The 226,396-nt window shown below is 64.0% G+C and carries 217 protein-coding genes, 1 pseudogene and 3 riboswitches (2 of these 221 cut by a window edge); of the genes and pseudogenes, 104 read left to right on the forward strand and 114 right to left on the reverse strand.

Translation table 11 applies throughout. The annotated features are described in order from the left end of the window. The 3 genes from AC1Z32_RS30820 to AC1Z32_RS30830 form a co-directional block, all read right to left on the reverse strand. Positions 1-1,035, reverse strand: partial view of an FAD-binding oxidoreductase gene (locus tag AC1Z32_RS30820; RefSeq protein ID WP_483482617.1) — the 5' portion only. Its footprint begins 366 nt before the window's first position; the window shows 1,035 of its 1,401 coding nt (coding positions 1-1,035); its start codon is at positions 1,033-1,035; its stop codon lies beyond the left edge, outside the window. Between the two features lie 147 nt (positions 1,036-1,182). Further along, positions 1,183-4,509, reverse strand: a complete 3,327-nt coding sequence (locus AC1Z32_RS30825; RefSeq protein ID WP_483482618.1) for a PAS domain S-box protein — start codon at positions 4,507-4,509, stop codon at positions 1,183-1,185. A 550-nt stretch (positions 4,510-5,059) separates the two neighbouring features. Then, positions 5,060-5,971 carry a CHAD domain-containing protein gene (locus AC1Z32_RS30830; protein ID WP_483483352.1) on the reverse strand — a complete coding sequence of 304 codons (912 nt, stop codon included), beginning with the start codon at positions 5,969-5,971 and terminating at the stop codon, positions 5,060-5,062. A gap of 245 nt (positions 5,972-6,216) precedes the next feature. Here AC1Z32_RS30830 and AC1Z32_RS30835 point away from each other — a divergent pair, with 245 nt between their 5' ends. Next, positions 6,217-6,585: an NUDIX hydrolase gene (locus tag AC1Z32_RS30835; RefSeq protein ID WP_483482619.1), complete on the forward strand. Its 369-nt coding sequence runs from the start codon at positions 6,217-6,219 to the stop codon at positions 6,583-6,585. Between the two features lie 112 nt (positions 6,586-6,697). Here the strand turns inward: AC1Z32_RS30835 and pstS are convergent. After that, positions 6,698-7,658 (reverse strand): annotated as a pseudogene (gene pstS / locus AC1Z32_RS30840) (phosphate ABC transporter substrate-binding protein PstS). A gap of 242 nt (positions 7,659-7,900) precedes the next feature. Here pstS and AC1Z32_RS30845 point away from each other — a divergent pair. Both AC1Z32_RS30845 and AC1Z32_RS30850 read left to right on the forward strand, forming a co-directional pair. After that, positions 7,901-8,746: a hypothetical protein gene (locus tag AC1Z32_RS30845; protein WP_483482620.1), complete on the forward strand. Its 846-nt coding sequence runs from the start codon at positions 7,901-7,903 to the stop codon at positions 8,744-8,746. Positions 8,747-8,997: 251 nt separating this feature from the next. Beyond that, positions 8,998-10,539, forward strand: a complete 1,542-nt coding sequence (locus AC1Z32_RS30850) for a CYTH and CHAD domain-containing protein (RefSeq protein ID WP_483482621.1) — start codon at positions 8,998-9,000, stop codon at positions 10,537-10,539. Between the two features lie 99 nt (positions 10,540-10,638). Here the strand turns inward: AC1Z32_RS30850 and AC1Z32_RS30855 are convergent, their stop codons facing one another. Continuing rightward, the gene (locus AC1Z32_RS30855) at positions 10,639-11,070 is read right to left on the reverse strand and encodes an OsmC family protein (protein WP_087043139.1); all 432 of its coding nucleotides are present in this window, start codon (positions 11,068-11,070) and stop codon (positions 10,639-10,641) included. Between the two features lie 556 nt (positions 11,071-11,626). Here AC1Z32_RS30855 and AC1Z32_RS30860 point away from each other — a divergent pair. From AC1Z32_RS30860 to AC1Z32_RS30875, 4 genes are all read left to right on the forward strand, one after another. Next, positions 11,627-11,770 (forward strand): hypothetical protein, encoded by a 144-nt coding sequence (locus AC1Z32_RS30860; protein ID WP_483482622.1) that lies wholly within the window; start codon positions 11,627-11,629, stop codon positions 11,768-11,770. A 1-nt stretch (position 11,771) separates the two neighbouring features. Continuing rightward, positions 11,772-13,112, forward strand: a complete 1,341-nt coding sequence (locus tag AC1Z32_RS30865; RefSeq protein WP_483482623.1) for an NAD(P)/FAD-dependent oxidoreductase — start codon at positions 11,772-11,774, stop codon at positions 13,110-13,112. Positions 13,113-14,103: 991 nt separating this feature from the next. Further along, positions 14,104-14,985 carry a type II TA system antitoxin MqsA family protein gene (locus tag AC1Z32_RS30870; RefSeq protein WP_483482624.1) on the forward strand — a complete coding sequence of 294 codons (882 nt, stop codon included), beginning with the start codon at positions 14,104-14,106 and terminating at the stop codon, positions 14,983-14,985. 11 nt (positions 14,986-14,996) lie between these two features. Next, positions 14,997-15,476, forward strand: a complete 480-nt coding sequence (locus tag AC1Z32_RS30875; protein WP_483482625.1) for a hypothetical protein — start codon at positions 14,997-14,999, stop codon at positions 15,474-15,476. Between the two features lie 88 nt (positions 15,477-15,564). Here the strand turns inward: AC1Z32_RS30875 and AC1Z32_RS30880 are convergent, their stop codons facing one another. Both AC1Z32_RS30880 and AC1Z32_RS30885 read right to left on the reverse strand, forming a co-directional pair. Continuing rightward, positions 15,565-15,741, reverse strand: coding sequence for a hypothetical protein (locus tag AC1Z32_RS30880; RefSeq protein ID WP_483482626.1), 177 nt, complete (start codon positions 15,739-15,741; stop codon positions 15,565-15,567). A gap of 311 nt (positions 15,742-16,052) precedes the next feature. Further along, positions 16,053-16,724: a hypothetical protein gene (locus tag AC1Z32_RS30885; RefSeq protein WP_483482627.1), complete on the reverse strand. Its 672-nt coding sequence runs from the start codon at positions 16,722-16,724 to the stop codon at positions 16,053-16,055. Between the two features lie 273 nt (positions 16,725-16,997). On the opposite strand from AC1Z32_RS30885, the gene AC1Z32_RS30890 reads away from it, so the two are divergent. The 4 genes from AC1Z32_RS30890 (at position 16,998) to AC1Z32_RS30905 (ending at position 19,750) form a co-directional block, all read left to right on the forward strand. Further along, entirely contained in the window at positions 16,998-17,384 is a 387-nt protein-coding gene (locus AC1Z32_RS30890) for a hypothetical protein (RefSeq protein WP_483482628.1), read from the forward strand. Further along, the gene (locus AC1Z32_RS30895; protein ID WP_483482629.1) at positions 17,381-17,644 is read left to right on the forward strand and encodes a hypothetical protein; all 264 of its coding nucleotides are present in this window, start codon (positions 17,381-17,383) and stop codon (positions 17,642-17,644) included. Before AC1Z32_RS30890 ends, AC1Z32_RS30895 begins: the two co-directional genes overlap by 4 nt. Positions 17,645-17,910: 266 nt before the next feature. Continuing rightward, positions 17,911-19,035, forward strand: coding sequence for a tyrosine-type recombinase/integrase (locus AC1Z32_RS30900; protein WP_483482630.1), 1,125 nt, complete (start codon positions 17,911-17,913; stop codon positions 19,033-19,035). A 64-nt stretch (positions 19,036-19,099) separates the two neighbouring features. Further along, a complete protein-coding gene (locus tag AC1Z32_RS30905) occupies positions 19,100-19,750 on the forward strand; it encodes a DsbA family oxidoreductase (protein WP_483482631.1) in 651 nt (216 codons plus the stop codon). A gap of 56 nt (positions 19,751-19,806) precedes the next feature. Here the strand turns inward: AC1Z32_RS30905 and AC1Z32_RS30910 are convergent, their stop codons facing one another. The 3 genes from AC1Z32_RS30910 to ypfJ form a co-directional block, all read right to left on the reverse strand. Next, a complete protein-coding gene (locus AC1Z32_RS30910) occupies positions 19,807-20,709 on the reverse strand; it encodes a flagellar brake protein (protein ID WP_483482632.1) in 903 nt (300 codons plus the stop codon). Between the two features lie 180 nt (positions 20,710-20,889). Continuing rightward, a complete protein-coding gene (gene waaC, locus AC1Z32_RS30915; RefSeq protein ID WP_483482633.1) occupies positions 20,890-21,903 on the reverse strand; it encodes a lipopolysaccharide heptosyltransferase I in 1,014 nt (337 codons plus the stop codon). A gap of 215 nt (positions 21,904-22,118) precedes the next feature. After that, positions 22,119-22,991 carry a KPN_02809 family neutral zinc metallopeptidase gene (ypfJ, locus tag AC1Z32_RS30920; protein ID WP_483482634.1) on the reverse strand — a complete coding sequence of 291 codons (873 nt, stop codon included), beginning with the start codon at positions 22,989-22,991 and terminating at the stop codon, positions 22,119-22,121. 390 nt (positions 22,992-23,381) lie between these two features. Between ypfJ and AC1Z32_RS30925 the strand changes: the two genes are divergently transcribed. From AC1Z32_RS30925 to AC1Z32_RS30935, 3 genes are read left to right on the forward strand one after another with little or no spacing between them, the layout of a single operon-like run. Next, the gene (locus tag AC1Z32_RS30925; RefSeq protein ID WP_483482635.1) at positions 23,382-24,788 is read left to right on the forward strand and encodes a cytochrome ubiquinol oxidase subunit I; all 1,407 of its coding nucleotides are present in this window, start codon (positions 23,382-23,384) and stop codon (positions 24,786-24,788) included. Between the two features lie 4 nt (positions 24,789-24,792). Next, positions 24,793-25,794: a cytochrome d ubiquinol oxidase subunit II gene (gene cydB, locus AC1Z32_RS30930; RefSeq protein WP_483482636.1), complete on the forward strand. Its 1,002-nt coding sequence runs from the start codon at positions 24,793-24,795 to the stop codon at positions 25,792-25,794. After that, positions 25,772-25,909, forward strand: coding sequence for a hypothetical protein (locus AC1Z32_RS30935; RefSeq protein ID WP_167350994.1), 138 nt, complete (start codon positions 25,772-25,774; stop codon positions 25,907-25,909). The genes cydB and AC1Z32_RS30935 overlap by 23 nt, the downstream gene beginning before the upstream one ends. Positions 25,910-25,921: 12 nt before the next feature. Here the strand turns inward: AC1Z32_RS30935 and AC1Z32_RS30940 are convergent, their stop codons facing one another. Together AC1Z32_RS30940 and mnmH are read right to left on the reverse strand one after the other, a co-directional pair. Continuing rightward, entirely contained in the window at positions 25,922-26,971 is a 1,050-nt protein-coding gene (locus tag AC1Z32_RS30940) for a permease (protein WP_483482637.1), read from the reverse strand. 29 nt (positions 26,972-27,000) lie between these two features. Beyond that, the gene (gene mnmH / locus AC1Z32_RS30945) at positions 27,001-28,068 is read right to left on the reverse strand and encodes a tRNA 2-selenouridine(34) synthase MnmH (protein ID WP_483482638.1); all 1,068 of its coding nucleotides are present in this window, start codon (positions 28,066-28,068) and stop codon (positions 27,001-27,003) included. A gap of 141 nt (positions 28,069-28,209) precedes the next feature. On the opposite strand from mnmH, the gene AC1Z32_RS30950 reads away from it, so the two are divergent. Together AC1Z32_RS30950 and eutC are read left to right on the forward strand one after the other, a co-directional pair. Further along, a complete protein-coding gene (locus AC1Z32_RS30950; protein ID WP_483482639.1) occupies positions 28,210-29,586 on the forward strand; it encodes an ethanolamine ammonia-lyase subunit EutB in 1,377 nt (458 codons plus the stop codon). Next, a complete protein-coding gene (gene eutC, locus AC1Z32_RS30955) occupies positions 29,583-30,341 on the forward strand; it encodes an ethanolamine ammonia-lyase subunit EutC (protein ID WP_483482640.1) in 759 nt (252 codons plus the stop codon). The genes AC1Z32_RS30950 and eutC overlap by 4 nt, the downstream gene beginning before the upstream one ends. On the opposite strand, the gene AC1Z32_RS30960 is transcribed toward eutC, so the two are convergent. From AC1Z32_RS30960 to AC1Z32_RS30970, 3 genes are all read right to left on the reverse strand, one after another. Further along, positions 30,338-32,200 (reverse strand): sigma-54-dependent Fis family transcriptional regulator, encoded by a 1,863-nt coding sequence (locus AC1Z32_RS30960; RefSeq protein ID WP_483482641.1) that lies wholly within the window; start codon positions 32,198-32,200, stop codon positions 30,338-30,340. The genes eutC and AC1Z32_RS30960 overlap by 4 nt on opposite strands. Before the next feature lie 152 nt (positions 32,201-32,352). Next, positions 32,353-32,526, reverse strand: coding sequence for a DUF1328 domain-containing protein (locus tag AC1Z32_RS30965; protein ID WP_064506644.1), 174 nt, complete (start codon positions 32,524-32,526; stop codon positions 32,353-32,355). 154 nt (positions 32,527-32,680) lie between these two features. After that, on the reverse strand, positions 32,681-33,844 hold the full coding sequence (locus AC1Z32_RS30970; protein WP_483482642.1) for an OpgC domain-containing protein: 1,164 nt from the start codon (positions 33,842-33,844) through the stop codon (positions 32,681-32,683). Between the two features lie 297 nt (positions 33,845-34,141). Between AC1Z32_RS30970 and AC1Z32_RS30975 the strand changes: the two genes are divergently transcribed. Beyond that, positions 34,142-34,897 carry a TerC family protein gene (locus tag AC1Z32_RS30975; RefSeq protein ID WP_483482643.1) on the forward strand — a complete coding sequence of 252 codons (756 nt, stop codon included), beginning with the start codon at positions 34,142-34,144 and terminating at the stop codon, positions 34,895-34,897. A 16-nt stretch (positions 34,898-34,913) separates the two neighbouring features. Here AC1Z32_RS30975 and AC1Z32_RS30980 read toward each other — a convergent pair whose 3' ends face one another. From AC1Z32_RS30980 to cbiE, 6 genes are all read right to left on the reverse strand, one after another. After that, positions 34,914-35,981, reverse strand: coding sequence for a class I SAM-dependent methyltransferase (locus AC1Z32_RS30980; protein WP_483482644.1), 1,068 nt, complete (start codon positions 35,979-35,981; stop codon positions 34,914-34,916). 422 nt (positions 35,982-36,403) lie between these two features. Next, positions 36,404-36,808 (reverse strand): DUF4186 domain-containing protein, encoded by a 405-nt coding sequence (locus tag AC1Z32_RS30985; protein ID WP_483482645.1) that lies wholly within the window; start codon positions 36,806-36,808, stop codon positions 36,404-36,406. A 7-nt stretch (positions 36,809-36,815) separates the two neighbouring features. Beyond that, complete coding sequence (gene cobM, locus AC1Z32_RS30990) at positions 36,816-37,541, reverse strand: precorrin-4 C(11)-methyltransferase (RefSeq protein WP_483482646.1); 726 nt, start codon at positions 37,539-37,541, stop codon at positions 36,816-36,818. Beyond that, a complete protein-coding gene (locus tag AC1Z32_RS30995) occupies positions 37,538-38,287 on the reverse strand; it encodes a cobalt-precorrin-6A reductase (RefSeq protein ID WP_483482647.1) in 750 nt (249 codons plus the stop codon). Before AC1Z32_RS30995 ends, cobM begins: the two co-directional genes overlap by 4 nt. Next, the gene (locus AC1Z32_RS31000; protein ID WP_483482648.1) at positions 38,284-39,381 is read right to left on the reverse strand and encodes a cobalt-precorrin-5B (C(1))-methyltransferase; all 1,098 of its coding nucleotides are present in this window, start codon (positions 39,379-39,381) and stop codon (positions 38,284-38,286) included. The genes AC1Z32_RS30995 and AC1Z32_RS31000 overlap by 4 nt, the downstream gene beginning before the upstream one ends. 22 nt (positions 39,382-39,403) lie before the next feature. Next, positions 39,404-40,615: a precorrin-6y C5,15-methyltransferase (decarboxylating) subunit CbiE gene (cbiE, locus tag AC1Z32_RS31005; protein ID WP_483482649.1), complete on the reverse strand. Its 1,212-nt coding sequence runs from the start codon at positions 40,613-40,615 to the stop codon at positions 39,404-39,406. A gap of 94 nt (positions 40,616-40,709) precedes the next feature. After that, positions 40,710-40,899, forward strand: a riboswitch (cobalamin riboswitch). 63 nt (positions 40,900-40,962) lie between these two features. Between cbiE and cobG the strand changes: the two genes are divergently transcribed. Genes cobG through cobJ form a run of 4 tightly spaced genes read left to right on the forward strand, consistent with a single transcriptional unit; the run spans position 40,963 to position 45,215 of the window. Further along, the gene (gene cobG / locus AC1Z32_RS31010; RefSeq protein ID WP_483482650.1) at positions 40,963-42,231 is read left to right on the forward strand and encodes a precorrin-3B synthase; all 1,269 of its coding nucleotides are present in this window, start codon (positions 40,963-40,965) and stop codon (positions 42,229-42,231) included. Next, positions 42,224-42,850, forward strand: coding sequence for a precorrin-8X methylmutase (locus AC1Z32_RS31015; protein ID WP_483482651.1), 627 nt, complete (start codon positions 42,224-42,226; stop codon positions 42,848-42,850). Before cobG ends, AC1Z32_RS31015 begins: the two co-directional genes overlap by 8 nt. After that, positions 42,847-43,575 (forward strand): precorrin-2 C(20)-methyltransferase, encoded by a 729-nt coding sequence (locus tag AC1Z32_RS31020; RefSeq protein WP_483482652.1) that lies wholly within the window; start codon positions 42,847-42,849, stop codon positions 43,573-43,575. Before AC1Z32_RS31015 ends, AC1Z32_RS31020 begins: the two co-directional genes overlap by 4 nt. Next, a complete protein-coding gene (gene cobJ / locus AC1Z32_RS31025; protein WP_483482653.1) occupies positions 43,563-45,215 on the forward strand; it encodes a precorrin-3B C(17)-methyltransferase in 1,653 nt (550 codons plus the stop codon). The genes AC1Z32_RS31020 and cobJ overlap by 13 nt, the downstream gene beginning before the upstream one ends. On the opposite strand, the gene AC1Z32_RS31030 is transcribed toward cobJ, so the two are convergent. The 4 genes from AC1Z32_RS31030 to cobW all read right to left on the reverse strand — a co-directional run bounded on the left by AC1Z32_RS31030 (position 45,191) and on the right by cobW (position 51,757). After that, positions 45,191-45,766 (reverse strand): vWA domain-containing protein, encoded by a 576-nt coding sequence (locus AC1Z32_RS31030; protein WP_483482654.1) that lies wholly within the window; start codon positions 45,764-45,766, stop codon positions 45,191-45,193. The two genes, cobJ and AC1Z32_RS31030, sit on opposite strands and share 25 nt — an antisense overlap. A 119-nt stretch (positions 45,767-45,885) precedes the next feature. After that, positions 45,886-46,893: a magnesium chelatase ATPase subunit I gene (locus AC1Z32_RS31035; protein ID WP_483482655.1), complete on the reverse strand. Its 1,008-nt coding sequence runs from the start codon at positions 46,891-46,893 to the stop codon at positions 45,886-45,888. After that, positions 46,890-50,666 (reverse strand): cobaltochelatase subunit CobN, encoded by a 3,777-nt coding sequence (cobN, locus tag AC1Z32_RS31040; RefSeq protein WP_483482656.1) that lies wholly within the window; start codon positions 50,664-50,666, stop codon positions 46,890-46,892. Before cobN ends, AC1Z32_RS31035 begins: the two co-directional genes overlap by 4 nt. A 5-nt stretch (positions 50,667-50,671) precedes the next feature. Beyond that, entirely contained in the window at positions 50,672-51,757 is a 1,086-nt protein-coding gene (gene cobW / locus AC1Z32_RS31045; RefSeq protein WP_483482657.1) for a cobalamin biosynthesis protein CobW, read from the reverse strand. A gap of 122 nt (positions 51,758-51,879) precedes the next feature. Beyond that, a riboswitch (cobalamin riboswitch) is annotated at positions 51,880-52,137 on the reverse strand. 120 nt (positions 52,138-52,257) lie between these two features. On the opposite strand from cobW, the gene AC1Z32_RS31050 reads away from it, so the two are divergent. The 4 genes from AC1Z32_RS31050 to AC1Z32_RS31065 all read left to right on the forward strand — a co-directional run bounded on the left by AC1Z32_RS31050 (position 52,258) and on the right by AC1Z32_RS31065 (position 55,140). Further along, a complete protein-coding gene (locus tag AC1Z32_RS31050) occupies positions 52,258-52,683 on the forward strand; it encodes a cobalamin biosynthesis protein (RefSeq protein WP_483482658.1) in 426 nt (141 codons plus the stop codon). Positions 52,684-52,976: 293 nt separating this feature from the next. Further along, on the forward strand, positions 52,977-53,579 hold the full coding sequence (gene cobO / locus AC1Z32_RS31055) for a cob(I)yrinic acid a,c-diamide adenosyltransferase (RefSeq protein ID WP_483482659.1): 603 nt from the start codon (positions 52,977-52,979) through the stop codon (positions 53,577-53,579). Between the two features lie 5 nt (positions 53,580-53,584). Next, the gene (locus AC1Z32_RS31060; protein WP_483482660.1) at positions 53,585-54,883 is read left to right on the forward strand and encodes a cobyrinic acid a,c-diamide synthase CobB; all 1,299 of its coding nucleotides are present in this window, start codon (positions 53,585-53,587) and stop codon (positions 54,881-54,883) included. Then, positions 54,880-55,140 carry a DUF1289 domain-containing protein gene (locus AC1Z32_RS31065; protein ID WP_483482661.1) on the forward strand — a complete coding sequence of 87 codons (261 nt, stop codon included), beginning with the start codon at positions 54,880-54,882 and terminating at the stop codon, positions 55,138-55,140. The genes AC1Z32_RS31060 and AC1Z32_RS31065 overlap by 4 nt, the downstream gene beginning before the upstream one ends. 37 nt (positions 55,141-55,177) lie before the next feature. Here the strand turns inward: AC1Z32_RS31065 and AC1Z32_RS31070 are convergent, their stop codons facing one another. Continuing rightward, entirely contained in the window at positions 55,178-55,963 is a 786-nt protein-coding gene (locus tag AC1Z32_RS31070; protein ID WP_483482662.1) for a CbtA family protein, read from the reverse strand. 9 nt (positions 55,964-55,972) lie between these two features. Next, positions 55,973-56,206, reverse strand: coding sequence for a CbtB domain-containing protein (locus AC1Z32_RS31075; RefSeq protein ID WP_483482663.1), 234 nt, complete (start codon positions 56,204-56,206; stop codon positions 55,973-55,975). A 29-nt stretch (positions 56,207-56,235) separates the two neighbouring features. Continuing rightward, positions 56,236-56,362: riboswitch (cobalamin riboswitch) on the reverse strand. 49 nt (positions 56,363-56,411) lie between these two features. Here AC1Z32_RS31075 and AC1Z32_RS31080 point away from each other — a divergent pair. From AC1Z32_RS31080 to hmuQ, 3 genes are all read left to right on the forward strand, one after another. After that, a complete protein-coding gene (locus AC1Z32_RS31080) occupies positions 56,412-56,990 on the forward strand; it encodes a histidine phosphatase family protein (protein WP_483482664.1) in 579 nt (192 codons plus the stop codon). A gap of 77 nt (positions 56,991-57,067) precedes the next feature. Beyond that, complete coding sequence (locus AC1Z32_RS31085; RefSeq protein WP_483482665.1) at positions 57,068-57,439, forward strand: DUF1428 domain-containing protein; 372 nt, start codon at positions 57,068-57,070, stop codon at positions 57,437-57,439. 44 nt (positions 57,440-57,483) lie between these two features. After that, positions 57,484-57,798 (forward strand): heme-degrading protein HmuQ, encoded by a 315-nt coding sequence (hmuQ, locus tag AC1Z32_RS31090; RefSeq protein ID WP_483482666.1) that lies wholly within the window; start codon positions 57,484-57,486, stop codon positions 57,796-57,798. Between the two features lie 107 nt (positions 57,799-57,905). Here the strand turns inward: hmuQ and AC1Z32_RS31095 are convergent, their stop codons facing one another. Both AC1Z32_RS31095 and lhpI read right to left on the reverse strand, forming a co-directional pair. Beyond that, complete coding sequence (locus AC1Z32_RS31095; RefSeq protein ID WP_483482667.1) at positions 57,906-58,229, reverse strand: hypothetical protein; 324 nt, start codon at positions 58,227-58,229, stop codon at positions 57,906-57,908. Between the two features lie 110 nt (positions 58,230-58,339). Beyond that, positions 58,340-59,296, reverse strand: a complete 957-nt coding sequence (gene lhpI, locus AC1Z32_RS31100) for a bifunctional Delta(1)-pyrroline-2-carboxylate/Delta(1)-piperideine-2-carboxylate reductase (RefSeq protein ID WP_483482668.1) — start codon at positions 59,294-59,296, stop codon at positions 58,340-58,342. Positions 59,297-59,549: 253 nt separating this feature from the next. Here lhpI and ppk2 point away from each other — a divergent pair, with 253 nt between their 5' ends. Continuing rightward, positions 59,550-60,443 (forward strand): polyphosphate kinase 2, encoded by an 894-nt coding sequence (gene ppk2 / locus AC1Z32_RS31105; protein ID WP_483482669.1) that lies wholly within the window; start codon positions 59,550-59,552, stop codon positions 60,441-60,443. Between the two features lie 18 nt (positions 60,444-60,461). Here the strand turns inward: ppk2 and AC1Z32_RS31110 are convergent, their stop codons facing one another. From AC1Z32_RS31110 to AC1Z32_RS31130, 5 genes are all read right to left on the reverse strand, one after another. Beyond that, positions 60,462-60,686 (reverse strand): hypothetical protein, encoded by a 225-nt coding sequence (locus AC1Z32_RS31110; protein WP_483482670.1) that lies wholly within the window; start codon positions 60,684-60,686, stop codon positions 60,462-60,464. Positions 60,687-60,835: 149 nt separating this feature from the next. Beyond that, complete coding sequence (locus tag AC1Z32_RS31115; protein ID WP_483482671.1) at positions 60,836-62,344, reverse strand: efflux transporter outer membrane subunit; 1,509 nt, start codon at positions 62,342-62,344, stop codon at positions 60,836-60,838. Continuing rightward, complete coding sequence (locus AC1Z32_RS31120) at positions 62,341-65,541, reverse strand: efflux RND transporter permease subunit (RefSeq protein WP_483482672.1); 3,201 nt, start codon at positions 65,539-65,541, stop codon at positions 62,341-62,343. The genes AC1Z32_RS31115 and AC1Z32_RS31120 overlap by 4 nt, the downstream gene beginning before the upstream one ends. A 31-nt stretch (positions 65,542-65,572) precedes the next feature. Further along, positions 65,573-66,769, reverse strand: coding sequence for an efflux RND transporter periplasmic adaptor subunit (locus AC1Z32_RS31125; protein WP_483482673.1), 1,197 nt, complete (start codon positions 66,767-66,769; stop codon positions 65,573-65,575). A gap of 127 nt (positions 66,770-66,896) precedes the next feature. After that, positions 66,897-67,715: an alpha/beta hydrolase gene (locus tag AC1Z32_RS31130; RefSeq protein ID WP_483482674.1), complete on the reverse strand. Its 819-nt coding sequence runs from the start codon at positions 67,713-67,715 to the stop codon at positions 66,897-66,899. A gap of 217 nt (positions 67,716-67,932) precedes the next feature. Between AC1Z32_RS31130 and AC1Z32_RS31135 the strand changes: the two genes are divergently transcribed. From AC1Z32_RS31135 to AC1Z32_RS31150, 4 genes are all read left to right on the forward strand, one after another. Next, positions 67,933-68,943, forward strand: a complete 1,011-nt coding sequence (locus AC1Z32_RS31135) for a LysR family transcriptional regulator (protein WP_483482675.1) — start codon at positions 67,933-67,935, stop codon at positions 68,941-68,943. A 78-nt stretch (positions 68,944-69,021) separates the two neighbouring features. Further along, on the forward strand, positions 69,022-69,552 hold the full coding sequence (locus AC1Z32_RS31140; RefSeq protein ID WP_483482676.1) for an N-acetyltransferase family protein: 531 nt from the start codon (positions 69,022-69,024) through the stop codon (positions 69,550-69,552). Positions 69,553-69,785: 233 nt separating this feature from the next. Beyond that, positions 69,786-70,157 carry a DUF4148 domain-containing protein gene (locus tag AC1Z32_RS31145; protein ID WP_483482677.1) on the forward strand — a complete coding sequence of 124 codons (372 nt, stop codon included), beginning with the start codon at positions 69,786-69,788 and terminating at the stop codon, positions 70,155-70,157. 33 nt (positions 70,158-70,190) lie between these two features. Next, positions 70,191-70,340 carry a hypothetical protein gene (locus tag AC1Z32_RS31150; protein WP_483482678.1) on the forward strand — a complete coding sequence of 50 codons (150 nt, stop codon included), beginning with the start codon at positions 70,191-70,193 and terminating at the stop codon, positions 70,338-70,340. Between the two features lie 40 nt (positions 70,341-70,380). Here AC1Z32_RS31150 and AC1Z32_RS31155 read toward each other — a convergent pair whose 3' ends face one another. Continuing rightward, entirely contained in the window at positions 70,381-72,903 is a 2,523-nt protein-coding gene (locus tag AC1Z32_RS31155; RefSeq protein ID WP_483482679.1) for an adenosylcobalamin-dependent ribonucleoside-diphosphate reductase, read from the reverse strand. A 170-nt stretch (positions 72,904-73,073) separates the two neighbouring features. Between AC1Z32_RS31155 and mobB the strand changes: the two genes are divergently transcribed. Beyond that, the gene (gene mobB, locus AC1Z32_RS31160; protein ID WP_483482680.1) at positions 73,074-73,598 is read left to right on the forward strand and encodes a molybdopterin-guanine dinucleotide biosynthesis protein B; all 525 of its coding nucleotides are present in this window, start codon (positions 73,074-73,076) and stop codon (positions 73,596-73,598) included. Here the strand turns inward: mobB and AC1Z32_RS31165 are convergent. From AC1Z32_RS31165 to AC1Z32_RS31180, 4 genes are all read right to left on the reverse strand, one after another. Next, positions 73,595-73,804 (reverse strand): DUF2783 domain-containing protein, encoded by a 210-nt coding sequence (locus AC1Z32_RS31165; RefSeq protein WP_483482681.1) that lies wholly within the window; start codon positions 73,802-73,804, stop codon positions 73,595-73,597. The genes mobB and AC1Z32_RS31165 overlap by 4 nt on opposite strands. Next, positions 73,804-75,483 carry an FAD-dependent oxidoreductase gene (locus tag AC1Z32_RS31170; RefSeq protein WP_483482682.1) on the reverse strand — a complete coding sequence of 560 codons (1,680 nt, stop codon included), beginning with the start codon at positions 75,481-75,483 and terminating at the stop codon, positions 73,804-73,806. Before AC1Z32_RS31170 ends, AC1Z32_RS31165 begins: the two co-directional genes overlap by 1 nt. Positions 75,484-75,785: 302 nt before the next feature. Next, the gene (locus AC1Z32_RS31175) at positions 75,786-76,568 is read right to left on the reverse strand and encodes an IclR family transcriptional regulator (RefSeq protein WP_483482683.1); all 783 of its coding nucleotides are present in this window, start codon (positions 76,566-76,568) and stop codon (positions 75,786-75,788) included. 61 nt (positions 76,569-76,629) lie between these two features. Then, positions 76,630-77,139 (reverse strand): cupin domain-containing protein, encoded by a 510-nt coding sequence (locus AC1Z32_RS31180; RefSeq protein ID WP_483482684.1) that lies wholly within the window; start codon positions 77,137-77,139, stop codon positions 76,630-76,632. Positions 77,140-77,228: 89 nt separating this feature from the next. Between AC1Z32_RS31180 and AC1Z32_RS31185 the strand changes: the two genes are divergently transcribed. Then, positions 77,229-77,966 (forward strand): ABC transporter substrate-binding protein, encoded by a 738-nt coding sequence (locus tag AC1Z32_RS31185; RefSeq protein ID WP_483482685.1) that lies wholly within the window; start codon positions 77,229-77,231, stop codon positions 77,964-77,966. Continuing rightward, on the forward strand, positions 77,963-78,382 hold the full coding sequence (locus AC1Z32_RS31190) for a GNAT family N-acetyltransferase (RefSeq protein ID WP_483482686.1): 420 nt from the start codon (positions 77,963-77,965) through the stop codon (positions 78,380-78,382). Before AC1Z32_RS31185 ends, AC1Z32_RS31190 begins: the two co-directional genes overlap by 4 nt. 65 nt (positions 78,383-78,447) lie before the next feature. Here AC1Z32_RS31190 and AC1Z32_RS31195 read toward each other — a convergent pair whose 3' ends face one another. Further along, entirely contained in the window at positions 78,448-79,137 is a 690-nt protein-coding gene (locus AC1Z32_RS31195) for a DJ-1/PfpI family protein (RefSeq protein ID WP_483482687.1), read from the reverse strand. 116 nt (positions 79,138-79,253) lie between these two features. Here AC1Z32_RS31195 and AC1Z32_RS31200 point away from each other — a divergent pair, with 116 nt between their 5' ends. Both AC1Z32_RS31200 and AC1Z32_RS31205 read left to right on the forward strand, forming a co-directional pair. Continuing rightward, positions 79,254-80,255 carry a GlxA family transcriptional regulator gene (locus AC1Z32_RS31200; protein WP_483482688.1) on the forward strand — a complete coding sequence of 334 codons (1,002 nt, stop codon included), beginning with the start codon at positions 79,254-79,256 and terminating at the stop codon, positions 80,253-80,255. A 181-nt stretch (positions 80,256-80,436) separates the two neighbouring features. Further along, positions 80,437-83,358 (forward strand): bifunctional diguanylate cyclase/phosphodiesterase, encoded by a 2,922-nt coding sequence (locus AC1Z32_RS31205; RefSeq protein ID WP_483482689.1) that lies wholly within the window; start codon positions 80,437-80,439, stop codon positions 83,356-83,358. A 9-nt stretch (positions 83,359-83,367) separates the two neighbouring features. Here AC1Z32_RS31205 and AC1Z32_RS31210 read toward each other — a convergent pair whose 3' ends face one another. After that, positions 83,368-83,604: a hypothetical protein gene (locus AC1Z32_RS31210; RefSeq protein ID WP_483482690.1), complete on the reverse strand. Its 237-nt coding sequence runs from the start codon at positions 83,602-83,604 to the stop codon at positions 83,368-83,370. A 124-nt stretch (positions 83,605-83,728) separates the two neighbouring features. On the opposite strand from AC1Z32_RS31210, the gene AC1Z32_RS31215 reads away from it, so the two are divergent. From AC1Z32_RS31215 to pqqA, 3 genes are all read left to right on the forward strand, one after another. Then, positions 83,729-83,962 carry a DUF2795 domain-containing protein gene (locus AC1Z32_RS31215; protein WP_483482691.1) on the forward strand — a complete coding sequence of 78 codons (234 nt, stop codon included), beginning with the start codon at positions 83,729-83,731 and terminating at the stop codon, positions 83,960-83,962. Between the two features lie 114 nt (positions 83,963-84,076). Continuing rightward, the gene (locus AC1Z32_RS31220; protein ID WP_483482692.1) at positions 84,077-84,277 is read left to right on the forward strand and encodes a hypothetical protein; all 201 of its coding nucleotides are present in this window, start codon (positions 84,077-84,079) and stop codon (positions 84,275-84,277) included. A 164-nt stretch (positions 84,278-84,441) separates the two neighbouring features. Next, complete coding sequence (gene pqqA, locus AC1Z32_RS31225) at positions 84,442-84,516, forward strand: pyrroloquinoline quinone precursor peptide PqqA (RefSeq protein WP_008353049.1); 75 nt, start codon at positions 84,442-84,444, stop codon at positions 84,514-84,516. A 74-nt stretch (positions 84,517-84,590) separates the two neighbouring features. Here pqqA and AC1Z32_RS31230 read toward each other — a convergent pair whose 3' ends face one another. The 9 genes from AC1Z32_RS31230 to ehuR form a co-directional block, all read right to left on the reverse strand. After that, positions 84,591-84,917, reverse strand: a complete 327-nt coding sequence (locus AC1Z32_RS31230; RefSeq protein WP_483482693.1) for a hypothetical protein — start codon at positions 84,915-84,917, stop codon at positions 84,591-84,593. A 128-nt stretch (positions 84,918-85,045) separates the two neighbouring features. Next, positions 85,046-86,464, reverse strand: a complete 1,419-nt coding sequence (locus AC1Z32_RS31235; RefSeq protein WP_483482694.1) for an aminotransferase — start codon at positions 86,462-86,464, stop codon at positions 85,046-85,048. A gap of 46 nt (positions 86,465-86,510) precedes the next feature. After that, a complete protein-coding gene (locus tag AC1Z32_RS31240; RefSeq protein ID WP_483482695.1) occupies positions 86,511-87,989 on the reverse strand; it encodes an NAD-dependent succinate-semialdehyde dehydrogenase in 1,479 nt (492 codons plus the stop codon). A gap of 835 nt (positions 87,990-88,824) precedes the next feature. Continuing rightward, a complete protein-coding gene (locus AC1Z32_RS31245) occupies positions 88,825-89,307 on the reverse strand; it encodes an Lrp/AsnC family transcriptional regulator (protein WP_483482696.1) in 483 nt (160 codons plus the stop codon). A 1-nt stretch (position 89,308) separates the two neighbouring features. After that, the gene (gene doeB, locus AC1Z32_RS31250) at positions 89,309-90,331 is read right to left on the reverse strand and encodes a N(2)-acetyl-L-2,4-diaminobutanoate deacetylase DoeB (protein ID WP_483482697.1); all 1,023 of its coding nucleotides are present in this window, start codon (positions 90,329-90,331) and stop codon (positions 89,309-89,311) included. 4 nt (positions 90,332-90,335) lie between these two features. Then, positions 90,336-91,553 (reverse strand): ectoine hydrolase DoeA, encoded by a 1,218-nt coding sequence (gene doeA / locus AC1Z32_RS31255; protein ID WP_483482698.1) that lies wholly within the window; start codon positions 91,551-91,553, stop codon positions 90,336-90,338. Positions 91,554-91,564: 11 nt separating this feature from the next. Then, entirely contained in the window at positions 91,565-92,569 is a 1,005-nt protein-coding gene (locus tag AC1Z32_RS31260; RefSeq protein ID WP_483482699.1) for a cyclodeaminase, read from the reverse strand. Between the two features lie 4 nt (positions 92,570-92,573). After that, positions 92,574-93,539, reverse strand: coding sequence for a hydroxyectoine utilization dehydratase EutB (eutB, locus tag AC1Z32_RS31265; protein ID WP_483482700.1), 966 nt, complete (start codon positions 93,537-93,539; stop codon positions 92,574-92,576). A gap of 81 nt (positions 93,540-93,620) precedes the next feature. Continuing rightward, positions 93,621-95,018, reverse strand: a complete 1,398-nt coding sequence (gene ehuR / locus AC1Z32_RS31270) for a MocR-like ectoine utilization transcription factor EhuR (RefSeq protein WP_483482701.1) — start codon at positions 95,016-95,018, stop codon at positions 93,621-93,623. Positions 95,019-95,255: 237 nt separating this feature from the next. Between ehuR and ehuB the strand changes: the two genes are divergently transcribed. The 7 genes from ehuB to AC1Z32_RS31305 all read left to right on the forward strand — a co-directional run bounded on the left by ehuB (position 95,256) and on the right by AC1Z32_RS31305 (position 101,075). Further along, a complete protein-coding gene (ehuB, locus tag AC1Z32_RS31275; RefSeq protein WP_483482702.1) occupies positions 95,256-96,110 on the forward strand; it encodes an ectoine/hydroxyectoine ABC transporter substrate-binding protein EhuB in 855 nt (284 codons plus the stop codon). 50 nt (positions 96,111-96,160) lie between these two features. Then, entirely contained in the window at positions 96,161-96,844 is a 684-nt protein-coding gene (ehuC, locus tag AC1Z32_RS31280; RefSeq protein WP_483482703.1) for an ectoine/hydroxyectoine ABC transporter permease subunit EhuC, read from the forward strand. Next, the gene (gene ehuD, locus AC1Z32_RS31285) at positions 96,841-97,509 is read left to right on the forward strand and encodes an ectoine/hydroxyectoine ABC transporter permease subunit EhuD (RefSeq protein ID WP_483482704.1); all 669 of its coding nucleotides are present in this window, start codon (positions 96,841-96,843) and stop codon (positions 97,507-97,509) included. Before ehuC ends, ehuD begins: the two co-directional genes overlap by 4 nt. Positions 97,510-97,582: 73 nt before the next feature. Further along, positions 97,583-98,407, forward strand: a complete 825-nt coding sequence (gene ehuA, locus AC1Z32_RS31290) for an ectoine/hydroxyectoine ABC transporter ATP-binding protein EhuA (protein ID WP_483482705.1) — start codon at positions 97,583-97,585, stop codon at positions 98,405-98,407. 76 nt (positions 98,408-98,483) lie between these two features. After that, entirely contained in the window at positions 98,484-100,052 is a 1,569-nt protein-coding gene (locus AC1Z32_RS31295) for an FAD-dependent oxidoreductase (RefSeq protein WP_483482706.1), read from the forward strand. 10 nt (positions 100,053-100,062) lie between these two features. Continuing rightward, positions 100,063-100,686 (forward strand): UdgX family uracil-DNA binding protein, encoded by a 624-nt coding sequence (locus tag AC1Z32_RS31300; RefSeq protein WP_483482707.1) that lies wholly within the window; start codon positions 100,063-100,065, stop codon positions 100,684-100,686. Between the two features lie 8 nt (positions 100,687-100,694). Next, positions 100,695-101,075 carry a DUF3175 domain-containing protein gene (locus tag AC1Z32_RS31305; protein ID WP_483482708.1) on the forward strand — a complete coding sequence of 127 codons (381 nt, stop codon included), beginning with the start codon at positions 100,695-100,697 and terminating at the stop codon, positions 101,073-101,075. A 44-nt stretch (positions 101,076-101,119) separates the two neighbouring features. On the opposite strand, the gene AC1Z32_RS31310 is transcribed toward AC1Z32_RS31305, so the two are convergent. Next, positions 101,120-101,278 carry a hypothetical protein gene (locus AC1Z32_RS31310; protein WP_483482709.1) on the reverse strand — a complete coding sequence of 53 codons (159 nt, stop codon included), beginning with the start codon at positions 101,276-101,278 and terminating at the stop codon, positions 101,120-101,122. 308 nt (positions 101,279-101,586) lie between these two features. Between AC1Z32_RS31310 and AC1Z32_RS31315 the strand changes: the two genes are divergently transcribed. The 3 genes from AC1Z32_RS31315 (at position 101,587) to AC1Z32_RS31325 (ending at position 103,588) form a co-directional block, all read left to right on the forward strand. Further along, on the forward strand, positions 101,587-101,754 hold the full coding sequence (locus AC1Z32_RS31315) for a hypothetical protein (protein ID WP_483482710.1): 168 nt from the start codon (positions 101,587-101,589) through the stop codon (positions 101,752-101,754). Between the two features lie 85 nt (positions 101,755-101,839). Continuing rightward, positions 101,840-103,111, forward strand: a complete 1,272-nt coding sequence (locus AC1Z32_RS31320; RefSeq protein ID WP_483483354.1) for a PQQ-dependent sugar dehydrogenase — start codon at positions 101,840-101,842, stop codon at positions 103,109-103,111. Continuing rightward, positions 103,112-103,588, forward strand: coding sequence for a hypothetical protein (locus AC1Z32_RS31325; protein WP_483482711.1), 477 nt, complete (start codon positions 103,112-103,114; stop codon positions 103,586-103,588). Positions 103,589-103,594: 6 nt separating this feature from the next. Here AC1Z32_RS31325 and AC1Z32_RS31330 read toward each other — a convergent pair whose 3' ends face one another. From AC1Z32_RS31330 to AC1Z32_RS31340, 3 genes are all read right to left on the reverse strand, one after another. Then, on the reverse strand, positions 103,595-105,811 hold the full coding sequence (locus AC1Z32_RS31330; RefSeq protein ID WP_483482712.1) for a hybrid sensor histidine kinase/response regulator: 2,217 nt from the start codon (positions 105,809-105,811) through the stop codon (positions 103,595-103,597). A 141-nt stretch (positions 105,812-105,952) separates the two neighbouring features. Next, the gene (gene nadE / locus AC1Z32_RS31335) at positions 105,953-106,810 is read right to left on the reverse strand and encodes an ammonia-dependent NAD(+) synthetase (RefSeq protein ID WP_483482713.1); all 858 of its coding nucleotides are present in this window, start codon (positions 106,808-106,810) and stop codon (positions 105,953-105,955) included. A gap of 101 nt (positions 106,811-106,911) precedes the next feature. Then, positions 106,912-108,114: an ammonium transporter gene (locus AC1Z32_RS31340; protein ID WP_483482714.1), complete on the reverse strand. Its 1,203-nt coding sequence runs from the start codon at positions 108,112-108,114 to the stop codon at positions 106,912-106,914. 315 nt (positions 108,115-108,429) lie between these two features. On the opposite strand from AC1Z32_RS31340, the gene AC1Z32_RS31345 reads away from it, so the two are divergent. Both AC1Z32_RS31345 and AC1Z32_RS31350 read left to right on the forward strand, forming a co-directional pair. Continuing rightward, positions 108,430-109,242, forward strand: coding sequence for a crotonase/enoyl-CoA hydratase family protein (locus AC1Z32_RS31345; protein ID WP_483482715.1), 813 nt, complete (start codon positions 108,430-108,432; stop codon positions 109,240-109,242). Then, positions 109,239-109,889, forward strand: coding sequence for a phosphoribosyltransferase (locus AC1Z32_RS31350; RefSeq protein ID WP_483482716.1), 651 nt, complete (start codon positions 109,239-109,241; stop codon positions 109,887-109,889). The genes AC1Z32_RS31345 and AC1Z32_RS31350 overlap by 4 nt, the downstream gene beginning before the upstream one ends. Here the strand turns inward: AC1Z32_RS31350 and mdeB are convergent. Beyond that, positions 109,886-112,597 (reverse strand): alpha-ketoglutarate dehydrogenase, encoded by a 2,712-nt coding sequence (gene mdeB, locus AC1Z32_RS31355; protein WP_483482717.1) that lies wholly within the window; start codon positions 112,595-112,597, stop codon positions 109,886-109,888. The two genes, AC1Z32_RS31350 and mdeB, sit on opposite strands and share 4 nt — an antisense overlap. Before the next feature lie 139 nt (positions 112,598-112,736). Here mdeB and AC1Z32_RS31360 point away from each other — a divergent pair, with 139 nt between their 5' ends. The 3 genes from AC1Z32_RS31360 (at position 112,737) to AC1Z32_RS31370 (ending at position 114,484) form a co-directional block, all read left to right on the forward strand. Further along, positions 112,737-113,267, forward strand: a complete 531-nt coding sequence (locus tag AC1Z32_RS31360) for an Lrp/AsnC family transcriptional regulator (protein WP_483482718.1) — start codon at positions 112,737-112,739, stop codon at positions 113,265-113,267. 158 nt (positions 113,268-113,425) lie between these two features. After that, positions 113,426-114,238, forward strand: a complete 813-nt coding sequence (locus AC1Z32_RS31365) for a mechanosensitive ion channel family protein (protein ID WP_483482719.1) — start codon at positions 113,426-113,428, stop codon at positions 114,236-114,238. Positions 114,239-114,319: 81 nt separating this feature from the next. Next, positions 114,320-114,484 (forward strand): FmdB family zinc ribbon protein, encoded by a 165-nt coding sequence (locus AC1Z32_RS31370; protein WP_062603491.1) that lies wholly within the window; start codon positions 114,320-114,322, stop codon positions 114,482-114,484. A 3-nt stretch (positions 114,485-114,487) separates the two neighbouring features. On the opposite strand, the gene AC1Z32_RS31375 is transcribed toward AC1Z32_RS31370, so the two are convergent. The 9 genes from AC1Z32_RS31375 to AC1Z32_RS31415 all read right to left on the reverse strand — a co-directional run bounded on the left by AC1Z32_RS31375 (position 114,488) and on the right by AC1Z32_RS31415 (position 124,096). Beyond that, a complete protein-coding gene (locus tag AC1Z32_RS31375; RefSeq protein WP_483483355.1) occupies positions 114,488-115,390 on the reverse strand; it encodes a LysR family transcriptional regulator in 903 nt (300 codons plus the stop codon). Positions 115,391-115,586: 196 nt separating this feature from the next. Beyond that, a complete protein-coding gene (locus tag AC1Z32_RS31380; protein ID WP_483482720.1) occupies positions 115,587-116,270 on the reverse strand; it encodes a methyltransferase family protein in 684 nt (227 codons plus the stop codon). A gap of 16 nt (positions 116,271-116,286) precedes the next feature. Further along, positions 116,287-117,051, reverse strand: coding sequence for a ParA family protein (locus AC1Z32_RS31385; RefSeq protein ID WP_483482721.1), 765 nt, complete (start codon positions 117,049-117,051; stop codon positions 116,287-116,289). Positions 117,052-117,879: 828 nt separating this feature from the next. Beyond that, positions 117,880-118,389: a DUF1269 domain-containing protein gene (locus tag AC1Z32_RS31390; RefSeq protein WP_483482722.1), complete on the reverse strand. Its 510-nt coding sequence runs from the start codon at positions 118,387-118,389 to the stop codon at positions 117,880-117,882. Between the two features lie 87 nt (positions 118,390-118,476). After that, positions 118,477-119,595 (reverse strand): ABC transporter ATP-binding protein, encoded by a 1,119-nt coding sequence (locus AC1Z32_RS31395; protein WP_483482723.1) that lies wholly within the window; start codon positions 119,593-119,595, stop codon positions 118,477-118,479. A 5-nt stretch (positions 119,596-119,600) separates the two neighbouring features. Next, complete coding sequence (locus AC1Z32_RS31400) at positions 119,601-120,638, reverse strand: carbohydrate ABC transporter permease (RefSeq protein WP_483482724.1); 1,038 nt, start codon at positions 120,636-120,638, stop codon at positions 119,601-119,603. After that, positions 120,638-121,786, reverse strand: coding sequence for a carbohydrate ABC transporter permease (locus AC1Z32_RS31405; RefSeq protein ID WP_483482725.1), 1,149 nt, complete (start codon positions 121,784-121,786; stop codon positions 120,638-120,640). The genes AC1Z32_RS31400 and AC1Z32_RS31405 overlap by 1 nt, the downstream gene beginning before the upstream one ends. Before the next feature lie 52 nt (positions 121,787-121,838). Further along, a complete protein-coding gene (locus tag AC1Z32_RS31410; protein ID WP_483482726.1) occupies positions 121,839-123,317 on the reverse strand; it encodes an extracellular solute-binding protein in 1,479 nt (492 codons plus the stop codon). Positions 123,318-123,367: 50 nt separating this feature from the next. Further along, positions 123,368-124,096, reverse strand: a complete 729-nt coding sequence (locus tag AC1Z32_RS31415; protein WP_483482727.1) for a GntR family transcriptional regulator — start codon at positions 124,094-124,096, stop codon at positions 123,368-123,370. A 161-nt stretch (positions 124,097-124,257) separates the two neighbouring features. On the opposite strand from AC1Z32_RS31415, the gene AC1Z32_RS31420 reads away from it, so the two are divergent. From AC1Z32_RS31420 to AC1Z32_RS31430, 3 genes are read left to right on the forward strand one after another with little or no spacing between them, the layout of a single operon-like run. Beyond that, complete coding sequence (locus AC1Z32_RS31420) at positions 124,258-125,556, forward strand: L-fuconate dehydratase (RefSeq protein ID WP_483482728.1); 1,299 nt, start codon at positions 124,258-124,260, stop codon at positions 125,554-125,556. Then, positions 125,544-126,419 (forward strand): ATP adenylyltransferase family protein, encoded by an 876-nt coding sequence (locus AC1Z32_RS31425; RefSeq protein WP_483482729.1) that lies wholly within the window; start codon positions 125,544-125,546, stop codon positions 126,417-126,419. The genes AC1Z32_RS31420 and AC1Z32_RS31425 overlap by 13 nt, the downstream gene beginning before the upstream one ends. Positions 126,420-126,473: 54 nt before the next feature. Further along, complete coding sequence (locus AC1Z32_RS31430; protein ID WP_483482730.1) at positions 126,474-127,502, forward strand: S1C family serine protease; 1,029 nt, start codon at positions 126,474-126,476, stop codon at positions 127,500-127,502. A gap of 55 nt (positions 127,503-127,557) precedes the next feature. Here AC1Z32_RS31430 and AC1Z32_RS31435 read toward each other — a convergent pair whose 3' ends face one another. After that, positions 127,558-127,848 (reverse strand): hypothetical protein, encoded by a 291-nt coding sequence (locus tag AC1Z32_RS31435; RefSeq protein WP_483482731.1) that lies wholly within the window; start codon positions 127,846-127,848, stop codon positions 127,558-127,560. A 266-nt stretch (positions 127,849-128,114) separates the two neighbouring features. On the opposite strand from AC1Z32_RS31435, the gene AC1Z32_RS31440 reads away from it, so the two are divergent. Then, entirely contained in the window at positions 128,115-128,288 is a 174-nt protein-coding gene (locus tag AC1Z32_RS31440; RefSeq protein WP_483482732.1) for a hypothetical protein, read from the forward strand. A 53-nt stretch (positions 128,289-128,341) separates the two neighbouring features. On the opposite strand, the gene AC1Z32_RS31445 is transcribed toward AC1Z32_RS31440, so the two are convergent. Beyond that, complete coding sequence (locus AC1Z32_RS31445) at positions 128,342-128,716, reverse strand: hypothetical protein (RefSeq protein ID WP_483482733.1); 375 nt, start codon at positions 128,714-128,716, stop codon at positions 128,342-128,344. Between the two features lie 252 nt (positions 128,717-128,968). Here AC1Z32_RS31445 and AC1Z32_RS31450 point away from each other — a divergent pair, with 252 nt between their 5' ends. Then, complete coding sequence (locus AC1Z32_RS31450) at positions 128,969-129,403, forward strand: hypothetical protein (protein ID WP_483482734.1); 435 nt, start codon at positions 128,969-128,971, stop codon at positions 129,401-129,403. 25 nt (positions 129,404-129,428) lie between these two features. On the opposite strand, the gene AC1Z32_RS31455 is transcribed toward AC1Z32_RS31450, so the two are convergent. Together AC1Z32_RS31455 and AC1Z32_RS31460 are read right to left on the reverse strand one after the other, a co-directional pair. Further along, complete coding sequence (locus AC1Z32_RS31455; RefSeq protein WP_483482735.1) at positions 129,429-129,638, reverse strand: hypothetical protein; 210 nt, start codon at positions 129,636-129,638, stop codon at positions 129,429-129,431. Between the two features lie 582 nt (positions 129,639-130,220). Next, on the reverse strand, positions 130,221-130,418 hold the full coding sequence (locus AC1Z32_RS31460) for a hypothetical protein (protein WP_483482736.1): 198 nt from the start codon (positions 130,416-130,418) through the stop codon (positions 130,221-130,223). 380 nt (positions 130,419-130,798) lie between these two features. On the opposite strand from AC1Z32_RS31460, the gene AC1Z32_RS31465 reads away from it, so the two are divergent. Then, positions 130,799-131,737, forward strand: coding sequence for a DMT family transporter (locus AC1Z32_RS31465; protein WP_483482737.1), 939 nt, complete (start codon positions 130,799-130,801; stop codon positions 131,735-131,737). Positions 131,738-131,794: 57 nt separating this feature from the next. On the opposite strand, the gene AC1Z32_RS31470 is transcribed toward AC1Z32_RS31465, so the two are convergent. Next, positions 131,795-132,070, reverse strand: a complete 276-nt coding sequence (locus tag AC1Z32_RS31470; protein WP_062611792.1) for a helix-turn-helix domain-containing protein — start codon at positions 132,068-132,070, stop codon at positions 131,795-131,797. Between the two features lie 559 nt (positions 132,071-132,629). Here AC1Z32_RS31470 and AC1Z32_RS31475 point away from each other — a divergent pair. Next, on the forward strand, positions 132,630-133,196 hold the full coding sequence (locus tag AC1Z32_RS31475) for a phasin family protein (RefSeq protein WP_483482738.1): 567 nt from the start codon (positions 132,630-132,632) through the stop codon (positions 133,194-133,196). A gap of 54 nt (positions 133,197-133,250) precedes the next feature. Here the strand turns inward: AC1Z32_RS31475 and AC1Z32_RS31480 are convergent, their stop codons facing one another. Genes AC1Z32_RS31480 through AC1Z32_RS31495 form a run of 4 tightly spaced genes read right to left on the reverse strand, consistent with a single transcriptional unit; the run spans position 133,251 to position 135,729 of the window. After that, the gene (locus AC1Z32_RS31480) at positions 133,251-133,625 is read right to left on the reverse strand and encodes a DOPA 4,5-dioxygenase family protein (RefSeq protein WP_483482739.1); all 375 of its coding nucleotides are present in this window, start codon (positions 133,623-133,625) and stop codon (positions 133,251-133,253) included. Positions 133,626-133,679: 54 nt separating this feature from the next. Further along, positions 133,680-134,036, reverse strand: a complete 357-nt coding sequence (locus tag AC1Z32_RS31485) for a hypothetical protein (RefSeq protein ID WP_483482740.1) — start codon at positions 134,034-134,036, stop codon at positions 133,680-133,682. Then, the gene (locus AC1Z32_RS31490) at positions 134,033-135,604 is read right to left on the reverse strand and encodes an FAD-binding oxidoreductase (RefSeq protein ID WP_483482741.1); all 1,572 of its coding nucleotides are present in this window, start codon (positions 135,602-135,604) and stop codon (positions 134,033-134,035) included. Before AC1Z32_RS31490 ends, AC1Z32_RS31485 begins: the two co-directional genes overlap by 4 nt. Beyond that, positions 135,601-135,729, reverse strand: coding sequence for a hypothetical protein (locus AC1Z32_RS31495; protein WP_483482742.1), 129 nt, complete (start codon positions 135,727-135,729; stop codon positions 135,601-135,603). The genes AC1Z32_RS31490 and AC1Z32_RS31495 overlap by 4 nt, the downstream gene beginning before the upstream one ends. A gap of 155 nt (positions 135,730-135,884) precedes the next feature. Here AC1Z32_RS31495 and AC1Z32_RS31500 point away from each other — a divergent pair, with 155 nt between their 5' ends. The 4 genes from AC1Z32_RS31500 to AC1Z32_RS31515 all read left to right on the forward strand — a co-directional run bounded on the left by AC1Z32_RS31500 (position 135,885) and on the right by AC1Z32_RS31515 (position 141,109). Further along, positions 135,885-137,291 carry an aminotransferase-like domain-containing protein gene (locus AC1Z32_RS31500; protein WP_483482743.1) on the forward strand — a complete coding sequence of 469 codons (1,407 nt, stop codon included), beginning with the start codon at positions 135,885-135,887 and terminating at the stop codon, positions 137,289-137,291. 42 nt (positions 137,292-137,333) lie between these two features. Continuing rightward, positions 137,334-139,655: an ATP-dependent DNA helicase gene (locus AC1Z32_RS31505; RefSeq protein ID WP_483482744.1), complete on the forward strand. Its 2,322-nt coding sequence runs from the start codon at positions 137,334-137,336 to the stop codon at positions 139,653-139,655. A 118-nt stretch (positions 139,656-139,773) separates the two neighbouring features. Continuing rightward, positions 139,774-140,277 (forward strand): hemerythrin domain-containing protein, encoded by a 504-nt coding sequence (locus AC1Z32_RS31510; RefSeq protein WP_483482745.1) that lies wholly within the window; start codon positions 139,774-139,776, stop codon positions 140,275-140,277. Between the two features lie 97 nt (positions 140,278-140,374). Further along, the gene (locus AC1Z32_RS31515; protein WP_483482746.1) at positions 140,375-141,109 is read left to right on the forward strand and encodes a 2OG-Fe(II) oxygenase; all 735 of its coding nucleotides are present in this window, start codon (positions 140,375-140,377) and stop codon (positions 141,107-141,109) included. 9 nt (positions 141,110-141,118) lie between these two features. On the opposite strand, the gene ribA is transcribed toward AC1Z32_RS31515, so the two are convergent. Both ribA and AC1Z32_RS31525 read right to left on the reverse strand, forming a co-directional pair. Continuing rightward, positions 141,119-141,787 carry a GTP cyclohydrolase II gene (gene ribA, locus AC1Z32_RS31520; RefSeq protein WP_483482747.1) on the reverse strand — a complete coding sequence of 223 codons (669 nt, stop codon included), beginning with the start codon at positions 141,785-141,787 and terminating at the stop codon, positions 141,119-141,121. A gap of 161 nt (positions 141,788-141,948) precedes the next feature. Next, positions 141,949-142,644, reverse strand: coding sequence for an NADPH-dependent F420 reductase (locus AC1Z32_RS31525; RefSeq protein WP_483482748.1), 696 nt, complete (start codon positions 142,642-142,644; stop codon positions 141,949-141,951). A 216-nt stretch (positions 142,645-142,860) separates the two neighbouring features. On the opposite strand from AC1Z32_RS31525, the gene ahpC reads away from it, so the two are divergent. Both ahpC and ahpF read left to right on the forward strand, forming a co-directional pair. Continuing rightward, positions 142,861-143,424 carry an alkyl hydroperoxide reductase subunit C gene (gene ahpC, locus AC1Z32_RS31530; protein WP_062611783.1) on the forward strand — a complete coding sequence of 188 codons (564 nt, stop codon included), beginning with the start codon at positions 142,861-142,863 and terminating at the stop codon, positions 143,422-143,424. A 146-nt stretch (positions 143,425-143,570) separates the two neighbouring features. Next, positions 143,571-145,157: an alkyl hydroperoxide reductase subunit F gene (gene ahpF / locus AC1Z32_RS31535; RefSeq protein WP_483482749.1), complete on the forward strand. Its 1,587-nt coding sequence runs from the start codon at positions 143,571-143,573 to the stop codon at positions 145,155-145,157. A gap of 64 nt (positions 145,158-145,221) precedes the next feature. Here the strand turns inward: ahpF and AC1Z32_RS31540 are convergent, their stop codons facing one another. Both AC1Z32_RS31540 and AC1Z32_RS31545 read right to left on the reverse strand, forming a co-directional pair. After that, positions 145,222-146,451 carry a sensor histidine kinase gene (locus tag AC1Z32_RS31540; protein ID WP_483482750.1) on the reverse strand — a complete coding sequence of 410 codons (1,230 nt, stop codon included), beginning with the start codon at positions 146,449-146,451 and terminating at the stop codon, positions 145,222-145,224. A gap of 215 nt (positions 146,452-146,666) precedes the next feature. Continuing rightward, complete coding sequence (locus AC1Z32_RS31545) at positions 146,667-147,560, reverse strand: LysR family transcriptional regulator (RefSeq protein ID WP_483482751.1); 894 nt, start codon at positions 147,558-147,560, stop codon at positions 146,667-146,669. Positions 147,561-147,664: 104 nt separating this feature from the next. Between AC1Z32_RS31545 and tam the strand changes: the two genes are divergently transcribed. After that, positions 147,665-148,444, forward strand: a complete 780-nt coding sequence (gene tam, locus AC1Z32_RS31550) for a trans-aconitate 2-methyltransferase (RefSeq protein ID WP_483482752.1) — start codon at positions 147,665-147,667, stop codon at positions 148,442-148,444. 3 nt (positions 148,445-148,447) lie between these two features. On the opposite strand, the gene AC1Z32_RS31555 is transcribed toward tam, so the two are convergent. Next, the gene (locus AC1Z32_RS31555; RefSeq protein ID WP_483482753.1) at positions 148,448-149,383 is read right to left on the reverse strand and encodes a LysR family transcriptional regulator; all 936 of its coding nucleotides are present in this window, start codon (positions 149,381-149,383) and stop codon (positions 148,448-148,450) included. Between the two features lie 159 nt (positions 149,384-149,542). Here AC1Z32_RS31555 and AC1Z32_RS31560 point away from each other — a divergent pair, with 159 nt between their 5' ends. The 3 genes from AC1Z32_RS31560 to AC1Z32_RS31570 all read left to right on the forward strand — a co-directional run bounded on the left by AC1Z32_RS31560 (position 149,543) and on the right by AC1Z32_RS31570 (position 155,131). Then, positions 149,543-151,126 (forward strand): aldehyde dehydrogenase (NADP(+)), encoded by a 1,584-nt coding sequence (locus AC1Z32_RS31560; protein WP_483482754.1) that lies wholly within the window; start codon positions 149,543-149,545, stop codon positions 151,124-151,126. A gap of 673 nt (positions 151,127-151,799) precedes the next feature. Then, positions 151,800-153,779, forward strand: coding sequence for a zinc ribbon domain-containing protein (locus tag AC1Z32_RS31565; protein ID WP_483482755.1), 1,980 nt, complete (start codon positions 151,800-151,802; stop codon positions 153,777-153,779). Positions 153,780-153,988: 209 nt separating this feature from the next. Beyond that, positions 153,989-155,131, forward strand: coding sequence for a TAXI family TRAP transporter solute-binding subunit (locus AC1Z32_RS31570; RefSeq protein WP_483482756.1), 1,143 nt, complete (start codon positions 153,989-153,991; stop codon positions 155,129-155,131). A gap of 10 nt (positions 155,132-155,141) precedes the next feature. On the opposite strand, the gene pdxR is transcribed toward AC1Z32_RS31570, so the two are convergent. Genes pdxR through AC1Z32_RS31595 form a run of 5 tightly spaced genes read right to left on the reverse strand, consistent with a single transcriptional unit; the run spans position 155,142 to position 158,962 of the window. Next, positions 155,142-156,593, reverse strand: coding sequence for a MocR-like pyridoxine biosynthesis transcription factor PdxR (gene pdxR / locus AC1Z32_RS31575; protein ID WP_483482757.1), 1,452 nt, complete (start codon positions 156,591-156,593; stop codon positions 155,142-155,144). A gap of 21 nt (positions 156,594-156,614) precedes the next feature. Then, positions 156,615-156,980: a PIN domain-containing protein gene (locus tag AC1Z32_RS31580; RefSeq protein WP_483482758.1), complete on the reverse strand. Its 366-nt coding sequence runs from the start codon at positions 156,978-156,980 to the stop codon at positions 156,615-156,617. Beyond that, the gene (locus tag AC1Z32_RS31585; protein ID WP_483482759.1) at positions 156,974-157,192 is read right to left on the reverse strand and encodes a ribbon-helix-helix protein, CopG family; all 219 of its coding nucleotides are present in this window, start codon (positions 157,190-157,192) and stop codon (positions 156,974-156,976) included. The genes AC1Z32_RS31580 and AC1Z32_RS31585 overlap by 7 nt, the downstream gene beginning before the upstream one ends. A gap of 50 nt (positions 157,193-157,242) precedes the next feature. Continuing rightward, positions 157,243-157,512 carry a helix-turn-helix domain-containing protein gene (locus AC1Z32_RS31590; protein ID WP_483482760.1) on the reverse strand — a complete coding sequence of 90 codons (270 nt, stop codon included), beginning with the start codon at positions 157,510-157,512 and terminating at the stop codon, positions 157,243-157,245. Then, the gene (locus AC1Z32_RS31595; protein ID WP_483482761.1) at positions 157,502-158,962 is read right to left on the reverse strand and encodes an aminotransferase-like domain-containing protein; all 1,461 of its coding nucleotides are present in this window, start codon (positions 158,960-158,962) and stop codon (positions 157,502-157,504) included. The genes AC1Z32_RS31590 and AC1Z32_RS31595 overlap by 11 nt, the downstream gene beginning before the upstream one ends. A 150-nt stretch (positions 158,963-159,112) precedes the next feature. Here AC1Z32_RS31595 and AC1Z32_RS31600 point away from each other — a divergent pair, with 150 nt between their 5' ends. Beyond that, positions 159,113-161,428 carry an FdhF/YdeP family oxidoreductase gene (locus AC1Z32_RS31600; protein WP_483482762.1) on the forward strand — a complete coding sequence of 772 codons (2,316 nt, stop codon included), beginning with the start codon at positions 159,113-159,115 and terminating at the stop codon, positions 161,426-161,428. Here AC1Z32_RS31600 and AC1Z32_RS31605 read toward each other — a convergent pair. The 4 genes from AC1Z32_RS31605 to AC1Z32_RS31620 all read right to left on the reverse strand — a co-directional run bounded on the left by AC1Z32_RS31605 (position 161,319) and on the right by AC1Z32_RS31620 (position 167,141). Continuing rightward, a complete protein-coding gene (locus AC1Z32_RS31605; RefSeq protein WP_483482763.1) occupies positions 161,319-161,837 on the reverse strand; it encodes a hypothetical protein in 519 nt (172 codons plus the stop codon). The two genes, AC1Z32_RS31600 and AC1Z32_RS31605, sit on opposite strands and share 110 nt — an antisense overlap. A 63-nt stretch (positions 161,838-161,900) precedes the next feature. Beyond that, positions 161,901-164,639, reverse strand: coding sequence for an MGH1-like glycoside hydrolase domain-containing protein (locus AC1Z32_RS31610; RefSeq protein ID WP_483482764.1), 2,739 nt, complete (start codon positions 164,637-164,639; stop codon positions 161,901-161,903). Between the two features lie 85 nt (positions 164,640-164,724). Further along, positions 164,725-166,668: an amylo-alpha-1,6-glucosidase gene (locus AC1Z32_RS31615; protein WP_483482765.1), complete on the reverse strand. Its 1,944-nt coding sequence runs from the start codon at positions 166,666-166,668 to the stop codon at positions 164,725-164,727. After that, entirely contained in the window at positions 166,665-167,141 is a 477-nt protein-coding gene (locus AC1Z32_RS31620; RefSeq protein WP_483482766.1) for a nuclear transport factor 2 family protein, read from the reverse strand. The genes AC1Z32_RS31615 and AC1Z32_RS31620 overlap by 4 nt, the downstream gene beginning before the upstream one ends. A gap of 178 nt (positions 167,142-167,319) precedes the next feature. Between AC1Z32_RS31620 and AC1Z32_RS31625 the strand changes: the two genes are divergently transcribed. Continuing rightward, positions 167,320-167,664, forward strand: coding sequence for a zinc ribbon domain-containing protein YjdM (locus tag AC1Z32_RS31625; protein WP_483482767.1), 345 nt, complete (start codon positions 167,320-167,322; stop codon positions 167,662-167,664). Positions 167,665-168,267: 603 nt separating this feature from the next. Here AC1Z32_RS31625 and AC1Z32_RS31630 read toward each other — a convergent pair. The 7 genes from AC1Z32_RS31630 to AC1Z32_RS31660 all read right to left on the reverse strand — a co-directional run bounded on the left by AC1Z32_RS31630 (position 168,268) and on the right by AC1Z32_RS31660 (position 180,760). Continuing rightward, the gene (locus tag AC1Z32_RS31630; protein ID WP_483482768.1) at positions 168,268-168,993 is read right to left on the reverse strand and encodes an Imm52 family immunity protein; all 726 of its coding nucleotides are present in this window, start codon (positions 168,991-168,993) and stop codon (positions 168,268-168,270) included. A gap of 15 nt (positions 168,994-169,008) precedes the next feature. Further along, positions 169,009-170,928, reverse strand: coding sequence for a type VI secretion system tip protein TssI/VgrG (gene tssI, locus AC1Z32_RS31635; protein WP_483482769.1), 1,920 nt, complete (start codon positions 170,926-170,928; stop codon positions 169,009-169,011). A 9-nt stretch (positions 170,929-170,937) separates the two neighbouring features. Beyond that, positions 170,938-171,189 carry a PAAR domain-containing protein gene (locus AC1Z32_RS31640; RefSeq protein ID WP_483482770.1) on the reverse strand — a complete coding sequence of 84 codons (252 nt, stop codon included), beginning with the start codon at positions 171,187-171,189 and terminating at the stop codon, positions 170,938-170,940. Between the two features lie 979 nt (positions 171,190-172,168). Next, on the reverse strand, positions 172,169-173,449 hold the full coding sequence (locus AC1Z32_RS31645; protein ID WP_483482771.1) for a DUF445 domain-containing protein: 1,281 nt from the start codon (positions 173,447-173,449) through the stop codon (positions 172,169-172,171). Between the two features lie 10 nt (positions 173,450-173,459). Then, the gene (locus tag AC1Z32_RS31650; RefSeq protein WP_483482772.1) at positions 173,460-173,879 is read right to left on the reverse strand and encodes an ACT domain-containing protein; all 420 of its coding nucleotides are present in this window, start codon (positions 173,877-173,879) and stop codon (positions 173,460-173,462) included. Then, positions 173,869-179,691, reverse strand: a complete 5,823-nt coding sequence (gene uvrA, locus AC1Z32_RS31655) for an excinuclease ABC subunit UvrA (protein ID WP_483482773.1) — start codon at positions 179,689-179,691, stop codon at positions 173,869-173,871. The genes AC1Z32_RS31650 and uvrA overlap by 11 nt, the downstream gene beginning before the upstream one ends. 178 nt (positions 179,692-179,869) lie before the next feature. Further along, entirely contained in the window at positions 179,870-180,760 is an 891-nt protein-coding gene (locus tag AC1Z32_RS31660) for an alpha/beta fold hydrolase (RefSeq protein WP_483482774.1), read from the reverse strand. A 118-nt stretch (positions 180,761-180,878) separates the two neighbouring features. On the opposite strand from AC1Z32_RS31660, the gene AC1Z32_RS31665 reads away from it, so the two are divergent. Then, complete coding sequence (locus tag AC1Z32_RS31665) at positions 180,879-181,946, forward strand: tartrate dehydrogenase (protein WP_483482775.1); 1,068 nt, start codon at positions 180,879-180,881, stop codon at positions 181,944-181,946. A 157-nt stretch (positions 181,947-182,103) separates the two neighbouring features. Here the strand turns inward: AC1Z32_RS31665 and AC1Z32_RS31670 are convergent, their stop codons facing one another. Next, entirely contained in the window at positions 182,104-183,231 is a 1,128-nt protein-coding gene (locus AC1Z32_RS31670; RefSeq protein WP_483482776.1) for a succinylglutamate desuccinylase/aspartoacylase family protein, read from the reverse strand. 10 nt (positions 183,232-183,241) lie between these two features. Continuing rightward, on the reverse strand, positions 183,242-184,012 hold the full coding sequence (locus tag AC1Z32_RS31675) for a transporter substrate-binding domain-containing protein (RefSeq protein WP_483482777.1): 771 nt from the start codon (positions 184,010-184,012) through the stop codon (positions 183,242-183,244). A 114-nt stretch (positions 184,013-184,126) separates the two neighbouring features. On the opposite strand from AC1Z32_RS31675, the gene AC1Z32_RS31680 reads away from it, so the two are divergent. Then, positions 184,127-185,050 carry a LysR family transcriptional regulator gene (locus AC1Z32_RS31680; protein ID WP_483482778.1) on the forward strand — a complete coding sequence of 308 codons (924 nt, stop codon included), beginning with the start codon at positions 184,127-184,129 and terminating at the stop codon, positions 185,048-185,050. On the opposite strand, the gene AC1Z32_RS31685 is transcribed toward AC1Z32_RS31680, so the two are convergent. Beyond that, positions 185,035-185,538 (reverse strand): DUF6496 domain-containing protein, encoded by a 504-nt coding sequence (locus AC1Z32_RS31685; RefSeq protein WP_483482779.1) that lies wholly within the window; start codon positions 185,536-185,538, stop codon positions 185,035-185,037. The two genes, AC1Z32_RS31680 and AC1Z32_RS31685, sit on opposite strands and share 16 nt — an antisense overlap. Positions 185,539-186,006: 468 nt before the next feature. Between AC1Z32_RS31685 and AC1Z32_RS31690 the strand changes: the two genes are divergently transcribed. From AC1Z32_RS31690 to AC1Z32_RS31745, 12 genes are all read left to right on the forward strand, one after another. Continuing rightward, a complete protein-coding gene (locus AC1Z32_RS31690; protein WP_483482780.1) occupies positions 186,007-186,186 on the forward strand; it encodes a Flp family type IVb pilin in 180 nt (59 codons plus the stop codon). Positions 186,187-186,265: 79 nt separating this feature from the next. Next, positions 186,266-186,775, forward strand: a complete 510-nt coding sequence (locus AC1Z32_RS31695; protein ID WP_483482781.1) for an A24 family peptidase — start codon at positions 186,266-186,268, stop codon at positions 186,773-186,775. A 12-nt stretch (positions 186,776-186,787) separates the two neighbouring features. Continuing rightward, positions 186,788-187,750, forward strand: a complete 963-nt coding sequence (cpaB, locus tag AC1Z32_RS31700) for a Flp pilus assembly protein CpaB (RefSeq protein ID WP_483482782.1) — start codon at positions 186,788-186,790, stop codon at positions 187,748-187,750. Positions 187,751-187,916: 166 nt separating this feature from the next. After that, positions 187,917-189,281, forward strand: coding sequence for a type II and III secretion system protein family protein (locus tag AC1Z32_RS31705; protein ID WP_483483356.1), 1,365 nt, complete (start codon positions 187,917-187,919; stop codon positions 189,279-189,281). Positions 189,282-189,288: 7 nt separating this feature from the next. Continuing rightward, positions 189,289-189,663 carry a CpaD family pilus assembly lipoprotein gene (locus AC1Z32_RS31710; RefSeq protein WP_483482783.1) on the forward strand — a complete coding sequence of 125 codons (375 nt, stop codon included), beginning with the start codon at positions 189,289-189,291 and terminating at the stop codon, positions 189,661-189,663. A gap of 37 nt (positions 189,664-189,700) precedes the next feature. Beyond that, positions 189,701-190,918 carry a CpaE/TadZ family protein gene (locus AC1Z32_RS31715; protein ID WP_483482784.1) on the forward strand — a complete coding sequence of 406 codons (1,218 nt, stop codon included), beginning with the start codon at positions 189,701-189,703 and terminating at the stop codon, positions 190,916-190,918. Further along, on the forward strand, positions 190,918-192,306 hold the full coding sequence (locus AC1Z32_RS31720) for a TadA family conjugal transfer-associated ATPase (protein ID WP_483482785.1): 1,389 nt from the start codon (positions 190,918-190,920) through the stop codon (positions 192,304-192,306). The genes AC1Z32_RS31715 and AC1Z32_RS31720 overlap by 1 nt, the downstream gene beginning before the upstream one ends. Then, positions 192,303-193,274, forward strand: coding sequence for a type II secretion system F family protein (locus tag AC1Z32_RS31725; RefSeq protein ID WP_483482786.1), 972 nt, complete (start codon positions 192,303-192,305; stop codon positions 193,272-193,274). Before AC1Z32_RS31720 ends, AC1Z32_RS31725 begins: the two co-directional genes overlap by 4 nt. Beyond that, positions 193,271-194,233, forward strand: coding sequence for a type II secretion system F family protein (locus tag AC1Z32_RS31730; protein WP_483482787.1), 963 nt, complete (start codon positions 193,271-193,273; stop codon positions 194,231-194,233). The genes AC1Z32_RS31725 and AC1Z32_RS31730 overlap by 4 nt, the downstream gene beginning before the upstream one ends. Further along, complete coding sequence (locus tag AC1Z32_RS31735) at positions 194,230-195,126, forward strand: tetratricopeptide repeat protein (protein ID WP_483482788.1); 897 nt, start codon at positions 194,230-194,232, stop codon at positions 195,124-195,126. The genes AC1Z32_RS31730 and AC1Z32_RS31735 overlap by 4 nt, the downstream gene beginning before the upstream one ends. Positions 195,127-195,336: 210 nt before the next feature. Continuing rightward, positions 195,337-195,789 carry a TadE/TadG family type IV pilus assembly protein gene (locus AC1Z32_RS31740; RefSeq protein ID WP_483482789.1) on the forward strand — a complete coding sequence of 151 codons (453 nt, stop codon included), beginning with the start codon at positions 195,337-195,339 and terminating at the stop codon, positions 195,787-195,789. Beyond that, entirely contained in the window at positions 195,782-196,927 is a 1,146-nt protein-coding gene (locus tag AC1Z32_RS31745) for a TadG family pilus assembly protein (RefSeq protein ID WP_483482790.1), read from the forward strand. Before AC1Z32_RS31740 ends, AC1Z32_RS31745 begins: the two co-directional genes overlap by 8 nt. 54 nt (positions 196,928-196,981) lie before the next feature. On the opposite strand, the gene AC1Z32_RS31750 is transcribed toward AC1Z32_RS31745, so the two are convergent. After that, positions 196,982-197,425, reverse strand: coding sequence for a low affinity iron permease family protein (locus AC1Z32_RS31750; RefSeq protein WP_483482791.1), 444 nt, complete (start codon positions 197,423-197,425; stop codon positions 196,982-196,984). Between the two features lie 58 nt (positions 197,426-197,483). Between AC1Z32_RS31750 and AC1Z32_RS31755 the strand changes: the two genes are divergently transcribed. Continuing rightward, entirely contained in the window at positions 197,484-198,056 is a 573-nt protein-coding gene (locus AC1Z32_RS31755) for a DNA-3-methyladenine glycosylase (RefSeq protein ID WP_483482792.1), read from the forward strand. Here AC1Z32_RS31755 and AC1Z32_RS31760 read toward each other — a convergent pair. From AC1Z32_RS31760 to AC1Z32_RS31775, 4 genes are read right to left on the reverse strand one after another with little or no spacing between them, the layout of a single operon-like run. Beyond that, entirely contained in the window at positions 198,053-199,258 is a 1,206-nt protein-coding gene (locus tag AC1Z32_RS31760; RefSeq protein ID WP_483482793.1) for an ABC transporter substrate-binding protein, read from the reverse strand. The genes AC1Z32_RS31755 and AC1Z32_RS31760 overlap by 4 nt on opposite strands. A 27-nt stretch (positions 199,259-199,285) precedes the next feature. Continuing rightward, on the reverse strand, positions 199,286-199,993 hold the full coding sequence (locus AC1Z32_RS31765) for an ABC transporter ATP-binding protein (protein WP_483482794.1): 708 nt from the start codon (positions 199,991-199,993) through the stop codon (positions 199,286-199,288). Next, positions 199,990-200,775, reverse strand: coding sequence for an ABC transporter ATP-binding protein (locus AC1Z32_RS31770; RefSeq protein ID WP_483482795.1), 786 nt, complete (start codon positions 200,773-200,775; stop codon positions 199,990-199,992). Before AC1Z32_RS31770 ends, AC1Z32_RS31765 begins: the two co-directional genes overlap by 4 nt. Further along, a complete protein-coding gene (locus tag AC1Z32_RS31775; protein ID WP_483482796.1) occupies positions 200,772-202,652 on the reverse strand; it encodes an ABC transporter permease in 1,881 nt (626 codons plus the stop codon). Before AC1Z32_RS31775 ends, AC1Z32_RS31770 begins: the two co-directional genes overlap by 4 nt. Before the next feature lie 44 nt (positions 202,653-202,696). Here AC1Z32_RS31775 and AC1Z32_RS31780 point away from each other — a divergent pair, with 44 nt between their 5' ends. From AC1Z32_RS31780 to AC1Z32_RS31790, 3 genes are all read left to right on the forward strand, one after another. Beyond that, a complete protein-coding gene (locus AC1Z32_RS31780; RefSeq protein ID WP_483482797.1) occupies positions 202,697-203,050 on the forward strand; it encodes a hypothetical protein in 354 nt (117 codons plus the stop codon). Positions 203,051-203,196: 146 nt separating this feature from the next. Next, complete coding sequence (locus tag AC1Z32_RS31785; protein ID WP_483482798.1) at positions 203,197-204,531, forward strand: glutamine synthetase family protein; 1,335 nt, start codon at positions 203,197-203,199, stop codon at positions 204,529-204,531. 17 nt (positions 204,532-204,548) lie between these two features. Further along, on the forward strand, positions 204,549-205,925 hold the full coding sequence (locus AC1Z32_RS31790; protein ID WP_483482799.1) for an aspartate aminotransferase family protein: 1,377 nt from the start codon (positions 204,549-204,551) through the stop codon (positions 205,923-205,925). Here the strand turns inward: AC1Z32_RS31790 and AC1Z32_RS31795 are convergent. Next, the gene (locus AC1Z32_RS31795; protein ID WP_483482800.1) at positions 205,909-206,805 is read right to left on the reverse strand and encodes a LysR substrate-binding domain-containing protein; all 897 of its coding nucleotides are present in this window, start codon (positions 206,803-206,805) and stop codon (positions 205,909-205,911) included. The genes AC1Z32_RS31790 and AC1Z32_RS31795 overlap by 17 nt on opposite strands. Before the next feature lie 64 nt (positions 206,806-206,869). Beyond that, the gene (locus tag AC1Z32_RS31800; RefSeq protein WP_483482801.1) at positions 206,870-207,823 is read right to left on the reverse strand and encodes a 2-hydroxyacid dehydrogenase; all 954 of its coding nucleotides are present in this window, start codon (positions 207,821-207,823) and stop codon (positions 206,870-206,872) included. Positions 207,824-208,152: 329 nt separating this feature from the next. Here AC1Z32_RS31800 and AC1Z32_RS31805 point away from each other — a divergent pair, with 329 nt between their 5' ends. Continuing rightward, positions 208,153-209,535 (forward strand): MFS transporter, encoded by a 1,383-nt coding sequence (locus tag AC1Z32_RS31805; protein ID WP_483482802.1) that lies wholly within the window; start codon positions 208,153-208,155, stop codon positions 209,533-209,535. 54 nt (positions 209,536-209,589) lie between these two features. Here the strand turns inward: AC1Z32_RS31805 and AC1Z32_RS31810 are convergent, their stop codons facing one another. Next, positions 209,590-210,225 (reverse strand): TetR/AcrR family transcriptional regulator, encoded by a 636-nt coding sequence (locus tag AC1Z32_RS31810; protein ID WP_483482803.1) that lies wholly within the window; start codon positions 210,223-210,225, stop codon positions 209,590-209,592. A 167-nt stretch (positions 210,226-210,392) separates the two neighbouring features. Between AC1Z32_RS31810 and AC1Z32_RS31815 the strand changes: the two genes are divergently transcribed. The 4 genes from AC1Z32_RS31815 (at position 210,393) to folE (ending at position 212,291) form a co-directional block, all read left to right on the forward strand. Next, positions 210,393-210,824, forward strand: coding sequence for a YybH family protein (locus AC1Z32_RS31815; RefSeq protein WP_483482804.1), 432 nt, complete (start codon positions 210,393-210,395; stop codon positions 210,822-210,824). A gap of 14 nt (positions 210,825-210,838) precedes the next feature. Next, on the forward strand, positions 210,839-211,282 hold the full coding sequence (locus AC1Z32_RS31820; RefSeq protein WP_062609006.1) for a VOC family protein: 444 nt from the start codon (positions 210,839-210,841) through the stop codon (positions 211,280-211,282). A 72-nt stretch (positions 211,283-211,354) separates the two neighbouring features. Continuing rightward, on the forward strand, positions 211,355-211,558 hold the full coding sequence (locus AC1Z32_RS31825) for a hypothetical protein (protein WP_483482805.1): 204 nt from the start codon (positions 211,355-211,357) through the stop codon (positions 211,556-211,558). 82 nt (positions 211,559-211,640) lie between these two features. Next, entirely contained in the window at positions 211,641-212,291 is a 651-nt protein-coding gene (folE, locus tag AC1Z32_RS31830) for a GTP cyclohydrolase I FolE (protein WP_483482806.1), read from the forward strand. A 63-nt stretch (positions 212,292-212,354) separates the two neighbouring features. On the opposite strand, the gene epsC is transcribed toward folE, so the two are convergent. Together epsC and AC1Z32_RS31840 are read right to left on the reverse strand one after the other, a co-directional pair. Next, positions 212,355-213,281 (reverse strand): serine O-acetyltransferase EpsC, encoded by a 927-nt coding sequence (epsC, locus tag AC1Z32_RS31835; RefSeq protein ID WP_483483357.1) that lies wholly within the window; start codon positions 213,279-213,281, stop codon positions 212,355-212,357. A 201-nt stretch (positions 213,282-213,482) separates the two neighbouring features. Continuing rightward, positions 213,483-213,716, reverse strand: coding sequence for a hypothetical protein (locus AC1Z32_RS31840; protein WP_483482807.1), 234 nt, complete (start codon positions 213,714-213,716; stop codon positions 213,483-213,485). A gap of 283 nt (positions 213,717-213,999) precedes the next feature. On the opposite strand from AC1Z32_RS31840, the gene AC1Z32_RS31845 reads away from it, so the two are divergent. Continuing rightward, the gene (locus AC1Z32_RS31845; RefSeq protein WP_483482808.1) at positions 214,000-214,608 is read left to right on the forward strand and encodes a DUF3005 domain-containing protein; all 609 of its coding nucleotides are present in this window, start codon (positions 214,000-214,002) and stop codon (positions 214,606-214,608) included. A 93-nt stretch (positions 214,609-214,701) separates the two neighbouring features. Here AC1Z32_RS31845 and AC1Z32_RS31850 read toward each other — a convergent pair whose 3' ends face one another. After that, on the reverse strand, positions 214,702-214,854 hold the full coding sequence (locus tag AC1Z32_RS31850; RefSeq protein ID WP_483482809.1) for a hypothetical protein: 153 nt from the start codon (positions 214,852-214,854) through the stop codon (positions 214,702-214,704). Positions 214,855-215,048: 194 nt separating this feature from the next. On the opposite strand from AC1Z32_RS31850, the gene AC1Z32_RS31855 reads away from it, so the two are divergent. Then, positions 215,049-215,507: a hypothetical protein gene (locus AC1Z32_RS31855; protein ID WP_483482810.1), complete on the forward strand. Its 459-nt coding sequence runs from the start codon at positions 215,049-215,051 to the stop codon at positions 215,505-215,507. Between the two features lie 118 nt (positions 215,508-215,625). Beyond that, the gene (locus AC1Z32_RS31860) at positions 215,626-216,051 is read left to right on the forward strand and encodes a GNAT family N-acetyltransferase (RefSeq protein ID WP_483482811.1); all 426 of its coding nucleotides are present in this window, start codon (positions 215,626-215,628) and stop codon (positions 216,049-216,051) included. Here the strand turns inward: AC1Z32_RS31860 and AC1Z32_RS31865 are convergent. The 3 genes from AC1Z32_RS31865 to AC1Z32_RS31875 form a co-directional block, all read right to left on the reverse strand. Then, complete coding sequence (locus AC1Z32_RS31865) at positions 216,048-216,986, reverse strand: SMP-30/gluconolactonase/LRE family protein (RefSeq protein WP_483482812.1); 939 nt, start codon at positions 216,984-216,986, stop codon at positions 216,048-216,050. The genes AC1Z32_RS31860 and AC1Z32_RS31865 overlap by 4 nt on opposite strands. 109 nt (positions 216,987-217,095) lie before the next feature. Beyond that, positions 217,096-218,673, reverse strand: a complete 1,578-nt coding sequence (locus tag AC1Z32_RS31870) for an aldehyde dehydrogenase (NADP(+)) (RefSeq protein WP_483482813.1) — start codon at positions 218,671-218,673, stop codon at positions 217,096-217,098. A gap of 276 nt (positions 218,674-218,949) precedes the next feature. After that, positions 218,950-220,479: an MFS transporter gene (locus AC1Z32_RS31875; protein ID WP_483483358.1), complete on the reverse strand. Its 1,530-nt coding sequence runs from the start codon at positions 220,477-220,479 to the stop codon at positions 218,950-218,952. 285 nt (positions 220,480-220,764) lie between these two features. On the opposite strand from AC1Z32_RS31875, the gene AC1Z32_RS31880 reads away from it, so the two are divergent. From AC1Z32_RS31880 to AC1Z32_RS31890, 3 genes are all read left to right on the forward strand, one after another. After that, positions 220,765-221,226, forward strand: coding sequence for a universal stress protein (locus AC1Z32_RS31880; protein WP_483482814.1), 462 nt, complete (start codon positions 220,765-220,767; stop codon positions 221,224-221,226). Between the two features lie 119 nt (positions 221,227-221,345). After that, on the forward strand, positions 221,346-222,065 hold the full coding sequence (locus tag AC1Z32_RS31885; protein ID WP_483482815.1) for a helix-turn-helix domain-containing protein: 720 nt from the start codon (positions 221,346-221,348) through the stop codon (positions 222,063-222,065). 165 nt (positions 222,066-222,230) lie between these two features. Then, on the forward strand, positions 222,231-223,547 hold the full coding sequence (locus AC1Z32_RS31890) for an SUMF1/EgtB/PvdO family nonheme iron enzyme (RefSeq protein ID WP_483482816.1): 1,317 nt from the start codon (positions 222,231-222,233) through the stop codon (positions 223,545-223,547). Positions 223,548-223,625: 78 nt separating this feature from the next. On the opposite strand, the gene AC1Z32_RS31895 is transcribed toward AC1Z32_RS31890, so the two are convergent. From AC1Z32_RS31895 to AC1Z32_RS31905, 3 genes are all read right to left on the reverse strand, one after another. Further along, positions 223,626-224,117: a flavodoxin family protein gene (locus tag AC1Z32_RS31895; RefSeq protein ID WP_483482817.1), complete on the reverse strand. Its 492-nt coding sequence runs from the start codon at positions 224,115-224,117 to the stop codon at positions 223,626-223,628. Between the two features lie 22 nt (positions 224,118-224,139). Next, entirely contained in the window at positions 224,140-225,276 is a 1,137-nt protein-coding gene (locus AC1Z32_RS31900) for a branched-chain amino acid ABC transporter substrate-binding protein (RefSeq protein ID WP_483482818.1), read from the reverse strand. A gap of 243 nt (positions 225,277-225,519) precedes the next feature. Beyond that, on the reverse strand, positions 225,520-226,396 hold the end of the coding sequence (locus tag AC1Z32_RS31905; protein ID WP_483482819.1) for a TonB-dependent receptor. 1,331 nt of this gene lie beyond the right edge of the window; 877 of the gene's 2,208 nt are visible here — the last part of the coding sequence; its start codon lies off the right edge, out of view — the gene reads right to left on this strand; the stop codon is at positions 225,520-225,522.

Genomic DNA, 226,396 nt, shown 5'->3' on the forward strand with positions numbered 1-226,396 from the left:
GTGACGCGATGGCACCCGCGCGAAAGCATCGACCACGACGGCGATCGCTGCATCGTCGAGTCCTTTGAGATAGCTCGATTTCCAGTAGCCGTGCAGACCCGGCGGCCACAGCGCGTCCGCCATGCGTTGGGCTTCGTTGTATGGCATGGGCGCGAACTTGTCGACGAGAGGCGGGCCATATTCGCGCAACGCCCGAAGCGCTTTTTCGCCTTCTTCGACCGGACCGGCATAAACGCCGCCGAGACCCGCGACCGGTGCGCCGCGCAATGCAGGAGGCAGCGATGGATCGTCCGGCATGTGCAGCAGAAGCGCGCCGATCGTCGATTCCTCCGATGCTTCCGTTTCGAGATCTCGCCATCTGCGAATGGCATCCGCCGCTGCACTCGCGGGATGCAGCACGATGCCAGCGAGCACGGTTCCGGCTGGATGGACCTTGAATTCGAACGAAGTCACCACGCCGAAATTGCCGCCGCCGCCACGTATCGCCCAGAAGAGATCCTCGTTCTCGTGGCCGCTGGCGTTCACCACGCGACCGTCGGCGAGCACGACTTCGGCGCTTTGCAGATTGTCGAGTGCGAGTCCATGCTTACGGACCAGCCAGCCGAGGCCGCCGCCGAGCGTCAGTCCGGCGACGCCCGTGATGGAGACGAACCCGCCCGTGGCGGCAAGGCCGAACGGCTGGAGCGCATCATTCACTTCGCCCCAGTTGCAACCGCTTTGCGCACGCACGGTGCGCGAAGACGAATCGACGGTTATCGCTTTCATGAGCGACAGATCGATGACGACGCCGCCGTCGCATACGGCATATCCGGCAACGTTGTGACCGGTGCCGCGCACCGCAAGCGGCAAGTCGAGCTCGCGTGCGAACAGCACGGTCCGTGATACGTCGTCGGCGTCGACGCAGCGCGCGACCAGCAAGGGACGCCGGTCGATCGAGACATTGAAGACACTGCGGGCCTCGTCGTAACGCGGATCGCCGGGCTCGATGAGCTCACCTCGAAAGCCGGCCTGCCGAAGTCTGGAGGAATCGATCATCGCGTTCTCCATTTGCAAGTTCTTTGTCACCTCCACGATAGTTCACGACCCGACCGTAGTCCAAGGCGTGCGTGACGGTCAAACCGGCATCGATGTAATTGCGCGTTGACATAAAGCACGTTGACTTCGAAGCGCAGGGGGCGCAGTTTAGAGCGACGTCATCGCCAGAATCTTTCTCAGTGAGGTCATCGCAACTGGCCACTCCAAGTGGTGCTCGAAGCCAGCGCTGCGGGCGACGATCTTGTCGTGCGATTGACATGTACCGCTCATCGCGATGTATAGCACGTGCTCATGCGGATGCAACGCGCGCAGTTGCCGTGCGAGCGCGTAGCCATCCAGACCGGGAAGATCGGTACGAATCAGGACGGCGTCCGGATGCAGTTCGCTTGCGCGCCCCAGCGCGCAGGATCCGTCGGGGCACAGCGCGACCGTGTGGCCCTCGGACCGCAGCGCTGCAAACAGGGCTGCATCACCGTCCTCGGCGTGATCGATCAGGAGAATGCGCAGGGATCGGGCGGCGGCCTGGCCGGTGTGCGGCCTTGCCGTGCACGCGCCGTCCCGCGGCAGCAGAGGCAGCGAGACTCTGAATGTGCTGCCCATGCCGCGCCCCGCGCTGCTCGCGGCGATATGGCCGTTGTGGAGCGCGACGATGCTCTTCACGAGCGCGAGGCCGAGACCGAGGCCGCCTTCGCTGCGGTCGGGTGTACGCTCGGCCTGGCTGAACAGCTCGAATACATGTGGCAGCAGAGTCGCGTCTATGCCAATTCCGTTATCGGCGACGCTGATGTCGATCTGGTCGCCGCGTACGCGCACCGTGAGCGCGATGCGGCCGCCTTGCTGCGTGTATTTCGCGGCGTTGTTCAGCAGGTTGGTCAGCACCTGGATCAGCCTGATGCGGTCGCCCAGCACGATGACGTCTCCGTCGCACGAATCCAGCACCAGATCTTGCCTGCGCGCCTCGATCAACGGCCGCGATTGCTCGATCGCGCTGTTGACTACGAACGCTACGCTCACCTCCTCCTTCTCGATCGACACCAGACCCCGCGTGACGCGCGACACATCCATCAGGTCGTTCACCAGGTCCGTCATGTGTTTGACCTGCCGGTCGATGATCTCGCTGGAGCGCCTGATGTTCTCGGGGTTTCGCTCCCCCATCCTGAGCAATTGCGCCGCGGTGCTGATCGGCGCGAGCGGATTGCGCAACTCGTGCGCCAGCATCGCAAGAAAGTCGTCCTTGCGCCGGTTCGCCTGCTGTAGCTCCTCTTCGGCCTCGCGTTGCAGAGTGACGTCGGTGTTCGTGCCCAGCCAGCGCAACACACGACCGTGCTGATCGCGGATCGGCATGGCGCGCGACAGGAACCAGCGATACTGACCGTCTGCGCCGCGCAGCGGAAAGGTGTCTTCCCAGATGCACTGATCTTCGACGATCTGCTTTCGGTAGCGCTCGACCACGCGCTCGACGTAGTCCGGGTGGTGCACCTTCGCCCAGCCCCAGCCCCGCATCTCTTCGAGCGTGGTGCCGGTGTATTCGAACCAGCGGTTGTTGTACCAGAAGATGAACCCATCGCTGTCGGCCATCCAGGCCAGTTGCGGAATGTTCTCCGCGAGCGTCCGGAAGGTGAGCTCGCTCGACCTGAGCGCTGCTTCGGACTGCTTCAATTTCCCGATGTCGAGGATGTAGGCGATGCCTTCGTCTCGCGAACCCTCGAAGTTCGCGGCGCCCATGTACACCGGCACGCGGCTGCCGTCGCGGTGGAAGTACTCTTTCTCGATGGGCTCCATCCTGCCGGTCGCCCCGAGGCTGGCCCGGGCGCGGCGGTCTGCTTCGTCCCATTCGGGCGGGGTGAGCGCACGCCAGGACAAGCCGTGAAGCTCGAAGTGTTCGCGCGAGTAGCCCAGCATGTGCAGGAAAGCGTCGTTCGCTTCGACCACGGTACCGTCGAACCGATAACGGATGATGCCGATGACGTTGGACTCGACGATGGTGCGAAATTTCGATTCGCTAATGCGGCGCGCCTCTTCGGCCATCCGCTGACGGGTGACGTCGATGACCGCGCCGGACATATGCCGCGGCTCTCCCTCGGCATTGGCCGCCACCGTGCCGCGTGCCTGCATGAAGCGGATGGACCCGCCGGCCTCGCGGATGCGAAACTGCGCGTGATAAGGCTCTCCGGTACTCAGCGACCTGTCGATGCCAGCGCGCACGGCGCCCCGGTCGTCCGGGTGCACGACATCGAAATAGGCGGCCATCGGCGCGGAATCGGCGGCGTCCTCGGCAATGCCGAACATCGCTGCCAGGTTGCGATCCGCGTGGACGCGATCGGCCGCAATGTCCCATGTCCAGGTGCCGATCTCCGCGGCGGTCAGCGCGGCTTCCAGGCGCGACTGCGTATCGCGCAGGGTGGCCTGCATCACGATGCGTTCGTGAATGTCGGTGCTCGTGCCCATCCAGCGCACGATCTCGCCGTCCTCGTTGCGCACCGGGAGCGCGCGCCCGAGCCGCCAGCGATATTCGCCCGAGCGATGCCGGAGCCGGAATTCGGTCTCATAGGGTTCGCCCGTCGCCAGGCTGTGTTGCCAGCGCGCCTGCATGGCCGGCTGGTCGTCGGGATGGAGCAGGCCCGCCCACACAACGCCGTCGGCCGAGCCTTCCGGCACGCCCGTGTAGTCGTACCACTGACGGTTGAAATAGTCGTGAAAGCCGTCGGGACGCGTCGACCAGACGAGTTGTGGCATGGCGTCCGCGATCGTCCGAAACTTCGCTTCGCTTTCGCGGATCGCCCGTTCGGCTTGCTTGCGTTGCGTGATGTCCCGGTAGAACACCGCCAGGTTGTCGTCGAAGGGATAAGCCCGGGCTTCGATCCACATGTCCTTTCCGTTGTGGCGGTAGACCTGTTCGACGCTCATCTGGATACGTTCGCGCATCGCCCGGCGGTACGCATCCGCCAGCGGCAGGTTTTCGGATCCGGGCCAGACCTCCCAGTGAGTCCTGCCGACGATGGCCGAGCGCGGTCGGCCGTCGATCCGCAGCGCTTCGTCGTTGATGCGTCTGATGCGGAATTCGCGGTCGAGCAGGACGAAGCCCTCATCGATCGACTGAAGGATCAACTCGCCTTCGCGCAGACCGTCGACGCCGGTGTCGTCCGGCGGATGCGCGCCGAGGTTGCGTACGAGCGCGAGATATTGAACCGCCCCGCTTTCCGCGATGCGCTTGAGCGCCACTTCGCAACGGATGGGAGCACCGCCCTTTCCAAGAAAACGCTTTTCGTATGCTAGTTCGGAATGCTGATCTTCCAGCAATCTGGTTCGTGCGGAGTCGTCGCGCTGACGGTCCTGGCGCACCGTCAGGTCGCCTACGCGCAGGCGCCGCAACTCGGTCGCGCCGTAGCCGACGAGTTCGCAGAACATCCGGTTCGCAGCGAGGATCGTTTCGTCCTCGGAATACAACAGCGCGGCGCACGGAATCAGTTCCACCAGGCGCGACGACTCGGAAGAAGCGGCTCGGTCTAGCGCAGATTTTGCAGCACTCGACTGCACCATGGAACTTGCCCGATAAAGACGGTCGTGTGTAGGAATTTCATCGGCCCGGTCGTATTTCAAGGCCCATTGCAACCGGCGTGTACCGCAGCAATCGCTCAGCGGGGCCTGAATGCGTTCGTAGAGCAAAGGCTAGCAAGCCTCGTTCCTCTACGCACTGCATAGCTGGAGCAATACGATTTGCGAATCATCCGCATCACGGTTGTCAATTCGGCGATCTTCGAACAAGGGCACTCCAGCCACGACATCGAGGTCGGCGGGCAGCTTCGTGGTGTGTGCGTGATTCCGACGAAGTTCTCGCCGCTCGACGTGCGGCCACACGGCGGCAATAGCAAGAATCCGTCGAAGCCAAGTGTTTCTCACCCGCCGGTGGACGACCTATGGCGAGCACGAAGAAGACGGCGGTCAGCGTCGAGCAGCCTCAATTTTTATTCGGCATCCTCATATTCCACGGCGATTCCAATCAACGCCGAATGCTCGGCGAAGATCAACCAGCGATGGCTCGAACCCGCCGTGATGCTGCACGCATTTTTCTACCCTTCTGCTTTTCCAACCATTGCAGCGACTCCTGCACGACCTCAGGAGGAACCTCGTTGAATGACGCGCTGCGAATCAGCGCCTCGCTTGCAGCAATGTCGTTGAACAGTCCCAGCTTGTTCTGCACGGACGTCAAGTCCTTGATCGTTCGATCGTGCCCGCCTTTGATAACGGGTTGAAAAAACTCGAGCAGGTATCTCAGCTTTTTGCCCGCCTTTCGAACATCGTGCAGATTCTCCTCGTGGGGAATCTCGCTGCGCGCTGCGCGCCTGCTTCGCTTTTGAAGTGCGCGCTGAGCAAGACGAACGCGCTCCTCGGCGAATGCCCGGATAGGAAGACCGTTGCAGCGTGACTCCAGCGTGGTTTGCGCGCGAAGCAAGACATCGTTCAGGAACGACTCGACATGGTCGCTTTTGATCATCGTCTGGCTATGCACCACCGCTTGCGCGCGCTTCTCACGCGCCGCGGCCACGAGCAGCGCGATCGATGCGCGTGACGCCTGGGCGGATTTCAGGAGATCGCCCGCGATGTCCCAATCGCGCGTTCCGCCCGCCAACGCGGCAAGACGCTTGAATTCTTCGGTGGCTTGCGCGGTCGCTTCCTCTCCGAGATAAGGGGAGTACGCCCAATACAAAGCACGAAGCTTTCTGAAGGCGACCCGAAGCTGATGAAACCCCTCGGCATCGCTCTGGGTGGATAGCTCTCGCGCCCTTCGCACTGCCTCGGCTACAACCGGCGTAGCCAGTGATGAGAAGGTTATGGCGATGGAGCTCGTCTTCGAAAGTGATGAACCCGCTGAACGCTGGTCGATTTTGAAGAGAGTGTTTGGCCGTGGCAACGGCCACTCACCATCCATATCCATTGGCGCCTCGCGTCGGACAAGAATATATTTTGTCCAGACCTTACCATACTCGACCTCGCGCAATGCGATCTTTGTGACGGTTTGATGAAGCACTTCGAAAGTGTGGCGCCTATACCTCTCTCGCTTCACGACATTACCGGGCTTGCGCTGTTCTGTATTAGCATGCCTGGCTAATCAGGCACTGCCCGATACGCTGGCGCATCCAGCGCGCCTCGAAAATCCTGAAGCATACGTGGGAGTTCGTTTTGAAGAAACGCGCCACCGTGGTCTGTCGCAGAGGCAAGCGTATCCTCCTGGTCGCGCGCAGTGAATCGAAATGGGCTTTGCCTGGCGGAATACTCAAGCGTGGAGAACATCGTACGGACGCCGCGCTTCGGGAACTCAAAGAAGAAACGCGGCTTTCGGGAAAGTCAGCCAAGCATCTCTTCGACTTCCGCGGCAAGCAGAAGCACCATCACGTGTTCTTCTGCGAAATCTCGAATCGCGCCAAAGCTCGCCCGAGTAACGAAATAGCCAAGTGCCGCTGGGTGCACCTCGACGATATTCCTCGCCTCATGACGAGCAGACCGACAACCGACATCGTTAAGCTCATGAGTCAACAGCGCAGGAAGTAGTCGCATGTCCAGTCGATGCATCGACATTTTTTCCTGCAATCCTTAATACATCCAATGTTATAGCCCCTGTTCGTCTGACGGCGGCATAACGATCTCGTGGCCGCTCGCAGCTTCACTTGATATTCTCGTCCCAGTACGCCTCGATTTGCTTCACAAGGGCGGGCGGCAATGACACATAGTGTTCGGCGTCGGCATCGGCCTGTCCCTGGTTGAGCGCCCATCGGAAGAACGCCAGCGCGGCTTTCGACGCAGCCGGATCTTTCGCCTCTCTCGGCACAAGGACGAACACAACGCCGGCAATCGGCCATGCGCCGGCGCCGGGGGCGTCGGTCACGATCTGGTAGAAGTCGGGTCGCTGGGTCCAGTCCGCCGCGGCCGCAGCCGCGCTGAAGCTCTCGCGCGTAGGCTGTACGAAAGCGCCGCTTTTGTTCTGCATGGCCGTATAGGACAGGTTCCGTTGCAGCGCATAAGTAAGCTCGACATAACCGATCGAGCCGTCAACATTTCTGATGTACGTCGCAACACCATCGTTGCCGGTTGCGCCGACTCCGGTCGGCCATTTGACCGTCGTACCGGCGCCCACACTACTTTTCCACGCCGCGCTGGACTGCGACAGAAAGCTCACCCAGTTGAACGTGGTGCCGGAACTCTCGCCACGGTGCACGACGGCGATCTTGAGATCAGGAAAGCGGATTCCTGGATTGAGCGAGACGATCGCCGGGTCGTTCCAGCTGACGATCTTGCCCAGATAGATGTCGGCGAGGAGCGGTCCGGTCAGGCGAAGTTGGCCAGGTCCGACGCCCGCGAGATTCACGACGGGCACGACGCCCCCGATCACGACCGGGAATTTGAGCCAGTCCCGCCGCCCGAAGTTCGTCGGGTGCGAGCGGCATGTCCGAAGCACCGAAGATAACTTTCGCGGCCTTGATCTGCCTCACACCGTTTCCTGATCCGGTGGGCTGATAATCAACCCGTTGACCCGTCTTCGTGTGATACGTGGCCGCCCATTTGAGCAAAAGCGGGTAGACAAACGTGGAGCCGGCTCCGGATATTTCCGCGGAGAACGCTGTCATCGCGTGGCATACGACGGCGCAAAACGCGATGGCCCGGAGCAGATGCTTCGAACCGGCCAGTGTCCTGTTCATCGTCGCTTGCTCATTGAAAGCCTTTCGCGGTGAAGGTCCACGGGTTCAGGAGCGTTCGTGATGCAATGATCCGGTCACGCCCTCGAACTTGCTGTCTCTGATCTGAGAAGCTTCTGGCACTTTTTCCCAATGCCCAACGAGATTCGAAACCTGCTAGCAATGCGAACGAAGTGTCCATTGCACTTGACGCGGCCCGCAGCGATTGCGTCGAAAACTCGCCACGGATCGCCGGCAAAGGGTTAATCTTTCTTCCCCGCTCGTTTCGAGAGGATGTCATGTGCCGAACCGATGTCATTGCACAGAGCAAGTGGCTTGCGGATGCGCGAGAAGAGATCGCTGCAGGACTTCGATCATCCGACGACGCCTGGCTCAAAGACATGAGCTTGCGCTGGGGATGCCGTCTCGCGATGCTGGTGGCCGATTTCGGCGTGCGGGTCATGCTGCACCATGACGGCATCAACATGCGATTGGCTCTCGATTCCGCGAGCGGACGTTCTGCGCACGACAGGCTATGTCCAAGCAATGACACCGCGGGAAATCTCGCCTCCGCGGCGTCGATCAAACTTCCGAGGTTTGAGGAGATTGCGCTCGCTACGGTGGAAGCGAACGCCTCAACGGAGATCGATCCGCACATGGACAAATGCATCGACACTATCCTCACGTGGCGGCAGATGGTCGACGCAACCAGAAATTCGACACCGCAGTCCGCAGACTCCTACATCAGTCAGACGTGCCAACCGCTCTTGAGGCAGTTCATGGGGCTCGCATCGTGTGCCACGGCCGGAAGGCCGTTCGAACTCTGTCGTGAAGGTGACTACGAGGACGCATGGTGTGAGTTCGAGCATTTCTGCATCGATCCGTGTGCCAGGCCGGCAACGCCTTGGGGGCAAAAATACCGCAAGACGCAATGGATCGAGTTCCGTCAACCGAGCCAATATGCACGACAAGACGCGCTGCCCGGATTCAATCGATGGGCGTCGCGCCATACGATGATCACGGAAAGCCCTTTGCCCTAGACAAAGCAGGCCGCTTTCCTTTATTCGACCGCCGAGCCACCGCGCAAGCCGGTGCGCGCGCGAGCACGGAACAACCTGCTCCGAATCTCCGTAGTGCCACATGTCATCAACGTCCGGAGTACGGCGAAATCGCACGTGCCTGCGCCGCTTTGCCGCCCTCAGAGGCTCGTAAGTCAGGCTAACGGCAGATCCGAGAACGTTTAATGCTTACATCGTGAAAGTCTCTTGTGCCCTCGCTCGATGGAGGAATGATGGAAAGCGAACTCAAACTACAGGTATCAGCGGGTAAGGCGAGCCGGGTCCTGCACGCTCCAGCGATCAGTCGGCTATTGGTTGACCCGGCCACGAGCCACGAGCTCACGAGCACCTACTTCGACACGCCCGACTTGCACTTGCATAAGAACGGTGCCTCGCTTCGGGTGCGGACCGGCGGCGCCCAACGCTTACAGACGCTCAAGCTGGACGGGACCGTCAATGCCGGATTCTTCGAGCGAGACGAATTCGAGAGCCCTGTGAACGGAGATTCGCCGGACCTCGAACAATTACAACGGTTGATTCCCGCTCGTAACAAGGGCCCGAAGCTTCTCAAGAATGAGGAACTCGCGTCCCAGCTTCAGCCGCTGTTCGTTACGCGTGTCAAACGATCCACCGCGGTGCTTCGACTGCCGCAGGAAACAGAGGTGGAGCTTGCGGTGGATGACGGTGTCATCGAGGCTCAAGCCGCTTCTACGGCGATTCACGGCGTCGAGATGGAACTGAAAACCGGCGCGCCCGAGCAGCTTTACGAACTGGCGCTTTCGCTGCTCGAAGATATTCCTCTGCGCATCGACTACATGAGCAAGGGTGACCGAGGATACGAGCTGCTCGTGCAGGAGCACCGGCCGCCCGTGCGAGCAAATCCGCTCAAGCTCAAGAGGCGCTATACGATTGAAGAGGCGTTCCAGCGCATTGCGAAGAACTGCCTTGCGCAGGTCCACGGCAATGAACGGGGCGTGGTGTCGGGACACGATCCATCGAGCGTGCATCAGATGCGCGTCGGGCTGCGTCGATTGCGCTCGGCGCTGGACTTGTTCGCGGATGTGATCACGGCCCCGGCGGAATTCGATTCGGAACTCAGATGGATCGCCGGCGAACTCGGCGGCGCGCGCGACTGGGAAGTCCTGGCAGGAGCAACGCTTGATCAGGCGTTCGATTCGGTCAAAGACGGTGAAGACGCGAACGCGACCCGGCGCGCCGCCAAGGAGCGTGCGATCCAGAATCGCAAAACGGCTGCGGCGGCGGTCGATTCGGTCCGCTATACCCGGCTCGTGCTGAGGCTCACGCTTTGGATCGAGACAATGGGATGGCGTAATGGACAGACCGACGACGAGCGCAAGCGGAGTGCGAAGCGAGTCGAGAAGTTCGCCGACGCGACCTTGTCAGCCCGTCACAAGAAGCTCCTCAAGCGTGGCCGCGGTCTCGCCGAACTCGACGACGAGACTCGGCATCGTGCGCGCATCGCCGCAAAGAAAGTTCGATATGCGACGGAGTTTTTTGCGTCGCTGTTTCCGCGTCGGGCCGTCAAATCCTATGTCAGTGCGCTCAGCGAGCTTCAGGACGACCTTGGCTGGCGTAACGACATCGTTGTTGCGGATGAGTTGCTTAAGTCGCTGGCAACGACAAAGCCCGAAACCGCCTCCGGAGCCGGTTTCGCACGCGGCTATTTTGCGTCGCGGGTCGCCGAGGACCACGATTCGATGAAGACGCTGTGGAACAGATTCAAACGGCTGTCGCCACCGTCTTCCCGTTCTTGAAGCGCATATCGCGCGTCGCTGACGAAGAAACCACGCGCAAGAAAAACGCGGACGGCTGAAGCGCCCGTCCGCGTTCGCTCGAGTGCCGCTTGCGTCGGATCAGGAAACCAGTTCCGCGTTCAGCGTGATCTTCGTATTGCCGGCGAACAGCTTCGACACCGGACAACCTTCCTTCGCGGCCTGCGCGGCCTTGTCGAACGCGGCCTTGTCCGCGCCGGGAATCTTCGCTTTCAGGTCGAGCTGACACGCGGTGATCGTGAAGCCGTCGCCGTCCTTGTCCAGCGTGACCGTCGATTTCGTTTCGAGGCTCTCGGCCTTCATCCCCGCCAGTTCGAGCTGCAGCGAAAGCGCCATCGTGAAGCAGCCCGCATGCGCCGCGCCGATCAGTTCTTCGGGATTCGTGCCCGGACCTTCCTCGAAGCGCGACTTGAAGCCGTACGGCGCTTCGTTGAGCACGCCGGTTTGCGTCGAGATGAAACCCTTGCCGTCCTTGATGCCGCCGCTCCATTTTGCCGATGCTGTCTTTTGCACGAGAGTTCTCCGAAAGATGAAGTGGAATTGCGATGACCGGCGCCGCATGCGCCGTGCCCGATCCGATGCGAGGCGCGCGCCCGATGACGGTTGCGGTTCGACGCGCTGCCGCCTTTTCGAAACGCCTGAACGGTTTCGGCGAGCGCGTCGTCGTGCATCGTAGCGGATCGCGAATGCGGACGCAGAGAGCCTGCGAAACGGCTTATGACGTTCGGACTATGCCGGCCCGAGCGCCTTGTCCGGCAATGGTTTGCGTCCGTTCGAGGACCACGCGCCGCCACTTGGCAATTTCATTCGTATGGTCAAAGACGAACGATTCACTTAGCATCCTTTCACCCGCCGTTCTGGCCGGCGCGCGATAAGGCAAGCGTTGCACGTGCACGGGTACGGCATCGCTTTTCGCATCTCCGGGCAAAACGATATGAACGCAATAGCGCAACCGAAAACGCATCAGATCGGCAGCTGGTCGTGGCGAGTGTGCTGTCTGTGGAGGATGTCTGCCGGAGCGTGAATTACAGCTCACCCGAAGATCAATCCGATCGATGAGAAGTACGAGATGTTCAAAGCGATCGCCAGACACTCGATGCGCTTGCGCAGCGCGCGTGTCATCGCGGACTATCGCCTGAATCGGCATGTCGGCCATGCACTCGCTTCGGAATCCACGGATCTCGCCCTGACCGTTCTAAAAACCACCACATAGCATGGGACCACCCACCGAACGCATCACCGAAGACCGCACGCTTCCCGATCACGTCGATGTCGTCATCATCGGCGGCGGCATCATCGGCATCAGTACCGCGCGTGCGCTCGCCGCGAAAGGCCTGTCAGCCGCGGTCTGCGAGAAAGGATATATCGCGGGCGAGCAGTCGAGCCGCAACTGGGGCTGGTGCCGCGCGACGCATCGCGACCTGCGCGAGCTCGAGCTGAGCCTCGAAAGCCTCAAGCTCTGGCGGCGCATCGATGCGGAGCTCGGCATCGACACGGGCTTTCGCGAGTGCGGCATCCTCTACGCCGCCGACGATGCCGCCGCCCTCGCCGATCACGAAGCATGGCTCACGCGCGCCGTGGCGCTCGTCGGGCGCGAAGCGCTCGATTCGCGCATCGTCTCGCCCGAAGAAACCGCTGCGTTGATGTCGGGCACCGCGCGGCGCTTCGCGGGCGGCATCCACACGCCGAGCGACGGCCGCGCGGAGCCGCAGCGTGCGGTGCCCGCCATGGCCGCCGCGCTGCGCGAACGCGGCGTCAAGGTGCTGACGCCCTGCGCGGTGCGCGGCATCGAGACGAGCGGCGGCGCGATCAGCGGCGTTGTCACCGAATACGGGCGCATCGGCTGTGCGAGCGTGGTCGTCGCGGGCGGCGCGTGGACGCGTTACTTCGCGGGCAGCGTCGGCATCGATGTGCCGCAGCTCATGGTGCGCTCGTCGGTCATGCGCACTTCCCCGCTCGACGGCGGGCCGGAAGTCAGCGCGTGCAATCGGGAGATGGGCTATCGCAAGCGTCTCGACGGCGGCTACACGATCGCAAACGCGTTTCACAGCTATCACGACATCACGCCGGACAGCTTTCGTCTCTTCGGCAAATTCCTGCCCGCGCTGAAGAGTCAGATCGGCTCGATCAAGCTCGGCGTGAACGCGCGCTTCTTCGAAGAATTCCGCCGGCCGCGGCGCTGGCCGCTCGATCGGCCGACCGTGTTCGAGACGGCGCGCACGCTCGATCCCGCGCCCGTCGAGTCGTTCAACGAGGCCGCGGTCACGGAGTTCCGCAAGCTCTTCCCGGCGCTCGCTCAGCCGCGGATCGAACAAGCCTGGGCCGGCTATATCGACGTCACGCCCGACGCCGTGCCGGTGATCTCGGGAGTCGAGCGCAGGCCGGGGCTGTTCATCGCGACGGGCTTCTCAGGCCACGGTTTCGGCATCGGGCCCGGCGCGGGCAAGCTGATGGCCGACCTCGTCGCGAACGACGAGCCGCTCGTCGATCCGCGCGCGTTTCGCCTGTCGCGTTTTTTCGACGGCAGCAGGATCGAGATCGACGGAGGGTTCTGACGTATCGCCGAGGCGCCCGGTCTCCGTCGGCACGCGCTACCATACGGGTTTCGCGGCCGTCGCCCACGCGCGACGTTCGCCCGGTTCAGTCAAACGGCGCACGTGCGCCGTTCGCATTTGAGGCTCCCAATGGCATCCACGCCTGTTCTCTACATCGACGTCTGGTCGGAGAATGTGGCGAAGTTTCGCGGAAAGCCCTGCCGCGCCAAGGCTTGCGCCCGATTCGCCACCCTCGAAAGACGCACAAGATTGCATAATGATGCCCCTGCTAAATCAGTAGGTTACAAGCCCGTTTTGAACGAAGCAGCGCAGATCCGAAGATCGACGCCGTCAGTGTGATCGACCCGACCGATTTCGAACGGTCGAGACGCATTTAGAAGGAAGATCGCGCGCTTTTTGCGGCATGTGTAGCATCCATGTGGCGCTCTATGTCTGTTATTAGTGCCGGAAAGACGTGCCAGGAACGCCTGTTCTGTTCAGTCGCGGTAGCGCCTAGATCGCCATCACAACGCGCAGTTCTCGGGGCCACCAATGACGAAACGTACGACGGTATATAGTGGCGGGAATGTAAAAAACCCACCCCGGGAACGAACGCGACCTTTACCTAACTAACCATAGTGGTTAATATTCCACCAAAAAAGCCGTTATACCCACTGGAGACCGTGCACGAGTTGGCTACTGCGGGCTCTTTCGCCCTCGCCAATTCTTCGGCGAGAATCCGATTTACAGAGTACGGATGGACGACGGCGACGATGCGGCAATTTTTACTCTCATTGACCATCGATCACTATCGAAAGCCCTATTTGCAGATGCGAGCGTTCGACGGACGCGCGCTCATCGACTGCGACGGATACGAACTGTGTTTCGACGAAAGCCGCGGTTGCGAGGGGAACCAACAGACCCACTGCACATTCTTCGCAAAGATCGGCCTGCATGACGTGCGGGCGAGCCAACGGATTGCCGTAGTGTCCTTTCACATGTGATGGCTAACATGACTGACTTTGACTTTTGCCCATGCTGCGGCAGCGATCGAGCGACGGAAGAGTTGTTCGGCGATACCGTGGAGTTCAAGGGGGCCACAATTACGGCAGAGGGGCTTCGCCAGATGCGATGCGCCGAATGCTCTTACGAATTCGAAACTCATGCACAGCACGATTCGAACGTCAAGTTGTTGAACGCAGCCTTCGAGGCGAAGCGAGCTGCGGTCAAACATGACCTGGATCGGCTCCGAGGACATGAGATCAAATGCATCCGGCAGGATCTAGGGCTTACGCAGCAACAGGCTTCCGCGCTTTTCGGCGGAAGCGTGAATACATTTTCTCGGTATGAAACCGAGGACGTCGTGCAGCCCGCAGCAGTGGACAAATTGCTTCGCCTCGTCGCGCACCTTGGAAGAGAGGGCCTTCAGTTACTCCGAGAGTCTTCAAAAACCACTGCAGTACGCAAGTCACACGTCGCTGAATCTGCGTCGGCCGCTGCCAAATACGTCCGTGCAACCCCGGGACACAACCCGGTCGATGCCGTCGAGGTCGCCGCGGTCGCTGCCGGAAGCCCTTCCGTAGTAGATACAGTTGTCGCGATTGCGGACAGCGTCTACATGGGAAAACTCATGACCGGCAACCAAGTCTACGAAGTGAAACCATTTAGACCTACTTACTCGATGCGGGCGTTGAATGAGTTGTTGATAATTAACGATGTCAACGTTGAATCCGTTTGCGTTGGCACTGGCATTGAAGCGAGGACGCTCTTGACTCACGGATATGAGAAGAAGTACCGGACGAGGCCTCTGCCGGCCGTCTCTTCTCCGGAGACGTCATCGCTTCACGAGTTTCAGGTCAATCCTGAAACTGGCGCATTGTTTCGCACTTGCTGAGCGCGATTGACATGACAGAAAAAATGGTTCCCACGCAGGCTCGTTTCTACTTGTGCGATGACATAAGACAGGAGGCTGACGGTAAGCAGTCTATTTTTGGCCTTTATGCTGATGACACGCTGTTCGTCAGTTTGCCCCCCGACGCTCCTGATCCTACGCCCAGCGCTCCGATCCTGATCGAGGGGCTGTCAATCTTGACAGTCTTTAGCGAAGCATTCGGTACATTCTCGTTAGGCTTGCGCATGACCACACCGAGCGGTGCGATTGCGTTTCAGGCAAATGAGGCTGAAATGCCTGCGCAACGCATCGGCTCGTTGAACTTCGGAGCGAAACTACGCCCATTTCCAGTGAGTGAGTTTGGCGAGTACACTTTCGAAATCTTCCTTGACGGCGTTGCATTCCCTTTCCGATTTCGGATCAAACGACAGCCTCAAACAACAGACGCAACCCATAGCTCCGTCGCAACACACTTTAAGTCTATTCGAACGTAGTGCCAAGTTTCACGTAATTCGTGGCCGGGACGATCAGAAAAGCTGAGCTCCCGGCATGTCAAGGCCATCTTTCTTCGTTCTTCTCGGGTCATACCGGCGTAGCCTCGGTCGCCAGTTCTTCTGACCGGTAGGGGAGCTCGCCGCCATCTCCTTGCTTGCCCACTACATCCATTTTTTCGGCGAATTTCTTCACGTGCACTTCAAGCAAGCTATTCGCGTTCATGCCCAATCGATCGGGCGAGCCGCGGCGGTAGCTCGTGCACATGTGGATCTCCTTTGAGCTGACAGTGTGCCGCAGAGGAGTCCCAGCGCGAAATGGTTGCGCCTAGTGATAGCTCAGGAAAGCGCCGTGTTCGCCCGGGCGCCGAGCTCCCCCTGGGCTTATCGCGCACCCGCTATCCCACGACGTCACCCGATCTAGAGTCCCCCTCTACCAAGCGTTCGAGGAGCGCGCGACTTTTCTCGAACAGTGCTAAGACCTGAGCGCGCTGATCTTGCCGCGCGAGAACGAGGCCGAGCTTGCTGTAGCTCACGAACCACGCCCGAATTTCTCATAGGTCCTCCAGCGCCTAATAGCTAAATATGGGGCCTGGCTAAATAAGTTAAGTAAGCTGAAACCAGTGTGCCGATCAGCGATAGTACAGGCGGCACCAATATGCCAAGGATATCCTTCCATAGATCCGGCCTTCTCCGCGAATCGTTCGACCTCTTTTTAGACAGCTGGAGCAGTGTCTTTAAGGCGAGAGGCGTCGATCCGGACAAAGAATTACGGTTCATCCGCAGCTTGACTAACTTTCCAAACAGCGCAGCAAATGTAAAGGTTGCTGTTTGCCAGAAGACAAATAAAAATGGAGCGAGCCAATTTTTGTCGAGCTCTGCATGAAACGCGTGCCAGAAATTCAACGATGTGTGGCCAACCGCCTCACCAAGAAAATACACGATGAAAACGAGAAAAAAATTGCATCCCGCAATCACCGCGCCGAGTAAGAATGCCCTGCGAATTCGCACGTCGCCTTGCGCAAAACCGAGCCACACTCCCCCAATAACCGGAAATCCTTCGCAAAGAAAAAATACCCACGGATTATCATTAGCCAATTTATAGGCAACATACACGATGATAGAGCCAAACACCGAAAAAGCTACTATGAAAAAATGTAGATAAAACATCCGCGCGCTTGGTTGGCGAGGAATGGCTAACGGTAAGCGTTCGCTCTGCGCGAGTAATTCAAACGTTTTGCTCAGATCCATAACCGCGTCTTCTAAGGTCTGAATTCTCTCGATTAGCGGCTTGAATAATTGAAAGTCCCTGCCACAGAAGCGGCAAACCATCGCGGCGTCCTCGATCTCTTCCGCGCAATATGGACACTTCATCGCCAACCTCCGGCATCACCGATCGTGGTGAGTACGCAGGAAGAGTAGGCAACGCGTCGGCGGATTTCCATGCAAAGGCCGTTATGAAACCGCCATCCTGAACTGCGGCGCGCCGGCAAGAGCGCGGCGCGGGCCGCCGCCGATGTGTCGATGCTCCACTCCGTCGGTCACGCGCTGATGTGGTACGCGTGCGCGTGCGGGCATCGTGAGCGGATCTGGAACAGCCGCAACGGCGGCGCACCGTTCGTCATCCCCTGCCCGTCCTGCGGCGAAGTTACGCTCGGACACGCGCCAGCCGACGACGTCGTCGCTCCACATCACGCACCGCACGAGGGGCAGCGTGTGCTCGTCGACATGACGCACGTGCAAGCTGAAGCGATCGTCGCGCGCATGTTCACGAAGGCGCGCGTGCCGCTCGATCATCCGCGGTTCGCGCCGACCGTCGATGATCTTCTCGCGCACACGTCGGGCGAGATGCCGTTGGTTGCGGTGGCGGGTGATGTTGCGTATTACGCGGGGCGGGAGGTGATGGCATGACCACCCTTGAGGCGTTCGGAGCGCACATCAAGACAACGCCGTGGTATGCGGTGCTGAAGCCGGACGATGGCGCAGCCCTCGACGACGAGCGCGCCTGCACTTATCGCATGGCGCGGATAGCTGCTCATACGGCTTGGATCGCTGCGGAGCATCGAGCGGTGGAACAGGCGGCCTCGCTCGCCGACGACATGCTCAAGCGCGGCGAGAACCCGTGGACAATCGGAGATGCGATCCGTGGACTGCACGACGAAATTCCATGAGGCGCAAAGTGACCAGCAACATCGAAGAATCCATGCGGCTCAGCCGCAATTATTTACTTGAGCGTCAAAATGGCAAGATTGATCCCCGTGTCTGAGTGGGCCGAAGAAGTTTTCGGAGAGCACTGCCCGCACCGCAACACGCTTCTCAACTGGATAAGGGGCGGCAAAATAAGTCCCCAGCCAAAAAAAAATTGGGCACCGCTACTTCTGCGAGCCAAGTGCCTCGTACGAGGATCCATCAGCACGCACTCTAGAGAGGATGATCGGTGGCCGCTAGACGTCGCACGGCGGCACGCCGGACTTGGCCGCCAAACCTCTATCAGAACAGGGCTGGATACTATTGGTTTCGTAATCCTGAAGATGGTAGAACCGTCGGCCTTGGGCGAGACCTCAAAGTTGCGGCTGCCCAGGTCCGCACGGCAAATGCTGAGCTGCTACGCCGACGCGGAGACGTCACCCTGCTGCAGAAGATCGACGGCGGCGACGCCACTCTTGCGGCATGGTGCGAGACCTATGAGAAGGCGAATCTCCCCGCAAACAAGCACAGCGCTGTCGCCATGCGCTCCAACTTGCGAGCCATTCGCGCAGCCAAGTTCGCGGAACAAGCAATCTCCAAGATTCGACCCAAGGACGTTGCAGATTTTTTGCGAGACGTTCGCGATACTCGTGGCCCCTACGCCGCAATACAAACGCGCTCACGACTGGTGGACGTCTTCAGGCAGGCGATCGAGCAAGGGCTTCTAGAGGCCGGAAAAAGCCCAGTCGAGGCCGTCTTCAAGCCGACCTCGACGGTTACGCGTAGCCGGCTGACCCTCGACGAGTACAAGCTGATCATCGCAAAGGCGCGCGAGCAAGGTAAGCACCGCTGGATCGCCAACGCGATCGAGCTCGCGCTCGTTTGCGGGCAGCGGCGCGAGGACATTGCAAAAATGCGCTTCGATCAAGCGCATGACGGCTTCCTATGGGTCGAGCAATCGAAGGGCAAGGAGGGCAACAAATCTAAGCTCCGCATTCCGCTTGATCTCCGTTTGGACGCTCTTGGCGTGACTCTCGGCGATGTTCTCAAACGCTGTCGAGACACCGTAGTGCCAAAGCACGCGATTCACTATATCCGCAAGAGTGGCAAAAGCATGCCTGGGGATCCGTGCACACCCGGAAATCTGAGTTCGAAGTTTGCCGCCATACGTGACGCCGCGGGCGTCGTGCCGCCGGAAGGAAAAAGTCCGCCGTCATTCCACGAGCTGCGTTCGCTCGTCGCGCGCCTATATACCGAGCAGTATGGAGCCGACTTCGCGCAGGCGCTGCTCGGTCACAAATCGGCCGAAATGACCGCGCTATACCGCGACAGCCGCGGTCGGGAGTGGACTGAGGTCAAGGTCAAAGTCGGCTAAAATTTTGGACGATGTTTTGAACGAATTTTGAACGAATTGTGAACGGCACCCGCCCGAGCCTTATATGACAAGCCCCGTACTCTACATCGACGTCTGGTCTGACTTCGTGTGTCCTTTCTGCTACCTCGAGACGCCCGTGCTCGATCAGTTCCGCAACGCGTACGGCGACGCGGTCGAGATCCGCTGGCACGCGTTCGAGTTGCGCCCGGAGCCCACGCCCCTGCTCGATCCCAACGGCGAAAAGATCCTCGAGTCGTGGGAAAACTCGGTGCGCCCGCTCGCCGAAGAACGTGGCGTGACGATGCGCATGCCGCCCGTCGCGCCGCGCAGCCGCAAGGCGTTCGAAACCGCGCTGTTCGCGCGCGAATCCGGTCGCTTCGATCTCGTGCATCGCGCGATCTTCAAGGCGTATTTCGAGGAAGGCATCGACATCGGCGACACCGATGCGCTGCTGGATATCGCGGCGACCTGCGGCGTGGATCCCGAGATGCTCGAAGAAGCGCTCGATGACGGCACGTACACCGATCTCGTGATCGAAGACGAGGAGTTCGCGAAGAAGCTGGGCGTGAGCGGCGTGCCGTTCGCGGTGCTGTCGCGCGAACCCGCGCCCGGCCAGGAAGCGCCCGCGCCGATCGCACTGCGCGGCACGGCGCCGGTCCAGCATTTCGAGTCGGCGGTCGAGCGGCTCTTTCCGGACGGCTTTCCGGGGAACTGAGCCGCTTCGGCCATCGGCCCGGCGCGAGACCGGGCCCGGTCGTGCATATCGGGCGGCTAGCTGTGCTCGGCCATGAACGACTTCAGCGCAATACGCTGCGACGGCTCGAGCGATTCGAACTCGAGCCCATAGGCCGCGCTGCCGTCGGCGGGGTCCGACGTGCCGACATGGCGCACGATCGCAATGGCGTCGATCTTCACGTCCACGCCATCGGTCTTGAACTGAAACGAGACCTGCAAGCGGTCGCCCATGCGCGCGGCCGGATTCGCGACGGTCAGCGACATGCCATAAGGACTGATGTCGCTCACGCGGGCCAGCCGGCGCGCGCGGTCCGGCTCGCCTTCGGCGGCGAAATGCGCGACGAGCCGCGTCGGCATGCGCGCGAACTTGCGCGTGCGCAATTTACGGATCGCACCCGGCGCCGACAGCACCGCGTAGTTGAACGGCTCGCGGCAGGTCGCGTCGACAGTGCAGGCGAAGCGGAAAACGCCGCGCCCCGTGAGCGCGACGAGATCGACCTGCTCGCCGAGCGTGAGCTCGAGCGGATCGAAGCCCGTCATCAATGGTTGTGTCACGAAGAGCGAACGCTCGCCGTTGCGGCGCGGCGTGGAGAAGCCGATCACGCGGCTCGCGTACATCACGGAACCCACCCCGCCAGTGCCGCGCAGGCCGACCCGCACGCCGATCGTGAGGCCGATGTCCTCGAGCGTCGGCGGCCCGTCCTTGACGGCGTCCTCGCCGGGCATGCTCGGGGCCGGCTCCTGAACCGCGCGATGCGGTTCGAAATGCCGAAACATGAATTCGCGGGCCGGCGCATCCGGCACGATGGCGCCGGCATCGAACAGCGTCGCGCCATCGGCGGCAACGATCGGCCATTCGAGCGATGCGTTCAGCGGAATCTCGGAAGCTTCGAGGCGAACCAATGCTTGGCTCGCCCCGTCGACGGTTTCTTCGGTCATCTTATAGGACGATTCTTAAGTATTTCCGCAATCGTCATGCTTGCCGACTCTGCCGTCAAGTATCGTGCGGCAAGTTTTACGTTAGCGCACGCTGATATATCTCTCGGCGCAGGGACTTCCTACCATCACTGACGGCGCAAAGTTTTATGCGCATAAAATCTTTTACGAGATAACCGTGGGTCAGCGATTCACGGCGCTGGTCTCCGCCGAACGGGAGATCGTTCGCGGCGGCGCACCGGTCACGCTTTCGATGGCAGCCAGAACTTGCGGCACGTCCGGCGCCGCGCCCTCTTCTCCGACCGAGACCGAGCGCCCGGGATCGCTCACGCCGAAATGCTCGCGCGAAGTGGCGGCGAACAGCATGACCGTGCGGCGCTGCAGCGCATGCGCGAGATGCACCAGCCCGGTATCCGTGCCGACGACGAGTTCCGACGCCTGAATCCAGTGCGCGCATTCCTCGACCGAAAGTTTCGGCAGCACCGTCGCACCCGGCACGAGCGCCGCGATGGCCTGCGCCTCTTCGCGCTCGCGCTCCGTGCCCCATGGCAGCGCGATCGAGTAGCCACGCGCGGCGAGCCAGCGGCCCACCTCGCCCCAGTTCGCCTTGGGCCACTTCTTGACGTCCGCCGACGTCGCGTGGAAGAGCATCGCGATGGGCGCGCCGCGCGGGATTTCCAGGTCACGCGTGAGCGCGGGCAGGCGGATGTTGTAATCGGGCGTCTCGTCGAACCGGTAGCCGAGCGCGTCGGCGACGCTCACCCGCATGCCGCGCCACGCATCGGTCAGCGGACGCGGACCGAAACGCGCGTTGTAGGCGAAGGCCGCGCCGCGCTCGCCGAGATCCTGATTCAGATAACCGTAGCGCCGCCGGCCCCGCGCAATGAACGCGATGATCGCGCTCTTGTAGACGCCGTGAATATCGACGATCACGTCGTATTTTTCAGCCCGAAGCTCGCCGATGGACGCGGCGATCTCCTTGAGATCATTCAGGTTGCGCGCCTTCTTGAACTTGCGCAGGGGCGCGCTCAGCACGCGATCGACGCCGGGATTCCAGCGGATGATGTCGGCAAAGGCGGCGTCGGCGGCCCAGTCGACTTTGGCGTCCGGGAACGCGCGCCGCAAATCCGAGACGACCGGAAGCGTCTCGACGATATCGCCGAGCGACGTGACTTTGACGATCAGAATTCGCTTCATGAACAGTCCGAGAGTGCTCCGGCGCGCATGCCGACGCGAGGTCGCGGCATCGCATGGGGCGGCTGTCCGCACCCCGGAAAAACCCGCGATTTTAACGAATTTGAGACGATCGCACCGTCACCATGTGTAAGTGCGACGCTGAACCGGCGCAGTGCGACGATTCAGGATAGTCCAATTTCGGGATGCGGAGGCGGCGTGAGGGGCCGCCATGGTCCTTATAACGAGCGTGTTGAGAACGTGTCGCACTGGCCGACATCGCCCGTCGTCAGACCGCGCCGCAGCCAGCGCTGGCGCTGCGCGCTCGTGCCATGCGTGAACGCCTCGGGCACGACGCGCCCTTGCGATTGCTGCTGCAGGCGGTCGTCGCCGATCGCGGCGGCCGCGTTCAGACCTTGCTCGAAATCACCCGGTTCGATCAGCTTCGCATTGTCGCGTTGCGCGACCGCGGCCCAGACGCCAGCGAAGCAGTCCGCCTGCAATTCGACGCGCACCGACAGCGCATTGGCCTGTTCGCGAGACATCCGCGAGCGCGCCTGATCGACCTTGTTCATGATCCCGAGCACGTTCTGCACGTGATGCCCGACTTCATGCGCGATCACATAAGCCTGCGCGAAGTCGCCGCTCGCGCCGAAGCGGTCGCGCAACTCCCGATAGAACGAGAGATCGATGTACACCTTGCGGTCGCCGGGACAGTAGAACGGCCCCATCGCCGTCTGCCCCGTGCCGCACGCGGTCTGCGTGGCGCCGGAGAACATCACGAGCCTCGGCACCGGATAGTCCTGATTGAACTGCGCGCGGAAGATGTGCTGCCAGGTGCGCTCGGTGTTGCCGAGCACGCGGCGCACGAACACGGCACCGGCATCGTTGGCAGGCGGCGCGTTGCTCGGCGCGGCCTGCTGTTGCGGCGCGTTGCCTTGCAAGACCTGCGCGCCGTTGATGATCGTCATCGGATTGATGCCGAAAAAATACGATGCCGCGAGCGCGACGACGATCGTGCCAATGCCGATCGATCCGCCGCCGATCCGAAAGCCGCCCCCGCCGCGCCGGTCTTCGACATTTTGACTTTCTGCTTCGTCATCCAGACGCATGATGCTTCTCCTTCCTGCCCGCGCCACGCGCGTGTACGAAAACCACTATGGTACTCGGGCCGCTCGCACGTCTCGTGCCGGCATATCGTAAAACTTGTTTCCCTGCCTCGAACGCGTCAGCGCCGAACAGTGCGGTCGATTGTCGCGAAAGCGCCTGCGCGCTCTTGCCGCACCGCACTATCCGGTCATCCCAAAATTCCCCGCAAATCAACCCGGTAGACGCGCTAAACCCTTGAAACTGCGGCATTTGCGCGCAATGCAAGATCACTGACGCAGCGCAACACTTTCTCGAAATTGGCGCTAAGCTCCGACCCGTCACATGCCCGATCCGGTACGGGGCAAACCGCTTTCCAACGCGGCACACGCGTGAATTTCAAGGCACAAGTCATCATGCATTCGACTCCCGAAGCACTCGATCTGGCGCGAATCCAGTTCGCGTTCACCGTCTCGTTTCACATCATCTTTCCAGCGCTTTCCATCGGGCTCGCGAGCTTCATCGCGGTGCTCGAAGGCGCCTGGCTCAAGACCGGCAAACCGGTCTACAAGGAACTGTGTCTTTTCTGGTCGAAGGTCTTCGCCGTTGCGTTCGGCATGGGCGTCGTGTCGGGCGTCGTCATGGCATACGAATTCGGCACCAACTGGGGCGGCTTCTCGAGCTTCGCCGGACCGGTCACCGGCCCGCTGCTCACGTACGAAGTGATGACCGCGTTCTTCCTCGAAGCGGGCTTCCTCGGCATCATGCTGTTCGGCTGGAACAAGGTCGGTCCGAAAGCGCACTTCGGCGCGACGCTGATGGTCGCGATCGGCACGCTCATCTCCACGTTCTGGATTCTCGCGTCCAATAGCTGGATGCAGACGCCGCAGGGCTTTCGCATCGAGGGCGATCATGTCGTGCCGGTGGACTGGTGGGCGATCATCTTCAACCCGTCGTTTCCGTACCGGCTCGCGCACATGGCGATCGCGGCGTTCATCGTGGCGGCGCTCGTCGTGGCCGCGACCGGCGCGTGGCATCTGCTGAAAGGCCGGCGCGATCCGGCCATCAGGAAGATGTTCTCGATGTCGCTGTGGCTGCTGCTCGCGTTGACGCCGATTCAGGCGTTCGTCGGCGATGCGCACGGTCTCAACACGCGCGAACATCAGCCGGCGAAGATCGCGGCCATCGAAGGCATCTGGGACACCGAGAAAGGCGGCACCGCGCTCAATCTCTTCGGCATTCCCGACATGGAAGCCGAAACCACGAAGTACGCGGTATCGATTCCGCATCTCGGCAGCCTGATCCTCACGCATAGCTGGGACGGCGAGATTCGCGGCCTGAAGGAATTTCCAAAGGACGAGCGTCCGAACTCGACGCTCGTGTTCTGGAGCTTCCGCGTGATGGCGGGCCTCGGCGTGCTGATGATCGTGATGTCGTTCGCCGCGTGGTGGCTGCATCGCAGGCGCAAGCTGTTCGACGCGCGCTGGTTCCATCGCTTCGCGCTGGCCATGGGCCCGACCGGCTTCATCACGCTGCTCGCGGGCTGGGTCACGACCGAAGCGGGTCGCCAGCCGTGGGTCGTGTACGGCGTGATGCGCACCGCCGATGCCGTGTCGCCCGTGACGGCGCAGCAAGTCGGCGTGTCGCTGCTCGCGTTCGTGATCGTCTACACGATCGTCTTCGGCACCGGCATCTACTACATGCTGAAGCTGCTGCGCCACGGTCCCGCGCTGCCTGGCTCGCACACGCCCGAGCCGGCAGCGGGCGACGGCAGCGCGCGCCGGCCGCTCAGCCTTCCGCATCAATCCATCGAAGGAGCCTAAGCATATGGATCTCACACTCGCCTGGGCCGCGATCATCGCGTTGGGCCTTTTTCTCTACGTGGTGCTCGACGGCTTCGATCTCGGCATCGGCATTCTCTTTCCGTTCTTTCCCGACCAGCACGATCGCGACGTGATGATGAACACCGTCGCGCCCGTCTGGGACGGCAACGAAACGTGGCTCGTGCTCGGCGGCGCGGGGCTCTTCGCCGCGTTTCCGATGGTCTATTCCACCGTGCTCTCCGCGCTCTATCTGCCGCTCGTGCTGATGCTCGTGTGCCTGATCTTCCGCGGCGTGTCGTTCGAGATCCGCGCGAAGGCGCAGCGCACGAAACACATGTGGGACCTCGCGTTCATCGGCGGATCGGCGGGCGCGACCTTCTTTCAGGGCGTGGCGCTCGGCGCGTTCCTCGGCGGCATTCCAGTGGCCGATGGCCGGTTCGCCGGCGACGCCTTCGGCTGGTTCACGCCCTTCTCGATCTTCACGGGCGCCGCGCTCGTCGTCACGTATGCGCTGCTCGGCGCGTGCTGGCTGATCGCGAAGACCGAAGGCGATCTCCAGCGGCGGATGTATCGCGTCGTATGGCCGCTGACCGTGCTGCAGCTCGCGACGATCGCGGTGGTCAGCATCTGGACGCCGCTGCAGGATGCGGACATCGCGTCGCGCTGGTTCGACTCGCCGCTGTTCTATCGGCTGCTGCCGGTGCCGGTGCTCGTCGCGGCGTGCGCGTGGACGATGCGCCGCTCGATCGAGTCGCGTCACGAAAAGCGGCCGTTCGCGGTGGCGCTCGGCTTCGTGCTGCTCGGCTATGCGGGGCTCATCGCGAGCATATCGCCGCATGAGATTTTCCCGGGCGTATCGATCTGGGATGCGGCCGCGCCCCGTTCGAGCCAGCTCTTCACGATCGTCGGCGCGGCGGTGATTCTGCCGGTGATCGTCGCTTACACGACGTTAGGGTATTGGGTCTTCAGAGGAAAGGTGCGCCATGGCGAACATCACTACCATTGAGCGCGCGCGGAAGGTGTTCTGGTTCGTCGCGCTATGGGTGGCGGGCGTCGGCGGCGCGATGCTGCTCGCGCTGCCGTTCAAGTTGCTGATCAAGGCGGGCGCGGCGATTCACTGACTGAGCGCGCGCTCAGAACAACGCCGCCGCAACTACCCCGCTCACGATTCCGAAGCCGACGACCGACAACGCCACGAACGCCAGCACGCGCGGCGGAAACGACCGCGCGAGCATCGCGAGCGACGGCACGCTGACGGGCGGCAGCGTCATCAGCAGCGCGCCGGCGGGCCCCGCCGCCATGCCGAGCGACAGCATCGCCTGGATGATGGGCACCTCGCCCGCCGTCGGAATCACGAACAGCGTGCCGGCGACGGCGAATGCGGCGATCCACAGCATGCCGTTGCCGATATCCGGTCCGATGTGCGGAAAGAGCCACGCGCGCGCCGCGCCGAGCAGCAGCACGAGCACGATGTACTCCGGCACGAGCCGCAAGGTCATCCGGCCGAGGATCTTGATCCAGCGCGAGAACGCGGTGCCCGGCTCGTCTTCTTCGATCAACTTGCTGAGCGCCGCGCGCGATGCCGCCGCCTGCGCGGGCGTCACCATGCGATTGACGGCGTAGCCGAGGCCGAACACCATCAGCACGCCGAGCACGAAGCGCAGGCCGGTCCACTCCCAGCCGAGCACGAAGCCCATGAACACCAGCGCGGCCGGATTGAGCACCGTATTGCCGAGCCAGAAGGCAACCGCCGCGCCCGGCGCCGCCTCACGCGCGCGCAAGCCCGCGACGACCGGCGCCGCGCAGCACGTGCACATCATCCCCGGCAGAGACATGAGCCCGCCGTTCACGACGCTGCCGAAGTTGTGCTCGCCGAGCGCCCGCGCGACCCAGCGCGGCGGAATCAGCGCCTGCACCGCGGAGCCGAGCAAAAGTCCGAGCACCATCGCCTGCCAGATCGCCTTGCCGTAGGCCATTGCGTAATCGAGCGCGGCCTGCCACGACGGCTCCGGCGCGCTCGCCGCCGTGCCCATCAAAATCGACTTGCCGATGGAATGCTGGCTCGCCGCGACGAACGCGCGGTTGTAGTACGGAAACCATTTCACGTAGAACAGGCCCACGACGGCGATCAGCAGAAACACCATCCAGCCGAGAGCGACGCGAGGTTGTCGGAGCGTGGTCATATCTTTTTCTTTCGAATGTTGAATTTGGGTTAGCCGGGCGCGGGCGTCGTCTCGGCGAGTTGCGCGAGCAAGGCCTTCGCCTGATCGACGCTATCCGCGTCGTTCGGACGGAACAGCACGTGCGCGGCATGCGGCAGTTCCGTATAAAGCGCCCGGCTGCTGCGCCCGTAGGCGGGATCGTAATGACGGTCGATCAGCTCGGCGAAGAGCTCGGCGCGCGCGTTTTCATCGATCAGCCGATGCCAGTGCTCGACGCGCTCGCGGCTATGCAGCGCGATCAGCTTCGACAGTTGCGCCTTGAAGAACGTTGGTTCGTCGAAGAGATGCGCGTAATCCTGCAGCAGAAACGCGATGCGGTCCCCGCGCCGCGCCTTCACTTCCACGCACGATGCCGCGTGCAGGCTGTCGAGCACGGCGTCGGGCATCGTGATCGCGCCGATGCGCCGCCCTTCCGCCTCGACGAACACCGGCCGGGCCGGATCGAAGCGCGAGAGCGTATCGACAAGCGCCGAATCGAACGCCTTTTGCGACGGCTGCGGGCGGCCCGGCAGCGCGCCGAGCAGCGATCCGCGATGCGCCGCGAGCCCTTCGAGGTCGAGCGTCTGCGCGCCCGCCAAATCGAGCGCCTTCAAGAGCCGCGTCTTGCCGCTGCCCGTATGGCCGATCAGCGCGACATAGCGAAAACGCCCGGGCAGCGTGCCGAGCCGCTCGACCACGTCGCGCCGGTAGCTCTTGTAGCCGCCGTCGAGCTGGCGCGCCTGCCAGCCGATCATGTTGAGCCACGTCGTCATCGAGCCGGAGCGCTTGCCGCCGCGCCAGCAATAGACGAGCGGGCGCCAGTTGCGCGGCTTGTCGGCGAAGATCGTGTCGAGATGCATCGCGATATTGCGCGCGACCATCGCCGCGCCTACGCGCGTGGCCTCGAACGGCGAGACCTGCTTGTACATCGTCCCGATGATCACGCGCTCTTCATTGCTGAGCACGGGCGCGTTGATCGCGCCGGGAATGTGATCCTCGGCGAATTCGAGCGGCGTGCGGACGTCGACGATTTCCTGGAAATCGCCCAGACGATCGATGGAAACGAGCAGGTTTTTCACGGGCTTGCGGGCGGGCTTTGGCTGAATCAAGCGAAAAATTATCGCATGCGCGCGGGTTTCGGCCCGGAGGCGCATTTTTGATCGAGGCGCGGCGCGCGCGAAGCGGCTAAAGTGCTTCAATCGATCCATCCAGGGGGAGCGATGAGCTATCACGAGACGATCGGCGCGCGCCGCTACCGTTTCGACGACCTTAAGACGCTGCTCGCGCGCGCGAGCCCGCGCCGCTCCGGCGACGAGCTCGCGGGCGTCGCGGCGTCGACGGAGGAAGAGCGCGTCGCCGCGAAACTGGCGCTCGCCCAGGTGCCGCTCGCCGCGTTCCTCGACGACGCGGTCATTCCCTACGAGGACGACGAAGTCACGCGGCTCATCGTCGATACCCATTCGCGCGACGCGTTCGCGCCCATCGCGCATCTGACCGTCGGCGAGTTCCGCGAATGGCTGCTCGCCGACAGCACCGACACCGCCGCGCTCGAAGGCATCACGATGGGCGTCACGCCGGAGATGGCCGCGGCCGTCTCCAAGCTGATGCGCAATCAGGATCTGATCCTCGCCGCGCGAAAACGCCCGGTCGTCACGCGCTTTCGCACGACGATCGGCCTGCCCGGGCATTTGTCCGTGCGCCTGCAGCCGAATCATCCGACCGACGATCCGAAGGGCATCGCCGCATCGATGCTGGACGGCCTCCTGTACGGCTGCGGCGATGCCGTCATCGGCGTGAATCCCGCGTCGGATTCGCCCGCCGCCATCGGCAGGCTGCTCGCGATGATGGACGACTTCCGCCAGCGCTACGACGTGCCGATGCAATCCTGCGTCCTCACGCACGTGACCAATACGCTCGCCGCGATCGGCCAAGGCGCGCCCGTCGATCTCGTGTTTCAGTCGGTTGCGGGCACCGAGCGCGCGAACGCGAGCTTCGGCGTCACGCTTGCGCTGCTGGAGGAAGCGCGCGACGCGGCGTTGTCGCTGAAACGCGGCACCATTGGCGACAACGTCATGTACTTCGAGACGGGGCAAGGCAGCGCGCTCTCGGCGAACGCGCATCACGGCGTCGATCAGCAGACCTGCGAGGCGCGCGCCTACGCGGTCGCGCGCCGCTTCAGTCCGCTGCTGACGAACACGGTGGTCGGCTTCATCGGCCCGGAATATCTCTACGATGGCCGGCAGATCATCCGCGCGGGACTCGAAGATCATTTCTGCGGCAAGCTGCTCGGCGTGCCGATGGGCTGCGACATCTGCTACACGAATCACGCCGAAGCGGATCAGGACGACATGGACACGCTGCTCACGCTGCTCGGCGTGGCGAACGTCAACTTCATCATGGGCGTGCCGGGCGCGGACGATGTCATGCTCAACTATCAGAGCACGTCGTTTCATGACGCGCTCTATGTCCGGCGCGCCCTGAACCTGAAGCGCGCGCCGGAGTTCGAAGCGTGGCTCGCGAAGATGCGCGTCACCGACGGACACGGCGCGCTGCTCGCGGCATCCGCGCAACCTTTGCTCGAATGGATCGACTCATGACGCACGCCGATGCCTGGGACGCGCTGCGGCGTTTCACGAATGCGCGCATCGCGCTCGGCCGCGCGGGCAGCAGCCTGCCGACCGCGCCCTTGCTCGCGTTCGAGCTCGCGCATGCGCAGGCGCGCGACGCGGTGCATCAGCCACTCGACACCGCCGCGCTCGCAAAAACGCTGCGCGCCGCCGGCTTCGCTACGCTCGACGCGCGCAGCGCCGCGCCGGATCGCGATGTCTATCTGCGCCGCCCCGATCTCGGCCGCATGCTGGAAGATGAAAGCGCGCAACGGCTCGCGGCGTACGCGTCCGGGTTCGACCTCGCTTTCGTCGCCGCCGATGGCTTGTCCGCGTTCGCCGCGCAACGTCACGTCGCGCCGCTGCTCGCGAGCCTGCGCGCGAAGCTCGAAGGCTGGACCATCGCGCCCGTCGTGATCGCGACGCAGGCGCGCGTCGCGCTCGGCGACCGCATCGGTGAGCTTTTACGGGCGAAGATCGTCGTCGTGATGATCGGCGAGCGGCCGGGGCTCAGTTCGCCCGACAGCCTCGGCCTCTACGTGACCTACGCGCCGCGCGCGGGCCGCCACGATGCCGAACGCAACTGCATCTCCAATGTGCGTCCCGAAGGGCTCGACTACGAAACCGCCGCTTTCAAGCTGATGTGGCTGCTGAACGAAGCGCGCAGACTGAAGCTCACCGGCGTCGGCCTGAAAGACCTCAGCGGCGCGTTGCCCGCCCCGGACGCCGGAACGCTCGAAGCCTAGACGCGCAGCTTGCGATACAGCGTCGTGCGCGATATGCCGAGCGCGCGCGCCGTCGCCGACACATTGCCGCCGTGCGCCTTGAGCGCCGCCGCCACCGCGCCCGCCTCGATATCGGCGAGACGCGCGCCGCCCGCGAGCACCGGCACGTCTTCCGCCGGGGCGCGTTCGCCCAGTTCGTCGAGAAAATCGTGCGGCAGATGCTCGACGCGGATATGCGTATCGTGATCGTCGAGCATCGCGGATGCCGTGCGCAGCACGTTGCTCAACTGCCGGAAGTTGCCCGGCCACGGATGCCGCGCGAAGAGCGCGAGCACGTCTTCCTCGATGCTCACGACGCGGCCCGCGAAACGCTCGTGACGCAAGATCCGGTCGACGACCGCGCGCAAATCGGTGCGCGCCGCGAGCGGCGGCAGCGTCACCGAAAGACCGTTGATGCGGTAATACAGGTCCTCGCGAAACTGCCCTTCCCCGACGCGCTCGCGCAGCTTGCGGTTGCTCGCGCAGATCAGCGTGAAATCGACCGGCATCGCGCGCGCCGCGCCGAGCGGCTCGACGACGCGTTCCTGCAGCACGCGCAGCAGGCGGCTTTGCATGGCGAGCGGCATGTCGCCGATCTCATCGAGAAAGAGCGTGCCGCCGTTCGCCTGCATGATCTTGCCGATCGCGCCGCGCTTCGCCGCGCCCGTGAACGCGCCTTGCGCATAGCCGAACAGTTCGGATTCGATCAGCGTCTCCGGCAGCGACGCGCAATTCACCGCGACGAACGGCCCCGCGCGGCGCGGCGAATCGCTGTGAATCGCGCGCGCGAGCATTTCCTTGCCCGCGCCCGTTTCCCCGCCGATCAGAATCGGGATGTTCTTGCCGATGACCTTCCGCACGCGCGCGACGATGTCGCTGATCTGCGCGTCGCCGGTGCAGAGTTCGGCGAGGCTGGACGTCGCCCGCTCGCTCACGGCGACGGCATTCGTCGAAGCCACAATGTTCGACGCCGCGCGCGCATGAAAATCGACGCTCGCGAACACGACGACGCCGCTATGCAGCTCGAGCCGGCACGGCGCATTGCCCGCGCGCGCGATGAGCACGTCGGCGCGCGCGCCGAACAATGCCTCGAGCGACTGCGAACGCAGATGCCCCAGTTCGAGGCCGAGCTGGAATTGCGCGCTGCGGTTCGCGCACAGGAGACGGCCGTCGAGATCGAATACCGCGATGCCTTCCATCAAGGTGCCGATGAACTCCGGCCGGCTATGAAAGCGCAGGCGCAGCCCGTCGCCGAATGCGCTGGCGATCAGCCGGTTCTCGATCATCTGCCCGGACATTTTCACGAGCGCCATCGTGTGCTGGTGATAGCCGCGACGGTCGCCGGTGACATCGAGCACGCCGGAGAGATTGCCGTGCGGATCGAGAATCGGCACGCTCGAGCACGTGAGGAAATGATTGGCGCGCAGATAGTGCTGGTCGCCGTGCACGGTGACGGCGGTGCGCTCGGCGATCGTCGTGCCGATCGCGTTCGTGCCCTGATGCTCTTCGTTCCATAACGCGCCCGCCCGCAGCGCGACTTTCTCAGCGCGGGCGAGGAAATCGTCGTCGCCGAGCGAATGCAGGATGAGCCCGCCCGCGTCGGTCAGCGCGATCATGCTGTGGGTATTGGCGATCTGCGCGTACAGCGTCTCCATCACCGGCAGCGCGTGCGCGAAGAGCACGCGGCTTTCGTCGAGCTTCACGGCGAGCTCCGCGCCGGACAGCACGGCGTAATCCGGGCGCATCGTCTCGAACAGCCCGAATGTGGCCGAGCGTTCGTGCGAATGACGGATGACGTCGCGTTGCGCGGGCTGCAAGGCCGCGCCGATGGCATGCTGCATCGCCTCCTCCTTTTCGATTCACTGCGCACGGGATCGGGCAAGGCGCCGCCCCGCCGCCGCGTGAATGTCTCCTCGGCGCAATGTAACACCGTCGCGCCGCGCGGGTCGATTCGAGGAAGCACGCGGATGCGCCCGCGCGGCCGCTTCGGGCGCTACAGCACGAGCGACCCCGCCGTGATCGCGACGACCAGGAACACGACGAACAGGATCAGGAAGATAAAGAAGCAGATCTTGGCGATGCCCGCCGCGCCGGACGATACGCGCGTAAAGCCGAAGAGACCGGCGACGACGGAAATGATCGCGAAGAGAATGGCGAGCTTGAGCATGGCGGTTCCGGTTTTTTTGTCTTGATGACCTTCGCCTGCAAAGCGTGTGCCCCGACTGGAGGTTTTTTGTTCGAGGTGGTTGGAATGCGAGACCGTTAGTTGCGCGAGATGCACAAAATAAAAGCGGGCGGCGAACCGCCCGCTCCAGTGAATCTCAGCGCACGCCGCGCGCGCGATTGTCCGTCGCCGCCACGGTCGCGGTTGCAGCGGTTGCAGCGGCTGCCGCCGGCGCCGCCGGACGCGTGCCGATCCAGCCCGCGAGCGACTGATGCACGCGCGGCACGGCGAGCAGCGCACCGATCGCGATCGCATCGGCGGCCAGTCCCGCCGGCACATTGACGAGGCCATCGGTCAGCGTGAACAGGATCGAATCGACGACGAGGGAAATCACCGTGCCCGCGACGAACGAAAACATGCCGTCGCGCCCCAGCGCCCCGACCCAGGGCAAGCGGCGGGACACTTCCTTCACGATGCCGTAGCGCGCGAAGTTAGCCGCGATCCACGCGATGGCGAGGAAGTTGACGACCCGCGCGCCCGCCAGATCGCGCTTGAAGGCGCTGTCCAGCACGGGCGGCAGCACGAGCAGCTTGTAGTACGCCATGCCGGCGATCAACGCGACGGCGCCCGCGCTCACGACCCAGCCGAACCGGTTCGTGCTCACGCGCTGGTAAACCGGCTGGCAGCGCGCCAGCACGCCGAGCACGAACATCAACTGCCAGGCGGCGGGATTGAAGTCCCAGAGGTTGTCGTCGACGGAAGGCATGTATTCGCCGATCTGCGGCGCGAACGCCCACAGCGCGAGGCTCAGCCCGAGCAGGAGCCACGGCTTGCTGCGCGCGACCGGCAGCATGAGCGGCACGGCGAGCGCGAAGAGCGCGTACATCGGCAGGACGGCGGCGAGATACGGCTGGCGCTCGAACGTGAGAATCTGCGCGATCGACGAAACCGGCTCCGACACGAGGCTGTCGAGATCATGCAGCGCGAGATTCGGCGCGTGACCGAAGAAGGGCCGCAGCAGGAAGGATGCGACGAGCATCAGCGCCGCGGTGACGAGAAACGCGCGATACAGCTCGAACGCGCGCTTCAGGAACCGAACGCGCGCCGCGCTTTCCGAGCGCCGCGCGGCGAGCGACAGGTACGCCGTCGCGGTGGCGAAACCGCCGAGGAACACGAACACTTCCGCTGCGTCGTTCAGTGCGAACGCATGGAGCGTGAAGCGCGACAACATGCTGCCGCCGATATGATCGACGACGATGATCAGCAGAACCAGTCCCCGGAAGAAGTCCAGCTCGACGAGACGTTGTGATTTACCCTGCATGCGGCTCAGTGTGATGTCCTGCGGCGACAGGAGGTTGGACGGCGGCCGCGGGCAGGCGGCGCGAAAGGATAGGAGTTTACCCGTAAATGACGCAGCGCATCATCAGAAGAGGCGCAAATAAGCGTTTCAAATCCGGCATTTGTCGCCTATTTGCTAAATTTCCTTGACAGAATTACCGACGCCGCCCGGCGCGCTCCAGAAGAACCGTTCGATTTCTCATGAAGGTTTCAGGTTCCTTTCATTTTTCCCGCCGATCACGCTAATATCACGCCCTCATCGTCGAACCTCTTTCAAACCATGGACTACCTCGTCGCTCTTCTCGCCGATCCCGCCGCCTGGGCCGCCCTCGCGACGCTCGTCGTCATGGAAGTCGTGCTCGGCATCGACAACCTGATCTTCATCTCGATCCTGACCAACAAGCTGCCCGCGGCGCATCGGGAGCGCACGCAGCGCATCGGCATTGCGCTCGCGCTCGTGATGCGGCTCGGACTGCTCGGCACGGTCGCGCTGATCGTGCGCCTCACGACGCCGATCTTCGAGGCATTCGGCCACGGCTTCTCGTGGCGCGATCTGATCCTGATCGCGGGCGGCGTGTTTCTCGTGTGGAAAGCGACGACGGAAATCCACCATCACGTCGCGCACGACGCCGACGAGCACGCCGGCGCCGAATCGGGCAAGAGCCTGACGCCGCTATCGGCGATCGGCCAGATCCTGCTGCTGGATCTCGTGTTTTCGATCGACAGCATCGTGACGGCGGTCGGCATGACCGAGCACATTCCGATCATGTTCGTCGCGGTGATCGCCGCCGTGACGGTCATGCTGTTCGCGGCGGGCCCGCTGTCGCGCTTCATCGAGCGCAATCCGACGATCGTGATGCTCGCGCTCGGCTTTTTGCTCGTGATCGGGATGACGCTCGTCGCCGAAGGATTCGGCACGCATGTGCCGAAGGGCTATATCTACGCGGCAATGGCGTTCTCGGCGCTGGTCGAGGGGCTGAACATGATGGCGCGGCGGGCGAAGGGGCGGCGCGCGCCGCGCGAGAGCGCGCGCTGAAGCGCAATGCGCCGGGCTAGCCGGCGCGCGTGTGACCGCGCGCGCCGTTTCCTCGCAGCACGGTGACGACGCGTCGAAGCGGCGCGGTGATACGCCAGGAAGTGGACGAGACGAACTCCGCGATCGCCGCGTTGCTGGCCTGAAGCTCGGCTTGCGACACGCGTAGCTTGTCGAGCGTGTCGCCGAGCTTGCGATCGGCATCGGCGAGTCTGCTTTCGGCATCGGCGAGATCGCGCCGTGTGTCGGCCAGCGCGCTATCGGCTTGCGCGAGCCGGCTCTCAGCATCGACGAGCCGCTTTTCGATGCTGGCTGGCGCCGTATAGAACGCCTCCGTCGTGAGCGTCACGTTTGGCGGTTCCTTGCGCAGCACGATGATCATCTCGCCGCCCGTCTCGCCTCTGGCCGGCACGAAATCGACGAGATTGAACGTCAGGAAGCCCATCATCAGAATCGGCTTCAGCACCTTGCTTTCGATGGTATCGCTGTCGAACACGTGGCTGTGAATGCCGACGTGCGGCGGCGCCTTCAGCTTCTGCCTGATGCGGTCGAGATTGAGCTTGTCACGCACGTTCATCGGCCGATTGACGAATGCCTCGTCGTAATAGATTTCGCACTCGATCTGATGCTCGCGCGGAATCGCTTCGACACCCGCCAGATATTCGGCGACGAAGTGGCTCAGCGCCGTGTCCTGCCGATACTTGTCGAAGCTGAATTTCTTGTCGGGCAAGGCGAGAAACAGGATGCCGCCATCGTTCATCATCGCGCAGAGATCCGCGAGCCACTGGATCATGTTCGGCGCGTGCTCCATCACGTGATTCGCGATGATGTAGTCGAATGTGTCGCTGATGTAGTCGCCATACCGGTTCGATTTGACGACGTAATCGATCTCCGGAATCTGCTCGATGAGATCGGGATGAGTGCATTCGCGCACCAGCTGTTCACGATTCTTCCAGTCCAGATAGCGCACTTGCGCTTCGGATTTGAAAACGGTCGGCTGGTCGTAGGGCCCCAGTTCGAGCCCGAGGCCCGACAAGTCGGTGTGCTTCAGAAGATGACCGCGCCGAAGCTGGGTAACGAGATTCATCCAACGGCTCCTCTGCATCAAATTCGACGTTCGAATCGTCAGCCGACGTGAATCGGCCATTACTTGATGCGGGCGCGCCTTGCCGCTCGCCGACTGAAGTTACCACAACTCCGCGCCGGCGTGATGTCGCCATCCAGAACGGCGGATGAGCCTAATTCGTTGCAACGGTCGCGGTGGGTTTTCGAATATTGTGCATATCGTCCGACGGTTGATCCTTTACGCAGACCATAAAAGATATGGGGTCCTTTGATGAGGTTTTTCGCGTAGGGCGATCTGCTCGCCAGGCATTTCGGCGTGGGTTTGGGGCCGCAGGTTTTCGCGTCGCTGATGGTCGTGGCGATACGGCACGCGCGTCTAGAAGCCGCCGATACCGGCACGGTGGCCGCCGTTCCGGCAATGGACCATGCGCGATGAAGCGGCACTCAGAAAGGTAATTTGCGCTGCGGGTCGTCTGGCGCGCCGGCGTTCGCGGCCGGAAGCGGCTGCGCGCGCAGCCAGCGCTCGATCGCATCGACGACATGCCGGCGCTCGGCATCGTCGAGTATTTTGCCCGCCGCGATGCCATGCCATTTGGCGAGGCACGAGCGGCAGCACGTCGCCGTCGCGTGCTGCGCGATGAATACCGGATGCCCGCGAAACGGTGTCTGCTTCCCGTCGTTCAAAGGCGCCTGCGGGGCGAGCCGCTTGCCGATCAACTCACGCGCCTGCGCGACGACCGTGTCGATGCCCTTCTCCCGCAGGTACTTCCCTTCCCGCACGCCGAGCGCGAAGCGCCGCCGGAACGCGGATTTCGCGAGCGCGTCGAAAACGGCGTCGAGATCGCGCATGGCGTGCTCAGTCCTTCGCGTAGAGCGTCGAGTCCGCGAAGCCTTCCGCGCTCAGCACGCGGCCGACCAGAATCATCGCGGTGCGCTCCATGCCCGCCGCGCGCACCTTCGATGCGATGTCCGCGAGCGTGCCCTGCACGCGCGTCTCGTCCGGCCAGCTCGCGCGAAACACGACAGCCACCGGGCAATCCGCGCCGTAGTGCGGCATCAGATCGGCGACGATGCGCTCGATATGCCGCACGCCGAGATGAATGGCGAGCGTCGCGCGATGGCGCGCGAGATCGGCAAGGTTTTCGCCTTCGGGCATCGACGTCTTCGTCGCGTAGCGCGTGAGGATCACCGTCTGCGAGATGCCGGGCAGCGTCAGCTCGCGCTTCAGCGCCGCCGCCGATGCCGCCGCCGCCGTCACGCCCGGCACCACTTCGTAAGGAATCGCGAGGGCATCGAGCCTGCGGATCTGCTCGCCGATCGCGCCGTACAGTGACGGATCGCCCGAATGCACGCGCGCCACATCGTGCCCGTTCGCGTGCGCTTCATGCAGAAGCGCGACGATCGCATCGAGATCGAGCTCGGCCGTGTCGATGCATTTCGCCGCGCGATGCCCCTCCAGCACTTCCTTCGGCACGAGCGACCCGGCGTAAAGAATCACGGGACACGCGCGAATGAGCCGCTGCCCCTTGACGGTGATGAGTTCGGGATCGCCCGGTCCGGCGCCGATGAAATAGACGGTCATGTTTCGGATGTGTGGGTTCGGTCGAGCCAATGCAGGAGCGCATCGCGCGCGCTCGCGGCATCGTCGAAGATTCGGTCGGCGGCGGGCAGCGCGGGCCGCGCGAGCATCACGACGGGCAAGCCGCGCTCACGCGCAACGGCCAGCTTCGCCTCGGTCGCGCGCCCGCCGCTGTTCTTGCTGATGACGACATCGATGTGCGCCGCGTCGAACAGCGCGCGCTCGCCTGCGAGATCGAACGGACCGCGCGCATCGATGATATGCGCGCGCGCATTGCCCGGATGCGCGTCGAGACAGCGAATCGTCCAGTATTGCGATGCGGGAATGTCGTGCAGATGCGCGAGCGGCTCGCGCCCGAGCGTGAACAGCGGCCGATGAAACGCCGCGATCCGTTCGACGATATCGCCCCAGTCCGACGCGTGGCGCCAGTCGTCGCCCGGCTGCGCCTGCCATGCGGGACGACGCACCGCCCAGAGCGGCACGCGCGCGATCGCGCACGCCGCGTGCGCGTGGCGGCTCATCTGCGCGGCGTACGGATGCGTCGCATCGACGACGAGCGCGATCGTCTCGTCGAGCAGATAACGCGCGAGCCCTTCGATGCCGCCGAACCCGCCGACGCGCACCGCGCACGCGAGATCCGCCGGCACGCGCCCGAGGCCCGCGAGACTGTAGACGTGCGCGGCCTCGGGAAGCGCACGCGCGATCGCAAGGGCGTCGCCGGTGCCGCCGAGCAGAAGCACGCGCTTCATGCCGCGCTCCCGACAATGTTGCCCTGCCTGTCGATCGCGAAGGTCTCGACGGCGATGCCCGCTGGCAGCACGTCGAGCGCGACATCGCGCGCGCGCCGGCACACGATATCGCCGAGCGCGATGCCTTCGGCGCGGGCGAGCCTGAGCGCTTCCTGGCTCGTGTTGGCCGCGCGGATCGACGCCTGCAGCGCCGCGCTCGCGCCCGCATCGGCGGCCCAGACGGCGAGCAGCGGCAAGTCGATGCTGGAGCTGCGGCTGTGCAGATCCATGTGCCCCGCCGCCAGCTTGGACAGCTTGCCGAAGCCGCCGCACAGGCTGAGCTTGTCGACGTTCGCGCGGCGCAGGTGCTTCAGCACGGCGCCCACGAAGTCGCCCATTTCGATCAGCGCGATGTCGGGCAGGCCGTAACGCGCGCGCATCGCGTCCTCGCTCTGATTGCCGGTGCACGCGGCGATATGCCGATAACCGTTCGCCCGCGCGACATCGATGCCCTGATGAATCGACGCGATATACGCCGAGCACGAAAACGGCCTGACGATGCCCGTCGTGCCGAGTATCGACAAGCCGCCGACGATGCCGAGGCGCGGGTTCATCGTCTTCTGCGCGAGCGCCTCGCCGTTCTCCACGCCGATACTGACTTCGAAACCGCCGTGGTAATGGGCGCTCGCGGCGAGCGCTTCGAGATGTTCGGTCATCATCCTGCGCGGCACCGGGTTGATCGCCGGTTCGCCGACGGCGAGCGCGAGCCCCGCGCGCGTCACGGTGCCAACGCCCGGTCCCGCATGAAAACGCACGCCCGGTTCATCGGACAGCCGCACGCGCGCGAACACGAGCGCGCCGTGCGTCACGTCGGGATCGTCGCCCGCATCCTTGATGACGCCCGCCTCGGCCGCATCGCTTTCGTCGGACGCGCGGCGGCAGAACGAGAGCATCATCGTCACGCGCCGGCCCTTCGGCAGCACGATCTCCGCGCGCTCGCCCGTCTCGCCGAGCAGCAACAGGCGCGCAGCCGCGAGGCTCGTCGCGGTCGCGCAGCTTCCCGTCGTGTAGCCGCTTCTGAGCGGCGCGGCTTTTTCCGGCGTTTCGTCACGCATAGGTTTCGTCACGCATATTGCGTCACGGTTTGCTCACGTGCAAAAGCGTGATCGGCAGCGCGGGCCGCCACGTATCGAAACTGCCGAGCGGCTCCGCCTGTGTGATGCCGATACGCGTCAGCTCGCCGCCATGCCGCGCGCGCCACTCGACGAGCGCCGCTTCGCTTTGCAGCGTCACCGCATTGGCGACGAGCCGTCCGCCCTGACGCAGACGCGCCCAGCACGCATCGAGCACGCCCGGCGCGGTCAGGCCGCCGCCGATGAACACGGCATCGGGCGCGGGCAGGCCATTGAGCGCGGCGGGCGCCTCGCCTCGCACGAGCTGCAGCGCGGGCACGCCGAGCGCGTCGCGGTTGTGCTCGATGAGACGCTGCCGGCTTTCGTTCGATTCGATCGCGAACGCGCGGCACGCGCCGTGCGCGCGCATCCACTCGATGCCGATCGAGCCGCAGCCCGCGCCGACATCCCACAGCAATTCGCCCGGCTGCGGCGCGAGATGCGCGAGCGTCACCGCGCGCACGTCGCGCTTGGTGAGCTGGCCATCGTGCCGATAGGCGTCGTCGGGAAGGCCCGGCGTAAGCGGCGGACCGGCATGGCCCGCGTGCGTGCGGCATTCGATCGCGACGAGATTGAGCGCGGCGGCGAGCGGCTCGCGCCAGTCGTCGGCGCGCTCGTCGATACGGCGTTCGTTCGCGCCGCCGAGATGCTCGAACACGGTCATGCGGCTCGCGCCGAAGCCGTGCGCGGTCAGCAGCGTGGCGACGGCGGCGGGCGTCGTGCCGTCGGCGGAAAGCACGAGCAGGCGCACGCCGCGATGCAGGCTCGCGAGCAGCGACGCGACGGGCCGCCCGACGAGCGACACGCACACCGCGTCCTGCAGCGCCCAGCGCAGGCGCGCCGCCGCGAGCGACAGCGACGACGGCGCGGGAATGACGCGCATTTCCTCGTTGGCGACTTCGCGCGCGAGCGTCGCGCCGACGCCGAAGCACATCGGATCGCCGCTTGCGAGCACGCACACGCGGGTCGTGGCGTCGCCGCGATCGCCGAGCACGGCATCGAGTGAAAAGGGTTTCGGCCACGGCACGCGGCGCGCGGCGATGCGCGCCGGCAGCAGCGCGAGGTGGCGCTCGCCGCCGTGAATCGACTGCGCGTCGAGCAGCGCTCGCCGCGCCATGCGGGAAAGGCCGTGCCAGCCGTCTTCGCCGATCCCCACCACGGTCAGCCAGGTCGACATGCGCCGCCTCCTTTTTGCGGTTCGACAAGCGCTTCACGCCGCCGCACAACGCGCGCGGACGGCCTCGAAGCGCTTGGATGGTCGATAAAAGCGGGCATAATACAGGTCCGTCGGTGCCCCGGGGTTGTCAAACTCAGGGGCTAATAGGGAACACAGCAAAACTGTGGCTGCCCCCGCAATTGTACGCAGCGAGTCCGCGCTCCACTGCCACTGGTTTTTACCGGGAAGGCCGGCGCGAACGAAGACCTGCCAGCCAAGAGACCTGCCGACTCACCGCATTCGCGCGACGCCGACCGGGCGGGGTGTACCGGTTCGCTCATCATGCGCGAAGCCCTACGGGTCACGCTTTGACTTCATTCGACCGTCCATCGATCCCGAACGCTCCGCGCGCATCCGCGTGTCCGGGCCTGATGCGCATCGTGCCCGCGCGCGACGGCGGCCTCGCGCGCCTGCGTCTCGCGGGCGGCGCATTGAGCGCGCACGCGGCGCGGGCCGTCGCGCGCGCGGCGCGAACGTGCGGCTCGGGCGTGATCGAAGTGACCAATCGCGCGAATCTGCAACTGCGCGGCATCCGCGACGATGCCCACGCTGAACTGGTGAATATCGCGTCCGGCGCGGGCCTCGGCCCGGCGATGCCAGGCGGCGACGATCTCCGCAACGTGATGCTGAGCCCGCTCGCAAGCGACGAGACGCGCGCGCTCGCCGCGGACATCATCGACGCGATGCAGGCCGATGTGTCGCTGCGCGCGCTGTCGCCGAAGTTCGCGCTGCAGCTCGACGGCGGCGAGCAACTCGCGATGCTCGATCATCCGCACGATCTGTGGCTGTCTTCGCTCGACGGCGGCGCGCGCTTCGCATTCGGCTTTGCGGGAACGATGCAGCAGCGCGCGCACGGTGCCATCGCGCGCGGCGACGTGGTGACGTTCGCCTTGAACGTGCTGCGCCGTTTTCTCGCGCTGGCATCGCCCGAAGAGCATCGCATGCGCGATCTGCTTGCGCGCATCGGCATCGAGCGCTTTCTCGAAGCATTCCATTTCGATGCGCACGCGAACGCATGGCAACGCGCACCCGCCGATGCATCGCTGCGTCTCGGCGCGCACGCCGAACCGCATCGCGCGACGTGGTACGCGGGCGCGCAAACGCCGCTCGGCCGCCTCGACGCGCGCATGCTCGAAGCGCTCGCCGATCTCGCCGAAACGCATGCCGAAGGCCGCCTCGTGATGACGCCATGGCAAAGCGTGCTGATACCCGGCATCGCGCCTCAGAACACACACGACGTGCTGCAAGGCCTGCGTGCACTCGGCCTCGCCACCGATCCGCGCGATCCGCTCGCACGTCTCATCGCGTGCGCGGGTTCCGAGGGCTGCATCAAGAGCCGTGCCGATACCAAAGCCGACGCGCATCGCCTCGCCCCGCTCCTGCCCTCGCATGACGAAGGGCCAGTGCATCTGAGCGGCTGCGAGCGTTCGTGCGCGGCGGCGCATCCCGTGCCGGTGACGCTCTATGCCGTCGCGCCGGGACGATACGACCTGCATCGCGACGCCCACGCCGTCGCGCGCAACCTGACCATCGAAGAGGCGGCCGAACGGCTCGCCCGGAGCCATGCCGATGCCTGACTATATCCGCGACGGCGCGGAGATCTATCGCCAGTCCTTTGCGACGATCCGCGCCGAAGCCGACCTCGCCGCCGTTCCCGCCGACCTCGAAAAGCTCGCGGTGCGCCTGATCCATGCATGCGGCATGGTCGATATCGTGAGCGATCTGCGCTTTTCTTCCGGCGCGGGCATCGCGGGCCGGCGCGCGCTCGCAGCCGGCGCGCCGGTTCTGTGCGACGCGCGCATGGTCGCCGAAGGCATCACGCGCGCGCGCCTTCCCGCCGACAACCGCGTGATCTGCACATTGAGCGACTCGTCGATCGCCGAGCGCGCCCGCGCGATGAACAACACGCGCTCGGCGGCCGCGCTCGAACTCTGGCGGCCGCATCTCGAAGGCGCGATCGTCGCGATCGGCAATGCGCCGACCGCGCTCTTTCATCTGCTCGACATGCTCGATGCGGATGCGCCGAAGCCCGCGCTCATACTGGGCTTTCCGGTCGGCTTCATCGGCGCGGCGGAATCGAAGGCGATGCTCGCCGCCGACAGCCGCGGCGTGCCCTTCGTCGCGCTGCTAGGCCGGCGCGGCGGCAGCGCGATGGCGGCGGCAGCGGTGAACGCACTTGCCTCGGAGGCCGAATGATGAGCGGACGTCTCTATGGTCTCGGCGTCGGTCCCGGCGATCCCGAACTGATCACCGTGAAGGCGCTGCGGCTTCTGAAGGCCGCGCCGGTGGTCGCGTATTTCGTCGCGAAGGGCAAGAAGGGCAATGCGTTCGGCATCATCGAAGCGCATCTCGACGATGCGCAGACGCGCCTGCCGCTCGTCTATCCGGTGACGACGGAAGCGCTCGAACCGCCGCTCTGTTACGAAACGATCATCAGCGCGTTCTACGACGAAGCCGCGCTCACGATCTCCGGCCATCTCGAAGCCGGCCGCGATGTCGCGGTGATCTGCGAAGGCGATCCGTTCTTCTACGGCTCGTACATGTATCTGCACGATCGTCTCGCCGGGCGCTTCGACGCGCATGTCGTGCCTGGCGTGTGCTCGATGCTCGGCGGCGTCGCGGTGCTGGGCGTGCCGCTCGTGTACCGCAATCAGAGTTTGTCGGTGCTGTCGGGCGTGCTGCCCGAAGACGAACTGAAGCGCCGCCTCGAAGCGGCGGATGCGGCCGTCATCATGAAGCTCGGGCGCAATTTCGACAAAGTGCGGCGCGTGCTCGCGGCGCTCGGCCTCGATGAGCGCGCGCTGTATGTCGAGCGCGCGACGATGGCGAACCAGCGCATCGTGCCGCTCGATGAAGTCGATCCGATGGCGTCGCCGTATTTTTCGCTGCTCGTCGTGCCGGGGAAGAAATGGCGGGCGTGAATGCTTCGGCACCGATGGCGATCGTCGTGCTCGGCCCCGCCGCGATCGATACCGCGCGGCGCATTCAGGCGCGTTTTCCTGAATCGCGCGTGCATGGGCTCGCGAATCGCGTGAGCGCGGATATCGCTTACGACGACTTCGGCGCGCACGTGCGCGAGTTGTATCGAGCGGGCGTGCCGATAGTCGCGCTGTGTTCGGCGGGCATCGTGATTCGCGCGCTCGCGCCTTGTCTCATCGACAAGGACGCCGAGCCGCCCGTGCTCGCCGTCGCGCAGGATGGCAGCGCGGTCGTGCCGCTCATCGGCGGAATGAGCGGCGTGAACGTGCTGGCGCGCGAGATCGGCATTGCGCTCGACATCGCGCCCGCGATCACGACGAGCGGCGAACTGCGCTTCGGTCAATGCCTGCTCGCGCCGCCCGAAGGTTATGCGCTCGCGGATATCGAGCAGGGCAAGCGCTTCGTGTCGGACTTGCTGGCGGGCGCGACGACGCGCATCGAAGGCCGCGCGCCCTGGCTCGACAATGCCGCCCTGCCCCGCGCCGACGATGCGCGTCTTGCCGTGCGCATCACGCCGCTCGCCGTGAACGATGAAGACAGCCTCGTGATCCATCCGCGTTGCGTGCTCGCGTGGGTCGGCGATGCATCTTCCGGCGATGAGATCGCCGAACGCGTGCGTCTCGCGATGCGCGAGCGCGGTGTGTCGCCGCTCGCGCTTGCGGCGTTGACCGCGCCTGCGCGTGACATGGCTTCGCGCTCGCTCGACGATGCCGCGCGCGCGTTGAATGTGCCGCTGCGCTTTTGCGATACCGCGCCGTTCGACGCCAGCGATGTGCACGGCATCGCGCTGCACGTCGGCGATGCGCCCATCGATGCGCAATCGACAGGCCGTGCGCGCGGCACGCTGACCGTGATCGGACTCGGCCCCGGCAGCGCGGAACTGATGACGCCCGCCGCGCGCGCCGCGCTCGACATCGCGCAGGACGTGCTCGGCTACGAAACCTATGTGCGCATGGCTGGCCCGTTTCGCGACGATCAGCGCGTGCACATGACGGACAACCGGGAGGAATTGCAGCGCGCGCGTCATGCGTTCGAACTCGCGAGCGAGGGACGGCGCGTGGTCGTGGTGTCGTCGGGCGATCCGGGCGTGTTCGCGATGGCGGCGGCCGTGCTCGAAGCGCTCGACGAAGGCGGCGCGGCGCACGCCGAATGGAGCGCCGTTAAGCTCGCGATCGTGCCGGGCGTGTCGGCATCGCTCGCGACGGCCGCGCGTGCGGGCGCGCCGCTGGGTCATGATTTTTGCGTGCTGTCGCTGTCGGATAACCTCAAGCCGTGGAGCGTGATCGAGAAGCGCATCGCGCATGCGGGCGAAGCGGATCTCGCGATGGCGTTCTACAACCCGCTGTCGAAGGCGCGGCCGTGGCAGTTCGATCGGGCGATCGAGATCGTGAAGCGGTATCGCGATTCGAAGACGCCCGTTGTGCTCGGACGGGATATCGGGCGGCCTGCCGAAACGTTGCGCGTGGTGACGCTAGGCGAGTTGAAAAGCGAACTCGTCGATATGCGGACGATGGTTATAGTCGGGTCATCGACGACGCGGGTCGTCGGGGATTGGGTTTATACGCCGCGGTGGTATGAGTAGGACAGGGCGTCGGCGGTGACGTATTGCGCGTCCCAGTCACGCGCGAGCGACTCGCCGCGTCCGGCTCGCACCATCCCCTCTTCAAAATCCACGACGACGATCTCATCCGCCGACGACGGCGCCGCCGGCCGTTCATTCGTGCGCCCGTCGGTCAGCACCCACAGCCAGCGTCTTTGCGACGGCCTGCGCCGCGCCGCGCGCGCGAGCACGGTTTCCGCGCTCGACAAACCAAGCGCGAGCGGCGTGCCCCCACCGCCGCCGATCGGCGCGATCCAGCGCTCATTGAACCAATGCGCCGCGCCCGGCTGACGACGCACCTCCGCACGCCCTGCGCCGAAGCACACGAGCGCGACTTCCGCCCGCTCGCGATAAGCCCGATCGAACAACGCGACGAGCAAGCCTTTTGCGCGCGCTAGACGTTCGCCCGCGAGCATCGAACCCGAGCAATCGAGCACGAAGCAATGCAGAATCGCGCTTTCGCCTTGCGTGCGCCGATAACGAAGATGACGCGCATCGAGACGCGCGGAACGCTTCGCACGCAGGGTCGTCATCCAGTCGATGGAGTGGCTTTCCTCGCCTTCGCGCCCGGCGAAGCGGCCTTTCGAACGCGCTTCGTTCCATCGAAGGCGATGCCCTGTGTCAAAGGCATCCGCGTCGCGCCTTCGATGGCTCAGGCTTTTTTTGCGGCGAGCGGCCTCACTTGCTTGATCTTCGTGGTGCCCGCAGGCTCGGGCGGCATGTAGCCCCATTCCGACTCGCCCGCGTTCGTCTCGCGCGGTGCCGATTCACGCTCCGCATGGTCCGGCGAAGACGCGTGAGCTTCCCGGCGACGATGCTTCAGCACCGCCTCCGCGACACGCTCGACATGCACCACGGCCACGTTCGAAGCGCCTTCGAATGCGGCCAAAGCCCGCGCCGCGCGCAACATCACGATGTCGGCGCGCAAGCCATCGACATGCGCCGCGATGCAAAGCTCGCTCACGCGCGCATGAACGGCGTCGTCGAAATCGAAGGTCGAGAGCACCGCACGCGCCGCGTGAATGCGTTGGCTCAAGGAAGCCTGCTCGCTTTCCTGCCGCGCGCGAAACGCATCGGGAGCGGCATCGAATGCGAGACGCGCTTTCACGATGCGCTGCCGTACGCCCGAATCGAAGCAATTGCTCATCTCCACGGCGAGCCCGAAGCGATCGAGCAATTGCGGACGCAGTTCGCCCTCTTCCGGATTCATCGTGCCGATCAGCACGAAACGCGCGTCATGCCGATGCGAAATGCCATCGCGCTCGACGATGTTCACGCCGCTCGCGGCGACATCGAGCAACTGGTCGACGAGCGGATTCGGCAGGAGATTGACTTCATCGACATAAAGCACGCCCAGGTGCGCTTTCGCAAGCAGGCCCGGCGAGAACTTCACGCCGCCGTCGCGCAATGCGCTTTGGATGTCGAGCGTGCCGATCAGTTGCTCCTCGCTCGCGCCGAGCGGCAAGGTCACGAACTTTCCTTCGGGCATCAGCTCCGCGAGCGCGCGCGCCGCCGTGGACTTCGCCGTGCCGCGCGGCCCGCTCACGAGCACGCCGCCGATAGACGGATCGACCGCCGCCAGCAAAAGTGCCTGCTGCAAGGGCTCTTGCGCGACGAGCGCGGAGAAAGGAAATACCGGCGATGAAATGGTTTCGTTCAAGACTGTCGGCCTTCGATTCGCTGTTCGACATCGATCAGATGCCGTTCGACCTGCTCGCGATAGCCAGCGGGTTCCTGCCACAAGCCACGCTCCATCGCTTCGAGCAGGCGCTCGCAGATCGATTGCAGCGCGTGCGGATTGTGCGCCGTGATGAACGCGCGCGTGTCGGCGTCGTTCACATAGGCATCGGTGACGAGCGCGTATTGATGATCGGACACGACGCGCGCCGTCGCGTCATAGCCGAAGAGATAATCGACCGTCGCGGCAAGCTCGGAGGCGCCCTTGTAGCCGTGACGCTTCACGCCATCGATCCACTTCGGATTGACGACGCGCGAGCGCACCACGCGCGCGATCTCTTCATTCAGCGTGCGCACGCGCGGCGCGGCGGGATTGCTGTGATCCGCGTTGTACGTCTGCGGCTGCACGCCCGACAGGTAACGCACGGCCGCGACCATGCCGCCCTGAAACTGGTGATAGTCGTTCGAATCGAGCAGATCGTGTTCGCGGTTGTCCTGATTCTGCAACACGACATCGAGGTTCGAAAGCCGCGTGCCGAAGCTCGCGCGGGCTTCGACGCCATCGCCGCCTTGCGAATACGCGTAGCCGCCGGTGCTTTGATACGCGGCGGAAAGATCGGCGTCGGTCTGCCATTGCCTTGCATCGATCAATTCCTGCAGGCCCGCGCCGTATGCGCCCGGCTTCGTGCTGAACACGCGCCAGCCCGCGCGCCGCCGCGCTTCCTTCGCATCGATGCCGCGCGCGATCAGCTCGTCGCGCTCGCGAAGAATGCGCGCTCGGATCGGGTTCACGTCGGCGGGTTCGTCGTCGAGTTCGGCGACGGCTTGCACGGCGGCGTCGAAGAGATGCATCAGATTCGCGAACGCATCGCGGAAGAAGCCGGACACGCGCAGCGTCACGTCGATGCGCGGCCGGTTGAAGATGGAGATCGGCAGAATCTCGAAGTCCGTCACGCGATGGCTGCCCGCCGCCCACTTCGGCCGCACGCCTATCAGCGCGAACGCCTGCGCGATATCGTCGCCGCCGGTGCGCATCGTCGCCGTGCCCCACACCGACAAACCGATCGCACGCGGGAAATCGCCGTGATCCTGCACGTGGCGCTCGACCAATGCGTTGGCGGATTTCACGCCGAGCGACCACGCGGCTTGCGTCGGCAATGCGCGCGTATCGACGGAATAGAAGTTGCGGCCCGTGGGCAGCACGTCCGGCCTGCCGCGCGATGGCGAGCCGCTCGGCCCCGGCGGCACGAAACGTCCTTCGAGGCCGCGCTTCAGCTGCATCAGCTCTTGCGGTCCGCATGCGTCGAGCCGCGCGAGCACATCGCCGCGCAGTCTTTGGAGCACGAGCGCCGCATGTGGACCGGGCGCATGAGCATCATCGTCCGACAATAGTTGCATCGCTAACGATTCGAGACGCTCGCGCGTATCGCCGTGATGACGCCACGGCGCGTCGCTGACTTCGGCAAGCGCGTGCGGGCGTGGTCCGGTCCACGGCGCGGCCCAGTCGGCATCGAGTGGGTCGAAGGCAGCGGGGAGTTGCAGATCGCGCGCGATCGCCGTGATGAGGCTCGCGTTCGCGCCTTGCCCATCGCCGATCGGAAAGCGGCCGAGCGCGAGCAGCGTATCGCGCCGCTGCACGCCTTGCGGCGACACGCCGAACACATGCAGGCCGTCCCGAATCTGTGCTTCCTTCAATTCGCAGAGGTACGCATCGGCGCGCGTGAGCAGCGCATCTTCGCCGACGATATCGCGCGGCGCATCGAGCCCGAGCTCTTCGTGCAGCCTGTTCTCGACGATGTTCGCGAGAATCGACTTGCGCAGGAGCTTCGCGCGGCGCGCATCGACCATCAGCGCTTCGTAGTATTCGTCGACCTGACGTTCGAGGTCCTGCAAAGGCCCGTAGTTTTCGGCGCGCGTGAGCGGCGGCATCAGATGATCGATGATGACCGCCTGTGCGCGGCGCTTCGCCTGACTGCCTTCGCCCGGATCGTTCACGATGAACGGATAGAGATGCGGCATCGGCCCGAGAATCGCATCGGGCCAGCACGACGACGACAACGCGACGCTCTTGCCCGGCAGCCATTCGAGATTGCCGTGCTTGCCCACATGCACGAGCGCATCCGCCTGAAAGCGCAGGCGCAGCCAGAAATAGAACGCCAGATACGAATGCGGCGGAACGAGCTCGGCGTCGTGATAGCTCGCGTAATCGTTGCGCTCGCGCGAGCGTGAAGGCTGAATACCGATGAAGATTTCGCCGCAGCGATAACCCGCGATCATGAAGCGGCCGCGTCTTAACGTCGGGTCGTCTTCGGGCGCGCCCCAGGTCTTTTCGAGCGCGGCGCGCGCATCGGCGGGAAGCAGGCGATATGCATCGAGGTAGTCGTCGAGCGAAAGGCTCTGCAACGCGGGACGCAGATCGCGCACGACGGGGTCGTTGGTCACGCCTTCGGTCAGCGCGGCGATGAGCGCATCGCCGTTCGCGGGAATCGGGCCGACGCGATAGCCTTCGCACGCGAGCATCGCCAGTATGCCGATGGCCGACGCGGGCGTATCCAACCCCACGCCATTGCCGATGCGCCCTTCGCTCGCCGGATAGTTCGCGAGCACGAGCGCGATGCGCTTCTGCGCGTTCGGCGTATGACGCAGCTTGCACCAGCGTCGGCTCAGCTCGGCCACGAAGCGCACGCGCTCGGCATCGGCCTGATAGCGCACGACATCCACTTGCGTATGCTTGCAGTGATACGCGAGCCCCTTGAAGCTCACCGCGCGCGTGATGATGCGGCCATCGACTTCGGGCAGCGCGACGTGCATCGCGACATCGCGCGAATTCAGGCCGTGATTGTCCTTTTGCCAATCGTCGCGATTGCCGCCGCTCAGAATGACTTGCAGCACGGGCGCATCGCCCGCGACTTCGAATGCTTCGTCCTCGCCGATCACGCTCGCGGCAAAGGCCGTCGTGTTCAATACGAGCGACGCGCGATGCTCCGCGCACAAGCGCTCGACCACTTCGCGGCTCACGCTTTCCTTCAGCGACGAAATCGCGATTGGCAGCGGATTCATGCCTTCTTTTTCGAGCGCTTCGATGAGCGCATCGAACACGGCGGTGTTGCCCGACTGCAAATGCGCGCGATAGAACAGCATGCCGACGACGGGCGCGCCTTCGGTCCAGCGCGCCTGCCAGTCTTCGATTGCCGCAATATCGCGCTCGGGATGATAGATCGCGACGGCAGGCAGCGGGCTCGGCGCTTGCGGCTCGCGTCCGAAGCCGAATGCGCGGTGTGCGATCGAGCGCAGAAACTCTTCCGCATTGCGTGCGCCGCCCTCGCGCAGATAGCGCGACAACTCGCGGCAGAACTGCGCATCCGCCGTGCTCTTGCCGATGAGATTCGGGTCCTCGGTCAGATCGCCCGAGAACATCGCGAGCATCTGCTTTTCTTTCCTCGCCAGCGCGACGAGGCGCTCGATACCATACGGCCAGTACGACTCGCCGCCGAGATGATCGACGATCACGACCTTCGCGTGACGCAAGACATCGTCGACATAGAAATCGACGGAAGCCGGTTGACGCAGGAACGCCTGATTCGCGAGCCGCACTTCGGGAAAGCCGGCTTCGAGACGCGGAAACACGCTCGCGAGCAGCGCGAGCGTCGTATCGGCGGAACTGAGCACGACGATCGGTGCGCTCGTCTGATCGATGCGCATGACGCCCTGCGCGTCGTCGACAAAGCCTCCCGGTGTCGTGCGGAGCAGATGCATCGCTGTTACGCCTGCACGGGCGCGCTTGCGAGCGCGGCGTCGAAGGCGCTTTGCAGCGTATCGCGTTCCAGATCTTCGCCGATCAGCACGAAGCGGCTCGGCGTGTTCGCTTCATCGGCTTGCCAGCGGCGATCGAAGTAGCTGTCGAAGCGCCGCCCGACGCCCTGCACGACGAGGCGCATCGCGGCGCCCGGCAGCGCGGCGAAGCCCTTTACGCGATAGATCGTGTGATGCTCGACGAGCACATGCAATGCGGCCAGCGCCTGCTCGCGCGATTCGACCACGCCTTCTACGACGACCGAATCGAACTCGTCGTGATGATGATCGGCGTGGCCTTCGTCATCGGGCGAGCCGTGATGATCGTGCCGCAGATGAATGCTTTCTTCCGATGCGGATTCGAGCCCGAGCAGCGTATGCACATCGAGCCTGCCCATCTGCGCGGGCACGATCTTCACCTCGGGCGGAATCTCGGGACGCACGAGCGCTTCGACCTGTCGCAGCGCGGCATCGTCCATGAGATCCGTCTTGTTGACGATGACGAGATCGGCCGACGAAAGCTGATCCTCGAACAACTCGTGCAGCGGCGATTCGTGATCGAGGTTCGGATCGGCCTTGCGTTGCGCATCGACGGCGACGGGATTCGCCGCGAACTGGCCGCTCGCGGCAGCGGGGCCGTCGACGACAGTCACGACCGCGTCGACAGTGAACGCGTTTTTGATCGACGGCCAATTGAATGCCTGCACGAGCGGCTTGGGCAGCGCGAGACCCGAGGTTTCGATCAGCACGTGATCGATGCTGTCGCGCCGCTCGACGAGCTGCTCCATCACCGGATAAAACTCTTCCTGCACCGTGCAGCACAGACAGCCGTTTGCGAGCTCATACAGATTGCGGTCCTTCGAACCGGCTTCGTCGTCGCAACCGATGCCGCAGCCCTTCAAAATTTCCCCGTCGATGCCGAGCTCGCCGAACTCGTTGACGATCACCGCGATGCGCTTGCCTTGCGCATTGGACAGGATATGCCGCATCAATGTGGTCTTGCCGCTGCCGAGAAAGCCGGTCACGACCGTGACGGGGATCTTGCGGGTTTGCATCGTAGCTCCGTGGCTGATTGTGCGTGCGCTTCATCTCGCGCGAGGCGAGGGACTTCGCGGCTGGACGAAAAGAGAAACGCACGATTCGATGGATCACGGGACGCGCCGCATCCCCGCGGCTACGCACCCTCTCATGTCTGGCCGGTATCCGGGCTGACGACGACGCCGCTTCGCCTTCCCGCGCCCCCAATGAGCGCAGTGGCCTCGAAGCCGGCTTCCCGCACGGGCGATGAAAACATCGCCTATGCGGGAATCGCTTACCGTTGCGGGGGCAGCGCAGGTTGACGCTCGTTCGACTGGTCGAATGGAACGCGCCCTGCTTCCCGTTTAACTGCGCGCGAGAGAATCCGCGCGCGAGCACCAAAACTGCGTGAAAGTCTAGGCCCCGCGCGCGTGAGCGTCAAGAAAGGACCGGCTGCGCCGGGCACATTCGGGCATTGCGCTGTGATAAGGTTGGCCCGCTCCGAACGCGCGTGCCGCGCACGTCATCTCTACTCTCCATGAAACCTGTCATCGTTCGCATGAATGCGGTCTGTGTCACGCGGCTCGCGGTTGGCATCGGCTGCAGGCGCGGCACGAGCGCCGATGCGATCGAACAGGCCGTGCGGCGCGCACTCGGCTCGCGTTCATTCGCCGATATCGCGATCGTCGCGAGCATCGACGCCAAGCGGGACGAAGCGGGACTGCTCACGTTCTGCGAGCGTCATCGCTTGTCTTTGCGTTTCTATAGCGCCGATGAAATCGCACGGGCGCCCGGCACCGCGGTGTCGAATCACGCGGCGAAGCATATGAAGGTCGATGGCGTATGCGAGCCTTGCGCGCTGCTCGCGGGCAATACGCACACGCTCATCGTGCCAAAGACGATCGATTGCGGCGTAACCGTCGCGGTTGCAAAGGCGCGTGAGGGCGGCGCGAGCGAAGGGTGAATCGCGACTTGAGGGTCGCGTGCGCGCGGGCTTTGCTGTCTAGCGGCTTCACGATACCCCGTCTGAACTTGTCGCGGCAAAGCCAGACGAGCAACGCAAGCGCCACAAGCTCCAGATACAGATAGAACGCGTCCATTTCTCTGCTCCTCAAGTCGGTGACTGCATGATGCACACCGTCTCTTAGCGCAGAATTAACCCGCGAACGACGCATATCGAAGCCGCCACTGAGGTACGATACGGCCGTCTTTCATATGCGCCCACACGCATCGATTCCCTTCGAACCCGGAGATCATGTGAAAACCGATACCGAATCGCATCTGCGCATGACCCAGCGCCGCAAGGAAGGTCACGAGAAAAAGCAGGCCGCGGCCGATCACGAGAAAGGCCTGCTGATCGTGAATACCGGCAACGGCAAGGGCAAGACCACGGCGGCGTTCGGCATGGCCGTGCGCGTGCTCGGTCATGGCATGAAGCTCGGCGTCGTGCAGTTCATCAAGGGCGCGCTGCATACGTCCGAGCGCGATTTTCTCGGCACCATCGCCAATTGCGATTTCGTCACGATGGGCGACGGCTACACCTGGAACACGCAGGACCGCGAAGCCGACATGGCTACCGCGCGCCGTGGCTGGAACGAGGCGCGGCGCATGATCGAAAGCGGCGAGTATCAGATGGTCGTGCTCGATGAGCTCAACACCGTGCTCAAGTACGAATATCTGCCGCTCGACGAAGTGCTCGACGTATTGAAGGCGCGGCCCGCGATGCTGCATGTCGTCGTCACGGGACGTCATGCGCCCGATGCGCTCGTGGAACTCGCCGATCTCGTCACGGAAATGCGCCTCGTGAAGCATCCTTATCGCGAGCAAGGCGTGAAGGCGCAACGCGGCGTCGAGTTCTGAACGCGATGCCGGACTGCCCCGCTCTCTTCATCGGCGCGAGCGCGTCGCATCAAGGCAAGACCACGGTGACGGCCGCGCTCGCGCGGCATCACACGCGCCGCGGCCTGAAGGTGCGCGTCTTCAAGACCGGCCCGGATTTTCTCGATCCGATGATTCTCGAACGCGCATGCGGCGCGCCCGTCTATTCGCTGCATCTGTCGATGGTCGGGCTCGATGCGTGCCGCGCGCTGCTCGCGCAAGCGGCGCGCGAAGCGGATCTCATCCTCATCGAAGGCGTGATGGGTCTCTTCGACGGCACGCCCAGCAGCGCCGATCTCGCCGCCGCGTTCAACGTGCCCGTGCTCGCGGTCATCGGCGCGCACGGCATGGCGCAGACCTTCGGGGCCATCGCGTTCGGACTCGCGCGTTATCGCGCGGACGTGCCGTTTCATGGCGTGCTCGCGAATCGCGTCGCATCGCCGCGTCATGCGCAGATGTTGTCGGAGACCATTCCCGAAGGCCTGCGCTATTGCGGCCATCTCTCGAACGCCGACGATATCGCACTGCCCGAACGTCATCTCGGCCTCACGCAGCCCGAAGAAGTCGCGGGCCTCGATGCGCGGCTCGACCGCGCCGCCGATGCGATCGCGCAAACATCGCTCGCCGATCTTCCGCCGCCGGTCCATTTCGACGATGCGGTGCTGCCCTCGCCGCCGCGTCTTCTCGACGGCATGCATATCGCGATCGCGCGCGATGCCGCGTTCTCGTTCATCTATCCGGCGAATATCGACCTGCTCGTCGCGATGGGCGCGCGTATCAGCAGCTTCTCGCCGCTTGCCGACGAGCCCGCGCCCCGCGATGCCGACGCGCTCTATCTTCCCGGCGGCTATCCCGAGCTGCATGCGGCGGCGCTCGCCGCGAATGCGCGCACCCGCGCGTCGATCGATGAACACGTCGCGCGTGAGAAGCCGGTCGTCGCGGAATGTGGCGGCATGCTTTATCTGCTGGGTTCGCTGACCGACATCGAAGGAACGCAGCACGCGATGCTAGGCGTTCTTCCCGGCGATGCCGCGATGCAACGCAAGCTCTCGCGCCTCGCAATGCAGCGCATCGACACCATGCATGGCGCGATGACCGGCCACACGTTCCATTACTCGACCCTGCAAACGCCGATGCAACCTGTTCTTCAAGCGACACACGCGACCACGGGCACAGCAGGCGAAGCGCTCTATCGGCACGGTCCGGTGACGGCCACCTACATGCACGCATACTGGCCATCGAATCCGGCCGCGGCCGCCGCGCTCTTTCGCGGCGAACAACTATGACGACCACGCAAGACATTCGCACGCCGCTCGATCTCGCCTTCACCATCGAGCGCGCAAAGACGCAGGAACCCATAGGCTCGCCCTGCACCGACGTCTGCAAGCTCGATGCCGAAACCGGCCTGTGCCTCGGCTGCTTCAGAAGCCGCGAAGAGATCAAGACGTTCAGATCCATGGACGATGCCGCGAAGCGCGATTTGTTCGACGAATTGCTCGCGCGGCGTGCGGCCAAAGACCAAACGAAAAGCCCGCGCTCCTGACGGAACGCGGGCCGTGCGGTCAGCCGTGATGAATTGCTCAGGCCGCGGCCATTCTCCTGACCGCCGGGCGCTCCAGCTCACGCGCCGCGAGCGCGCCGAACACGAGGCCGAGCGTCGTCCAGATCAGCGCCTGCATGCCGATCGCGGCGAGACGGAAATTCCACAGCAGCGAAGCAGAGAAATCGGCGGGGACTTCGTCGATGCGCGGCAACGCGACCTGCGCAATCACCATTGCGACGATGTACGCGGCCGCCGCGAGCAGCGTCGCGTTCCAGCCGCCGTGCCGCGCTGCCATGCGCCGCTGCAGCCGCACGGCGAACACCGCGGCCACGAGCGACATCGCCACCATGCCGAAGAAAAGCGCGGTGCGCGGCCCGATGGTCTCGGCGCTGCCGACCGCCGGCGGATTCGGCGGGTACTTGAGAAACGGCACGATAGCCACGCTCACGAAGCCGAACAACGCCAGCAACGCCGACGTGCCCCGCGCGCGCAATGCGCCGAGCCGTCCATACGCGAACGCGAACACGAGAGAAAAGAGACCGCCCAATGCGGTGCCGAACACCGCGATGCCCGTCAGCAGGCCGAGACCCGCCTGGGTATCGCGGGAGACGAGCGCATCGTCGCCGTGATCGTGCGAATGCGCGGCGCTTGCCGAGGCATCGGCATGTTCGTGCTCATGTGGCACCGACGCATGCTCATGCTGTTCCTCGAACGCAATGGCCCGCGCCACCGACGGCTCGCCGAACACGCGCGCGAAGCCGAAGCCGATCAGGCCCGCGACCAGCCCCGCGATCATGCCGCGTATCAGCAAAGTGCGAATCATGACGCGCCCTCAGTGGCACGGAAAGCCGAGCAGATGCCGGCCGTCGTGAACGAATTCGTGAACGTACGTGCCGGAAAAGATCGACGTCGCGCCCTGCTCAGCGCCCACGAAATACATGGCGATCAGCAGAATGAGGCCGATGAAGACGGCCCACGGCAGCACTTCACGCACCGGAATGGGGATGGGTGCGTCGAGCGAGGGAGAAGCCGGAGCGGAAAAGACCGGCGCGTTGGAAGCATTCATGGTGGTTCTCCAGGGAAAAGCGCGTCCCGATTGATGAAGAGCATGCAGCGGGGTCTGACTCGCGGGAGAGCGCCTTTAAGCTCACGAACCGCATACAGTGGCGCGACCGTGCCGGATTTGCACCGGCTTCCTCGCACTGCAAGCTTGCCATTCTATGATGATTGACGGCAAAGTAAAACGATTCCGATTCGCCCGTCACGCTCCCTTGGAACTCATCCTGCTGTGCCACGCCGCCACGCGCGCGATGAAAGCCGGCCGCTTTCCCAGCGGCGATGAACGCGCCGAGCGCGATGCGCGCGCCATGCTCGCGCCGCTGCGCGCGGGCCGCGAGACACGCGATATGCGCGTCATCTCCAGTCCCGCGCGCGTGGCCCGCGAAACGGCGGCATGGATCTCGAATGCATTCGAGATCGTCCCCGCGTTCGACGACATCGACTACGGCCGCTGGCACGGGCTGTCGATTCGCGAAACCGGCGAGCGCGAGCCCGGGCAAGTCGCCTCGTGGCTCGCCGATCCGCAAGCGCGCCCGCACGGCGGCGAGAGCGTCGCCATGCTGGCGGCGCGCGTCGCGGAGGGTCTTGCATTCATCGATCGTCTAAATGCGCGCGAGCGCTGCATCGTCGTCACGCATGCGATCGTCGTGAAAGCGGCGCTCGCGCATGCGCTCGGCATGCCGCTCGCGTCCGTCTACACGATGGACTTCGCGCCGCTGTCGTCGACGGTGCTCAGGCGCGCCACGCCCGCCGATACATGGACGGCCGAACTGCCGCACGCGAGCGCCTGAACTTCCCTCCTGGCGCATGGCTCAAAGAGACAGCGCATCGCATGCGCGGCCCTCTCGAACCGAATCAGGAGACTCATATGGCGCACTACGTGGATGGATTCGTCGTGCCGGTGCCGATCGACAAGATCGACGCCTACCGCACCATGGCCGAAGCAGCCGGCAAGATCTGGCTGGAATATGGAGCGCTGCAATTCGTGGAGACCATCGCCGACGATGTGAAGCCCGGCAAGCTCACATCCTTTCCGCAGAGCGTGCAACTGAAGGAAGGCGAAACGGTGGCGTTCTCGTATATCGTCTACGAGTCGCGCGAGCAGCGCGACAGCATCAACGCCAAGGTGATGGAAGACCCGCGCCTCAAGACAATGATGGAATCCGCCGAGCCGCCGTTCGACGCGAAGCGCATGTTTTTCGGCGGCTTCAAAACGATAGTCGAACTCGAACGCAGCTGATTTTTTCCATTGACGACCGCTTACCGCGAAGGAAACGCATCGACATGTATATCGCCATGAACCGCTTCAAGATCGTGCCCGGCGCCGAGGCCGATTTCGAACGCCTCTGGACCAGCCGCGACACTCATCTCAAGGACGTGCCGGGGTTCGTCGAGTTTCATCTGCTCAAAGGACCGGTCAAGGACGACCACGTTCTGTATTCGAGCCACACGGTCTGGGCGGACAAGGCGGCCTTCGAGGACTGGACGCGCTCGGACGCGTTTCGCGCGGCGCACCGCAACGCGGGCGGCGAAACGCGTCAGCTCTATCTCGGGCACCCCGAGTTCGAAGGCTTCGAGGTGATTCAGACCGTCAAATGAGAGGCGAGGCGCGCGTCCGAACGTTCGCGCGCTTTGCTGGCACGCACGCGCGTTTTACACACGTGTGAAAAAACGCGCGTCGGCCGCGCAAACGGATCAGACCGATTTCAGGCCTTCGCGCCGCGCGCCATGCGCTGCAATGTCGACGAATCGATAGCGGCGGCGCAGATGCGCACCGCCTCTTTCAGCGTGCGCGGGCGACCCGCGCCGAATTGCGATTCGAGCATCGCCACGGCGCGCGTGCGCTCGTCGTTGCCGAGCTTCTCGCCCGTGGCGAGCTCTAGCACCGAGATGAAATAGGCCGCGGGCGGCGCGGCGCTCGCATGGGCAGGCGTGTGGCGCTCCCCGCGCGCCGTGCCGCCGGCACCTTCATGCCCGTCCTCGTGCGCCGGAATCCAGGGGTGCCATTTACTGTCGTATCGACTTTTCATGGGTTAGTTCGCTGGCTCGATTGCTGTGGCGCGTCACGGCGCCGTTCGTCCCGTGGCGCCCCGAGCGCCACTCATTAAGTAGGCAACCAGCAAGTACCGTTCCAACCTTCCTATCCTTGCTGCGCGTGGCGCGACGCGTTGTTTTCGTCCGACAAAACCGCGCGCGCGACGCGGCACGCCGCAAGATCCCACGCCGCGCAGCCAACCGATTTGAACATCACGGGACGCGCTGAAGCGGCTTCGTTCGAGGGCGCCGCGAGCGCCTCGGACAGCGGATGGACCGCGCTCCAGTCGACGCCCGCGAGAATGAAATCGCCCGCTTCGTGCCGCGCGCCCGCGGGATCGTCGACATAGAGCTCGCTCGCATGCACGGTCGCGGCGGCGATTTCGGCGGCATCGGCGGTAAATGCGCCCACGCCGATCACGAGGCGCCCCGCGCGCGCAGGCAGCGTGTAGACGGGCGTTTTGCTCGTGGTCCCGGCGATCACGACATCGATGGAATCGGGAATCACGGACTGTTCCAGCGCGGACAGGTTGTTGCAAACCGACGCATGCGCCGAACAGAATTCGCGCGCGCGTTCCGGGCGCGAGCCCTGCACGTGAATATGCGCACCGGGATAAACGGCAGCGAGCGCCTCGACGTGATACGCCGCCTGCTTGCCCGTGCCTATGACAAGCACCTCGCGCGGCGCGTTCGCATGCAGCGCGCGGATCGCGAGCATCGATACCGAAGCCGTGCGCCGCCCCGTCACCGTCGGGCCGTCGAGCATGAACTGCGGCACGCCCGTCACGGCATCGTAGGCCGTGACCTGGCCGTGGATCGTCGGCAGGCCGCGCGCGCCATTGCCGGCGCAGACGTTCACGAGCTTGTGCATCGCGAGATCGGCGGCGCTCGCGGGCATCGACAGCATCACGCCGCCCTCGATCGGCACGACCATCCGCTCGGGACTCACAATGCGCCCGGCCGCGTAGTCGAGCATCGTCGCGGCGAGCGTGTCCACCAGCCGGTCATAAGGCACAAGGCGCGCGGTTTGGGCTTCGTCGAAACTGTGGATCGTTGCGGTCATCGTGTTCGCTCGTCGTCGATATGAAATGAGGTCGGGGTGCCATCGGCATGCCATCGAAGTGCCGGAACATTCTAACGGCGCGCGGCGTCGCGTCGGCAAAGCGCCGCGCCATTTGTGAGCGCCCACGCCGCTTTCTACAATTCCCGAAACGGCCGATGTCATACGATTGACATCGAATGCCGTCATAATCGGCCGTCCCGCGCCGCGGCCGTCCACGACGACGCGGCAGCCCAAGAACGCCACGGAGCCTTTCATGAACACGGACAAGCAGCGCCGTTTCCACGCTGACATCATCGACAGCTACGACGAAGAGTTCGAAATGGAGGTCGACGATCGCTTCCTGGACGGCGAATCGACCTTCTCCGACGAAGAGCGGGCGCTGCGCAAGACGTACTTCCGCGAGCTGTTCCGTCTGCAGGGCGAGCTCGTGAAGCTACAGGACTGGATCGTGCATACGGGGCATCGTCTCGTCGTGATCTTCGAGGGACGCGATGCGGCGGGCAAAGGCGGCGCGATCAAGCGCATCACGCAGCGGCTGAATCCGCGCGTGTGCCGCGTGGCGGCGCTGCCCGCGCCCAACAATCGCGAGCGCACGCAGTGGTATTTCCAGCGTTACGTGTCGCACTTGCCGGCGGCCGGCGAAATCGTGCTGTTCGATCGCAGCTGGTACAACCGCGCGGGCGTCGAGCGCGTGATGAACTTCTGCACCGACGAAGAGTATGAGGAATTCTTCCGCTCGGTTCCCGAGTTCGAGAAGATGCTGGTGAGAAGCGGGATCCAGATCGTCAAATACTGGTTCTCGATCACCGATGACGAACAGGAAGTGCGCTTCCAGGCGCGTATCGAAGATCCGCTCAAGCAGTGGAAGCTGAGCCCGATGGACCTGGAAAGCCGCCGCCGCTGGGAAGCGTACACGGCGGCGAAGGAAGTGATGCTCCAGCGCACGCACATTCCCGAAGCGCCGTGGTGGGTCGTGCACGCCGTCGACAAGAAGCGTGCGCGCCTGAACTGCATCCATCACCTGCTGAGCCAGATGCCGTATCACGAGGTCGAGCATCAGCCGGTCGAGCTGCCCGACCGCGTGTTCAATCCCGACTATCTGAGGCAGCCCGTGCCCGATGAAATGTACGTTCCCGAGGTTTACTGAGCTTCGATATACCGCGCGTCAGCAGCAGTTGTTGCAGGCGATGTGCTTCACGGACGCATTGCCGCGCTGACGTGCCGTCGCAAGGCGCAGCGCGAAGTGGTATGCGTGCTGTGAGCCTCGCAGCACCATCACGAACATCACCTGCGCGAGATTGAAGTCGAGCGTGACCATCAGGCGCGTCAACAGTAGCAGTGGCAGCACCACCGCCGGCTGATACAGTTGTCTTGCGATCAAGTCTTTCATCATCGGCTCCCTATCCCATGATCAGAATTCTATGGATTCGGGCCTCGCGGATAAACGCCCTACAGGTGAAGACATATGTTCCGATAGACGAACAATCGGCAGTCACTCAAAGAAAAATGGCCCTGCGGAGCGCAGGGCCATGCGTGGCTTTACTTCTGCGCGAGACTCGGCTCGGGCACGGGCGCAGGCATCGCATCGCCCCAGCCGCCGCCCAACGCGCGAATCAGGTTCACCGTCGACACCGCCTGGGTGCCCTGTAACTGCACCGACGCACGCTGCGATTGCAGCACGGTGCGCTCCGCGTCGATCACGTCGAGATAATTCACCGCGCCTTCGGTGTACTGCGTGCGCGAGAGCTGCGCCGCGCGCACCGATGCCTTCACCGCATCGTCCTGCGTGGCCGTCTGGTCTTCGAGGATGCGCAGATCCGAAAGATTGTCCTCGACCTCGCGGAACGCGACGAGCACCTGCTGACGATAGCTCGCGACATCTTCTTCATACACTGCCCGCGCATTCGCGAGATCGCCCTTGCGGCGGCCGCCGTCGAAGATCGGGATATTGAGCATGGTGCCCGCGAACGGCCCGAGCAGGAACGTGCGGCTCGACCATTTGAAGAGATCGCCGAGCGTCGCCGATTCGAAGCCGCCCGAGCCCGTCAGCGTCAGCGACGGGAAAAACGCCGCCTTCGCCACGCCGATGCGCGCGTTCGCCGCCGCCATCGCGCGCTCCGCCGCCGCGATATCGGGACGACGCTCGAGCAGGGACGAAGGCAGACCCGGCGGCACGCGCACCGTCACCGGCTTGAGCGGATTCGCGGCCATCGAGAACTCGGCGGGCGCCTTGCCGAGCAGCACCGCAAGGCTATGCTCCGATGCCGCGCGCAGGCGTTGCACCGTCATCGCGTCGGAGCGCGCCGTCGCGAGTTCCGACTTGGCGCGGGCCACGTCCAGCTCGCTGATATCGCCCTCGGTGAAACGCTTCTGCACCAGCTTCAGCGCTTCCTCGCGCAACTGCACCGTGCGCGTGAAGACATCCGTTTCGGCATCGAGCTCGCGCAGATTGAAGTAGTTCTGCGCGACGTCCGCCTGCAACGCAAGCTGCACCGAGCGGAACAGCGCCTCGCTCTGCTGCGTGTCCGCATTCGCGGCCTGCACCGAGTTCGACACGCGGCCGAACAGATCCACTTCATACGAGACGCTCGCCTGCGCGCGCCACAACGTCTGCGCGGGCACGTTGCCATCGGGCGGCAGGAACTGCGACGCGGGCGAGAGCTTCTCGCGCGTCGGGCCGAAGCCCGCGTCGAGCTTCGGGAACAGGCCCGCGCGCGCCGTCTGGTTGATCGCGCGCGCTTCCTTCACGCGCGCCGCCGCGGCCTTCAGATTCTGGTTCGCGTCCTGCGCCTGCTTTTCCAGATCGTTGAGCGTGGCGTCGCCGAAGATGCTCCACCATTCGCCGCGCAGCATCTCTTCGGAAGGCTGCGCGGTCTTCCACGTGCCCGCTTCCGACGCGTCGAGCGTCTTCTGCGGCGTTTCCTTGTAGGCCGACGGCTCGTTGACGTTCGGCTTCTCGTAGGTCGGCGCGAGCGAGCAGCCCGCGACCAGCATCAACGACGCCATCAGACTCGATAAAACATGCAGCTTATTCATCATTGACCTCATTGCGCTTCATACGGAGCACCGATACCGCGCATCTGCGGATGCGAGCCGTGCTTGTCCGTCACGTGTTCCGTGCGGGAGAGCTTGCGCAGGATCACGTAGAACACCGGCGTCAGCATCAGACCGAAGAGCGTCACGCCCAGCATGCCGAAGAACACCGCGACGCCCATCGCGTGACGCATTTCCGAGCCCGCGCCCGTCGACAGCACGAGCGGCACCACGCCCATGATGAACGCGATCGACGTCATCAGAATCGGGCGCAAACGCAGGCGGCTCGCTTCGATCGCGGCCTGCACGATCGAGCGGCCCTGCATCTCCAGCTCGCGTGCAAACTCCACGATCAGAATCGCGTTCTTCGCCGACAAGCCAACCAGCACCATCAGGCCGATCTGCGTGAAGATGTTGTTATCGCCATCGGTGAGCCATACGCCAAGCAGTGCGGACAGAATGCTCATCGGCACGATCAGGATCACCGCGAGCGGCAGCGTCAGGCTTTCATACAGCGCGGCAAGCACGAGGAACACGAGCAGCACGCTGATCGGGAAGACCCACAAGGCTGCATTGCCCGCGAGGATCTGCTGATACGTGAGATCGGTCCATTCGAACTTGATCCCGCGCGGCAGCACTTCCGCCGCAATACGTTCCGCCGCTGCCTGAGCCTGCCCCGACGAATAGCCCGGAGCAGGACCGCCATTGATATCGGCGGCGGTGTAGCCGTTGTAGCGCACCACCATCTCGGGGCCGTATGTCGGCGTCACCTTCACGAGCGACGACAAAGGCACCATGTCGCCGTTCGCGTTGCGCGTCTTCAGCAAGCCGATGTCTTCCGGATTCGCACGGAACGGCGCGTCCGCCTGCACGCGCACCTGATACACACGTCCGAAGCGATTGAAGTCGTTCACATAGAGCGAGCCGAGATACACCTGCATCGTGTCGAATACATCCGTCACGGAGACGCCAAGCTGCTTCGCCTTCACGCGATCGAGATCGACGTTGAGCTGCGGCACGTTGATCTGATAGCTGGAGAACGTCGGGCCGAGTTCAGGCGTCTGCGATGCGCGCTTGATGAACGCCTGAGTGGCATCGGCGAGTGCCGAATAACCGAGCGCGCCGCGATCTTCCAGCTGCATCTTGAAGCCGCCGAGCGTGCCGAGACCCAGCACCGGCGGCGGCGGGAACACGGCAATGAACGAACCCTTGATGCCCGCATACTTCTGATTCAGCGCGCCAGCGATCGCATTGGCCGACAGCGCCTTGTCATGCACGCGCTCCTTGAAAGGCTTCAGCGTGACGAACACGATGCCCGCGCTCGACGAATTGGTGAAACCATTCACCGACAAGCCCGGAAACTCCACCGCGCTCTCCACGCCCGGCTGCTTCAGCGCGATATCCGACATCTGACGGATCACGCCTTCGGTGCGGTCGAGCGACGCGCCATTCGGCAGTTGCGCGAAGCTGATCAGATACTCCTTGTCCTGCGCGGGCACGAAGCCGCCCGGCACGATCTTGCCCATCAGCACGGCGCCGCCGAGCAGCACGGCATACACGACCATCATCAATGCCTTGCGATTGATGACGCTCTTCACGCCCTTGCCATACGCATCCGAGCCGCGATGAAACACCTTGTTGAAGGCGCGGAAGAAGCCGCCGAACACACGGTCCATGCCGCGCGTGAGCCAGTCCTTCGGCTCGTCGTGGCCCTTCAGCAAGAGTGCGGCGAGTGCCGGCGACAGCGTCAGCGAGTTGAACGCGGAGATCACCGTCGAAATGGCGATGGTCATTGCGAACTGCTTGTAGAACTGGCCCGTGAGACCGGACATGAACGCGAGCGGCACGAACACGGCAACCAGCGTCAATGCAATCGCGATGATCGGCCCGCTCACCTCGCGCATTGCCTGATACGTGGCCTCTCTCGCCGATAAGCCCGCCTCGATGTTGCGCTCCACGTTCTCGACGACCACGATCGCATCGTCGACGACGATACCGATCGCGAGCACCATCCCGAACAATGACAACGCGTTGATCGAGAACCCGAATGCGAGCAGCAGCGAGAACGTCCCGACGATCGACACCGGCACCGCGAGCAACGGAATGATCGACGCGCGCCAGGTCTGCAGGAACACGATCACGACGAGCACGACCAGCGCGATCGCTTCGGCAAGCGTATGAATCACCGCTTCGATACTCGAGCGCACGAACTGCGTCGGGTCATAGACGATCTGATATTCGAGGCCCGCCGGCATGTCCGCCTTCAGTTCCTTCATCGTCTTGCGGACTTCGTCGGAGATCTGCAGCGAGTTCGCACCCGGCTGCTGATTGATTGCGATTGCAACCGCCGACTTGTTGTCGAGCAACGAGCGCAAGCCATATTCCGATGCAGCCAGCTCGACGCGGGCAACATCGCTCAGATGCGTGACCGCACCATCCGGCGATGTTTTCAACACGATGTCGCGGAACTCCGACTCGTTCTGCAAGCGGCCGCGCGCATTCACGTTCAGTTGCAGCGGCACGTTCGGCAGTGTCGGCGAGCCGCCGATCACGCCCGCCGCCACCTGAACGTTCTGCTCGCGAATCGCGTTGACGACATCCGTCGCCGTCATGCCGCGCTGCGCGACCTTTTGCGGATCGAGCCACACGCGCATCGAGTAATCGCCCGAGCCCCACAGCTGCACTTCGCCCACGCCCGCGATGCGTTCGAGCCGGTCCTTCACGTTGATCAGCGCGTAATTGCGCAGATACGTCATGTCGTAACGGCCGTTGGGCGAGTTCAGATGCACCACCATCGTCAACGTAGGCGACGACTTGATCGTCGTCACGCCGAGACGCTGCACGTCCTGCGGCAAACGCGGCAATGCCTGGTTCACGCGGTTCTGCACGAGCTGCGTGTTCTTGTCCGGATCGGTGCCGAGCTTGAACGTGACCGTGGTCGTGAGATTGCCGTCGCTGTTGGCTTGCGACTGCATGTAGAGCATGTCCTCTACGCCGTTGATCTGCTCTTCGAGCGGCGAGGCCACGGTCTCCGCGATCACCTTCGGGTTCGCGCCGGGATACTGCGCATGCACGACGACCGAAGGCGGCACGACTTCCGGATACTCGGAGATCGGCAGCTTGAACATCGCGATGATGCCCGCGAGCAGCACGACCACCGAGAGCACGCCCGCGAAAATCGGGCGGTCGATGAAGAATTTGGATATGTTCATGACGATTTCTGTCTGTTGCGGATGACGCGCATCACTGTGCGGATGCCGTCTTCACGACGGGCGCTGCGCCGCCGTCATTCATCGCGACGTTGTTGGCCTTGATCACGTCGTTGGGGCGCACGCGCTGCAGGCCGTTCACGACGATTCGCTCGCCCGGCTGCAGGCCCTTCGAGATCACGCGCAGACCTTCATGCGTCTGGCCCAGCGCGACTTCGCGGTACTGCACGCGGTTGTCCTTGTCGACGACCATCACGTACTTCTTGTCCTGATCGGTGCCGATGGCTTCGTCTTCCACGAGCACGGCCGGATGCGGCGTGCCCCCGCCCACTTTCACGCGCGCATAGAGGCCTGGCACGAGCGTGCCGTCCGGATTGTTGAAGCGCGCGCGCACGCGGATCGTGCCGGAGGTCGTATCGAGCCGGTTGTCGACGGAATCGACGACACCCTCGCGCGAATAGCCGTCCTCGTTCGCGAGCCCGAGCGACACGGGCACCGCGCTGCCGCCATCGCGGCCGAGATAGCGCAGGTACGTTTGTTCATCGACATCGAACGATGCGTAGATCGGCGAGACCGACACGAGCGTCGTCAGCAAGGGCGCGTTGCCGCCCGTCGATACGATGTTGCCGACCGTGAGCTCCGCGCGCGACACGCGGCCCGAAACCGGCGCCGTGATATGCGTGTACGCGAGATTGATCTTCGCGGTTTCGAGCGCAGCCTGCGCGGCCTTCAGGTTGGCGACGGCCTCGCGCGCGGCGTTCTGCTTCTCGTCGTAATCGCGCTTCGCGATCGCGTTATCGGCGAGCAGGCGTTCAGCGCGCGCCGCATCCGTCGACGTGTAGCCGTTGCGCGCCTGCGCCGCCGCGAGCTGCGCCTGCGCGCGATCCACTTCGGCTTCGTAGGGGCGCGGATCGATCGTGAACAGCGCATCGCCCTTCTTCACGAGCTGGCCGTCCTTGAAATGCACGGCGACGATCGTGCCCGGCACGAGCGGGCGAATGTCGACGTGATCGACCGCCTCGAGCCTGCCGGAATAGCTTTGCCAGTCTGTGATCGTCTTCGAGATCACGGTCGCGACGTCCACTTCGGTTGCGGTCGGGCTATGCGCGGCGGCTTTGGCTTCGTTCATCGCCGAATCGCCGTGACCGCGCCAGGCGGTATAGCCGCCCGCGCCGGCGATGATCAGCACCGCGCCTAGCGCGGCGTAGATGCGTTTGCGGTTGAAAGACATGATGAAGGCTCCGGTTGCGTTGAGATTGTTGTTGTGCGATGCGAGGCGTGCGTGCCGTTTCTTGCGCTTACTTTTTCGCGTTGGCTTTTTGCGCTTGTTTCGCGCTTGTTTCGCGCTTATTTCGCGCTTATTTCGCGCGTGAGAGGCGCTTTTTGAAGAACGCGACGACATCGGCAAGCGCGTCGGGATGCGCGGCGAGCGCCTGATGCGATGTCTTGCCGTGACGCGTGACTTCGGTCGGCACGCCCGCGGCGATCAGCTCGCCCGCGTATTTCTCCGCCTCGATATGCAGCAGATCGTGCTCGGCGCTCGCGATCATCGCGGGCGGCAGGCCGCCGAGTCGGCGCGATTCCAGCGGCGCGGCATACGGATGCAGGCGTTGCGAAGGATTCGGCAGATACGCGCGATACCACTGCGCGCATTCGCATGCCTCGAAATCGGGGCACAGCACTTTGCGTTCGTCGGCTAGGCGCGTCATGCTCGGATCGAGCAGCGGCGCGAGCAAGGCTTGCGCGGACATGCGAAGATCGCCGCGATCACGTGCGATAGCCGCGACGCAGGTGGCGAGATTGCCACCCGCGTCATGGCCCGCGATGCCGATGCGCTGCGGATCCGCGCGCTGCGCGCGGGCATGCGCCACCGCCCACTGCGCCGCGCGATAGCCGTCTTCGGGCGCGGCGGGAAACGGATATTTCGGCGCGAGCGAATAGCCGACGGACACGACCCACGCGGGCGTATCGCGTGCGATCGTCGCGGCGGCGATATCGGCATCGTCCAGTGCACCGCCAATGAAACCGCCGCCGTGGAAGTACAGAACGATGGGCAGAACCGTGCCGTCCGACGCGGGGCGATAGCTGCGCAGCGTGATCGGCTGTGCGTGCCCCGTGATCTGCACATCCTCGATGCACAGGCGCGGGCTCGACTCCAGATCCAACAGTGTTGCCATGGTTATTCTCAGTGCGAGGCCGATGCTGCAAGGCCTTCACGCAGAAGTTGCGATGCTGCGAATTCTGGAGTCCGCGCCTTTTTTAATAAATGCCTATAATCCGGCAACACAATTCGGTCGCACCGAACAATCGTGGTTATCCCTTGCGATTGTTCATTCGGTCATTCTTTGGCGCACGCTTAATAGTTGCGTCGCTAAGTAAAGAAGGTGAGAGAACATGGATCGGCTACAAGCAATGCAGGTCTTCACCCGCGTCGTCGACACCAACAGCTTTTCCCGCGCCGCGGACACGCTCAATCTGCCGCGCGCCTCGGTCACGACGATCATCCAGAATCTGGAAGCGCATCTGAACGTGCGGCTGCTTCAGCGCACGACGCGCCGGCTCAATCTCACGCCGGACGGCGCCGCGTATTACGAGCGCTGCGTGCGCATCCTCGCGGACATCGAGGAAGCGGAAAGCACCTTCTCGAACAATGGCAAAGGCCCGCACGGCAAGCTGCGCGTCGATATGCCGGGCGCGATCGGGCGGCTCATCGTGATGCCGCAGCTATGCGATTTCCATACGCGCTATCCGGATATCGAGTTGATGATGGGCTTCGGCGACAAGCCGGTCGATCTGATCCAGGAAGGCGTGGACTGCGTGATTCGCGTGGGCACGCTGCAGGATTCGAGTCTCGTCGCGCGGCGCATCGGCGTGTTCCAGGGCGTGACGGTCGCGGCGCCGCAGTACCTCGAACGCAACGGCACGCCGACGACCATCGACGATTTGCAAAATCACACGGCGGTGAATTATTTTTCGAGCCGCACGGGCCGCATCATGGACATGGACTTCGTCGTCGACGATGAAACCATCGAAGTGAAGATGCGCGGCATGATCGCGGTAAACGATGCCGAAGCGTATCTGAGCTGCGGCCTGAAGGGCGTCGGCATCATTCAGGTGCCGCGCTTCATGGCGCTGCCGTATCTGCGCGCGGGCGAGCTCGTCGAAGTGCTGCCGCAATGGAACCCGCTGCCGATGCCGATTTCCGCGGTGTATCCGCATAACCGCCATTTGTCGCCGAAAGTGCGCGTATTCGTCGACTGGGCTGCGGAGCTGTTCGAACGCTGCCCGCTGCTGCAAGGTCAGAAGGATGCGGAAGAGCGCTGCCTGCCGACGAGCACGTCGTCGCCGACTATCGTGCGGCATGGCACGCCGGAAGTGGCGGGCACCGAGGATATCGTTGCATAGCTAATCATTGGCCGACCGGCGAGCACGGTATGATCTGGCGCCAAGCGGTTTGCGCGGGGCGCCACATCGGAACGAACAATGAACGACAACATCACCGTGCGCCGCGTCGGCGCGGACGAAGCACCGCACTGCATAGAGGCGTTGGCGGACGTGCTCATCGACTGCGTGGAAGGCGGCGCATCGGTCAGCTTCATGCTGCCCATTTCGCGCGCCACCGCCGCCGAATTCTGGATACGCGTGGCGCAAGGCGTTGCGCGCGATGAGCGCATTCTGCTCGTTGCTGAAGACGCTGAAGGAAACCTTCTCGGCACGGTGCAGGTCATCACCGCTCAGCCTGAAAATCAGCCCCATCGCGCCGATATCGCGAAGATGCTGGTGGTGCGTCGTGCAAGACGTCAGGGCATTGCCCAGCGTCTGATGAGCGCCGCGGACGATGCCGCGCGCACTGCGGGCAAGTCCGTCCTCGTGCTCGATACCGTGACGGGCGGCGATGCCGAGCGCCTGTACGAACGTGCCGGATGGCAGCGCGTGGGTGTCGTGCCGAACTATGCGCTGATGCCTGACGGCACGCTCTGCGCGACCACGTTCTTCCACAAGCAGCTCGCTTGATTGACGCCTCGCCGCCGAACTATCGATCCGATAGATACGTTTGCATCGAGGCGCAAACGCCCGCCCGTCAATGCTCTGCGCGATTATTCGCCGAAATCGATAAATCTATTCGCCGATACGGCATTTATCCGCGTGTGCCGCGCGACTACATTCGCTCCTGACGCAGCGTGCCCGACATCGAATGCAATCCGCATTTGCCCGCACGCTGCACCGGAATGAAAGGAGTCGCAAGCATGAAACAGCTCATCACGGGGTTCTCTCTCGCCGCCATCTCCGCCGTCGTCACGACCACTGCGTTCGCGGAGGGCGGTCAGGGCATCGGCCGCGCAGGCACGTATCAGGTTCAGACGCAAACGCAAGCCAGTGCGACCGACACGCCGAAGACGCGCGCGCAAGTGCGTGCCGAACTCGTCGCCGCATATTCGAACGGCTCGCTGCCGGCGTTGAATCGCAATACGTATCCCGAGCGCAGCATGTGGGGCGATGCCGTCGCCGCGCAAAGTGAGCAACGCGCACGCGATGCGGTGCAAGCAGAAGCGCGCAATCGTGAGATCGTCGAGTATGCCAATGGCTCCGCGACGCAAGGCAATGTGACGACGCGCTGAGTAGCGTCGTCGAAGAAGATTCAAGAGGTCATCATGTCAGAAAACACTTCCCTCGATCAGTTCTCGCTTCTCGATGAACTTCCGTTCGTGACGCCGGTGTGGCGTCCTTTCGTGCAGCACGCGGCGCATGCGCCGGCCCGTGCGCAAGACGCGAAGCAGGAGACTGCCGAACGCTCGCATTGAGCGTGAAAGGCGCGGATCGGTGTCCGCGCCTTTTTTCAACTCAACCGCACGCGCCGATTTCGCCGCAAGCCGTGCAGAAGTCGCAACCGTCCTTGCGGATCACCGCATTCGCACCGCAGGTCGCGCATTTTCGGCCGTGCATCTGGGGAAGGCTATGCGGATCGATTTCGCCCTGCGCGATACTCTCGGCTACCTCTTCGCGCTCGTCAGTTGCAGCTATCGCACGCGCTGCGTGATCGGCGCGCTTGTGCGCAAGCACGCGCGACGGCACCTGATTTCCTTCTGCGTCGAGAAAGCCGCGACGATGAAGAATCTGCTGGATCGCATACGCTAGCGCGGCGACTTCCGAGTCGTGCCAGCGCGGACTGCGATGGCCGTCGAGACGCTCGACATCGCCGAGACGCACTTGCCCGCGATCCCACGACACTTTGCGCATGTCCTGCAGCGTGCGCGCCGCGAAGCCGCCGCGCGCAGCCAGCGACAGCGAGCGCATGGTCGCCGTGATCCATTGCTGCGATTCGTCGCGCTGGCCCGTGGGAATAAAGAACTCGATGGGCCGCTCGATGGTCACGTCCTCGCCCGCGAGGCGCCCCGTCACTTCGATGAACGACACCGCGAGATACAGCGACTTCTTCCCGGCCTGCGTCAGATACTCGACCTTCTCGATGATCGCGGGCAACTGCCCTTTCGGTCGATGATCGATCGCGATGCGCAGCGGATCGAGATCGAAGTCGGGATCGGGCGAATCGCTGGGGGTTTCGGCCGGCGTGACGGAGAGCACCGCGCCCAATGTCTCGTTCGGCCGATACGTCGCAAGCCCCTTCAATCCGCGCCGCCACGCCTCGAAATAGAGATCCTGAAACTTGTCGAACGGATAATCGGCGGGCACGTTCACGGTCTTCGAGATCGATGTATCGACGAACGGCTGCACCGCCGCCATCATCTCCATGTGATCGTGCGCGGACATTTCCAGCGCGCTCACGAAGTACTCGGGCAGCGCGTTCACGTCGCCGCCCATTTCGCGATAAAGCCGGTATGCGTGATCCTCGACGGCGAAGGTCTGACGCGAGCCGTCCGCCATGCGCTTCGTGCGCTGATAGGTCCATGAGAACGCCGGCTCGATGCCGTTCGAAGCGTTGTCCGCGAACGCGAGACTCACGGTGCCCGTCGGCGCGATGGACAAGAGATGGCTGTTGCGTATGCCATGCTCGCGGATCGCGCTCTTGATGTCGTCCGGCAAGCGCGATGCAAACGTGCCCTCTTCCAGATAACGCTTCGCATCGAAGAGCGGAAACTTGCCGCGTTCTTTCGCGAGCTCGACCGATGCGCGATACGCTTCATCGCGCATCGAGCGCGCGACGCGTGCGGCGAAGTCGCGCCCTTCCTGGGCGTCATAGCTTAAGCCGAGCATCACGAGCGTGTCGCCGAGTCCCGTGAAGCCCACGCCGATGCGGCGCTTCGCCGCTGCTTCGCGCGCCTGTTCGTCGAGCGGCCAGAGCGTGACGTCGAGCACGTCGTCGAGAAAGCGTACTTGTGTGCGCGTCGTGCGCGCAAAGCCGTCCCAATCGAAGGAAGGCACGCCGCCGCGCATTTGCGCGAAAGGATCGCGCACGAAGCGCGTGAGATTGAGCGGGCCGAGGTTGCAGCAGCCGTACGCGGGCAGCGGCTGTTCGCCGCAAGGATTGGTCGCGCGGATCGCTTCGACCGCGCGCAGGTTGTTGTCGTCGTTCATGCGCGACATGAACACGACGCCCGGCTCCGCGACATCGTAGGTCGAGCGCATGATCGTGTTCCACACTTCGCGCGCGCGCACTTCGCGATAGACCCACAAGCCGTCATCGCGCTGATGCATGTCTTCGGCGGCGCGCTGCGCGGGCGATGGCTCGGCCTTGTGCACGAGCTGCCACATTGAATCGTCGGCGACGGCCTGCATGAACTCGTCGGTCACCGCGACCGATACATTGAAATTGTTCCAGCGCCCTTTCGTATGTTTTGCCGCGATGAATTCGAGCAGGTCGGGATGCGTGCAATCGAGAATGCCCATCTGCGCGCCACGCCGCGCGCCCGCGCTTTCCACGGTGCGGCACGACGCATCGAACACGTCCATATAGCTGCAAGGGCCCGATGCCGCCGAGCCTGTCGAATGCACGCGCGCGCCGCGCGGACGGATTGCCGAGAAGTTATAGCCCACGCCGCCGCCGCGACGCATCGTCTCGGCCGCCTGCAGCAGCGCGACATAGATGCCCGGCAGCCCGTTGCTGTCGACGTTCTGTATGGCATCGCCCACGGGCTGCACGAAGCAGTTGATGAGCGTAGCGTCGATGCCCGCGCCCGCGGCGCTCATGATGCGCCCCGCGCCGAGCGCGCCGCGCTTGAAGTTATCGACGAACTCCGCTTCGATCTTCGCGCGCGCCTCTTTCGGCTCGGCTTGCGCGACACCGCGCGCCACGCGGCGGTAGATATCCTCGACGCGCGACTCGTCGCCCTTGGCATACTTTTCGAGCATCACGTCGATGGAGAACTGCTGCGGTGCGAGAGCGGTGCCGGGATTGTCTTCGGCCATGTCGGATCCTTTGAACGCTTGGGGCGGCACGCGATGGGGTCTGAAACCCGTTGCGCGCTCGCGCAATCTGCCGCAAAGGCAATGCCCGACGATAGCGCGATTTCTCCCGCCTCGCCATCGAGCCGTTAAACTCGTCTGATCGAAACCAAAACAATCAGCCGACCAATCGCATGAATTCGCGTCATCCGCCGCTCTTCGGCATCTCGGGCCGCTCGGGCCAGGGCAAGACCACATTGATCGAAGCGCTGTTGCCATGGCTGCGCGCACACGGCCTCACGGTCAACGTCATCAAGCATAGTCATCACTCGATCGAGCTCGAGCCGCCGGGCAAGGACAGTGCGCGCTTTCGTCGCGCGGGCGCGGGGGAAGTGCTGATCACATCGCCTTACCGGTATGCGATCGTGCGCGAGTTGAACGGCGACGCGGAGCCGCCGCTTGCCGAGCTCGCCGCGCGGCTTTCGCACGCGGACCTCGTGATCGTCGAAGGATTCGCGCGCGAGCCGATGCCGCGCCTGGAAGTCGTGCGGCCCTCGGCGGGCCGCGATCCGCTCTACAGGACCGACGTGGAGATAGTTGCGATCGCAACCGATGCGCCCGCCGCGATCGAATCGGCGCTGCCCTTGCTCGCGCTCGACGACATCGCGGGCATCGGCGCGTTCATCTGCGAGCGCGTGGGCATCGTGGTGAAGGATTAACTCGCGGCGAGACCGTGACGCGCCATCGCCAATGCTTCTTTCAACACATCGTTATCGCCGATGTGATTCGCGAGCAGCAAGATCAGCTTCGCGTTGAGCAACTGGCTGTCCTCGTCGGACAGTCCGTTGTGCGTGTCGATGAGGCGCTCGTAGAACGCATCGTGGTCGGCGATATTCAGTTCGAGATTGAGCTTCATACGATTCATCATCCGTTGCAGGTTGCACGCTTGACCGCGGCGGTGACCGATGCGGCATCGAAGGCGCGCCAGCGCGCGCACACGTGTTGATCGGGACGCAGCAGATAGAACGTGCCCGGCCGTGCATCGAAGCGATGCGCGACCATGCCTTCGACATCTTCCACCACGGTCACGCCCGGCACCTTGCAGGTCATCCCTTTCGGCACGACGATCAGCGCGCGCACCGGAAGCGGCGCGTTCGACAAGGCCGCGAGGCTTCGCGCGCACGCATCGGGACCGTGTCCCAGTCCGCAGAAATAGATCCCCGTGAACGCGCCGCCGTGCGTCTGCGGCAGAAGCCATGCATCGCGGTCATCCACGCGCACCGGCGCATCCACGCAAGGCGCGCCGGGAATCATCGCGCAATTGAAGCTATCGTCCGCGGCATCCGGCGTATTGAGCGTCGAGTCGCGCAGCACGGCCGGCACTGAAAGCCGCCCGCTGTTCGCCATGCGCCGCGCAAATGCGCAGTCCTTCGCGAGCTTGAGCGTCGCGTCGCGAAAGAGGCGTGAAACAGGGCTCTTGGGCGTGATGAAGTCCGTGGCGCGCGTCGAGTTGAGGATGTTTTCATCGGCGGCGTATTCGCGCTCGGACGCGTAGGTATCGAGCAGCGTCTGCGGCGCATCGCCGTTCACGACGAGCTTCAGCTTCCACGCGAGATTGTCCGCATCCTGCACGCCGCTGTTCGCGCCGCGCGCGCCGAACGGCGACACGCCATGTGCCGAATCGCCCGCGAAGATCACGCGGCCATGTCGGAAGTCATCCATGCGCAGGCACGAAAACGTATAGACGCTCACCCATTCCAGTTCGAATTCGGCGTCTTCGCCAAGCAGCGCCTTCACGCGCGGAATCACGCGCTCGGGCTCTTTCTCCGCGACGGGGTCCGCGTCCCAGCCGAGTTGAAAATCGATACGCCATACGTCGTCCGGCTGACGATGCAGCAGCACCGACTGGTTGCGATGAAACGGCGGATCGAACCAGAACCAGCGTTCGGTTGGGAACGGCGCCTTCATCTTCACGTCGGCGATCAGGAAGCGGTCCTTGAATGTGCGCCCGTGGCTGTCGAGCCCGAGAAGCTTGCGCATCGCGCTGCGAGAGCCATCGGCGGCCACGACGTATTGCGCCTTGAGCGTGTACACGCCGTCGGGTGTTTCGACTTGCAACTCGACGTGGTCATCATGCTGCGTCACGCCCACCACATTGCTTTTCCAGCGCAATTGCAGCGGCTCCAGCTCCATCGCGCGCTCGGCGAGAAAGCCTTCGACGTAGTACTGCTGCAAGTTGATGAACGCGGGACGCGAATGCCCCGTTTCCGGCAGAAGATTGAAGGTGTAGACGAGGTCGTCCTGCAGAAACACCTTGCCGACATTCCAGCTCACGCCCTTCTCCATCATCCTTTCGCCGCAGCCGAGACGGTCGAAGATCTCGAGCGTGCGCTTCGCGAAGCAGATGGCCCGCGAGCCGGTGGATACGGTGTCGTCGTTGTCGAGCAGCACGGTGCGCACGCCCTGCTGCGCGAGGTCGATGACCGTCGCGAGACCCACCGGGCCCGCGCCGATCACGGCGACAGGATAAGGCGATGACGCGGGCGCGTCGTGATCGGGCGCGCGCTCGTAGTCGAAACGCAGGTTGGCGTAATTCACGGACATTCGATCGTCTCCATCGTCGAGCCTGTTTCGTCTTCGCAAGACGCATTCGGCTCAGGCGCGAATCGCTTCGCTCTCGGTTAGTTGTTCATCATTGTACAAGTCGTTTTATATTGTTGAATCTACGTTTACCCCTATGAGCGAACGCGCAGGGGCAAACTGCGGCCGGGATCGCCGCGATTCCCATATGAACATTAGGAGATGGAACGTGTGAAAGCGAAGGCTTCGCCGATGCCGGTTATCGCCGGATGAAGGGGAACGATCGGTGGGAGGCGCTGGCGGCCAGCTCGGCCGCCAGGCCCGAATCAGACGGCGACGAAGCCGAGCATCTTCGACACGCGTTGCGCGCAGCCGTGCAGCGCCTTCGCGATGTCGCCGTTCCACGCGCCATCGAACGAGCCGCTCGGCCCGATCGCCGTGATGGCGAGCACGATATTGCGCGAATGGTCGAACACGGGCGCGCTCATCGCGCTGATGCCGGCGACGGGTTCATCGATCGCGCGCGCAATGCCATGCTCGCGCACTTCGGCGAGCATCGCGTCGATCTGCGCGCGCGTGTAATCGCGACGCTCCGTGCCGATCTGCAACGCGCCCGCACGCTCGATCGCGACGAGCGCATCGACCGTCATCGGCGGCAGATACGCGGCGAATGCGCGGCCCGTGGCGGTCTGCAGCAGGGACATCACCGTGCCCGTGCGCATCGTCACGTGGATGGGCACACTCGCCTGTTGAATGTGAACGATCGTCGGCCCATAGCTGCCCGCGCTCGCGAGCGCGACCGTATGCTCGATGCGCGGCGTCATGTTCGCCACTTCCGCGATCGCGAGGCGCACGGGATCGACGCGCTGCAAGCTGATCAGCCCCATCTGCAAGGCGAACGGCCCGAGCTCGTAGCGGCCCGTCGCGGTGTCCTGCTGAATGAGGCCGAGATTGCCGTATGACACGAGATAGGGATGCGCCTTCGCCGAAGGCATGCCCGCCTTCTTCGCGAGATCGCCGAGCAGCATCGGGCCGCCATGATCCACGAGCGCGCGCAGGAGCGCCCCACCTACTTCGATCGATTGAATCCCGCGGCGCACTCCGCTCATGCCTGACCTTGTATTGTTGTCGATGATGCGCGCGATGATAACCGCACTTGCACTCGCATCGTCACGGTTTGGGTCCGAGCCGTGCGATCAGATCGCGATGCTGCGGATAACGCGCTTCGAGCGCGCCCGGCGCGGCCAGCTCGAACTCGCTGAACTCGAAGCCCGGCGCGACCGTGCAGCCGACGAGCGCCGCGCCGTCCTTATCATGACAAACAGCGGCGAACCAGTCGCCCGCCTCGACGACCGCCTGGAACACGGCATCCGCATGCACGAGCGCATTGCCGAGCCGATGCGTGACGAGCGCGCCGTTCGTATCGAGCACGTGGACGTCCAGCGGATCGCCCGCATAGAAATGCCACACCTCGTCCGAGCGAATGCGATGCCACGCCGAATGCGCGCCATCGCATAGCAGGAAGTAGATCGCGGTGGACGCGGCGCGCAATGCGCCTTCTTTCTCGCGCGTGACCTTGCCGCCCGCGCGATACGTCTCGCGGAAGAATCCGCCTTCGGGATGCGGCTCGAGCTCCAGGCGCTCGATCAATTCACGGCTGTCGATGCGTTCGCGTTGCATGTCGTTCCTTTGGCAGAGCCGTTGCGGTTCGCGTATTCTGCATCGAATCGATCGTGTCGCCATTTCTCTTCAACTCATCGACGGACGCCATGACTCTTTCCCCTGCCTTGCTGAACGCCTTCGCTCCGACCGGCACGCTGCGCGCGTCGATCAATCTCGGCAATCCGATCCTCGCGCATCGAACGGACAGCGGCGAGCCGGGCGGCGTATCGGTGGATCTCGCGCGCGAACTCGCATCGCGGCTCGGTGTGCCGGTCGCGTTCAGCGCGTTCGACACCGCCGCGAAATCCGTCGAGACCGTCACGAACGAAGCCGCCGATATCGGCTTCTTCGCGATCGATCCGCTGCGTGGCGCGGGCATCGCGTTCACGGCGGCATACGTGCTGATCGAAGGCTGCTATCTCGTGCGCGATGCATCGCCGCTCACGCGCAACGAGGATATCGATCGCGAAGGCAACCGAATCGTGGTCGGCAAGGGCAGCGCGTACGACCTCTTTCTGACGCGGGAGATCAAACATGCGACGCTCGTGCGCGCAGAGTCGTCGCAGGCGGTGGTCGAAACGTTCCTGCGCGACGAGCTCGAAGTTGCCGCGGGCGTGAAGCAGCAACTCGAGGCCGATGCGGCGCGCACGCCCGGATTGCGCCTGCTCGACGGACGCTTCATGGTGATTCAGCAGGCGATGGGCCTGCCGAAGAGCCGCGGCGACGAAGCCGCGACCTATCTGCGCGAGTTCGTCGAAGACGTGAAGCGCTCTGGCTTCGTCGCCAATGCACTGGCGCGGCATGGAATCAAAGGTGCATCGGTGGCGCCGTCCGCGCAGCCATGAGCAGCGTCACGCTCGCGGTCACCGACTGGATCGACGCGAGCTTCGAGCGGGATGTCGCGGGCGGCCTCGCCGCATTCAACCGGGCGCAACTCGGCCCGAGCCATCAGCGCGATCTCGCAGTGTCGATCTATCGCGATGACGATTTTCTCGGCGGCCTCGCGGGCTATACCGCGTGGGACTGGCTCTTCGTGAAATGGCTATGGATACGCGAGGATGCGCGCGGCGCCGGACTTGGTGCGCGCGCGCTCGAAGCCGCCGAAACCGAAGCGCAAAAGCGCGGCTGCCGCGCGGCGTGGCTCGACACGGTCAATCCCGCGGCGCGCGCGCTCTATGCGCGCCGCGGTTTTGAGATCTTCGGCGAGATCGCCGATTTTTACGCGGGCCAGTCGCGCTATTTCATGCAGAAGCGGTTCTAGCGCTTTGGACTTTTGCATTACGCATGCATAAAACCAAAGTGCATCTTGCGTTTTGCATTCAAAGATCACGCATCGAGTTTCAGCCGGTCCACGACGCGCGCCGTGATCGCGCCGCGCGCAGCGAGCGATTTCACAAGCCGCTCGCGCACGTCGCCCACGACGGCATCGGGCGCGCGCTTCGGATCGCCGGAATCGAAAGGCGGCGCGGGCGCGTATTCCATCTGCAACTGGATCGCCTGCGCTTCGTGCTCGCCGACGAGCTCCGCCGCGAGCGTCAGCGCGAAATCGATGCCCGCCGTGATGCCGCCGCCCGTGAACAGATTGCCGTCGCGCACGACGCGTTCGTGCACCGGAATCGCGCCCAATTCCGCCAGCAGCGAGTGATACGCCCAGTGTGTCGTCGCGCGTTTGCCGCGCAACAGGCCCGCCGCGCCGAGCACGAGCGAGCCGGTGCACACCGATGTCAGATAGCGCGCGCCCGCCGCCTGCCCGCGGATGAACGCGAGCGTCTCGTCGTCCTCCATCAGAGCGCCGACGCCCGAGCCGCCCGGCACGCACAGCACGTCGAGCGCGGGGCAATCGGCGTAGGTCGCGTCGGGCGTCAGGATCATGCCGGCGCTCGACTCCACCGGCTCGCGCGTCTTCCAGACGAGATGCACCTTCGTGTCGGGCATGTGCGCGAATACGTCGTAGGGGCCGGTCATGTCGAGTTGCTGCACGCCCGGAAACAGCAGCAGGCCGATGTGATGCGTCATCGTTTTCTCCGTGGATGGTCGTTGTTGGCAGTGGACGAATCGATGCTACGCCGCTACGCTATGGCGAAATTGACACACAACCCACGTTTTCCGCCAATCCGCGTTCCGGGGCCATCATGGAGTCAAACGCACCGCGCATCATCGACGTCCTCGCTTTCCCCAATGTTCAATTGCTCGACGTCGCCGGGCCGTTGCAGGTGTTCGCCTCCGCGAACGAACTGGCCACGGCGGCGGGTCTGCCGCGTCCGTATCGCCCGCGCGTCGTCTCGCGAGACGGCACGGTGAACGCCTCGGCTGGCCTGGGGCTCGTCGGGGAGCCCTTGCCCGATGTGAGCGAGGCCTGCGACACGCTGATCATCGCGGGCGGCTGGGGCGTGCACGAGGCGGTGCACGACCGCGCGCTCGTCGATTGGGTGCGCGCGCGCTCGTCGCGTGCGCGGCGCACCGCGTCGGTCTGCACCGGCGCCTTTCTGCTCGCGGCGGCGGGCCTCCTGAACGAGCGCCGCGCCGTCACGCACTGGACGCGCTGCGCCGAGCTGGCCGCGCGCTTCCCGGCGGTGCGCGTCGAGTCCGATCCGATCTTCATCCGCGACGGCGACGTGTGGACTTCGGCGGGCGTGACGGCGGGCATCGACCTGTCGCTCGCGCTCGTCGAGGAGGATCTCGGGCGCGCGCTGGCGCTCGATGTCGCCCGCCATCTCGTCGTGTTTTTGAAGCGCCCCGGCGGGCAGGCGCAGTTCAGCGCGGCGCTGTCGCTGCAAAAATCGGGCGAGCGCTTCGGCGAGCTGCACGCGTGGATTGCGGAGAATCTCGCGGCGGATCTGTCGGTCGCCGTGCTCGCCGCGCGCGTCGGCATGAGCGAGCGCAGCTTCGTGCGCCATTACCGCGCGCAAACCGGCATGACGCCCGCGCGCTCGATAGAGCGCATGCGGCTCGAAGCCGCGCGGCGCCTCCTCGGCGATACGGCGCTGCCCGTCAAGCGCATCGCCGCGCGCTGCGGCTTCGGCACCGAAGAAACGATGCGGCGCGGCTTCCTGCGCTCGCTCGGCGTATCGCCGCAGGCCTGGCGCGAGCGATTTACCGGACACGACAGCGCCCACACCGCGTATTCGGCATGAATGCCCGCACGGCGTCCAGGCGCGGGCGATTTTTTTGTCCGGCGTACTCAAGGCTGTATGCTCGCTGCCGTTAGCCCATATAGAACGAACGTTTGCTTGAGACGCGCATCACGCGCGGCGCACGAGCGCAGTCGCTGAACGAGACCCGCCCGCCGTGGCGGCAATATGGCCTGGAGCGCCGATGAGTGTGTTTCCCGCATACGACGCGCCGGTTGCCCGCGCAACGGCGGTCGAACCTGCAACCGTAGCGGCAACCGACGAGAAGACCTGCGCCTGCGTCGCGCCATCGATCGAGGCCTTGTTGCGCGAGGCCGCCGCGAAGGGCTGCCCGCAACAATGGGCGTGGTATCGCGCGGGTGAGCACTTGCATCTGGAGCGGTGCGGCGATGCACCGCTGCCCGGCGCGCAACACTGGCCGAACAGCATCGCCGAGGAAACGCTCGGAGAAACATGCGGCGCTCACGGCTGGCATTGCTGGCCGACCGGCCGCGGCGAGAGCGTGCTCGGCTGGCTGCTCGCGCCCGCCGCGCATCGCGACGATACGCGCCTTGCCGGACTCGCGCGCACGCTGGGCGAGCGGGTGCAGGCCGATGTCCTTGCGCGCGCCCAACTCACGCAACGTGTGCTGTATGAAATCGCGTATCTCGCGAGTTCGGTGCCTGAGCGCGCCGATTTTCTGCGCGGCGTGCATGAACGTCTCGGCACGCTGATCGACGCGGAGAACTTCTATCTCGCGCTCTATGATCGCAAGACGGGCAAGATCACCTATCCGTACTATGTCGATGTGATCGATACCGATGTCGTCGCGGCGGAGAACTACGACCTTCTGAATCCGGCGCGTCTCTCGATGACGGGCCAGGTGCTGACGAGCGGGCAACCGCTTTTCATCACCGCCGCCGATATCTGCGAGGCCGAGCGCGCGGGCCGCTTCTACTGTATCGGCGATCGCCCCGAGTTCTGGATGGGCGCGCCGCTCAAAAACGCGAGCGACGAAGTGTTCGGCATGCTGGCGATGCAGGTCTACGACGTCTCGCGCATCTACACCGTCGAGGACCGCGCGCTCTTTCTCGTGGTGGCCCGCCATGTGGCGATGGCGCTCGACCGTATCCTGCACCGCGCCGATCTCGAAGAGCAGGTTGCGCGGCGCACATCCGAATTGTCGAAGCTCAACGCGGCGCTGCGTCACGGCATCGCGGAGCGCGAGCGTTCCGAGCACTTGCAGGCGGCGCTCTATCAGATCGCCGAGCTGTCGAGCCGTCCCGGCGACACCCTGGAGTTCCTGCGCAGCCTGCACGGCATCGTCGGCGAGCTGCTCTACGCGCGCAACTTCTATATCGCACTCTTCGAAACCGAAACGGGCGAAGTGTCGTTTCCGTATTACGTCGATGAAATCGTGCAGGAGCGCCCCGCTCCGCGTCGCGGACAGCGCGGCCTCACCGAATACGTGATCCGCGAGCGGCGCGCGCGGCTCATCGATCATGCGGAAGCGTTGCGCCTCATCGAGGAAGGCGCATTCGAAATCGAGCATAGCGAAGTGCGCCTGCGCTCGTGGCTCGGCATACCGCTCTTCGACGGCGATGTCGTGCGCGGCGTGCTCGCCGTGCAAAGCTATTCGCCGCTCGTGCGCTATTCGCAACGCGATCAGGAATTGCTGACCTTCGTGTCGCGCCATATCGATACCGCACTCTCGCGCCGACGCGATGCCGAAGCGCTGCATGCGGCGAATCTCGAACTCGAGGCGCGCGTGCAGGCACGCACCCGCGAACTCGACGAAGCCAACGCGCGTCTGCTCTACGAGAACGCGCACGACTCGCTGACGGGCCTTCCGAACCGCAGCCATCTGATGCACAAGCTGCGCTGCGCATGGCGGGACTATCAGACGCGCGGCGATGAACTGTCGGTGATGTTCATCGACCTCGATCGCTTCAAGGTCGTAAACGACAGTCTCGGCCATCACTTCGGCGACATGCTGCTCGTGCAGGCCGCGGCGCGTCTGTGCGACTGCCTGCGCTCGACCGATCTCCTCGCGCGTCTGGGCGGCGACGAGTTCGCCGTGCTCTCGCCGAATGCGCACGTGCGCGATGCCGTATCGATCGCGAAGCGCATTCTCGCCGCGTTCGATCTGCCGTTTCATATCGAAGAGCATGTGGTGTTTTCATCGTGCAGCATCGGCATCGTGAGTGCGGACAGTCAATTTCACACCGAGCCCGCCGATCTGCTGCGCGATGCCGATACCGCGATGTATCGCGTGAAGAACGCGGGCCGCGACAGCTTCGTCGTGTTCAATCAGGAACTGCGACGCGAGGTGTCGGATCAGGTGGAACGTGAAGGCGCGCTGCGCAATGCGATCAAGCGCGACGACGAACTGCTGCCCTACTTCCAGCCGATCGTCGATGTGAAAAGCGGCGAAGTGGTCGCGCTCGAAGCGTTGATCCGCTGGCATCAACCCGATGGGACCATCGTCGGGCCGAGCGAATTTCTGCCTTCGGTAGAGGGTCTGAGGCTCATCGGCAGGCTCGATCTCTACATGCTCGAGCGCGTCGCCGCGATTCTCTCCAACGCGCGCTTCGCGCACTGGCCGCCGGTGCACGTGAACTGCTCCAGCTACAGCATGACGCGCCCCGAATTCGCCGACGATGTGCTCGCGCTGCTGCGGCGCTATCGCGTCTCGCCTTCGCGCGTGTGTCTGGAGCTGACCGAAGGCGCGCTCGTCGCCGAACCCGATCTCGCGCGCCGCACGATGCAGCGGCTCGCGGACAACGGCATGTCCGTCGTGCTCGATGACTTCGGCGCGGGCTTCTCGTCGCTCAGCTACGTGCATCAGTATCAGTTCACGGGCCTGAAGATCGACAAGTCCTTCATTCTGGAACTGACCGCGAGCCCCCGCAGCCGCGCGATCGTGCGTGCGATCGTGCGCATGGCCGAATCGCTCGATCTGACGCTGGTCGCGGAAGGTGTCGAAGACGCGGCGACGCTCTCCGTGCTGCACGACATGGGCGCAGCGCAGGCGCAAGGCTACTTTTTCGACAAGCCCTTGCCGCTCGAGGCGCTCACGCGCGCTTCGCTCGCGCCGCGCGCGACAACTGCGAGCGCGGCACTCTGAGAATACGCATCAAGGCATGCCGCCCATGGAAGGCGAGATGATGCTGCCCGGTTCGCCCTTCGGCTCGCCGCTTGCGCCGGACACCGCGTGCTTTGAAACGGGCGCGTGATTCCTGGCGCAAACCTCGATGGAATCCGTTCCCAGGCATTGCTGAAACGCGTCCGCGCTGGCTTTCGCATCGAATGTATAAATGGTGTCGCCGACCTTGATTTCGGTGTCGGAGATGCGGTCTGCTGTGATCGTCATGTTGCTCCGTGCCTCGCTCTTTTCGATGGTTCGTATCGATGTATCAGCATCAAGCGCTCCCGCTTACGGGTACGGGTGTTGCTGATTCGTAAGCGTTATCGTCGATTCGAAAAAGGAGGCCCAAATGGCACAGCATCCCGCGCATTCGCAGAATCACCGGCATCCGGACGAGCCGCGCCTCGAAGAAATCTCGCGCGCGCTAAAAGGGGCCGACTACCCGATGGGCAAGGAAAAACTCCTGGCGCTGGCGAAAAGCAACGGCGCGGACGGCGAAGTCATGGCGGTGCTCAACAAGATGAGCGATCGCAATTTCGATAGCGCGGACGCGGTGCTGCGCGAAGCGAACCGGGCAGAGTGATATCGACGCGCGTCGATTTCGCGCATTCCGCGCATTCCGCGATGCGGCATTCAAACGCGTCGCGATGTGCTTTCGATAATGCTCCGCAAACGGCATCCGAAAGAGGAAAGCGTAATGGCTGAAAATCGTGCAGCGCCCGACACGCGCGACAAGCCGCACGCGCCTGGCGGCAATAATCTGAGCAATATCGATCCGAAGAAAGCAGACAGGGTAATCCCGCGGCCCGGTGAAGCAACCGGGCGCGGCCGAGCGAACGAGCCCGACAAAATCGGTACGGCGCCTGACGATTCGGGAAATCGCCCGCGCCCGCTATAAATAAATTAAATGAACGCCGGTGCAATTTCCAATCATGCACCCGGCGTTCTCGCGCTAGGATTCAAATTGCGTCGAATCGGGATGCGCGGCTTTGCACGGCGCCTGCAAGAGATCAACCGCGCAGCGGCCCGGCATCCGTCTGGCCAATCACCAAAGGAGGCTCTATGAAGTGGGAAACCCCGAGTTTCACCGATATGCGCTTCGGCTTTGAAATCACGATGTACATCGCGACGCGCTAATCGGATTTGATTGGAAAATGACAAAACGGCCACTTTCGTGGCCGTTTTGTTTTATTGGCGCATCGGGTCTTTCGTCAATTGCGCTTTAGCGGTTCGGTATGTCTATTCGCGGGATCGGGCAAGTCCGCGTTCTGCGCATCGAGGCCGCCCTTGCCGGCAATTTCCGGCTCGTTGCCCGAACCGTACGGCACTTCCGCCGTCTGATGCGGATGCTGATCCAGACGACGATTCTCCGGCTCTATTTCCCCGGCATTCGGTTTGCGCACGCCCTGCTTCGGATCGCCGCCCGTGGCCGACCCCGGCCCCGGCGTAGTGCCGATAGAACCGCCGCCGCTCGCGCCGCTGCCAGCGTCGCCCAGGGGCTTGTCGGTACTATTCGATTCCTGCTCGCCATTGCTCATTGTGGTTCTCCTTTCGATCGTGCATCGAAGATCGTCGAGCAACGCGCGTTCCAGTTCGGATCGACAGAAAAAAGGCCCGCGATTCCAGGCGGGCCTTCGGTACTGCCGGTGCTGCTGCTGCGAGAGATTTAGATGGCTTGAGTCGCGAGCGCCGAGCCGATCACTTCGTTCGCGACCGCATCCACCGCCTGCTTCACGATGCCGACGATCTCGTCCGCTTCGGCGCGCGTCGTCGTGAGCGGCGGCGCGAAGCCGAGGATATCGCCATGCGGCATCGCACGCGCGATCACGCCGCGTTCGAGTGCTGCCGCCGATACCTTCGGACCGACCTTCAGCGCTGCATCGAACGGCTTGCGTGCGTCCTTGTCAGCCATGAATTCGAGCGCCGCCAGCATGCCCGCGCCGCGCACTTCGCCGACGAGCGGGTGCCCGTCGAATGCGTCGTGCAATTGCTGCTGGAGATACGCGCCGACATCGGCGGCATTCTGCGTGAGGTTCTCGCGCTCGAGGATATCGAGATTCGCGATCGCCGCGGCCGCGCAGATCGGGTGTCCCGAATACGTCCAGCCGTGACCCATCGGACCGAATTCCTGCGAGCCCTTCTCGATGACGTCCCACACCTTCTCGCCGACGATCACGCCCGACAGCGGCGCATACGCGCTCGTCAGGCCCTTCGCCACGGTGATGAGGTCCGGCTTGATGCCGAAGTGCTGCGCGCCCATCTTCGAGCCCAGACGCCCGAAGCCGCACACGACTTCATCGGAGATCAGCAGGATGTCGTGCTTCTTGAGCACATCCTGGATCGCTTCCCAGTAGCCTTGCGGCGGCGCGATGATGCCGCCCGTGCCCATCACCGGTTCCGCGATGAATGCGGCAATCGTATCCGCGCCTTCCTTCGCGATCAGCTTCTCGAGTTCCTCCACGCAATACGCGGTGAATTGCGCTTCGCTCATGCCGGCCGGCGCCTTGCGATACCAGTGCGGACACACCGTATGCTTCACGCGCTCGATCGGCAGATCGAAGTTCTGATGGAAGCTCGGCAGACCGGTGAGACTGCCCGTGACGATGCCCGAGCCGTGATAGCCGCGCTCGCGCGAAATGATCTTCTTCTTGTTCGGACGGCCGAGCACATTGTTGTAATACCAGACGATCTTGATCTGCGTTTCGTTCGCATCCGACCCCGACATCCCGTAGTACACCTTCTTCATGCCTTCCGGCGACCAGTCGATGATGCGCGACGACAGCTCGATGATCGTATCGGTCGAGTGACCGACATACGTGTGGTAGTACGCGAGCTTCTTCGCCTGCTCGTAGATCGCTTCGGCCACTTCGGTGCGGCCATAGCCGATGTTCACGCAATAAAGGCCCGCGAATGCATCGATATAGCTTTTGCCCTGATGATCCTGAATGCGGATGCCCTTCGCGCCCGTGACGATCTTGCCGGGCAGCGCCCCGCTCGCGTGATCATGCGCGTGCGTGGACGGGTGCATGAAGTGCGCGCGGTCTTCGGCGAACAGTTGCTCGAGCGATTGGTTCTGCTGGGTCATGTGCTTCTCCTTGTATTCCTGATGTGTCTCTTCGAGGATAGTTCTTTCAGGCCGCGCTCGTGAGCGGCAGGCCGAGATTGCCGAGGCAAAAGTATTTCGTTTCGACGAAGGGCTCGAACCCTTCCGCGCCGCCTTCGCGGCCGAGGCCCGAGGCCTTCATGCCGCCGAACGGAATTGGCGCGCCGGTGAATTTCACGCCGTTGACCGACACCATCGCGAAGTCGAGCCGTCGCACGAGTTGGAAGATCGTGTCGATGCGTGTCGCGCAGATATAGGCGGCGAGGCCGTATTCCGTGTCGTTGGCGCGCGTGACAGCTTCGTCGAGCGTATCGAACGGGGAAATCGCGGAGATCGGCGCGAAGTTCTCTTCGTCGTAGATGCGCATACCCGGTTTGGCATCGGCGACGACGGTCGGTTCAAAGAACCAGCCGCCGAGCACATGCGGCTTGCCGCCGGCGGTGATGCGCGCGCCTTGCGCCTTTGCATCCTCGACGCGTGCGACGGTCGCATCGAATGCGGCCTGATGCATGAGCGGACCGACATCGACATTCGCTTCGAATGCCGTGCCCACTTTGAGCGCCTTCACTGCTTCCGTATAGCGTTCGACGAATTGTTCATAGAGCGGACGCGCGACGAGAATGCGGTTTGCGGCGCAGCAATCCTGTCCCGACGTTTGAAACTTGGCGCCTACGGCGACGCGCACGGCCTGTTCCAGGTCCGCATCTTCGGTCACGATGAAGGGCGCATTGCCGCCGAGTTCCAGCGCGAGCTTCTTGATGCCTGCCTGCGCTGCCGTCTTCGCGACGAGACCGCCGACGCGCGTCGAGCCAGTGAAGCTCACGGCGCGCACGCGGGTATCGCTGACGAGCGTTTCCATCGCCATTTGCGGCTCGCCGATGACGACGTTGAATACGCCCGGCGGAAAGCCCGCTTCTTCCGCGAGTTGCGCCAGCGCGATCGCGGAGAACGGCGTTTCGTGTGCGGGTTTGACGACGACCGTGCAGCCTGCTGCGATTGCGGCGGCGGCCTTGCGCGTGATCATCGCGACGGGGAAATTCCACGGCGTGATGAGTGCTGCGACGCCGACCGGCTCCATTACGGTGCCGAGATGCGCGCCGTCGATATGCGTGGGGATCGTGCGGCCCGTCAGACGTTTTCCTTCATTCGCGAACCATTCGACAAAGCTTGCTGCATAGGCGATTTCGCCTTTGGATTCGGCGAGCGGCTTGCCTTGTTCGAGCGACAGAATGCCCGCGAGGTCCGCCTGATGACGCATGATGAGCTCATGCCAGCGCAACAGTAGCGCACTGCGCTTTTGCTGCGGCACCCAGCGCCATGACTGGAACGCGCGATCGGCGGCATCGACCGAGGCTACGATCTGAGCCTTGTCGAGCATCGGCACGTGACCGATAACTTTTTGATCCGCAGGATTGGTCACCGCGATCGACGCGGCGCTGTCGCTGTGGACCCAGCGGCCGTCGATATAGCAAAGCGATTTGAATAGAACGGGATGACCCAGCAGCATGTTCGTCTCCTTGCGTGCATTCGTTGTGTTCCGATGGGTCTACTTTAAAGCTCCGCCTGTCGCTGTTTTTTTTGTTATCGCTCTTGGCGGGTGGTGCTTTTTTCTGTTTGGTTAGTGGTGGTGTTGGGGTTTTTTTGGTCGCTTTTCCCCAGGCTTTTGGCAGGTCCCGTTTTCGTGTCGGTCTATTAGCGTTGCCCCTATGCGGGGCGGCAGTCACTTTCTTTGCTGCTGCAAAGAAAGTAACCAAAGAAACAGCTATCCCCATCCAAAGTGCTTCAAGCCGGCCCCGGCACAGAACTTCGCAAGTGGTCCAGCAGTAGCGAGTGCCCTCAAAGGCCTAATCGGGCGTGGACCGCGCACGGTCTGACAAGCTAGAAGTTATAGCGTGCTGGTTCAGCACCAAAGAGTTCCGGCACAGCGCTACGCGCTGCCGTTGGGTTTGCAAGGGAAACCGTCGTGAGATTAAGGCATCAGCAAAGAAGCGCGCGCAGACCCGATTGACCGGTCGGCCGCGAAGCGGGCTGGAGCTATTTCGCGCCTTACCAGTCAGTTGAGTGGCGCGATGTGACAGACCGTGCGCGATCCAAGCCCGGTATGGCCTATGAGGGCACTCGCTACTGCCGGGCCACCGCCGATCTTCTGTGCCGGGGCCGGCCTGAAGCACTTTGGATGGGACAAGCTGTTTCTTTGGTTACTTTCTTTGCAGCAGCAAAGAAAGTGACTGCCGCCCCGCACAGGGGCAGAGCAAATAGACCGACACGAAAACAGGATTCCACGCACGCACCCGAGAATAAACCAGGCGACTGCCGCCCCCCGGGGATCCGGCGAAAAAAACTCAAACCCCGTCATCAGCCCAGTCCGGCGGGGCTCCCGCCACATTCTTCACAACCTTGGTAACGATATAAGTGAAGTAACGCTCGATCCCAAGCTCCTCAACAAGCAAAGAATCGATAAACCGCTGATAGTGATCGATATCCCGCGCCACGACATGCAGCACATAATCCACGCCACCCCCGGTGGCATAGCACTGGACGATTTCGGAAGCCGCAGCAACCCGCTCCTCGAACCGCCGCATATCCGCCGCCGTATGACGCGAAAGCGTCACCTCAACGACAATACGGCTGCCTTTGAAAGCAGCCGTCCAGTCGATATCCGCGCGATAGCCCTTGATGAGCCCGCTGTCTTCGAGTTTCTTCACGCGCTCCCATGCAGGCGAGATCGACAGATTGACCTCTTCCGCAAGGCGCGATTTCGTGATGCGGCCATCCCGCGCAAGGATGCGAAGAATGGCCAGATCGTAGCGATCGAGTTTGATCAAATTACACGCTCACAGCAATGTTACGTTCGACGATATCCGCTACCACGGCCACAGTATCGCCCGTTTGCACGAGGCCGGGGAAATGCCGCGCCGCAAGCAGACCATCACGCTTCGCGCGATATTCAACCGGCGCCGCGCCCGTGCGCGTGATGTCATAGACACGCGCGAGCACATCGCCTGCTTTCACCATGTCGCCGAGATCGCGGCACATTTCGAGCAAACCCGTGTGCTCGCTCGTCGTGTAGCAGGTGCCGTCCGGCATATCGAGCAGCGTGGTCGTGCGCGCTTCGCCCTCTACGATCGACTTCTCGATGATGCCCGCATACGCGAGAAAGCCATACACGCCGCGCTCCGCCACCGCGACGCTCTTCGCCGTCGAAGAACCGCCGCCGCCCAGCTCCGTCGATACGAACACCTTGCCCGCCTCCTCCGCCGCGCTGTCGTAAAGACCGACGCTGTCGAGTTCCAGCATGCGCATCGAGTAAGGCGCGCCGAACGCGCGCATCGCGGCCTCGCAACGCGACTGCTGCGTCGCGTCGTTCAGCACGTGAATCGCCGCGAACGGCAGGAAGTCGAGCGTGCGGCCGCCCGCATGGATATCGAGCACGTAATCGGCGAGCGGCAACAGATGACGCTGGAAGTAATCCGCGATCTTCTCCGTCACCGTGCCGTCGGGCTTGCCGGGAAAGCTGCGGTTCAAATTGCCCGCATCGATCGGCGAAGTGCGCGCGCCCGCCCGAAACGCCGGGTAGTTCATGAACGGCACAATGATCACACGGCCGTTCACGTCGCTTGCCTTCAACGTCGATGCGAGCTTCGCCAGCGCGATCGGCCCTTCGTACTCGTCGCCGTGATTGCCGCCCGTGAGCAGCGCGGTGGGTCCGTCGCCGTGCTTGATCACGGTGACCGGAATCATCACGGCGCCCCACGCGGAATCGTTGCGCGAGTACGGCAGCTTCAGAAAGCCGTGCTGTTCGCCGTCCGCGTCGAAATCGACGGTCGGGCTGATCGGTGACGCGCGCATCGTGTTACTCCTTCACGAACAATTTGCGAGGTGTGTTGCAGAAGGTCTCGACGCCTGTATCGGTAATCAGGATGCTCTCCGTGATTTCGAGGCCCCAGTCGTCGAGCCACAGGCCCGGCATGAAGTGGAACGTCATGCCGGGTTCGAGGACGGTCTTGTCCCCGGGACGCAGGCTCATCGTGCGCTCGCCCCAGTCCGGCGGATAACTCGCGCCGATCGGATAACCGCAACGGCTGTTCTTCTCGATGCCGAACTTCGCCAGCACCGCGAAGAACGCATTGGCGATGTCCTCGGTCTTGTTGCCCGGCTTCGCCATCGCAAGACCTGCCTCGATGCCTTCGACAACCGCCTTCTCGCCTTCGATGAAATGCTGCGGCGGCTTGCCGAGATACACCGTGCGCGACAGCGGGCAGTGATAGCGCTTGAAGCATCCCGCGATCTCGAAGAACGTGCCGGCGTTCGCCGTGAACGCCGAGTCGTCCCACGTGAGGTGCGGCGCGGCGGCATCGGAACCGGTCGGCAACAGCGGCACGATGGCCGGATAATCGCCGCCATAACCTTCGACGCCCGTGATGCCCGCCTCGTAAATCTGCGCGACGAGATCGCTCTTCTTCATGCCCGGCTCGACCTTGTCGAGAATGCGCGCATGCATTTTCTCGACGATGCGCGCCGCGACGCGCATATATTCGATCTCGCGCGGCGACTTCACCGCGCGCTGCCAGTTGACGAGCGCGGTCGCATCGACGAACTTCGCGTTGGGCAAATGCTGCGTCAACGACGCATACGCCTTCGCGCTGAAGTAGTAGTTGTCCATCTCCACGCCGATGCGCTTTTGATCCCAGCCACGCGCGGCGATCACTTCAGTGGACAGGTAATCCATCGGATGGCGCACCGTGGATTGCACATAGTGATCCGGATAGCCGACGATATTGTCGTGCGACATGAACACCGTGCGCTTCGCGCCGTTCGCGTCCTGGCCGCGGCCGTACCAGACCGGCTCGCCGTCCATCGCGAGCAGCACGCACTGATGCACGTAGAACGACCAGCCGTCGTAGCCTGTGAGCCACGCCATGTTGGTCGGGTCGGTCACGATCAGCAGATCGATGCCCGCCTTCTCCATCGCGCGCCGCGTCTTCGCGATGCGCGCATCGTATTCGCTGCGCTCGAACGGCAGGCGTACCACGGGCGCCTCACCCTTCTTCTGTTGCATGATTTCGGACATCGTCCCCTCTATCAAGCGGTCACATCGTTGTGGAAAATGGTTCCTGCCTTTGCCGCGCGCGCACGCTGAATTGCAAGCGTTGCAATCGCGGTGTCCTGCGCACCGGTGCCGGTGAGATCGCACACGGTGACTTCGTCGTCGTTCGCGCGGCCCGGCGCTTTTTGCGCGATGACTTCGCCGAGTTCGGCGAATGTACTGCCAGCATCCGTCACGCCTGCTTCGATCGCGTGATGCAGTTCACCCAGCACGCGCACCTGCTGTAAGCGATCACATACGTAGCGCGCTTTCGTGAACACGTCCGGCGCGATTTCGTTCTTGTGCTCGGCGTCCGAGCCCATCGCGGTGATATGCAGGCCGGGATGCAAATCGCGTGCGTGAATCAAGGGCTCGCGGCTCGGCGTCGTCGTGATGGCGATGTCGGCGTGTTTGAGCGCCTGATTGACGCTGTGGGCGACATCGCACGGCAAGCCTTCGCAATCACGTGCGAACTGCTGCGCGCTCTGCGAATCGCGCGCCCATACGGTCACGTGTTCGATATCGCGCACGAGGCGCAACGCCTTCAGTTGCAGACGCGCCTGCTCACCCGCGCCGATGATCGCGACGCGCTTCGCATCCTTGCGCGCGAGCCAGCGCGACGCAACCGCGCCCGCGGCCGCCGTGCGCACCGCGGTGAGATAACCGTTGTCGAGCAATACCGCTTCGGTGAGACCCGTGCGCGCCGAGAGCACGAGCATCAGGCCATTCAGGCTTGGCAACCCGAGCGACGGATTGTTGAAGAAGCCCGGGCTCACCTTGATCGCGAAGCTCGGAAAGCGCGGCAAATACGCGGTTTTCACGTCGACTTCGCCTTCATGCTCGGGAATGTCGAGACGCAGGATCGGCGGCATCGCGACGGCTTCGGTCGCGAGCGACTTGAACGCGGCTTCGACTTGCTCGATCGCGTCGAGGTCGAGTGGGACGAGCTTGCGCAGTTGCGCCTGCCCGAGCAGCACGGTGGAGGTATCGATGTTGGACATAGGTTCAGGCCGCTCCAATCAGGCGACGATGCGTTTCGATATCGATGTTGCTGCCGCTCACCACGATGACGATCGGCCCGCCTTGCGCCTTGACCGCGCCATCGAGCAGCGCCGCCATGCCGACCGCGGCCGCGCCTTCGATGACGAGCCGCTCCTCGCGATAGGCATGCACGATGCCGCGCGCGATCGACACTTCATCGAGCAGCACGACCTCGTCGATGAGATCGCGCGTCATGGCGAACGTATGCTGGTTATCCAGGCCGATGCCGCCGCCGAGCGAATCGGCGAGCGTTTCGAGTTCGTCGACGAACACGGGCTTGCCGGCCGCGAGACTCGCGTGCATCGCGGCGCCGCGTTCCATCGACACGCCGATCATCTTCACCTGGGGACGAATGCTCTTCGCCGCGAACGCGACGCCGCTGAACAATCCGCCGCCCGACAAGGGCACGACGATGCTCGCCGCATCGGGCAGCGCTTCGAGAATTTCCAGGCCCATCGTGGCCTGTCCCGCGATCACGCGCTGATCGTCGAAAGGCGGCACGAACGCATAGCCTTCCTCGCGCACGAGCCGTTGCGCTTCGACCTGCGCATCGTCCTGGCTCTTGCCCGTAATGACGACACGCGCGCCGAGCGCGGCAACAGCATCGACCTTGTTCTTCGGCACGAGCGAGGACATGCACACGGCCGCCTCGATGCCGAGCGCGCGCGCCGCATGTGCGACTGCGCGGCCATGATTGCCCGTCGATGCGGTGACGACGCGCTTGCAGCCTTCCTCGGCGATCTGCGCGAGCGCATTGGTCGCGCCGCGCAATTTGAAGCTTCCCGTGGGTTGCAGCGTTTCGAGCTTCAGATGAACCGGCACGCCCGCGATACGCGAGAGCGCAGCCGATTGAACGAGCGGCGTGACGAGCGCGCGTCCTTCGATGCGCTGGCGGGCGCGGTAGACATCGGCGAGCGTGAGTGCGGACATATCGGGCTGAGTTGCGTGTTCGGGTAACGATGCAACTCAGTCTAATGTCCTAAAAAATCGTTTTCGATTGTCCTAGTTCATTTAGTTGAAGTCGTGCACATGCGGGTATTGCCCGAACACTTCGCGAATCGTTTCGATCGCCGTGCGAAACGCGCCTTCGCCGACTTCCGCGCCCACGCACAGCCGCACCGCGTTGGGCCGTTCCGCACCGCGCACGAGAAACGGATCGGGCGATGTCACCGCGATATTGCGATTGCGCAATTCACGCGTCATGCGCTCCGCCTCCCATTCGTCGGGCACGCGCAGCCATGCCGAGAGCGCATTCGGATGACTGCCCAGCACATACTCGCCGAGCACTTCGCGCACCACGCTCTGGCGGGCCGCCAGCCGCTCGCGTTGAACCTGCACGAGCCGTTGCGCCGTGCCGTCCATGATCCAGCGCGCCGTGACTTCGGCTATCGGCGAAGTCGCCATCCAGCTGCTCACGCGCAGGACGCTTTCCGCGCGCAGCGCGAGCCGGCGCGGCACCGTCATGAAGCCGGTGCGCAAACCGCTCAGCACCGATTTCGTCATGCTCGTGCAGTAAAACGCGAGTTCGGGAATCAGGCTCGCGATGGGCGTTTGCGTCTTCGCGGGCAGCGCGCCATAGACATCGTCTTCGATCACATAGACGCCATAGCGCTCCGCGATGCGCGCAATCGCACGGCGGCGTGAATCGGGCATCATCGCGACCGTGGGATTGTTCAGCGTCGGCGTGCAGACGAGCGCGCTCACGCGCTCGCTGTCGCAGACTTCCTCGAAGTGCTCGGGGCGAATGCCGTGCTCGTCGATCTCCAGACCTTTGAGCGTAAACCCCAGTACGTTCGCCGAACCGATCACACCATGGTCCGTCAGGCTCTCGCACAAGACCGTATCGCCGGGACCTACGATCGACGCGAGCGCGAGAAAGATGCCGTGCGCCGCGCCGTTCGTGACGAGCACGGTGTCCGCGCTCGCCGGCATGTTGAGGGCCGCGAGCCACGCGACACCCGCCTGCCGGTGATGCTCGAAGCCCGCGATCGGCCGGAACGCGCGTATCCACGGCTGATCCTCGATGGTCGATAGCGTCGCGCAGACCTTGCGCCACATCGCGTCGTGCTCGGGCGTATGCACGATGCGCGCGATCGAGAAGTCGACCACCGAGCGCTCGGCCGTATCGAGCATGTAGTTGGACATCGCCTCGGTCACGCGCGCCGAAACGAAGCTGCCGCGCCCCACTTCGCAGCGGATCAGCCCTTGCCTTTCGAGTTCCTTGTACGCGTTGGTCACGGTCTGCACGCTGATCGCAAGATCCGCCGCGACCTCGCGCTGCGGCGGCAGGCGTTCGCCCGACGCGAGCGCGCCGCTTTCTATGTCGGCGGCCATCGCCTTGACGAGCCGCTTGTACTTGGACTGCACGCCCTGCACCGTGCGCACGGCGTCGCGCCATCTTTCATTCACTTCCTGCTCCTCACATACCGGGTTTCATGCGCAATAGTGGCGCAAAAGCGCGCGCAAAAATAATTGTCCTAGAGCAATTCGAACAAATATATGGCTTTGTATTCTGCGTCGGTGGCTGTGCTGCGAGGCGCCTCAAAGGCGTGTGGAGTAAGGGTTTTCTCGGTCTCTCGCGCTCGATGCCGCCACTGGATTGCCCTCACTCGACCACGCTTGAAGAACCATTACCACGGGAACGATATGAACACGAAGCGACTGTCTGGAATGCTGGCAGCGGCGTGCGTCGCGGCAGCGAGCCTTGCCGCCTATGCCACGAGCGCGAGCGCGGAAACCACGTTGCAGCGCATCCAGCGCACCGGCGAGGTGCGCATCGGCTATGCGAACGAAACGCCCTTCGCCTACACGACGCCCGACGGCACCGTGACCGGCGAATCCCCCGAGATCGCGAAGAAGGTGTTCGCGAAGCTCGGCGTGAAGAAGGTCGATGCGGTGCTGACCGAATGGGGCGCGCTGATCCCGGGCCTGAAGGCCGGCCGCTTCGACGTGATCGCGGCGGGCATGTACATCACGCCAGAGCGTTGCAAACAAGTGGCATTCGCCGACCCGCAATACCAGATCCCCGACACGCTGCTGACCATGAAGGGCAACCCGAAGAACCTTCACAGCTATGCCGATGTCGCGAAGCAACCGGACACGAAACTTGCTGTGATGGCAGGGACGGCCGAGCTCGGTTATGCGCGTCAGGCTGGCATCAAGGATGACCAGATCCTGCAGGTTCCGGACACCACCGCGCAATTGCAGGCCGTGCGCGCGCGCCGCGCCGACGCGGCCGTCGGCACCGCATTGACGATGAAGGGACTCGCGACGAAGGGCGGCCCGCAGGTCGAGGCGATCAGCCAGTTCAACGACGATCCGAAGCACACCGGTTATGGCGCGCTCGCGTTCCGTCCGGAGGACACCGATCTGCGCGATGCAGTGAACAAGGAACTGCATCAGTGGCTCGGCACCGAGGACCATCTGAAGACGGTCGCGCCCTTCGGCTTCGACAAGTCGAACGTGACGACAAAGAAAGCGCCCGAGCTCTGCGCCGGCTGAGCACCCTTCCATCGCTGCGCGCAGCGTTCATCCATTAGCGAGGAACCGTCATGAGTGACCTCAATGAGCTTCTGCCCTTGATGATGAAGGGCACGCTCGTCACGATCCAGATCGCCGTCATCAGCATCGTGCTCGCGATCATCATGGCGGGTGTCGCGACGGCGTTGCGCGCCGCGCCATACCGCGCCGTGCGTTGGGCGGGCAACGTGTATGTCGAGGTGTTTCGCGGCACGTCGCTGCTCGTGCAGTTGTTCTGGCTCTTCTTCGTGTTGCCGCTGCCGCCCTTCAATCTGCAGCTGACGCCCTTCACGGTCGCCATCGTCGGGCTGGGGCTGCACTATGGCGCGTATGGCTCGGAGATCCTGCGCGGCGCGCTGCGCTCGGTGCCGGGCGGGCAATACGAAGCGGCGCTCGCGCTGAACATGCCGGCCGCGGTGCGGCTGCGCCGCGTGGTGCTGCCGCAGGCGATGATCAACGCGCTGCCGCCCGCGACCAACCTGATGATCGAACTGCTGAAAGGCACGTCGCTCGTCTCGCTGATCACGCTCTCGGACCTCACGTTCCGCGCGCGCCAGCTCGATGAAGCGACGTTCAAGACGGCTGAAGTCTTCGGGCTCACGCTCCTCATCTACTTCGTGCTCGCGCAGGTGATCGTCGCCGTGATGCGCGTGTTCGAGCGGCGCGTGAGCAGTCATGTCGCCATCCGCAGCACTGTTCCGAGGGCCGCATCATGACGACGCTGGGTCAACTCTTCGATGTGAAATACGCGCTGCATATCCTGCCCGAGCTGGCGCGCGCGGCGACCTACACGATCGGCATCACGCTCGTCGGCTTTGCTATCGCGCTCGTGCTCGGCCTCGTGCTCGCGATCATGCGGCGCAGCGATTTCGCGCCGCTCGCGAAGACCACCGCGTTCTTCATCGAGTTCATTCGCAGCACGCCGCTCCTGATTCAGGTGTATGTGCTCTTCTATGTCGCGCCGCTCTACGGCTTCACGATGTCCGCGCTGACGGCGGGCACGCTCGGCATCGCGGTGCACTATGCGTGCTATGTCTCAGAGGTGTATCGCGCGGGGCTCAACGGCGTCGCACGCGGGCAATGGGAAGCGTCGTGCGCGCTGTCGCTCTCGCCGTGGCGCACCTATACCGGCGTGGTTCTGCCGCAGGCGATTCGCCCGGTGATTCCCGCGCTCGGCAACTATCTCGTCGCGATGTTCAAGGACACGCCGGTGCTCTCCGCGATCACCGTCGTCGAACTGATGCAGCAGGCGAAGAACATCGGCTCCGAGACCTTCCGCTATCTCGAGCCGATCACGATGACCGGGATCTTCTTTCTCATCATCAGCGTGACGTTCGCCTCGGGCGTGCGTCATCTCGAACGGCGCGTGAGGCTGCCATGATGGCTCAGGCTCGCGTATCGACCACTCAGACCCCGCTGGACGGCGCACGCTAATGCAACTCCAGGAGCAGCAGATGAAACGAGATCTCGATCCGGCGCTCGGCGCGGCGGCAGAGAAGAACGCGAACGCGCCGATCGTGCGCTTTCGCAACGTCACCAAGCGCTACGGCGCGCTCACCGTGCTCGACGGCCTCGATCTCGATGTCGCGCCGAACGAGAAAGTGGCGATCATCGGGCCGAGCGGCTCGGGCAAGTCCACGCTTCTGCGCGTGCTGATGACGCTCGATCCGCTGACCGACGGCGTCATCGAAGTGGATGGCGAGCCGCTCACGCACGAGATGCGCGGCGGCAAGCTCGTCCCCGCGTCGCCGCGGCATGTGCGGCAGGTGCGCAGCAAGATCGGCATGGTGTTTCAGAGCTTCAATCTGTTTCCGCACATGACCGCGCTCGCGAACACCATCGAAGCGCCGATGAGCGTGCTCGGGCTCTCGAAGAAGGAAGCCACCGAGCGCGCGCGCGAACTGCTCTCGATGGTCGGCCTGTCCGAGAAGTGCAATCACTATCCGTCGCAGTTGTCGGGCGGGCAGCAGCAGCGCGTCGCGATTGCGCGCGCGCTCGCAATGCGTCCGAAGATCATGCTCTTCGACGAAGTTACCTCGGCGCTCGATCCCGAACTGTGCGGCGAAGTGCTCACCGTGATCCGCCGCCTCGGCGAGGAGCACAACCTGACGATGCTGATGGTCACGCACCAGATGGGTTTCGCGAAGGAATTCGCCGATCGCGTGTGCTTCTTCTCGCAAGGCAAGATCATCGAGCAGGCGCCGCCGCAGCAGTTCTTCACCGCGCCGCAGCATGAGCGCACGCGGCAGTTCCTGCGGGCGGTCACCGAAGCGCTTTGATGACGCGTACCGTCGCGGTCCGATAATTGCTACGCGCTCTCCGTATGGCTCAGTGCGTAAGCCAACGGAGAGTGCGATGTCCCCGACCCAGCATAAAGTCGCGCGCTTCGCGGATCTGCCCGCCGGGCGCGGCACGCGCGTGTGCGTCAAAAGCGGCGACAAGGACGCGAAGGAAACGCCCATCCTGCTCGTGCGCGACGGCGACGCCGTGCGCGCCTACAGCGCCGAATGTCCGCATGCGGGCGGCCCGCTCGATGAAGGCGCGATCTGCAACGGGCGCATCGTGTGTCCGTGGCACAAGGGCACGTTCGACGTGCGCGACGGCAGTATCGTCGAGCCGCCGCCGCTGAAGCCGCTGACGCGCTATGAAGCGACGATCAGGGACGGCGACGTGTATGTATCGCCGGAGCCCGTCGAAAGCGGCGACGTGCCTAAGAAGCAAACCAATGCGAGCCGCACCATGTTGATCGTGGGCGCGGGAGCGGCGGGCGCGGCTGCGTGCTCGGCTCTACGCGAAGCGGGCTTCGGTGGCCGCATCGTGCTCGCGGGCAACGATGCGCGCGAGCCCTACGATCGCACCTCGCTCAGCAAGTTCACGCTCGCCGGCGACATGCCGCCCGATGACGTCCCGCCCCTGCTCGACAGCGATTTCTTCGAGAAACACGGCATCGAGCGTATCGAATCGCAGGCCGTGAAGCTCGATGCGAACGAGAAGCGCGCCGAACTCGCGAATGGCCAGAAGATCGATTATGACGCCGCGCTCGTCTGCACCGGCGGCATTCCGAAGCCGCTCGATATTCCCGGCGCGAAACTGAAGCACGTTCATTTGCTGCGCACGCGCGAAGATGCGCGCGCGATTCTGCAGTCGCTCGAAGGACGCAAGCGCGCGGTGATCGTCGGGGCGAGTTTCATCGGGCTCGAAGTGGCTTCGTGTCTGAGGAAGCGGCAAATCGACGTGGCCGTCGTCGCACCGGGCAAGGTGCCGTTCGCGAAGCAGTTCGGCGAGCGCATCGGCGAGATGTTCAGGAAGCTGCACGAAAAGAACGGCGTGACGTTTCATATGAATGCGCGTGTCAGCGCGTTCAAGGGCAGCGATGCGGACGCAGTCAGCGAAGTGATCCTCGATTCCGGCGAGAAGCTCGCGGCGGATCTCGTGATCGCCGGCACGGGCGTCGAGCCCGCGACGTCGTTTCTGTCGGGCGTCACGCTCGCGGATGACGGCGGCGTCAATGTCGACTCTGCCATGCTCGCCGCGCCCGCGCTCCATGCAGCCGGCGATATCGCGCGCTTTCCCTTGCCGCGCTCGGATCAGAGCGTACGCATCGAGCACTGGCGCGTCGCCCAGCAGCATGCGCGCGTCGCCGCTTACAACATGGCGGGCAAGACGCGCGAGTATGTCGGCGTGCCCTACTTCTGGACCTATCACTACGAAAAGACCTTCGACTATCTCGGGCATGTGAAGGAGCCAGACAGCATCGAGATAGATGGCGATCTCGATGCGCAGCATTTCATTGCCTATCTCCTGAAGGATGGGCACGTGGGCGCGGTCGTCGCGTGCGAGCACGACGCGGCCGTGTGCCGTCTCGCCGAAGCTATGCGCGAGCCGCTCACGCTCGACGACGCCCGCCGCACCGCAAGTGCATGAGCGAAGCGCGATGACGACGAAGCAACCCGGCGTCGAGCCGCAGCAGACACCCGAATCGCTCAACGAATGCCGCCGCTGCGCGCTCTGGGAACATGCGACGCAAGCCGTGCCCGGCAAGGGTCCGCGTCACGCGCCGATGATGATCGTCGGCGAGCAGCCGGGCGACCAGGAGGACTTGCAGGGCAAGCCCTTCGTCGGGCCCGCCGGCGCGATGCTCGATCGCGCGCTCGAAGAGGCCGGCGTCGCGCGCAAGGAGGTGTATGTCACCAATGCCGTGAAGCACTTCAAGTGGGAACCGCGCGGCAAGCGGCGCATGCACAAGACGCCCGCGCAGCGTGAGATCGATGCGTGCCACTACTGGCTCGAGCGCGAAACGGGCGATGTCGCGCCGAAGGTGATCGTCGCGCTCGGTTCGACCGCGCTCAAGTCCGTGCTGCGCGATTCGAAGGCCACATTGCAGGCGTCGATGGGACACGCGATCGAGCACGAAGGCCATGCGATCGTCGCGACGTATCACCCCTCGTTCGCGTTGCGCGCGCCCGATCCCGAGACGCGCGAGCGGGCCTACAAGGCGATCGTCGATGCGTTGCGGGAAGCGCAGCGGCTCGTCGCGCATCATCGGAAAGAGCGTTGAGGAAAGCCATGGCAACGAGCACGAGAACATCGTCGAAGAAAACCGGCAGCGGCAAGCGTCCCAGCACGCGGCAGAGACATGCGCTCGCGAGCCCCCGCAAGAAGCCGACGCGATCCGCGCACCGCTGGTCGCATCACGTGATGGAAACGAGCGACGCGATGGATATCCAGCGCGATATCTTCAAGACCGGCAATGCTCAGGAAATCGCCGATTCGCTCAAGCGTTCGTCGACGCGCAGCAAGCGCCGCAAAGGCTCGCCTTTTCAATCGGCGATGTCGATGTTGAACTTCTATATCAATCGCGCGGGACGGAATCTGCCGAAGTCGCGCAAGAGCACGCTGGAACGCGCGAAGAAGCGCCTGCGCGAAGCCTTCGGACGCAAGTCCTGAAACGATCGCGCGCGGCCTCGATTGAACGGGACCGCGCGCGTGCTTCATGCCACTTCTCCAAGACGATCAAGGTTGACGCTGGCCGCCCTGATGCTGAGGCTGCGGCTGGTTCTGCTGCCGCTGGCCCGTCTGATGACCTTGTTGCGGTTGCCCCGGTGACTTTTCTTGTTGGCCGTGCTGCCGGTGAGGTTGATTCGATTCATTCGGCATGGACGGCTTATTGCCCGTTTGCTTCTGGTTTCCGCTCATACAATCCCTCCTGGCCATGTCGCCGCGCTTCGTACACCGCGTGACGACGTTGCAGTGGTAAAAGCCGCGGCTCTCGCCGCATGAACACTCAAGCATCACGCGTACCAGCGCGGCGCGCCGCTCTCCGCGTATCTCAAGGCGCGCGCGCGTGCAAAAACTGCCAGACGGTGGCAAGCCTTGCAATGCAGCCAAGGAACGCCGCTTGCTCCGCATTCGACGCAAACCCATTCGACGCAAACCCGCTCGAAATCTGGAGACAGCGATGGCGCAACAACCTCCACTCAATCCCGGCGATGAAGCCGAGCCCGGCGTGCCCGGCACCGGCGAAGATCTCTGTCCGGACTGCAACGGCACCGGCAAACGCAATGGCGCCGACTGCGAGACCTGCGGCGGCACCGGCAAGGTGACGCAAGGCATCGGCGGCGGCTGAGCCGCATCTTCGACGTCCGACTCGTCACGGGAGCCAAGGCTTGAAACTACGAACGAAGAAGCAACTTGCTACCGCGCTCGCGCTGATGCTCGCAAGCGGCGTCGCGATCGGCGAGGACTACGCGCAAGGCTTCGGCCCGAATCCCACGCTGCCCGCGCCGCATAAATCGCTGATGCCGACGGTCAACATCGCGCCGGCGAAACCCTGGCCGCAGGGACAAAAGCCCACGGCGCCCGCGGGCTTCGAGGTGACAGCGTTCGGCGCCCAGCTGAATCATCCGCGCTGGCTCGCGACGCTGCCCAATGGCGATGTGCTCGTCGCCGAAAGCAACGCGCCCGCACAGCACGATGAAAACGCCGGCATCAAGGGCTTCGTGATGAAGAAGGTGCAGAAGCGCGCGGGCGCCGCCGTGCCGAGCCCGGACCGCATCATGCTGCTGCGCGATGCGGATGGCGACGGCGTGGCGGACACGCGCACCGTGTTCATCGACAAGCTGCATTCGCCGTTCGGCATGGCGCTCGTCGGCGATGATCTCTATGTCGCCGATACCGACGCGATCATGCGCTTCAAGTACGAGAACGGCGCGACGCAAATCTCCACGCCCGGCGAGAAATTCATGGACTTGCCCGCCGGCGACATCAATCATCACTGGACCAAGAACATCATCGCAAGCCAGGACGGCAAGAAGCTTTATGTGACGGTCGGCTCGAACAGCAACGCGGCGGAGAACGGCATCGACGCGGAGAACGGGCGCGCGGCGATCATGGAGGTGGATATCGAATCGAAGCAGGCGCGCCTCTTCGCAACGGGCCTGCGCAATCCGAACGGCATGTCGTGGCAGCCGCAAAGCGGCGCGCTGTGGACCGTCGTGAACGAACGCGACGAACTCGGCAACGAGCTCGTGCCGGACTATCTGACGTCCGTTAAAGACGGCGCGTTCTATGGCTGGCCGTATAGCTATTACGGCCAGCACGTCGATGAGCGCGTGAAGCCGCAACGCGCGGAACTCGTGCAATCGGCCATCGTGCCGGACTATGCGCTCGGCGCGCACACGGCATCGCTCGGCCTCACGTTCTACGACGGCAAGGCGTTCCCGGAGCGCTATCGCAACGGCGCGTTCATCGGTCAGCATGGCTCGTGGAATCGCAAGCCGAGAAGCGGCTACAAAGTCATCTTCGTGCCCTTCGAAAACGGCAAGCCCTCGGGTCCGCCCGAAGATATCCTGACGGGCTTCCTGTCCTCGGATGGCCATGCGCTCGGACGGCCCGTGGGCGTCGCGCTCGATGGCAAAGGCGCACTGCTCGTCGCCGATGACGTCGGCAATACGGTGTGGCGGGTCGCGCCCGCCGCGAAGTGAATGGCTGCCAGGAACCCGAAGCGCGGCACGCACAGCCCGCCGACTCTGTTCGCGCTCGCGGAGCGGCAGATCGTCGGGCTTTACGATGCGGGCGTGATGTCGCCCGCGGTGCTGCATCACGTGGTCGCGGCGTTTGCGGATAGCGGCATCGACTGGAACGAGGAAGGCACGCTGCAAACCGTCGATGGCCATACGGTGCGGGAAGCCGTCGTGCTCGTCATGATGCCGGGGCGCGCGCTGAGGAACGCGCAGAAAGATTTCATGTCGGTCGTCGAGCATCTCGCGGGCAGCGCACCGCAGGCCGGCGAAGAACCAGCGGAAGACGACGAAGACCTGCTGACTCAACTGGGCGGCAATGCATCATCGCGGTCGAAGCGTCCGGCTGCGAAGAAGAACGCGCAAGCCGCGGCGGAGCCGAAGCGCGCGGCCTTCAATCCGCTCGTTGGCGCGCGATCCGTGCAAGGCAACAAGCGCTGAGCGCGATCAATGCGGCACGCCCGGCGCGATCAGATCGAGCAGATCATCCATGTCGAAGGGCTTCGCCAGAATCGGCACGCCGAGATGCTTCGCGCGTTCCAGCTCGTCCGCGTAACCCGTCATCAGCACGAGCTTCTGCGATGGCAGGCGCTTCGTGATCTGCTCGGCCAGATCGATGCCGTTCATGCGGCCGGGCATCTGCACGTCGGAGAGCACGAGATCGAAGGCGTAGCCCTCGCCCATTAGCGCGAACGCGGCATCGGCGCTCGCTTCGTGATGCACCGTGCAGCCGAACACTTCGAGCACCGCCGTCACGCCCGCCGCGACGTCCGCGTTGTCTTCCACGAGCAGAACCGACGTGCCGCGCAGCGGCTCTTCCGGGTCGCCGCGCGCGGGCACGAGCGGCGGCGGCGCGTTATGGGGCGGCGCGTGCGCCTCGGCGGCCGGCATGTGAAGGTCCGGCGTCGCCGGCATGGGACCGTGATGCCGCGCCAGATAAAGCCGCACGGTCGTGCCCGCGCCCGGCACGCTCGTGATGCGCGCCGTGCCGCCCGCCTGCTCGCACGCGGCGAGCACCTGCGCGAGACCGAGACCCGTGCCCGCGCCGCGCTGCTTGGTCGTGAAGAGCGGCTCGAATGCGCGCCGCCGCACCTGCTCGGTCATGCCCTCGCCGTTATCGGTGATCGAGATCAGCACGTATTCGCCATCGGGGATATCGATTTCCGCGCTGCGCACGCGCGCGTTCTGGCAGCGGATCACGACGCGCCCGCCGTGCGGCATCGCATCGCTCGCATTCACCGCGATATTCACGAGCGCGAGTTCCAGTTCGACCGGATCGGCCATCACCTTCCACAGATCGGGCGACAACTCCAGCGTCACCGAGACGGACGGATGCGCCGATTTCTTCACGAGACCGAGCACGCTTCTCAGCCAGTCGGCGGGATCGATCAGCTCCTGCTTGAGCGGCTGCTTGCGCGCGACGCTCATCAGCCGCCGTGCAAGCGATTCCGCGCCGGCCGTCGCGCGCTCCACCGCGAGCACTTCGCTCTCGACGCCGTTGAAGTGCTTGCGCCGCGCGAGCTCCATGTTCGAGCCGACGACCATCAGCAGATTGTTGAAGTCGTGCGCGACGTTCGCGACGAGATTGCCGAGCGCGCCCATGCGCCGCAACTGCCGGCTCGATGCCTCGATGGAAAGGCGCGTCGCGACTTCGGCCTGCCAGCGCTCCCATGCGGCCTGCTCGGCGTTGAGCCGGCGGATCGAAAACGCGATCAGCAGCCATACGCCGATGCACGGCAACAGCGCGATCGACGCGACGAGCACGAGATTGTCGCGCCAGCGCGCTTCCACCGCCGATATCGCATAGCCTGTCGCGACATAGAGCGGATAGTCGCCCACGCGCCTGAACGCGAGCAGCCGCTCGACGTGATCGACACTCGAACTCATGCGTATGGTGCCGTACAGCTCGTTGTTGCGAAATGCGTTGGTGAACGGCGTGTTCGTTGCGGGCTGCGTGCCGTCCGCGCTCGCCGGAAAGCGCGCGAGGATGTTGCCGTCGCGCCGGTACAGCCCGATGACCACCGCGTGATCGCCCGCCGCGAGCTCGCGATAGAAGTCGGTGAAATAGCCGCGCTTGATCGCGATCGACACGACACCGAGAAACTGCCCGTCGTGGCCGATGCGGCCCATCGTCGTCGTGAACACGTCCGAGCGCGCCACTTTGCCGCGCAATGGCAGCGAGAAGTAGGTGACTGGCGCGATCGCGCGCGCGGCCTCGAAATCGTCGCGCTCGGAGATCGTCACGGCGGGCGCCGGATACCAGCGGCTATTGGCGAGCAGCCCGCCTTTCTGGCCGAACACGGAAATGGCGGCGATCTGCGCGAGTGTGCCGCTCATGTCGTCGAGCGTGCGATGCAGCCCTTCTTCGCGGCGCCTGATGCTCGCGTCGTCGCTGTCGCCGAGCAAATCGACGATGCGCGTCTCGAGTTGCTGATTCAGGTCGATCACTTTCAGCGCGTGCTCGTTCGCCACGCGCGTCAGACGCTCGGTGAGTTCCTGCGCGTCCGCGAAGCGGCGCTGATGATCGTAATAGCCATAGATGCAAAGGCATGCGAGCGGAATCACGATCGACGCGGCCAGCACGAGCAGAAGCATCTTTCGCGTCCAGGCGAAATTGCGCGCGGGCAGCGGCAGATCGAATGTCGCGGTCTCAGTGGAGTCCAAGCGTTGCGCCTCCGAGGAATTCGACCGGTATATCGTAACCGGGCGCGCCCGAAAGCGGCATGACGATCGAGGATTACGCCGGGCCGGGCATTTTCACGGGACGCGGCGCGCGCGTCAATCCGGCGCGGCGCTGACGGCGCTTCAGCGAAGTGCGTGCCTGCGCCAGTCGTCGTAGGGCGTGACCGGCAGCGCGCGCTTGTGATGCGTCGCATCGTGGAAGCGGTAGACGGTCGTGTAGACCTCGTCGGAGACGCGCCTGCCTTCGAGGAAATCGTCGATGTCCTCGTAGCCGATGCCGTAGCTGTCTTCGTCGGGCTTCATCGGCGTGAGCGTTTCGAGGTCGGCGGTCGGCACCTTTCTCGCGACCTCGGTGCTCGCGCCGAGCGCTTGCGCGAGCGCGCGCACGCGGCGCTTGTTCAGGCCGTAGAGCGGCAGCACGTCCGCGCCGCCGTCGCCGAACTTGGTGAAGAAGCCCATCAGCGATTCGGCCGCGTGGTCCGTGCCGATCACGACGCCCGCGTGCGCGGCGGCCACCGCGTATTGCGCGATCATCCGCTGACGCGCCTTGATGTTGCCGAGCACGAAGTCTTCGTGACTCGCATCGCGATACGACAGGCCGGCAGCCGCGAGCGATTCGCGCATCGCGTCGGCGGCTGGCTTCACGTTGACGGTGAGCGTCTCGTCGGGCCGGATGAACGCAAGCGCGCGCTGCGCATCGGCTTCGTCGCGCTGCTCGCCGTAGGGCAGACGCATCGCGATGAAACGCGCATCCACGTGACGCGCGCGCAGGCGCTCGACCGCGAGCTGCGCGAGACGGCCCGCCGTCGACGAATCGACGCCGCCGCTGATGCCGAGCACGTAGGTCCTGAGCTTCTGCGCTTCGAGATAGTCCGCGAGGAACGCGATGCGGCGCTCGCGTTCCGCTTCGAGATCGAAGACGGCGGGAATCTTGAGTTCTTCGATGATGCCGGGCTGGCGGGAGGCGTGATCGTTCGACATTGTGCGGGCTCGCTGGGCTTGATGGCGGGGCTCATGGCCTGGCTACGTTACAGCAAAGTCCGAGCCGCCTCCTCACGCGTGGCGCCGCTATCGGCGCGGCATCAACCCGCCATTTCGCGATCGGGCGTCGCCGAGATGCGATGGATCGCGAGATCGGCGCCGTTGAACTCCTCCTCGCGATCGAGCCGCAAGCCGACGGTCGCCTTGATCGCGCCGTACACCGCCGCGCCGCCCGCGAGCGCGAGCACCACCGCGCCCGCCGTGCCGATGAGCTGCGACCAGATCGACACGCCGCCGATGCCGCCGAACGCCTTCTGCCCGAAGATGCCCGCCGCGATGCCGCCCCACGCGCCGCACATGCCGTGCAGCGGCCACACGCCGAGCACGTCGTCGATGCGCCAGCGGTTCTGCACGCACGTGAACATCTGCACGAAAAGCACGCCCGCGACCGCGCCGACGATCAGCGCGCCGAGCGGATGCATCAGATCCGAACCGGCGCACACGGCGACCAGTCCCGCGAGCGGCCCGTTATACGTGAAGCCCGGATCGTTGCGGCCCGCGAACCACGCGGCGAGCGTGCCGCCGACCATCGCCATCAGCGAGTTCACCGCGACGAGGCCGCTGATCTTGTCGACGGTCTGCGCGCTCATCACGTTGAAGCCGAACCAGCCGACCGCGAGCACCCATGCGCCGAGCGCGAGAAACGGAATGCTCGAAGGCGGATGCGCGGCAATGCGCCCGTCCTTGTGATAGCGCCCATGACGCGGCCCGAGCAGCAGCACGGCCGGCAGCGCGACCCATCCGCCGAACGCATGCACGACGACCGAGCCGGCGAAATCATGAAACGGCGCGCCGAAGACTTGCGCGAGCCACGCCTGAATGCCGAAGCGCTCGTTCCACGCAACGCCTTCGAGCAGCGGATAGATGAAGCCGACGATCACGCAGGTCGCGAAGAGCTGCGGATTGAACTTCGAGCGCTCGGCGATGCCGCCCGACACGATCGCCGGAATCGCGGCGGCGAAGGTCAGCAGGAAGAAGAAGCGCACGAGCGCATAGCCGTTGTGCTCGGCGAGGATATCGGCGCTGTGCATGAACTGCACGCCATACGCGATGTTGTAGCCGATGAAGAAGTACGCGAGCGTCGACACTGCGAAGTCCACGAGGATCTTCACGAGCGCGTTCACCTGATTCTCGCGCCGCACCGTGCCGAGTTCGAGGAACGCGAAACCCGCGTGCATCGCAAGCACCATCGCGGCGCCAAGCAGCAGAAAGAGAGTGTCGGTGCCGGATTGGAGTGCCTGCATGTTTCGAGCCGTCGAGTTCAGAAAAGGCGCTCTTTTTGCAAGTTCCGGGCCAAGTTGGCGCAATGAGCATCGAAACGGTGCGCGAGCCTTGGACCGCGTGGTTTAGCCTGGTGCAACGTGCGCCGCGAGCGCTCATCGCGCCTCGCCCGATGTTGGTGCAATGCCCCGTCTAGCGGCATTGCATGCACCGGTCGCGAGCCAAAAATTTCAGCACGCAGGGCAAATGTATGGCGATCGCAAGCATTCGGCGCAAATGCACGCTCGCACGATGCGGCGACTATGCTGAAGACTGATCTTCGCGAAATGGAGTGGCCGATGCCGGCTCGCATCGAACGCCTCGGCGAGCACGTGCGCATGGAGTCGCACGCGGGTGATGCGCGTGTCGTGACCGTCGTGATCGACCGGCCCGCGCGGCGCAATGCGGTCGATCGCGGCGTCGCCGATGCACTGCGCGAAGCCTTCGAGCGCTTCGAAGCGGACGATGCGCTGTCGGTCGCGGTGCTGTGGGGCGCGGGCGGCACGTTCTGCGCGGGCGCGGATCTCACCGCGCTCAACGACGACGCGCGCCGCAACGAGATCCATCCCGACGGCAGCGGCCCCGGCCCGATGGGCCCGACGCGCCTCGCGCTGACGAAGCCCGTCATCGCCGCGATCGCGGGCCATGCGGTCGCGGGCGGTCTCGAACTGGCGGCATGGTGCGATCTGCGCGTCGTCGAGGAAGGCGCGGTGCTCGGCGTGTTCTGCAGGCGTGTCGGCGTGCCGCTCATCGACGGCGGCACGATACGGCTGCCGCGTCTCATCGGCCTGTCGCGTGCGCTGGATCTGATCCTCACCGGGCGCGCCGTCGATGCGCGCGAGGCGCTCGCCATCGGCCTCGCGAATCGCATCGCGCCGCAAGGCGAAGCGCGCACGGTGGCGGAGGCGCTCGCGTGCGAACTGGCCGCGTTGCCGCAGGCCGCCTTGCGCGCGGACCTGCGTTCGGCTCACGAAAACGCGTTCGATGCCGACCTCGCCCGGGCATTGCAGCGCGAAGGCGCGAATGGCTATCGCGCGGTATTCGATGAAGGTCTCGGCGGCGCGGCGCGTTTCGTTTCGCGCGTTTCGGGGCTGAAAGGACAAGCGACATGAACTCAGTGTTCGAGAACCGTCGTGAAGCGGGCCGCGAGCTCGCCACGCATCTCACGCATTACGCCGACCGCGACAACGTCACCGTGCTCGCCTTGCCGCGCGGCGGCGTGCCGGTCGCTTATGAAGTGGCGCGCGCGCTTCGTGCGCCGCTCGACGTGCTTGTCGTGCGCAAGCTCGGCGTGCCGGTTCAGCCCGAACTCGCGATGGGCGCGATCGCCTCGGGCGATGCGTTCTTTCTCGACGAACGCATCGTGGGATACGCGGGCGTCGGGAAAGACGAGCTCGACCGCGTGATCGCGCGCGAACGCGCCGAGCTCGCGCGGCGCGAGAAGCTGTATCGCGGCGACATGCCGCCGCTCGACGTGAACGGACGCGTCGCGATCGTCGTCGATGACGGCATGGCGACCGGCGCGACGATGAAAGCCGCGGCGATATCGTTGCGTCACGCGAATCCGGCGAAGATCGTCGCGGCGCTGCCGGTCGCGCCGCTCGATTCGGAAGCGCGCGTGGAGGATATCGTCGACGAATTCGTGTGCGTGATGCGGCCGCTTCGATACTTCGGCGTCGGGCAGTTCTATATCGACTTCGATCAGACGAGCGACGAGGAAGTGCGCGAGCTGCTCGATGCGGCGCGCAACGACGCCTAGCGCAGCCAGGGCGCGTCGTGCGCTTCCTGGGTCTTGCCGTATTTCTCGCGCGCGGCCTTCAGCACCGTTTTGTCGACGACGCCTTCTTCCACGAGCGATTTCAGCGCGGCAACGACGATCGACACGCGGTCCACTTCGAAGAACGCGCGCAGCGCTTGACGCGTATCGCTGCGGCCGAAGCCATCGGTGCCGAGCGTCACGTAGCGGCGCGGCACGTACGCGCGGATCAACTCCGGCACCGCGCGCACATAGTCCGTCGCCGCGATCACGGGACCGCGCGATCCTTCGAGCGCGCGCGTGACGAAGGGCGTGGGCGCATCGTCGTCGTTCAAACGCGCGAGTCGCTCACTCGATGCGCCATCGCGATGCAATTCCGTGAAGCTCGTCACGCTCCAGACCGCCGCCTCGACGTTCCAGTCGTGCTTCAGCAAGTCGCGCGCGGCGATCGCTTCGTTGAGGATCGCGCCGGAGCCGAGCAGTTGCACTTGCGCGCCGGCGGTATCGTCGCCGATGCGATAGATGCCGCGCAGAATGCCTTCGCGCGTGGCCGCATCCAGTGAGCCGCCGGGCGCCGAAGGCTGCGCGTAGTTCTCGTTGGTCACGGTGACGTAATAGAACACGTCGTTCTGGCGCTCCATCATCTCCTGCATGCCTTCATCGACGATCGCCGCGACTTCGTAGGCGAACGCGGGATCGTAGGCGCGGCAGTTCGGAATCGTCGATGCGGCGAGATGGCTCGTGCCGTCCTGATGCTGCAGGCCCTCGCCGCCGAGCGTCGTGCGCCCCGCCGTCGCGCCGATGAGAAAGCCGCGCGAACGCTGGTCGGCCGCCGCGAAAATCAGATCGCCGATGCGCTGGAAGCCGAACATCGAGTAGTAGATGTAGAACGGCAGCATCGGCAGATCGTGCACGCTGTAGGACGTCGCCGCCGCGATCCACGACGACACCGCGCCCGCCTCCGAAATGCCCTCTTCGAGAATCTGCCCGCGCGTGTCCTCGCGGTAATAGAGCATCGAGCCCATGTCTTCCGGCTCGTACAACTGGCCGAGCGGCGAATAGATGCCCACCTGCCGGAAGAGATTCGCCATGCCGAAGGTGCGCGCTTCGTCCGCGACCACCGGTACGACGCGCGGCCCGAGCGTCTTGTCCTTCAGCAGGCTGCCGAGCATGCGCACGAAGGCCATCGTCGTGGACATCTCCTTGCCGGATGCGTCGAGCGCGAACTGGCCCCACGTATTCAGCGCGGGCGGCACGATGCCTTGCGAAGCCTTTGCGCGGCGGCGCGGCAGATAACCGCCCAATGCCGCGCGCCTTTCGTGCAGATAGCGCATTTCGGGCGCATCGTCGGCGGGCTTGTAGAACTTGAGCTGCTCGACATCTTCGTTCGAGAGCGGCAGGCGGAAGCGGTCGCGGAACGCCTTGAGATCGTCGAGATCGAGCTTCTTCTGCTGATGCGTCGTCATGCGGCCCTGCCCCACCGTGCCCATGCCGAAGCCTTTCATCGTCTTCGCGAGAATCACGGTGGGCTGGCCCTTGTGCGAAAGCGCTTTCGCATAGGCCGCGTGCAGCTTGCGCACATCGTGGCCGCCACGGCGCAGGCGGTCGATATCTTCATCCGACATATGCGCGACGAGCGCGGCCAGTTCCGGATTCTGGCCGAAGAAGCGCTCGCGGTTATAGCGGCCGTCGTTGGCCGAGAACGTCTGGAATTGCCCGTCCACCGTATGCGCGAACGCGCGCAGCAATGCGTTCGTGCGATCGCGCGCGAAGAGCGCGTCCCAGTCCGAGCCCCACAACACCTTGATCACGTTCCAGCCCGCGCCGGTGAACTGCGCTTCGAGTTCATCGACGATGCGGCCGTTGCTGCGCACGGGGCCATCGAGCCGCTGCAGATTGCAGTTGATGACGAACACGAGGTTATCGAGCTTCTCGCGCGCCGCGAGCGACAGCGCGCCGATCGATTCGGGCTCGTCCATCTCGCCGTCGCCGAAGAAGCCCCATACCTTGCGGCCTTCGGTCTGAAGCAGATTGCGGTTCTGCACATAGCGCATGAAGCGCGCCTGATAAATCGAGTTGATGGGACCGATGCCCATCGAACCCGTCGGAAACTGCCAGAAATCGGGCATCAGCCACGGATGCGGATACGAGCACAAGCCCGGCCCCGCGATCTCGCGCCGGTAGTGGCGCAAGTGCTCTTCGCCGAGAAAGCCTTCGAGAAACGCACGCGCATACACGCCTGGCGACGAATGCGGCTGGAAGTAGACGATATCGCCGCCGTTGTTCGCGTCCGCCGCTTTAAAGAAATGATTGAAGCCGACTTCGAACAGATCCGCCGCCGATGCATAGCTCGCAATATGCCCGCCGAGTTCGCCATAGGCGCGATTGGCGCGCACGACCATGGCGAGCGCATTCCAGCGCAGCACGGCGGCGAGCTTTTCCTCGATGTCGAGATTGCCTGGATAAGGCGTCTGCTGCGATACGGGAATCGTGTTCGCATAAGGCGTCGCGCGCGCCCGCGCCGATTCGACGCCCACGGAGAGCGCATGCTCCGCGAGCCGGTCGAAAAGATATTGCGCGCGCTCGCGGCCCACGTGCTCTACCACCGCATCGAGCGCCTCCAGCCATTCGGCGGTTTCGCCGGGATCGATATCCTCGCGTCCCTTGGCAATGGAAAGAAGCTGATTGGTTCCGCTCGATAAGTCGGTCATGGGGCGACTCCGCATGGGCTAGAAGATTCGTTCAAGCATATCCATTGATGCGCAGAATGTGCGTCTCATTTGGCTGCCGCCGCGCTTTGCGGTAGTGTGTTTATTCTTCGAAAACGTTCAAAACCGGAATCTTTCCACTATGACGGCCAATGCAAAGCAGCGCCTCGACCGCATCGACATCGGCATATTGAATCAGCTTCAGCAAAACGCGCGCATCACCAATTCGGAACTCGCGCGCGCCGTGAATCTTTCGCCGACGCCCTGCTTCAATCGCGTGCGCGCGCTGGAAAAGGCGGGACTTTTCAAGCAGCACGTCACCTTGCTCAACCCCGAAGCGCTCGGCTTGAGCATCAATGTCTTCATTCAAGTCAGTCTGGAAAAGCAGATCAAGGATGCGCTCGCGCGCTTCGAACAGGCGATCAGCGAGCGTCCGGAAGTGATGGAGTGTTATCTGATGACGGGCGATGCCGACTACCTGTTGCGCGTCGTGCTGCCCGATGTGGCCGCGCTCGAACGCTTCATCCTCGAACGGCTCACGAAGATGCCTGGCGTCTCGAACATCCGTTCGAGCTTCGCACTCAAGCAGGTGCGCTACAAGACCGCGCTGCCCTTGCCCGCATCCGGGTTGACCCTGCCCGATCAGAACGCCGATGAAGCCGAATGGACATGATTGTTTCGCAAGAGCGGTCGATCCTTCCGATCAAACTTAAACATTCCTGTAATTCTTGCGATGACGCGGTGCGTCGGCTATAAATCTTTTGATCCACGCGGCATGTTTTCCCCGATCGACGTGTTCCTCTGACGAAGTGCCACGCACGCGAGAAAGACATGAACATCGAAACCGTACGTGTATTCATCATGACGCGCGGCGTCGACATCGGGATCATGGTCATCGGCGCCATCGCGCTGTGGATCATCGGGCGCTGGCTCATCAATCTCGTTACGAGCACGATGCGCAAGCTCCTTTCGCGCAACGGCCGCGTCGATCCCACGCTTGCGCATTATCTCGGCTCGATCATCGGCGTCATTCTCAATCTGCTGCTCGTTCTCGCGATACTGCAGATTTTCGGGGTTCAGACCACATCCTTCGCCGCGCTGCTCGCGGGTCTCGGCCTTGCCATCGGCACCGCATGGGGCGGCTTGCTCGCGCACTTCGCGGCGGGCGTGTTCATGCAGGTGCTGCGTCCGTTCAAGGTGGGAGACTTCGTGACGGCGGGCGGCGTGACCGGCACCGTCACCGAGCTCGGCCTCTTCGGCACGACCATCACGACGCCGGACAACGTCGCGGCCATCATCGGCAACAACAAGATCTTTTCCGACACGATCTGGAATTTCAGCCTGCTGCCGCATCGGCGGGTGGAACTGACGGCGAAGATCGCGAACGGCGTCGATCCGCTGGACGCCATCGCGCGTTTGAAGGAAGCGGTCGTGAAAATCCCGAATGTCGCGACGACACCGCCGCCGGATATCGAAGTGCTCTCCTTCACGCCGGAAGGGCCGCTGCTGTGCGTGCGGCCTTATACCAACACGAGCGACTACTGGCAGGTCTATTTCGACACCAATCGCGCGATCATCGAAACATTCAGGCAGGCCGGCTACCCGACGCCGGAGACGCCGCTCGCGCGCCGTGTCGTGAACTGATTTTCACGCGCCAATGCTGAACTAGAATGGGTGGAACCGGCGCTCATCGCGCCGGATCACCGGTCGCGCGCGGAGGATGCCATGCCGACTTATCAATACCGTTGCCAGGATTGCGGCGAGACCTTCGAGCATGCGGAGCATATCGCCGAGCATGCGACGGTGCAGCTCAAATGCCCCAAGTGCGGCAGCGAGAAGGTCGCGCATGCGCCCGCGCCTTTCGTCGCGAAGACCACCAAGAAGAGCTGATCTTCACGCCGCGCGGAAGCGGACTTCGTGCGACGGCAAGCCGCCGAGCCGCGACGCGACGTGATCGATGAACGCGCGCAGACGCGGCGCTTCGTGGCGGCTTGGCGGCCATAAGATCTGGAACACGCCTTCCGTGCGCATATGCGCGCCGAGCACCGCGCGCAGCATGCCGCCTTCGATCGCGCTCTTCGCGACGAAATCCGGCACGCACGCGAGGCCGAGCCCCGAGATGCAGGCGGCGAGCACCGCTTCCATGTCGTTGAACGTGAGCGTCGCGTGCGGATCGATCGCGAAGGTGTGATCCTCGCGCGCGAAACGCCACGGCTCGGGCCGGCCGCTCGTAGGCGAGCGGAAGCGGATGCACGCATGGCCTTCGAGATCGCCGGGCGTGGCGGGCTCGCCGTGTCCCGCGAAATACGCGGGCGAGCCGACTACGACCGGCCCGTATTGCGCAAGCGGCCGCGCGAGCAATTGCGAATCGGCGAGACGTCCGGTGCGGATCACGGCGTCGTAGCCTTCCTGCGTGACCTCGACCACGCGATCGCTGAAATCGATATCGAGTTCGATATCCGGATAGCGCCGCCTGAATTCCGGCACGAGCGGCAGCAACAGACGGTTGCCGAGCGACGGCGCGCTGATGCGCAGACGCCCGCGCGGCGAGGATGTCGAATGGAACAGCTCGTTCTCCGCTTCTTCGAGATCAGCGAGCATGCGCTTGCAGCGCGCGAAGAAGCGCGCGCCTTCGTGCGTGAGGCCGATCCTGCGCGTCGTGCGGTTGAGCAGTTGCACGCCGAGCTTCGCTTCGAGCCGCATCACGCTCTTGCCCACCGCCGACGCCGACAGCCCGAGCGCGCGCCCCGCCGCCACGAAACTGCCCGACTCCGCCGCGCGCACGAACGCGACCATGCCCGAGAGGCTTTCCGTGGTGGGCGGCCCATTGGGTCCATTGGGTCCATTGGGTCCATTGGGTCCATTCGAAGCTTGCGAGGAAACGGTCGGCATATGCATGATCGGACAGGAAGCGAGGCGCGACGAAATGCGCCTGTCTCCTGCATGAACGTCCGTGAAGCCGATTTATTCCCGAATATCGTGCGGCGAGCGCTCACCAGATGAACGGGACGAGCCGGTAGCGAACGCGCCGCGTGTACGCCGCATAGCCTTCGAGATGCGCGACGAGCTCGCGCTCCTCCATCACCGTGCGCCAGACGAGCCCGGCGAGCAGCAGCACGGAAAACGCGAGCCCCCACCACGAGCCGAGCACGAGCGCGCTCGCGGGAATCATGATGCCGGCCGCCGCATAAAGCGGATGACGCACGATGGCATACGGCCCGCTCGATATGACGCGATGCCCGCGCGCCTTCTGAATCTTCACGACGGGCGCGAGAAACGTGTTCTCGAGAAACACGCGCGCGACGAGCCAGAACGACACCGCGACGAGCGCCGCGCCGACCGATGCGAGCCACAGCGGCATGACGGACCAGCGAAAGCGCACGGCATCGAGCCCCATCAATACGAGCCACGCGCACCACAGCACGCCCATCACGACGAGAAAGACCTTGTCCCAGAGCGGCTGATCCGGCTGCATCGGCGCGCGCATGCGTTCGGCGAGCAAGGCCGGATCGCGCCGTGCGAGCAGCACGGTGATGGCGCCGCCGCCGCCGAACATCAGGACCATCCAGGCCCAGCCCGCGCCCCATTCGAGCGTGCCCGCCGCGCCGAACAGCAGCGCGACGAACACGACGGCTTCGACGATGATTGCGATCGCAACTTTCGACGTGACCGTCATGGCGGGACGCGGCGCGTCAGCCGTTCAGTTCCTCGTGCAGCGCGAGATATTCCTGCGCGAGCTTGTGACGCGGTTCGAGGTAGATCATCGGGCGCGCGTGCTGATGGCTCTCGCGGATTTTCACGGAGAGCGACAGATGCGAGTTGAGCACGGGCAGATCTTCGCTGCGCAATTCGTCGACGAGTTGCTGCGGCAGGCTCGCGCGCGGCTGAAACTGATTGATGACGATGCCTTCGACGCTCAGATCCGGATTGTGATCGTGGCGGATTTCCTGCACGTTATCGAGCACGGAATAGAGTGCGCGGCGCGAGAAGTCGTCGCAATCGAACGGGATCAGGCAGCGCTCGACCGCGATCAGCGCGGAGCGCGTGAAGAAGTTGAGCGCGGGCGGCGTGTCGATGTAGACGGCATCGTAGTTGCCGAGATTTTTTAGCGCATCGCGCAGCTTGTAGATCTTGTAGCGCGATTCGAGCTTGCTTTGCAGCGCTTCCAGGTTCGGGTGCGACGGCACGATATCCAGATTCTCGAATGGCGTCGAATGAATGAAGGATTCGAACGCCGGTTCGCGGAAGCTGTAGCTCAGTGCCGATTCGAAGAAACTCGCGAGGTTCGGCTGGGCGTCGCGGGCTTCTGCGCCGAGCAGGTATTGACTCGCATTGCCTTGCGGATCGAGGTCGATGACCAGCGTGCGCAAACCGCGGGAGGCGCTGATCGCGGCGAGATTGCAGACGATGGTGGACTTGCCTACGCCACCCTTTTGATTGAAGACCACACGGCGCATCGGGGGATTTATCCTCGGGGTTGTGAATGGGTGTTCTTTTTTGGCTATGGTTGGGTTGGTTGGGTCCCGGGGTGTGATATTAGCGCATCGCCTGGGTTCCTCTCGTGGCGCGTGAAATCCTGTTTTCGTGTCGGTGTATTTGCTCTGCCCCTGTGCGGGGCGGCCTGCGTGCGGTTTCATGGAATCCTGTTTTCGCGTCGGTCTATTTGCACTGCCCCTGTGCGGGGCGGCAGTCACTTTCTTTGCTGCTGCAAAGAAAGTAACCAAAGAAACAGCTATCCCCATCCAAAGTACTTCACACCGGCCCCGGCACAGAACTGCGCTCGTGGTCCGGCAGTAGCGAGTGCCCTCACAAAACTCTCCGGGCGTGGATCGCGCACGGTCCGCCACATCGCGCCACTCAACTGACTGGTAAGGCACGAAATAGCTCCCGCCCGCTTCGCGGCCGACCGGTCAATCGGGTCGGCGCACACTTCCTTGCTAACGCTTCCATCTCACTGCATTCGCCCACCGTTGGTTTCCCTTGTAGACCCAGCGGCAGCGCGTAGCGCTGTGCCGGAGCTATTTGGTGCTGAACCAGCGCGCTCAAACTTCTAGCTTGTCAGACCGTGCGCGGTCCAAGCCCGATCAGACCTTTGAGGGCACTCGCTACTGCCGGACCACGTGCCATCTTCTGTGCCGGGGCCGGCATGAAGCACTTTGGATGGGACAAGCTGTTTCTTTGGTTACTTTCTTTGCAGCAGCAAAGAAAGTGACTGCCGCCCCGCATAGGGGCAACGCTAATAGACCGACACGAAAACGGGATCCGGCAACAAACCGAAAAACCCATTAAGGAAAAGCAGGAATCGTAGGATCCGCCCCTTCCACATCTGCCTCCGGATGATGGCTCTTCACCAGAGCCTCAATTTCCTCGACGCGATCCTTCGGCACATCGACCATCATCAGCAACTCGCCGTCTTCAATCGCATGTTCGAAGCGCCGCAACCGCGTATTCGGTATCCCCACGCCGATCATCGTCGCGGCCCACGCACCGAACCCCATGCTCGCAAGCGTCATGCAAACAACGGCGCCGCCAGCAATCGTCAATCCCGCTGGCGGAAATGCCATCGCAACGAGCCCGGCGAGCGCGCCCGTCACGCCGCCCGCAGCCGTTCCCCGCGCAAGCGCAGGCAAGAGGTCGCTACGTTGAACCAGCGTGGCTTGCGGCAAATCCTCCAGCGGTTCATGAGGCCGCGCGAGCACATGTATATGCCGCCATTCGATGCGCTTCAAAAGCAGTTCGTCGATGATCCCCTTTGCACTGGTCACGCTCGGCAGCAGAAAATAGATGCGCCTCATCTCGCACCTCCATATCGGATCGTCATAAATCCAATATAGACGACGCGAACAGGAACGCTTGGCCGCACGTATTCAGGCTTACGTTTCTCAAACAGATCGTCGAATACGCGCGCCAGTTTCGTCGAAGAAATAGATGCGCTCGCGATTCACACGCACGCCGGCCGCGCCGCCGATCTCGCCCGAAAATGTATTCGGCACTTTCACGACGACCGACTGCTCGCCCACGTTCATCGTGACGAGCGAGTGATCGCCGATCAATTCGACCGAATAGATGCGTCCCTGCAATTCGCCCTCGCCCTGCGCCACGAGCGAACACTCCTCGGGACGCACGCCGAGCGTCGCCTTCCCTTCGTGACGCACCGGCGCTTCAAGTGAAAGGCCGGGCGCATCGAAGCGTCCCTGCGCGAGCGCGCCGCACAGAAAATTCATCGGCGGTGAACCGATGAATCCCGCAACGAACAGATTCGCCGGGTCCGAATAGATGCGCGCGGGCGTATCGAGCTGCTGCAACGCGCCCTTGTCGAGGACGGCGACGCGATGCGCGAGCGTCATCGCCTCGATCTGATCGTGCGTCACATAGATCGTCGTGATGCCGAGCTCATGCTGCATGTGCTTCAGTTCCGCGCGCATGTGGCCGCGCAGCTTGGCATCGAGATTGGATAGCGGCTCGTCCATCAGAAACGCGGCAGGCCGCCGCACGATCGCGCGCGCGAGCGCCACGCGTTGACGCTGCCCGCCCGACAACTGCCGCGGCAGGCGCGACAGCAGCGGCTCCAGTTGCACGCTCGCCGCCACTTCGCGCACGGCTGCATCGATCTCCGCTTTCGAGCGCTTTCTCACAATGAGCGGATACGCGATGTTCTCGAACACCGTCTTGTGCGGATACAGTGCATACGACTGAAACACCATCGCCACGTCGCGATCGCGCGGCAGTTGATGCGTCACATCTGTATCGCCTACGAAAACCGCGCCTTCCGTCGCCGATTCGAGACCCGCGACGATGCGCAGCGCCGTCGTCTTGCCGCAGCCCGATTCGCCGAGCAGCACGAGAAATTCGCCCGCCTGCACGTCGAGCGACAGATCGCGCAGCACGCGCGTATCGCCAAACATCTTGCCGACGTTTCTCAACGACACGCTCTTCGACTGGCGCGCCGCCGCGATCTTCGTGAGGCGAGCGTCGTCGACCTTCACCGCCTCGCTATCCATGGCCGTCATCCTTTCACGGCTCCCACGAGAATGCCCCGCACGATGAAGCGCTGCAGCGTGAGCGTCAGCAGCATCACCGGCAGGATCATGATGAGTATCAGCACCGACATGTTCCACCATTGCGGACCGCGCGTCGCGTTCTGCGCCGCGACGAGCAGCGGCATCGTCTGCGCGTTCGCGGTCGTCAGAAAGAGCGCGAACAGGTACTCGTTCCACGAGAGAATCAGCACGAGCAGGCTCGTCGCGACGAGTCCCGGCGCAACCAGCGGCAGCACGATGCCGAAGAGAATCGAGAAGCGCGTCGCGCCGTCGATCTGCGCGCTTTCTTCGATCTCGCGCGGCACGCCGTCGAAGAAATCGAACATGAGCCACACGACGATCGGCAGGTTCGCCGTCGCATACGTGATGATGAGCGCGAGATGGGTATCGAGCAGGCCGACGTTCTTGAACATGAGATAGATCGGAATCACCAGCACGACGGGCGGGAGGATGCGCTGCGATATGACCCAGAAGAGGATGTCGTCGTTGTTCAGATGCTTGCGCGCGCGACGCACGATCGGCCTCAGGATCAGGAAGAAAAGCGCAAGCGCAACGGCGAGCGCGATACGCAAATCGACATGGCCCCACGCGACCGCCGCGATCAGCAACGCGATCAACAGCACGCCGAGACCCACCGCCGCAACGGGCGGCCGATACTCGATGCGCGCGAGCGCGTAAGCCGCCATCGAGCCGAGAAAGACCGATGCCGCCGTGCCGCATGTCGCGATGATCAGCGAATTCATGTACGGGCGATACGTGTCCGGCCCGAGGTCGACAAAGATGTAATGCCACGCATCGAGATGCGGCTTGAAGTCGACGAACGGAATGTAGAGCGGTCCCGTCGATACATCCACCGGCAGCTTGAACGATGTGATCGCCATCCAGTACAACGGAAACAGCACGACGAGCGACCACAACCCGAGCAACAGATACGCGATCGCCCTGGCGCCGACGGGCAACTCGTCCAGACGCGCGGGCACGAACCAGCGCTTCAATGCGCTCATCACTGATCTCCCCGCGCGCGCCGCACGACGAACTGGAAGAACGACACGCACGCGATCGTCGACACGAAGAACAGCATGTAAGCCACTGCCGACGCGCCGCCGAGATTCAGCGTGCGCCATTCGATGAACGCATGCAGTGTCATCGATTCCGTGGCAATGCCGGGGCCGCCATTCGTAAGCACGTTCGGCAGGTCGACGATCTTGAAAGCTTCGATCAGGCGGATCAGCACGGCGCTCGCCGCGACCGGCGCGATCGACGGCCACGTGACATCGCGGAACACGCGCCAGGCCGATGCGCCGTCGAGCTGCGCCGCTTCGATCTGTTCGCGCGACGTGCCTTCGAGCGCCGCGAGCATCACGAGAAACATGAACGGCACCCATTGCCACGTATCGCCGATCACGACCACGAGCCGCGCGAGCCACGGGTCCGCCGCCCACGCGATCTGCCCGAGCCCGAGCCACGACCATAGCGGCGCGAGCGGGCCGATGGAGGTATCGGCCATCATGCGGAACATGTACGCAATGCCGACCGGCGTCACCATCAGCGGCAGAAAGAACAACAGGCGGAAGAAGCGTCCGCCCTTGAGGGGCAGCGTGCACAGCCACGCAAGCCCGAGGCCGATGAAAAACTGCAGCGCGACGCCGAGCACGACATAGAAGATCGTGACCATCAAACTGCCGAGCGCCCCGCCGCCGCCGAGCGTATTGGCCGCGAGCCACACGAGCGCGAGGAACGCGCATGCGGCGATCAGACGCCCGAGCGTGCCGATGATCGAACGCCGCTCGCTTCTCATGTAACGGTAGAACCAGAAGAGCACGGCGATCACGGCAATCAGCATGGTTGCGATGCTGAGTATTCCGGGCGAGCGGAACACGCCCGTGAAGTGGTATTGCTGGCTGCCCGAAAAAAGGCGCGCGTAGTTGCGCAGGCCCGTGAAAGTCAGTTGATAGCCGCCCTCGCCCAGCTCGAAGCGCGTGAGCGAAAGATACGCCGATGTCACGAGCGGGAAGATCGAAAACGCGAGAATCAGCAGCACGGTCGGCAGCACGAACACATAGGGCGCCTGCCGGTCGAGCCAGTTCGCGACGCGCGCGCGCGAGCCTCGCTCGTTCGCGACGACGGACGATGCGTGCGACTGCGTATTCATCAAGCCTCCATTGCGGTGGCGAGCGCTCTTGCAGACGCGCTCGCCAGAGCCTTCACTTCGCCCCGATCGATGCCTTGTACGCGCGCAACTGGCCGTCCTTGCCGAGATCGTCGGTGATCTCGCTCCAGCCGCTGTCGATGGCTTTCATCGTCGCATCCGCATCGAGCTCGCCCGCGAGGAAGCGCGCGACCGCCGTATCGAGCACGACCTGCTCATAGCGCTGATTCTGCGGAATGCGCAGATCGATGATCATGTTCGGGCTTTGCAGGCTCTGCTGGATCGCGCCGAGATACGACTTCGCGGCCGCGTCGCCCATGCCCGCCTTCTTCCACGCCGACATGTCCGTGAACTGCGAGCGCCGGTACGGATTGAAGCCCGACGCGCCGATGGTCACATCCACATTCGATTGCGCGGGCTGGCTCATGAACGAAAGGAACGCGTAGGCCGCGTCCTTCACCTTCGGCTTCGCCTTCGCGTTGATGCCGCCCGACCAGCCGCCGAACGCGGCGAAAGGCGCGTGATTCACGCCGTCGATCGCATACGGGCATGTGTTCTTGTCGCACGGCACGAGCTTGCCCGTGTCGCGGTCGAGCACCTTGCGCGAGCCGGGCAGGATCACCGCGCCGACCTTGTCGATCACCTTCGACTGCTTCGGATCGATGGCGAGCGGGCCGATATCGCCCCAGTCGAGCGTCAATGCGCAATGCCCGGAGATGAACGCGCTGCGCGTATCGCCGACATCGAGGTTGATCTCATTGGGCGGACCATAGCTGGTCGATTCCTTGTAGACGCGCAGCGCTTCCTTGAAGCCGTCGTTGTTCACGAGCGACTTGAAGTTGCGCGGATCGAAGAACACGCCTTGCGCCGTGCCCTTCGATTGCAGATAGCCGCCCGCGATCGAAATGATCGCCCAGTATGCCTGCGCGTTGCGCTTCTTCGAGATGCACGAGCCCGCGACCGGCTTGCCGTCGCCGCCGAAGACCTTGCCGTTCGCGGCCTTCGCGATATCGAGGTAATCGTCCCATGTTTTCGGCGGCTGCTTGCCGAGCTGCTGGAGGATATCGGTGCGGTAATAGACCATCTGGAAGTCGCCGTCGAGCGCGATGAGATAGGTCTTGCCGTTGTACTTCTGCGAGAAGTCGACGAAGAACGGCATCACGTCGTCTTCTTTCAACGCGGCATCTTTCGCCACGCGTTGCGACAGGTCTTCGAGGAAGCCGCCCTTCGTGTAATCGACCATCCATTGCGGCGCGAACACGGCGGCATCGACGGAGTTCGTGCTCGAAGCCCAGTCCGTCAGCAGCTTTTGATAGAGATCGGAGAACGGCACCGTCAGCACGTTCACCTTCGCGCCCGTCAGCTTCTCGAACTCGGGCGCGCGCCGTTGCAGCGGCTCGGCGATCTGCGGACCGACGAAGGTCATCACGTTGACAGTCACGCCCTTGAAGTCCTCGGCCGCCATCGCCGGCGATGCGGCGAGGCATGCGGCAGCGAGCACGGCCGCGGCGCCGACTTGCTTGAACAGGTTCATTGTTGTCTCCTCCATTGCGGTTGACCACGCTTTCTCGTCTTCCTTGTCTCCTACTCCCTGAACAGGTCCGGTCTTTCAGCAGAGAAGCGCCGCAGTTCGGCGACGACTTCATCCAGGTGATCGTGCATCGCGCGCGCGGCCGCTTCGCCATCGCGGGCGCGGATCGCCTGCGCGATACGCAAATGCTCCGCGAGCGTGTGCGCATGCCGCTCGGGGCTCGCCATCAGGCGTCGCGCGCGATCGAGCGCATTGCGCGATGCCGCGACGATCTCCTTCACGCGCGGCAGATTGATCGCATCCAATAGCAGTTCATGAAACGCGAGATCGAGCAGATGAAACTCGCGGCGCAGACCTTGCTGCACTGCGTCGCGCTCGCGGTCGAGGTTGGCGTCGAGCGCATCGAGCGTGGCTTCGTCGCATGCGGCGGCGAGCGTGCGCACGGCTTCTACTTCGAGCGCGCTCCTGATGAAGAGATGCTGACGTATATCGTGCATGACGATGGGCATGACGCGCGTGCCGCGCTGCGGCAAGACTTCGACGAGACCCGCGGCCGCGAGCTTCGCCAGTGCGGACGAAACGGGAAAGCGCGATACGCCCATGCGCTCGCACACCGCGAGCTTGTCGATCATCATGCCGGGCTCCATCGCCAGATTGACGATGGCCGCGCGCAACGCCTGTTCGACCGCGTCGGTGAGATTGCCGCGCTCTGAACCGTGCAATCGAGGCAACGCGCGGTAAGGGTCGGCGGCAAGACTGTTTTCATTCGTCGATGCGCTCACGCCGCCCTTGATTTCGCACTAACATGCTAGCAGGCTAGGAGGCGAAACACGGGTTGTCAATGTCGCGCATATATGGATTACCCGAGCGCGATCGCACCTGCACGAAGCCTCCGTTCAAACCCCTATGCGTTGCCGTCACGCCAACTTTCAAGGAGATGAACATGACCAGCATCACGAAGCTCTCCGTGCGCGATATCCGCTTTCCCACTTCGCGTTCGCTCGACGGCTCGGACGCGATGAACGCCGCGCCCGATTACTCCGCTGCCTACGTGACACTCGAAACCGATGCGCCCGGACTCGCCGGCCATGGCCTCACATTCACCATCGGACGCGGCACCGAAGTAGTCGTCGCGGCGGTTCAGGCGCTCGCGCCGCTCGTCGTCGGCACGAAGATCGAGGACATCGCGGCGGATATGGGCGGCTTCTGGCGCGCGATCACATCGGATAGCCAGTTGCGCTGGATCGGCCCCGAGAAAGGCGTCATTCATCTCGCGACCGCCGCGGTGGTCAACGCCGTATGGGATCTGTGGGCGAAAAGCGAGAAGAAGCCCGTGTGGAAACTGCTCGTCGACATGAGCCCGGAGAAGCTCGTGAGTTGTCTCGACTTCCGCTACGTGACCGATGCGATCACGCCATCCGAAGCGCTTGCGTTGCTCAAGCGCCTGCAAGGCACGCGCGCCGAACGCGAAAAGGAAATGCTCGCGCAAGGCTTTCCCGCTTACACGACATCCGCCGGCTGGCTCGGCTACGACGACGACAAGATTCGCCGGCTCGCGCGCGAAGGCGTCGCGGCGGGCTGGACGCATTTCAAGCAGAAAGTTGGCGGCAATCTCGAAGAAGACATTCGCCGCGCGCGCATCCTGCGCGAGGAAATCGGCCCCGACCGCAAGCTGATGATGGATGCGAACCAGGTCTGGGAAGTCGATGAAGCGATCGCCAACATGCGCCGTCTCGCGGAGTTCGATCCGTGGTGGATCGAAGAGCCGACGAGCCCCGACGACGTGCTCGGCCATGCCGCGATCCGCAGGCGCCTCGCGCCGATGATCGGCGTCGCGACCGGCGAGCACTGCCAGAACCGCGTGATCTTCAAGCAACTGCTGCAAGCCGAAGCGATCGACTTCTGTCAGATCGATAGCTGCCGTCTCGGCGGCCTGAACGAAGTGCTCGTTGTGCTTTTGATGGCCGCGAAGTTCGGCGTGCCGGTGTGTCCGCATGCGGGCGGCGTCGGCTTGTGCGAGTATGTGCAGCATATTTCGCTGTTCGATTACATCTGCGTGTCGGGGTCGCTCGAGAATCGCGTGCTCGAATATGTCGATCATCTGCACGAGCACTTTCTCGATCCCGTCGTCATCAAGAACGGGCGATACATGCCGCCGCAAGCGAGTGGCTACAGCATCGAGATACACGCGGCATCGCTCGATCGATACGAGTTCGGCAAGGGAGAAGCATGGCGCACGTGAACGCCCCTTCGTGGCAGCAGGTCATCGCGCAGACCGAACGCGCGCTCGCATGCGGCGCGCTGCGTTCCTTCGATACGGTGCAAAGCGTGATCGAGGACGGCGGCGTGCGCTTTCTCGTGCGGCAGGCGGCGAATCTCGCGCGCAAGGAGGAAGTATCGAAGCTCGCGGCCAAGTCCGCCGCCGATGCCGCGAGCGCGTGGCGCGATCCGTTCTCGCCGTGCGAGGCAGCGTTGCGTGTCGGCGATATCGGCGAACGCCACTTTCTGTTGCTCAACAAGTTCAACGTGCTCGCGCATCATCTGCTGATCGTGACGACGGACTTCGAGCCGCAGGAATCGCTCATTCATCAGGCCGATTTCGCCGCGCTGTTCGCCTGCCTCGAAAGCTTCGACGGGCTCGGCTTCTATAACGGCGGCACGATCGCGGGATCGAGCCAGCCGCACAAGCATCTGCAGATGGTGCCGCTGCCGCTCGACGGTCACGCCTTGCCGATCGAATCTTTCATCGAAAGCGCGCGCACGAGCGGCATCTTCAGCGCGCCGCAGCTCGCGTTCGAGCACGCCGCGGCATGGCTCGACGACGACGATGCGACCCGCGCGCATGCCGCCTATCTGCAACTGCTGAAAGCCATCGGCGTGCGGCCGCTCGATGTCGCGGGAGCCGCGCATCAAAGCGCGCCTTACAACCTGCTCGTCACGCGGCGCTGGATGCTCGCGGTGCCGCGCGGCGTATCGCATGTGGAAGGCGTCGCGGTGAACGCGCTCGGCTTCGCGGGCTCGCTCTTCGTGCGCGACGACGCGCAACGCGGCATCGTCGAAAGGCTCGGCCCGATGAAACTACTTGCATCTGCAACTATCTCTTGAAATCGTCGGCGGCGGCCCGCATGTCGGCTTCCAGACATCGGGAGTTCAAAGGACATGGGAAGCCGGCCTCAATTCATCGACGATCTCGCGCGCGGCGCGCAGGACGCCGCGCCCGCCACGCCGCTCGACGATACCGCGCTGCTCGACGCCTATTCGCGCACGGTCATCGGCGCGCTCGAGCGCGTGCAGCAGGCAGTGGTCTTCATCTCGGTCGAGCGCCAGCTCGCCGATCAGCGCGGCGCGCGCCGCAAGCTCGGCGGCACGGGCTCGGGATTCATCTTCACGCCCGACGGCTATCTGCTGACCAATAGCCATGTGGTGCACGGCGCGACGCATATCGTCGTCACGCTCGCGGACGGCGCGCGCTTCGATGCCGATCTCGTCGGCGACGATCCCGCGAGCGATCTCGCGGTGCTGCGCATCGGCTCGCCTGAACCGCTGGCGCATGTCGCGCTGGGCACGTCGGGCAGCCTGCGCGTCGGGCAGATCGCGATCGCGGTGGGCAATCCGCTCGGGCTCGCGCAGACCGTGACGGCGGGCGTCGTGTCCGCGCTCGGCCGAACGCTGCGCTCGACCTCGGGCCGCATGATCTACGACGTCATCCAGACCGACGCGGCGCTCAATCCCGGCAACTCGGGCGGGCCGCTCATCAATTCTGCAGGCGAAGTGATCGGCGTGAACACCGCGATCATCTCCGGCGCGCAGGCCATTTCCTTCGCCACGGCAATCGATACGGCGAAGTGGGTCATCATGCAGATCTTCGCGCATGGCCGCGTGCGGCGCGCGTATATCGGCGTCGCGGGCACGACCACGCCGATCTCGCGGCGCGTGCAGCGCTTCTTCGAGCTCGCGTCCGCGAGCGGCGTGCATGTGATGGAGATCGTGAAAGACAGTCCGGCCGCGACCGGCGGATTGCGTGTGGGCGATCGCATCGTGGCGGTGGATGGCATCGCCGTCGATAGCGTCGATGGCTTGCAGCGCACGCTGGATGCATCGCGCATCGACCGGCCGGTGAAGATCGCGGTGCTGCGCGGCACGCAGAAGCTCGACGTGGACGTGACGCCAGTCGAGCAGACAGGTTGACGCCGCGGCGGCGCATGCCTTCATGCACATGCGCCGCCACGCACGCCGCTTCGCTTCATTTTCTGCCGCCAGTCTCCCGCGCCGCTTCCCCCGCTTCCCCCGTGATTCGTTCCGCGGCATCGTCGACGACGCGCGCGAGGCGCTTGCGCAGCGCAGCCGCATCGCGCCGCAGCGGCTCGTCCGTCGACGAGAGCACCAACGCATCGATGCGCCGCCGCCAGTACTCCGGATGCATGACGGCATAGCGCGACGGTGCGCCGTGCGCGCTCGCCGCGACGCGCTCCAGCTCCGCGATCATCCGCCCGATGTGCGCGAGCTCCTCGTGCGCATGTCGATCCGCGCTCACAGCCCTCTCCTCCCCTCGCCCCGCATCTCGACTCCAGCGCGGGTCCATGGATGCTAAACGGCGAAACCGTAAGGTTTATTCCAGCGGGAAGTGTGAGCAAATCCGGCGCGCACCCCGAGCCCATGCACTGGCTATGTGCGCTAACAGCCGGTCGCGCGAGCACGGCTGCGGCTTAATGTGGAAGGAGCAGGCAGCGTTCGCGCGCATGGGTGGCCCCGTCGAACGATCCTGCCCTGTCGGGGAAAGGTCCTAGAAAAAGGATTGCCATGACTACGCACAAGAAAAACCAGACGGCGCCGCGCCGCCAGGCGTTCCGCTGCACCGGCCAGCAACTCGATGCGATCTTGCGCTTCGCAGAGGAACGCAAGCTCGATCATCAACCACTGCATATCGTGGTTGCCGAGTTCTGGCGTTATCACGCGCACGCCAAAGCGGCCTGATCGTTCGTTCTTCTCATTGGCTTCGGCGCATCACCCGTGCGGGTGCGAGGAAACTATTGGCCTGAAAGCGCGCGCACCTTGAGCACCCAGATCGCGGTCGGCACTGCGTAGTAGCTGCTTACGTTGCCGGTGACGAGCTTGCCCGTCAGCTGGACGCGCGCGTTCTCCGTGGGCGTGGCGTCGATGATCTGCACCGCCGATACATTCGACTGCTGCCGCCCGCCCTGTCCCGTGCTCGCGCTCAATACGCAGATCGGGCTTGCCAGCGAGAGCACCCACGCGGGCTTCGCGGATGCGTCCGACTCGCGCGGCGCCTGTCGCGTGGCGGTGCCTTCGAGTGTGACGACATCGCCGTCGTTGTAACACGGCGCCGCCGCTGCGGAGCCTGCCATCAGCGCGAGCACCAGAGCACAGGCTTTCGCAATCATTCGAACCTCGCGAAGAGCGCGTCGCGTGACGCGCGGTTCCGGGAAAGAAGCTCAGTTACTTTAGGTGATAGCCGTGGGGGTCGCAACCTGCGACGCTCGGCTATCTGGCATGACCTGAAAACCCATCATTCGGGAACGCGTGTTGCTGACCATCATCTGAGGAATCAGAGAGCGCGGAATGCGAGTCCGATACCGCGCATAAAGACATCTGTTGCTTCGGTCCTGACAAGCGGACCGAAAGAGGGGGCGACGATGAATCAGGTCATAGTTGGGGTGTTCGGGTGCTATCGCGACGGACATGACGCGTTACGCGCGTTGCAGCTCGCAGGCCTGCGACGCGACGATGCGCATCTCTATCGCGCGGGACGCGGCGAAATCGACATCGATGCGCTCCTGCCGCCCGCGCATCACGAGGACGATGCCGAGTATGTCGCGCACGGCGAGCATCAGGGCGTGATCGGCACGCGCAACCGTTTCGTGCCGCACGAGCCTTTGACGCCGCATCCACCGGTGCCGCATGCTTCCGATGACCCGACGCCGCAGCGAACCCTGCTCGTCATCCGCATCACCGACGACATCAAGCCGGGCGCCATCGGCGAATTGCTGCACGAGCATGGCGCGATCGCGGTGAAAGACGCGAGCGGTCATTGGCGCTTCTCGCCGTTCAGGAATCCCGCACGCGTCTGAGCGGCGCGCAGTTCGATCGCGCAGCTCAGTGCAGGCCCGGATGAGGCTTGCGAGATGCGGGCTGCGTGTCCGGTTCGGCACGCTCGTCCTTTTCGGTTGCGTCGTCCTGCGTGGCCTCTTCGCTGGCGAGATCGCGCGCCTCCTGTGCCGCCGCGGCCGCGCGCAGCCGCCGGCAATGCGCCGAATGGCGGAACGTCGCGAGCATGCGCACGACTTCACGGGTTCTCGTTCTCATCGTTGCCTCCTTCGAAGCAGTTGAGAAACTACTTTAAGTGTAGGCGGCAAACGCTCGGGTGCAAGGCGTTACAGCGAAATAATGGAGGCGATACTTTTCCAGGCGGTGCAGTTTCGATGGATGTAAAAAAACCGGGCGGATGCTTTGCGCAACCGCCCGGTTCTTTGTTACTGCTTTTGATTCTGCTGCTGTGCTTCTGCTGCTGTGCTTCTGCTGCTGTGCTTCTGCTGCTGTACTTCTGCTGCTGTACTTCTGCTGCTGTGCTTTTGCTGCTGTGCTTTTGCTGCTGTGCTTCTGCTGCTGTGCTTCTGCTGCTGTGCTTCTGCTGCTGTGCTTCTGATGCTGTGCTTCTGATGCTGTGCTTCTGCTGCTGTGCTTCTACTGCTGTGCTTCCGCTGCTGTGCTTCTGCTGCTGTGCTTCTACTGCTGTGCTTCCGCTGCTGTGCTTCTGCTGCTCTACTTCTGCTGCTCTACTTCTGCTGCTCTACTTCTGCTGCTGTACTTCTACTGCTCTACTTCCACTGCTCTACTTCCACTGCTCTACTTCCACTGCTCTACTTCCACTGCTGAACTGCTACCGCTTCACTTCCACTGCTCCAACCTCGCGATCGCATCGACCGGCGAACCATTTCGTCCGCCCTCGACAGCGAACATCGCTCGCGGCGCCGCACTGCCGACCGGGAACATATGGACTGCGGCGCGGCCGTTGCTCATCGACATGAAGGTGATCAGACTCATCGACATGGCGGCGGCGGCGAGAATGATGCGCTTTTTCTTCATGGCTGCTGCTCGTTCTGTGTTGTTCGGCGTTGAAGAGATAGTAAAGAGCGGCGAATAGGAAAGCTCTAATCCGCGTCTTAATTTTCGACACCAACAATTAGGAGCGAATAGCACGAACGATCATCGCCGCAGCCTGCGCGCAGCACGCGATTGTCCGAACCGTCTAGTACATTTACGCCGTCGTGACCCGCGCACAACACGGCGGAAAAGAACTTTACTGTCGCCTTGCCAGCAGCCTGCGATGCCGGGAAAATTGAAGCGACGGCGTAAAAGCCGTTCTTTCATCAATGCCGTCAACAGGCACGCGGGCGCCATGCCAATCGAACTCGATCGAACGAATGGGCCATCGCGGTGCGCGGCGGCGAACCCACGGAAACTCGATGGCAAGCTTAGAGGGCAAGGCGCGATACCGGATTGATACCGATAACACCGGCGCCGGTATCGCCATCATGATCCTGACGACAGCGACCTTTGCGGCAAGCGATTCCACCATCAAGCTGATCGGCACCGCGGTCCCTCTACTGGCGCTTCTGTGGGTGCGCTATCTCTTTCAGATGATCGTGATGGGCGTCTGGCAGGTGCGGCGCGGCGCATTCGGTCTCTTTCGCACGGGCAGCGTGAAACTGCAGATCGTGCGCGCGGTGCTCCTGCTCACCAATTCCGCATGCACGTTCGCGGGTCTGCGGCATCTGCCGCTGCCGGTCACCACGTCCCTCGCGATGCTCGCTCCGCTCATCTCCACGCTGCTCGCCGCGCTCGTGCTGAAGGACGACGTCCCGCGCAGCAAATGGGCGATGGTCGCGCTCGGCTTCATCGGCATGCTGCTCGTCGTGCGGCCGGGCGGCAGCCAGTTCAACTGGACCGTGGTCTATCCGATCGCCGCGGCGACGACGTTCGCGTGCTTTCAGGTGGTGTCGAGCCACCTCTCGCGCGTCGACGATGCGATCACCACCAACTTCCTCTCCGCGCTCGTCGCGACCGTGGTGCTGTGCGTGCTCGTATGGATGGATCAGGCGCAAACGCTTCCCGCGCTCGCGCAGGTGAGCGTGGGAAACTGGCTGCTCGCCGTTTTCATGGCGACGATGGCGACTACCGGGCACGGCCTCATGCTGCAGGCAATGCGGCGCGCGCCGCTCTCCGTGCTGACGCCATTCGGCTACGGCCAGCTCGCGTTCGCGGCCCTCTTCAGCTGGTTGCTGTTCGGACAGGTGCCCGACCTCTGGATGGCCATCGGCATGTGCGTGATCGCCGCGAGCGGGATCGGCACCGTGCTCCTGCATGGACGCAAGACGGCGCCGGCCGTATCGACGGAAAACTAGCGGTTCGGGAAAACGCGGCGGGCTGCGGCACGCGCTGCGCGCCGCCCTGGATGACCGTCAGTTGGCCGAATGCGCCTGACCCGTGCAGAGCCAGTGCGGATCGATGTCCAGCGCCTTGCCGATGCGGTTGAAGGCGGAGAACGGCGGCACCGTGATGCCGCGCCGCCAGAACTGCACGTCGTGCTCGCTCACATCGAGCCAGCCTGCGGCTTTTGCGGAACTGACGTTGGCCTTCTGCAAGGCCCGGTCGAGTCGTGCGGCCATGGCGCGCCGCAGGGTGTTGTCTTCGTGACTACGTTCAAGGTGGCCAAGGGTTTGGGAATGTCGCCCCATTTTCTTCAAGTCTCTCGATTTATATCTTTATGCCGTTCAGCGCCGGCTCATTCGCGCGAGGTGAATCGTACGGATTTACGATGACGACGCAGTGACAGGAAAACCGGAATTCGCCTGCCTGGATTCGTCCGACCGTCGCGCGTGTTGCAGTGCGAGATTCTTTCAATTCGAGCATCAATGCGTCAAGTGGGTAAACAACCCATTGGGGCAGATTTGGCTTAGGTGTTTACGCTGAAGACCCGGTATTCTCGGGGCGTTCGAGGCGGCATCGGCCTGTTATTTGCCGGCCGACTGGACGGGATTATTTCCTTCAGTGGAATACTTGCTGAAAATGAAATGACCGTTCGAACAAGGTGATTTGTGATCAAACCAAACGTCTGTTAATAAGCCTGCTCATTTACTGATTTTTCGCAATTATTTTCGATAAATTCCCGCATGGTTTAAAGTCAAGCGGGGAAAACGTAATTGACACTCGGCGCGCTTTCCTTAAAATAGACAATTCGCTGCACTGCACAAATTCATGGCGTGATCAATTGGCAACTTCCATATGGAGTCGAGCATGAGCAGTCTTGCACCGGAAAACGTAATCGAGTCACAAAAGGCCGGAGTCGACACGACCTTCGGTCTCGCGGCACAAGCCGTCGAAGGCTTCGAAAAGCTGGTCGATCTGAACGTGCGCACGGTCAGGACAGCGCTCGACGAACATCAGGCCCTCATCGCCCGGTCGCTCTCCGTGCGCGATCCGCAGGAATTTTTCGCGCTTCAGAACCAGCATCTGCAGGACAGCGCGCAACGCGTGCAGGCGTACTGGCTGAGCGTCTATGAGATCGCCTCGGGCGTGCGCGGCGGCTATATGGAAGCGGCGCAGGATCAGATCGGCAAGTCGCAGCGCAACGTGCAGGCGTTCGTCGAAAGCCTCGCGAGCCACGCGCCGGCCGGCAGCGAAGCAGTCGTGTCGGCATGGAAATCCGCAATCGACGCCGCAACGGCATCGGCCAACTCGGCTTATGAAGCCGCCAGGAAGGCAGCGCAGCAAGTGGTCGAGGCCGCGCAAAACGATGCCTCCATCGCGAGTCATACCGCCGTGCGCGTCGTATCGTCGAAAACGGCAAGCGCGAAGAAATAATCTCGCCGGAAGCCGGGAAGAAAGGCGGACGCGGTCCGCCTTTTTGTTTTGTGCCTAGCCGCCCAGACCGCGTAGCACGAGCTCATGCGAGCGGCCGATCCACACCGCCGAATCGCGATGATCCAAGAGCGCGTTGCCGGTGTTCGGGTGCATGAAAATATCGAGCGCGCCGTGATTGAGCGTGAGCCAGCCGAGCATCGGCGCGAGCAGCTCGCCGCCGAAACCCAGCTGGAATGACCACATCGGATGCGGTCCGACCGGCCGCTCGTGAAACCTTCCGAGCCGCAATGCGCCGCTTTGCAATTCGCTCGCGAATTCCTGCTCGATGACGAGACGCAGTTGCCACGCGGCGTCGCGGCTCACGGCATCGAAATAAATGTGGGCGTGCCAGTCCGAGATGATGCGGGTGTGCGTGTCCGTGGCTTCCATCGTTTCATCCGTGCGCGGCAATATTGAGACACGTGTCATTTTAGCGAACCGATTTCAGCCGCGTTCGAGTGTCCAGAGTACGCCGCCCTCTTCCCACACGCGATGACGCGTCGCGCGCATGCCGATTTCCGCGCCCAGTTGCGTCAGCACGAACGCATCGGCGAAGCGGGTGAATCCGCTGATCGCCTGTGACGACGACAATCGCTCGATCCACAGCCAGCCCGCATCGCCCGGGAGCGACGCGATACGCGCGCCCGTCAGCGCCGCCCGGCGCACGACGACGCGGCTCTGCGGCAGGTCTCGATCGATGACCCAGGTTCGCGTCGATACCCGCGCCGCATCGCCGGACGCAGTCCACAACAATCCCGATGCGCCCGTCGCAATGAGAAATGCGCGGCGTGTCGTGCTCATCGCGCGGCTCCGTCGAAACGCTGCGCAGGCCAGATGCCCTGCTTGCCCGGCGACAGGATGCCGTTCGGATCGAGCGCCGTCTTGATCGTGTTCGATAGCCGCATCAACGCGTGATCGTTGAAATCGTATTGCGCGGCGGCGAGGTCCATATACGAAAGATGCGTGCGATATTGCCCGTAGCCCGCCGCGCCCGCATCGCGGATCAGCGTTTCGATCAGCGCGCCGGCATCGCGCGATTGCTTCGGATCGTCGCTATCGAAAATCGCCGCGAAGATGTGATGCATCGCGCGTTCGCCCGCCGTGAAGCCGCCGTAATAATCGAAGCCGAATTGCGCGGCGCGCTCTCGGACCATGCGCGCCTGCTTCACGGCATCGCGTCCGACCGGCGGGCAGATCGGCGAGAAATCGATATGCGCGCCCGAACCGCCGCGCCAGTTGAGCAGATTGAACGCTTCGAGCCCCGGAATGCCGACTTGCGCGCGATCGCCGCCGCCTTCGGGTTCCACGGATGCATCGCGGTACGGCATCTCGAAGAGCGTCGCATCGGCGATCGGTTGGAAACGCGCATGCACGATATCGCGCCGCGCTTTCACGAGCGATGGCGGCCCGTACAGGCAGAAGCGCAGATTCCAGCGCCCGATGCCGATGTTGCGCGCCATCGCGTCGATGGCATCGTCGGGCATCGCGCCCTGGCCGTCGAACCATTGCCGCCGAGTCGAGACGCCCGCCGCCCAGCGCACCGCGCTTTCTATGACCGCGTTGCTTTGGATCGTGCCGTCCATCCGAAGCGGACGCAAAGTATCGACGACGCGCTCCAGATCGTCTTCGTGCGCGAACGCATAGCGGCAGATCATGTAGCCCTCGGGCGCGGGCATGAGCCAGATGCCGAGCTTCGTGACGACGCCGAAGTTCGACTGCATGAACATGCCGTCATACGATGGCCCGAAGCCGCACTTGAACACCTGCCAGCCGCGGCTCGCGGACATCGCGCCCATGCCGGTGCGCACCACATCGCCGTCGGCGAGCACCACTTCCATGCCGCACTGGTTGGCCGCGTGGTCGCCATACGGCGTCGTGCCGTAGCCGCGCTCGAGCGTATTGCCGATCACACTGCCCCAGCCCGCCGCGGGCGGATCGAGCCAGAAGCGCCGCGGCGTGCCGAGCGCGCGATGCAGGTCGTAATAGGTCACGCCCGGCTCGACGAGCGCGTACCCCAGGGTTTCATCGATCTCGATGATGCGGTTCATCCGCCGCAAGTCGAGCACGACCGAGCCGCGCAGGCGTGGCGCGGCGCCGCCGTAAGCGAAGTTGCGTCCCGTGGATACGGTCCAGAGCGGCACGCGATACCGGTTCGCCACCGCCAGTGCCGCGCGCACGCCATCGACACCTTTCGGCAGGACAACGGCGGACGGCGCATGCGCGGCAGCGTCGCCGGGTGCGAACGGATCGAGATAGGCCGCGGCATCGTTCGTCAGCACCGCATCGTCGCCCAGCGCCGCTGCGAAAGCCGCGAGCGCCGCGCGAAACTGCGGCGCGGACAATCCGGGCGGCAGCGTCTGCGCGCTCAATATCCGCCGCTGCTGCCGCTGCTGGATGACGTGCCCGACGAAGTGCCGCCGCCGTCGGTCTGACATCCGCCGAGCAGGCCGGCGAGCAATGCGAGCATGACTGTTGCGATTCTGGCGAGCTTCATGAAATCACCTCCGAAAGGAACGTAGGAGCCGGACGCGGCGATTAAGCCGCTTGCTCATTAAACGCACCACGGCGCGCGGATATTCCTTCGCGAAAGCCTGTGAGACAATTTCGCGCCGCGCAAAGCCTTCGCGCGATCTTTCACTCACGTACGCGATGAAGCGCTACCAAGCCCTTGCCGACACGATGGCCGCCGAGATTCGCGCGGGCCGCCTGCCCGTCGGCACGCGTCTGCCTTCGGTGCGGCATCTGACGACGCAATACGGCGTGGGCCAGTCCACGGTCTTCCGCGCGTATTACCTGCTCGAAGAGTGGGGTTTGATCCGCGCGCGCGAGCGTTCCGGCTATTACGTCGCGCCCGGCGCGAAGGTGCCGATGCTGGCGAGCGCGCCCGCGCCGCTCGCCGAGCCCGCGCCCATCGACGTGAGCAGCCTCGTCTTCTCCGTGCTCGATGCCGTAAAGCGTCCGGATGTCGCGCCGCTCGGCTCCGCGTTTCCATCGCCGAAACTGTTTCCGCTGGCGCGTCTCGCGAAGTCGCTCGCGCACGCGGCGCGCATGCTCGATCCGTGGAGCACCGTCGTCGATATGCCGCCGGGCAACGAGCCCTTGCGCCGGCAGATCGCGCTGCGTTACATCGGCATGGGGATCGCGCAGCCGGTCGAAGAGTTGATCGTCACGAACGGCGCGATGGAAGCGCTCACGCTCTGTCTCATGGCCGTGACGAAGCCGGGCGATGTCGTCGCGATCGAATCGCCATGCTTCTACGCGGCGTTGCAGGCCGTCGAACATCTGGGCCTGCGCGCGGTCGAGATTCCCGTCGATCCGCGGGAAGGGCTCGATCTCGACGTGCTCGCCGAAGCGCTTGGCGCGCATCCGGTGCGCGCGTGCTGGTTCATGACCAACTTCCAGAATCCGACGGGCGTCACGCTGTCCGTCGAGAAAAAGCGCGCGCTCGTCGAACTGCTCACGAAGCACGATGTCCCGCTCATCGAAGACGATGTCTACGGCGAACTGCATTTCGCTCAGGATCGCCCGCCGCCCGCGAAAGCCTTCGACACGAAAGGTCTGGTGATGCATTGCGCGTCGCTGTCGAAGACGCTCGCGCCGGGTTACCGGCTCGGCTGGGTCGCCGCGGGCCGTTACGCCGGCGCGATCCGCCGTCTCAAGCTGATGACGAGCATTTCGACCAGCATCCCGATCCAGGCGGGCATCGCGGATTACTTGCAGCACGGCGGCTTCGACAAGCACCTGCGCAAGCTGCGCGGCGCGCTGCTCGCACAACGCGACGCGATGGAAAGCGCGATCGGGCGCTGGCTGCCGGATGTCGCATTCGTGCGGCCCGACGGCGGCTATTTCCTGTGGCTACAACTGCCCGAGCATGTCGATGCGATGCAACTGCACCGTCGCGCGCTCGAACACGGCATCAACGTGACGCCGGGGCCGATCTTCTCCGCGCGTCATGCATATGGCAATTTCGTGCGCATCAACTTCGGTCATCCGTGGTCGGCGCAGATCGAAACCGCGATGAAAACGCTCGGAGAACTGCTGCGCGCGGCATCGTGAAACGCGCCTGGGCCGCGATGCCCGCATGCTAGACTACTGTACATGCATACAGTATCCGAGCCCGCCTACACCGTCGCCGTGCGCGCGCTGTGCGAGTTCACGGCGAAACAGGGCGATCTCGATCTGCGCTTCACGCCAACGCCGAGCGCGCAGGAAGGCGTCGCGGGCCATGTGACCGTCACCGGCCGGCGCGCGGCCGGATATCAGAAGGAAATATCGCTTTCGGCGGAATACGGGCCGCTCTGCGTGCGCGGCCGCGCCGACGGCTACGATCCCGCGCTCAACCGGCTCGAAGAGATCAAGACGCATCGCGGCAAGCTCGACTCGCTGCCGCAGAACCATCGGCATCTGCATTGGGCGCAGGCGCGCGTCTACGGGCATCTGATGTGCCGAAAGCTCGGGCTCGAAATCATCGAAATCGCGCTCGTGTATTTCGATATCGTCGAGCAAACGGAAAGCGTGCTCGTCGAAACGCAGACGGCCCACGCGCTCGCCGCGCATTTCGAGGCGCAGTGCGAATGCTTCATCGCATGGGCGAAGCAGGAGCTTCGGCACGGCGCGGCGCGCGATGAAGCTTTGACCACGCTCGCTTTCCCTCACGCCGGTTTCCGGCCCGGCCAGCGCGCGCTCGCCGAAGCGGTGTATCGCTCGGCGGTTTCCGGCCGATGTCTTGCCGCGCAGGCGCCGACAGGCATCGGCAAGACGGTCGGCACGCTCTTTCCGCTTCTCAAGGCGTGGCCCGGCCAGCGGCTCGACAAGATCTTGTTTCTCACGGCGAAGAGCGCGGGCCGCCAGCTCGCGCTCGATGCGCTGACGACGCTCGCCGCGACGCCCTTGCGCTTCGTCGAGCTCGTCGCGCGCAACAAGGCTTGCGAGTATCCGGATCGCGCGTGTCACGGCGAATCGTGTCCGCTCGCGCGCGGCTTCTACGATCGCCTCGCGGCTGCGCGCGCCGCCGCGCTCGACTGCGCGCAGCTCGATCGGGCGACGGTCGCCGAAGTCGCGCGCCGGCACGAAGTCTGTCCGTACTATCTGAGCCAGGAGCTCTCGCGCTGGGCCGATGTGATCGTCGGCGACTACAACTATTACTTCGATACGAGCGCGATGCTCTTCGCGCTCGCGGAGGCGAATCGCTGGCGCGTGGCGGTGCTCGTCGACGAAGCGCACAACCTCGTCGAACGTGCGCGCGGCATGTATTCCGCGACGCTCGATCAGGCCGCCTTCAACGCGATGCGCCGCGGCGCGCCGCCGCTGCTGAAGAAGGCGCTCGGCCGCGTCGCGCGCAGCTGGAGCGAGACGGCGGCCGAACAGAATGCGGCGAACATCGAATACGCGGCTCACGCGGAGCCGCCCGCGCGCTTCCTGACCGCGCTCGGGCAAGCCGTCTCGCTGATGACCGAAACCCTCGGCGAGCAACCCGATGTCTTCACGCCCGACACCCTGCGCTTTTATTTCGACGCCGTGCATTTCACGCGCATCGCGGAGCGCTTCGGCTCGCATTCGATCTTCGATATCACGCTCACCGGCGCGAGCGCGAGCGCGAAGACGCGCAACGCCTCGCTGTGCCTGCGCAACGTGATTCCCGCGCCGCATCTCGCGCCGCGTTTCGCGCGCGCGCACAGCGTCGCGCTTTTTTCCGCGACGCTCACGCCCGCGCACTTCTACGCCGACACGCTCGGCTTGCCGGCATCGAGTGCGCGGATCGATGTCGAATCGCCCTTTTGCGCCGAACAGCTCGATGTGCGCGCCATCGCCGATCTGTCCACGCGCTATCGCGATCGCGAGCGCTCGGTGGACCGCATCGCCGATCTCATCGCCGGGCAGTTTTTCCGCGCCGAGGGCAACTACCTGAGCTTCTTCAGCAGCTTCGAGTATCTGGCGCAAGTGGCGGCGGCGCTCGCGGCGCGGCATCCCTCGATTCCCTTCTGGCAGCAGTCCCGCGCGATGAGCGAGGCGGCGCAGCGCGAATTCCTCGAACGCTTCGTGCCCGACGGGCGCGGCATCGGCTTCGCGGTGCTGGGCGGCGCGTTCGGCGAGGCGATCGATCTGCCCGGCACGCGGCTCATCGGCGCCTTCGTCGCGACGCTCGGACTGCCGCAGCTGAACCCCGTCAACCAGCAGATGAAGGCGTGCATGCATGAGGCATTCGGCGAAGGCTACGCGTACACGTATCTTTTTCCCGGCTTGCAGAAAGTCGTGCAGGCGGCCGGACGCGTGATCCGCGGTCCGCTCGATCGCGGCGTACTCTATCTGATCGACGACCGCTTCGCCCGCGCCGAGGTGCGCAGCCTTCTGCCTGCGTGGTGGCAGGTGAAAGTGCTGCGACAACGTGACCTGCACGATTCGAGGGACTCGACTATTTAGCGGGGTGAAACCGCGCCGTTAAAAAGGGGCATCGCGGGCATCCGTCTTGCTCTACTTCGGCACCTCGGGACACGGAGATGTCCCAGCCGGGCCGAAAGCGTCCCTTTGGAGAAACCACATGTCCCCCGCCCACACCCCGCGCCCCATCGATGCGATCGACATGCTCGAAGCCGATCACCGCGCCATCGAACAGTTGTTCGACGCCTTCGAGCGCGCGGAACCCGCCGATTTCGAACGCAAGAACACCCTCGTGCAGCGCGTGTGCGAGTTGCTGACGATCCATACGATCGTCGAGGAAGAAATGCTGTATCCCGCCGCGCAGGAGGCGCTCGCCGTGCACGCGCGCATCGATGTCGATGAAGCTTACGTCGAGCATTTTCTCGTCAAGACGCTGATCGAACGGTTCGCGAACCTGAGCGCCGGTGACGACGGTTTCGATGCCACCGTCAAGGTGCTGAAGGAGAACACGGCGCATCACATCGAGGAAGAGGAATCGACGCTCTTTCCCGAAGTGCGCAAGACGCAGATCGATCTCGTCGCGCTCGCCGCGACGATAGCCGCGCGCAAGGCGGTGCTGCAGGAGCGCATCGCCGAATCGGCGATGGCCGCGATGGCGCACTGAAGGCGTTTCGTTCGAATTGCGCAGCAAGACCCGGAGTGCGTGCGTCGCGCGCTTGACGCACACTGCAGGCAAATTCACGCAGATCCGGAGAAACGATATGAAAGTGCTCGAACGCGCGACGGCCAACGATATTGCACAACGCATCGACGCGCTCGACTGGGCCGATCTCGAAGCCCAACTGGACAGCTTCGGTTGCGCGACGGCGCCCGCGCTCTTCTCGCGCGACGAATGCGAAGCGCTCGCCGCGCTGTACGATCGCGACGGCATTTTCCGCAGCCGCGTGGTGATGGAAAGGCACGGCTTCGGGCGCGGCGAATACAAGTACTTCGCGTATCCGCTGCCCGATGCCGTAGCCGATGTGCGACGCGCCGCGTATCCGCATCTCGCGCCGATCGCTAATCGCTGGAACGACGTGATGGGCATCGAGACGCGCTATCCGCGCGAGCATGAAGCGTTCGTCGAGCGCTGTCATCGCGCGGGGCAGACGCGGCCCACGCCGCTCTTGCTGCGCTATGTTCCCGGCGATTTCAACTGTCTGCATCAGGATCTCTACGGCGAGCACGTCTTCCCGATCCAGATGGCGATCCTGCTTTCCGCGCCCGGACGCGATTTCACGGGCGGCGAGTTCGTGATGACCGAACAGCGCCCGAGGATGCAGTCGCGCGCGGAAGTCGTGCCTCTTTCACAGGGCGATGCGGTGTTCTTCGCGGTGCATCATCGGCCGGTGCAGGGCACGCGCGGGCCGTATCGCGTGAACATGCGGCACGGCGTGAGCCGCCTGCGTTCCGGGCGGCGGCATATGCTCGGCGTGATTTTTCATGACGCGCAGTGAGCGCGCGCTTTATTCGTTCTCGTCGAAGTAATGCCCAAACCGCGCCTGCTTCGTCTTGATATAGCGCTCGTTTTCCTCGCGCATCGGAATGGCGAGCGCGACGCGTTCGCAGACGGGAATATCGTGCTTGAGCAAGGTGTCGAACTTCGACGGATTGTTGCTCATCAGCCGCACCGACTTCACGTCCATCGACCGCAGGATCGCGGCGGCGGAATCGTACTCGCGGGCGTCGTCGGGCAGGCCGAGGTGCAGGTTCGCATCGACGGTATCGAGCCCCTGCTCCTGCAGCGCGTATGCGCGGATCTTGTTCGCGAGGCCAATGCCGCGCCCTTCATGTCCACGCAGGTACAGCAGAATGCCGCGGCTCTCCGCGGCGATATAACGCAGCGCCAGATCGAGTTGCTCGCCGCAGTCGCAGCGGTAGGAGCCGAACACGTCGCCGGTCACGCATTCGGAATGCAGGCGCGTGAGCACGGACTCGCCGTTGCTCACGTCGCCCATCACGAACGCGATGTGCTCGACACTCGTGTGCTTCACGCGATAAACATACGAGCCGAAGGTGCCGTAGCGGGTCGGAATGGTCGCAGTCGCGACGAGTTCGATATCCGCGCACTCCTCGCACTCGCCGAAGCGGTGTTGCGGGGCCTGCACGTCCTGCGGGGGAGAAGCGGTTTTCATAGGTCAATCTGCGAGTCCACGACGCCGGACGATAGCGGATCATTCGCGCCAGCCCGGTTCGTCATGGTAAAGCCCATCGGGAAAGTTTGCAGATTGTCGCACGTCGCGCGCCGCTTCCCGCGCTTTCCCGTACGGGCGTTCCGCTTATCGGCGCCGCTTCGTCACGCCGGATTCTCGAAAGTGCCCGGGCTCTTGTCCGTCGCCCGCCATTCGGGCTTGCGGATCGGATCGGCCTGCTTGAGCGCCGCGCGCACGCCGGCCGCATCGAAATCGCCGGTGTAGACGGGCGTGGCCGGCTGCTGGCGCCAGGAATCGTCGATCTCGCCCGCATCGACGGGATCGAAGCCGATTTCATCGACGAGCTTCATCACGACTGCTTTCGCCTTCGTGTCGTCGCCCGCGACCGGCAGCGCGATGCGCCCCGCCGTGCCGGACGGCTTGCCGCGCTTGCGCAAATGGTCCGCGTAAATGTTGTTGAACGCCTTCACGACAGGCCGCCCGATCTGCTGCTCGACCCAGCGGCTTTCCGGCGTGCCCTTCTCGATGCCCTCGATGCGCCCGTCGCGCTGCTGCGGATAGTAATTGCCGGTATCGATCACGACAACGCTCGCCGGCACGCCCGCGAACAGGTTCTTCGGCAGATTCGGCACTTTCGCCTCCGGAATCGTCACGACGACGACGTCCGCGCCCTTCACCGCGTCACGCGCTTCGACGGCCGTCGCGCCGGTTTCCCGCCCGATATCGGCGAGCGACGCCGGTCCGCGCGAATTGGCGATGCGCACGTCATGCCCGTTCTCGCTGAATCTCAGAGCCAGAACGGAGCCGATATTCCCGGCTCCGATAATTCCGATTTTCATACCGCCTCCGGTTGAAAAGCAGATGTAAGCCGCCACCTGCTTAAGAAGATCGAACACAGCTGGACGCAAGCGCGGTGCCGCCTGCGGGAAAACGAGGCATATCGGGCCGATAGCCCCGCTCTATCTCGACAATAAAATCAATCCAATTCTCAGCAACGATAGCTTTCCTGTATAGTTCACTCACTTCTTCAACACCACTCCAAAAGGAAACTGGTAATGCCCATCATCAACAGCCAAGTCAAGCCGTTCAAAGCAACCGCCTACCACAATGGCGAATTCGTGACCGTGACCGATGAAAGCCTGAAGGGCAAGTGGTCGGTGTTCGTGTTCTACCCGGCCGACTTCACGTTCGTGTGCCCGACGGAACTGGGCGATCTGGCTGACCGCTACGAAGAATTCAAGAAGCTGGGCGTGGAAATCTACTCGGTGTCGACCGACACGCACTTCACGCACAAGGCGTGGCACGACACGTCGGACACGATCCAGAAGATCAAGTATCCGATGCTCGCCGACCCGACGCTCGCGATTTCGCGCAACTTCGACGTGCTGATCGAGGAAGAAGGCCTGGCGCTGCGCGGCACGTTCGTGATCAACCCGGAAGGCGAGATCAAGCTGTGCGAAGTGCACGACAACGGTATCGGCCGTGACGCCGGCGAACTGCTCCGCAAGGTTCAGGCAGCGCAATACATCGCCAAGAACCCGGGTCAGGTGTGCCCCGCCAAGTGGACGCCGGGCGCTGAAACGCTGACCCCGTCGCTCGACCTGATCGGCAAGATCTAAGTCTCGTACCTCACGAGCGCTGCATCGAACCTGTCGCGTTTCAGCGGCAGGTTCACCCCCGAAAACGTGTTCGTCCGGCGCTGCGATTTTCGCAGCGTCGCGGCGCAACACGTCTGCAACACCCAAGTCAAGGAACGGACATCGCCATGCTCGACGCCAATCTCAAGAATCAATTAAAAGCGTATCTGGAAAAAGTCACCCGGCCGATCGAACTCGTCGCCTTCCTCGACGACGGCGACAAGTCGCGCGAGCTGAAAAGCCTGCTCGACGAGATCGCCTCGCTGTCCGCGCAGATCAGCGTCGTCGAGAAAGAGGACGCCAGCGTGCGTCGTCCGTCCTTCACCATCGGCGAGGCGGGCAAGCCCGCGGGCATTCGCTTCGCCGGCATCCCGATGGGCCATGAATTCACCTCGCTCGTGCTTGCGCTGCTGCAGGCGGGCGGCCATCCGATCAAGCTGGATGACGCCACCATCGAGCAGATCCGCAACCTCGACGGCGACTTCGCCTTCGAAACGTATTTCTCGCTCTCGTGCCAGAACTGCCCGGAAGTCGTGCAGGCGCTGAACGTGATGGCGATCATCAATCCGCGCATCAAACATGTCGCGATCGACGGCGCGCTGTTCCAGAAGGAAGTCGAAGAACGTCAGGTCATGTCCGTGCCGATGATGTTCGTGAACGGCGAAAGCTTCGGCTCGGGCCGCATGGGCGTGAAGGAAATCCTGGCAAAGCTGGACACGGGCGCATCGGCGCGCGCGGCGAAGGAACTGGAAAACAAGCCGGTGTTCGACGTGCTGATCGTCGGCGGCGGCCCCGCGGGCGCGGCTGCGGCGATCTATGCGGCGCGCAAGGGCATCGCGACGGGCGTCGTCGCCGAACGCTTCGGCGGGCAGGTGCTCGACACCATGGCGATCGAGAACTTCGTCTCCGTGCAGGAAACCGAAGGACCGAAGTTCGCCGTTGCGCTCGAACAGCACGTCAAGAGCTACGAAGTCGACGTGATGGACGTGCAGCGCGCCGAGAAGCTCGTGCCGGGCCGCGTCAACGAGATCCATCTCGCGAGCGGCGCGGTGCTGAAGGCGAAGACCGTGATTCTGTCGACCGGCGCGCGCTGGCGTGAAATCAACGTGCCGGGCGAGCGCGAGTATCGCGGCCGCGGCGTGGCGTACTGCCCGCACTGCGACGGCCCGCTCTTCAAGGGCAAGCGCGTCGCGGTGGTTGGCGGCGGCAATTCGGGCGTGGAAGCGGCGATCGATCTCGCGGGCATCGTGTCGGCGGTCACGCTGATCGAGTTCGGCGACGAATTGCGCGCCGACGCGGTGCTGCAGAAGAAGCTGCGCAGCCTGTCGAACGTGACCATCGTCACGTCTGCGCAGACGACTGAAATCACCGGCGACGGCAAGAAGGTCAGCGGCCTCACGTACACGGACCGTGCGACGGGCGCGAGCCACCACGTCGAGCTGGAAGGCGTGTTCGTGCAGATCGGCCTCGTGCCGAACACCGAGTGGCTGAAGGGCACGGTGGAATTGTCGAAGCACGGCGAGATCGTCGTCGATGCGAGAGGCGCCACATCGTTGCCGGGCGTGTTCGCCGCCGGCGACGTGACGACGGTGCCATTCAAGCAGATCGTGATCGCGGTCGGCGAAGGCGCGAAGGCATCGCTGTCGGCGTTCGATCATCTGATCCGCGCGTCGGTGGAAGACGAAGCAGTGGTCGAAGAAGAAGCGGCGGCCTGAGCGCACAGCTCACGCGTCGTAGTGACCGGAAGGCGGACGGGGCGACCCGTTCGCCTTTTTTCGTTTACTGGCCTTCCGCGGCCTTCGGCACCAGCAGCATCGGGAACGTCACTTCGAACACGCTGCCGTGCCCTTTCGACGATGTGAACCGCAACTCGCCTTCCAGCGTGCGCGACAGTTCCTTGACGATGGCGAGCCCGAGGCCCGCGCCGGGGATGTCGTCATCGGCGGCGCGCTCGAATTCCTCGAACACGCGCTCCTGATCCGCCGCGCTGATGCCAACGCCGGTATCCGCGACGTGCAGCTTCCAGCGCGCGTCGGGCATCGCGATGATCGACAGGACGATTTCCCCCGTCGACGTGTATTTGATCGCGTTCGACAGCAGATTCAGCGCGACCTGCTTCACCTTCAGCCGGTTCGACATCACCGCGCCGAGCGCCGGATCCAGATGACCGACGAGCTTCAGTCCCTTCGACTCGGTCGCGACGCGGCACGCCTGCATGAGCTCGTCGAAGAGACCGACGAGATCGAAGGGTTCGACGGTCAGCACCGAATCGTCGCCGAGCACTTTCGAATATTCGACCATTTCATCGACGAGCGTCGCCATGTCGGCGACTTGCCGGTTCGCGAGGCCGAGCGCCGTGTCGCGCTTGGCGGGCGAGCGCGTGGCGAGCTGCAGCGCCGTCGAGAATACGTTCAGGAAATTGCGCAGGTCGTGCGCGACGCGCCGCGTGATCTGCATGCGCGTCTCGTAGAGATCGCTGATGAGCTTCTGCCTCAGCGTCAGCTCGTAGTTCGCGCGCTCGAGCATGCCGGTGTATTCGTCGATCTTGCGATCGCGCTCGCCGATCGCCTCGCGGATCGACGCGAGCGTGACGAAGCTCACCACCTCGTCGGTCATGAGGCGCGCGTGCTCTTCGTCGGCGCGTGGGAATTCCGCATGGGAAGCGGCGTACTCGCCGATCGCGAGCAGCAAAACCTGACGGAACAGGTCGAGCTCGCGCACGAGCTCGTCCACGCGATAGCCCTGCTGCCAGCGCCATTGCCCGTGCTGCCGCGCATTGCGCTCGATCGCGCCTTCCTGGTCGCGCAAGTTGCGCGATTCGAGCACGATGCAGATTTCGTCGAAGATGCTCGGCAGATGATCCGCGAGCTGCCGATACGTGAGCTGATCCGAATGTTCGACTTCCTGATCGCCGAACACGAGCTTCATCCATCGCTCGGTGAGCGTGTCTTGCTGCTCGCGCAGCGCGGCCGCGAGACCCTTCAAGCCGCCGACTGACGTGTCGCTCATCTGCGAGTCCCCGATTGCTGAGGCGCCGGATGGCGGCGCGCATGGTCATCGTGATATGCAGTGGAAAGCACATCCGCGAGGCCGCCCGGAGCTGCCCGCGGATGCTCCGCCAGTATAGGCGCGATGCTCGCGGCGAAGTTGCAAATCCGAGTTATATCCTGGATTTTCCGAGACTTTGCGTGAAGCCTGAAAGCCCACTGGATTCAGTATTCGCTTCAGATGCCGTCGCGCGAGCTCATGAGCATCGCGTAGAGCGCCTGAGCCGCCGGCGACAGCGACGCCGTCTTGCGCGTCACGAGCACGAGCGAGCGCGTGACCGTAGGTTCGACGAGTTCTATCGCGCGCACCGTCGGGTATGCATCCTTCTGAATCGCGAGCCCCGGCACCACTGCCGCGCCGACGCGCTGAGCGACGAGCCCGAGCGCCGTCGAGCTGCGCTGCACTTCATAGAACGAATGCAGTTCGATGCCGCTGCCTTCCAGCGCCGCATCGATCAGCGCGCGGTTGCCGCTCACGTCGCCCGCGAGAATGAGCGAATGGCCGGCAAGCGCGCGCCACGCGATCCGTCTGCGCTTCGCGAGCGGATGATCGCGATGACAGACGAGCACGTAGCTGTCCGCGACGAGCGGCTCCGTGTGCAGATCCGGATGATGCTCGCCCGCGATCTTGATGCCGAACTCCACTTCCCGGCACAGCACCGCCTGCGCGACCGCCGACGACGCGTGGTCCAGAATCCGGATGCGATTGTGCGGATAGCGCGCGGAATATGCCTGCAACACGCGCGGCAGATATTGCACGCCGACAGTCGGCACGCATGCGATCGACACATCGCCGCGCTGCGCCATGCCCGTCTCGCGAATCTCGACGAGCGCGGCGGACAGTTCCGCGAGCAGGCGCCGCGCCTGCGGCAGGAACGTGCGCCCGGTCTCGGTGAGATTCATCGACCGCGTGGTGCGCTCGATCAGCGGCACGCCGAGAAAATCCTCGAGCTTCTGAAGACGCTGCGTGATCGCCGTCTGCGTGATGTTGAGGCGCTCGGCCGCGCCCCTGAAGCTTCCCTGATCGGCGATGGCGACGAACGCCTGCACGCCCAGCGTGTCGATTTTCATAAGAAAAACCAAATAATCCGCAGCATAAATTCATTTTACGCTGGGCGCGGGCGAGTCCAGAATCGCGTCTGTTCCCAACACAGGTGCATCGAGTGGAGCCCGACATGACGAATACATCCGCCGACTGGCAAGCCCGGCAATACACGCTGTTCGAGGAAGAGCGCACGCGCCCCGTCCGCGATCTCTTGAACGCGACGCAGGCATCGGCCGCGCGCACGGCGGTCGATCTCGGCTGCGGCCCCGGCAACTCGACCGAGACGCTTCTGGCCTGCGCGCCGGACGCCCGCGTGACCGGCGTCGACAATTCGCGCGACATGATCGACGCGGCGCAAAAGCGCTTGCCGCACATCGACTTTCAACTGGCGGACATTTCCGCGTGGGATGCCGAAGGCCCGTTCGACCTGATTCTCGCGAATGCGTCGCTGCAGTGGGTGCCCGGTCACGAAACGCTGTTTCCGAAGCTCGTCGGCAAGCTCGCGCAAGGCGGACAACTCGCCGTGCAGATGCCCGACAATCTCGACGAGCCCGCGCACCGGCTGATGCGGGAAGTCGCCGCGGACGGCCCGTGGCGCGACAAGCTGAAGGGCGCGGAGCGCACCGCCCGCTATCGCGCGGACTGGTACTACTCGCTGCTGAAGCCGCAGTGCGCGCGCGTCGATGTGTGGCGCACCACGTACCATCATCCGCTTCAGGGCGGTGTCGATGCGATCATCGAATGGTTCAGGGGCAGCGGACTCAGGCCATTCCTCGCGAAGCTCAACGCGCAGGAAACGGCCGCGTATCTCGACCGCTATCGCGCCGGGCTGAAAGCCGCGTACTCGGTGCTCGACGACGGCACCGTGCTGCTGCCCTTCCCGCGCATCTTCATCGTCGCGACGCGTTGAGACTCAATGCGGCCGGCTCTGTTCGCGCAGCATCTGCACGAACTGCCGCGCCGCCGGCGACAGCGCCCCGCCCTTGCGCGTGACGATGCCATAAGTCTGCGATTTCGATTTCATCCGCACCGGCAGAATCCGCAGCATGCCGGAGCGCTCGAACACCTTCGCGACGCTCGCCGGCAGGATCGACACGAGTTCGGGGCTTTCCTGCAGCAGCGTTACCGTCATGAGCGGCGAGGCCGTGGAGATGGGGTTCGCGGGCATCGGCAGGCCGGCGAGGTCGAGCTCGCGTTCGAGCAGCGCGCTCATCGGCATATAGCTCGGGTAGGTGACCCAGCGGTAATGCGCGAGGTCCGCGAAACCGACTTCGCGCGCGCCCGTGCGCTCGTGACCATGCCCGACGACGATGCATAGCGGCTCGTCCGCGAGCGGCTGATAGTGATACTTCGACGGCTGCTCCGACACGCTCGAGCGGCCGATCACGAGATCCACGCGGCCGTCGTCGAGCATCGGCAGCATGCGCGCGCTCGTATCCTCGATGATTTCGATGGCGAGATCCGGATGCCTCGCGTGCATTTCGTTGACGATCGGCGCGACGACGCCCGGCACCGCGCCCATGATCGTGCCGACCGTCAGCCGCCCGCCCGTGCCCGCGCGGATCTGCGCGACTTCCTGGCACAGCGCGTTCAGGTCGGCGGCAAGCACGCGCGCGTAGCGCACCACGCAGCGGCCGAACGGATTCGGGATCAGCCCGCTCTTCGCGCGTTCGAACAACGGCGCTTCCAGCATGGATTCGAGCTCGGCGAGCGCCTTGCTCGCGGCGGATTGCGTCATCGCCATCGCGCTCGATGCCTTGTGCAGCGATTTGTGATCGTCGAGCGCGATCAGCAATTGCAGCTGCTTCATGCGCAGCCGGGACATCAGTACATCGAGCGTGTTCTTCATCCTTCAGCCTGCGAAAAAACGCGAGGTGATTCCTAAAAGCGATCAAGCGATGGAAAGGTTTCACTATACAGCCGCCCGCGCGAGGCCGTATAGTCGGGCAAGATGGCGGTCATCGTACAACTGGCCGCCGCGAATCACCTCCAGCAAGGACGAGACATCATGCAACTCACTGGCAACCTGCTCATCGGTCAGCAATCGGTCTTCGGTTCGAACGGCTCGATCAAGGCCGTCAACGCATCGACTGGCGCGGCTATCGAACCGGCTTTCGGCGGCGCGACGCTCGCCGACCTCGACCGCGCGGCCGCGCTCGCGTGGACCGCATTCGACGTGTATCGCGAAACCGCGCCCGAAGCGCGCGCCAAGTTTCTCGAAACGATCGCGCAGAACATCCTCGATATCGGCGACGACCTGATCGAGCGCTGCATGATCGAAAGCGGCCTGCCGCGCGCGCGCCTCGAAGGCGAGCGCGGCCGCACCGTCGGCCAGTTGCGCATGTTCGCGGACGTGGTCCGCAACGGCGATTTCCTCGGCGTGCGCATCGATCCGGCGCAGCCCGAGCGCAAGCCGCTGCCGCGCGTCGATCTGCGTCTGCGCCATATCGGCGTCGGCCCGGTCGCCGTGTTCGGCGCGAGCAACTTCCCGCTCGCGTTCTCGGTCGCGGGCGGCGACACGGCGTCGGCGCTCGCCGCCGGCTGCCCGGTCATCGTGAAGGCGCACTCGGCGCATCCGGGCACGGCGGAACTCGTCGGCCGCGCCGTGCAGAAGGCCGTGAAGGATTGCGGCATGCCCGAAGGCACGTTCTCGCTGCTGTTCGACAGCGGCCGTGACGTCGGCCAGGGCCTCGTGGCGGACAACCGCATCAAGGCGGCGGGCTTCACCGGTTCGCGCGGCGGCGGCACGGCGCTCATGAAGATCGCCGCGGCACGCCCCGAGCCGATCCCCGTCTACGCGGAAATGAGCAGCATCAACCCGGTCCTGCTGTTCCCGGCGGCGCTCAAGAACCGCGGTGAAGCCATCGCGAAGGCGTTCGTGTCGTCGCTGATCCTGGGCGCGGGCCAGTTCTGCACGAACCCTGGTCTGATCCTCGCCGTCGACGGCCCGGATCTCGACAAGTTCATCGAAGCGGCATCGGCGGCGCTGAAAGAAACCGCCCCGCAGACGATGCTCACGCCGGGCATCTGCAAGACGTATCAGGGCGCCGTGGCGCGCGCCGCCGAGGAAGCGGGCGTGACGACCGCCGCGCGCGGCGTCGAAGCCAAGGGCGACAATCAGGGCCAGTCGGCGCTCTTCGTCACCACCGCCGAAACGTTCCGCAAGAGCCACGCACTGCAGGAAGAGATTTTCGGTGCGTCGTCGCTCGTCGTGCGCTGCCCGGACCTCGCCACGATGCTCGCGCTGGTCGAATCGCTGGAAGGCCAGCTGACTTCGGCGCTGCATATCGACGAAGCGGACTACGCCGATGCGCGCCGCGTCCTGCCCGCGCTCGAGCGCCGCACCGGCCGCCTGCTGGTGAACGGCTTCGGCACGGGCGTGGAAGTCGGTCACGCGATGGTGCACGGCGGCCCGTTCCCGTCGACGGCGGATGGCCGCTCGACGTCGGTCGGCAGCCTCGCGATCAACCGCTTCCTGCGCCCGGTGAGCTATCAGGACTTGCCTGACGCGCTCCTGCCCGACGCGCTCAAGACGGAGAATCCGCTCGGCCTGAACCGCCGCATCGACGGCAAGCTGCAACTCGCCGAGTAAGGCTCACGGCTGGACCGGCACGGGCCGCGGCGCGATTCTCGCGTCGCGGCCCGTGTCGTTTTTACGCGTTGCGACGGGACGAAACGCGCTCCTTTCGAACGATGCTTCGGATGCCGTATCGATCGGCGGCACTTTTCGCCGGACGGTCCAATCCGTGTTTACGCGACTGGCGTGGGCGCGCAGCAACGCTCACGTACCTGTCGGAATCGCTTTGGCATCAGTGGGTTATCCGCCGATCACGCCCCCTTGTCGTTTTAGGGCTAAGGATTGGCGGTTCAAAACCGCCGGCGCCATCCCAAAATGTCAGAAATAATCGTGAGCGAGAGAAGCGAGGCGCGCCGCGCGAGCCGGTCCGGCCCTGCATGCGCATCGATCCGACGCTTTCACATTCCACTTCAGGGCCATGCGCCGGACCCAGCCGTCCCGGCGCTTACGAGGCACAGCGAGACGCACTGGCGCGGCCCGGAGTAGGTGCGAAAGGCAGTTGACGTCCGATAACGGTTGAACCATAGTCGGAATGTCGTTTCCCGCCATGGCGCATGGCGCCCGGGAAACAATACGAAGGATTGCTGCCGCAGGGCTGCGTCCCTGGATACAGGCGCGGCGACCCGGCGCGCATTGGCGGCCACGCGAATCTGGCAACCTCACGCACATGTCCTTCGAGGGCTCCAGCATGACCACGCGTCTGACGTTTCCGGCATCCATGTTCTCCGTTGTCTGCCAGCGGTGCGGCAGCACGGTGCGCAAAAACGCCGACAGCTGCCCCAATTGCGGCGCCGATCGCAGCGCCGCGTTCGGCCAGAAGCGCGAAGCCGCCGCGGGCAAGCCGCGCGCTAATGTGTTCGAAAAGACCGCTTCTGCGCCGCTCGCATCGGCGGCGGCTTCCGCTTCGGCCTCCACCTCCAGCGCGTCGATGGGCGGCGGCACGAAGCCGTCCGAGCGCGTCGAGCCGGGCATGCGTTCCGGCTGGACCGAGCGCGCGAGCGAGCGCATCGCCCAGAAAGCCGCCGAATATCGCGCGCGCCGCGCCGAAGAAGCCGCGCGCAACGCCTACGCCGAATCCAGCAACGATTCCGACGCCCTGCCCGGTTCCGAGCGCTGGAACCAGAAGAAGACGATCATCGCGGGCGCGTGCGGGCTCGTGCTGCTGCTCGGCGCGGTGTTCTATTACCAGCTCGGCGATTCCGATGGCAGCGGCACGCCTTCCGCCGATCACAGCGTCTCCGGCGTGATCGACTCGAAGGTCGGCGCGCTCGTGCGCGGCGCGATCGATAGCCAGGGGACGCCCGCCGCGCCGGCCGTCGCCGAGCGGCGCGCGCCCGCCGACACGCGCGCGCTCGCGTCCGGCGATTCGCTGCAAGGCGTGCGCGTCGCGCTGGACCAGCACGACCTCGCCACCGCGCGCGCGCGTCTCAAGGTGCTTCCCGCGCAGCAGCAGGCGCGCGCGGAGTACGAAGCCCTGAAGGACGAACTCGTCAAGCGTGAAGCGCAGCGCGAGGCCGCGCTGCAGCTCGCGCGCGCCTGCGAGCGGACCTCCGCGTGGGCATGCGTGCAGCAGAACGCCGGCGAGGCGCTCGCACTCGACGGCAGCAACATCGAATCGCAGGCCATGCTCGAACGCGTGATCTCGCATGCCGGCTGGCTCGCGCCGAGCGCATCGGCGGCGCTCGCGAAAAAGGTGCCGGGCACGGCGCCGCCTGCGGCAGACACGGCAAGCACGGCGCCGAGGCCGGGCACCGGCGCGACCGCGCCGCTTTCCGCGCAGGCAAACGTTGCAGCGCCCGCCGCGAAACAGCCCAGCACCCTCGCGCAGAAACCCGCCGCCGAGCGGCGCCCGGCGCAACGGAGCGCCAGCGCCGCGCGTCAGACCGACGACGACGACGCCTACCTATCCCGCGCAGAGAAGATCGCGCGTGGCCAAGCCGCGACGAACGCGCTCACCGCGTCGGTCATGCCGCCCGCCGCGCCCGCCGCACCCACCGCGCCCGCCGTCGCCACGACGATGACGGCGCCCGCGCCCGCCGCGCGCGCAACCACGCAGGCCGCGGTGCCATCGCCGCCGCAGCCGGCAGCGAAGGCCAACCCGGCGCCGGTCACGCCGGCGGCGCGCGCGCCGTACTATCTCGGCGACGAAGAATCGAAGCCCGCCGCCGCGGCCACGCCGCGCGCCGCGAACCCGCGCGCGCCCTACTATCTCGGCGACGAGCAGCCGCAGCAGGCCGCTCGCCCCGCCAACCCGCGCGCTCCGTATTACCTCGGCGAAGACCCGCCGCAGCCGTCCGCATCGCCGGCGCCGGGCACGCGGGCCGCCGTGCCACGCCCGCCGCAGCCCGCGAATCAGAGCAGTTCGCTGCCGCCGTCCACGGCGACAATGCAGGCGGCCGTGCCGCGCCCCCCTGCGGCCAGCGCACAGCCGGTGGCCGCACAGACCGCCACCGCGCAGCGCGTCCCGCCGGTCGTCAGCCAGCCCGTCGCGCAGACGAACGCCGTGCCGCGCGTCGCGCAGCCGGCCGCCGTCACGACGGCACCGCCCCAGTTCGGCAACGTGCCGGCGGGCTCGCGTATGGACTCCGACAAATCCGAAGAGCTCGAACGCGCCATCAAGCAATATGGCTGGAGCAGCGGCGAGCAGGCGTCGAAGCCGTCGCGCTGAAAGAACACGCACAAGAACGACGTAAAAAGCAGCACGCAAATATCAGAACACGCAGAGACAACGACGACGCACGGCAAGCACACGCCACGCTTCTACGCGTGAAGCCGCATGTGAGTGACCGGGCATGATCGAATTGCGCGCGCCGCGGACCGATATCCACGTTGCGCGAGTTTCCCAAGTACCCGTCCAACTCCGACAAAGGGTCAATCATGTTCACCACGAAACACATGCGCAACGCCGCACGGGGCGCGCTGGCACTTCTTGCCATCGCCGGGCTGATCGGCGCCGGATCGAGCTTCGCCGCCGAGCCGATTCCCTACAAGATCACGACGGGCCAGGAACGCGGCACGTATATCCAGATCGGGCAGGATCTGTCGAAGTACGTGGCCGAGCCGGCGGGCATCGATCTGGAAGTGCTGCCGTCGAAGGGCTCGGCGGAGAACGTGCAGCGCATGCGCTACGAGCCCGGCGTGAAGTTCGCGCTGGTGCAGTCGGACGTGTATCAGGCGTACATGGACATGGCGACCTCGGGCAACGCCGACGCCGGCAAGATCATCAAGCCGCTGCGGCTCATCATGCCGCTCTACGACGAGGAAATTTACTTCGTCACGCGCGCGGATTCGCCGATGAAGTTCATCCACGAGATCAAGGGCAAGAACATCAGCGTCGGGCCGATCGGCAGCGGCACGGCGCAGTCGGCGGAGACGCTGTATCGGCTGATGTTCGGCGAGCCGATCGCCGATGCCAACGAGCAGCACCTCAACAACGAGGATTCGCTCGCGCGGCTGATCGTCGGCAAGATCGACGTCGCGGTGATCGTCGCAGGCCAGCCGGCCAAGCTCTTTCAGGACATGAATCCCGAGTTGCTGAAGCAGATCAAGCTGCTGCGCCTCGATTCGAGCGCGCCCGAAACCGCGCGCGCGAAGCAGACCTACTTCCCCGCGACGATCCGCACGACGAGCTATCCGAACTGGATTCAGGAAGACACGCCGACGCTCACCGTGAAGGCCTTCCTCGTGACCTATGACTACGGCTTGCGCGGCACGGTGGGCGCGCTGTCGAAATTCGCCGACTCGCTGTGCACGAACTTCGACACGCTGCAGGCGCAGGGCCATCCGAAGTGGAAGCAGGTGCATCTCGAACTGCCGCCGCTCACGAAGGGCTGGAAATACTATCCGCCGATGGAAAAGCACTTGCGCGCGTGCATTGCGCAGCGCACGGCGGCGGCCGAGCAGTCGCAAAACCCGGCGCGCAAGGTTGCGGTGCGCGGCGAGCAGGATGCGACCACGCAGAAGCCGAAGAAGGCGGCCTGCACGCCGCAGGAAAAGCTGCTGCTGCTGTGCGATCAGTGATGGCGCGAAGCTAGCGGGCGAGCGTCGGCATGAGCGCGGCGAGACGCGTCATGCCGCGCTCGATCGCCGCGACGCCCGTGCCGCCGTAGCCGAACAGCATGCCCTGCTGCGCCGGCTCGCTCGCGTGGAACGGGCGGATCCCATACAGCCCGACCGATATCGCGCGCGCCGCCGCGACGACTTCATCCTCGCGCAAGGAAGCGGCGAGCCGCGCGACCAGATGGATGCCCGCCGTCGCAGGCAGCGGCTCGAACCAGCGCGCGAGCTCGCCTTTCAGCCGCTCGATCAGCGCCGCGCGCCGTTGTGCATAGGCCTTGTGCATGCGGCGCAGATGCTTCGCGTATTCGCCGTCGAGCATGAACGCGCCGAGCGCCGCCTGTGTGAGCAGGCAACTGTGCCAGTCGCAGACCTGCTTCGCGTTCCAGAGCGGCTCCGAGAGCGTCGCGGGCGGCACCACGTAGCCGAGCCGCAGGTCGGGAAAGAGCGTCTTCGAGAACGTGCCGACATACGCGACGAGCCCCGCGCGGTCCAGACTCTTCAGCGATTCCACCGGCCGGCCTTCGAAGCGGAATTCGCCGTCGTAGTCGTCCTCGACGACCACCGCGCCGCGCTTCGCCGCCCATTCGAGGAGCTCGACGCGGCGGTCGAGGCTCATCGGCATGCCGAGCGGAAACTGGTGCGACGGCGTCACATAGACGAGACGCGTGTTGCGCGGCAGCTTGCCGACGACGATGCCCTCGCCGTCCACCGGCACATGGGCGATGCGCGCGCCGAGCGCCGCGAACAGCGCGCGCGCGGGCGGATAGCCCGGCTCCTCCACCGCGACGACATCGCCCGGCTGGATCGTGACGCGCGCGAGCAGATCGAGCGCCTGCTGCGCGCCCTGCGTCACGATGACGTCCTGCCAGTTGCACACGACCGCGCGGCTGAACGCGAGATAGCGCGCGATGCCGAGCCGCAACGCCTGCTCGCCGCCCGGATCGCAATAGCCCGCGACGCCGCCGCTCGTGCGCGCCTGCGTGCGCAGCGCCTGATTGAGACAGCGTCGCCAGGCGTCGTAGGGAAAGAGCGTCTTGTCGGTCACGCCGCCCCTGAAGTCGCAGTCGAGCGTTTCGTGGGCGGGCGGCATCGGCATCGCCATGCGCTCGGGCATCTTGCGCCAGATGCCGATGGCGCGGGCGCGGGCCGATGTCGCCTCCGCAGGGGCGGACGGCAGCCGCGCGAGCCCTTCGGCGACGAAGGTGCCGTCGCCCGCGCGCGTGCGCAGAAAGCCTTCCGCGATGAGGCGCTCGAAGACTTCGAGCGTGGTCTTGCGCGACACGCCGAGCTGCGTGGCGAGGTCTCGCGTGGAGGGAAGGCGCGCGTTGGCGGCAAGCCGCCCTTCGATGATGCCCGCGCGCAACTGGCCGTAGATCTGGCCGGTCAGGTCGCGGCGGCCGTGCAGGGTGATGTGGATGTCCAAGGGACGGCAGCCAAGGCGCGGTTACACTTGATACGGCATCCGAACGCCTGGATCATCAGGCGGGAAGTCCTTCGTATTGCGCGAAACGAGAAGCGCACCGACTGATTGCGCCGACGCCCACACAATGGCATCTGGCAGCTTGATACGTGCTCTCTTACGAATGGAAATCGCCAAGTTTGCGACGGACGAATCAAGGGGCACAAGATCGAAAGTTGCGAGCCAGGCCCGAATGGAGGAATCGCCATCAGGCTTTGCGCCCACGAGGACTTCCATCAGCGTGACGATGCTGATCGAGCGCTGTTCGTAACGCTCGATTTCCTCTTTTGCGGCATTTATTCCCAGCAGGTAGTCGATCAGGATATTCGTATCGAAGAGCGCTCTTACCATTCTTCGCGCAACTCCTGCTGATACTGCAATCCGTCGATCTTTCTACTCTCCCACATGCCGAATACATCCACGACGGGACCACGCTTATTACTCGCGACATAGGCGCTTATGGCGTCGCGAATTACGGCCGCTCGCGAACGTTGCTGCTCCTCACCGAGCGCTGCGAGTTCATCGATTTGTTCATCGGGCAGGTCAATCAAAATTCGTCCCATCTCGCCCTCACTATTTGATATACATATCGTATATCAATGACGTCAAATAATCAATCCGCGCCATCCTCCCCGAACACCGCCCGGCAAAGCCCTACCCCTTCCTCCGTCAACCACGCGCTTCCCGTCCCTTCCTCGCTCATCTGCATCTCCACCAGCCCGCCGTCCGCGAGCCCGGTCAATTGCCGCCGCAGCGCGCTCATGGGCAAACCGGACTGTTTCGCCAGCTTCGCAAGCGACCACGCGCGCCCGGGCGTTTCCGTCCGCGCGCGCCAGAGCTGCGCCAGCACCGCGACGAGCGCCGGATCGATCTCATCGCTCATGCGCGATCTCCTTGTTCGCATGCGCGGCCGGGCGCGCGCTGATCTCGCCGGCGAGCTCGCCGAGCCGCTGCAGCGCGGCCTCGCTCGCGGCCGTCCACGGATAACTGTAGTTGAGCCGGATGAAGTGGCTGAAGGCATTGCGCGTGGAGAACATATGGCCCGGCCCGACCGTGATGCCGCTTTCGAGCGCCGCGCGATAGAGCCGCATCGAATCGACGTTCTCCGGCAGTTCCACCCACAACACGTAACCGCCCTGCGGTACGGAAATTCGCGTGCCCGACGGAAAGAAGCGCTCGACCATCGCGCTCATGATGCGCGACTGCTGCCGGTACAGCTTGCGCACGCGCCGCAGATGCCGGTCGTAGCCGTCCTGGCGCAGATAATCGGCGATCGCGACTTGCGGCACGGACGGCGTCGTCAGCGTGTTGAGGAACTTGAGCTTCTCGACCTGCGCCCGATACCGCCCCGGCATCGCCCAGCCGATTCGGTACGACGCCGTCAGACTCTTGGAAAACGACGCGCAATGCAGCACGAGCCCCTTCGTGTCGAAGTTCTTGAGCGCCGATGGGCGCGCGTCGCCGTAATAAAGCTCGTGATAGACATCGTTCTCGATGACCGGGATATCGTGCGCCGTGAGCAGTTGCATCAACTGGCGCTTGCGCTCGTCCGGCATCTGAAAACCCAGCGGATTCTGGAAATTCGGCATCACCATGCACGCGGCGATCTTCCTGCGCGCGATCACCTGCGCGAGCGCCTCGATGTCGATGCCTTCCGCCGGATGCGTCGGCACTTCGATCGCGCGCATGCCGAGTCGCTCGATGGCGTGCAGCATCGCGTAATAGGTCGGCGATTCGACAGCGACGGTGTCGCCCGGCTTCGCGACGGCCTGCAGACTCAGATTGATGGCCTCGGTCGCGCCGACGGTGATGACGATTTCCTCCGGATCCACCGGCACGCCATTCTCCGCATAGCGCCGCGCGATCTGGCGAATCAGTTCGGCATTACCGGGCGGCAGATCGTCGATGAGATTCCAGCTCGCATGCCGCCGCGCGATGGCGTTCGCGTACTGGTTGATGCGCCGCCACGGAAACGGCCCGGGATCGGGATACGGCGAGCCGAACGGCACGGCGTCGTGCGCGCGGATGCTGCGCAAGGTCGACAGCACGAGCCGGCTGACATCGACTTCCGATGCCACCGCGATCGCGCGCCCCGTGCGCTTCGGCTCGGTCTTCAACGCCTCGCGCGTCGCGCGCACGAAGTAGCCGGACTGCGGCCGCGTCTCGAGCACGCCGCGGCTTTCCAGGATGGCGTAAGCGTGCAGCACCGTCTTGATGCTCACGTCGTGCTGCTGACTGGCCTGCCGCACGGACGCGATCTTCTCGCCGGGCGCGAACACGCCGCGGCGCACGGCTTCCTCGATTTCATCGGCGAGCTTTTCGTAGAGCTTCAACGCGCGTGTTCCTTTCGATCGGATGTGAATTGCAGTCTATGTCAAAACGTCGCAACTGTATCCCTCCGATTTCGCATTTTCTGTGCGCCGCGCTCGATTCGGGACACAGTACGCTTCGTCTTATCGCATGTTTTCCTGAAATCGAACGCCATGAAGACGCCGGAACCTCGCATCGAACCTTATACACATCCTGCCGCGGGCTGGGGCGCGCTGAAGCAGGTCGCCATCAATCTCGTCAAGGAGAAGGTGACGGGCGGGAACTACCGGACGCTCTTCAAGCAGAACCAGCCGGACGGCTTCGATTGCCCCGGCTGCGCGTGGCCGGACCGCGAGCATGCATCGACGTTCGAGTTCTGCGAGAACGGCGTGAAGGCCGTCGCCGCCGAGGCCACGAGCAAGCGCGTGACACCCGCGTTCTTCGAGGAGCACACGGTGTCGTCGCTGATGGCGCAATCGGATTACGAACTGGAGCAGCACGGGCGGCTGACCGATCCGCTCGTCTACGATGCGAAGCGCGACCGCTATGTGCCTATCGAATGGGACGCGGCGTTCGAGCTCATCGCCTCGCATCTGAAGAAGCTCGACGATCCGAACCGCGCCGCGTTCTACACGTCGGGCCGCGCGAGCAACGAAGCCGCGTTTCTTTACCAGCTGTTCGTGCGGATGTACGGCACCAACAACTTCCCCGATTGCTCGAACATGTGCCACGAAGCGACGAGCCGCGGCTTGCCGCATACGGTCGGCATTGGCAAGGGCACGGTCACGCTCGATGACTTCGAGCACGCCGACACGCTGCTGCTCTTTGGCCAGAACCCGGCCACGAACCATCCGCGCATGCTCGGCGAACTGCGCGACTGCGCGAAGCGCGGCGCGACCATCGTGTCGATCAATCCGCTGAAGGAGCGCGGCCTCGAACGTTTCGCGAGCCCGCAGCATACGCTCGACATGCTCTCGCCCAAGGGCGTGAAGATCAGCTCGGTGTTCATCCGCCCGAAGGTCGGCGGCGACTTCGCGCTCATCAAGGGCGTCGCGAAGCGCGTGATCGAACTCGACGACGAAGCCCGCGCGCATGGCGGCGCGCGCGTGATCGACGTGGATTTCATCGCGGAGCATACGGTCGGCTTCGACGCCTTCGCCGACGACCTGCGCGCCGAGAGCTGGGACGCGATCATCGCGGAATCCGGCGTGGAAATGGACGACCTCCTCAAGCTCGCCGACATCTACGCAAACGGCCGCGCGGTCATCGCGACGTGGGGCATGGGTCTCACGCAGCACAAGAACTCCGTGCCGACCGTGCAACTGCTTTCGAACCTGATGATGATGCGCGGCAACATAGGCCGGCGCGGCGCGGGCCTATGCCCGGTGCGAGGCCACTCGAACGTGCAGGGCGACCGTACCGTGGGCATCGAGGAAAAGCCGACGCAGGAGTTTCTCGACAGGCTCGGCGCCGCCTACGACTTCGAGCCGCCGCGCGAGCACGGCTACGACGTCGTCGAAACCATCCACGCAATGCTCGAAGGCAAGGTGAAGGTGTTCATCGGACTGGGCGGCAATTTCTCGATCGCCACGCCCGACACGCCGCGCACCTGGGAAGCGATGCGCTCGTGCGACCTCACCGTGCACATCACGACGAAGCTCAACCGCAGCCATCTCGTTCACGGCCGCGACGCGCTCATCCTGCCGACGCTCGGCCGCACCGAGATCGACATGCAGAACGGCGTGGCGCAAGGCGTCTCCGTCGAGGATTCGATGAGCATGGTGCATATCTCGTACGGCATGAACAAGCCGGCGTCGACGAACCTGCTTTCGGAAGTGGCGATCGTCGCGCGCATGGCGCATGCGGCGCTCGGCTCCGCGAAGGTGAACTGGCTCGCGCATGCGAACGACTACGCGCTGATCCGCGATGGCATCGAGCAGGTGATAGACGGCTTCGAGCGCTACAACGAACGTCTGAAGCAACCCGGCGGCTTCCATCTGGGCGTGGCCTCGCGGGATCGCATCTGGAAGACGGACAGCGGCAAGGCGCAGTTCATCGTGCATGAGATCGCATTCGATACGCCGATCCACCGCGCCCGCGCCCTTCACGGCGAACGCCTGATGACGCTGATGACCACGCGCTCGCACGATCAGTACAACACGACGATCTACGGTCTCGACGACCGCTATCGCGGCGTGTACGGGCAGCGGCATGTTCTGTTCGCGAACCGCGAGGATATCGACATGCTCGGTTTCGAGCCGGGCGAACTCGTGGACATCACGAGCGTGTGGGACGATGGCGTCGAGCGCCGCGTGAACGGCTTCACGCTCGTGGAGTACGACATTCCGCGCGGCTGCCTCGGTGCGTACTATCCGGAGACTAACCCGCTCGTGCCGTTGTCATCGGTGGCGGATGGCGCCGGTACGCCGACGTCGAAGTCCATTCCCGTGTTGTTGAACCGGTCCAGTCGGGAGATTGCTGCCGCCTGAGACCCAGATTGAACGGCGTCGCGCAAAGGGCTTTCCGGCGTGCCTTCTCGCGCTGCCGAATGCGGCGCTCCAACGCCTGTGCGCCGGTGAACCACCGATCGATGAGCGCGCCCAGCCCGACAAGGATCGCGACGCCGCCGACCCACCCGGCGGCGATGCTGTCGAACTCGCTCGTGAGGTATGTGCCGCCCAGCATGGCGGCGACGAACACCAGCATGACCAATGCGAACGGCGGGCAATGCTCATGCTCGACGCGGGTGATGCCGCAGACGCCCCGACGCATCTGATAGCCGCTCAAGGAATACGTGCTGATGGAGTGACTCATTCCGTTGTACCAACCGTCATTAATTTGCGATTTAGCAAACTTACGCAGTTGAAGCAGCCGACGACACCAGATAATTCTGAACAATGGGTGCGGCGTTGAGCGTCTGGCGGTCGCGGAATACCAAACGCCAAATAGCGTGCCGCGCCGCTACTTCGCCCCGGCGAACTCCTGAATCTCGGCATCCGCTTCGCCCGCGAGCGGCACGACGCCGGACGGGCCCGTCGCATGCGGCTGCAGCAGCAGCGCGACCAGCCCGCTCCAGCCCGTCTGATGCGAAGCGCCCACGCCGCGCCCGTTGTCGCCGTGAAAGTACTCGTGAAAGAGCACGAGGCCGCGCGAACGCGGATCGGCCTGCAGCAGCGGATACGCGGCCATCACGGGGCGCTCGCCGTTCCGGTCGAGCAGAAAGAGCGTGGTGACGCGGCGCGCGAGTTCGTCGGCGATCTGTGCGAGCGAGAACTTCTGCCCGGAGCCGGTCGGATATTCGACGCGAAAATCATCGCCGTAATAGCGATGGAATTCGTGGATCGATTCGATCAGCAGATAGTTCACCGGCATCCACACCGGTCCGCGCCAGTTCGAATTGCCGCCGAAGACGCGCGAGTCCGATTCTCCCGGCAGATAACGGATGCTGAAGCTCTCGCTGTTGTGATAGAAAACGAACGGATTATCGAGATGCACGCGTGAAAGCGCGCGCACGCCGTGATCGGACAGGAACTCGGTTTCGTCGAGCATGCGCCTGAGAAGCGCCTTCATGCGGTGTCCGCGCAACAGCGACAGCAGCACGCTATTGCCCTGACCGGCGACATTCCAGCGCGACACGAGCCGCGACAGATCGGTGCGATGCTCCAGGAACCAGTGCAGGCGCTCGCGCAACTCCGGCAGCGAGCGATACACCTTCGGCTCCAGCACATGCACCGCGAAAAGCGGAATCAGCCCGACGATCGAGCGAATGCGCATCGGGACGTTCGAGCCGTCCGGCAGACGCAGCTTGTCGTAGAAGAACTCGTCCTCGCTGTCCCAGAGGCCGGTATCGCAGTTGTCCTCGCAGCTCACTGCTTCCGCGATATACAGGAAGTGCTCGAAGAACTTCACCGCGATATCGACGAACACCTTGTTCTCATACGCGAGCTCCAGCGCGATGCGCATCAGGTCGAGCGCATACGCGGCCATCCACGCGGTACCGTCGGCCTGATCGATATGGCCGCCTGTCGGCAGCGGCGACGAGCGATCGAAAATACCCACGTTGTCCAGCCCGAGAAAGCCGCCCTGGAAGATGTTCTTGCCGTCGGCGTCCTTGCGGTTGACCCACCACGAGAAGTTCAGCAGGAGCTTGTGGAACACGAGCTCCAGAAAGTCGCGGTCGCCCTTGCCGGTGATCGCCCGATCGATTTCGTAGACGCGCCACGTCGCCCATGCATGCACGGGGGGATTGGCATCGCTGAACGCCCATTCATAGGCGGGCAACTGGCCGTTCGGATGCTGATAGCGGTCCTTCACGAGCAACAGCAACTGACGCTTCGCGAACGCCGGATCGACCAGCGCAAACGCGGCCGCATGGAACGCGAGATCCCACGACGCGTACCACGGATACTCCCACTTGTCCGGCATCGACACGATGTCCGCGTTGCACAGATGCCGCCAGTCCGCGTTGCGCCCGGAGCGCCGCGGCTTCGGCGGCTTCGGCTGCAGCGGATCGCCGTCGAGCCAGCGCGTCACGTCGAATTGATAGTACTGCTTCGACCACAGCATGCCCGCGAGCGCCTGACGCTGCACGAGCCGCTGATCCGCATCGGCGATGTCGTGTTGCAGCGCGCCGTAGAACTCGTCCGCTTCCGCGATGCGGCGCGCGAAGAGCCCTTCGGCGTCGAGCGGCACGCTGTCGGGCGCGGATTCCGGCCGCCAGCGCAGATACACCACGGCCTTGCCGTGCGGCTCGACTTCGAGATGCGCGTGCGCCGCGGCGCGCGTGCCGTTGTCGCGGCGGATCGCGTCTTCGTCGCCATGCAGGATGTAATCGTTGAAGCCGTCCTTGAACGGTCCCTCGCCTTTCATGCGAAAAAGCCGCTCGACGTTGGTTTCGTTCTCGCAGAAGAGCCAATCGATATTCTCCGCATCGGGCGACCATGCGGTCACGACCATCGGCTCGTGGCCCGCCTGCTCCGCGAGCACGTACGTGCCTTCGCCCTCCACCGTCTCCACTTTCAGCGACGGCCTGACCGGCGTCGGCTTCCACGACCACGTGTTGCGCGCCCAGATCTGCGGCAGCACGTCGAGCGCGGCCCACACGGCGCCGCGATTCTCGACCGTCACGCGCATCAGGATGTCGTCGGCAGTGTGCTTCGCGTATTCGACCTGCACGTCGAAGTAGCGCTCGTCGTCGAAGACGCCGGTGTCGAGCACTTCGTACTCGGGCATGTCGGCGCCGCGCCGCGCGTTTTCATCGACGAGATCGGCGTAGGGAAACGCCGCGTGCGGGTACTTGTAGAGCATGCGCATGTACGAATGCGTCGGCGTGCCGTCGACGTAGAAGTACAGCTCCTTCACGTCCTCGCCGTGATTGCCTTCCTGGTTCGTCAGGCCGAAGAGCCGCTCCTTGATGATCGGATCGCAGCCGTTCCACAGCGCGAGCGAGATGCACCAGTTGAGCTTGTCGTCGCCGAAACCGGCAAGGCCGTCCTCGCCCCAGCGATATGCGCGGCTGCGCGCATGATCGTGCGGAAAGTATTCCCACGCGGTGCCGAACTCGCTGTAATCCTCGCGCACCGTGCCCCATTGACGCTCGCTCAGATACGGCCCCCAGCGCTGCCAGCGCGGGCAGTCCTTCGAATGGAGCCGTGAACCCTCGACGGTGTCGAGCTGATTGACGGGGCGCGGTTTCGGCATGGGCGTCTCCTCGTTTGCGGCGCGCAAATCGGCGGGCAAGACTCGTAATTTAGCGCGTTTTGATGGCAACCAGCGCGCATCGCGCTCATGGCGCCGCGAGCAGCTTTTCGACGCGCATGAGCTCCGCGAGCGACCACGCCTGGAAAGGCGTGCCGCCGGGTGTGAAAGGCGCGTCGCCATCGGCGACTTCGCTGATGTGATCGAGACCGTATCGATCGAGATGCGCGTGGAGCGGCGCCAGAAAGCGTTCGCGCGCGCCCGCCGCGCCGTGCACGCGCACCCACGCCTCGACGAACGGGCCCATCAGCCACGGCCACACGGTGCCCTGGTGATACGCGCCGTCGCGGTCCGACACGCCGCCCGCGTAGTGCGCCTTGTAGGCGGGATCGGAGGGCGCGAGCGTGCGCAGGCCGAGCGGCGTCAGCAGATGCGCCTCGACCTGCCCGACGACGCCGCGCGCGATATCGCCATCGACGAGCGGAAACGGCAGCCCGCCGACCGCGAAGATCTGGTTCGGGCGAATCGAGCGATCGATCTTGCCGGGCTCGTGATCCACGTCGACGACATCGAAGAGCGCGTGCGTATCGGGATCGACGAAGCGCGCCGCGAACGATGCCCGCGCCTGATCGCGCAAGGCCTGCCAGCGCGCATTCCACGCGCTCGCGATGGACAGCGCGTTGATCCACAACGCCTGCACTTCGACCGGCTTGCCGATGCGCGGCGTCACGACCCAGTCGCCCGCCTTCGCGTCCATCCACGTGAGCTGCACACCGGGAACGCCCGCGCGCAGCAGGCCATCCGAATCCGCGGCGATGCGAAAGCGCGTGCCGCGGGAATAGCCGTCGAGAATCGCGTCGGCGGCGCGTTGCAGGCGGCTCGTGGTCGCGGCGTGCGCGTGGCCCGTCGCCAGATAATCCCCCACCGCGACGACGAACCACAGCGATGCATCGACCGCGTTGTACTCGGGCAGACCGCCGCTGTCCGGGAAGCGGTTCGGCACCATGCCTTCCGAGATCGTGTCGGCCCATTCGAGCAGGATCGACTCTGCTTCCTGAGACCGTCCCGCCGCGACCAGGAGGCCGCGCATCGAGATGAAGGTGTCGCGGCCCCAGTCGGTGAACCACGGAAAACCGGCGATGATCGTGCGTCCGACGTTGCGGTTCACGACGTACGCATCCGCCGAGCGCGCGAGCCGCGAGCCGAACGAGGCGCGGCGCTCCGCTTCGCGCGTCACCCGCTGCAATGCATGCGTGAGCGCGCTGTCTTCGAACGGCTTGTCGCGGCCCGTGTGCGCGTGCAGGATCATGACGGCTTCGGCGCGCGCGAGATCGAAGGTGAACACACCGGGTGTGGCGAGGTCTTCGGAGAAATCGAGCCCGCGCTCGCGTTCGCGCGCGTAGGAGAAGTTGCGATACCAGTCGGGCTCGTGTTCGTAGGCGCCGTTCGACGTCGCGCAGATCGCGGGCAGGTCGCCGTAAGGCTGCCATTGCACGCGCTCGCCTTCGAGCGTCGCATCGAAAGAAAAGGCCGGATTCTCGTGATGCAGCGCGTGATAGTCGCGCCCCGAAAGCAGCGGGCGCACTTGCAGGCGCGCGGCCTCGAAGGCCGGCATGGCCGCGTCTTCGAGACGCCAGCGCAGCACCGTTTCACGGCTCTGTTTCGCGACGAACACTTCCGCGACGACGACCGCATCGTCGCCGATTCGATACCGCCATGTCGGCCACGGCTCGGTGTCGAAGGAGAACAGGCTCGCCGATGAATCCGGATAGAGCACATCGGGCGCGTAGCGCTGCATCGTCAGGGGGAAGCGCTCGCCGTTCACGTCGAGCCACGCTTCGATGCCGTTGACGAGCACGACGCGCCCGGCGGGCGGCTGCGTCGCGGCGAGCAGGAGGGCATGATAACGGCGTGTTCGCATGGTGCCGACGGTGCCGGATGCGAAGCCGCCGTAGGCATCGGCTTCGAGCCACTCGTCTTCGAGACGCGCGGCGTCGATCGGCGATTGATCGTTGCGTTCGATGCGCGTCATGGCACTGCCTTCTCGCGGTATGCCTTGAGCGTTCTGCGCGCTTTCGTGCGGATCGCGCGTTGCATCTGCGGCGTCCAGCCGAAGAGCCAGCCGCTCGCGCCGAGCGCCTGACGGCTCCAGCGCCAGAGATCGAAGACATCGGTTTGTTCGGCGATGAAGCCGTCGCGGATCGCGAAGCGCGACTCGATCCGGTTGACGACGATGTGGCCTGTCGCGGAGTAGGTGTAGCGCGCGACGGCTTTCGCGCTCGCCATCTGGCCGATCGATTCGATGGCGTCGAAGGTCAGCGTGAAATCGGTGGCGCGACCGAGGAGCATGCGCCACATGTCGCCGGCTTCCCTGCCGCGCAGCACGCCGAAGGCGGGGTCCTGAAACTGGATATCGGGGGCGTAGCAGGCGGCCATTGCTTCAGCGTCGCGGTTCTGAAACGCTGTGTAGAAGCGTTCTATCAGGGCGGTGTTGGCGTTGGGCATGGATTGTGTCCGCTTCGGCGAATCGGAGGGGCTGCTTTTCTTGCTGCTGCGTCCTTACGCGCTGGATCAGCAATAATACATCCGGCGCTGCGCTCCGCCTTCCCACTGGATTGTTAGGTTCCGGAGAACGCTATACTTGCCGGCTTTCACTTCCGCCGCGAGGCATCAAGGAATACGTATGAACGCTCTACCTCCCTGTCCGAAATGCAATTCGGCATTCACTTACGCGGACGCAGATTTGTATATTTGCCCGGAATGCGCGCATGAATGGCCGGCGCAGTCGAGCGCCGCGTCGTCGGAACCCGCTGCGAAGGTTTATCGCGATTCCGCGGGGAATATTCTTCAGGATGGTGACACGGTTACGGTCATCAAGGATCTGAAGCTCAAGGGCGGCGGCGGGGTTGTCAAGATGGGCACCAAGGTCAAAAACATTCGCCTGGTCGACGCCGATCATGATATCGACTGCAAGATCGATGGGTTCGGAGCAATGAGCCTTAAAACGGAATTCGTTAAGAAGGCCTGAGGTGTGGGGTTGCTCGCGCGCTGGTTTTCGCCGGATCCCGCTTTCGTGTCGGGCTATTTGTACTGCCCCTGTGCGGGGCGGCAGTCACTTTCTTTGCTGCTGCAAAGAAAGTAACCAAAGAAACAGCTATCCCCATCCAAAGTGCTTCAGGCCGGCCCCGGCACAGAAGATCGCACGTGGTCCGGCAGTAGCGAGTGCCCTCACAAGCCTAACCGGGCTTGGACCGCGCACGGTCTGACTAGCTAGTTGTTTTGGCGCGCTGGTTCAGCACGAAATAGCTCCGGCACAGCGCTACGCGCTGCCGTTGGGTTTTCAAGGGAAACCAACGGTGGGCGAATGCAGTGAGATGGAGGTGTTAGTAAAGAAGCACGCGCGGACCCGATTGACCGGTCGGCCGCGCAGCGGGCCAGAGCTATTTGGCGCCTTACCAATCAGTCGAGCGGCGCGATGTGGCAGGCCGTGCGCGATCCAAGAAGTGATCGACGCGACGGTCATCATCGATGCTTCGCGAGTTGGAAAACGGCGATTCCACGCAGGACGAAGCGAGCGAGGTAGCCGAGTGGCCTTGGAAAAAATGGCCCGCCTGAAGCGGGCCACATTGGGTCACAGGTCTGCGTATCGCGGTAAGAGTCCCTGATCGGCCAATCGAATTTCCAGCGCGTTCGCCACCCTCACATGCTCCGCGTTGTCGACGTCGAACGGCTCGTCAATCACGCTGATGATGATGGTCCCCTCAGCACCGTTCAGGTCTTTTACGTAACGAAGCATCGGAGCCTCTGGAACCTTCTCAGGCTCGATCCGGCCCGGCAAATAGAGCATCCAGCCGATGCCGGGGCGGTCAGGAAAGACTTGCTTCTGCATGGAATACTTCGGAGGCGCCACCTCGACTGTTAGTCCAGGCCATATCCTCAAAGCGTCATGTATAAGCTCGGCAAATTGATCATAAGAACGTAAATTCGAAGCTCGCGCACATCGGAACTCCATATTGCACAATCCGTTGAGATTGTATCGTGTCTTAAACGATGCACCGAGATCCCCCTCCTTTCCATTCCAAACACCACCATGTGGCATATCGGCATATTGAGAATCGGCATACCGTTCTGCGAGCGCTATGGCGCCTGCTGTTGGCCCGCTTTCGTCAAATGCCTGAGCTGTCAACGACTCGTTTTCATTCGGCGCCGGTGGATGCCAGTTGTTTAACGAAAAACCGGCCTTACCCTCCAAAGCTTTAGCAAAGCGCCACAGGTCGCGGTAAAGCTGTTCATAGGTTGGTAACTCTTTTGGGATCGGACGGAAAGTTAAAGAAACCTTCATTGTGTAATTTGACATTTGCGAATTAAAACATTATGGCTGGAATATCGTGCGTTCAAGTGGAGCGGAAATAGCAAACTGTCGCGTAAAATACCGATAGCTAACGGGTTGCATAAAATACCAAACGAGCTTCGAGGGCGGGCTAGCCGCAACAATTATATTTTGTCTACTAGCCTGATTAATCATTCCGGGTTCACCGGATAGCCCCCAAAAGTGTTCTGGCTGTCCGTCTTCGTCGAAAAACTGGTCATACCTCGCTTTTGCCTCCTCAAGCTGACATAAGCCCGACCTGAAGCCATCGAAGTCGTTTCCCTCGAAGCTCCATTCCGTCATCGAAGCGAACCCTGTTACTCGCGCCTGATATTGACGCGACACGTCCGACATATTCCAGTTTCGAGTTACCAACTGTCCGCCGTCCGGCGGACAGTTGCAATTGCGTGATTGCGTGCGCATTGTCGCCCCCGCGTCCGCTTTTTCCTTGTCCTGATCCTTCGCCGTATCGCCGGGAAAACTGAGGACGGCTGCGGGCCTTCGGTTGCGTGACTCACGGCATGAACGAGAAACGCGCCGCTCGTGTAGCCAAATGCTCGCGGTCGCATCAAAAGGTCGGTCGCGGTCCCAGACGAAACGCACCAGCACGCGGTGTAGTTCGTCCGTCCATATCGTCTTATCCTCCGGGCCGACCACTATCGCGAGTTCCGGGCCGCTAGTGCGTGGTCGAGGCGTGGTCTGGTCGAGCCGGAATTCTTCTGTGTACGGGAATAGTTCGAACTCGGCGCGGCAAGTATAGGCCGCGCGCTTTCCGCTCTCGCCGCCGACGTCGGTTATATCGAGCGAGCAGGAAAGGACCGCGTAATCACGATTGGCTTTTGCGTGCGGGTGATGCGTGAGCGTGAAAAAGCGGCCGGTCGCGAGGCCGCGTAAATTGCCATGGCCTTGGGCGCGCAGACCCTTGGTACGGAGCGATTCAACGCGCACAAGCGCGAGCCATTCTGAATCCTTGACGGCCTCCGCACGCTTTTCGCGGTCGAGATTGTTAGGCTGGGCGGCGGTGACGCGTACATACTGCTCAACGTCCGCATGAGCAGTCACGCGCGAATATTCAGACTCCACGCTCAACGACGCACCCGAATGAGCAGGCCGCGCGTAGTCATGGTCGATTGTCGTGACCTTGCCCGCCGTGAGTGTGCTTGTGAAATCGAGCGCCTCGATATATTCCTGATCGATGCGGGCGGACGTATCAGCGAAATATCGAACGGTTCGATACGCGACGTCTTGCGCCAACGCTCCGTTTAGACCGTCCGAGAGGATGAGCCGAAAATCGCCGTCCGCGTGTTCGAACCAGAAGCACCACCCCCATGTTTCCCAGATTCGACGCAAGAATGCATAGTCGGACTCCCAGTGCTGTCGAATCACATCGCGATGGGTGAAGTAGCGTTGATGATTCGGATCATTCAAGCGGTAGTCGATAAGGCCGGGATATTCCCGCAAGACCTCGCTGGTAATGTCCTGAATGTTTTTGTGCTGAAAGAGCCGCGTGTTGATCGCGCGTTCTGCGAGCGCGAGCCACGGTCGCAAGATCAACTTATAGACGGCGCATCGCTCATCGACTCCAACGAAGCGCGCGGAATCAATCATGCCGCTAATCTCGCGCTCTCCCGCGCCTATGTTTGCTTGGCCGGTGTCGCCCGGCATCCCCGGAATGAACTCCCCGTTACCCTCGATCTGAATCGTCACCGTTGCCAATGTGCCGACGAGCTTGTCGAGATCGACATTCGCGCCCATGCCCGTCGTCAATGAAAGCGGTGCACGCACTTCGACGGTGTACTCGAATAGCTCGCCCACCGCCTCCGTGCCGTGAATACGCGTGCAGAGGAAGACCGACCGGCCGTATTGAGTCGGAAGCGCGTCGCCTCGTATCGAAAGCGTGTGCGTCTGCTTGAACGTTTGCATGCCTGGACCTCAGCCGGCAATGACCGTCGCGCCGCACGCCGTCTTGTCGCCGATGCAAGCGACCTTCTTGGCTCTATGAGTGCGTGCGCCTGTCGCGATGATCGGAAATACGCCTCCGCACGTCGGGCATTCGGCGAGATGCCCATCGAGCGCGACGGCCACGCCCATGTGTTTGAGATCGGTCGCGGCCTCGATGATCAAGCCGCCGTGGTCGGTCTTGTCACCGAGACGCGCCGTTTCGCGGTTCGAGGAGTCCTTCATCGTTTCACCTTCAAGAGAACGAGGTTGAAAAAACCCGCTCATGAACAAAGGTCCATGAAACGGGTTGACGAGACTCGACGTGCGAAACGTATCGGGCTTTCATTTCGCGAAAAATCAGCAAAAGCCTTTAAGCCAAAAACACTGATTTCAGGCAGTCTCAAATCGACAATGTCTTGAAATGAATTCGCGAGGGCGTGACGTATTCTTAGGAATCCGGCGCGTGCTTGCGCCGGCACAGACTTGGCGACCTGTAGGACTTATTCACCCACGACACCCGAGCAACGCGGGTTAGCGTTTGCCCCCGCGCGCCCTTCGACCGCCGGCGCACGGTGCTATTGCTCACCTAATGGGCGAGACGTGGCAGGGAGTCCGCAAGGGTTGCCGGTAATGGTGTAAGTCCCCGGTACGTCAGCCGTGTCACTGTTCGCGCGCGCCCCTTCCGCTGAACGGCGCGGCTCCGGGCTTTACACAGTTGCAGTAGGCCCGCGCTCATATGCACATCGCTGGTCAAGCCGTTAAAGGCTTGTGGAGCATGGCGAAGCGCGCAGCAGTCAAGCGCGACGGGAGATAGGTTCTAACCTGGAATACGGTTAATTGTCATGCCCGCAGTGAGAAACGCGCGGTGCGTTTCTGTCGAGTCCCGGCGCGTTCAGGCGAGACCGCACGGACGACCGTCGAAGGCTCGTGCTCGCGGGCGACCGCGAGAGACAGCAGACGAAAGCGTCGAGAAAATGCGACGCTTTCACGCCTGACTGTCACAGTTTGTCCAAGCAGTGGATTTTTAGCGGAGGGGTATTGAAGGGGGTAGACGTCCTGAATATTTAAGCAACGTTTTTATAAATCAATGTCTCGTTACTCGTAAATTGCTTTCTTTGCAGCAGCAAGGAAAGTAATTGCCGCCCCGCACAGGGGCAACGCCAATAGACCGACGCGAAAACAGGATCCGGCGAAAACCCAAAGCCCCAGACCCCACTCCCCCTCACCCCACAGCCACACTCACCGCGTGAATCAAAATCCCCACCGCTCCCCCAACGAGCGTCCCATTCACGCGAATGAACTGCAAATCCCGCCCGATATTGAGCTCGACGTCGCGCACGAGCGTCGCATCGTCCCACTGCTTGACAGTCGCGGCAATATGCTTCGCGATGCCATCGCGCAACTCCGGCGCGAGAGCCTTCAAAGCATCCCGCATATGCTCGTTGATCGACTCGCGTAAGTCGGGATCACTGCCGAGCGCTTCGGCAAAGCTCCCCGCCATCCCCACGACCTTCGCGTGCAGCGCCGAATCCGGCCGCTTGATATCCGCATCGAGCCACCCGATGAACTCGTCCCACAGCCCATTCACGTAGCCGCGCAACTCCGGCCGCTCGAGCCACTCGCGCTTGTGCTCGTCGATGCGCGTCCTGAATGCCGGATCGGTCTTCAGCCGTTCCACGAAGCGCTCCACCGCGGCATCGAAGGCCTTGCGGCGTTCATGTTCCGGATCGCTGCTCACATCGTGCAGCCATTGATTCGCGCCGCGCACGAGGCCGGCGGCGAACTTGTTGCCGAGATCCTCTGCATTCAGTCCGACGAAACCCAGCATGCCGATGAGCTTCGGATACTCCTCGCCCGCCACCGCGACGATGCGCCCCGCGAGCATCTCCTGCACCTCGGGCTTGTCGAGCCACGCGGCCATCTGCTTCAGGCCTTCGTCGAGCAGCAGTTGATGACGCCGGTCCGACGTCAGCGTCGACAGCACGCTGCCCGCCGCGCTCGCGAGATCGAACTTGTCCGCGCGACGGCGCAGCGTGTCGTAGAGCATGGACTTGACGCGCTCGTCATCGACGAACGACAACAACTGGCCGACCGCCGACACCGCCTTCTTGCCGAGCAGGTCGGCATTCGCGGGCTCCGAGAGCCACATCGACAGACGGCTCGCCGGATCGAACGCGTTCACGCGCGCGACGAGCGCATCGGTGCCGAGAAAGCGGTCGCGCACGAACACGGCGAGGTTGTCCGCGACGCGCGCCTTGTTCGCCGGAAGGATCGCCGTGTGCGGAATGGGCACGCCGAGCGGGTGGCGAAACAGCGCGACGACCGCGAACCAGTCAGCGAGCGCGCCGACCATCGCGGCTTCCGCGAACGACGACACCCACGCCCACACGCCCGCATCGTGCTGGCTCTTCGCGAGCGCGAACAAACCACCCGCTGCGACGAGCAGCGCGGCGGCGAACCATTTCATTCTTTTGAGCGCTACGGCTTTGTCCTGCGTTTCCATCTTGTCGGATTCATGGTTTCGATGAGGCCGCCAGCATACCAGCACGCCTTTGCAAATCGAACAATGCGTCCATTGCGCGCACGGCATCGCCCACGGGCACGAAGATGTGATCGTGATATGCCGCCGCGATCACATTGCAGCTGATGTTCACGTCGCCCAGCGCACGCGCGAACGCGGCCGTCAAGCCGACCGCGTTCAGATCCGAATGCACGGTCAATGTGATCCACGCCGCACGAAACAGCGGTTCGATGCCCGCCGCCAGCGCCGCGCCCTCTTCCATCACGACCGTCAAGCCCTCGCGCTCGCGAAACGTCGCGACGATGCCCGCGCCGCTCGCCGCCGCATCGTGCGGCAGCGACGCGAACACGTAGACGCCCGGCTGCAACTCGGGCTGCATGGATGCGATCAGCGTATCGAGATCACGCAGCATTCTCGGCCTCCCGCGTGCGTGCTAGCACCGGCCGCAACGCCGCGCCCGTGTGGCTGCGCGGATGCGTCGCGAGCGTATCGGGGTCCGCCGCCGCGACGATCGTGCCGCCGTTCACGCCGCCTTCCGGACCGAGATCGAGCACCCAGTCGGCTTCCGCGATCACATCGAGATCATGCTCGATGACGATCACGCTATGCCCGCCATCCACGAGCCGATGCAGCACGCGGATCAGCTTCGCCACATCGGCCATGTGCAGGCCGACAGTCGGTTCGTCGAGCACGTACAGCGTATGCGGCGGCTTCTGGCCGCGCCGCGTGATGTCGTCGCGCACCTTCGACAGCTCCGTCACGAGCTTGATGCGCTGCGCTTCGCCGCCCGATAGCGTCGGCGATGGCTGGCCGAGTGTCAGATAGCCGAGGCCGACATCGCGCAGCAGTTGCAGCGGATGCGCGATGCTCTGCATCGACGCGAAGAACTCGACGGCCTCGTCGATCTCCATCGTCAGCACTTCGCCGATGTTCTTGCCGCGCCACGTCACCGCGAGCGTCTCCGGATTGAAGCGCTGGCCGTGGCACACGTCGCAGGGCACTTTGACATCGGGCAGGAAGCTCATGGCAATGGTGCGCACGCCCTGCCCTTCGCACGCCGGACAACGTCCTTCGCCCGTGTTGAACGAGAAGCGCGACGGCGTATAGCCGCGCGCGCGTGCTTCGAGCGTATCGGCGAAGAGCTTGCGAATGGTGTCCCACATGCCGATGTACGTCGCCGGGCACGAACGCGGCGTCTTGCCGATCGGCGTCTGATCGACTTCGAGCACGCGGTCGATGGCTTCGAAACCGGTCACGCCCGAGCAGCCCTGCCATGCATGCACGACATCGAACTTCGGACGCGGCGCTTCACGCGCGAGCACGCTGGCGCGCGATCTCGTCGCGGGCCTGCTCGTGTCCGCAGCTTGCGCGGATTTGCGCGCGCGTCGCACCGCGGGCGACGACAGCACCGAACGGCCCACGGCATCGAGCAGATTGGTCATCAACACGTCTCGCGCGAGCGTCGATTTGCCCGAGCCCGACACGCCCGTGATCGCGACGAGGCGATTCAGCGGCATCGTCGCCGTCACGTTGCGCAGGTTATGCAGCGTCGCGCCTTCGACCGTCAGCCATTGCTCCGGCACGGCGGGCCGCTTTGCGGTCGCGGCACGCACTTCACGGCGCGGCTGCAACGGATGCACGATCGGGTTCGCGAGGAACTGGCCGGTGAGCGACGCCTTGTGCGCCGCGAGATCCGTCACGTTGCCCTGCGCGACCACGGTGCCGCCGCGCTTGCCCGCGCCCGGCCCGATATCGATGATGTGATCCGCGCGGCGAATCGTGTCTTCATCATGCTCGACGACGACGAGCGTATTGCCCTTGTCGTTCAGCTTCTTCAATGCGCTCAGCAGAATGAGGTTGTCGCGCGGATGCAAACCGATGGTCGGCTCATCGAGCACGTAGCACACGCCTTGCAGATTGCTGCCGAGTTGCGCCGCCAGACGAATGCGCTGCGCTTCGCCGCCGGAGAGCGTCGGCGCGGCGCGATCGAGACTCAGATAACCGAGCCCCACTTCTTCGAGAAACTGCAGGCGCCCTTCGATTTCGCTGACCACGTCACGCGCGATATCGGCATCGCGTCCTTTCAGCTTCAGCGTCGAGATCCACTCGCGCGTATCGCTGACGGTCCAGCGTCCGACTTCGGTGATCGGATAATTGCCGAACGTGACGGCGCGCGCGACATCGTTCAGACGCGTGCCTTCGCAATCCGGGCACGGCTGATCGACGATATCGTCCGGTTCCTGATCCACCGAGCCGATGCTCTGCTCGCGTCCGCGATCGTCCTGCGCGAAGACCGTGTCGTCGAACGCGGCCCGTTGCTCGCGCGTCAGCTTCACGCCTGTGCCGACGCACGTGTTGCACCAGCCGTGCTTGCTGTTGTACGAGAACATGCGCGGATCGAGCTCGGGATAGCTCGTGCCGCACACCGGGCACGCGCGCTTCGTCGAAAACACGCGCGTTTCCTCCACGCCGCGTCGATGCCCGTTGGAAAGCGCGCCATGCAGCTCATCGAGCGGCGCGCAAAGATGCATCACGCCCTTGCCGATTTCGAGCGTTTCGTCGAGCAGGCGGCGCAGTTCGGCTTCGTTGTCCGCCGATACGACGAGATCCGCGACGGGCAACTCGATCGTATGCTCGCGGAAACGATCGAGCTTCGGCCACGGGCTGACCGGCAAGAATTCGCCATCGACACGCAGATGCGTATTGCCGCGCGCCTTCGCCCATTTCGCGAGATCGGTATAGACGCCCTTGCGATTCACGACGAGCGGCGCGAGCAAGCCGACATGCTGCCCCTTGAAATCGCGCATGATCTGCGCGGCGATCGATTCGGAGCTTTGCGCCTGCACCGGCGTGCCATCGTGGATGCAATGCTGAATGCCGAGCTTCACGTACAGCAGACGCAGGAAGTGCCAGACTTCCGATGTCGTCGCGACCGTGGACTTGCGCCCGCCGCGCGACAGACGCTGCTCGATCGCGACGGTCGGCGGAATGCCGTACACGGCGTCGACTTCGGGACGGCCAGCCGGCTGCACGATGGAACGCGCATACGCGTTCAGCGATTCGAGGTAACGGCGCTGGCCTTCGTGGAAAAGAATGTCGAACGCGAGCGTCGATTTGCCCGAGCCGGACACGCCCGTCACCACGTTGAACTTGTTGTGCGGAATATCGACATCGAGCGACTTGAGGTTGTGCTCGCGCGCGTTGACGATGCGCACGACGTCCTCACCCTGCAATGCGCGGCGCGCGCTCGCCACTTCCGCCGCAAGCTGCAAGGGCACGCCCGCGCGCTTCTCTGCCGCGCCCGGCGCCATCGCTTCTTCGTACTCGATCAGCGCGCGGCCCGTATGCGACTGCTCGCACGCGGCCACATCGTCGGGCGTGCCGACGCACACCACCTGCCCGCCGCCATCGCCGCCTTCGGGACCGAGATCGATGATCCAGTCCGCCGCGCGAATCACATCGAGGTTGTGTTCGATGACGATCAGCGAATGCCCGCGTTCCAGCAGCCGGCGCAATGCCTGCATCAGCTTGGCGATGTCGTCGAAGTGCAGGCCCGTGGTCGGCTCGTCGAACATGAAGAGGCGGCTTTCGCTCTTGCTGCTTTGCGATGTTTCAGCCAGGAAACCCGCGAGCTTGAGACGCTGCGCTTCGCCGCCGGACAGCGTCGGCACGGGCTGGCCGAGCTTCACGTATTCGAGGCCCACGTCGACGATCGGCTGCAGCACGCGCAGCACTTCCCTGTCTTCGGCGAACAACGCGACCGCTTCGCTCACGGTCAGTTCGAGCACATCGGCGACGCTCAACTGACGCCCGCCGCGCTCGATCTTCACTTCGAGAACTTCCGCGCGATAGCGGCGTCCGTCACAATCCGGGCAGCGCAAATAGACATCGCTCAGGAACTGCATCTCGACGTGCTCGAAGCCCGAGCCGCCGCATGTCGGGCAGCGCCCGTCGCCCGAGTTGAAGCTGAACATGCTCGCGCTGTAACCGCGCTGCAACGCGAGCGGCGCCTTCGCATAGAGCTTGCGGATTTCATCGAATGCGCCGACATAGCTCGCCGGATTCGAGCGCGCCGTGCGGCCGATCGGCGACTGATCGACGAACACGACATCGCTCAGCTGCTCCGCGCCCTTCAGATCGCGGAACGCGCCGGGCGCTTCCGTCGCCTTGCCGAAGTGACGCATCAGCGCGGGCGCGAGCACGTCCTGAATCAGCGTCGACTTACCCGAGCCGGACACGCCCGTCACGCAGACGAGGCGCTGCAAAGGGATATCGACGGTGACGTCCTGAAGGTTGTGATCGCTCGCGCCTTCGAGCGTGAGGCGCGGCGTGTTCGCATCGACGACGCGCCGGTTCCAGTTCGACGCATGCGCGACATGCTTGCGGCCGCCGAGATACGCGCCGGTCAGCGTGTCGGTGGTCTGGATGTCGTCGGGCGCGCCATCGTAGACGATCTGGCCGCCGCGCTCGCCCGGCCCCGGCCCCATATCGATGAGACGATCCGCCGCGAGCATCACCGAAGGATCGTGTTCAACGACGACGAGCGTATTGCCCGCATCGCGCAGCCGATGCATCGCTTCGACGATGCGGTTGAGATCGCGCGGATGCAAGCCGATGCTCGGCTCATCGAGCACGAAAAGCGTATTCACGAGCGACGTGCCGAGCGCGGTCGTCAAATTGATGCGCTGCACTTCGCCGCCCGACAGCGTGCGCGATTGACGGTCGAGCGTCAGATAACCGAGGCCGACATCGCAGAGATATTTCAAACGCGTGCGCACTTCGGCGTGCAGCAGCTTGAGCGCCTCGTCGAGCAGGGTTGACGGCAGCGTCAGCGAATCGAAGAAGCGGCGGATGCGCTCGATCGGCATCAGCATCAGATCGTGCACGGTGAGGCCCGGCAGCGCTTCGAGCTGATCGCGCGTCCAGTCGACGCCTTGCGGCATGAAGCGATCCTGCGGCGACAACACCGCATCCGCCTGTTCCTTCGTGCCGAGACGCCACAGCAGCGATTCGGTCTTGAGACGGGCGCCGTCGCAAACCGGGCACGTCGTATAGCTGCGGTACTTCGACAGCAGCACGCGGATGTGCATCTTGTACGCCTTCGACTCCAGATAATCGAAGAAGCGCTGCACGCCGTACCACTGGTTCTGCCACTTGCCGGTCCAGTCGGGCGAGCCCTTGATGACCCAGTCGCGCTCCTGCTGCGTCAGATCCTTCCAGGGCACGCCGAGACGGATGCCCGCCTTCGCGCCGTAGCGCACGAGATCGTCCTGATTCTCTTTCCATGCGGGCGTCTGCAGCGTCTTGACCGCGCCTTCGCGCAGCGTCTTTTTGTCGTCGGGGATAACGAGGCCGTAATCGACGCCGATCACGCGGCCGAAGCCGCGGCACGTTTCGCACGCGCCGTAAGCGGAGTTGAAGGAAAAGAGCGCCGGCTGCGGGTCTGCGTAGCGCAAGTCGCTTTCGGGGCTGTGCAGGCCGGTTGAGAAGCGCCAGATTTCCGGCTCGGATTCTTCCTTCAGCACATAGACGTTCACGCGCCCGGTGCCGCGCAGCAGCGCGCCTTCGATCGCCTCCAGCGCGCGCGAGCGCTCCGTGTTCTGCAAGCGGAAGCGGTCCGCGACGACATCGAGCATCTGCCGCGCGCCGGATTCCGTCTGCACGTGGCGCTTCGCCTGTACGCGCGTGTAGCCGCTCGCGGAGAGCCATTGCTCGACTTCCTCGTCGCTCGCGGTATCGGGCAATTCCACCGGGAACGTGATCGCGAGGCGCGGATCGTCGGCGCGGGTGCGTTCGAGCAGTTCGGCGTAGATCGTCTCGGGCGTGTCGTGGCGCACGCGGTGCGAGGTTTTCTTATCGAAGAGCTCGGCGGCGCGCGCGTAAAACAGCTTCAGGTGATCGTTCAGCTCCGTCATCGTGCCGACGGTCGAGCGTGAACTGCGCACCGGATTCGTCTGATCGATGGCGATGGCGGGCGGCACGCCGTCCACGCGGTCGACCTGCGGACGGTCCATCCGGTCGAGAAACTGGCGCGCGTAGGCGCTGAAGGTTTCGACATAGCGCCGCTGGCCTTCCGCGTAGAGCGTGTCGAACACGAGGCTCGACTTGCCGGAGCCGGACGGGCCGGTCACGACCGTCATCTGGCCGGTGTGCAGGTCGAGATCGAGGTTCTTCAGATTGTGCTGACGGGCGCCGCGAATGCGGATTGCGTTATTCGATGCCAATTTTTCAACCGGTTCAATAAGTTGGACGGCTTTCTCAAAGCCGTAGGCGAGGTCGCGCGAGTGTTCGGGCATACCTGCGCGACATAGCGAACAGTACTGTACACGCATACAGTATTTGTCGCCAAACGTGTCAGGACTGTCCGCTTCCGGTGCGCAAGAGGCTCGCCTGATCCGCCTGTCACTTCAGATGAGCGATGATGGCGTCCGCAACGGCTTGCGGCGCCTCGCGCAGCGGAAAATGCCCCGCGCCATCGATAACGACGCGCCGATAGCCCGCCGTGAAACAGCCTTCCTGCCCTTCCGAGCTGGCGGGTTCGTCGCAGGAATCCGCGCCGCCCTGGATCATCAGCGCGGGCACGCCGATGCGTTCGATCGTCCCGAGCCGCGCATACAGATCCGCGAGCGCCGTATCGGACGGCTGATCGCGCCTCCAACGCCGGCGATACGCGTTCAGGGTGATCGGCACCCAGTCGGGATTCTCGAAGGCGCGCGCCGTCTGAGCGAATTCGGCTTCGTCGAACCAGCCGGGCGGCGACCATGTATCCCACTGGATGCGCGCAAAGCCCTTGGGATTGGCGGCGACGGCCTCCGGCCCGCCATCGAGCGACATGAACCACTGGTACCAGAAACGCCGCGCCTGCGAGAAATCCGGCAGTTCGAACGTGCCGCGCGGCTGATACGCAAGCGCGAGCGCGGCCATGCGGCGCACGCGCTCGGGAAACAGCGCCGAGATCGTGTAGGCGGCGCGCGCGCCCCAGTCGTGTCCGACGATATCGAACTGCGCGATGCCGAGCGCATCGGCGAGATCGACAGCGTCTTTGGCGAGCGCGACGCCCGAGCCGTCGCGCACGGTGTCATCGCGCAAGAAACGCGTGCCGCCCGCGCCGCGCAACTCCGGCACGATGGTGCGATAGCCCGCGTCGTTGAGCCGCTGGGCGACCGGGTTCCACGCGCGCGCGGCATCGGGCCAGCCGTGCAGCAGCATCACGATGGGACCGTCGGCGGGACCGGAATCGGCGTAGGCGATATCGAGCGTCGGCGTGCGGGCGTGGCGTCCGAAGTCCAGCATGGCGAGACTCCTCGAAGGGGAACGCGGGCGGGAGGAGTCATTCTAGCGAGCACGGGAAACGCGCGCTCGACACGCCGATCGATGAAATAATCGTTCGATCGAACCACAGGAGACCCGCATGAGCCGCAACGCATACCGCATCGCCGTCATTCCGGGCGACGGCATCGGCAAGGAAGTCATGCCCGAAGGCCTGCGCGCACTCGACGCCGTCAGCAAGCGCTTCGGCATCGCGCTGGAGTATCAGCATATCGAGTGGGCGAGCTGCGACTACTACGCGCAACACGGCCAGATGATGCCCGACGACTGGAAAGCGCAACTGCAGGACGCGGATGCGATCCTGTTCGGCGCGGTCGGCTGGCCGGACACGGTGCCCGACCATATCTCGCTGTGGGGCTCGCTGCTCAAGTTCCGCCGCGAGTTCGATCAGTACATCAATCTGCGGCCCGCGCGTCTCTTCGACGGCGTGCCTTCGCCGCTCGCGAATCGCAAGGCGGGCGATATCGACTTCATGATCGTGCGCGAGAACACCGAGGGCGAATACTCGTCGGTCGGCGGCGTGTCATTCGAAGGCACCGAGCGCGAGTTCGTCTCGCAAACGTCGATCTTCACGCGCAAGGGCGCGGAGCGTGTGCTCAAGTTCGCATTCGATCTCGCGCAAAAGCGCGAAAAGAAGATCACCGTCGCGACCAAGAGCAACGGCATTTCGATCAGCATGCCGTGGTGGGACTCACGCGCCGCCGAAATCGCCGCGCAATATCCCGAGATCAAGTGGGACAAGCAGCACATCGATATCCTGTGCGCGCGCTTCGTCCTCAATCCGGATCGCTTCGACGTGGTCGTCGCGACCAATCTCTTCGGCGATATTCTTTCGGACCTCGGGCCGGCATGCACGGGCACCATCGGCATTGCGCCTTCGGCTAACATGAATCCGGAGCGCAACTTCCCGTCGCTCTTCGAGCCGGTGCACGGTTCCGCGCCGGATATCGCGGGCAAAGGCATCGCCAATCCGGTCGCGATGATCTGGTCCGCCGCGATGATGCTCGACTTCCTCGGCGAGCGCGACGCACACGACGCGATGCTCGCCGCGATCTCCGCCGTGTTGAAGGAAGGCCCACGCACCGGCGATCTCGGCGGCAAGGCGAGCACGCAGGAAGTGGGCAAGGCTATTGCGCGGAGACTGGAGTGACACGGCGGGTTTTGATAATTTTCGCCGCGTGATGCTCAGCCGGCCCCATTCCACCGACTGGCATCCGTCACGTTTTGTCGATCCACGCGCTCCCTACCTTTCCGGATTACTGAAAGGCGGACTCAATGCGCCGCAGCTTTTTCCGATCCCTGATTCATCACGCCCCGATCAACACACCGCTTCTGATCGGCGTCACCCCCGTCACCCGGCCCATCGGCGCGCCCGCGTGCACGAAGCGGATCGCGCGGCGCATGTAAAACACGCCGTCGTTGCTCGTCGTGACGGTCGTGACCGAATCGGTGAGCGGATCGATGATATCGAAAACCGGATCGCCCGCTTTCAGCACCGCCCCCACTTCCGCCCGATAAACGACAATCCCGCTCACCGGCGCCGTCAACTGCTGGCTGCCCGCAAGCGGCGTCGCGGGCTGCGCGAGCGGCGGCGCGTCTTTCATCTCGCCTTCGATCACGCCACGCGCGATCAGATAATCGACGATGGCATCGGCGTCCTGCGCGGCCGTGTCGTAATCGACGTCGCGCTGCCCGCGATGCTCAATCGTCGCCGCGATGTTCGGCGCACCGAGCGGCACCTTGCCGCCGAGGTGCTCGCGGACTTCGTTCCACAAGAGCGCGTGAACTTCATCGAAGGACTGCCCGCCCGAATCCGTCGCGAGCAGCACGCCATTCGCGCCGAGATATCGCGCGAGCGGCTCGATCGCGGGCCAGCTCGCGGGACTCGTGTAGATATGCATCGTCGCTTCGAGCGAGCAATGCAGATCCAGCACGACATCGGCCTCTGAGGCCAGCGTGAGCAGCGCGAGCCGCAGCGATGCGAACTCGTTCTTCGCGCGCATTTCGCCGAGCATCTCGACGAGCGCGGCGCGCACGAGACGCGTGTTGTACGCGGCATCGTCCGACGAAAAACGCGCGCCGACGCGCCCGATCAGCGCATCGGCGGGCGGCATCGGAAAGGCGCGGTTGAAGTTCTGGCCACTGTTCGCCTCGAAGCGTCCGAGGAATTGCCCGAGCACATGCTGCGAAAGCCCGATCGGATTCGCCACCGGCACGAGCACGACCTCGCCGCGCAGGCGGCCTTCGGCTTCGAGCCCGGCGAGGCGTTGCTTCAGGGTCCACGCGGTAAGCATCGCGGGGGTTTCGTCGGCGTGCAGCGAGGACTGGATATAGACCTTCTCGCCGTCGCGTCCGGCATCGCCGAAATGAAAGCTGACGAGCTCGCGCGATGTGCCGAGTGTCGTCGAAACCAGCGTTTTGCGTCGTGTTTGCATCGATGAATCCTCAGTCGCCGTACACATCGAAATCGAAATACTTGCGCGCGATCTTCTGATACGTGCCATCGGCGCGCATGTCGCTCACGGCCTTGTCGACCTTCGCCTTCAAGGCCGTGTCGTCCTGGCGCAGGCCCATGCCGACGCCGTGATCGCCCATCGAAAGCGGCTCGCCGACGAACGCGAAGCCCGCGCCGCGCGGCGTCTTCAGAAAGCCGTGCTCCGCTTCCACCGAGCCGAGCAGCGCGGCATCGATGCGGCCCGCGGCGAGATCGTTGAACACACCTTCCTGGCTCTGATACGCAACCACCTCGACGCCGCCCGGCTGCCAGTTCTTCATCGCATAGGTTTCGAACTGACTGCCGCTCTGCACGCCAACGCGCTTGCCGCGCAAGCCCTGCGCGCTCGCGGCTAGCGGCGCGCCCTGCTTCGCGATCAGGCGCGAGCGGAACTGAAAGAGCTTGGTGGAAAACGCGATCTGCTTCATGCGCTTGTCGGTGATCGCCATCGACGACATGATTCCGTCGATCTTGCGTGCCTGAAGCGCGGGAATCATGCCCGAGAACTCGAGCTCGACCCATTGACAGCGCATCGCGATGCGGCGGCAGATTTCATCGCCGAGATCGACGTCGAAGCCCGCGACGTGGCCGTCGGGCGTCTTCACGTCCATCGGCGGATAGCCGGGGTCGATGCCGAGCCGCAGGGCATCGGCGTCTTTCGCGTGAACCGGCGCGGCGGCGGCGAGCGCGGCCGCGAGCAGGAGAGAGCTGAGTTTGAGCATGAACGCGGTGTCTCCGAAATGTGGGCACCGATGGTAAGGGCGCGCAGCGCTCGCAAACAGAGGCGTTTTGCTTATCATGATCACTTTTCGAGATCACCCCACTGGACGCCGATTGTGGACCTGACGCTCACGCAGTTGCGCATGTTCGTCGCCGTCGCCGATGCGGGCAGCGTGCGCGCCGCCGCGCGGCGGCTCGATGTCGCGCAAAGCGGCATCACGCAGCAGCTTCACAAGCTCGAAGCGCTGGCCGGCGGACCGCTCTTCGAGCGCGATGTGCGCGGCGCTCGCCTCACGCCCATCGGCGAGCGCCTGCGCGCGCGCGCCGACCTGATTCTCGGCGAGTGCAGAAAGACCGAAGAAGAAATGCGCCAGCTGCGCGGCGAACTGACGGGGCGCGTCGCGCTCGGGCTTGCCGCCGAAGCGACCATGCGGCTCTTTCCGGCGCTGCTCGCGAGCTATCGGGAGCGCTGCGGGCGCATCGACGTGCATCTGACGAGCGCGACGTCGCGCATGCTGACCTCGTGGGTGCGCGACGGCAGCCTCGATTTCGCGCTCGCGCTAATCGCACCCGACGCCGATATCCACGACATGGACGCGATTCCGCTCTTCGATTCCGAAGTCGCGGTCATCGCGCGGCGCGGTCATCCGCTCGGACGTTCGCGCGCGCTCGCCGAACTGGCGGGCGCCGAATGGGTCAGCACGCGGCAGCGCGGCGGCGGCGCGGTGGGCAACAAGCTATCGGCCTTGTTCGAACAGGCGAGGCTCGCGCCGCCGCGCATCGCCGCGACGACCGAGGCTGTCTTCGACACGCTGCACTGCATCGCATCGAGCGACTATCTCGGGCTCGAACCCGCGAGCCTCGCGGATCATCCGTTCTTCCGCGATCACGTGAGCATCGTGCCGATCGCCGAGCGCGCCGCGAAAACGCCGGTCTGCCTGCTGCGCCGCGCGGGCGTGCCGCTCACGCCCGCGGCACAGGAGCTCGCGACGATGGCCGTCTCCTACGCGCGGCTGCTTCCACTTCAGCGCGACGCGTGACGCGCGTGCGCGCCCTTCGACTTGGCGGCCGCGTTCCTGCGCCGCGTGGCCCAGCCCTTCTTCGCGGCGGCTGAGCGATCCGCCGCCGAGCGCCGGCTCGCGGCCGCATGCGATTGCCGCGAGAGCGACTCGTGCGAAGCAGCCTTCGTGCTTTCGCGCTTCAGCACGCGCGTAGACGTGGCGGAACGCTTGGCCTTCGACTCGGTGCTCGGGCTCTTCTTCGTGCGATGCGCGGCCTTGGTGTCCTGCGCGGCCTTCTTGCGCGTCGCCTCGGACGCCGTGCCCTTCTTCGGCGGCTTCATCTTCACGCCCGAGCGCCGTGCCTCGGACAGCCCGATCGCGATAGCCTGCTTCGCCGACTTCGCTCCGTGCTTGCCCTCGCGGATGTGATCCATCTGCTCCTTCACGAACGCACCCGCCTGCGTGCTCGGGGACTTGCCTTCGCGCTTGGCCTTCGCCGCGCGCTCGAGGGTTTTCTTTTCGGGCATGTCAGACCTCCAATATGAAGTGAGCTTGCGTCGATGAACCGAGCAACGCATGTGCCTACCACTTCATCGCCGCCGCTTCCTCGCAAACGTTTGGCTATGCGGCGACACCCTGACGACTCCGTTCAAACCCTTAAGCGATGCTCATCACCCGCATGCGCATTGGCGGCGCAAGAGGCCGCGGGTCACTTGCGTCGCTGCCGCGAGCCCATGACCCAAGGCTTAGAGGCAATACGGACAGGGCTTTGCGCGATTTGGCCGCAGCCGCGACATTTCTGTGCGAATCGATTAAAGCCCGCCGAACGGAAGCCGTTAACGCGCTTATCCACAGCACCCGGGCCGATCAGAAATGAGGCCAGTTTCGCCTTCTGTTCTCACTTTTGGCCAGGGCGCCCGTGGATATGATCGAAAACGGTTGGTAAGTCCCCCTGGCAGCACTGCAAGCCCTATCTCACTCATCAAGGAAGCAACATGCAAAAACTTCTCAAAGCCTTCGTGCGCGACGAACGTGGCGTCAGCGCCATGGAATACGCAATCCTCGCTGGCATCGTCGTGGTCGCGCTGACGCTGGTCGGCACGACCTTCAGCACCAACCTCCAGGACGTATTCAATAACTTGACCACGAAGGTCAAGAGCGCGGCAGGCGCCTGATCGATCGCGCCAGGGGTCCGGGCCGTCCTGGCCCGGACTTTCATGTGACAAAGGCTGTGCTCTCAAAACCGTGTCCATCGTGCACTTACCGTCTCTCGTCATTCGTCTTGTCGTGCTGGGAGCACTGCTCTGGCTCGCGATCGCCGACGTGCGCTTCCGACGCCTGCCGACGACCATCGTGCTCACGATCGGCGCACTGTTTTTCGTCGATGCGTTCATCGCCGGCATGCCGATCGACGATGTCGTCTCGCATCTGCTGCTCGCAGTCGTGGTTTTTCTGGCCTGCGCGGTGCTCTTCGCCGCGAAATTGCTCGGTGGCGGCGACGGCAAGCTCGCCTCGATGATCTTCCTCTGGGTTGGGTTCGGCCTGTCGCTGGCCACGCTGACGCTGATCTCCGTGATCGGCACCGTGGTGGCGCTCGTGAGCCTCGCCACTCGCAACATGAATCCGGATCAGCGCTTCGTTCCGCTGCGCGCGCTCGCGATGTTCTCGGCGGCGCGGGGCGTTCCGTACGGCGTGGCGCTCGCCTTCGGCGGCGGCCTCGTCATCGTGCTGCCTGCCCTGCTGCACCTCATTTCGACGCGATAGGACGGATTCCCAATGTCCAACATCATCAAATTCTCCGTGCTCCTCGTCGGCGCACTTCTGATCGCGCTGATCGTGCGCGTGGTCCTCGCGAGCGCCTCGAAACCGTCGAAGCCCGCCGTGACGACCGAGAAGGTGCTGGTCAGTGCGGCCGACCTGCCGCAAGGCCTGCTGCTGCGCGACGAGGACCTCGCCTGGAAGCAGATGCCCAAGCTGGATCTGCCGCCCAACGCCATCGTTTCCGGCGACACGAGTGCGCCGGACCTCAAGGGCGCGCTGCTGCGCCATCCCGTGACGGGCGACACCGTGCTCGTCGCACAGGATGTGATCCTGCCGAACGCGCCGGGCTTTCTCGCCGCGACGCTCAAGCCGGACATGCGCGCCGTGTCGGTCGCCGTCGACGACGTGTCCGGCAACGCGGGCCTGATCCAGCCGGGCGATTACGTCGACCTGCTGCTCACCCAGCAGATGGAGCGCCGCACCGATTCTCCCGACCACTCGGTGTCGAGCGAGACGGTCGTCGAGCACGTCCGCGTGCTCGCGGTCGGCTCTGAGATCAAGCGCCCGAAAGATACCGGCAATACCAACGACCCTCCCGCCGTGGTCCGCGCCCGCACGGTCACGCTCGAAGTCACGCCGCGCATGGGCGAGGTGGTCGCGGTCGCGGCGCGGCTCGGCAGTCTGTCGCTCGCGCTGCGCAGCTTCGCCACGGTCAACCGCGATCCGGCGGCATCGGCGCCCGAAGTCGCTTCGGCCCCTGCCGAACGCGCGCCCATCTGGGCCGGCGACATCTCGCGCGCGGTGCGCGAACTGCCGCGCGCGCGGTCCGCGCCGGCTGCCATGCCGGCTGCGGCGCCCGCCATGGCGCGCCCCGTCACGATTTATCGCGGCTCGCAGAAGTCCGACACGAGCATCGCGCAGGCCGGCGGCGCCGGTCAGGGCGTTCCGCCGCTGCCGACCGTACCCGCAGAGCGCTGACATCGTGCCAACGCTCAAGGGCATGCCATCGCCAGGATCCACATTCATGAAAATGCTGTTCGATACAAGCCGCACCGAAAGAACGCCAGCCGTGTCCATCCTGGCGTGCGCGGCGCTCCTGGCCGCCAGCATGGCGCAATCCGCGCAAGCGGCGCAGCCCGAGTCCATGCAAGCCTACGCCGGCGCGGCGGCGCCCGCGCGCGCCGTCAACGTGACTCGCCCCGGCATGGCCGATCCGATGCGCTACGCCAGTGCGCAGGCGCCGCTCATGCTCGACGCGGGCAAGGGCACGATGCTGCAACTGAACGAAAACGCCACGTCGGTCTTCGTCGCCGACCCGGTCGTCGCCGACGTGCACGTCCCCTCGCCTCGCACGGTGTTCGTGCTCGGCAAGAAAGCCGGTACGACGACGCTCTACGTGCTCGGCGCGAACAACAAGCCGCTGGCGCAGCGCACGGTCGTCGTCACGCGCGACATGGTCACGCTGCGCGCCATGCTCGCCGCGCGCTTCCCTAACGCGAACGTGCGCGTCGCGACGGGACAAGGCTCGCTGGAACTCACGGGCCAGGCGGTCACGCCCGCCGACGCGGACGCCATCGTGCAGGCCGTGACGCCGTATCTCGGCGACAAGGAAGTGCTCATCAACCGCATGACGGTCGACCGTCCGCTGCAGGTGCAGCTGCGCGTGCGCATCACCGAAGTGGACCGCAATATCACGCAGCAGCTCGGCATCAACTGGCAGGCAATCGGCAACGCCGCCGGCAACTTCTACGGCGGCATCTTCAGCGGCCGCGCGATCACCACCGGCGGTACGGTGAACCTGCCCACCAACAACGCGTTCTCGATCCTCGGCGCGTTCAAGACGAACAACACGGATATCCGCGCGCTCATCGACGCGCTGAACCAGGAAGGCCTGCTGACCGTGCTCGCCGAGCCGAATCTGGTTGCGCTGTCGGGCCAGACGGCCAGCTTTCTCGCGGGCGGCGAGTTTCCGATTCCCGTCTCGCAGGTCAATGGCGCGATCACTGTCGAGTTCAAGCAGTTCGGCGTCAAGCTCGATTTCACGCCGACCGTGCTCAACGATCGCCGCATCAGCCTGAAGGTGCGTCCGGAAGTCAGCCAGATCGACACGAGCGCGAGCGTGACGACCGGCGGCATCACCGTGCCGGGGCTCTCCGTGCGGCGCGCGGACACGACCGTCGAGCTCGCCAGCGGCCAGAGCTTCGCGATCGGCGGCCTGCTGCAGAGCAATACCAGCGACATCGTTTCGCAGTTGCCGGGCATCGGCTCGATTCCGGTTCTCGGCAGACTGTTTTCGTCGACGAGTTACCAGAACAACAAGACCGAGCTCGTGATCATGGTCACGCCGTATCTCGTCGAGCCAACCGATCCGTCGAAGCTGCGCACGCCCCTCGAATCGCTGATCTCGCCTTCGAGCGAGGTCGAATACAGCTTCCGCCGCCAGAACAACGGCGCGCCGGCCGAGGCCGGACAGCCCCGTCTCGTCGGCGCGGCCGGCTACGTCTATTGAGCCCGTCATGAAACACACACGACTCTTTTCGCTCCTTCTCGCCGGTGTGTTCGCCGTGGCCGCCAGCGGCTGTCTCAAGCCGCCGGTCGGCATGCCGAACGAGTCCGTGATCGGCTACGACGGCAAAACGGCGGTGCCGCCCAATTGCGACAGCCTCACCCGCCCCTCGCTGCTCACAGACGCCGGCATTCGCCGCCCGAGCATGCAATGGGGCTGCGCGACCTACACCAATCTGGCCGAGCAGCTCGCGCATCCGGAGGACGCCGTGCATCCGCAAACGCTCGGCCCGGCGGACGCGGCCGTGGCGGCGAGCGCGGTGCGCCGCTATGAAACCGAGCGCGTGATCACGCTCGACAAGACGACCTCACGCGACAGCAAGTGACGCAACAAGACAAAGCCCGACGCGGACCCAGCCAAACATGAGCACAGAGTTCTCCCTCCTGAAGACCAAATCCGGCACGCGCAACGCGGACTTCATCGCTTTCGTCTCGGATCGCAAGGTCGAGCAGATCGTGAAGAGCTTCGTGCTCGAGCAGGCCATGCCTCACGCGCATGTCATGATCGGCAATGTCGACGATGCCATCGCCCACGTCGCGAAGATGGACCGCTCGCCGCTGTTCCTCCTGGTCGATCTGCAGGACTCGGTGATGCCCCTTTCGGACCTCGGGCGTCTCGCGGAAGTGTGCGAGCCGTCGGTGCAGGTCGTCGCGCTCGGCGAGCGCAACGACGTCGGTCTGTTCCGCAGCCTGCTCAAGATCGGCGTGCGCGATTACCTCGTCAAGCCGGTCACCGTCGAGCTGCTCAAGCGCACCGTCAACGTCTCCGAAGGCAAGGTGAGCCCTGTCATGCTCGCGCGCGCCGGCAAGACGATCGCGTTCGCGGGCTCGCGCGGCGGCGTGGGCGTGACGACGCTCGCGCTCAACGTCGCGCGCCATCTGTCGGAGGACACGCATCGCCGCGTTGCCTATGTCGATCTGAACCTGCGCGGCGGCGCGGCCAACTCGATGCTCGGGCTGCAGAGCAACAACGGGCTCATCGACGTGCTGCAGAACGTGCATCGGCTCGATCCGCAATACGTGGAGCGCACGCTCGTCGCCAAGGGCAGCCGGCTCTTCATGCTGTCCGCGGAACTGGAATACGGCGCCGCGCGGCCGTTCGCGCCGGGCGCGCTGCCGCGCGTGCTCGAACTGCTGTGCGACAGCTTCCACTACGTCATCCTCGACGTGGGCACGGTGACCGACCCGCTCGCGGAGGAAGCCTTCGATCACGCCGCGCGCGTCTATGTGGTCGCGGACCGCTCGGTGCATTCGACCCGCGAGACGATTCGCCTGCTGCGCCATATCGAGGACCGCGACAACAATCCGCCGACCTCGCTGCTGCTGAACAACCCGAACGCCGCGACGAGCGGCAAGGTGCAGCCGAACGACTTCATGACGGCGATCGGGCGCACCGTGCTGTACGAGATTCCGTTCGAGGCCAAGGCGCTCTCGACGGCCGAGAACCTCGGCGAGGCACCGAAGGAAAAAGCGGTGAACGGCTTCAACCAGATGATCACGCGCATCGGCGCCGACCTCACCGGCCAGCAGACGAACGCCGAACGCACGTTCTTCCAGAAGCTCAAGCTCAGGAGAAGCTGATGTTCGGACAGAAGCAGGTTTCCCGACCATCGGCCGACGCGGACGCGGTCCCCGGCGCCGAAGCCGCGCCGGCCGCCGAGGCGCCGCCGCCCGCGCCCGCGCCGCGCCCGCCCGAAGGCAGCGACGTGCTGGTGCGCTCGGACCTCTTCAAGGTGATCCGCAACGGCGTATTCGCCTCGATGAATCCGTCCGCCGCCGTGGGCAAGACGCGCGAGCAGATGAAGCCCGGCGTCGAGCAGCTCGTGCTGGACGTGGCGGAGCGCGAACGGCTCAACATCACCATCGCGGAGCAGATGCAGATCGTCGGCGAACTGTTGAACGACATGTTCGGACTCGGTCCGATCGAGCCGCTGCTCGCCGACGACACCATCACCGACGTGCTCGTGAACGGTCCCGACCAGGTGTGGGTCGAGCGGCACGGGCGGCTCGAACTCACCAATTGCAAGTTCCGCGACAACACGCACGTGGTCAACGTCGCGCAGCGCATCGCGGCGGGCGTCGGGCGGCGCGTCGACGAAAGCAGCCCGATGGTCGACGCACGCCTCTCCGACGGCAGCCGCGTGAATGTCGTGCTGCCGCCGCTCGCGATCCATGGCGCGTCGATCTCGATCCGCAAGTTCTCGAAGCGCAACATCACGCTGCACCGCATGGCGCAGCAGGGCAACCTCTCCGCGTCGATGGCGACCGTGCTCAAGCTCGCGAGCACGTGTCGGCTCAACGTCATCGTGTCGGGCGGCACGGGCTCGGGCAAGACGACGCTGCTCAACGCGTTGTCGCACTTCATCGGTCACGGCGAGCGTACGGTGACGATCGAGGATGCGGCCGAACTGCAGCTCGTGCAGCCGCATGTCGTGAGTCTCGAAACGCGGCCTGAAAACGCGGAAGGTCTCGGCGCGGTGACGCAGCGCGACCTCGTGCGCAACGCGCTGCGGATGCGCCCGGACCGCATCATCCTCGGCGAGACGCGCGGCCCCGAAGCCTTCGACGTGCTGCAGGCGATGAACACCGGCCACGACGGCTCGATGACCACCATCCACGCAAACACGCCGCGCGACGGCATCACGCGTCTGGAGTCGATGGTCATGATGGCCAACGGCAACCTGCCGCTCTTGTCGATCCGCCGCCAGATTGCGAGCGCGGTGCACATGATCGTGCAGATCGAGCGCATGCGCGACGGCATGCGGCGCGTCACACGCATCACCGAGCTCGTCGGCATGGAAGGCGACGTCATCATCACGCAGGACCTGTTCGCGTTCCGTTACGACGCGAGCGCGTACAGCGAGGAAGTGAAGGGCATGTTCGAAACCGTGGCGGTGCGGCCGGCCTTCGCCGCGCGCGCCGCGTACTACGGCCTCGAAGACGCGCTGCTGGAGGCCATGCGGCCATGATCCCCGTCGACCTGATCGCGTTCTGCACCTTCGTCGTCGTGATGCTGCTCGGCATCATGGGGTTCGTGATGCAGGACATGCGCAAGCAGCGTCCCGACGCGCGCATCCAGGCGCGCGTGCGGGAAGCGTTTCCCGCGGACGGCCTCAAGACGCGCGACCCGCGGCACGATCCCGACCTCTTCGCCATCAGTCATTACGACAATATCGTCGGCCGCTGGTTCGGCCCGAAGATCGCGCGACTCAAGACCGTGGCCGGCGCGAACGGGCTGCGCGTGGTGATCGTCACTGGGGTCGTCGCGGAGCTCGCCGCGCTGCTGATGTCGAACCTGCTGCCGCTGTCGCCCATCGTGAAGCCGGTGCTCGTGATCGGGCTGCCGGTGCTCGGCGTGACCCAGTCATACCGGTTTCTCGTCGAGCGCTTCAAGCGCCGCTTTCTCGAGGGCTTTCCCGACCTGATCGACCTGATCGTGCGCGCGGTACGCTCGGGCGTGCCCGTGACGCACGTGATGGGCCTCGCCTCCAACGAATGCCCCGAGCCGCTCAAGAGCGAATTCAGGCTGATGGGCGACGCGCTGAAGGTCGGTCTCGATCTCGAGGAGGTGCTCGATACCGCGGTCGCGCGCATCGGCATCGCGGATTTCTCGTTCTTCTGCGTCTGTCTGCTGCTGCAGCGCGAGACCGGCGGGCAGCTCGGCGAGACGCTCGAGAACCTCGCGGGCATCGTGCGCAAGCGCCGCGAAATTCGCCAGAAAACCAAGGCGCTGACCGGCGAGGCGCGCATCACGACGAAGATCCTCGCCGCGATTCCTTTCCTTATCATGGCCAGCCTGTATGCGTTCAACCGCCCGTATTTGATGATTCTGTTCGATACGGCGCCCGGCCATAACGTGCTCATGTTCGCCGCGTTCGCGCTCGTGATCGGGCTCAGCGTCGTTCACAAGATGTCGAAACTGGATACTTCGCGATGAGCCAGGATAACTTCGAGACACTCGTCAACCTGCTGATGCTGCTCGCGCTCCTGGTCGCGATCTTCATCCTGTGGGCGACCAAGCACGGCGGGCAGCGCGGGCGCATCGCCGAGCGCACGCGGCAGGCGGCGGTCATGCAGCGCAATGAAGCCTTGTCGGTTCCCGACGACGATGACGACGACGGCGTCATCGCACGCTTCGCGCAACGCCTCGCGCGCCTGGGCGACCGCCTGCCGCTCTTCGACGCCAAGTACCGCGAAAAGCTGCGCAGGCAGATGGTCAGCAGCGGCTATCGCAGCCAGTCGGCGGTGTCGGTGCTGCTCGCGATCAAGTTCGTCGTCGGGCTCATCTGCGCCGCGTTCGCTGTGATGCTCGGCTCGCGCGTTCCCGTGGTCGGCGGCTATCCGGCCGCGCGCGGCATCATGATGCTGCTCGTGTTCGTGGTCGGCATGATCCTGCCGGAGTACGTGCTCATGTTCCTGGCGTCGAAGCGGCGCAAGGCGATGGCGTCGTGCCTGCCCGACGCCCTGGATCTGCTCGTCATCTGCACGAACGCGGGCAACAGCCTCGGTGTTTCGATCCGGCGTGTCGCGAACGAAATGAAGACTATCTGTCCGCCGCTTTCGGACGAGTTCGGGCTGACCGCCGACGAGCTGAAGCTCTCAGGGGACAGCACGCGCGCACTGCAGGCGCTCGCCGAGCGCATCGACCTGCCCTCGATCCGCGCGCTGATCAGCACGCTCACGCAGTCCATGCGATATGGCACGCCGATCACTCAGGCATTGCGCACGCTCTCGCACACCGAACGGCTCGCGCACATCGTCTCGCTCGAAGAAAAGGCGGCCAAGCTCGCGCCCAAGATGGTCGTACCCATGATGCTCTTCATCCTTCCCGCCGTGATGCTGATCGCCGCGGGTCCGTCCGTCATTCAACTCATGAGCTTCTTCGCGAAGAAATGAAGACCCGACACATTACCCTTCCGGCGCTGCGCCGGCTCGGCCTCGGTGCGTGTTGCGCAACGCTCGTGATCGCGCTGGGCGCCTGCACGACGACGACCACGACCCATCAGATCCTCGACACTCGCCCCGTCACGCGCAATTCGGCGCCGAGCGCGATGAGCGAGTTGCGCATCGCGGACACGGCGCTCGATTCGGGCAACGTCGAACTCGCCACCACGCTCTACGAGAAAGCGTTGCAGGCGAACCCGAATTCGGTCGCGGCGCTGAGCGGCCTCGGCAACACGCTCTACACGGTGGGCGACTTCACGCGGGCGGGCGTTTATTTCGATCGCGCCAGCAAGATCGATGCGAATGCGCGCTTGCCGCTCATCGGGCTCGCGCGCGTCGCGATGCGCCAGCACCGCTTCGATGACGCCATCGTCACGTACAGGGGTCTGCTCGCGCTGACGCCGGACGATCCGCTCGCCTCGGCAGGCCTGGGCGCCGCGCTCGACATGTCGGGCGACCACAAGGGCGCGCAGGCACTGCTGCGGCAGGCGCTGAAGAAGAACCCCGGCGATCCGATGCTTTCCGTGAATCTCGGGCTCTCCCTGATTCTCGGCGGGGACCCGCGCGAGGGCGCGAACGTGCTGCTCGACGTGACGCGCTTCCCGGGCGCGCCGCCGCAGGCGCGCCAGGACCTCGCCCTCGCCTACGGGCTGCTCGGCAACAAGGAAGCGGCTGCCGAGATTCTGTCGCGCGATCTGCCGAAGGCATCCGTCGAGGACAACCTGCGCTACTACGAGATCCAGCGCGCGCTCATGGCGCTGCGCGGGTCTTCGGTGTCGTCCGCGAAGCCCGACGCGCCGCTCGCGGTTCCCACGGCTCAGGTGATGACGACGAGTCTCAAGTGAAGTCCGCAAAGCGCAGGAGCGTGGCCGCTTTCATGAGGAGCATGTCTTGCCGTGCAAGTTGACTTGCATTCCCGTCGTTACCTTTAACCCAAGCAGGTCGTTGCATTTGTCCGCGTGCGATGTGGTCGAACCTTCACGCGGCGAAAGCTGGCTAGCCTCGTAGCCGATGCCAGCCGACAGCGACGTCTCTGCCGAACAAACAACACAAGCATGCGTAAGCTCGAATATCGTCTCGCCGGCAGCCGGTCTCGTCGAATGCGCCCGCACGCTGTCGCGGAGGGCGGAAGCGTCGCGCTGGAATTCGTCATCCTGTTTCCGTTCGTCATCATGATTCTGGTCGGCGTACTGGACTTCAGCCTGATGATGTACGACAAGGCTGCACTCGTCACAGCCGCCCGAACGGCAGCGAGAGCGGGGATCGTGGTCGGCTCGACCGTCGACGTTGCCACCGTTGCCAAAAATACGGCGAACAGCCTGCTCGTGAGCGGCCGTGCCAGCACTGGAGCGTCAGCCACGCCGACGAATCAGACCGACGCGTGGGGGAACAAGCAGCTCGTCGTTACGATGTCCTATACCTATAACGGGTTGCTCATCGGCTCGGCGTTCAGCGCGCTGACCGGTCCGGTCACCCTGAACGCAACGGCGGTGATGAACTATGAATGAGCCGCGTAATGAGCCGCGTAATGATCAGCGTACTGAACCGCGCAATGAGCTGCGCTGCCCGCGCCACGGGAAGACCCTGCAACGGGGAGTGAGCGGCCGGCGAGTGCGCACCCCGTCGAACAGTGTGGGCAGCCTTCGCCGCCAGCGTGGCGTGATGGCATTCTCGATGCCGATCGTATTGCTCATGACGATGGCGGCGGGCGCCCTGGCCGTGGACATCGGACATTTGTACGCGGCCCAGGCCGAACTGCAGACCGCCGCCGATGCTGCATCCCTCGCGGGCGCGGCTTCGTTGTTCTCCGCAAGTAGCACAAGTCCGAACTGGACCACCGCGCAGACGGTCGCCTCGCGCTCGGTCGCGATGAACCGCTCCGACGGCATCACGCTGCAAGACTCCAATCCCACGTCAGTGAAAACCGGATACTGGAACATAACCGGCATCCCCGCGCAGATGCAGCCGACGACGATCGTTCCGGGAAACAATGACACGGCCGCCGTCCAGGTGACTGTCTCACGTGCGCCGGGGCTCAATGGCGGTTCGGTCAGCTATTTTCTGGCGCCTCTTTTCGGCATGAAGAGCGGTGCGGTCAGCGCTACGGCTGTCGCAATGGTGTCCGGGCCGGGAATGATCGCGGCGAAAGGCCTCTTCCCGATGGCGCTCAGTGATTGCATGGCCCAGTACTACCTGAAGCTCGGGACGAAGACTCAGGTCAAGATCGGCGATGGCGGAACGCCCCCCTCCGGCTGTTCATCGACAGCCCAGTGGACCAACCTTGGAACCGGCAACAGCGGCGCGAGCACCGTACAGAATCTGATGAACTCGAACCCCGTGAGCATCAACGATCTGATCAATCTCGTGACCGACACCGGCGTCAAGGCATCGCTTTACAAGGACGTGAAACAGAACACCAGTCTCGTAGGCGCCACGGTGGTCATGCCAGTCGTGGCCGACGCGTCCTCGACGGCGTCGCAGAAGGTCGTGGCGTTCGCCGCATTCCATATCGTCGATTCCAACTGGCAGGGCAACAGCAAATACATCACGGGCTATTTCGACCCCGGCTACAAGATCCCGACGGCGGGCAACGGGCAGGTCGGCCCTTACTACGGTGCTTATTTGCCTCCGCGTCTGGTGAACTGAGGCCTGCCGTCCGCACGGACGACGCGCCTCGAATGCAGCCATGCGCCCGCCCTGCTACCGCGACCCTTCGCCGGGAAGCTTTCGCTCGCGCTCGAACGAAGGCATGTCGATGTCGCTGCTCGGCGCGCGCAAGTTGTCGCGCGCCTCCTGCGCGAGCTTCTCATAGCGCTTGCGAAACACCGTGAGCTCCTTTTCGTCGAGCTCTTCCAGATCGAGCAGCGCGTTATGCGCTTTATCGACAGCGCGAATGAGTTCATCGAGCTTGATCTGCATCGCCGCGGTGTCGCGGTTTTGCGTGTTCTGGATCAGGAAGACCATCAGGAACGTGACGATTGTCGTCGACGTGTTGATAACGAGCTGCCATGTATCGCTGAAGTGAAAGAGCGGCCCGGATATGCCCCAGACGGCCACGAGCACCACCGCGATCACGAAGGTCGATGCGCGGCCCGCCTTTTGCGCGAGCGCATTCGAGAACTTGAGGAACCACGAAGTTTTCATTCGGCGTCTCCTGATCGTCGGGGGTCGGTTGCGGGACGGCGCGGCTAGAATAACGCTTGTGAACAGGAAGCCCAAACCCATCGATTTCCACGCGCCGTCCGACGAAGTCGCGCAACGCCTGATCGGCGCGATCGTGACCGTCGACGGTGTCGGCGGCCGCATCGTCGAAACGGAAGCCTATGACCGCGAAGATCCCGCCTCGCACAGCTTTTCCGGTCCGACACCGCGCAATGCAGCAATGTTCGGGCCGCCCGCGCATGCCTATGTCTACCGTTCCTACGGCATTCACTGGTGCCTGAACTTCGTGTGCCGCGAAGCGGGCCACGGCGCCGGCGTGCTGATCCGCGCGATCGAGCCGCTTGTCGGCATCGACGCAATGCGCGAGCGGCGCGGGCTCGAGCCGATCAGACTTTTATGTTCGGGGCCGGGCCGCGTCGCGCAGGCACTCGGCATCACGCACAGGAACAACGGCATGTCGCTGCTCGAAGCGCCGTTTCGTATCGAGCCGCCGGAGGAAGATTTCTCCATCGTCCACGGACCCCGCATCGGCATCAGCAAGGCGATGGACGTGCCGTGGCGCTTCGGGCTTGCCGGTTCCAGATTCTTCAGCAAGCCCTTTCCCAAGGATTAGTCCGCCGGCCGCAGCTTCTTCACTTCCTCGTCCGAAGGCTGCACGCTCGCGCCGTCGACGTAACGGAACGACGTCATCACGCCCTTGCCGTCTTTCAGGCCCGTCACGCCGACATACGCGCCCATCGTCGATTGATTGTCCTGCTTGCGGTACGTGATAGGACCGAACGGCGTATCGACGGGCAGGCCCTTGAACGCGGCAGCGAGCTTGTCGGCATCGGGCGAGCCGGACTTCTTGAGGCCATTGGCGATCGACATCATCGCCGTATAGCCGACAACCGAGCCCAGGCGCGGATAGTCGTGATACTTCGCCTGATACGCGGCGACGAATTTCTTGTTCGCGGGCGTGTCGATCGAATACCACGGGTAGCCCGTCACGATCCAGCCGACCGGCGCCTCCTTGCCGAGCGGATCGAGATAGTCCGGCTCGCCCGTCAGCAACGACACGACAGCGCGATCCTTGAAGAGCCCGCGCGTGTTGCCCTCGCGCACGAACTTGCCGAGGTCCGCGCTGAAAAGCACGTTGAAGATGGCGTCGGGCTTCGCGTCGGCGAGTGCCTGCGTCACGGCGCCCGCATCGACGTTGCCGAGCGGCGTCGCCTGCTCCGCGACGAACTCGACATCCGGCTGCGCGGCCTTCAGCAAGCGCTTGAACGTGGCCACCGCCGACTGTCCATATTCATAGTTCGGGTACACGAGCGCCCAGCGCTTCTTCTTGAGCTTCGCGGCTTCGGGCACGAGCATCGCGACCTGCATATACGTCGACGGGCGCAGGCGATACGTGTACTTGTTGCCGTCCTGCCAGACGATCTTGTCGGTGAGCGGCTCGGCCGCGAGAAAGAAGATGCGCCGCTGCTTCGCATAGTCCGCGAGCGCGAGACCCGTGTTCGACAGATAGCCGCCGAACAGCAGCTTCACCTGCTCGCGCGTGACGAGCTCCTGCGCGACGCGAACCGTGTCGCCGGGATTGCCGTTGTCATCGCGCGAGACGACTTCGAGCTTGTTGCCATTGATGCCGCCCGCCGCGTTGATCTCGTCGAGCGCGAGATTCCAGCCGTTCTTGTACGGCAGGAGAAACGCAGGCTGCGCCTTGTAGCTGTTGATCTCGCCGATCTTGATGGTGTCGGCGTGAGCGGCAAAACTCAGGCTTGCCGCCGTTGCCAGAATGGTGAGGCGCATCGTCGTGCCTGCGCGGATCGTCATGTAGTCATCTCCTCTTTCGAATTCGTTTCAAACACCCAGAAACTCGCGGCGCGCGGCATCGTCGCGGGCGAATGCGTTCATCGCGCCTTCATGGCGCACCTGTCCTTTCTCAAGCACATAGACACGGTCGCTGACGAGTTCCGCGAAGTGCAGGTTCTGCTCGGACAAAAGAATCGCGAGTCCTTCGCGCTTCAGTTCGAGAATCATATCGGCCATCTGCTCGACGATGACGGGCGCGACACCTTCCGATGGCTCGTCGAGCAACACGAGGCGCGGATTGCCCATCAGCGTGCGAGAGACCGTGAGCATTTGCTGCTCGCCGCCGCTCATGCGGCTCGCGCGGCGATTGCGCATCTCGCCGAGATTCGGGAACACGCGAAAAAGCTTTTCCGGCGTCCATAGCGGCGCGTGCTCGCGCGGCGGCTGGCGGCCCGTGTCGAGATTCTCCATCACGGTCAGATCGCCGAACACGCGGCGATCCTCGGGCACGTAGCCCAAACCCCTTCGCGCGATGCGATGCGGCGCCATGCCGGCGATGTTCTCGCCCATGAACGACACCGCGCCCGAGATGCGTGGCAAGAGGCCCATCACGGCCTTCATCGTCGTGGATTTGCCCGCGCCGTTGCGGCCCATCAGCGCCACCACTTCGCCGTGCCCGACTTCGAAGCCGACATCGAAGAGTATCTGTGCGCGGCCATAAAACGCATTCAGCGCGTCGACTTTCAGAAGCGTCATGACGATGCTCCCGTGCCCAACACCGCGCGCGGCGAGAACGATGCGCCCGTGCCGAGATACACCTCGCGCACGCGCGAATCGTTGCGGATCGCTTCGGCATCGCCTTGTGCGATGAGGCGGCCGCGTGCCAGCACGATCAGCTTGTCCGCATGAGAGAACACCACGTCCATGCTGTGCTCGGTGAACAGCACGCCGATGCTCCGCTCCTTCGCGAGACGCGCGGTGAGCGCCATCAACTCATTGCGCTCCTGCGGCGCCATGCCCGCGGTCGGCTCGTCCATCAGAAGAAGCTTCGGACGGTTCGCAAGCGCGATAGCCAGCTCGACGCGCTTCACATCGCCATAGGCGAGCACCGCGCAACTGCGGCGCGCGTGCGCGGCCATGCCGACGAGGTCGAGCAAGGCCATCGCCTCATCTTCCCTCCATGACGCGACGCGGCCGAACAAACTGTAGATGCGCCGTTCATGCGAAAGCAATGCCATCTGGACGTTTTCGAGCACGGTCATCGAATTGAAGGTCGCGGCGATCTGAAACGTGCGGCCCACGCCGCGACGCCAGATATCGCGCGGACGCATGCCGGCGATATCGTGGCCGTCGAAACGGATCGCGCCCGATGTCGGCCTGAGTTGCCCGTTGATCATGTTGAAGCATGTCGACTTGCCCGCGCCGTTCGGGCCGATCAGCGCGAGCAGTTGCCCCGCTTCGAGATCGAACGTGACGTCGTCGACGGCCTGCACGCCGTCGAAGGACTTCGAGAGATGCGCGACGGAAAGCAGCGTCATTGCGCCTCCCTGAAGAAGCGCTCACGCACGAAGCCCGCGATACCTTGCGGGAATGCGATGACGAGTATCAGGATCGCGGCGCCGAGCAGCGCCTGCCAGTAATCGGTCTGTCGCGCGACGGTATCCTGAAGCCACGTGAACACGCCCGCGCCGACGATCGGACCGGCGAGTGTCTGAATGCCGCCGAGCAGGACCATCACGAGGCCATCGACGGAGCGGCCCACGCTGATCGCTTCGGGCGAGATATTGCCCTTCGAGAACGCATAGAGCGAGCCCGCGAGTCCGCATACGAGCGCTGCGACGACGAACGCGGCCCACTGCACGCGCGCGACATTCACGCCGATCGCTTCGGCGCGCAAGGGCGAATCGCGGCCCGCGCGCATCGCGAGGCCGAGCGGCGAGAACACCATGCGGCGCAATAGCCAGACGCCGAGCACGGCGAACACGAGCGTGAGGTAATAGAACGCGACGGGCGACGCTAGCCACGGCGCAGGCCAGATGCCCAATATGCCGTTGCTGCCGCCCGTGACCGCATCCCATTGAAAGACGACCGACCAGACGATCTGCGCGAACGCAAGCGTGAGCATCGCGAGATAAACGCCCGACAGGCGCACGCAGAACCAGCCGAACACGATCGCGCCGATGCCCGCGATGAGCGGGCCGAGCACGAGCGCGGCTTCCATGGGCAACGCGAAGACCTTGAGGAACAACGCCGCGCCGTATGCGCCGAGGCCGAAGTAAGCGGCGTGGCCGAACGAGTGCATGCCGCCCGGCCCCATGATGAAGTGCAGGCTCGCGGCGAACAGCACGGCGATCATGATCTCGACGAAGAGCACGGGCATGTACGGAAACGCATCGGCTGCGAGCGGCGCGAGCGCAAGCGCGATCACGACGATGAGCGCGGCGAGCTTCATAGTGCGCGTCGCGGGGCGAAGGGGTTGATCGGCGGGCGCGGCGGAACGCGCGATCGCTTGCGCGCGGCCGAAGAGCCCCCACGGACGCAGCACGAGCACGACGGCCATCACGACGAATTCGGCGACGAGCGTGAACTTCGACAAGGAGAAGTCGATGCCCGCAATCGACACATGCCCGATGCCGATGCACATCGCCTTGATTTCGGCGATCAGCAATGCCGCGACGAACGCGCCCGGAATCGAGCCCATGCCGCCGACCACGACGACGACGAACGCATTGCCGATGGTCTCCAGATCGAGCGACAGATTCGCGGACATGCGCGGCACCTGCAGCGCGCCGCCCAGTCCCGCGAGCAAAGCGCCGACGAAGAACACGCCGGTGAAGAGCCACGCCTGATTGACGCCGAGTGCGCCGAGCATCTCGCGATCCGCGCTCGCCGCCCGCACGAGCGTGCCCCAGCGCGTGCGCGTGAGCGCATACCAGAGCGCGAGCAGAACGAGCGGGCCAATGACGATCAGCGCGAGATCGTATGTGGGCAGCGCATGGCCGAGCATCTGCACGGCGCCTTCCAGATGCGGCGCGCGTGGGCCGAACAGATCTTCCGGCCCCCACAGCCAGAGCGCGGCATCGCGAATGATCAGCACGAGCGCGAACGTGGCGAGCAGATGAAAGAGCTCGGGCGCGCGATAGATGCGCCTCAGCACGCTCACTTCGATTGCCGCGCCGATCGCGCCGACGAAGAGCGCCGCCCCGGCGACCGACGCCCAGAAGCCCGCGACGCTTTCTCCGAAGCGGCTCGTCAGGCTATACGCGACATACACGCCGAGCATGTACAGCGAGCCGTGCGCGAAGTTGACGATGCGCGTGACACCGAAGATGAGCGACAGGCCCGAGGCGACGAGAAAGAGCGCGCAGGCATCGGCTAAGCCGTTGACGAGTTGGACGAGCAGGTTGGAGAGCATCGGGCTCGAAGCGGTGTTTCCAGGCGAAAGAGCCGACATTATCGATGAATTGCGCAAGCAACTCCGCGTACAGCCAAAAATGCATCACGCGCGACCGATGGAAAAAACGTATTGACGGCGTTTATGTCTCGTATATGCTCGTTGAAGGGCAATTGTCGGCATCGGCATTGCTCTGCCAATCAACTCGCCAAACGAGTGTTATCGTGAAAGTCCAAAGCCCTCTGGCACGTCGGAGCTTACGCCGCTCCTGCGCCGATCGCTGCGGCATGATTCCCGATCGCCGCTTCCTGTCGGATTCCACCATTCTGTCTTGCCGCAGCGTGCGGCGTCGTAATGCCGTTTCCGCGCGCGCGTTCATCGCCGTACATTGCGTCGGCGCAGCTTCGCTGCTGCCGTAGCGCCTCTTCTCTCTTCCCCAACGCCTGCTGACCGGTCCGCGCGCGTGCGCCTGCACGCGTGAATCGCGCGCGCCTTCTTTCTTCGCGCCTTTGCGATACGTCGCGAGGGCCGGGAAACGTGCGCCTGTTCAAAACGAGAGAACGAAATGGAACGCATCGACGAATTCCTGCGAAAGCATCACATCACCGAGGTCGAAGCGATCATTCCCGACATGGCGGGCACCGCGCGCGGCAAGATCATTCCGCGCAGCAAGTTCGAATCCGGCGAATCGATGCGCCTGCCGCAAGCGGTGATGATCCAGACCGTCACGGGCGACTATCCCGACGACGGCAGCTTCACCGGCCTCACCGATCCCGACATGGTCTGCGTGCCCGATCCCGCGACGATCCGCCTGATTCCATGGGCCGTCGATCCGACCGCGCAGGTCATCCACGATTGCGTGCATTTCGACGGCACGCCCGTCGCGATTTCGCCGCGCGGCGTGCTGCGGCAAGTGCTGCAAAAGTTCGCGGCGAAGGGCTGGCGGCCGGTCGTCGCGCCCGAGCTCGAGTTCTTTCTCGTCGACATGAACCGCGATCCGGACTTGCCGCTACAACCGCCCGTCGGCAGAACGGGACGCGCGGAAACGGGACGTCAGGCCTATTCGATCGATGCCGTGAACGAGTTCGATCCGCTCTTCGAAGACATCTACGAGTACTGCGAGGTGCAGGAGCTCGAAGTCGACACGCTGATTCACGAAGTCGGCGCGGCGCAGATGGAGATCAACTTCATGCACGGCGATGCGCTCAATCTCGCCGACCGCGTGTTTCTCTTCAAGCGCACGGTGCGCGAAGCGGCGCTGCGTCACAAGATGTACGCGACCTTCATGGCCAAACCGATGGAAAACGAGCCGGGCTCGGCCATGCACGTGCATCAGAGCCTCGTCGACGAAGAGACGGGGCGTAATCTCTTCACCGGCCGCGAAGGCGAGCCGACCGGCCTCTTCTACAGCTATATCGCGGGCTTGCAGAAGTACACGCCCGCGCTCATGCCGATCTTCGCGCCATATATCAATTCGTATCGCAGGCTTTCGCGCTTCATGGCCGCGCCGATCAACGTGCAATGGGGCTACGACAACCGCACCGTAGGCTTTCGCGTGCCGCATTCGTCGCCGCAGGCACGGCGCATCGAGAACCGCATTCCGGGCGTGGACTGCAATCCGTATCTCGCGATCGCCGCGACGCTGGCCGCGGGCTATCTCGGCATGACGCAGCATCTGGAGCCAACCGAGCCGCTCGCGAGCGACGGCTATCGCCAGCCGTATCAATTGCCGCGCAATCTCGATGAAGGCCTCACGCTAATGGGCGCTTGCGAGCCGCTCGCCGACATGTTCGGCGAGAAGTTCGTGCGCGCCTATCTCGCGCTGAAGGAAACCGAATACGAAGCGTTCTTCCGCGTGATCAGCTCGTGGGAACGCAAGCATCTGCTGCTGCACGTTTGATCTCAGGAGACGACGACATGAACGATCGAATCGACTCGACGGCACATTACCGCGCGCTCGATGCCGCGCATCATCTGCATCCGTTCTCCGACATGGGCGCGCTCAATCGCGCGGGCAGCCGCGTGATCGTGAAGGCCGAGGGCGTGTATCTGTGGGATTCGGAGGGCAATCGCATCATCGACGGCATGGCCGGGCTATGGTGCGTCAATGTGGGCTATGGCCGCCGCGAACTCGCCGATGCCGCGCTGAAGCAGATGCATGAACTGCCCTACTACAACACGTTCTTCAAGACAACGCATCCGCCGGTGATCGAGCTTTCCGCGTTGCTTGCCGAACTCGCGCCCGCGAAATTCAACCGCTTTATCTATTGCAACAGCGGCTCGGAAGCGAACGATACGGCGCTGCGCGCGGTGCATCGCTATTGGGCCCTGCAAGGCAAGCCGAAGAAGCGTCATGTGATCGCGCGCATGAATGCTTATCACGGCTCGACCATCGCGGGCGCCACGCTCGGCGGCATGAGCTATATGCACGAGCAAATGCCGTCGAAGATGGAGCACGTCGCGCATATCGATCAGCCGTACTGGTTCGGCGAAGGCGGCGTGATGGACGCCGATGCATTCGGCCTCGCGCGTGCGCGCCAGCTCGAAGCGAAGATTCTGGAGCTCGGCGCCGAGAACGTCGCGGCGTTCATCGGCGAGCCGTTTCAGGGCGCGGGCGGCGTGATCTTTCCGCCATCGAGCTATTGGCCCGAGATCGAGCGCATCTGCCGCAAGCACGATGTGCTGCTGATTGCCGATGAAGTGATCGGCGGATTCGGGCGCGCGGGCGAATGGTTCGCGCACGAGCACTTCGGCTTCGAGCCTGACGTCATCACGATGGCCAAGGGCCTCACGAGCGGCTATGTGCCGATGGGCGCGGTCGCGCTATCCGATGCCATCGCGGATGCCATCGTGAACAACGGCGAGTTCAACCACGGCTTCACGTATTCGGGGCATCCGGTCGCGGCCGCCGTCGCCGTGGCCAATCTGAAGCTGCTGAGAGACGAAGGCATCGTCGCGCGTGTGAAAGACGATATGGGGCCTTACTTCCAGATGCGCCTGCGGGAGACGCTGGCAGATCACGCGATAGTCGGCGAGATCGCGGGCGCGGGGCTCGTCGCGGGCATTCAGCTTGCCGAAGATCGTGCGACGCGCAAGCGCTTCGCCAATGACGATGACATCGGCACGATATGCCGCGACTTCTCGTTCGCGGGCAATCTCGTGATGCGCGCCAGTCACGATCGCATGTTGCTGTCGCCGCCGCTCGTCGTCACGCATGACGAGATCGATGAAATCATCGATAAAGCCAGCGCCGCGATCGATGCGACCGCACGCGCAATCACGCGCGCCGCTTAGCGAAGTATTCCGCCGCCATGTGCCGAAAGGCCGTGACGGCGGGATTGTCCTGATCGGTGCGCCATGCCATGCTCATTTCCGCCTGAACGGCATTGCCGGCAATGTCCCTGAACTCGACATTGTCGTAGTGAAACCGTTGCGACGATGCCGGAAGAATCGAAACGCCCAATCCCGCGCGAACGAGCGACAGAATGGTCGGTGTCTGATCGATGTATTGCGTGAAATGCGGCTTCACTTCATCCGCGACGAGCATGCCCATGATGCGGTCGTAGAAGTATTTGCCGTGCGTGGGCGAATGCATGATGAACGCCTGCTCGTGCAAGTGCTTCAGTTCGAGTCGATCGAAGCGGCATAGCTCGTGTCCCGCAGGCAGCGCGGCGATCAGCGGCTCGCGATCGACGAGAAGAAACTCTACTTTCTGCCGCGATGGCAGCGGCCGCATGAAACCGAGATCGATGGCATTCGCCTCGAATGCTTCGATCTGCGCGACTGAGATCATTTCGAGCAGGACCACATCGATATCCGGCAGATCGTGCTTCGCCGCGACGAGCAACTCCGGAATCAGCTCATATCCCGCCGCTCCCGTGAAGCCGATACGCACGCGCCCTGTCTTGCCCTTGCTCGCGCGGCGCACGGTGCTTTCGGCCTGCTCCGAGAGATTGAGCAGGCGCGTCGCGTCCGCGAGAAACACGCGCCCTTCCGTGGTCAGCTTGACCGTGCGGCCGACGCGCTCGAACAGCTTTACGCCCAGGTTCTCTTCGAGCAGATGAATCTGCCTGGAAAGCGGCGGCTGCGTCATGTTGAGCAGCGCGGCCGCGCGCCTGAAGTTCAGCTCCGTCGCGGCGGCGACGAAGCAACGCACTTGTCCGAGATCGAGCATTCGTAATCGACGTTGAAGTGATAGCCGATCATTATATGTTCGCCCCGCACATGCTCAACGCGCGTCAGGTCGTCAGGCTGCCTTCCGGACGTTGTCCCGCGAGACCCTGAGCGAGACTCGCGAGCACCATCTCGCCCATCGCCGTGCGCGATTCGACCGTGGCGCTCGCGCGATGCGCCTGCAGCACGACGTTATCCATCTCGAACAGTTCGACGGGCACATTGGGTTCGTCGACGAACACGTCGAGGCCCGCGCCCGCGATCGCGCCGCGCGACAGCGCTTCGACGAGATCGCTTTCCACCACGAGCTTGCCGCGCGCGATATTGATGAGATAACCCTCCTTGCCCAGTGCATCGAGCACGGCGGCGTTCACAATGCCCTTCGCTTTATCGGCGGCGGCGGCGAGCACGAGGATATCGCTCTCACGCGCGAGCGACAGCAGATCCGGCACGAAGCGATAATCGACATCGTCCATCGCGCGCACGTCGGTATAGGCGATCGGACAGCCGAACGCGGCGGCACGCTGCGCGATCGCGCGGCCCACCTTGCCGAGGCCCACGATACCCACGCGCTTGCCGCTAAAGCGGCGCGACAACGGAATCGCGCTCGGGCTTGGGTTCGTCACCCACTTGCCGTTCTTCACGAAGGCGTTGCCGGGGCAGATTTCGCGCAGCGTGGTGAGGATCAGACCGATCGCGAGATCGGCCACGTCCTCGGTCAATGCGCCGAACGTGCCCGTCACCGGAATGCCGCGCGAACGCGCGAATTCGAGATCGACGGCATCCGTGCCCACGCCGTTCACCGCGATCACCTGCAATGCCGGCAAACGCCCGATCAGTTCATTCGAAATGCCCGTATGCCCGCCGGTGATCACGCCGCGAATCGACGCACCATGCTCGCGGATATACGCGTCCTTGTCGTCCTGCTCGAACAGGCGATGCATCGTGTAGAGCGTATCCAGTTTGTCGTTGATGGCCGGTACGAGGATGGGGTTCAGTTGCAGAATGCTCGGCTTCAATTCGCGTGCTCCGTGGTGTTCGTTTCCGATGTGGAGCGGATGATGTCTGCTTTTGCCGATGACGTCCAATCCCAAAAGGCTATCAATTGATCCACGAATCGAACCGACATTCACCGCGTTCCGATCGATTCAATCCGGGAATCAGGTAATAGCAATAAAAGATTGGACGCTCTTGCGGGCCGTCCCCACAATTCGAAGCATCGGAAGGCATATCAACAATAAAGCCTTGAAAATTAAATCGGAGACAATAGCGTGAGCCTGCGCCCTACTCGCAATCCATCGATTCGCCGCCTTCAAGCCGCCATGCACGCAGGTATGGAGGCATCGCGATGAGCAACGCCGACGGCATCATCGCTTCCTCGAAGGCCGAACCCATCGCGGAGAAGCGCACGAAGCATCGCTGGATCGTGATGGGACTGATCTTCTGCATCTGGGCGATCGCATGCGCGGATCGCGCGAACTTCGGCATTGCACTGCCTTATCTGAAGAAGGAATATCACATCACCAATACCGAGGCCGGCTTGATCGTGAGCCTGTTCTCATTCGCTTATGGCTTCGTGCAGATTCCCGTCGGCCTGCTTTACAAGCGGCTCAGCGAAAAGACCACGGGCCTGCTGTTCTCCGTCTTCATGATCCTGACTTCGATCTTCACTGGATTGATGGGCACCACGTCATCGGTTTTCTTGCTGATGGCGTATCGCGTGGGGCTCGGCTTGTCGGAAGGGCCGCTCGGCATCGGCTGCACGAACGTCATCAATCGCTGGTTTCCCGCGAAGGAAAAAGGCACCGCGACCGGCCTGTGGATCGCCGCATCGAAGCTCGGGCCGCTGATCGTGCCTTCGGTGTGCATCATCGTGATCCAGTTGTGGGGCTGGCGCGAGATCTTCTATGTGTTCGCGGTGCCGGGCATCGTGCTCGCACTCGTGTGGCTCGTCTTCGTGACGAACTCGCCGGGCGAGAACCGCTTCTGCTCGCCCGCCGAGCGCCGTTACATCGCCGATGAAACGACCGTCGACGGCAACGGCGGCAAGCCGCTCTCCCGCGCGCGAATGACCCCGATGCCTCGCCTCGATGCGATCAACCGCACGAAGCGCGTGCCGCAACTCGAGACGATTCGCCAGGTCTTCGGCTCATGGAATATCTTCGGCATCGCGCTGGGCTATGGCTGCATGATCGGCATCAGCAATATCTTCATCTCGTGGATCCCCACTTATCTCGTCACGGTGAAGGGCTTCGCTTCGGTGAAGATGGGCTTTCTCGCTTCGGCACCCTTCATCGGCGCGGTGACGGGCAACATGCTGGGCGGCATCATCTCGGATCGCCTGCTCGGCGGCCGCCGCAAGCCGATGATGATGCTCGGCGCGTTCGGCACGATGATCATGACCTTCCTCCTGATCGATGCGCCCGACAGCGTCGCGTATCTCGGCGGCGCACTGATGCTGGCCGGTCTGATGCTCGGCATCGGTTTCGCGGGCTACTCCGCGTATCCGATGGGGCTCGCGACGAAGGCCACGTATCCGACGGCGTTCGGCATCGTGAACTCGGTGGGGCAGATCGGCGGGGCATGCGCACCGCTCGCGGTCGGCCTTCTGCTCGACAGCTATAGCTGGACCGCGGTCTTCCTGTACATGGTCGGAACGGCGACGCTGTGTCTGCTGTTGCTCATCAGCGTCGTGGAGCCGATAGCGGAAGAGAAACGGCCAGCGAAGTAATCGAATCGAATGGATCAGATGAATCGCGCCGCCTCGTGCGGCGCGATTTGCATTTCAAAGGCCGTTCTCGACCATATCGAGCAGACGGGCGGCAAGCGGCTCGATCTGCGCGGCCTTCAGACCCTGCAACGGACCTTCGATCAGCAGCAGCGCGAAGCCATGCACCGCGCTCCATGCGAGATATTCCGCGTCGGGCCGGCGCTTTGCATCGAGCGCGCCCGTCTCCGTCATCTCGTCCAGCGCGCGGCTCAGCAGTTGAAACGGATCGAGACCGCTCGGTCCCGCGCCATAGGGCGCGTCGTGCTCGCGCCACTCGGCTTGAGGCGCGGCAAACGCCGTGCGAAACAATCCCGTCTCCGTTTGCGCGAACCGCAGATAACCCGTGCCGATAGCCCGCAAACCCGCGCGCGCCGCATCCGCCCGCCGACGCTTTTTCGGGCGTGCGGCCAGTTCGTTCTCCATCGCCTGAGCGACGAACGACAGCGCCGCCGATCGCACCGCCGACAGCAATTCCTGACGGCTCTCGAAGTGCCGATAGGCCGCGTTCGGCACGACGCCCGCGCGGCGCGTCGCCTCGCGCAGCACGATCGCATCCGGCCCGCCCTCGCGCGCCAGTTCGATGCCCGCGTCGATCAGCGCGCGGCGCAAATCGCCATGTCGATATGTGCTGCGCGGCTTGCCATTTGTCATTTTGATTCGTCGGGCTTTCCCTTATGTGGACACTGTCCATTATCTCTGCTACTTTTTGTGGACGGTGTACACAACACGAAAAATAGTTCTGCATCGGTGCTTGCCGTTGCTTTGTCACGACGCGGCGGCATCGTGTGCAATGCAGGCCGACTCAACAGGAGGCAGCGATGACCCAGCCGAACGATCGTGCGCAAGAGAATGAAGAGGCCGCCCGCATTCGCGAACTGATCGAAGCGTGGCGGCAAGCCGTGCTCGCGAAGGATGTCGACGCGCTCGTCAGTCATTACGCACCGGATGTTGTCGTGTTCGATGTCGTGCCGCCCGCGTCGATGAAGGGCATCGAGCACTACCGCGAAAACTGGCGGCGCTGGTTCGACAGCATGAAAGGCCCGCTCACGTTCGAGATGCGGGACGTGCAAGTCGCCGCGAGCGGCGATCTGGCTTATGCGCACTCCGTCAACCGCGTCGCCGTGGGCGAGCAGGAGGACATCGTGCGCGCCACCGTGTGTTTCAGGAAGATCGGCGGCGACTGGCGTGTCGTGCACGAGCACGCATCGGTGCCGCTCATGATGGATATGGACCCCGACGAAGAGTCATAACGCAAGGAGCAGACATGCAAGTGCAACCCTATCTGTTTTTCGAAGGCCGCTGCGAAGAGGCGATCACGTTCTACCGCGAGAATCTGGGCGCGCAAGTCGTCATGATGATGCGCTACAGCGAAAATCCCGAAGCCGGCAAGGCCGAGACCGCGAGCGGCTGCGGCATTCCGCCGGGGTCCGAGAACAAGATCATGCATTCGGCCTTCACCATCGGCGATTCCATGCTGATGGGCTCGGATGGCATGTGCAGCGGCAAGCCGGATTTCAAGGGCGTCTCGCTCTCGCTCACGGCCAATGACGAACAGCAGGCGGAAAAATACTTCAACGCGCTGTCCAATGGCGGCCAGGTCCAGATGCCGATGACGCAAACCTTCTTCGCGAAGCGCTTCGGCATGGTGGCCGACAAGTTCGGCGTGTCGTGGATGGTGCTCGGCGGAGTCGAGGGCAAACCCGCTTAAACGCGCATAACGACGTCTGGCTGGAACGCCGCTTGCGCGCCTTTCATCGCACCATTCGAAAGGAGACGCGACATGAGCAACTACGCCGGACGTTCCCAGGAAGACCGTATCGTGCAGCGCAAGGGCATAAAGCAAACGTCGCAGGAACAGCCGGGCGGGCCCATGGCCGAGCCCGGCACGGAACCCGACAAGGATCACAGCAGCGGCGTGCTGACGGAGGAAGGCAAGCAGGTTTGGCGCACGGGTTCGGGCATCGATGGAGGCGGAAAAACCTGACACTCATATCGACCTTCCGAAACGTGGAACAATGGCGGGGTGCCGAATGCACCAATTGCACCTTGACTGACAGGAGCTTTCAATGAGCGCCCCGCGCAAAAACCATCTTTCAGGCTCGGACATGCCTGCTGACCAAGCCGATCGTCCGACCCGCGAGGAAGCCGAAGCCGCCGTGCGTGTACTGTTGCGCTGGGCGGGCGACGACCCGCGGCGCGAAGGCCTGCGCGATACGCCGGGGCGCGTCGTGCGCGCCTACGAGGAATTTTTCGCAGGCTACGCGCAAAATCCGCATGACATCCTCGCGCGCACGTTTTCCGAAGTTCAAGGTTATGACGAAATGATCGTCCTGAAGGACATTCGTTTCGAAAGCTATTGCGAGCACCACATGGTGCCGATCATCGGCCGCGCGCATGTGGCTTATCTGCCTAACAAGCGCGTGGTCGGCATCTCGAAGCTCGCGCGTCTCGTCGATGCATTCGCGAAGCGTCTGCAGATTCAGGAGAAGATGACCGCGCAGATCGCCGATACGCTCAACGAGGTGCTGCAGCCGCTCGGCGTGGGCGTGATTCTCGAAGCCGCGCATCAGTGCATGTCGACACGCGGCGTCCATAAGGCGGGCGTTGCGATGGTCACGTCGCGCATGCTCGGCTCGTTCCGCGACGATCCATCGACGCGCCGCGAGTTTCTCTCCATCGTCGGCGATCAAAGCGCGTTCAGCGTGTCGAACACCTGACGCCGTGCGAACGCGGCAGCGCACGCAAAAAAGAAGAAAGGGCCTCGCGGCCCTTTCGTCATTTCATGCGCCGAAACCATTGCCCGGCGCATCGGGGCCGGAGCCTTCGCGGACCTTGCCCTGCGACACGTTGCTGCCCGGCGGCACGCTATGCGTGAGCCACACATTGCCGCCGATGACCGAGCCCTTGCCGATGGTCACGCGCCCGAGAATCGTCGCGCCTGCGTAGATGACGACATCGTCCTCGACGATCGGATGCCGCGCGTTGCCCTTGACGAGCGTGCCGTCGCTCGTCGAAGGAAAGCTCTTCGCGCCGAGCGTCACGGCCTGATACACGCGCACATGCTGCCCGATCACCGCCGTCTCGCCAATCACGACGCCCGTGCCGTGATCGATGAAGAAGCTCGGCCCGATCGTCGCGCCCGGATGGATGTCGATGCCCGTGAGCGAATGCGCGATCTCGTTGATGAAGCGCGCGAGCAGCGGCACGCCGAGCCTGTGCAACGCATGCGCGAGACGATGATGCGTCATCGCCCAGACGCCCGGATAGCACAGCAGAATTTCGGTGATGTGCTGCGCGGCCGGGTCGCCCGTGAAAGCGGCCTGGATATCGCTGACCAGCAGCGCGCGGATCTGCGGCAACTGCATGCCGAACTCGCGCGCGATGGCGAATGCCCGTGCCGAAAGATCGGCTTCGTTGGTCTCGCGATGCTCGGGCAGGAAGCGCAGCGCCCGGCGAATCTGCTCGTGCAGCAGACGCAAGGTGCTTTCGAGCGTCTGCCCGACGTAATAGTCGACGCTCTCGTCGGTCAGATCGGGCGCGCCGTAATGCGTGGGAAAAAGCGCGGAGCGCAGGCCGTTGACGATCCTGACGATCGCCTCGCGCGAAGGCAATTCGCGTATGCCGAGCGGATGCCGCGTGCGATGCAGTTCCTCGCGCGATTCGCGCAAGTCCGCGACAATGCGTGCGAGACCCCATTCCTGTGGCATGTCGCGCGTGGTGTCGTTGGGAGATTCGAGCGGCGGTATGAAGCCAGGCGTGGGCGTGTTCTGCATGTCGGCCATGAAGCGAGAGAAGCGGCCGCCGCGCTCGCGCACGACGGATGAAACGTCAAGCGTAACCGGTTTTGGAGAAGCTTGCCGCCCGGCGGCTCGCGCGCCTGCGTTTCCGATGCTTCATGCGGGTATTGCTCACACGGTGACGTTGCTTGCGTCGATCCAGCGCACGGCCCAGTCGCGCGCGTGCGCGATGGCATCGCCCTCGTTGCGGAATCGCAGGTCGGGCGGAAAGAAACGGTTCGCGACGAGTTCGCCATCGCTCGATCGCGAGATCACCACATACGGCTGGTAGCTGCCATCTCCGGCCCGGGCGGGCGCGCAGTTTAGAAGGTAGCCTCGATGTGAAAAGGCTGCATCGTGTTGCATGAGTCACCTGTGTGAAAGTGCCCTGCTCGTTCGAATGGCATTGCTCTTCTTCGACGGCAACGAGAGACACGTTCTCCTGATTGCTCGCGTCTCACCTGTTGCACTTTGCCGCCGACAGGTTCCAAATAATACTTGCAGGAAATCGGCTTGGGGTTGAAAAAAAAGTCCGAAATATTAGGTATCCGTTAAGGCGCCCTCAGGCAAGGCTCGCGGTTCCGTCGCCATAAAGCCGGAACGAGTCTTGCGGGAGGGTTCGGTCAGTTCAGGTCCAACGGAGCATGCGATGAACAACGCTGAAGCAAACGAGCCGCAAGGCAAGCAGACCCAGCGCACCGCCGAAAGCCCGATCAAGACACCGGCGGCGGAAACGGCTCACGTGAAGATGAGCGATGCGATGAAGGCCGCATCGGGCAGCGAGGCACATGCGGGCGCGGGCGCGAAGACGGAGACATCGAAGGACGGCATGCATGTCGGCCCGCAAGGTCTCTATGAAAAGCCGCCGCGCGGCGTGGATGTCGCCAACGACGACGGCCTCGACGACACCGTCGACGCCGACGCGAAGAGCATTCATGCGCGGCGCGAAGCCGAGATGCGCGCGCGCGAGCCGGACTCCGTCATCAATTCGAATGCCACGCCGGTGAACTACGTGCCCGAACCGGGCGACGGCCTCGGCGGCTTCGACAGCCGTCCCGGCCGCAATGGCGTGCTGCTCGCGCTCGAGCGCGGCTATCGCCTGATCGACCGCGGCATGGTTGCGCCGACGGTGCCGGAGGTCGAGGACAAGGTGCGCTTCGAAGGGCGCGATCCGCACGGCCATACGCTGCGCGGTCGCAAGCATTACGCGCTCAATCATCTGCGGCCGTCGCGGCTGTTCGAACTCGAGCGCAGTTGAAAGAGGCGCATGCCGGGCATTAATGCCGGTCATGCATAAGCAAAGAGCCGCATGGAATATGCGGCTCTTCTAACTTCATTGCGCCTCTCCCTTTTATTTATTTTCTTTTTTCTCTTCATCCGTTTCGATACGTGTCACGCCGCCCGTCGCGGGCGGATCGCTGGCGGGAAACGTATCTTCGACGGCCTTGTCGAGATCCTCTTCATCACGCTCCGAGTGCGGGTTTTGTTCCTTGACGTTGCTCATTACGGGCTCCTTTTGGTCGTTGCTCATCGAGCCGATATGAAGCAACCCGCGTTCCTCGAAGCGGGCACGGCGTATGCGTACCAGCCGGCGAACGATGCGCCGCAGCGCAGCAAACGCAACATAAACGCAACATGCGAGAAGCGGCCGATGAGACCACCGGGCAACGCCCGGCATCGATAAAGGGGAAAGGCCAGATGACAACGATCCACAGCTACGACGCATACCGGCACGAGTCCGATGAAGCGCCGGAACTTCAGCCGACGGCCCGCCACGCAGTCACGCCCGAGCAGCGCTTCACCTCGGCGATCGCCTGTCTCGGCGCCGCGTGGGCGCTGTCGTGGGCCGAGTTCGCGCTGACGCTCGCGATCGGCCTCCCCGGCGATATGTCGAGCCATCCGATCGCCGCGTCCATCGCTTCGCGCGTGCTCGTCGGTTTGCTCTACATCTGCGTTGCTTCGCGGCTGCAGTGGGCGCGCTGGCTCACCATCGTGCTGGGTTTGGTGTCGGTTGCGCTCGTCGCGCCGACGCTCGCGTTGCAATGGCACGTCTTCCCCGCTGGCGCGTTCGTGTGCGGCGTGGGCCTCGTCTGCAAGTTCGCGGCGGCGCTTTATCTGCTTTCGCCGATGCCTGGGCGCATCATCGCAAGGCAATAGCATTCGCAACCGCAGGTTTGCAATCCGCGCGCTGACACTGACAGGCGCGAAGTGTGCATGGAGCACGGCGCATCGATCGCTTATCCTCGGCGCTTCATGAACATCATGGAGCGGCGCGATGCAGTGGACGCGGAACGACTATCGGCTGAGCACGGACATCGATGAATTCGACTTCGATGTCGTGCATCGTTACCTGAGCGAAGTGGCGTACTGGTCGCCGGGCATCGCGCGCGAGAAGGTCGAGCGCGCCGCGCGGCATTCGCTCGCGTTCGGGCTCTTTCTGCGCGACGCGCAGATCGGCTACGCCCGCATGATCACCGACACCGCGACCTTCGCCTATCTCGCCGATGTATTCGTGCTGCCCGAGCATCAGGGCGCGGGCCTCGGCAAATGGATGATGGATTGCGTGATGGCGCACCCCGATCTGCAAGGGCTGCGCCGCATGATGCTCGTCACGTCCGACGCGCACGGGCTTTACGCGCGCCACGGCTTCGCGGCGAGCAGGCATCCCGAGCGCATCATGGAGAGGATCGCCAAGGCTTAGCCGCCTTTCGCGCCCTGCGTGTTGACGTAGAGCGAATAGAGCCCGTGGCTCGCCGCCATGAACAGGCGATTGCGATGCCGCCCGCCGAAGCACACGTTCGCGCAGCGCTCCGGCAAGTCGATGTGTCCGATCGCTTCGCCTTGCGGCGTAAACACGCGCACGCCGTCGAGTTCGGCGTCGCCCATGCCCCAGCCGCACCACAGATTGCCGTGTATATCCACGCGAAAGCCGTCGGGCGTGCCGGCTCCGGCATCGATCAACGGACGCGGCTCGCCGAGCCTGCGGCCGCCGTCGAGCACGTCGAACGCGTAGATCTTGCGCGGCGTCGAGCGCGACTCGACCACATACAGCACCGATTCATCCGGCGAGAACGCAAGGCCATTGGGACCGGTGAAGTCGTCGATCATCATCGTGATCTCGCCGCTCTGGCCATCGACGCGATAGACGCAGGGCTTCAGTTGCGCTTCGTTCTTCTCGCCCTCGTAAAAGCCATCGATGCCGAAGGTGGGATCGGTGAACCAGATGGATCCGTCCGACTTCACGACCACATCGTTCGGCGAATTGAGCGGCTTGCCGTCGTAGCCGTCCGCGAACACGGTAATGGAGCCGTCGTACTCGGTGCGCGTAACCCGCCGCGACAGATGTTCGCAGGTCACGAGACGCCCTTCGCGGTCGCGCGTGTTGCCGTTCGCGTTGTTCGAAGGTTTGCGGAATACGCCGACCTGGCCGCTCTCCTCGTCCCAGCGCAGCATGCGGTTGTTCGGGATGTCGCTCCAGAGCAGATAGCGGCCGTCGCCGAACCAGACCGGCCCTTCGGACCAGCGCGCGCCCTGATACAGACATTCCACCGACGCCGATGCAATGCGCAGCGCGTTGAAGCGCGGGTCCAGCACACGCACGGCGGGGTCGGGATAGCGGCGCGAGTCGCTTGTCATTTTTTCTTGTCTCCGTTGAGAGTGGGCGCGTGGCCTTGCATGACGAACATCGGCCTGGCGAACGAACGCACGATATTCGTCACACGGATATCCGTCAATGCCGGCAAAGTCAGTTCGGCCCGAGCTCCCCATCCCTCAGACGCCAGAGCGAAAGCGGATTGTCCTCCGCGAGCGCCTGTGGCAGCAGCGCGGCCGGCAAATCCTGATAGCACACGGGCCGCAGGAACCGCTCGATCGCCATCGCGCCGACCGATGTCGAGCGGCTGTCGGAGGTCGCCGGGAAAGGCCCGCCGTGCACCATCGCGTAGGACACTTCGACGCCCGTCGGAAAGCCGTTCGCCAGAATCCGCCCGGCCTTGCGCTCGAGCACGGGCAACAGGCGCCGCGCGAGCTCGACATCGTCCTTTTCCATGAGCAGCGTCGCGGTCAGCTGGCCTTCGAGATGGCGCGCGACGGCGATCATCTCGTCCTCGTCGCGGCACACGACGATCACCGAGGTCGGCCCGAAAATCTCGCCCGCGAGCCCGGGCGTCGCGAGAAACTCCTCCGCGCTCACGCGATACAGCGCCGGCAGCGCGCCGCTCGCGGCCGTCCCCTTCACGCCCGTCGCGATGCACTTCGCGGGCGTGGTGTTGCGCTCGTCGATGCCGCTCCCATACGCCGCCGCGATCTGCGCGGTGAGCATCGTCTGCGTCTCCTTCTTCATGATCGCGGTGGCGGCGAGATCGATGAAGTCGTCGAGATCGGGGCCTCCCAGCGCGATCACGAGGCCCGGATTCGTGCAGAACTGGCCGACGCCGAGCGTCACCGAATCGATGTAGGCAACCGCGAGCTTGTCGCCCTTCGCGGCCAGCGCCTGCGGCAGCGCGAACACCGGGTTCACGCTGCTCATCTCGGCGAAGACGGGAATCGGCACCGGGCGCTTCGACGCGATATCGACGAGCGCGAGGCCGCCGCGCCGCGAGCCGGTGAAGCCTACTGACTGGATGGCCGGATGCGCGACGAGCGCCTCGCCGATCGCATTACCCTCGCCGACGACGAGCGAAAACACGCCCTCGGGCAAGCCGCTGTCCGCGACCGCCTTCTGCACCGCGCGCCCGACGAGCTCGGACGTGCCCAGATGCGCCGGATGCGATTTCACGACGACCGGACACCCCGCCGCGAGCGCCGACGCGGTATCGCCGCCCGCCACCGAAAACGCCAGCGGGAAGTTGCTCGCGCCGAATACGGCGACCGGCCCGACCGGAATCTTTTGCAAACGCAGGTCGGAACGCGGCAGCGGTTTTCTGTCCGGTTGAGCCGAATCGAGCGTGGCGGCAAGCCAGCGGCCCTCGCGCACGAGCGATGCGAACAGGCGCAACTGTCCGACCGTGCGGGCGCGCTCGCCCTCGAGACGCGCCTTCGGCAGTGCCGATTCGGCCATCGCGCGCTCGATCAGCGTGTCGCCGAGCGCGATGATGTTGTCCGCGATCGCCTCCAGAAACTGCGCGCGCGTTTCGAGCGGCGCGTGGCGGTAGTCGTCGAAGGCGGCCTCGGCGAGCTCGCACGCACGCGCGACTTCCGCCGCGCCGCCGCCGCCGAACGCGGGCTCGAGATCGGCATTGCGCGCGGGGTCGAACGCGCGGAGCGTGGCATCGGTGCCCCGCACGGCCGATGCGCCGATCAGCATGTCTCCGGTGATCTTCATGTCAGCTCCTCATCTCTGTTGGCGATGAACGGCGCTCGCGTCGCGCGGCCGTCCTCAATGCGAGTGACTCGCGGCCCGCGCAAGCGTTCCGCGCGAGCCGCCGTCGAGGGCGGTGAAGCAAATGCGGTGCGCGGTCGATATCGGCGGGAATCGCGGCGTGAATCCGCGGCGTGAAGCGCACAGCGTCAACGCGCGGCGGACCCGCTGCGCGAAAGCGGTCCGCGCCGCGACGCAAAAACTATAGGCGGGGCGAACCGCTTGTCAAAGGTGCGGCCTTCAGGACTTCGGCACGGGCGTCGCGTGCTTCCTGAATGTAATGTGTGCGATGCGCCGCACCAGCAGCACCGCCACGAGCGCCGCGACGGCCGTCAACATCACGCCGATGTGGATCGATTGCACGAGCGCGTCGCGCGCGGCGTCGAAGAGCGCGGGCGCATCGAGGCCGGCGGCCGTAAGCTCCCCGAGAATGCGCTCGCGCAAGGCTTCGTCGACGAGTATGCGCGGGTCCGACAGGCGCGGCAGCCATTGCGTCGACACCGGCGCGCCGAGCACGCTGACCGTGCGCCCGACGACGTTCGCATAGTGATGCGCGACGATCGTCCCGACGATGCTCGTGCCCATCATCCCGCCGACCATGCGCGTGGATTGCAGAAGCGCTGTCGTGATGCCGAAGCGCTCGCGCCCCGCGATCTCCTGCCCGAAGATATTCATGTTGTTCAGGATGAAGCCCAGGCCGATGCCGGTCGCGGCCATCGGCAACTCGATCCACACGTGCGGCGTCGAGGCGCGCGCGAACGCCAGCGCGACCGATGCGAAGAGGAGCAGCGTGAAGCCGATCGACAAAATGTTCACCGGCTTCTTCATGTGAATGACGATGCGCGTGTTGATGAAGCTGCCGAGCGCGATGCACGCGGCGATCGGCGTCGCGAGCAGACCCGCTTCCTGCGGCGACAGGCCGAAGCCGCCCTGCAGCATGAGCGGCGCGAAGAAGATGAGCGAGAACATCACGAAGCCCGCCATGAAAGACAGCGTGAAGAGCGTGTTGAGCTGCGCATCGCGGAAGATGTCGAGCGGGATCATCGGATGCGTCGCGCGGCGTTCGCAGATCAGGAGCGCGACGGCGCACACCGCCACGCCGATGCCCAGCGCGATATTGCCGGTGGTGAGGCCATCCTGCGGCAGCGCTTCGATCAGCGCCTGAAAGCCGCCGAGCACGAGCGCGACGAGCACGGCGCCCGTCCAGTCGATCTTCACGCCGCCCTCGCGCGCTCTATGCAGGTTCGGCAGATGCGACCAGATGAAGTAGAGCGCCGCCGCGCCGACCGGCAGATTGACGAGGAAGGTCGAGCGCCAGCCCCAGTGCTGGCTCATCCAGCCGCCGAGCGACGGCCCCGCCGCCGTGCCGATGCCGTATGCCGCCGCCAGCACGACCTGCCAGCGCACGCGCGTGCGCGGATCGGGGAACAGATCGGGAATCGATGCGAACGCGGTGCCGACCATCATCCCGCCGCCGACGCCCTGCAACCCGCGCGCGAGCACGAGAAACAGCATGCTGGGCGCGAGCCCGCACAGCACCGACGCGACCGTGAACGTGATCACCGCCGCGATCACGAAGCGCTTGCGCCCGAAGTAATCGCCGAGCCGCCCGAACACCGGCACCGTGACGACCGACGCGAGCAGATAGGCGCTCGCGATCCACGCGTAAAACTCGAAGCCGTGCAGCTCCGCGACGATCGACGGCAGCGCGGTGCTGACCACGGTCTGATCGAGCGCCACGAGCATGTTGACGAGGCCGATGCCGAGCATCGCGTAGAGAGCGGTTTTGAACGGTAAAGCAGGCGGCGTTTGGGTCACGGTCGGGCGGGATGGCTGGAGAAATGCTAAAAAGAGCTCGCGCCGGCTGAGTTTTAAGCGGGCGCTGGTGTCGGGGAACCACGAATTGTACGGCCTGCCTTGCGCTGGATCGACTTATCGCAAAAAAGTAATGCTGCGGTGCAAGGCATGCGCCCTATGATGCGAGGCATCCGTCGCAGCTCAACCTTGCATGGGGCCGGGGTCGGCGCTGCCGCGCCGCACTTTGAGGAAATCGCCATGTTCAAACGCATTCTCGTCGCCATCGATGGCAGCCGGACTTCCGAGCGCGCCTTCGAGGCCGCGCTCGATCTCGCCGTCACGCACCAGGCGATCGTGCAGCCGTACTACGTCGTCGATGCGGGACCGATGTATCTCGACGTGCCCGGCTACGATCCCTCGTCGCTGCACACGAGCCTGATGGAGCAAGGCGCGGCGCTCGCGCACGACGCCGCCGACCGGATGAAGGCGCGCGGCATCGCCGGCGAAGTCGTGACCGTGGAAGCGACCGCGAGCGACGACGTCGCGACGCTCATCATCAGGGCGGCGGACGCCTTCAACGCCGATCTGCTGATCATGGGCACACACGGGCGCAAGGGCTTTCAGCGTCTGATTCTCGGCAGCGTGGCCGAGCGGTGTCTGCGTCAGGCGACGCTTCCGGTGCTGCTGATCCCATCGGCTGCGGGCGAGCCATTGGAATAATCAACCGCCTGAATCATAAAAGTTTGACGGATTGCCTGGCTGCGTCATTTTTCCGCGCGGCTGGGCCGGTGGCCTATGGGACAATCGATTTTGTCATTCATCAACAAAATGAAGCCCAAATGACCGCCTTGTCCGACCTCTCCCACGCGCGGCGCAATTCGGCGCACTGCTCGACCTGTGCAATGCGTCATCTCTGCATGCCCGAAGGCCTCTGCGCCAACGACATCGCCAAGCTGGAGAACATCATCTCCGTTTCGCGCAAGATCAAGCGCGGCGATGCCCTCTTTCGCGCTGGCGACCGCTTCGATTCGCTGTTCGCGGTGCGCTCCGGGTCGATCAAGACGGTCGTCACGCACGACGGCGGCCGAGAGCAGGTCACGGGTCTGTTGCTCGCGGGCGATGCCCTCGGCTTCGAAGGCATCGAGGAAGGCCAGCATACGTGCGATGCCATCGCGCTGGAAGACAGTTCGGTCTGCGTCGTGCCCTACACGCTTTTCGAACGCATGTGCCGCGAAACCGACGCGCTCCAGCGCCGCCTGCACCGCATGATGAGCCACGCGGTGAATCGCGAGGCGAATCACGTCGCGAGGCTCGGCATGCTGCGCGCCGACGAGCGCGTCGCGCGGCTGCTGCTGGATCTGTCCTCGCGGCTTTCCAAGCGCGGGTATGCGTCGTCCGAGTTCACGCTGCGCATGACGCGCGACGACATGGGCAGCTATCTCGGCATGACGCTCGAAACCGTGAGCCGCACGTTGTCACGTTTCGACAAGGCGGGGCTCATCGAGACGCAGGGCAAGTTCATCCGCATCCGTGACTTCGACGCCCTGCGCGCCGTCTGACGCTGCATTGCCCGCGATTATTGCGTCTGCGCGAATAATCGCCGCCCATATTTCGGTTGGCACGCCGTTCGCTACGGTTTAGTCTCTTTTGTTCGGCCAAAGCGAGCGCCCGGCGTTCGCTTTGGTCAAATGCGAGCCATTGGCCAGCCACGGAGATTGGGCGACATGAACCGCGAACCTTCCCTGCGTCATCCGCTGCTCGAGCGCCTCGCCGAAGCGCGCCGGGTCACCGACGAGCTTTTCGACGTCGTCAGGCGCGAGCACCTTTACGACAGGCCGATCGCCGAGCGGCACCGCATCGTGTTCTATATCGGGCATCTCGAAGCCTTCGACCGCAATCTGTTCGACAAGCGGATCTTCGATCTGCCGAGCCCGAACCCCCGCTACGACGAGCTTTTCGCCTTCGGCATCGATCCGGTGGACGGCGGCCTGCCGACCGATCAGCCGTCCGACTGGCCCACCCTCGACGAAGTGCACGCGTATCGGGACAAGGTACGCGCCGACATCGACGCGCGCTTCGATCCCATCAAGATCGCCGCAGAACCGCTTTGCGCCGATGAATCGCCCGTGAAGCTGCTCGAAGTCGCGATCGAGCATCGCTTGATGCATGCCGAGACGCTGGCGTACATGCTGCATCAATTGCCGGTCGATAGAAAAAATGCACCATCGGACGCCCGTTCGGAGCGTGAGTCGGATCGCGCGCTCGTGCACGAATCGGTGCGCGTGCCGGCGGGCAGCGCAACGCTCGGCCTGACACGAGAAAGCGGTCGGTTCGGATGGGACAACGAGTTCGGCGAGGAACGCATCGACGTGCCCGCGTTCGAAATCGACCGCTATATGGTCACGAACGCCGATTATCTGCGCTTCATCGACGCGGGCGGCTACTGGGACCGCGCGCATTGGGACGACGCCGACTGGGACTGGAAAGAGGAAGAGCGCATCGCGCATCCGGCCTTCTGGATTCCCTTCGACGGCGACGACGGAGAAGGCGCATGGAAGCTGCGCACGATGTTCGAGGACATTCCCCTGCCGCCCGACTGGCCCGTGTATGTGAGCCATGCGGAAGCGAAGGCGTATGCGCGCTGGGCCGGCAGATCGTTGCCGACCGAGGCGCAGTGGCAACGCGCGGCAATCGGCGCGCCGCGCGTCGCCGAAGGCAACTTCGATTTCCGCCGATGGGACCCGTCGCCGGTGCAGGCGCATCCGGAGAATCGCAGCGAGTTCGGCGTCGAGGGACAGTTCGGCAACGGCTGGGAATGGACGTCGACGGAATTCGGTCCGCTGAAGGGCTTCGAGCCGTTTCCGTTCTACCTCGGCTATTCGGCGAATTTCTTCGACGGCAAGCATTTCGTCATCAAGGGCGGCTCGCCGCGCACGGCCGCCTGCATGCTGCGGCCGAGTTTCCGCAACTGGTTCCAGGCGCATTACCAGTATGTGTATGCCGGGTTCCGGTGCGTGAAGAACTTGACTGATCAAGCATAGTCCGAAGAGCAATATCGGCGCGGGCCTGACGCCGGCCAGCCTCTCGAATCGTAGAGCGAAGCCGGCGCGGACGCTGCGTCAAAACACGCCAAGCGACAGACCCGCCGCCAAACCCGCGCCGAGCTCCGCGCAGCGCGCGAGGTCGGCGCTTCCGATGACCTTGGGCGCCAGAATGCGCTCGGGCGTCTGTGCATGCGTGCAGACGATGATGGCTGGCGCCACGGCGTTGAGACGCCATCCTGTGGCAATGCGTTCGATCTGACGCAATGCGCCTTGTCCGTCGCTGCCCGCGCAGATCATCGCCGCATAGGGGCGGCCGTTCACACGATCGAGCGCCGGGTAATAGCAGCGATCGAAGAAGTCTTTCATCAAGCCCGACATAGTCGCGAGGTTTTCCGGCGTCGCGAATAAATAAGCACTTGCCGAGAGGACGTCGTCCGGTCCTGTTTCCACGGCCTGCTTCAATTCGACCGAGACATCAGGCTCGCCGCGCGCAGCGCTAGCCGCGGCTTCAGCCATTTGTCGCGTGCCGCCGGTCATCGTGTGATAGACGATCAACAACGTCTTCATAGGCGCTCAGGGGCGATTCCCTTCACTTCTCCGCGCCGATGGTCGTCACCGGTTGCCATTTCATCGACTTGACCTGATAAAGCGTCGACGTCGGACTATTCAGGTCACCGTATTTATCGAAGGAGATATGCCCGGTGATGCCGTTGTATTGCATCGTGCGCAGCGTTTTCATGAAGACATCGGGCTTCACGGAATTCGCCTGTTTCATCGCGGTGATAGCGAGCCACGCGCAGTCATACGCGAACGGCGCATAGGTCAGCGTATCCGCGCCGAAGCGCTTCTTGAACTTTTCCGCAAACGCGCGGCCTTCGGGCAATGAATCGACGGGCCGGCCGTATTCCCAGGCCATCGCGCCTTCGGCCGCGGGTCCCGCCGAACTGATGAACACGCTATCGGCGATCCCGCCGCTTCCGACGAACTGCGCGCGTATGCCGAGCTGCTTCATGCGCTTGACGATGAGGCCCGCCTGGCCATCGAGGCCGCCGAAATACAGGAGGTCGGCGTTGGCCGCCTTGATGTTGGTCAGTTGCGCATTGAACTCGACGGCCTTGTCGTTGGTGTATTCCTCGGACACGACCTGGCCACCCGCTGCCTGCACGGCCTTCTTGAATTCCTCGACGGCGCCTTGTCCGAACGCCGTCCGGTCGTCCATGACCGCGATCCGCTTCGCCTTCGTGACCTTCACCGCGTAGGTGCCGGCGTTGCCGGAGTTCTGCGTGTCCGTCGCGATGATGCGGAACACGTTGTTCAAGCCCTGGCGCGTGATCGCCGGATTCGTCGCCGCCGGATCGATCAGCGGAATGCCCGCTTTCGCGAAGATGGGCGAGGATGGAAGCGCGACGCCGGAGTTGTAATAGCCAACGACGGCAACGACGCCATCGTCGACGAGCTTCTGCGCCACCTGAACGCCTATGCGCGGGTCACCCTGATCGTCGACCGATGCGAGCTCGAACTTGACCGGCTGCCCATCGATCTTGATGTTCTGGGCGTTCGCCTCTTCCACCGCCAGGCGCACGCCGTTTTCTATGTCCTTGCCATTGGCCGCGCCCAGACCGGTGAGCGGCGCGGAAACGCCAATGCGAACGCTTTGCTGTGCGCCGGCGACGAGCGGCGCGATACAGAGCGCCGATGCCGCGATGAGGGAAAGAAGCGTTTTCATGACCGAGCACTCCGTTCAGAGGAAGTCATACGTTCGAGCCGGCATCACGATGCCTGGACCGGATTGAGCATCTGACGCAAATTTCGTTCATAACGCTTGCGATTCGGCTCACTATAGCGTCATTGCGAAGCTATCTCGATAGCGATAAGCCCGAATCGCCAGACCTGAGCGATCGGGCGCGCCAAAAGCAAACGCCGCGGTTCTCACGAACGCGCGGCGTTTTTGTCGCTCTGGATGAGACGCTCAGAAATCCGTCGTCATCGAGAGAAGCACCGTGCGCGGCGCACCCTGCGTCAGATAACCGCCGATCGTCGACGACCAGTAGGACTTGTTCGCCACGTTCAGCACGCTCGCGCGAAAGGTCGTCGGCTTGCCGAACAGCACGGTCGCGTAACGCGCGCCGAGATCGAAGCGATCCCACGCGGGGATCGACAGCGTGTTCGTCACGTTCAGATACTGCGAGCCCGTGTGGATCCAGCGCGCCGTCAGCGTAAGGCCGTTCAGCACCGGCACGTCGTATTCCGCGTTGACGTTGAACATCATCGTCGGCACGCCGATCGGCTTGTTGCCGTCTGTCGTGCCCGCGTTCGTATCGTATTGCGTCGCGTGGATATAAGTCGCGCCCGCGATCAGGCGCACGCCGTGCACCGGCTCGCCGTAAATCGACGCTTCCAGCCCGCGATGCCGTTGCGTGCCGTCCGCGACGAAGATGTTCGCGCTGTTCACGAAGGTCAACGGCTTGTCGATCTGGAACGCCGCGAACGACGCGCCATACTGGCCGTTGTCGTACTTCGCGCCCACTTCCCACTGCTTCGACTTCGCGGGCGGCAACTGCTCGCCGAAGTTCAACGCGGTGTTGGGCGCGGCATCGCCGATCGTCAGCGCCTCGCTGTGGTTGGCGAACAGCGCGACATCCTTCATCGGCTTGACGACGAGACCGAAGACCGGTGTCGTGATCGAGTCGTTGTAGTTCTTCGTCTGCACGCCGGTGTAGTCGTAGTTGTTCGTCAGCAGTTCCTGATAGCGCGCGCCGATCGTGAACAACACGCGATCGTTGAGGAAGCCGAGCGTGTCCGAAACCGCGACGCTGCGCATGAGATTGAGCGATGTCGTCTGCGGG

The organism is Caballeronia sp. 11_S32 (genome assembly GCF_056930355.1).

Coding starts and splice junctions, on each gene's coding strand:
- AC1Z32_RS30830 (WP_483483352.1), bottom strand. CDS start 5,971: ATGGATATGGATGGTGAGTGGCCGTTGCCACGGCCAAACACTCTCTTC.
- AC1Z32_RS30850 (WP_483482621.1), top strand. CDS start 8,998: ATGGAAAGCGAACTCAAACTACAGGTATCAGCGGGTAAGGCGAGCCGG.
- AC1Z32_RS30860 (WP_483482622.1), top strand. CDS start 11,627: ATGTTCAAAGCGATCGCCAGACACTCGATGCGCTTGCGCAGCGCGCGT.
- AC1Z32_RS30865 (WP_483482623.1), top strand. CDS start 11,772: ATGGGACCACCCACCGAACGCATCACCGAAGACCGCACGCTTCCCGAT.
- AC1Z32_RS30870 (WP_483482624.1), top strand. CDS start 14,104: ATGACTGACTTTGACTTTTGCCCATGCTGCGGCAGCGATCGAGCGACG.
- AC1Z32_RS30875 (WP_483482625.1), top strand. CDS start 14,997: ATGACAGAAAAAATGGTTCCCACGCAGGCTCGTTTCTACTTGTGCGAT.
- AC1Z32_RS30880 (WP_483482626.1), bottom strand. CDS start 15,741: ATGTGCACGAGCTACCGCCGCGGCTCGCCCGATCGATTGGGCATGAAC.
- AC1Z32_RS30885 (WP_483482627.1), bottom strand. CDS start 16,724: ATGGATCTGAGCAAAACGTTTGAATTACTCGCGCAGAGCGAACGCTTA.
- AC1Z32_RS30890 (WP_483482628.1), top strand. CDS start 16,998: ATGCTCCACTCCGTCGGTCACGCGCTGATGTGGTACGCGTGCGCGTGC.
- AC1Z32_RS30895 (WP_483482629.1), top strand. CDS start 17,381: ATGACCACCCTTGAGGCGTTCGGAGCGCACATCAAGACAACGCCGTGG.
- AC1Z32_RS30905 (WP_483482631.1), top strand. CDS start 19,100: ATGACAAGCCCCGTACTCTACATCGACGTCTGGTCTGACTTCGTGTGT.
- AC1Z32_RS30910 (WP_483482632.1), bottom strand. CDS start 20,709: ATGACCGAAGAAACCGTCGACGGGGCGAGCCAAGCATTGGTTCGCCTC.
- waaC (WP_483482633.1), bottom strand. CDS start 21,903: ATGAAGCGAATTCTGATCGTCAAAGTCACGTCGCTCGGCGATATCGTC.
- ypfJ (WP_483482634.1), bottom strand. CDS start 22,991: ATGCGTCTGGATGACGAAGCAGAAAGTCAAAATGTCGAAGACCGGCGC.
- AC1Z32_RS30925 (WP_483482635.1), top strand. CDS start 23,382: ATGCATTCGACTCCCGAAGCACTCGATCTGGCGCGAATCCAGTTCGCG.
- cydB (WP_483482636.1), top strand. CDS start 24,793: ATGGATCTCACACTCGCCTGGGCCGCGATCATCGCGTTGGGCCTTTTT.
- AC1Z32_RS30935 (WP_167350994.1), top strand. CDS start 25,772: ATGGCGAACATCACTACCATTGAGCGCGCGCGGAAGGTGTTCTGGTTC.
- AC1Z32_RS30940 (WP_483482637.1), bottom strand. CDS start 26,971: ATGACCACGCTCCGACAACCTCGCGTCGCTCTCGGCTGGATGGTGTTT.
- AC1Z32_RS30950 (WP_483482639.1), top strand. CDS start 28,210: ATGAGCTATCACGAGACGATCGGCGCGCGCCGCTACCGTTTCGACGAC.
- eutC (WP_483482640.1), top strand. CDS start 29,583: ATGACGCACGCCGATGCCTGGGACGCGCTGCGGCGTTTCACGAATGCG.
- AC1Z32_RS30960 (WP_483482641.1), bottom strand. CDS start 32,200: ATGCAGCATGCCATCGGCGCGGCCTTGCAGCCCGCGCAACGCGACGTC.
- AC1Z32_RS30965 (WP_064506644.1), bottom strand. CDS start 32,526: ATGCTCAAGCTCGCCATTCTCTTCGCGATCATTTCCGTCGTCGCCGGT.
- AC1Z32_RS30970 (WP_483482642.1), bottom strand. CDS start 33,844: ATGCAGGGTAAATCACAACGTCTCGTCGAGCTGGACTTCTTCCGGGGA.
- AC1Z32_RS30975 (WP_483482643.1), top strand. CDS start 34,142: ATGGACTACCTCGTCGCTCTTCTCGCCGATCCCGCCGCCTGGGCCGCC.
- AC1Z32_RS30980 (WP_483482644.1), bottom strand. CDS start 35,981: ATGAATCTCGTTACCCAGCTTCGGCGCGGTCATCTTCTGAAGCACACC.
- AC1Z32_RS30985 (WP_483482645.1), bottom strand. CDS start 36,808: ATGCGCGATCTCGACGCCGTTTTCGACGCGCTCGCGAAATCCGCGTTC.
- cobM (WP_483482646.1), bottom strand. CDS start 37,541: ATGACCGTCTATTTCATCGGCGCCGGACCGGGCGATCCCGAACTCATC.
- AC1Z32_RS30995 (WP_483482647.1), bottom strand. CDS start 38,287: ATGAAGCGCGTGCTTCTGCTCGGCGGCACCGGCGACGCCCTTGCGATC.
- AC1Z32_RS31000 (WP_483482648.1), bottom strand. CDS start 39,381: ATGCGTGACGAAACGCCGGAAAAAGCCGCGCCGCTCAGAAGCGGCTAC.
- cbiE (WP_483482649.1), bottom strand. CDS start 40,615: ATGTCGACCTGGCTGACCGTGGTGGGGATCGGCGAAGACGGCTGGCAC.
- AC1Z32_RS31015 (WP_483482651.1), top strand. CDS start 42,224: ATGCCTGACTATATCCGCGACGGCGCGGAGATCTATCGCCAGTCCTTT.
- AC1Z32_RS31020 (WP_483482652.1), top strand. CDS start 42,847: ATGATGAGCGGACGTCTCTATGGTCTCGGCGTCGGTCCCGGCGATCCC.
- cobJ (WP_483482653.1), top strand. CDS start 43,563: ATGGCGGGCGTGAATGCTTCGGCACCGATGGCGATCGTCGTGCTCGGC.
- AC1Z32_RS31030 (WP_483482654.1), bottom strand. CDS start 45,766: ATGACGACCCTGCGTGCGAAGCGTTCCGCGCGTCTCGATGCGCGTCAT.
- cobN (WP_483482656.1), bottom strand. CDS start 50,666: ATGCATCTGCTCCGCACGACACCGGGAGGCTTTGTCGACGACGCGCAG.
- cobW (WP_483482657.1), bottom strand. CDS start 51,757: ATGCAAACCCGCAAGATCCCCGTCACGGTCGTGACCGGCTTTCTCGGC.
- AC1Z32_RS31050 (WP_483482658.1), top strand. CDS start 52,258: ATGAAACCTGTCATCGTTCGCATGAATGCGGTCTGTGTCACGCGGCTC.
- AC1Z32_RS31060 (WP_483482660.1), top strand. CDS start 53,585: ATGCCGGACTGCCCCGCTCTCTTCATCGGCGCGAGCGCGTCGCATCAA.
- AC1Z32_RS31065 (WP_483482661.1), top strand. CDS start 54,880: ATGACGACCACGCAAGACATTCGCACGCCGCTCGATCTCGCCTTCACC.
- AC1Z32_RS31070 (WP_483482662.1), bottom strand. CDS start 55,963: ATGATTCGCACTTTGCTGATACGCGGCATGATCGCGGGGCTGGTCGCG.
- AC1Z32_RS31075 (WP_483482663.1), bottom strand. CDS start 56,206: ATGAATGCTTCCAACGCGCCGGTCTTTTCCGCTCCGGCTTCTCCCTCG.
- AC1Z32_RS31085 (WP_483482665.1), top strand. CDS start 57,068: ATGGCGCACTACGTGGATGGATTCGTCGTGCCGGTGCCGATCGACAAG.
- hmuQ (WP_483482666.1), top strand. CDS start 57,484: ATGTATATCGCCATGAACCGCTTCAAGATCGTGCCCGGCGCCGAGGCC.
- AC1Z32_RS31095 (WP_483482667.1), bottom strand. CDS start 58,229: ATGAAAAGTCGATACGACAGTAAATGGCACCCCTGGATTCCGGCGCAC.
- lhpI (WP_483482668.1), bottom strand. CDS start 59,296: ATGACCGCAACGATCCACAGTTTCGACGAAGCCCAAACCGCGCGCCTT.
- ppk2 (WP_483482669.1), top strand. CDS start 59,550: ATGAACACGGACAAGCAGCGCCGTTTCCACGCTGACATCATCGACAGC.
- AC1Z32_RS31110 (WP_483482670.1), bottom strand. CDS start 60,686: ATGAAAGACTTGATCGCAAGACAACTGTATCAGCCGGCGGTGGTGCTG.
- AC1Z32_RS31115 (WP_483482671.1), bottom strand. CDS start 62,344: ATGAGGTCAATGATGAATAAGCTGCATGTTTTATCGAGTCTGATGGCG.
- AC1Z32_RS31120 (WP_483482672.1), bottom strand. CDS start 65,541: ATGAACATATCCAAATTCTTCATCGACCGCCCGATTTTCGCGGGCGTG.
- AC1Z32_RS31125 (WP_483482673.1), bottom strand. CDS start 66,769: ATGTCTTTCAACCGCAAACGCATCTACGCCGCGCTAGGCGCGGTGCTG.
- AC1Z32_RS31130 (WP_483482674.1), bottom strand. CDS start 67,715: ATGGCAACACTGTTGGATCTGGAGTCGAGCCCGCGCCTGTGCATCGAG.
- AC1Z32_RS31135 (WP_483482675.1), top strand. CDS start 67,933: ATGGATCGGCTACAAGCAATGCAGGTCTTCACCCGCGTCGTCGACACC.
- AC1Z32_RS31140 (WP_483482676.1), top strand. CDS start 69,022: ATGAACGACAACATCACCGTGCGCCGCGTCGGCGCGGACGAAGCACCG.
- AC1Z32_RS31145 (WP_483482677.1), top strand. CDS start 69,786: ATGAAACAGCTCATCACGGGGTTCTCTCTCGCCGCCATCTCCGCCGTC.
- AC1Z32_RS31150 (WP_483482678.1), top strand. CDS start 70,191: ATGTCAGAAAACACTTCCCTCGATCAGTTCTCGCTTCTCGATGAACTT.
- AC1Z32_RS31155 (WP_483482679.1), bottom strand. CDS start 72,903: ATGGCCGAAGACAATCCCGGCACCGCTCTCGCACCGCAGCAGTTCTCC.
- mobB (WP_483482680.1), top strand. CDS start 73,074: ATGAATTCGCGTCATCCGCCGCTCTTCGGCATCTCGGGCCGCTCGGGC.
- AC1Z32_RS31165 (WP_483482681.1), bottom strand. CDS start 73,804: ATGAATCGTATGAAGCTCAATCTCGAACTGAATATCGCCGACCACGAT.
- AC1Z32_RS31170 (WP_483482682.1), bottom strand. CDS start 75,483: ATGTCCGTGAATTACGCCAACCTGCGTTTCGACTACGAGCGCGCGCCC.
- AC1Z32_RS31175 (WP_483482683.1), bottom strand. CDS start 76,568: ATGAGCGGAGTGCGCCGCGGGATTCAATCGATCGAAGTAGGTGGGGCG.
- AC1Z32_RS31180 (WP_483482684.1), bottom strand. CDS start 77,139: ATGCAACGCGAACGCATCGACAGCCGTGAATTGATCGAGCGCCTGGAG.
- AC1Z32_RS31185 (WP_483482685.1), top strand. CDS start 77,229: ATGACTCTTTCCCCTGCCTTGCTGAACGCCTTCGCTCCGACCGGCACG.
- AC1Z32_RS31190 (WP_483482686.1), top strand. CDS start 77,963: ATGAGCAGCGTCACGCTCGCGGTCACCGACTGGATCGACGCGAGCTTC.
- AC1Z32_RS31195 (WP_483482687.1), bottom strand. CDS start 79,137: ATGACGCATCACATCGGCCTGCTGCTGTTTCCGGGCGTGCAGCAACTC.
- AC1Z32_RS31200 (WP_483482688.1), top strand. CDS start 79,254: ATGGAGTCAAACGCACCGCGCATCATCGACGTCCTCGCTTTCCCCAAT.
- AC1Z32_RS31205 (WP_483482689.1), top strand. CDS start 80,437: ATGAGTGTGTTTCCCGCATACGACGCGCCGGTTGCCCGCGCAACGGCG.
- AC1Z32_RS31210 (WP_483482690.1), bottom strand. CDS start 83,604: ATGACGATCACAGCAGACCGCATCTCCGACACCGAAATCAAGGTCGGC.
- AC1Z32_RS31215 (WP_483482691.1), top strand. CDS start 83,729: ATGGCACAGCATCCCGCGCATTCGCAGAATCACCGGCATCCGGACGAG.
- AC1Z32_RS31220 (WP_483482692.1), top strand. CDS start 84,077: ATGGCTGAAAATCGTGCAGCGCCCGACACGCGCGACAAGCCGCACGCG.
- AC1Z32_RS31230 (WP_483482693.1), bottom strand. CDS start 84,917: ATGAGCAATGGCGAGCAGGAATCGAATAGTACCGACAAGCCCCTGGGC.
- AC1Z32_RS31235 (WP_483482694.1), bottom strand. CDS start 86,464: ATGACCCAGCAGAACCAATCGCTCGAGCAACTGTTCGCCGAAGACCGC.
- AC1Z32_RS31240 (WP_483482695.1), bottom strand. CDS start 87,989: ATGCTGCTGGGTCATCCCGTTCTATTCAAATCGCTTTGCTATATCGAC.
- doeB (WP_483482697.1), bottom strand. CDS start 90,331: ATGCGCGCGTCACCGATCAGCCCGACCGTCGATTTCGACGCGGACGGC.
- doeA (WP_483482698.1), bottom strand. CDS start 91,553: ATGTCCGAAATCATGCAACAGAAGAAGGGTGAGGCGCCCGTGGTACGC.
- AC1Z32_RS31260 (WP_483482699.1), bottom strand. CDS start 92,569: ATGTCCAACATCGATACCTCCACCGTGCTGCTCGGGCAGGCGCAACTG.
- eutB (WP_483482700.1), bottom strand. CDS start 93,539: ATGTCCGCACTCACGCTCGCCGATGTCTACCGCGCCCGCCAGCGCATC.
- ehuB (WP_483482702.1), top strand. CDS start 95,256: ATGAACACGAAGCGACTGTCTGGAATGCTGGCAGCGGCGTGCGTCGCG.
- ehuC (WP_483482703.1), top strand. CDS start 96,161: ATGAGTGACCTCAATGAGCTTCTGCCCTTGATGATGAAGGGCACGCTC.
- ehuD (WP_483482704.1), top strand. CDS start 96,841: ATGACGACGCTGGGTCAACTCTTCGATGTGAAATACGCGCTGCATATC.
- ehuA (WP_483482705.1), top strand. CDS start 97,583: ATGAAACGAGATCTCGATCCGGCGCTCGGCGCGGCGGCAGAGAAGAAC.
- AC1Z32_RS31295 (WP_483482706.1), top strand. CDS start 98,484: ATGTCCCCGACCCAGCATAAAGTCGCGCGCTTCGCGGATCTGCCCGCC.
- AC1Z32_RS31300 (WP_483482707.1), top strand. CDS start 100,063: ATGACGACGAAGCAACCCGGCGTCGAGCCGCAGCAGACACCCGAATCG.
- AC1Z32_RS31305 (WP_483482708.1), top strand. CDS start 100,695: ATGGCAACGAGCACGAGAACATCGTCGAAGAAAACCGGCAGCGGCAAG.
- AC1Z32_RS31310 (WP_483482709.1), bottom strand. CDS start 101,278: ATGAATCGAATCAACCTCACCGGCAGCACGGCCAACAAGAAAAGTCAC.
- AC1Z32_RS31315 (WP_483482710.1), top strand. CDS start 101,587: ATGGCGCAACAACCTCCACTCAATCCCGGCGATGAAGCCGAGCCCGGC.
- AC1Z32_RS31320 (WP_483483354.1), top strand. CDS start 101,840: ATGCTCGCAAGCGGCGTCGCGATCGGCGAGGACTACGCGCAAGGCTTC.
- AC1Z32_RS31325 (WP_483482711.1), top strand. CDS start 103,112: ATGGCTGCCAGGAACCCGAAGCGCGGCACGCACAGCCCGCCGACTCTG.
- nadE (WP_483482713.1), bottom strand. CDS start 106,810: ATGTCGAACGATCACGCCTCCCGCCAGCCCGGCATCATCGAAGAACTC.
- AC1Z32_RS31340 (WP_483482714.1), bottom strand. CDS start 108,114: ATGCAGGCACTCCAATCCGGCACCGACACTCTCTTTCTGCTGCTTGGC.
- AC1Z32_RS31345 (WP_483482715.1), top strand. CDS start 108,430: ATGCCGGCTCGCATCGAACGCCTCGGCGAGCACGTGCGCATGGAGTCG.
- AC1Z32_RS31350 (WP_483482716.1), top strand. CDS start 109,239: ATGAACTCAGTGTTCGAGAACCGTCGTGAAGCGGGCCGCGAGCTCGCC.
- mdeB (WP_483482717.1), bottom strand. CDS start 112,597: ATGACCGACTTATCGAGCGGAACCAATCAGCTTCTTTCCATTGCCAAG.
- AC1Z32_RS31360 (WP_483482718.1), top strand. CDS start 112,737: ATGACGGCCAATGCAAAGCAGCGCCTCGACCGCATCGACATCGGCATA.
- AC1Z32_RS31365 (WP_483482719.1), top strand. CDS start 113,426: ATGAACATCGAAACCGTACGTGTATTCATCATGACGCGCGGCGTCGAC.
- AC1Z32_RS31370 (WP_062603491.1), top strand. CDS start 114,320: ATGCCGACTTATCAATACCGTTGCCAGGATTGCGGCGAGACCTTCGAG.
- AC1Z32_RS31375 (WP_483483355.1), bottom strand. CDS start 115,390: ATGGTCGCGTTCGTGCGCGCGGCGGAGTCGGGCAGTTTCGTGGCGGCG.
- AC1Z32_RS31380 (WP_483482720.1), bottom strand. CDS start 116,270: ATGACGGTCACGTCGAAAGTTGCGATCGCAATCATCGTCGAAGCCGTC.
- AC1Z32_RS31385 (WP_483482721.1), bottom strand. CDS start 117,051: ATGCGCCGTGTGGTCTTCAATCAAAAGGGTGGCGTAGGCAAGTCCACC.
- AC1Z32_RS31390 (WP_483482722.1), bottom strand. CDS start 118,389: ATGAGGCGCATCTATTTTCTGCTGCCGAGCGTGACCAGTGCAAAGGGG.
- AC1Z32_RS31395 (WP_483482723.1), bottom strand. CDS start 119,595: ATGGATAGCGAGGCGGTGAAGGTCGACGACGCTCGCCTCACGAAGATC.
- AC1Z32_RS31400 (WP_483482724.1), bottom strand. CDS start 120,638: ATGAGCGCATTGAAGCGCTGGTTCGTGCCCGCGCGTCTGGACGAGTTG.
- AC1Z32_RS31405 (WP_483482725.1), bottom strand. CDS start 121,786: ATGAATACGCAGTCGCACGCATCGTCCGTCGTCGCGAACGAGCGAGGC.
- AC1Z32_RS31410 (WP_483482726.1), bottom strand. CDS start 123,317: ATGAACCTGTTCAAGCAAGTCGGCGCCGCGGCCGTGCTCGCTGCCGCA.
- AC1Z32_RS31420 (WP_483482728.1), top strand. CDS start 124,258: ATGACCAGCATCACGAAGCTCTCCGTGCGCGATATCCGCTTTCCCACT.
- AC1Z32_RS31425 (WP_483482729.1), top strand. CDS start 125,544: ATGGCGCACGTGAACGCCCCTTCGTGGCAGCAGGTCATCGCGCAGACC.
- AC1Z32_RS31430 (WP_483482730.1), top strand. CDS start 126,474: ATGGGAAGCCGGCCTCAATTCATCGACGATCTCGCGCGCGGCGCGCAG.
- AC1Z32_RS31440 (WP_483482732.1), top strand. CDS start 128,115: ATGACTACGCACAAGAAAAACCAGACGGCGCCGCGCCGCCAGGCGTTC.
- AC1Z32_RS31445 (WP_483482733.1), bottom strand. CDS start 128,716: ATGATTGCGAAAGCCTGTGCTCTGGTGCTCGCGCTGATGGCAGGCTCC.
- AC1Z32_RS31450 (WP_483482734.1), top strand. CDS start 128,969: ATGAATCAGGTCATAGTTGGGGTGTTCGGGTGCTATCGCGACGGACAT.
- AC1Z32_RS31455 (WP_483482735.1), bottom strand. CDS start 129,638: ATGAGAACGAGAACCCGTGAAGTCGTGCGCATGCTCGCGACGTTCCGC.
- AC1Z32_RS31460 (WP_483482736.1), bottom strand. CDS start 130,418: ATGAAGAAAAAGCGCATCATTCTCGCCGCCGCCGCCATGTCGATGAGT.
- AC1Z32_RS31465 (WP_483482737.1), top strand. CDS start 130,799: ATGGCAAGCTTAGAGGGCAAGGCGCGATACCGGATTGATACCGATAAC.
- AC1Z32_RS31470 (WP_062611792.1), bottom strand. CDS start 132,070: ATGGGGCGACATTCCCAAACCCTTGGCCACCTTGAACGTAGTCACGAA.
- AC1Z32_RS31475 (WP_483482738.1), top strand. CDS start 132,630: ATGAGCAGTCTTGCACCGGAAAACGTAATCGAGTCACAAAAGGCCGGA.
- AC1Z32_RS31480 (WP_483482739.1), bottom strand. CDS start 133,625: ATGGAAGCCACGGACACGCACACCCGCATCATCTCGGACTGGCACGCC.
- AC1Z32_RS31485 (WP_483482740.1), bottom strand. CDS start 134,036: ATGAGCACGACACGCCGCGCATTTCTCATTGCGACGGGCGCATCGGGA.
- AC1Z32_RS31495 (WP_483482742.1), bottom strand. CDS start 135,729: ATGAAGCTCGCCAGAATCGCAACAGTCATGCTCGCATTGCTCGCCGGC.
- AC1Z32_RS31500 (WP_483482743.1), top strand. CDS start 135,885: ATGAAGCGCTACCAAGCCCTTGCCGACACGATGGCCGCCGAGATTCGC.
- AC1Z32_RS31505 (WP_483482744.1), top strand. CDS start 137,334: ATGCATACAGTATCCGAGCCCGCCTACACCGTCGCCGTGCGCGCGCTG.
- AC1Z32_RS31510 (WP_483482745.1), top strand. CDS start 139,774: ATGTCCCCCGCCCACACCCCGCGCCCCATCGATGCGATCGACATGCTC.
- AC1Z32_RS31515 (WP_483482746.1), top strand. CDS start 140,375: ATGAAAGTGCTCGAACGCGCGACGGCCAACGATATTGCACAACGCATC.
- ribA (WP_483482747.1), bottom strand. CDS start 141,787: ATGAAAACCGCTTCTCCCCCGCAGGACGTGCAGGCCCCGCAACACCGC.
- AC1Z32_RS31525 (WP_483482748.1), bottom strand. CDS start 142,644: ATGAAAATCGGAATTATCGGAGCCGGGAATATCGGCTCCGTTCTGGCT.
- ahpC (WP_062611783.1), top strand. CDS start 142,861: ATGCCCATCATCAACAGCCAAGTCAAGCCGTTCAAAGCAACCGCCTAC.
- ahpF (WP_483482749.1), top strand. CDS start 143,571: ATGCTCGACGCCAATCTCAAGAATCAATTAAAAGCGTATCTGGAAAAA.
- AC1Z32_RS31540 (WP_483482750.1), bottom strand. CDS start 146,451: ATGAGCGACACGTCAGTCGGCGGCTTGAAGGGTCTCGCGGCCGCGCTG.
- AC1Z32_RS31545 (WP_483482751.1), bottom strand. CDS start 147,560: ATGAAAATCGACACGCTGGGCGTGCAGGCGTTCGTCGCCATCGCCGAT.
- tam (WP_483482752.1), top strand. CDS start 147,665: ATGACGAATACATCCGCCGACTGGCAAGCCCGGCAATACACGCTGTTC.
- AC1Z32_RS31555 (WP_483482753.1), bottom strand. CDS start 149,383: ATGAAGAACACGCTCGATGTACTGATGTCCCGGCTGCGCATGAAGCAG.
- AC1Z32_RS31560 (WP_483482754.1), top strand. CDS start 149,543: ATGCAACTCACTGGCAACCTGCTCATCGGTCAGCAATCGGTCTTCGGT.
- AC1Z32_RS31565 (WP_483482755.1), top strand. CDS start 151,800: ATGACCACGCGTCTGACGTTTCCGGCATCCATGTTCTCCGTTGTCTGC.
- AC1Z32_RS31570 (WP_483482756.1), top strand. CDS start 153,989: ATGTTCACCACGAAACACATGCGCAACGCCGCACGGGGCGCGCTGGCA.
- AC1Z32_RS31580 (WP_483482758.1), bottom strand. CDS start 156,980: ATGGTAAGAGCGCTCTTCGATACGAATATCCTGATCGACTACCTGCTG.
- AC1Z32_RS31585 (WP_483482759.1), bottom strand. CDS start 157,192: ATGGGACGAATTTTGATTGACCTGCCCGATGAACAAATCGATGAACTC.
- AC1Z32_RS31590 (WP_483482760.1), bottom strand. CDS start 157,512: ATGAGCGATGAGATCGATCCGGCGCTCGTCGCGGTGCTGGCGCAGCTC.
- AC1Z32_RS31600 (WP_483482762.1), top strand. CDS start 159,113: ATGAAGACGCCGGAACCTCGCATCGAACCTTATACACATCCTGCCGCG.
- AC1Z32_RS31610 (WP_483482764.1), bottom strand. CDS start 164,639: ATGCCGAAACCGCGCCCCGTCAATCAGCTCGACACCGTCGAGGGTTCA.
- AC1Z32_RS31615 (WP_483482765.1), bottom strand. CDS start 166,668: ATGACGCGCATCGAACGCAACGATCAATCGCCGATCGACGCCGCGCGT.
- AC1Z32_RS31620 (WP_483482766.1), bottom strand. CDS start 167,141: ATGCCCAACGCCAACACCGCCCTGATAGAACGCTTCTACACAGCGTTT.
- AC1Z32_RS31625 (WP_483482767.1), top strand. CDS start 167,320: ATGAACGCTCTACCTCCCTGTCCGAAATGCAATTCGGCATTCACTTAC.
- AC1Z32_RS31630 (WP_483482768.1), bottom strand. CDS start 168,993: ATGTCAAATTACACAATGAAGGTTTCTTTAACTTTCCGTCCGATCCCA.
- tssI (WP_483482769.1), bottom strand. CDS start 170,928: ATGCAAACGTTCAAGCAGACGCACACGCTTTCGATACGAGGCGACGCG.
- AC1Z32_RS31640 (WP_483482770.1), bottom strand. CDS start 171,189: ATGAAGGACTCCTCGAACCGCGAAACGGCGCGTCTCGGTGACAAGACC.
- AC1Z32_RS31645 (WP_483482771.1), bottom strand. CDS start 173,449: ATGGAAACGCAGGACAAAGCCGTAGCGCTCAAAAGAATGAAATGGTTC.
- AC1Z32_RS31650 (WP_483482772.1), bottom strand. CDS start 173,879: ATGCTGCGTGATCTCGATACGCTGATCGCATCCATGCAGCCCGAGTTG.
- AC1Z32_RS31660 (WP_483482774.1), bottom strand. CDS start 180,760: ATGCTGGACTTCGGACGCCACGCCCGCACGCCGACGCTCGATATCGCC.
- AC1Z32_RS31665 (WP_483482775.1), top strand. CDS start 180,879: ATGAGCCGCAACGCATACCGCATCGCCGTCATTCCGGGCGACGGCATC.
- AC1Z32_RS31670 (WP_483482776.1), bottom strand. CDS start 183,231: ATGCAAACACGACGCAAAACGCTGGTTTCGACGACACTCGGCACATCG.
- AC1Z32_RS31675 (WP_483482777.1), bottom strand. CDS start 184,012: ATGCTCAAACTCAGCTCTCTCCTGCTCGCGGCCGCGCTCGCCGCCGCC.
- AC1Z32_RS31685 (WP_483482779.1), bottom strand. CDS start 185,538: ATGCCCGAAAAGAAAACCCTCGAGCGCGCGGCGAAGGCCAAGCGCGAA.
- AC1Z32_RS31690 (WP_483482780.1), top strand. CDS start 186,007: ATGCAAAAACTTCTCAAAGCCTTCGTGCGCGACGAACGTGGCGTCAGC.
- cpaB (WP_483482782.1), top strand. CDS start 186,788: ATGTCCAACATCATCAAATTCTCCGTGCTCCTCGTCGGCGCACTTCTG.
- AC1Z32_RS31705 (WP_483483356.1), top strand. CDS start 187,917: ATGCAAGCCTACGCCGGCGCGGCGGCGCCCGCGCGCGCCGTCAACGTG.
- AC1Z32_RS31710 (WP_483482783.1), top strand. CDS start 189,289: ATGAAACACACACGACTCTTTTCGCTCCTTCTCGCCGGTGTGTTCGCC.
- AC1Z32_RS31715 (WP_483482784.1), top strand. CDS start 189,701: ATGAGCACAGAGTTCTCCCTCCTGAAGACCAAATCCGGCACGCGCAAC.
- AC1Z32_RS31720 (WP_483482785.1), top strand. CDS start 190,918: ATGTTCGGACAGAAGCAGGTTTCCCGACCATCGGCCGACGCGGACGCG.
- AC1Z32_RS31725 (WP_483482786.1), top strand. CDS start 192,303: ATGATCCCCGTCGACCTGATCGCGTTCTGCACCTTCGTCGTCGTGATG.
- AC1Z32_RS31730 (WP_483482787.1), top strand. CDS start 193,271: ATGAGCCAGGATAACTTCGAGACACTCGTCAACCTGCTGATGCTGCTC.
- AC1Z32_RS31735 (WP_483482788.1), top strand. CDS start 194,230: ATGAAGACCCGACACATTACCCTTCCGGCGCTGCGCCGGCTCGGCCTC.
- AC1Z32_RS31740 (WP_483482789.1), top strand. CDS start 195,337: ATGCGTAAGCTCGAATATCGTCTCGCCGGCAGCCGGTCTCGTCGAATG.
- AC1Z32_RS31745 (WP_483482790.1), top strand. CDS start 195,782: ATGAATGAGCCGCGTAATGAGCCGCGTAATGATCAGCGTACTGAACCG.
- AC1Z32_RS31750 (WP_483482791.1), bottom strand. CDS start 197,425: ATGAAAACTTCGTGGTTCCTCAAGTTCTCGAATGCGCTCGCGCAAAAG.
- AC1Z32_RS31760 (WP_483482793.1), bottom strand. CDS start 199,258: ATGACGATCCGCGCAGGCACGACGATGCGCCTCACCATTCTGGCAACG.
- AC1Z32_RS31765 (WP_483482794.1), bottom strand. CDS start 199,993: ATGACGCTTCTGAAAGTCGACGCGCTGAATGCGTTTTATGGCCGCGCA.
- AC1Z32_RS31770 (WP_483482795.1), bottom strand. CDS start 200,775: ATGACGCTGCTTTCCGTCGCGCATCTCTCGAAGTCCTTCGACGGCGTG.
- AC1Z32_RS31775 (WP_483482796.1), bottom strand. CDS start 202,652: ATGCTCTCCAACCTGCTCGTCCAACTCGTCAACGGCTTAGCCGATGCC.
- AC1Z32_RS31780 (WP_483482797.1), top strand. CDS start 202,697: ATGAATTGCGCAAGCAACTCCGCGTACAGCCAAAAATGCATCACGCGC.
- AC1Z32_RS31785 (WP_483482798.1), top strand. CDS start 203,197: ATGGAACGCATCGACGAATTCCTGCGAAAGCATCACATCACCGAGGTC.
- AC1Z32_RS31790 (WP_483482799.1), top strand. CDS start 204,549: ATGAACGATCGAATCGACTCGACGGCACATTACCGCGCGCTCGATGCC.
- AC1Z32_RS31795 (WP_483482800.1), bottom strand. CDS start 206,805: ATGCTCGATCTCGGACAAGTGCGTTGCTTCGTCGCCGCCGCGACGGAG.
- AC1Z32_RS31805 (WP_483482802.1), top strand. CDS start 208,153: ATGAGCAACGCCGACGGCATCATCGCTTCCTCGAAGGCCGAACCCATC.
- AC1Z32_RS31810 (WP_483482803.1), bottom strand. CDS start 210,225: ATGACAAATGGCAAGCCGCGCAGCACATATCGACATGGCGATTTGCGC.
- AC1Z32_RS31815 (WP_483482804.1), top strand. CDS start 210,393: ATGACCCAGCCGAACGATCGTGCGCAAGAGAATGAAGAGGCCGCCCGC.
- AC1Z32_RS31820 (WP_062609006.1), top strand. CDS start 210,839: ATGCAAGTGCAACCCTATCTGTTTTTCGAAGGCCGCTGCGAAGAGGCG.
- AC1Z32_RS31825 (WP_483482805.1), top strand. CDS start 211,355: ATGAGCAACTACGCCGGACGTTCCCAGGAAGACCGTATCGTGCAGCGC.
- folE (WP_483482806.1), top strand. CDS start 211,641: ATGAGCGCCCCGCGCAAAAACCATCTTTCAGGCTCGGACATGCCTGCT.
- epsC (WP_483483357.1), bottom strand. CDS start 213,281: ATGCCACAGGAATGGGGTCTCGCACGCATTGTCGCGGACTTGCGCGAA.
- AC1Z32_RS31840 (WP_483482807.1), bottom strand. CDS start 213,716: ATGCAACACGATGCAGCCTTTTCACATCGAGGCTACCTTCTAAACTGC.
- AC1Z32_RS31845 (WP_483482808.1), top strand. CDS start 214,000: ATGAACAACGCTGAAGCAAACGAGCCGCAAGGCAAGCAGACCCAGCGC.
- AC1Z32_RS31850 (WP_483482809.1), bottom strand. CDS start 214,854: ATGAGCAACGTCAAGGAACAAAACCCGCACTCGGAGCGTGATGAAGAG.
- AC1Z32_RS31855 (WP_483482810.1), top strand. CDS start 215,049: ATGACAACGATCCACAGCTACGACGCATACCGGCACGAGTCCGATGAA.
- AC1Z32_RS31860 (WP_483482811.1), top strand. CDS start 215,626: ATGCAGTGGACGCGGAACGACTATCGGCTGAGCACGGACATCGATGAA.
- AC1Z32_RS31865 (WP_483482812.1), bottom strand. CDS start 216,986: ATGACAAGCGACTCGCGCCGCTATCCCGACCCCGCCGTGCGTGTGCTG.
- AC1Z32_RS31870 (WP_483482813.1), bottom strand. CDS start 218,673: ATGAAGATCACCGGAGACATGCTGATCGGCGCATCGGCCGTGCGGGGC.
- AC1Z32_RS31875 (WP_483483358.1), bottom strand. CDS start 220,479: ATGCTCGGCATCGGCCTCGTCAACATGCTCGTGGCGCTCGATCAGACC.
- AC1Z32_RS31880 (WP_483482814.1), top strand. CDS start 220,765: ATGTTCAAACGCATTCTCGTCGCCATCGATGGCAGCCGGACTTCCGAG.
- AC1Z32_RS31885 (WP_483482815.1), top strand. CDS start 221,346: ATGACCGCCTTGTCCGACCTCTCCCACGCGCGGCGCAATTCGGCGCAC.
- AC1Z32_RS31890 (WP_483482816.1), top strand. CDS start 222,231: ATGAACCGCGAACCTTCCCTGCGTCATCCGCTGCTCGAGCGCCTCGCC.
- AC1Z32_RS31895 (WP_483482817.1), bottom strand. CDS start 224,117: ATGAAGACGTTGTTGATCGTCTATCACACGATGACCGGCGGCACGCGA.
- AC1Z32_RS31900 (WP_483482818.1), bottom strand. CDS start 225,276: ATGAAAACGCTTCTTTCCCTCATCGCGGCATCGGCGCTCTGTATCGCG.